Source organism: Pseudomonas mangrovi (assembly GCF_003052585.1).
In the GTDB taxonomy this organism is placed as follows: Bacteria; Pseudomonadota; Gammaproteobacteria; order Pseudomonadales; family Pseudomonadaceae; genus Aquipseudomonas; species Aquipseudomonas mangrovi.
The window spans coordinates 446572-674935 of sequence record NZ_QASN01000020.1; the positions used below are offsets into that span (position 1 = coordinate 446572).

Annotated in this window: 198 protein-coding genes and 2 pseudogenes (2 of these 200 running past the window's edge); 115 read left to right on the top strand and 85 right to left on the bottom strand. The window is 64.5% G+C overall.

Translation table 11 applies throughout. The features are described 5' to 3' along the window. The 3 genes from dnaX to recR all read left to right on the top strand — a co-directional run. On the top strand, positions 1 to 752 hold the end of the coding sequence (dnaX, locus tag DBO85_RS14760) for a DNA polymerase III subunit gamma/tau (protein ID WP_108108020.1). The gene continues 1312 nt to the left of window position 1, outside the view; only the last 752 of its 2064 coding nucleotides appear in the window; the start codon falls outside the window, past its left edge; its stop codon occupies positions 750 to 752. 10 nt (positions 753 to 762) lie between these two features. Beyond that, the gene (locus DBO85_RS14765) at positions 763 to 1089 is read left to right on the top strand and encodes a YbaB/EbfC family nucleoid-associated protein (RefSeq protein WP_074940389.1); all 327 of its coding nucleotides are present in this window, start codon (positions 763 to 765) and stop codon (positions 1087 to 1089) included. A 236-nt stretch (positions 1090 to 1325) separates the two neighbouring features. Next, positions 1326 to 1925 carry a recombination mediator RecR gene (gene recR, locus DBO85_RS14770; RefSeq protein ID WP_108108021.1) on the top strand — a complete coding sequence of 200 codons (600 nt, stop codon included), beginning with the start codon at positions 1326 to 1328 and terminating at the stop codon, positions 1923 to 1925. Between the two features lie 188 nt (positions 1926 to 2113). Here recR and DBO85_RS14775 read toward each other — a convergent pair whose 3' ends face one another. Beyond that, positions 2114 to 2458, bottom strand: a complete 345-nt coding sequence (locus DBO85_RS14775; protein ID WP_108108022.1) for a DMT family protein — start codon at positions 2456 to 2458, stop codon at positions 2114 to 2116. A gap of 147 nt (positions 2459 to 2605) precedes the next feature. Here DBO85_RS14775 and DBO85_RS14780 point away from each other — a divergent pair, with 147 nt between their 5' ends. Then, positions 2606 to 2860, top strand: a complete 255-nt coding sequence (locus DBO85_RS14780; protein ID WP_108108023.1) for a YkgJ family cysteine cluster protein — start codon at positions 2606 to 2608, stop codon at positions 2858 to 2860. A gap of 59 nt (positions 2861 to 2919) precedes the next feature. Beyond that, on the top strand, positions 2920 to 3480 hold the full coding sequence (locus DBO85_RS14785) for an START domain-containing protein (RefSeq protein ID WP_233356613.1): 561 nt from the start codon (positions 2920 to 2922) through the stop codon (positions 3478 to 3480). A gap of 110 nt (positions 3481 to 3590) precedes the next feature. On the opposite strand, the gene gltA is transcribed toward DBO85_RS14785, so the two are convergent. After that, positions 3591 to 4877: a citrate synthase gene (gene gltA, locus DBO85_RS14790; protein ID WP_108108025.1), complete on the bottom strand. Its 1287-nt coding sequence runs from the start codon at positions 4875 to 4877 to the stop codon at positions 3591 to 3593. Positions 4878 to 5232: 355 nt separating this feature from the next. Between gltA and sdhC the strand changes: the two genes are divergently transcribed. The 12 genes from sdhC (at position 5233) to DBO85_RS14850 (ending at position 19374) form a co-directional block, all read left to right on the top strand. After that, entirely contained in the window at positions 5233 to 5619 is a 387-nt protein-coding gene (gene sdhC / locus DBO85_RS14795; RefSeq protein WP_177429777.1) for a succinate dehydrogenase, cytochrome b556 subunit, read from the top strand. After that, complete coding sequence (sdhD, locus tag DBO85_RS14800; RefSeq protein WP_108108027.1) at positions 5613 to 5981, top strand: succinate dehydrogenase, hydrophobic membrane anchor protein; 369 nt, start codon at positions 5613 to 5615, stop codon at positions 5979 to 5981. Before sdhC ends, sdhD begins: the two co-directional genes overlap by 7 nt. Positions 5982 to 5984: 3 nt before the next feature. Then, a complete protein-coding gene (gene sdhA, locus DBO85_RS14805) occupies positions 5985 to 7757 on the top strand; it encodes a succinate dehydrogenase flavoprotein subunit (protein ID WP_108108028.1) in 1773 nt (590 codons plus the stop codon). A 13-nt stretch (positions 7758 to 7770) separates the two neighbouring features. Next, positions 7771 to 8478: a succinate dehydrogenase iron-sulfur subunit gene (locus DBO85_RS14810; protein WP_108108029.1), complete on the top strand. Its 708-nt coding sequence runs from the start codon at positions 7771 to 7773 to the stop codon at positions 8476 to 8478. A gap of 246 nt (positions 8479 to 8724) precedes the next feature. Beyond that, positions 8725 to 11556, top strand: coding sequence for a 2-oxoglutarate dehydrogenase E1 component (locus tag DBO85_RS14815; protein WP_108108030.1), 2832 nt, complete (start codon positions 8725 to 8727; stop codon positions 11554 to 11556). Between the two features lie 81 nt (positions 11557 to 11637). Next, entirely contained in the window at positions 11638 to 12861 is a 1224-nt protein-coding gene (odhB, locus tag DBO85_RS14820) for a 2-oxoglutarate dehydrogenase complex dihydrolipoyllysine-residue succinyltransferase (RefSeq protein WP_108108031.1), read from the top strand. A gap of 79 nt (positions 12862 to 12940) precedes the next feature. Next, the gene (gene lpdA, locus DBO85_RS14825; protein WP_108108032.1) at positions 12941 to 14377 is read left to right on the top strand and encodes a dihydrolipoyl dehydrogenase; all 1437 of its coding nucleotides are present in this window, start codon (positions 12941 to 12943) and stop codon (positions 14375 to 14377) included. Positions 14378 to 14519: 142 nt separating this feature from the next. Continuing rightward, positions 14520 to 15686, top strand: a complete 1167-nt coding sequence (gene sucC, locus DBO85_RS14830) for an ADP-forming succinate--CoA ligase subunit beta (RefSeq protein ID WP_108108033.1) — start codon at positions 14520 to 14522, stop codon at positions 15684 to 15686. Then, positions 15686 to 16573: a succinate--CoA ligase subunit alpha gene (sucD, locus tag DBO85_RS14835; protein WP_108108034.1), complete on the top strand. Its 888-nt coding sequence runs from the start codon at positions 15686 to 15688 to the stop codon at positions 16571 to 16573. Before sucC ends, sucD begins: the two co-directional genes overlap by 1 nt. Positions 16574 to 16832: 259 nt before the next feature. Further along, positions 16833 to 18224, top strand: coding sequence for a branched-chain amino acid transport system II carrier protein (gene brnQ, locus DBO85_RS14840; protein WP_108108035.1), 1392 nt, complete (start codon positions 16833 to 16835; stop codon positions 18222 to 18224). Positions 18225 to 18256: 32 nt separating this feature from the next. Next, complete coding sequence (locus DBO85_RS14845; RefSeq protein ID WP_108108036.1) at positions 18257 to 18985, top strand: DUF599 domain-containing protein; 729 nt, start codon at positions 18257 to 18259, stop codon at positions 18983 to 18985. Beyond that, on the top strand, positions 18982 to 19374 hold the full coding sequence (locus tag DBO85_RS14850; protein WP_108108037.1) for an MAPEG family protein: 393 nt from the start codon (positions 18982 to 18984) through the stop codon (positions 19372 to 19374). Before DBO85_RS14845 ends, DBO85_RS14850 begins: the two co-directional genes overlap by 4 nt. Before the next feature lie 75 nt (positions 19375 to 19449). Here DBO85_RS14850 and DBO85_RS14855 read toward each other — a convergent pair whose 3' ends face one another. Further along, positions 19450 to 19632, bottom strand: a complete 183-nt coding sequence (locus tag DBO85_RS14855; protein ID WP_108108038.1) for a hypothetical protein — start codon at positions 19630 to 19632, stop codon at positions 19450 to 19452. 30 nt (positions 19633 to 19662) lie between these two features. Then, a complete protein-coding gene (locus DBO85_RS14860; protein WP_108108039.1) occupies positions 19663 to 19890 on the bottom strand; it encodes a hypothetical protein in 228 nt (75 codons plus the stop codon). Between the two features lie 303 nt (positions 19891 to 20193). Between DBO85_RS14860 and DBO85_RS14865 the strand changes: the two genes are divergently transcribed. The 6 genes from DBO85_RS14865 to DBO85_RS14890 all read left to right on the top strand — a co-directional run bounded on the left by DBO85_RS14865 (position 20194) and on the right by DBO85_RS14890 (position 29633). Further along, complete coding sequence (locus DBO85_RS14865; protein ID WP_108108040.1) at positions 20194 to 20646, top strand: PaaI family thioesterase; 453 nt, start codon at positions 20194 to 20196, stop codon at positions 20644 to 20646. After that, a complete protein-coding gene (locus DBO85_RS14870) occupies positions 20643 to 21089 on the top strand; it encodes a PaaI family thioesterase (RefSeq protein WP_108108041.1) in 447 nt (148 codons plus the stop codon). The genes DBO85_RS14865 and DBO85_RS14870 overlap by 4 nt, the downstream gene beginning before the upstream one ends. A gap of 43 nt (positions 21090 to 21132) precedes the next feature. Then, positions 21133 to 22386 (top strand): MFS transporter, encoded by a 1254-nt coding sequence (locus DBO85_RS14875; RefSeq protein WP_108108042.1) that lies wholly within the window; start codon positions 21133 to 21135, stop codon positions 22384 to 22386. A gap of 120 nt (positions 22387 to 22506) precedes the next feature. Further along, on the top strand, positions 22507 to 24405 hold the full coding sequence (htpG, locus tag DBO85_RS14880) for a molecular chaperone HtpG (RefSeq protein ID WP_108108043.1): 1899 nt from the start codon (positions 22507 to 22509) through the stop codon (positions 24403 to 24405). A 519-nt stretch (positions 24406 to 24924) separates the two neighbouring features. Next, positions 24925 to 28620, top strand: a complete 3696-nt coding sequence (locus tag DBO85_RS14885) for a PAS domain S-box protein (RefSeq protein WP_108108044.1) — start codon at positions 24925 to 24927, stop codon at positions 28618 to 28620. Further along, positions 28617 to 29633 carry a response regulator gene (locus DBO85_RS14890; RefSeq protein ID WP_108108045.1) on the top strand — a complete coding sequence of 339 codons (1017 nt, stop codon included), beginning with the start codon at positions 28617 to 28619 and terminating at the stop codon, positions 29631 to 29633. The genes DBO85_RS14885 and DBO85_RS14890 overlap by 4 nt, the downstream gene beginning before the upstream one ends. On the opposite strand, the gene DBO85_RS14895 is transcribed toward DBO85_RS14890, so the two are convergent. After that, positions 29617 to 30063, bottom strand: coding sequence for an OsmC family protein (locus DBO85_RS14895; RefSeq protein WP_108108046.1), 447 nt, complete (start codon positions 30061 to 30063; stop codon positions 29617 to 29619). The two genes, DBO85_RS14890 and DBO85_RS14895, sit on opposite strands and share 17 nt — an antisense overlap. 236 nt (positions 30064 to 30299) lie before the next feature. Between DBO85_RS14895 and DBO85_RS14900 the strand changes: the two genes are divergently transcribed. The 3 genes from DBO85_RS14900 to DBO85_RS14910 all read left to right on the top strand — a co-directional run bounded on the left by DBO85_RS14900 (position 30300) and on the right by DBO85_RS14910 (position 33555). Then, the gene (locus tag DBO85_RS14900; RefSeq protein WP_108108371.1) at positions 30300 to 31283 is read left to right on the top strand and encodes an amidohydrolase family protein; all 984 of its coding nucleotides are present in this window, start codon (positions 30300 to 30302) and stop codon (positions 31281 to 31283) included. Positions 31284 to 31362: 79 nt separating this feature from the next. After that, positions 31363 to 31824, top strand: coding sequence for a DUF3859 domain-containing protein (locus DBO85_RS14905; protein ID WP_108108047.1), 462 nt, complete (start codon positions 31363 to 31365; stop codon positions 31822 to 31824). A 108-nt stretch (positions 31825 to 31932) separates the two neighbouring features. Then, on the top strand, positions 31933 to 33555 hold the full coding sequence (locus tag DBO85_RS14910) for a methyl-accepting chemotaxis protein (RefSeq protein WP_108108048.1): 1623 nt from the start codon (positions 31933 to 31935) through the stop codon (positions 33553 to 33555). A 67-nt stretch (positions 33556 to 33622) separates the two neighbouring features. Here the strand turns inward: DBO85_RS14910 and fabB are convergent, their stop codons facing one another. From fabB to DBO85_RS14935, 5 genes are all read right to left on the bottom strand, one after another. Further along, positions 33623 to 34843 carry a beta-ketoacyl-ACP synthase I gene (gene fabB, locus DBO85_RS14915; RefSeq protein ID WP_108108049.1) on the bottom strand — a complete coding sequence of 407 codons (1221 nt, stop codon included), beginning with the start codon at positions 34841 to 34843 and terminating at the stop codon, positions 33623 to 33625. 12 nt (positions 34844 to 34855) lie between these two features. Beyond that, positions 34856 to 35371, bottom strand: coding sequence for a 3-hydroxyacyl-[acyl-carrier-protein] dehydratase FabA (gene fabA / locus DBO85_RS14920; protein WP_108108050.1), 516 nt, complete (start codon positions 35369 to 35371; stop codon positions 34856 to 34858). A 204-nt stretch (positions 35372 to 35575) separates the two neighbouring features. Beyond that, on the bottom strand, positions 35576 to 37486 hold the full coding sequence (locus DBO85_RS14925) for a response regulator (protein ID WP_108108051.1): 1911 nt from the start codon (positions 37484 to 37486) through the stop codon (positions 35576 to 35578). Then, positions 37483 to 38364, bottom strand: a complete 882-nt coding sequence (locus DBO85_RS14930) for an ABC transporter substrate-binding protein (protein ID WP_108108052.1) — start codon at positions 38362 to 38364, stop codon at positions 37483 to 37485. Before DBO85_RS14930 ends, DBO85_RS14925 begins: the two co-directional genes overlap by 4 nt. A 69-nt stretch (positions 38365 to 38433) precedes the next feature. Then, positions 38434 to 40581 carry a TonB-dependent receptor plug domain-containing protein gene (locus DBO85_RS14935; protein WP_407681473.1) on the bottom strand — a complete coding sequence of 716 codons (2148 nt, stop codon included), beginning with the start codon at positions 40579 to 40581 and terminating at the stop codon, positions 38434 to 38436. Positions 40582 to 40741: 160 nt separating this feature from the next. Between DBO85_RS14935 and DBO85_RS14940 the strand changes: the two genes are divergently transcribed. From DBO85_RS14940 to DBO85_RS15000, 13 genes are all read left to right on the top strand, one after another. Beyond that, positions 40742 to 41764 carry an NAD(P)H-dependent glycerol-3-phosphate dehydrogenase gene (locus tag DBO85_RS14940; RefSeq protein ID WP_108108054.1) on the top strand — a complete coding sequence of 341 codons (1023 nt, stop codon included), beginning with the start codon at positions 40742 to 40744 and terminating at the stop codon, positions 41762 to 41764. 25 nt (positions 41765 to 41789) lie between these two features. Further along, a complete protein-coding gene (locus tag DBO85_RS14945; RefSeq protein WP_108108055.1) occupies positions 41790 to 42101 on the top strand; it encodes a DUF4389 domain-containing protein in 312 nt (103 codons plus the stop codon). Beyond that, positions 42098 to 42550, top strand: coding sequence for a phosphohistidine phosphatase SixA (gene sixA / locus DBO85_RS14950; RefSeq protein WP_108108056.1), 453 nt, complete (start codon positions 42098 to 42100; stop codon positions 42548 to 42550). The genes DBO85_RS14945 and sixA overlap by 4 nt, the downstream gene beginning before the upstream one ends. A 162-nt stretch (positions 42551 to 42712) precedes the next feature. After that, the gene (locus tag DBO85_RS14955; protein ID WP_108108057.1) at positions 42713 to 43153 is read left to right on the top strand and encodes a hotdog fold thioesterase; all 441 of its coding nucleotides are present in this window, start codon (positions 42713 to 42715) and stop codon (positions 43151 to 43153) included. 103 nt (positions 43154 to 43256) lie between these two features. After that, positions 43257 to 44066 carry an alpha/beta fold hydrolase gene (locus DBO85_RS14960; RefSeq protein WP_108108058.1) on the top strand — a complete coding sequence of 270 codons (810 nt, stop codon included), beginning with the start codon at positions 43257 to 43259 and terminating at the stop codon, positions 44064 to 44066. Further along, on the top strand, positions 44063 to 44926 hold the full coding sequence (locus DBO85_RS14965; RefSeq protein ID WP_108108059.1) for an alpha/beta hydrolase: 864 nt from the start codon (positions 44063 to 44065) through the stop codon (positions 44924 to 44926). The genes DBO85_RS14960 and DBO85_RS14965 overlap by 4 nt, the downstream gene beginning before the upstream one ends. Positions 44927 to 44976: 50 nt before the next feature. After that, positions 44977 to 45639: a glutathione S-transferase family protein gene (locus DBO85_RS14970; RefSeq protein ID WP_108108060.1), complete on the top strand. Its 663-nt coding sequence runs from the start codon at positions 44977 to 44979 to the stop codon at positions 45637 to 45639. Positions 45640 to 45642: 3 nt separating this feature from the next. Continuing rightward, positions 45643 to 46446 carry a DUF4892 domain-containing protein gene (locus DBO85_RS14975; protein ID WP_108108061.1) on the top strand — a complete coding sequence of 268 codons (804 nt, stop codon included), beginning with the start codon at positions 45643 to 45645 and terminating at the stop codon, positions 46444 to 46446. 163 nt (positions 46447 to 46609) lie between these two features. Beyond that, complete coding sequence (locus tag DBO85_RS14980; protein WP_108108062.1) at positions 46610 to 47686, top strand: AI-2E family transporter; 1077 nt, start codon at positions 46610 to 46612, stop codon at positions 47684 to 47686. Between the two features lie 52 nt (positions 47687 to 47738). Further along, positions 47739 to 49274, top strand: coding sequence for a YdgA family protein (locus DBO85_RS14985; protein ID WP_108108063.1), 1536 nt, complete (start codon positions 47739 to 47741; stop codon positions 49272 to 49274). An 81-nt stretch (positions 49275 to 49355) separates the two neighbouring features. Continuing rightward, entirely contained in the window at positions 49356 to 50657 is a 1302-nt protein-coding gene (locus tag DBO85_RS14990; RefSeq protein ID WP_146168214.1) for a hypothetical protein, read from the top strand. After that, on the top strand, positions 50650 to 51234 hold the full coding sequence (locus DBO85_RS14995; protein ID WP_108108065.1) for a hypothetical protein: 585 nt from the start codon (positions 50650 to 50652) through the stop codon (positions 51232 to 51234). Before DBO85_RS14990 ends, DBO85_RS14995 begins: the two co-directional genes overlap by 8 nt. Before the next feature lie 294 nt (positions 51235 to 51528). Beyond that, positions 51529 to 51927 (top strand): hypothetical protein, encoded by a 399-nt coding sequence (locus DBO85_RS15000; protein ID WP_108108066.1) that lies wholly within the window; start codon positions 51529 to 51531, stop codon positions 51925 to 51927. Between the two features lie 319 nt (positions 51928 to 52246). Here DBO85_RS15000 and DBO85_RS15005 read toward each other — a convergent pair whose 3' ends face one another. From DBO85_RS15005 to DBO85_RS15015, 3 genes are all read right to left on the bottom strand, one after another. Then, positions 52247 to 52690 (bottom strand): thiol-disulfide oxidoreductase DCC family protein, encoded by a 444-nt coding sequence (locus tag DBO85_RS15005; protein ID WP_177429778.1) that lies wholly within the window; start codon positions 52688 to 52690, stop codon positions 52247 to 52249. A 2-nt stretch (positions 52691 to 52692) separates the two neighbouring features. After that, complete coding sequence (locus tag DBO85_RS15010; RefSeq protein ID WP_108108068.1) at positions 52693 to 53682, bottom strand: patatin-like phospholipase family protein; 990 nt, start codon at positions 53680 to 53682, stop codon at positions 52693 to 52695. Between the two features lie 88 nt (positions 53683 to 53770). Beyond that, entirely contained in the window at positions 53771 to 56479 is a 2709-nt protein-coding gene (locus DBO85_RS15015) for a cation-transporting P-type ATPase (RefSeq protein ID WP_108108069.1), read from the bottom strand. A 150-nt stretch (positions 56480 to 56629) separates the two neighbouring features. Here DBO85_RS15015 and DBO85_RS15020 point away from each other — a divergent pair, with 150 nt between their 5' ends. From DBO85_RS15020 to DBO85_RS15040, 5 genes are all read left to right on the top strand, one after another. After that, entirely contained in the window at positions 56630 to 57547 is a 918-nt protein-coding gene (locus DBO85_RS15020; protein WP_108108070.1) for an AAA family ATPase, read from the top strand. Further along, positions 57544 to 58503, top strand: a complete 960-nt coding sequence (locus DBO85_RS15025; protein ID WP_407681474.1) for a DUF58 domain-containing protein — start codon at positions 57544 to 57546, stop codon at positions 58501 to 58503. The genes DBO85_RS15020 and DBO85_RS15025 overlap by 4 nt, the downstream gene beginning before the upstream one ends. After that, positions 58500 to 60491, top strand: a complete 1992-nt coding sequence (locus DBO85_RS15030; RefSeq protein ID WP_108108071.1) for a transglutaminase TgpA family protein — start codon at positions 58500 to 58502, stop codon at positions 60489 to 60491. Before DBO85_RS15025 ends, DBO85_RS15030 begins: the two co-directional genes overlap by 4 nt. A 2-nt stretch (positions 60492 to 60493) precedes the next feature. Continuing rightward, the gene (locus DBO85_RS15035; RefSeq protein WP_108108072.1) at positions 60494 to 61258 is read left to right on the top strand and encodes a CHAD domain-containing protein; all 765 of its coding nucleotides are present in this window, start codon (positions 60494 to 60496) and stop codon (positions 61256 to 61258) included. A 105-nt stretch (positions 61259 to 61363) separates the two neighbouring features. Then, entirely contained in the window at positions 61364 to 62158 is a 795-nt protein-coding gene (locus DBO85_RS15040; protein ID WP_108108073.1) for an acyl-CoA thioesterase, read from the top strand. Positions 62159 to 62258: 100 nt separating this feature from the next. On the opposite strand, the gene DBO85_RS19755 is transcribed toward DBO85_RS15040, so the two are convergent. The 3 genes and pseudogenes from DBO85_RS19755 to DBO85_RS15050 all read right to left on the bottom strand — a co-directional run bounded on the left by DBO85_RS19755 (position 62259) and on the right by DBO85_RS15050 (position 64681). Continuing rightward, entirely contained in the window at positions 62259 to 62807 is a 549-nt protein-coding gene (locus tag DBO85_RS19755; RefSeq protein ID WP_407681480.1) for a methyl-accepting chemotaxis protein, read from the bottom strand. A 321-nt stretch (positions 62808 to 63128) separates the two neighbouring features. Next, a pseudogene (locus DBO85_RS19760) lies at positions 63129 to 63737 on the bottom strand (HAMP domain-containing protein); the annotation flags it as partial. Between the two features lie 122 nt (positions 63738 to 63859). Further along, on the bottom strand, positions 63860 to 64681 hold the full coding sequence (locus tag DBO85_RS15050) for a TatD family hydrolase (protein WP_108108075.1): 822 nt from the start codon (positions 64679 to 64681) through the stop codon (positions 63860 to 63862). A 139-nt stretch (positions 64682 to 64820) separates the two neighbouring features. On the opposite strand from DBO85_RS15050, the gene DBO85_RS15055 reads away from it, so the two are divergent. Further along, positions 64821 to 66215: an MltF family protein gene (locus tag DBO85_RS15055; RefSeq protein ID WP_108108076.1), complete on the top strand. Its 1395-nt coding sequence runs from the start codon at positions 64821 to 64823 to the stop codon at positions 66213 to 66215. A 1-nt stretch (position 66216) separates the two neighbouring features. Here the strand turns inward: DBO85_RS15055 and DBO85_RS15060 are convergent, their stop codons facing one another. The 5 genes from DBO85_RS15060 to DBO85_RS15080 form a co-directional block, all read right to left on the bottom strand. Further along, complete coding sequence (locus tag DBO85_RS15060; protein ID WP_108108077.1) at positions 66217 to 67239, bottom strand: lipase secretion chaperone; 1023 nt, start codon at positions 67237 to 67239, stop codon at positions 66217 to 66219. 61 nt (positions 67240 to 67300) lie between these two features. Next, positions 67301 to 68239 carry a triacylglycerol lipase gene (locus DBO85_RS15065; RefSeq protein WP_108108078.1) on the bottom strand — a complete coding sequence of 313 codons (939 nt, stop codon included), beginning with the start codon at positions 68237 to 68239 and terminating at the stop codon, positions 67301 to 67303. A gap of 308 nt (positions 68240 to 68547) precedes the next feature. Further along, positions 68548 to 69045 carry a transcription elongation factor GreB gene (greB, locus tag DBO85_RS15070; RefSeq protein WP_108108079.1) on the bottom strand — a complete coding sequence of 166 codons (498 nt, stop codon included), beginning with the start codon at positions 69043 to 69045 and terminating at the stop codon, positions 68548 to 68550. A gap of 21 nt (positions 69046 to 69066) precedes the next feature. Further along, positions 69067 to 71571, bottom strand: a complete 2505-nt coding sequence (locus DBO85_RS15075; RefSeq protein WP_108108080.1) for an ABC transporter permease — start codon at positions 71569 to 71571, stop codon at positions 69067 to 69069. Beyond that, complete coding sequence (locus tag DBO85_RS15080; RefSeq protein ID WP_108108081.1) at positions 71568 to 72254, bottom strand: ABC transporter ATP-binding protein; 687 nt, start codon at positions 72252 to 72254, stop codon at positions 71568 to 71570. Before DBO85_RS15080 ends, DBO85_RS15075 begins: the two co-directional genes overlap by 4 nt. A gap of 10 nt (positions 72255 to 72264) precedes the next feature. On the opposite strand from DBO85_RS15080, the gene DBO85_RS15085 reads away from it, so the two are divergent. The 3 genes from DBO85_RS15085 (at position 72265) to DBO85_RS15095 (ending at position 74238) form a co-directional block, all read left to right on the top strand. Next, positions 72265 to 72870 (top strand): arylesterase, encoded by a 606-nt coding sequence (locus tag DBO85_RS15085; protein WP_108108375.1) that lies wholly within the window; start codon positions 72265 to 72267, stop codon positions 72868 to 72870. Positions 72871 to 72925: 55 nt separating this feature from the next. Beyond that, on the top strand, positions 72926 to 73207 hold the full coding sequence (locus tag DBO85_RS15090) for a hypothetical protein (protein ID WP_108108082.1): 282 nt from the start codon (positions 72926 to 72928) through the stop codon (positions 73205 to 73207). A gap of 68 nt (positions 73208 to 73275) precedes the next feature. After that, a complete protein-coding gene (locus tag DBO85_RS15095) occupies positions 73276 to 74238 on the top strand; it encodes a L,D-transpeptidase family protein (RefSeq protein WP_108108083.1) in 963 nt (320 codons plus the stop codon). Positions 74239 to 74376: 138 nt separating this feature from the next. Here the strand turns inward: DBO85_RS15095 and oprI are convergent, their stop codons facing one another. Beyond that, entirely contained in the window at positions 74377 to 74628 is a 252-nt protein-coding gene (gene oprI / locus DBO85_RS15100) for an outer membrane lipoprotei OprI (protein WP_003448337.1), read from the bottom strand. A 288-nt stretch (positions 74629 to 74916) separates the two neighbouring features. On the opposite strand from oprI, the gene DBO85_RS15105 reads away from it, so the two are divergent. Both DBO85_RS15105 and DBO85_RS15110 read left to right on the top strand, forming a co-directional pair. Beyond that, positions 74917 to 76296: a GntP family permease gene (locus DBO85_RS15105; RefSeq protein ID WP_108108084.1), complete on the top strand. Its 1380-nt coding sequence runs from the start codon at positions 74917 to 74919 to the stop codon at positions 76294 to 76296. Between the two features lie 100 nt (positions 76297 to 76396). Continuing rightward, positions 76397 to 76672: a GNAT family N-acetyltransferase gene (locus tag DBO85_RS15110; RefSeq protein WP_108108085.1), complete on the top strand. Its 276-nt coding sequence runs from the start codon at positions 76397 to 76399 to the stop codon at positions 76670 to 76672. A gap of 62 nt (positions 76673 to 76734) precedes the next feature. On the opposite strand, the gene DBO85_RS15115 is transcribed toward DBO85_RS15110, so the two are convergent. Next, on the bottom strand, positions 76735 to 77811 hold the full coding sequence (locus tag DBO85_RS15115) for a 3-deoxy-7-phosphoheptulonate synthase (RefSeq protein ID WP_108108086.1): 1077 nt from the start codon (positions 77809 to 77811) through the stop codon (positions 76735 to 76737). Between the two features lie 293 nt (positions 77812 to 78104). Between DBO85_RS15115 and DBO85_RS15120 the strand changes: the two genes are divergently transcribed. The 3 genes from DBO85_RS15120 to cysB all read left to right on the top strand — a co-directional run bounded on the left by DBO85_RS15120 (position 78105) and on the right by cysB (position 80772). Then, on the top strand, positions 78105 to 79061 hold the full coding sequence (locus DBO85_RS15120; protein WP_108108087.1) for a putative 2-dehydropantoate 2-reductase: 957 nt from the start codon (positions 78105 to 78107) through the stop codon (positions 79059 to 79061). 115 nt (positions 79062 to 79176) lie between these two features. After that, a complete protein-coding gene (locus DBO85_RS15125) occupies positions 79177 to 79677 on the top strand; it encodes a universal stress protein (RefSeq protein WP_108108088.1) in 501 nt (166 codons plus the stop codon). A 120-nt stretch (positions 79678 to 79797) separates the two neighbouring features. After that, positions 79798 to 80772 (top strand): HTH-type transcriptional regulator CysB, encoded by a 975-nt coding sequence (gene cysB / locus DBO85_RS15130; protein ID WP_108108089.1) that lies wholly within the window; start codon positions 79798 to 79800, stop codon positions 80770 to 80772. Between the two features lie 42 nt (positions 80773 to 80814). On the opposite strand, the gene DBO85_RS15135 is transcribed toward cysB, so the two are convergent. Further along, complete coding sequence (locus DBO85_RS15135; protein ID WP_108108090.1) at positions 80815 to 81549, bottom strand: phosphoadenylyl-sulfate reductase; 735 nt, start codon at positions 81547 to 81549, stop codon at positions 80815 to 80817. Between the two features lie 206 nt (positions 81550 to 81755). On the opposite strand from DBO85_RS15135, the gene thrH reads away from it, so the two are divergent. Continuing rightward, positions 81756 to 82373 carry a bifunctional phosphoserine phosphatase/homoserine phosphotransferase ThrH gene (gene thrH, locus DBO85_RS15140; RefSeq protein ID WP_108108091.1) on the top strand — a complete coding sequence of 206 codons (618 nt, stop codon included), beginning with the start codon at positions 81756 to 81758 and terminating at the stop codon, positions 82371 to 82373. A gap of 60 nt (positions 82374 to 82433) precedes the next feature. On the opposite strand, the gene pabB is transcribed toward thrH, so the two are convergent. The 4 genes from pabB to rloA form a co-directional block, all read right to left on the bottom strand. Further along, a complete protein-coding gene (gene pabB / locus DBO85_RS15145) occupies positions 82434 to 83786 on the bottom strand; it encodes an aminodeoxychorismate synthase component I (RefSeq protein WP_108108092.1) in 1353 nt (450 codons plus the stop codon). Positions 83787 to 83860: 74 nt separating this feature from the next. Then, positions 83861 to 84844 carry an alpha-L-glutamate ligase-like protein gene (locus tag DBO85_RS15150; RefSeq protein WP_108108093.1) on the bottom strand — a complete coding sequence of 328 codons (984 nt, stop codon included), beginning with the start codon at positions 84842 to 84844 and terminating at the stop codon, positions 83861 to 83863. Between the two features lie 4 nt (positions 84845 to 84848). Beyond that, a complete protein-coding gene (gene rloB / locus DBO85_RS15155; RefSeq protein WP_108108094.1) occupies positions 84849 to 86375 on the bottom strand; it encodes an osmotic stress tolerance membrane protein RloB in 1527 nt (508 codons plus the stop codon). Positions 86376 to 86382: 7 nt separating this feature from the next. Next, positions 86383 to 86922, bottom strand: a complete 540-nt coding sequence (gene rloA / locus DBO85_RS15160) for a retropepsin-like aspartic peptidase RloA (RefSeq protein WP_108108095.1) — start codon at positions 86920 to 86922, stop codon at positions 86383 to 86385. Between the two features lie 274 nt (positions 86923 to 87196). On the opposite strand from rloA, the gene DBO85_RS15165 reads away from it, so the two are divergent. The 6 genes from DBO85_RS15165 (at position 87197) to DBO85_RS15190 (ending at position 94882) form a co-directional block, all read left to right on the top strand. Continuing rightward, positions 87197 to 87916, top strand: a complete 720-nt coding sequence (locus DBO85_RS15165; RefSeq protein ID WP_108108096.1) for a GntR family transcriptional regulator — start codon at positions 87197 to 87199, stop codon at positions 87914 to 87916. After that, positions 87913 to 88794, top strand: coding sequence for a methylisocitrate lyase (gene prpB, locus DBO85_RS15170; RefSeq protein ID WP_108108097.1), 882 nt, complete (start codon positions 87913 to 87915; stop codon positions 88792 to 88794). The genes DBO85_RS15165 and prpB overlap by 4 nt, the downstream gene beginning before the upstream one ends. A gap of 60 nt (positions 88795 to 88854) precedes the next feature. Then, positions 88855 to 90012 (top strand): bifunctional 2-methylcitrate synthase/citrate synthase, encoded by a 1158-nt coding sequence (gene prpC / locus DBO85_RS15175; RefSeq protein WP_108108098.1) that lies wholly within the window; start codon positions 88855 to 88857, stop codon positions 90010 to 90012. An 11-nt stretch (positions 90013 to 90023) separates the two neighbouring features. Further along, entirely contained in the window at positions 90024 to 92633 is a 2610-nt protein-coding gene (gene acnD / locus DBO85_RS15180; protein ID WP_108108377.1) for a Fe/S-dependent 2-methylisocitrate dehydratase AcnD, read from the top strand. Between the two features lie 124 nt (positions 92634 to 92757). Beyond that, complete coding sequence (gene prpF / locus DBO85_RS15185; protein WP_108108379.1) at positions 92758 to 93939, top strand: 2-methylaconitate cis-trans isomerase PrpF; 1182 nt, start codon at positions 92758 to 92760, stop codon at positions 93937 to 93939. Positions 93940 to 94036: 97 nt separating this feature from the next. Beyond that, a complete protein-coding gene (locus DBO85_RS15190; RefSeq protein WP_108108099.1) occupies positions 94037 to 94882 on the top strand; it encodes an arylamine N-acetyltransferase family protein in 846 nt (281 codons plus the stop codon). Positions 94883 to 94927: 45 nt separating this feature from the next. Here the strand turns inward: DBO85_RS15190 and ppsR are convergent, their stop codons facing one another. Further along, positions 94928 to 95746 carry a posphoenolpyruvate synthetase regulatory kinase/phosphorylase PpsR gene (gene ppsR / locus DBO85_RS15195; RefSeq protein WP_108108100.1) on the bottom strand — a complete coding sequence of 273 codons (819 nt, stop codon included), beginning with the start codon at positions 95744 to 95746 and terminating at the stop codon, positions 94928 to 94930. Positions 95747 to 95921: 175 nt separating this feature from the next. Here ppsR and ppsA point away from each other — a divergent pair, with 175 nt between their 5' ends. The 8 genes from ppsA to DBO85_RS15235 all read left to right on the top strand — a co-directional run bounded on the left by ppsA (position 95922) and on the right by DBO85_RS15235 (position 103840). Then, positions 95922 to 98297, top strand: a complete 2376-nt coding sequence (ppsA, locus tag DBO85_RS15200; protein ID WP_108108101.1) for a phosphoenolpyruvate synthase — start codon at positions 95922 to 95924, stop codon at positions 98295 to 98297. A gap of 86 nt (positions 98298 to 98383) precedes the next feature. Next, on the top strand, positions 98384 to 99367 hold the full coding sequence (locus DBO85_RS15205) for an alpha/beta fold hydrolase (protein WP_108108102.1): 984 nt from the start codon (positions 98384 to 98386) through the stop codon (positions 99365 to 99367). A gap of 62 nt (positions 99368 to 99429) precedes the next feature. After that, positions 99430 to 99918, top strand: coding sequence for a ribonuclease E activity regulator RraA (gene rraA / locus DBO85_RS15210; protein WP_108108103.1), 489 nt, complete (start codon positions 99430 to 99432; stop codon positions 99916 to 99918). A gap of 7 nt (positions 99919 to 99925) precedes the next feature. Continuing rightward, positions 99926 to 100951, top strand: coding sequence for a zinc transporter ZntB (locus DBO85_RS15215; protein WP_108108104.1), 1026 nt, complete (start codon positions 99926 to 99928; stop codon positions 100949 to 100951). A gap of 42 nt (positions 100952 to 100993) precedes the next feature. Next, on the top strand, positions 100994 to 101236 hold the full coding sequence (locus tag DBO85_RS15220) for a CrfX protein (protein ID WP_177429790.1): 243 nt from the start codon (positions 100994 to 100996) through the stop codon (positions 101234 to 101236). 1 nt (position 101237) lies between these two features. Continuing rightward, positions 101238 to 102062, top strand: a complete 825-nt coding sequence (locus DBO85_RS15225) for a mechanosensitive ion channel family protein (RefSeq protein ID WP_108108106.1) — start codon at positions 101238 to 101240, stop codon at positions 102060 to 102062. Between the two features lie 84 nt (positions 102063 to 102146). After that, positions 102147 to 102737, top strand: a complete 591-nt coding sequence (gene sigX / locus DBO85_RS15230; protein WP_108108107.1) for an RNA polymerase sigma factor SigX — start codon at positions 102147 to 102149, stop codon at positions 102735 to 102737. Between the two features lie 107 nt (positions 102738 to 102844). Further along, positions 102845 to 103840, top strand: coding sequence for an OmpA family protein (locus DBO85_RS15235; protein ID WP_108108108.1), 996 nt, complete (start codon positions 102845 to 102847; stop codon positions 103838 to 103840). A gap of 206 nt (positions 103841 to 104046) precedes the next feature. Here DBO85_RS15235 and DBO85_RS15240 read toward each other — a convergent pair whose 3' ends face one another. The 5 genes from DBO85_RS15240 to DBO85_RS15260 form a co-directional block, all read right to left on the bottom strand. After that, entirely contained in the window at positions 104047 to 104274 is a 228-nt protein-coding gene (locus DBO85_RS15240) for a YheU family protein (protein ID WP_108108109.1), read from the bottom strand. 96 nt (positions 104275 to 104370) lie between these two features. Further along, positions 104371 to 107106 (bottom strand): hybrid sensor histidine kinase/response regulator, encoded by a 2736-nt coding sequence (locus tag DBO85_RS15245; RefSeq protein WP_108108110.1) that lies wholly within the window; start codon positions 107104 to 107106, stop codon positions 104371 to 104373. Between the two features lie 131 nt (positions 107107 to 107237). Further along, positions 107238 to 108428 carry an osmoprotectant NAGGN system M42 family peptidase gene (locus DBO85_RS15250; RefSeq protein ID WP_108108111.1) on the bottom strand — a complete coding sequence of 397 codons (1191 nt, stop codon included), beginning with the start codon at positions 108426 to 108428 and terminating at the stop codon, positions 107238 to 107240. Positions 108429 to 108509: 81 nt separating this feature from the next. Further along, positions 108510 to 110252 (bottom strand): N-acetylglutaminylglutamine synthetase, encoded by a 1743-nt coding sequence (ngg, locus tag DBO85_RS15255; protein WP_108108112.1) that lies wholly within the window; start codon positions 110250 to 110252, stop codon positions 108510 to 108512. A gap of 4 nt (positions 110253 to 110256) precedes the next feature. Then, positions 110257 to 112026 carry an N-acetylglutaminylglutamine amidotransferase gene (locus DBO85_RS15260; protein WP_108108113.1) on the bottom strand — a complete coding sequence of 590 codons (1770 nt, stop codon included), beginning with the start codon at positions 112024 to 112026 and terminating at the stop codon, positions 110257 to 110259. A gap of 145 nt (positions 112027 to 112171) precedes the next feature. On the opposite strand from DBO85_RS15260, the gene DBO85_RS15265 reads away from it, so the two are divergent. Next, positions 112172 to 112666, top strand: a complete 495-nt coding sequence (locus tag DBO85_RS15265) for a MarR family winged helix-turn-helix transcriptional regulator (RefSeq protein WP_108108114.1) — start codon at positions 112172 to 112174, stop codon at positions 112664 to 112666. Positions 112667 to 112687: 21 nt separating this feature from the next. Here DBO85_RS15265 and DBO85_RS15270 read toward each other — a convergent pair whose 3' ends face one another. The 3 genes from DBO85_RS15270 to DBO85_RS15280 all read right to left on the bottom strand — a co-directional run bounded on the left by DBO85_RS15270 (position 112688) and on the right by DBO85_RS15280 (position 115777). Continuing rightward, entirely contained in the window at positions 112688 to 113395 is a 708-nt protein-coding gene (locus DBO85_RS15270) for an ABC transporter ATP-binding protein (RefSeq protein WP_108108115.1), read from the bottom strand. Next, positions 113388 to 114542 (bottom strand): ABC transporter permease, encoded by a 1155-nt coding sequence (locus tag DBO85_RS15275; RefSeq protein WP_108108381.1) that lies wholly within the window; start codon positions 114540 to 114542, stop codon positions 113388 to 113390. The genes DBO85_RS15270 and DBO85_RS15275 overlap by 8 nt, the downstream gene beginning before the upstream one ends. A 68-nt stretch (positions 114543 to 114610) precedes the next feature. Then, on the bottom strand, positions 114611 to 115777 hold the full coding sequence (locus tag DBO85_RS15280; protein ID WP_233356616.1) for an efflux RND transporter periplasmic adaptor subunit: 1167 nt from the start codon (positions 115775 to 115777) through the stop codon (positions 114611 to 114613). A gap of 231 nt (positions 115778 to 116008) precedes the next feature. Here DBO85_RS15280 and DBO85_RS15285 point away from each other — a divergent pair, with 231 nt between their 5' ends. Further along, positions 116009 to 116938, top strand: coding sequence for a ZIP family metal transporter (locus DBO85_RS15285; protein ID WP_108108117.1), 930 nt, complete (start codon positions 116009 to 116011; stop codon positions 116936 to 116938). A 7-nt stretch (positions 116939 to 116945) separates the two neighbouring features. Here the strand turns inward: DBO85_RS15285 and DBO85_RS15290 are convergent, their stop codons facing one another. The 4 genes from DBO85_RS15290 to DBO85_RS15305 form a co-directional block, all read right to left on the bottom strand. Then, positions 116946 to 117698 carry a hypothetical protein gene (locus tag DBO85_RS15290; RefSeq protein WP_108108118.1) on the bottom strand — a complete coding sequence of 251 codons (753 nt, stop codon included), beginning with the start codon at positions 117696 to 117698 and terminating at the stop codon, positions 116946 to 116948. A gap of 19 nt (positions 117699 to 117717) precedes the next feature. Next, positions 117718 to 118422 carry an OmpA/MotB family protein gene (locus DBO85_RS15295; protein WP_108108119.1) on the bottom strand — a complete coding sequence of 235 codons (705 nt, stop codon included), beginning with the start codon at positions 118420 to 118422 and terminating at the stop codon, positions 117718 to 117720. 1 nt (position 118423) lies between these two features. Next, a complete protein-coding gene (locus tag DBO85_RS15300; protein WP_108108120.1) occupies positions 118424 to 119245 on the bottom strand; it encodes a motility protein A in 822 nt (273 codons plus the stop codon). 74 nt (positions 119246 to 119319) lie between these two features. Beyond that, positions 119320 to 120351 carry an RNA methyltransferase gene (locus DBO85_RS15305; RefSeq protein WP_108108121.1) on the bottom strand — a complete coding sequence of 344 codons (1032 nt, stop codon included), beginning with the start codon at positions 120349 to 120351 and terminating at the stop codon, positions 119320 to 119322. Between the two features lie 76 nt (positions 120352 to 120427). On the opposite strand from DBO85_RS15305, the gene DBO85_RS15310 reads away from it, so the two are divergent. Continuing rightward, a complete protein-coding gene (locus tag DBO85_RS15310) occupies positions 120428 to 120754 on the top strand; it encodes a DUF1883 domain-containing protein (protein WP_233356617.1) in 327 nt (108 codons plus the stop codon). Between the two features lie 61 nt (positions 120755 to 120815). On the opposite strand, the gene DBO85_RS15315 is transcribed toward DBO85_RS15310, so the two are convergent. The 6 genes from DBO85_RS15315 to DBO85_RS15340 form a co-directional block, all read right to left on the bottom strand. After that, complete coding sequence (locus tag DBO85_RS15315) at positions 120816 to 121346, bottom strand: DUF4124 domain-containing protein (RefSeq protein WP_108108122.1); 531 nt, start codon at positions 121344 to 121346, stop codon at positions 120816 to 120818. Positions 121347 to 121410: 64 nt separating this feature from the next. Continuing rightward, positions 121411 to 122415 (bottom strand): lysylphosphatidylglycerol synthase domain-containing protein, encoded by a 1005-nt coding sequence (locus DBO85_RS15320; protein ID WP_108108123.1) that lies wholly within the window; start codon positions 122413 to 122415, stop codon positions 121411 to 121413. Further along, positions 122393 to 123664: a cardiolipin synthase ClsB gene (gene clsB / locus DBO85_RS15325; RefSeq protein ID WP_108108124.1), complete on the bottom strand. Its 1272-nt coding sequence runs from the start codon at positions 123662 to 123664 to the stop codon at positions 122393 to 122395. The genes DBO85_RS15320 and clsB overlap by 23 nt, the downstream gene beginning before the upstream one ends. Continuing rightward, entirely contained in the window at positions 123661 to 124461 is an 801-nt protein-coding gene (locus DBO85_RS15330; RefSeq protein ID WP_108108125.1) for an endonuclease/exonuclease/phosphatase family protein, read from the bottom strand. The genes clsB and DBO85_RS15330 overlap by 4 nt, the downstream gene beginning before the upstream one ends. After that, positions 124458 to 125375: a DUF72 domain-containing protein gene (locus DBO85_RS15335; protein WP_108108126.1), complete on the bottom strand. Its 918-nt coding sequence runs from the start codon at positions 125373 to 125375 to the stop codon at positions 124458 to 124460. The genes DBO85_RS15330 and DBO85_RS15335 overlap by 4 nt, the downstream gene beginning before the upstream one ends. Positions 125376 to 125411: 36 nt before the next feature. Then, complete coding sequence (locus tag DBO85_RS15340; RefSeq protein WP_108108127.1) at positions 125412 to 125825, bottom strand: CBS domain-containing protein; 414 nt, start codon at positions 125823 to 125825, stop codon at positions 125412 to 125414. A 248-nt stretch (positions 125826 to 126073) separates the two neighbouring features. Between DBO85_RS15340 and DBO85_RS15345 the strand changes: the two genes are divergently transcribed. From DBO85_RS15345 to ligD, 3 genes are all read left to right on the top strand, one after another. Then, on the top strand, positions 126074 to 126301 hold the full coding sequence (locus tag DBO85_RS15345; RefSeq protein ID WP_108108128.1) for a PLDc N-terminal domain-containing protein: 228 nt from the start codon (positions 126074 to 126076) through the stop codon (positions 126299 to 126301). 101 nt (positions 126302 to 126402) lie between these two features. Beyond that, complete coding sequence (ku, locus tag DBO85_RS15350; protein WP_108108129.1) at positions 126403 to 127311, top strand: non-homologous end joining protein Ku; 909 nt, start codon at positions 126403 to 126405, stop codon at positions 127309 to 127311. 27 nt (positions 127312 to 127338) lie between these two features. Further along, complete coding sequence (gene ligD, locus DBO85_RS15355) at positions 127339 to 129912, top strand: DNA ligase D (RefSeq protein WP_108108130.1); 2574 nt, start codon at positions 127339 to 127341, stop codon at positions 129910 to 129912. Positions 129913 to 129921: 9 nt separating this feature from the next. Here the strand turns inward: ligD and DBO85_RS15360 are convergent, their stop codons facing one another. Beyond that, complete coding sequence (locus tag DBO85_RS15360) at positions 129922 to 130614, bottom strand: MOSC domain-containing protein (RefSeq protein WP_108108131.1); 693 nt, start codon at positions 130612 to 130614, stop codon at positions 129922 to 129924. Then, the gene (locus DBO85_RS15365) at positions 130607 to 130801 is read right to left on the bottom strand and encodes a hypothetical protein (protein WP_108108132.1); all 195 of its coding nucleotides are present in this window, start codon (positions 130799 to 130801) and stop codon (positions 130607 to 130609) included. The genes DBO85_RS15360 and DBO85_RS15365 overlap by 8 nt, the downstream gene beginning before the upstream one ends. Positions 130802 to 130925: 124 nt before the next feature. Here DBO85_RS15365 and dgt point away from each other — a divergent pair, with 124 nt between their 5' ends. Next, entirely contained in the window at positions 130926 to 132413 is a 1488-nt protein-coding gene (gene dgt, locus DBO85_RS15370; protein WP_108108133.1) for a dGTPase, read from the top strand. A gap of 299 nt (positions 132414 to 132712) precedes the next feature. On the opposite strand, the gene DBO85_RS15375 is transcribed toward dgt, so the two are convergent. The 3 genes from DBO85_RS15375 to DBO85_RS15385 are packed head-to-tail and all read right to left on the bottom strand — an operon-like array spanning position 132713 to position 134532. Next, positions 132713 to 133402, bottom strand: coding sequence for a hypothetical protein (locus DBO85_RS15375; RefSeq protein ID WP_108108134.1), 690 nt, complete (start codon positions 133400 to 133402; stop codon positions 132713 to 132715). Next, positions 133396 to 133818, bottom strand: coding sequence for a GNAT family N-acetyltransferase (locus tag DBO85_RS15380; RefSeq protein WP_233356618.1), 423 nt, complete (start codon positions 133816 to 133818; stop codon positions 133396 to 133398). Before DBO85_RS15380 ends, DBO85_RS15375 begins: the two co-directional genes overlap by 7 nt. A 9-nt stretch (positions 133819 to 133827) precedes the next feature. Continuing rightward, positions 133828 to 134532, bottom strand: coding sequence for a YebC/PmpR family DNA-binding transcriptional regulator (locus DBO85_RS15385; RefSeq protein ID WP_108108135.1), 705 nt, complete (start codon positions 134530 to 134532; stop codon positions 133828 to 133830). Positions 134533 to 134832: 300 nt separating this feature from the next. Here DBO85_RS15385 and DBO85_RS19470 point away from each other — a divergent pair, with 300 nt between their 5' ends. Both DBO85_RS19470 and DBO85_RS15390 read left to right on the top strand, forming a co-directional pair. Continuing rightward, positions 134833 to 136701: a hypothetical protein gene (locus tag DBO85_RS19470; RefSeq protein ID WP_233356619.1), complete on the top strand. Its 1869-nt coding sequence runs from the start codon at positions 134833 to 134835 to the stop codon at positions 136699 to 136701. Continuing rightward, the gene (locus DBO85_RS15390) at positions 136698 to 137732 is read left to right on the top strand and encodes a DUF1176 domain-containing protein (RefSeq protein ID WP_233356620.1); all 1035 of its coding nucleotides are present in this window, start codon (positions 136698 to 136700) and stop codon (positions 137730 to 137732) included. The genes DBO85_RS19470 and DBO85_RS15390 overlap by 4 nt, the downstream gene beginning before the upstream one ends. Positions 137733 to 137824: 92 nt before the next feature. On the opposite strand, the gene DBO85_RS15395 is transcribed toward DBO85_RS15390, so the two are convergent. Further along, entirely contained in the window at positions 137825 to 139459 is a 1635-nt protein-coding gene (locus DBO85_RS15395; protein WP_108108137.1) for a methyl-accepting chemotaxis protein, read from the bottom strand. 119 nt (positions 139460 to 139578) lie between these two features. On the opposite strand from DBO85_RS15395, the gene DBO85_RS15400 reads away from it, so the two are divergent. Then, entirely contained in the window at positions 139579 to 140034 is a 456-nt protein-coding gene (locus DBO85_RS15400) for a DUF4952 domain-containing protein (RefSeq protein ID WP_108108138.1), read from the top strand. A 2-nt stretch (positions 140035 to 140036) separates the two neighbouring features. On the opposite strand, the gene DBO85_RS15405 is transcribed toward DBO85_RS15400, so the two are convergent. After that, a complete protein-coding gene (locus DBO85_RS15405) occupies positions 140037 to 140945 on the bottom strand; it encodes an alpha/beta hydrolase (RefSeq protein WP_158268901.1) in 909 nt (302 codons plus the stop codon). Between the two features lie 161 nt (positions 140946 to 141106). On the opposite strand from DBO85_RS15405, the gene DBO85_RS15410 reads away from it, so the two are divergent. Next, positions 141107 to 142426, top strand: a complete 1320-nt coding sequence (locus DBO85_RS15410) for a DEAD/DEAH box helicase (RefSeq protein ID WP_177429779.1) — start codon at positions 141107 to 141109, stop codon at positions 142424 to 142426. Between the two features lie 1281 nt (positions 142427 to 143707). Here DBO85_RS15410 and DBO85_RS15415 read toward each other — a convergent pair. Together DBO85_RS15415 and DBO85_RS15420 are read right to left on the bottom strand one after the other, a co-directional pair. Beyond that, positions 143708 to 144691: a zinc-dependent alcohol dehydrogenase family protein gene (locus tag DBO85_RS15415; protein ID WP_233356621.1), complete on the bottom strand. Its 984-nt coding sequence runs from the start codon at positions 144689 to 144691 to the stop codon at positions 143708 to 143710. Between the two features lie 165 nt (positions 144692 to 144856). After that, positions 144857 to 145132: a hypothetical protein gene (locus DBO85_RS15420; RefSeq protein ID WP_108108141.1), complete on the bottom strand. Its 276-nt coding sequence runs from the start codon at positions 145130 to 145132 to the stop codon at positions 144857 to 144859. Positions 145133 to 145275: 143 nt separating this feature from the next. Here DBO85_RS15420 and DBO85_RS15425 point away from each other — a divergent pair, with 143 nt between their 5' ends. Continuing rightward, positions 145276 to 145683 carry a transcriptional regulator gene (locus tag DBO85_RS15425; RefSeq protein ID WP_108108142.1) on the top strand — a complete coding sequence of 136 codons (408 nt, stop codon included), beginning with the start codon at positions 145276 to 145278 and terminating at the stop codon, positions 145681 to 145683. 10 nt (positions 145684 to 145693) lie between these two features. On the opposite strand, the gene DBO85_RS15430 is transcribed toward DBO85_RS15425, so the two are convergent. The 8 genes from DBO85_RS15430 to DBO85_RS15465 form a co-directional block, all read right to left on the bottom strand. After that, on the bottom strand, positions 145694 to 147643 hold the full coding sequence (locus DBO85_RS15430; protein WP_108108143.1) for an acetoacetate--CoA ligase: 1950 nt from the start codon (positions 147641 to 147643) through the stop codon (positions 145694 to 145696). Positions 147644 to 147926: 283 nt separating this feature from the next. Beyond that, a complete protein-coding gene (locus tag DBO85_RS15435) occupies positions 147927 to 148829 on the bottom strand; it encodes a hydroxymethylglutaryl-CoA lyase (protein ID WP_108108144.1) in 903 nt (300 codons plus the stop codon). A gap of 179 nt (positions 148830 to 149008) precedes the next feature. Next, the gene (locus DBO85_RS15440) at positions 149009 to 150940 is read right to left on the bottom strand and encodes an acetyl/propionyl/methylcrotonyl-CoA carboxylase subunit alpha (protein ID WP_108108145.1); all 1932 of its coding nucleotides are present in this window, start codon (positions 150938 to 150940) and stop codon (positions 149009 to 149011) included. 52 nt (positions 150941 to 150992) lie between these two features. Next, positions 150993 to 151790 carry a gamma-carboxygeranoyl-CoA hydratase gene (locus DBO85_RS15445; RefSeq protein WP_108108146.1) on the bottom strand — a complete coding sequence of 266 codons (798 nt, stop codon included), beginning with the start codon at positions 151788 to 151790 and terminating at the stop codon, positions 150993 to 150995. A 28-nt stretch (positions 151791 to 151818) separates the two neighbouring features. Then, positions 151819 to 153426 carry a carboxyl transferase domain-containing protein gene (locus DBO85_RS15450; protein WP_108108147.1) on the bottom strand — a complete coding sequence of 536 codons (1608 nt, stop codon included), beginning with the start codon at positions 153424 to 153426 and terminating at the stop codon, positions 151819 to 151821. 90 nt (positions 153427 to 153516) lie between these two features. After that, entirely contained in the window at positions 153517 to 154680 is a 1164-nt protein-coding gene (locus DBO85_RS15455; RefSeq protein WP_108108148.1) for an isovaleryl-CoA dehydrogenase, read from the bottom strand. Between the two features lie 66 nt (positions 154681 to 154746). Continuing rightward, positions 154747 to 155127: a MerR family transcriptional regulator gene (locus tag DBO85_RS15460; protein WP_108108149.1), complete on the bottom strand. Its 381-nt coding sequence runs from the start codon at positions 155125 to 155127 to the stop codon at positions 154747 to 154749. Positions 155128 to 155635: 508 nt separating this feature from the next. Then, positions 155636 to 156571 (bottom strand): LysR family transcriptional regulator, encoded by a 936-nt coding sequence (locus tag DBO85_RS15465; RefSeq protein WP_108108150.1) that lies wholly within the window; start codon positions 156569 to 156571, stop codon positions 155636 to 155638. A 143-nt stretch (positions 156572 to 156714) separates the two neighbouring features. Between DBO85_RS15465 and DBO85_RS15470 the strand changes: the two genes are divergently transcribed. Next, positions 156715 to 157941, top strand: a complete 1227-nt coding sequence (locus DBO85_RS15470; protein ID WP_108108151.1) for an acyl-CoA dehydrogenase — start codon at positions 156715 to 156717, stop codon at positions 157939 to 157941. A gap of 242 nt (positions 157942 to 158183) precedes the next feature. Here DBO85_RS15470 and DBO85_RS15475 read toward each other — a convergent pair whose 3' ends face one another. From DBO85_RS15475 to xthA, 4 genes are all read right to left on the bottom strand, one after another. Beyond that, entirely contained in the window at positions 158184 to 158720 is a 537-nt protein-coding gene (locus DBO85_RS15475) for a DinB family protein (RefSeq protein ID WP_199286999.1), read from the bottom strand. Between the two features lie 422 nt (positions 158721 to 159142). Continuing rightward, positions 159143 to 160129 (bottom strand): TerC family protein, encoded by a 987-nt coding sequence (locus DBO85_RS15480; RefSeq protein WP_108108152.1) that lies wholly within the window; start codon positions 160127 to 160129, stop codon positions 159143 to 159145. Between the two features lie 351 nt (positions 160130 to 160480). Next, positions 160481 to 161848 carry a substrate-binding domain-containing protein gene (locus tag DBO85_RS15485; RefSeq protein WP_108108153.1) on the bottom strand — a complete coding sequence of 456 codons (1368 nt, stop codon included), beginning with the start codon at positions 161846 to 161848 and terminating at the stop codon, positions 160481 to 160483. Between the two features lie 319 nt (positions 161849 to 162167). After that, positions 162168 to 162980: an exodeoxyribonuclease III gene (xthA, locus tag DBO85_RS15490; RefSeq protein ID WP_108108154.1), complete on the bottom strand. Its 813-nt coding sequence runs from the start codon at positions 162978 to 162980 to the stop codon at positions 162168 to 162170. A 114-nt stretch (positions 162981 to 163094) separates the two neighbouring features. Between xthA and DBO85_RS15495 the strand changes: the two genes are divergently transcribed. The 9 genes from DBO85_RS15495 to DBO85_RS15535 all read left to right on the top strand — a co-directional run bounded on the left by DBO85_RS15495 (position 163095) and on the right by DBO85_RS15535 (position 180987). Then, positions 163095 to 163745, top strand: coding sequence for a GNAT family N-acetyltransferase (locus DBO85_RS15495; RefSeq protein WP_177429780.1), 651 nt, complete (start codon positions 163095 to 163097; stop codon positions 163743 to 163745). A 500-nt stretch (positions 163746 to 164245) separates the two neighbouring features. Beyond that, complete coding sequence (locus DBO85_RS15500) at positions 164246 to 166003, top strand: autotransporter assembly complex protein TamA (RefSeq protein ID WP_108108155.1); 1758 nt, start codon at positions 164246 to 164248, stop codon at positions 166001 to 166003. Continuing rightward, entirely contained in the window at positions 166000 to 169665 is a 3666-nt protein-coding gene (locus DBO85_RS15505) for a translocation/assembly module TamB domain-containing protein (RefSeq protein WP_108108156.1), read from the top strand. The genes DBO85_RS15500 and DBO85_RS15505 overlap by 4 nt, the downstream gene beginning before the upstream one ends. Positions 169666 to 169874: 209 nt before the next feature. Continuing rightward, positions 169875 to 171227 carry an alanine/glycine:cation symporter family protein gene (locus DBO85_RS15510; RefSeq protein ID WP_108108157.1) on the top strand — a complete coding sequence of 451 codons (1353 nt, stop codon included), beginning with the start codon at positions 169875 to 169877 and terminating at the stop codon, positions 171225 to 171227. Between the two features lie 72 nt (positions 171228 to 171299). Next, complete coding sequence (tpx, locus tag DBO85_RS15515; RefSeq protein ID WP_108108158.1) at positions 171300 to 171800, top strand: thiol peroxidase; 501 nt, start codon at positions 171300 to 171302, stop codon at positions 171798 to 171800. Between the two features lie 122 nt (positions 171801 to 171922). Next, positions 171923 to 173188 (top strand): MdtA/MuxA family multidrug efflux RND transporter periplasmic adaptor subunit, encoded by a 1266-nt coding sequence (locus DBO85_RS15520; protein WP_108108159.1) that lies wholly within the window; start codon positions 171923 to 171925, stop codon positions 173186 to 173188. Further along, positions 173185 to 176277: an MdtB/MuxB family multidrug efflux RND transporter permease subunit gene (locus DBO85_RS15525; protein ID WP_108108160.1), complete on the top strand. Its 3093-nt coding sequence runs from the start codon at positions 173185 to 173187 to the stop codon at positions 176275 to 176277. The genes DBO85_RS15520 and DBO85_RS15525 overlap by 4 nt, the downstream gene beginning before the upstream one ends. A gap of 166 nt (positions 176278 to 176443) precedes the next feature. Next, positions 176444 to 179554, top strand: coding sequence for an efflux RND transporter permease subunit (locus tag DBO85_RS15530; protein WP_108108161.1), 3111 nt, complete (start codon positions 176444 to 176446; stop codon positions 179552 to 179554). Continuing rightward, positions 179551 to 180987, top strand: coding sequence for an efflux transporter outer membrane subunit (locus DBO85_RS15535; RefSeq protein WP_108108162.1), 1437 nt, complete (start codon positions 179551 to 179553; stop codon positions 180985 to 180987). Before DBO85_RS15530 ends, DBO85_RS15535 begins: the two co-directional genes overlap by 4 nt. 138 nt (positions 180988 to 181125) lie before the next feature. Here the strand turns inward: DBO85_RS15535 and mapR are convergent, their stop codons facing one another. The 4 genes from mapR to DBO85_RS15555 all read right to left on the bottom strand — a co-directional run bounded on the left by mapR (position 181126) and on the right by DBO85_RS15555 (position 186209). After that, positions 181126 to 182535 (bottom strand): GntR family transcriptional regulator MpaR, encoded by a 1410-nt coding sequence (gene mapR, locus DBO85_RS15540; RefSeq protein WP_108108163.1) that lies wholly within the window; start codon positions 182533 to 182535, stop codon positions 181126 to 181128. 96 nt (positions 182536 to 182631) lie between these two features. Next, positions 182632 to 184047 carry a cytochrome c oxidase accessory protein CcoG gene (gene ccoG, locus DBO85_RS15545; RefSeq protein WP_108108164.1) on the bottom strand — a complete coding sequence of 472 codons (1416 nt, stop codon included), beginning with the start codon at positions 184045 to 184047 and terminating at the stop codon, positions 182632 to 182634. A 523-nt stretch (positions 184048 to 184570) separates the two neighbouring features. Next, the gene (locus DBO85_RS15550) at positions 184571 to 185533 is read right to left on the bottom strand and encodes a bifunctional GNAT family N-acetyltransferase/nucleoside diphosphate kinase regulator (RefSeq protein WP_108108165.1); all 963 of its coding nucleotides are present in this window, start codon (positions 185531 to 185533) and stop codon (positions 184571 to 184573) included. 136 nt (positions 185534 to 185669) lie between these two features. Beyond that, complete coding sequence (locus DBO85_RS15555) at positions 185670 to 186209, bottom strand: MgtC/SapB family protein (protein WP_108108166.1); 540 nt, start codon at positions 186207 to 186209, stop codon at positions 185670 to 185672. Between the two features lie 237 nt (positions 186210 to 186446). Here DBO85_RS15555 and DBO85_RS15560 point away from each other — a divergent pair, with 237 nt between their 5' ends. From DBO85_RS15560 to DBO85_RS15615, 12 genes are all read left to right on the top strand, one after another. Beyond that, positions 186447 to 187091 (top strand): Yip1 family protein, encoded by a 645-nt coding sequence (locus DBO85_RS15560; RefSeq protein ID WP_108108167.1) that lies wholly within the window; start codon positions 186447 to 186449, stop codon positions 187089 to 187091. A gap of 211 nt (positions 187092 to 187302) precedes the next feature. Then, the gene (gene glgA / locus DBO85_RS15565; protein WP_108108168.1) at positions 187303 to 188856 is read left to right on the top strand and encodes a glycogen synthase GlgA; all 1554 of its coding nucleotides are present in this window, start codon (positions 187303 to 187305) and stop codon (positions 188854 to 188856) included. Position 188857: 1 nt separating this feature from the next. Further along, positions 188858 to 190627: a malto-oligosyltrehalose trehalohydrolase gene (gene treZ / locus DBO85_RS15570; protein ID WP_108108169.1), complete on the top strand. Its 1770-nt coding sequence runs from the start codon at positions 188858 to 188860 to the stop codon at positions 190625 to 190627. Continuing rightward, positions 190620 to 192680 carry a 4-alpha-glucanotransferase gene (gene malQ / locus DBO85_RS15575; RefSeq protein ID WP_108108170.1) on the top strand — a complete coding sequence of 687 codons (2061 nt, stop codon included), beginning with the start codon at positions 190620 to 190622 and terminating at the stop codon, positions 192678 to 192680. Before treZ ends, malQ begins: the two co-directional genes overlap by 8 nt. After that, the gene (locus tag DBO85_RS15580; protein WP_108108171.1) at positions 192677 to 195475 is read left to right on the top strand and encodes a malto-oligosyltrehalose synthase; all 2799 of its coding nucleotides are present in this window, start codon (positions 192677 to 192679) and stop codon (positions 195473 to 195475) included. The genes malQ and DBO85_RS15580 overlap by 4 nt, the downstream gene beginning before the upstream one ends. Positions 195476 to 195524: 49 nt before the next feature. Then, positions 195525 to 195761, top strand: coding sequence for a DUF2934 domain-containing protein (locus DBO85_RS15585; RefSeq protein ID WP_108108172.1), 237 nt, complete (start codon positions 195525 to 195527; stop codon positions 195759 to 195761). Positions 195762 to 195806: 45 nt separating this feature from the next. Further along, positions 195807 to 197990, top strand: coding sequence for a glycogen debranching protein GlgX (gene glgX / locus DBO85_RS15590; protein WP_108108173.1), 2184 nt, complete (start codon positions 195807 to 195809; stop codon positions 197988 to 197990). Further along, positions 197971 to 198741, top strand: a complete 771-nt coding sequence (locus tag DBO85_RS15595) for a PIG-L deacetylase family protein (RefSeq protein ID WP_108108174.1) — start codon at positions 197971 to 197973, stop codon at positions 198739 to 198741. The genes glgX and DBO85_RS15595 overlap by 20 nt, the downstream gene beginning before the upstream one ends. Before the next feature lie 116 nt (positions 198742 to 198857). Further along, positions 198858 to 200438 (top strand): thymidine phosphorylase family protein, encoded by a 1581-nt coding sequence (locus tag DBO85_RS15600; protein WP_108108175.1) that lies wholly within the window; start codon positions 198858 to 198860, stop codon positions 200436 to 200438. Further along, positions 200438 to 201331, top strand: coding sequence for a ribose-phosphate diphosphokinase (locus tag DBO85_RS15605; protein WP_108108176.1), 894 nt, complete (start codon positions 200438 to 200440; stop codon positions 201329 to 201331). Before DBO85_RS15600 ends, DBO85_RS15605 begins: the two co-directional genes overlap by 1 nt. Before the next feature lie 190 nt (positions 201332 to 201521). Then, on the top strand, positions 201522 to 201833 hold the full coding sequence (locus DBO85_RS15610) for a hypothetical protein (protein WP_108108177.1): 312 nt from the start codon (positions 201522 to 201524) through the stop codon (positions 201831 to 201833). A gap of 66 nt (positions 201834 to 201899) precedes the next feature. Beyond that, the gene (locus tag DBO85_RS15615; protein WP_108108178.1) at positions 201900 to 202340 is read left to right on the top strand and encodes a hypothetical protein; all 441 of its coding nucleotides are present in this window, start codon (positions 201900 to 201902) and stop codon (positions 202338 to 202340) included. Positions 202341 to 202351: 11 nt separating this feature from the next. Here DBO85_RS15615 and DBO85_RS19820 read toward each other — a convergent pair whose 3' ends face one another. After that, the gene (locus DBO85_RS19820) at positions 202352 to 204034 is read right to left on the bottom strand and encodes a methyl-accepting chemotaxis protein (RefSeq protein WP_108108179.1); all 1683 of its coding nucleotides are present in this window, start codon (positions 204032 to 204034) and stop codon (positions 202352 to 202354) included. A gap of 181 nt (positions 204035 to 204215) precedes the next feature. On the opposite strand from DBO85_RS19820, the gene DBO85_RS15625 reads away from it, so the two are divergent. The 3 genes from DBO85_RS15625 (at position 204216) to DBO85_RS15635 (ending at position 206012) form a co-directional block, all read left to right on the top strand. Continuing rightward, entirely contained in the window at positions 204216 to 204500 is a 285-nt protein-coding gene (locus DBO85_RS15625; RefSeq protein ID WP_108108180.1) for a hypothetical protein, read from the top strand. Between the two features lie 52 nt (positions 204501 to 204552). Then, positions 204553 to 204861 carry a hypothetical protein gene (locus DBO85_RS15630; RefSeq protein WP_108108181.1) on the top strand — a complete coding sequence of 103 codons (309 nt, stop codon included), beginning with the start codon at positions 204553 to 204555 and terminating at the stop codon, positions 204859 to 204861. 185 nt (positions 204862 to 205046) lie between these two features. Further along, positions 205047 to 206012, top strand: coding sequence for an endonuclease/exonuclease/phosphatase family protein (locus DBO85_RS15635; RefSeq protein ID WP_108108182.1), 966 nt, complete (start codon positions 205047 to 205049; stop codon positions 206010 to 206012). Between the two features lie 53 nt (positions 206013 to 206065). Here the strand turns inward: DBO85_RS15635 and DBO85_RS15640 are convergent, their stop codons facing one another. Next, a complete protein-coding gene (locus tag DBO85_RS15640; RefSeq protein ID WP_108108183.1) occupies positions 206066 to 206329 on the bottom strand; it encodes a PepSY domain-containing protein in 264 nt (87 codons plus the stop codon). Between the two features lie 232 nt (positions 206330 to 206561). Between DBO85_RS15640 and DBO85_RS15645 the strand changes: the two genes are divergently transcribed. The 4 genes from DBO85_RS15645 (at position 206562) to DBO85_RS15660 (ending at position 211645) form a co-directional block, all read left to right on the top strand. Continuing rightward, positions 206562 to 206885: a hypothetical protein gene (locus tag DBO85_RS15645; protein WP_108108184.1), complete on the top strand. Its 324-nt coding sequence runs from the start codon at positions 206562 to 206564 to the stop codon at positions 206883 to 206885. 125 nt (positions 206886 to 207010) lie between these two features. Then, positions 207011 to 209875: a M48 family metallopeptidase gene (locus DBO85_RS15650; RefSeq protein ID WP_108108185.1), complete on the top strand. Its 2865-nt coding sequence runs from the start codon at positions 207011 to 207013 to the stop codon at positions 209873 to 209875. An 80-nt stretch (positions 209876 to 209955) separates the two neighbouring features. Continuing rightward, entirely contained in the window at positions 209956 to 210339 is a 384-nt protein-coding gene (locus DBO85_RS15655) for an MmcQ/YjbR family DNA-binding protein (RefSeq protein WP_108108186.1), read from the top strand. A 25-nt stretch (positions 210340 to 210364) separates the two neighbouring features. Beyond that, entirely contained in the window at positions 210365 to 211645 is a 1281-nt protein-coding gene (locus DBO85_RS15660) for a glycoside hydrolase family 3 N-terminal domain-containing protein (protein WP_158268902.1), read from the top strand. A 3-nt stretch (positions 211646 to 211648) separates the two neighbouring features. Here the strand turns inward: DBO85_RS15660 and DBO85_RS15665 are convergent, their stop codons facing one another. After that, positions 211649 to 212872, bottom strand: a complete 1224-nt coding sequence (locus DBO85_RS15665; protein WP_177429781.1) for a PilT/PilU family type 4a pilus ATPase — start codon at positions 212870 to 212872, stop codon at positions 211649 to 211651. Between the two features lie 144 nt (positions 212873 to 213016). On the opposite strand from DBO85_RS15665, the gene DBO85_RS15670 reads away from it, so the two are divergent. Further along, a complete protein-coding gene (locus DBO85_RS15670) occupies positions 213017 to 213295 on the top strand; it encodes a peptidylprolyl isomerase (protein WP_108108188.1) in 279 nt (92 codons plus the stop codon). On the opposite strand, the gene DBO85_RS15675 is transcribed toward DBO85_RS15670, so the two are convergent. The 3 genes from DBO85_RS15675 to DBO85_RS15685 form a co-directional block, all read right to left on the bottom strand. Beyond that, on the bottom strand, positions 213283 to 214971 hold the full coding sequence (locus DBO85_RS15675; protein ID WP_108108189.1) for a cation:proton antiporter: 1689 nt from the start codon (positions 214969 to 214971) through the stop codon (positions 213283 to 213285). The two genes, DBO85_RS15670 and DBO85_RS15675, sit on opposite strands and share 13 nt — an antisense overlap. Positions 214972 to 215129: 158 nt before the next feature. After that, the gene (locus tag DBO85_RS15680) at positions 215130 to 215411 is read right to left on the bottom strand and encodes a hypothetical protein (RefSeq protein WP_108108190.1); all 282 of its coding nucleotides are present in this window, start codon (positions 215409 to 215411) and stop codon (positions 215130 to 215132) included. A gap of 56 nt (positions 215412 to 215467) precedes the next feature. Continuing rightward, positions 215468 to 215905, bottom strand: coding sequence for a YqaA family protein (locus DBO85_RS15685; protein ID WP_108108191.1), 438 nt, complete (start codon positions 215903 to 215905; stop codon positions 215468 to 215470). 198 nt (positions 215906 to 216103) lie between these two features. On the opposite strand from DBO85_RS15685, the gene DBO85_RS15690 reads away from it, so the two are divergent. Beyond that, positions 216104 to 217690, top strand: a complete 1587-nt coding sequence (locus DBO85_RS15690; RefSeq protein WP_108108393.1) for an ABC-F family ATPase — start codon at positions 216104 to 216106, stop codon at positions 217688 to 217690. A gap of 57 nt (positions 217691 to 217747) precedes the next feature. On the opposite strand, the gene DBO85_RS15695 is transcribed toward DBO85_RS15690, so the two are convergent. The 3 genes from DBO85_RS15695 to DBO85_RS15705 all read right to left on the bottom strand — a co-directional run bounded on the left by DBO85_RS15695 (position 217748) and on the right by DBO85_RS15705 (position 220410). Beyond that, positions 217748 to 218461: a DUF1294 domain-containing protein gene (locus tag DBO85_RS15695; RefSeq protein ID WP_108108192.1), complete on the bottom strand. Its 714-nt coding sequence runs from the start codon at positions 218459 to 218461 to the stop codon at positions 217748 to 217750. A 66-nt stretch (positions 218462 to 218527) separates the two neighbouring features. Next, positions 218528 to 219487 (bottom strand): alpha/beta fold hydrolase, encoded by a 960-nt coding sequence (locus DBO85_RS15700; protein ID WP_108108193.1) that lies wholly within the window; start codon positions 219485 to 219487, stop codon positions 218528 to 218530. Positions 219488 to 219579: 92 nt separating this feature from the next. Next, positions 219580 to 220410 carry an undecaprenyl-diphosphate phosphatase gene (locus DBO85_RS15705; RefSeq protein ID WP_108108194.1) on the bottom strand — a complete coding sequence of 277 codons (831 nt, stop codon included), beginning with the start codon at positions 220408 to 220410 and terminating at the stop codon, positions 219580 to 219582. Between the two features lie 321 nt (positions 220411 to 220731). On the opposite strand from DBO85_RS15705, the pseudogene DBO85_RS19775 reads away from it, so the two are divergent. The 4 genes and pseudogenes from DBO85_RS19775 to DBO85_RS15720 all read left to right on the top strand — a co-directional run. Continuing rightward, positions 220732 to 221418: pseudogene (locus tag DBO85_RS19775) on the top strand (cache domain-containing protein); the annotation flags it as partial. Between the two features lie 132 nt (positions 221419 to 221550). Next, on the top strand, positions 221551 to 222279 hold the full coding sequence (locus tag DBO85_RS19780) for a methyl-accepting chemotaxis protein (RefSeq protein ID WP_407681481.1): 729 nt from the start codon (positions 221551 to 221553) through the stop codon (positions 222277 to 222279). Positions 222280 to 222285: 6 nt separating this feature from the next. Next, positions 222286 to 222915 carry a hypothetical protein gene (locus DBO85_RS15715; protein ID WP_108108196.1) on the top strand — a complete coding sequence of 210 codons (630 nt, stop codon included), beginning with the start codon at positions 222286 to 222288 and terminating at the stop codon, positions 222913 to 222915. A gap of 179 nt (positions 222916 to 223094) precedes the next feature. Then, positions 223095 to 223361, top strand: coding sequence for a hypothetical protein (locus DBO85_RS15720; RefSeq protein WP_108108197.1), 267 nt, complete (start codon positions 223095 to 223097; stop codon positions 223359 to 223361). Positions 223362 to 223451: 90 nt separating this feature from the next. Here DBO85_RS15720 and nfuA read toward each other — a convergent pair whose 3' ends face one another. From nfuA to DBO85_RS15740, 4 genes are all read right to left on the bottom strand, one after another. Continuing rightward, a complete protein-coding gene (gene nfuA, locus DBO85_RS15725; protein ID WP_108108198.1) occupies positions 223452 to 224036 on the bottom strand; it encodes a Fe-S biogenesis protein NfuA in 585 nt (194 codons plus the stop codon). Between the two features lie 69 nt (positions 224037 to 224105). Then, the gene (locus DBO85_RS15730) at positions 224106 to 225065 is read right to left on the bottom strand and encodes a sensor domain-containing diguanylate cyclase (RefSeq protein WP_108108199.1); all 960 of its coding nucleotides are present in this window, start codon (positions 225063 to 225065) and stop codon (positions 224106 to 224108) included. Beyond that, positions 225062 to 226066 (bottom strand): response regulator, encoded by a 1005-nt coding sequence (locus DBO85_RS15735; RefSeq protein WP_108108200.1) that lies wholly within the window; start codon positions 226064 to 226066, stop codon positions 225062 to 225064. The genes DBO85_RS15730 and DBO85_RS15735 overlap by 4 nt, the downstream gene beginning before the upstream one ends. 259 nt (positions 226067 to 226325) lie before the next feature. Beyond that, positions 226326 to 228364: the 3' portion of an AAA family ATPase gene (locus DBO85_RS15740; protein WP_108108201.1), read on the bottom strand. The gene runs 124 nt beyond the window's last position; the window shows 2039 of its 2163 coding nt (coding positions 125-2163); the start codon falls outside the window, past its right edge — the gene reads right to left on this strand; it ends in the stop codon at positions 226326 to 226328.

Consider the following 228364-nt stretch of genomic DNA (forward strand, 5'->3'; position numbering starts at 1 on the left):
TGCCGTGGAATGAAAAGCCTCAGCCCGAGCAGCCGCCCGAGGTGCAGGCCGAGCCGGTTAAGAATCCAGCTACAGAGCCGGTAGCGGAACAGGTATCGAATCCGCCAGTTGCTGTGCAGGCGGCGTCAGACCCGGAACCGCAATCGACGCCGCAAACTGAAGCGAAACTCGCAGTCGATCACGTCGCGCCCAACGTTGAGACTTCTGCGAGTACGGCCGAGGCGGGCGCCGACGACGATGAGCCGCCGCCCGGTGAGTACGACTATTACGAGGCCGACGCTGAAAGTCTCGACTACGACTTCGATGCTCCGGCTGCGCCTGCCGTCGCCGAGCCCGAGCCGCTGCCGGCATCCCGGCCGGCGACCGGGCTGGCGGCCGAATGGCTGGAGTTGTTCCCCCGGCTCGGTATTTCCGGGCTGACCGGCAGCATCGGCGCCAACTGCAGTCTGGTGGCCCGCGAAGGCGATACCTGGACGCTGCACCTGGACCCGGCGCACAGCGCCCTGTTCAATCCGACCCAGCAGCGGCGCCTGAACGATGCCCTGGACCAGCAGCTGGGGCGCACGGTGACGCTGCATGTGGAGATTCGTACTCCCGAGCAGGAAACCCCGGCCCAGGCCGCCGCGCGCAGGCGTGCCGAGCGTCAGCGCCAGGCCGAGGCGTCGATCCATGCCGATCCGCTGGTGCAGCAGATGATTCAACAGTTCGCCGCGGTGATCCGCGAGGACTCCATCGAACCCCTGAACACGTGAGGGACGCAACATGATGAAAGGTGGCATGGCAGGCCTGATGAAACAGGCGCAGCAGATGCAGGAAAAGATGCAGAAGATGCAGGAAGAGCTGGCCAATGCCGAGGTCACCGGCCAGTCCGGCGCCGGCCTGGTCAGCGTGGTCATGACCGGTCGGCATGACGTCAAGCGCATCACCCTCGACGACAGCCTGATGCAGGAAGACAAGGAAGTGCTCGAGGACCTGATCGCCGCGGCGGTCAACGATGCGGTGCGCAAGGTCGAGCAGAACAGCCAGGACAAGATGTCCGGCATGACCGCAGGCATGCAGCTGCCCCCCGGCTTTAAAATGCCCTTTTGATTCGTGACGTCCAGTCGATGCACATGACTGCGTTGCCTCCGGGCTCGGAATCCTCATGTGCCTTGAGCACACTCCGGTTCCTCGCCCGTCGGCGCCTTGTCCTGTACATCGCCTGAACGCCCCGAAACGTCGGTGCGCGCAGTCCGCGTAGGTTGGCGCTGAGGAACGAAGCCCAACAAGACATTTTCGTGCCACTCGCATCGAGTTTCCCTGCAGGTTCTTTCGGACATACCCCCATGAGCTTCAGCCCGCTGATCCGCCAACTGATCGATTCGCTGCGCATCCTTCCCGGTGTTGGGCAGAAGACTGCGCAGCGCATGGCCATGCAGATGCTCGAGCGTGACCGCAGTGGCGCGCTGCGCCTGGCGCAGGCGCTGAATGCGGCCATGGAGGGGGTGGGGCATTGCAGTCGCTGCCGCAGCCTCAGCGAGGAGGAGATCTGCGGCCTGTGCCGCGATCCACAGCGCGATGACAGCCTGCTCTGTGTGGTCGAGGGGCCGATGGATGTGCATGCGGTGGAGCAGACCGGTTTTCGCGGTCGTTACTTCGTGCTCAAGGGGCACCTGTCACCACTCGATGGCCTGGGTCCGGAGGCCATCGGCATTTCGGAGCTGCTCGAGCGGATCAACCAGGGCAGCTTCAGCGAAGTGATCCTAGCGACCAATCCGACGGTCGAGGGCGAGGCCACCGCGCATTACATCGCCCAGTTGCTGTCGAGCAAGGGGCTGATCGCCTCGCGCATCGCCCATGGCATGCCGCTGGGCGGCGAGCTGGAGCTGGTCGACGGCGGCACCCTGGCGCACGCCCTGGCCGGGCGGCGCCCGATCCAGCTGTAGGGTTGATGCGTCTTCCCGGGGTTGGCCGCTGCACGGCGTGATCCCCCCCCTTTTGCGGCACAGCGCTGGCGATGGCTGGGTGCAACATGGCGGGCCGAACCGCTGAGAGCTGGCGCAATGCGCTTTGCTTATTGCGTCCGGCGTGGTGGTCGACGCTGACGCGCTGGCCGAGCAATGCCTGGCTGGACTCAGCCGCCGCGGAAGATGAAGTAGACCGCGCCGAGCAGGCACAGCCCTGCCCACAGGTAGTCCAGGCGCAGCGACTGCTGCATGTAGAAGACGCTGAAGGGGATGAACACCGCCAGCGTGATGACCTCCTGCATGATCTTCAGCTGGCCCACCGACAGCTCGGTGTAGCCGATGCGGTTGGCCGGCACCATGATCAGGTACTCGAACAGGGCGATGCCCCAGCTGATCAGCGCCGCAATCACCCAGGGCTTGCCATTGAGCGACTTGAGGTGACCGTACCAGGCGAAGGTCATGAAGATGTTGGAGAGGCAGAGCAGGGCGGCAGTTTGCATCCAGACCGGCATGGCGGCGGACTCCTGGATTTGCGGATGCGGCAGCCTAATGCGCACTTGAAAGGCGAGCAAGCGCTGCTTCGGGGGAGTCCCCTTTCGTCAGCCGGCCGGGTAATATCGCCGCCCGCATCTACCCTGTGATCCCGAGGTGACCCGGTCATGCAATGCCGTGCCGGTTGCGGTGCCTGCTGCATCGCCCCTTCCATCAGCTCGCCCATTCCCGGCATGCCGTACGGCAAGGCCGCCGGCGAGCGTTGCGTGCACCTGAGTGCCGAGCATCTTTGCGCCATCTTCGGTCGTCCGGAACGTCCGGCGGTCTGTTCGGCTTTCACCGCCGACCCCGAGGTATGCGGCAGTTCTCGTGACGAGGCGATTCGTCTGCTTGGCTGGCTGGAACAGGCTACAGTCGCCTGAAACGTGTCGAGGTAGAGATGCTCAGAGGATTATGCGCAGGACTGGCTGCATTGTTGATCATGCCTTCGTCCTTCGCTGTGGCGCAGGAGTGGGAGCTGGTGCGTGACGAGGAGGGTATTCGTGTCTGGCTTAAGCCGGTGGCCGGCTCCAGCTACAAGGCCTTTCGCAGCGAAACCCTGATGAACACCGATATGGCAACCCTGCGCGCGCTGCAGGAGGACGTCGAGGCATCCTGCGCCTGGATTCACAGTTGCCGCGAACAGCGTCTGCTGAGTTACGAAGGCGATACGGCCCTGACCTACACCCGCTTCGATACGCCCTGGCCGGTGCAGGCGCGCGATTCGGTGATGCAGGTGACGACTCGTGTGGACGGCGACAGCCTGCTGCGCGAGCTGCTCGCTCAGCCGCAGCAGTTTCCGTCGGACAAGGCCTATCAGCGCATCAGCGCGGCGCAGGGGTACTGGCGAATGACGCCTGAAGGAGAGGGGCGCATACGGGTGGTCTACGAGCTGCACGCCGAACCGGGCGGCCAGGTGCCGGCCTGGCTGGCCAACAGTTTCGTGATCGATGCGCCCTACAACACCCTGCTGCTGCTGCGTCGGGCGGCGGAGGCTAAGTAGGTCGTGCACTGCGCGGCAGTCGGAAGGCTGCCAGAGCGGGAACAGGATCGAGTCCTGGAGAAAACGAGAAAGGCCACCCGAGGGTGGCCTTTCTGCTGGCGCAGATCGCGTTACTTGCGGTCTTTCAGTGGCGTGAAGTCACGCTGCGCGTAGCCGGTGTACAGCTGGCGCGGACGGCCGATCTTGTACGGACCGGAGAGCATTTCCTTCCAGTGGCTGATCCAGCCGACGGTCCGCGCCAGGGCGAAGATCACGGTGAACATGCTGGTCGGAATGCCGATCGCCTTGAGGATGATGCCCGAATAGAAGTCGACGTTCGGGTACAGGTTGCGCTCCTTGAAGTAGGGATCGTTGCGCGCGATCTCTTCCAGCTTCATGGCCAGTTCCAGCTGCGGGTCGTTGATGCCCAGCTCGGCCAGTACTTCGTCGCAGGTCTGCTTCATCACCTTGGCGCGCGGGTCGAAGTTCTTGTACACGCGATGGCCGAAGCCCATCAGCTTGAACGGATCGTTCTTGTCCTTGGCCTTGGCGATGAACTTCTCGATGTTCTCGACGCTGCCGATCTCTTCGAGCATGGTCAGCACGGCTTCGTTGGCGCCGCCGTGAGCCGGGCCCCAGAGCGCTGCGATGCCGGAGGCGATGCAGGCGAAGGGGTTGGCACCGGAGGAGCCGGCCAGGCGCACGGTCGAGGTGGAGGCGTTCTGCTCATGGTCGGCGTGCAGGATGAAGATACGATCCATCGCCTTGGCCAGCACCGGGCTGATCGGTTTGATCTCGGCCGGGGTGTTGAACATCATGTGCAGGAAGTTTTCTGCGTAGTTCAGGTCGTTGCGCGGGTACATGATGGGCTGGCCCATCGAGTACTTGTAGACCATCGCCGCGATGGTCGGCATCTTCGCCACCAGGCGGTGCGCGGAGACTTCGCGATGCTTGGGATTATTGATGTCCAGCGAGTCGTGATAGAACGCCGACAGGGCGCCGACGATCCCGCACATCACTGCCATTGGGTGGGCGTCGCGACGGAAGCCGTTGAGGAAGTTCTTCAACTGCTCGTGAACCATGGTGTGGTTCTTGATGGTGTCGACGAACTGGGATTTCTGCTCGGCGCTCGGCAGCTCGCCGTTCAGCAGCAGGTAGCAGGTTTCCAGGTAGTCGGAGTTTTCCGCCAGTTGCTCGATGGGGTAGCCGCGGTGCAGCAGCACGCCCTTGTCGCCATCGATATAGGTGATCTTCGACTCGCAGGAGGCGGTCGACATGAAGCCTGGATCGAAAGTGAAAACGCCCGATGCGGTGAGGTTGCGCACATCGATTACGTCAGGTCCGACGGAGCCGGTCAGGATGGGCAGCTCGACGGGGGCGTTGCCCTCGATGATCAACTGCGCTTTTTTGTCAGCCATGTACGGCCTCCCATTTAATGCTAGTGCTTGGAATCATCAGACTGCCCCCCACGCAGGGCCCGCAACACTATAGAGAGATAAATCCGAAAGTCAATTTGCGAGAACCCATGTACTAGAAGGCTTTGCGGGGCATTTTCGAAGAAAAAGAGCCTCTGTTTACGCACTCTATAAATGTGCCGCAATGCGCCCTTAGGAGGGGGGTGTCGCATTGTCATTAGTAGCCTAACTGTCTATACTCGCTGCCCGACCGCCAGGGCCCTTGCTGCCCGTCTGCTGGTGGTCGTCACCCAAGCGTGATGCGTACCTGCCAGTGCACTTCCCGACAACTCTGCCCTGATTGTTAGGGGCTCTCAGTGTGAACAAAGCCGTGAATAGCCAAAGACCAGTAAACCTCGACCTCAGGACCATCAAACTTCCTGTCACTGCTTACACGTCCATCCTGCACCGTATCTCCGGTGTCATCCTCTTTCTGGGTCTTGCCGTGATGCTTTTTGCGCTCGACAAGTCGCTTGCCAGCGAGGAAGGCTTCGCAGAGGTGAAGGCGTGTCTGACCAGCCCATTCGCCAAGCTGGTGACATGGGGTCTGTTGTCTGCGCTGCTGTATCACCTGGTGGCCGGTGTGCGCCACCTGATCATGGACCTGGGCATCGGTGAGACGCTGGAAGGCGGCAAGCTGGGCTCGAAAATCGTTCTCGCCATTTCCGTGGTGCTGATCGTTCTGGCGGGGGTGTGGGTATGGTAACCAATGTCACCAATTTTTCGCGTTCGGGCCTCTATGACTGGATGGTTCAACGTGTCTCGGCGGTCGTTCTGGCTGCCTACTTCCTGTTTCTGCTCGGCTACCTCATTGCCAATCCGGGCCTGACCCACGCCGAATGGCACGCTCTGTTCTCGCAGAACTGGGTGCGCATCTTCAGTCTGTTGGCGCTGCTGGCGATCGCCGTGCACGCCTGGGTCGGCATGTGGACCATCACCACCGACTACCTGACCCACATGGCGCTCGGTCGCTGGGCCACCGGTGTTCGTTTTCTCGTCCAGGCGCTGTGCGGCATGCTGATGTTCGTGCTGTTCGTCTGGGGTGTGCAGATTCTGTGGGGTATCTGATTCATGGCTAGCATTCGCACTCTTTCCTATGACGCCATCATCGTTGGTGGCGGTGGCGCCGGCATGCGCGCTGCGCTGCAACTGGCCCAGGGTGGTCACAAGACCGCTGTCGTGACCAAGGTGTTCCCGACCCGCTCGCACACCGTGTCCGCCCAGGGCGGCATCACCTGTGCCATCGCCTCGGCCGACCCGAACGACGATTGGCGCTGGCACATGTACGACACCGTCAAGGGCTCCGACTATATCGGTGACCAGGACGCGATCGAGTACATGTGCTCCGTCGGCCCGGAAGCGGTCTTTGAGCTCGAGCACATGGGCCTGCCGTTCTCCCGTACCGAGCAGGGTCGCATCTATCAGCGTCCATTCGGTGGCCAGTCCAAGGGCCCGGACAATCCGACCCAGGCCGCACGTACCTGCGCCGCTGCCGACCGTACCGGCCATGCGCTGCTGCACACCCTGTACCAGGCCAACCTCAAGGCCGGCACCTCCTTCCTCAACGAGTGGTACGCGGTCGATCTGGTGAAGAACCAGGACGGCGCCATCGTCGGCATCATCGCCATCTGCATCGAGAATGGCGAAACCGTCTATATCCGTTCCAAGGCCGTGGTTCTGGCCACTGGCGGTGCGGGTCGCATCTACGCCTCCACCACCAATGCCCTGATCAACACCGGTGACGGTATCGGCATGGCCCTGCGTGCCGGCGTGCCGGTGCAGGACATCGAGATGTGGCAGTTCCACCCGACCGGTATTGCCGGCGCCGGGGTACTGGTGACCGAAGGTTGCCGCGGTGAAGGTGGTTACCTGATCAACGTGCATGGCGAGCGCTTCATGGAGCGCTATGCGCCCAACGCCAAGGATCTGGCCGGCCGCGACGTGGTCGCCCGCTCCATGGTCAAGGAAGTGATCGCCGGCAATGGCTGTGGTCCGGACAAGGATCACGTGCTGCTCAAGCTCGATCACCTCGGCGAAGACGTGCTGCACAGCCGCCTGCCCGGCATCTGCGAGCTGTCCAAGACCTTTGCCCACGTCGACCCGGTGGTCGCGCCGGTACCGGTCATCCCGACCTGCCACTACATGATGGGCGGCGTTGCCACCAACATTCATGGCCAGGCCATCACCCAGGATGCCAACGGCAACGACACCATCATCGAAGGCCTGTTTGCCGTGGGCGAGGTCGCCTGTGTATCGGTACACGGCGCCAACCGTCTGGGCGGCAACTCGCTGCTCGACCTAGTGGTCTTCGGCCGTGCGGCCGGTCTGCACCTGGAGAAGGCGCTCAAGGAAGGCGTGGACACCCGCGGCGCCAGCGAAAGCGACATCGAAGCCTCGCTCAAGCGTCTGTCCGGCGTGAACGAGCGCAGCACCGGCGAAGACGTGGCACCGCTGCGCAAGGAACTGCAGCAGTGCATGCAGAACTACTTCGGCGTATTCCGCACCGGCGAATACATGAAGAAGGGCATCGCCCAGCTGGCTGACCTGCGCGAGCGCATCGCCACCGTCAAGATCGATGACAAGAGCCAGGCGTTCAACACCGCGCGCATCGAAGCGCTGGAGCTGCAGAACCTGCTCGAGGTGGCCGAAGCCACCGCGATCGCTGCCGACACTCGCACCGAATCCCGCGGTGCCCACGCCCGCGAAGACTTCGAAGAGCGTGATGACGAAAACTGGCTGTGCCACTCGCTGTACTTCCCGGGCGAGAAGCGCGTGACCAAGCGTGCCGTCAACTTCGCGCCGAAGACCGTTCCGGCCTTCGAACCCAAAGTCCGCACCTACTGAGAAGGGGGCCAACATGTTGCAAGTCAGTGTTTATCGCTACAACCCCGAGAAGGACTCCTCGCCCTACATGCAGGATTTCCAGGTCGACACCGGCGGCAAGGACGTGATGGTCCTCGACGTACTGGCGCTGATCAAGGAGCAGGACCAGGGTTTCTCCTACCGTCGCTCCTGCCGCGAAGGCGTCTGCGGCTCCGACGGCATGAACATCAACGGCAAGAACGGCCTGGCGTGTATCACGCCGCTGTCGGCGGCCGGTCTCAAGGGCGGCAAGCTGGTGATTCGTCCGCTGCCGGGCCTGCCGGTCATCCGTGACCTGGCCGTGGACATGAGCATCTTCTACAAGCAGTACGAGAAGGTGCAGCCGTTCCTGCAGAACGACGCGCCGGCTCCGGCCATCGAGCGCCTGCAGTCGCCCGAGCAGCGCGAGAAGCTCGACGGCCTGTACGAGTGCATCCTGTGCGCCTGCTGCTCGACCAGTTGCCCGTCGTTCTGGTGGAACCCGGACAAGTTCCTCGGTCCCGCCGCGCTGCTGCAGGCCTATCGTTTCCTGGCCGACACCCGCGATACCAAGACCGAAGAGCGTCTGGCCGCCCTGGACGATCCGTTCAGCGTGTTCCGTTGCCGCGGCATCATGAACTGCGTCAACGTCTGTCCGAAAGGTCTGAACCCGACCAAGGCGATCGGTCACATTCGCAACATGCTGCTGCAAAGTGGTACCTGATCCGAAAGTGTAATACCCGTGACACCTGCACTACTGAGAAAATCGGTGGTGCAGCATCCAGAAGAACCGCAGCTCAAAAAGCCGCGGTTCTTGTTTGAAAAACGACGACCAGCAGGGGCATCCGGGCTGGCACCCGGACTATCTGCGGGATTCGTAGTGGCTTTACCGAAGTCGCTGCCTCAGGGCTTTGTGAAAGAACCATGCGTATCCACGCCGGTGGTGGCCCCTTATTGAGGGTGACCAAGCATGCAAGAAAGCGTAATGCAGCGCATGTGGAACAGCGCCCACCTATCCGGTGGTAATGCTGCCTATGTGGAAGAGCTATACGAGCTCTACCTGCACGATCCCAACGCTGTGCCAGAAGAGTGGCGCACCTACTTTCAGAAGCTGCCCAGCGACGGCAGCGCAGCCACCGACGTTTCGCATTCTACGGTCCGCGATCACTTCGTTCTGCTGGCGAAAAACCAGCGGCGTGCCCAGCCGGTTTCGGCCGGTAGCGTCAGCAGCGAGCACGAGAAGAAGCAGGTCGAAGTCCTGCGTCTGATCCAGGCGTTCCGCATGCGTGGCCATCAGGCTTCCACGCTCGATCCACTCGGCCTCTGGCAGCGTCCGCTGCCTGCTGACCTGACCATCCATCATTACGGTCTTACCGACGCCGACCTGGACACCACCTTCCGTACTGGCGGGCTGATGATCGGCAAGGAAGAGGCGAGCCTGCGCGAGATCCTCGACGCGCTGCAGCAGACCTACAGCCGCACCATCGGCGCCGAGTTCACCCATATCGTCGATTCCGAACAGCGCAGCTGGTTTCAGCAGCGTCTGGAAAGCGTGCGCGGCCGGCCGTCATTCTCTGCCGACGTGCGCAGTCACCTGCTCGAACGCCTGACCGCCGCCGAAGGCCTGGAAAAATACCTGGGTACCAAGTACCCGGGCACCAAGCGCTTCGGCCTGGAAGGCGGCGAAAGCCTGATTCCGCTGATGGACGAGATCATCCAGCGCTGTGGCTCCTACGGCACCAAGGAAATCGTCATCGGCATGGCCCACCGTGGTCGCCTCAACGTTCTGGTCAACACCTTCGGCAAGAACCCGCGCGATCTGTTCGACGAGTTCGAGGGCAAGAAGGTCGAAGGTCTGTCCTCCGGTGACGTCAAGTATCACCAGGGCTTCTCCTCCAACGTCATGACCCCTGGTGGTGAAGTCCACCTGGCGCTGTCGTTCAACCCGTCGCACCTGGAGATCGTCTCTCCGGTGGTCGAGGGCTCGGTGCGCGCTCGCCAGGATCGTCGCAACGATCCGCTGGGCGACAAGGTCGTGCCGGTTTCCATCCACGGTGACGCGGCCTTCGCCGGTCAGGGCGTGGTCATGGAAACCTTCCAGATGTCACAGATTCGCGGTTTCAAGACCGGCGGCACCATCCACATCGTGATCAACAACCAGGTCGGCTTCACCACCAGCAACCCGCTGGATGCGCGCTCCACCGAGTACGCGACCGACGTGGCCAAGATGATCCAGGCGCCGATCTTCCATGTGAACGGCGATGATCCGGAAGCGGTGCTCTATGTCACCCAGCTGGCCGTCGACTACCGCATGCAGTTCAAGCGTGACGTGGTCATCGACCTGGTCTGCTACCGCCGTCGTGGTCACAACGAGGCCGACGAGCCGAGCGGCACCCAGCCGTTGATGTACCAGCAGATCGCCAAGCAGCGCACCACCCGTGAGCTGTATGCCGAGTCGCTGATCAAGGCCGGGGTGCTCGACGAGGCGCAGGTGCAGGGCAAGAGCGACGAGTATCGCAATGCGCTGGACAACGGCCTGCACGTCGTCAAAAGCCTGGTCAAGGAGCCGAACAAGGAGCTGTTCGTCGACTGGCGCCCGTACCTGGGCCATGCCTGGACCGCGCGTCACGACACCCGCATTCCGCTGAAGACCCTGCAGGAGCTGTCGGCCAAGCTGCTGGAGGTTCCGGAAGGTTTCGTCGTCCAGCGCCAGGTCGCGAAGATCCTCGAGGATCGCCAGAAGATGACCGCCGGCGCGCTGGCGATCAACTGGGGTTATGCCGAGACCATGGCCTACGCGACGCTGCTGTTCGAAGGCCACCCGATTCGCCTCACCGGCCAGGACGTCGGTCGCGGCACCTTCTCGCACCGTCATGCCGCGCTGCACAACCAGAAGGATGCCGGTACTCACATCCCGCTGCAGCACCTGTACCAGGGTCAGCCACGTTTCGACCTGTACGACTCCTTCCTCTCGGAAGAAGCCGTGCTGGCCTTCGAATACGGCTACGCCACTACCATGCCCAACGCGCTGGTGATCTGGGAAGCCCAGTTCGGCGATTTCGCCAACGGCGCCCAGGTGGTCTTCGACCAGTTCATCTCCAGCGGCGAGCACAAGTGGGGTCGCCTGTGCGGCCTGACCATGCTGCTGCCACATGGTTATGAAGGGCAGGGTCCGGAGCACAGTTCCGCACGTCTGGAGCGCTATCTGCAGCTGTGCGCCGAGCACAACATGCAGGTCTGCGTGCCGACCACCCCGGCGCAGATCTACCATCTGCTGCGCCGCCAGGTCATTCGTCCGCTGCGCAAGCCGCTGGTGGTCCTGTCGCCGAAGTCGCTGCTGCGGCACAAGCTGGCCATCTCGACCCTCGAGGAACTGGCCGAAGGCTCGTTCCAGACAGTCATCGGCGAAACCGACCAGATCGATGCGAAGAAGGTCGAGCGGGTCATCCTGTGCAGCGGCAAGGTCTACTATGACCTGCTCGAGAAGCGTCGTGCCGAGGCCCGTGAGGACATCGCGATCATCCGCATCGAGCAGCTCTATCCGTTCCCGGAAGAGGACCTGGCCGAGGCCATGGCGGGGTACAAGAACCTCAAGCACATCGTCTGGTGTCAGGAAGAGCCGATGAACCAGGGGGCCTGGTACTGCAGTCAGCACCACATGCGGCGCGTCGCGACGGCGCACAAGAAGGGACTGTTCCTGGAGTACGCCGGACGCGATGCCTCCGCGGCTCCAGCCTGCGGTTACGCCTCCATGCACGCCGAGCAGCAGGAAAAACTGCTGCAGGACGCCTTTACTGTTTAACGCCTTCGAGCGGGGGGACGGGCGGCGCAAAGGCGCGCCCGCACCCCGGATGAAGAAACCGGATCAATAGGAATCAGATAAATGGCTATCGAGATCAAAGCCCCGACTTTCCCCGAATCGGTTGCCGACGGCACCGTCGCCACCTGGCACAAGAAGCCCGGTGATGCGGTCAAGCGTGACGAACTGCTGGTCGACATCGAAACCGACAAGGTGGTGCTGGAAGTCGTGGCCCCGGCTGACGGCGTACTGAGCAAGGTGCTCAAGAACGAAGGCGACACCGTGCTTTCCGAAGAGATCATCGCCGTGGTCGAAGCCGGTGCAGCGGCACCGGCGGCCGCGCCTGCTGCGCAACCGGCAGCCCAGGCTGCCCAGAGCGCTGCTCCGGCCGCGTCCGGCGCGGAAGAGGCGATCCTGGCTCCGGCGGCACGCAAGCTGGCCGAAGAGAACGGCATCGATCCGAACAGCATCACCGGCACCGGCAAGGGTGGTCGGGTGACCAAGGAAGACGTGGTTGCCGCCGTGGAAGCCAAGAAGAAGGCTCCCGCTGCACCGGCCAAGGCTGCTGCACCGGCTGCCGAGGCGCCGATCTTCGCTGCCGGTGATCGTGTCGAGAAGCGCGTGCCGATGACTCGCCTGCGTGCCAAGGTCGCCGAGCGCCTGGTCGAGGCCCAGTCCACCATGGCCATGCTGACCACCTTCAACGAAGTCGACATGCATGAAGTCATGGCACTGCGTTCGAAGTACAAGGATCTCTTCGAGAAGAGCCACAACGGCGTGCGCCTGGGCTTCATGTCGTTCTTCGTCAAGGCGACTGTCGAGGCGCTGAAGCGCTTCCCGGCGGTCAATGCCTCGATCGACGGCAACGACATCGTCTACCACGGCTACCAGGATATCGGCGTCGCCGTTTCCAGTGACCGCGGTCTGGTGGTTCCGGTGCTGCGCAACGCCGAGCTGATGAGCCTGGCCGAAGTCGAGAATGGCATCGCCACCTTCGGCAAGAAGGCCCGCGACGGCAAACTGTCGATCGAGGAAATGACCGGGGGCACCTTCACCATCACCAACGGCGGTACCTTCGGCTCGATGATGTCGACGCCGATCGTCAACCCGCCGCAGGCCGCCATTCTCGGCATGCACAACATCATCCAGCGTCCGGTGGCCATCAACGGCCAGGTGGTGATCCGGCCGATGATGTACCTGGCACTGTCCTACGATCACCGCCTGATCGACGGCAAGGAAGCGGTGAGCTTCTTGGTGACCATCAAGAATCTGCTGGAAGATCCGGCTCGTCTGCTGCTGGATATCTGATCAGCCGCCAGCGGCAGCGCGTCCCGACGGGTCGCGCTGCCGCTTCTAGCTTCGAGCGCATGGCTCAAGAGGATTGTTTATGACCCAGAAATTCGACGTTGTGGTGATCGGTGGTGGCCCGGGTGGCTACGTTGCCGCGATCAAGGCAGCCCAGCTCGGTCTGAAGACCGCCTGCATCGAGAAATACCAGAGCAAGGATGGCAAGGTCGCCCTCGGCGGTACCTGCCTGAATGTCGGCTGTATTCCTTCCAAGGCGCTGCTGGACAGCTCCTTCAAGTTCCACGAGGCCCAGGAAGGCTTCAAGATTCACGGCATCGAGGTCAAGGGCGTGAGCATGGACGTCCCGGCGATGGTCTCGCGCAAGGACGGCATCGTGAAGAACCTCACCGGCGGCGTCAGCGCGCTGTTCAAGGCCAATGGCGTGACCCTGGTCGAAGGCCACGGCAAGCTGCTGGCGAACAAGCAGGTCGAGGTCACCGGCCTCGACGGCGCGGTCAAGGTGCTGGAGGCCGAGAACGTCATCATCGCCTCCGGCTCGCGTCCGATCGAGATTCCGCCCGCGCCGCTGACCGAGGACATCATTGTCGATTCCACCGGCGCGCTGGACTTCCAGTCCGTGCCGAAGAAGCTCGGCGTGATCGGCGCCGGCGTAATCGGTCTGGAACTGGGTTCGGTCTGGGCGCGCCTGGGCGCCGAGGTCACGGTGCTGGAGGCGCAGGAGAAATTCCTGCCGACGGCCGACGAGCAGATCGCCAAGGAAGCCCTGAAGATCCTCACCAAGCAGGGCCTGAAGATTCGTCTCGGCGCTCGCGTCACCGGCAGCGAGGTCAAGCGCAAGCAGGTCACCGTGTCCTTCACCGACGCCGAAGGCGAGCAGAAGCAGGTGTTCGACAAGCTGATCGTCGCGGTGGGCCGGCGTCCGGTCACCACCGATCTGCTGGCCGCCGACAGCGGCGTCGACATGGATGAGCGCGGCTTCATCTTCGTCGACGATCATTGCGCCACCAGCGTGCCGGGCGTGTACGCCGTCGGTGACGTGGTGCGCGGTCCGATGCTGGCGCACAAGGCGTCGGAAGAGGGCGTGATGGTCGCCGAGCGTATCGCTGGCCACAAGGCGCAGATCAACTACGATCTGATTCCGGGCGTGATCTACACCCACCCGGAAATCGCCTGGGTCGGCAAGACCGAGCAGGCGCTCAAGGCCGAGGGTGTCGAGATCAATGTCGGCACCTTTCCGTTCGCTGCCAGTGGCCGAGCCATGGCGGCCAACGACACCGCCGGTCTGGTCAAGGTCATCGCCGATGCCAAGACCGACCGCGTGCTGGGCGTTCACGTGATCGGTCCGGCTGCGGCCGAGCTGGTCCAGCAGGGCGTCATCGGCATGGAGTTCGGCACCAGTGCCGAGGATCTGGGCATGATGGTGTTCTCGCACCCGACCATGTCCGAGGCGCTGCACGAAGCGGCCCTGGCAGTGAACGGCCACGCCATTCACGTCGCCAACCGCAAGAAGCGCTGAGGCAGAGGAACCAGGCGCGCCGGCCGGTGCTCGCAGGAGTGCAGGCAGGGCGCGCTGGACTGTTTAAGAAACAGTCACAGGTGGCGTGGTGCCAAAAGCGCTGCGCTGTATGCGCAATACCCAACGAAGACGGTAGACAAGCATGAATCTCCACGAGTATCAGGGTAAGCAGCTGTTCGCTGAATACGGCCTGCCCGTATCCAAGGGCTTTGCTGTAGACACCCCGGAAGAGGCTGCAGAGGCCTGCGACAAGATTGGCGGCGACATGTGGGTGGTCAAGGCCCAGGTCCACGCGGGTGGTCGCGGCAAGGCTGGCGGCGTGAAGCTGGTCAAGAGCAAGGAAGAGGCGAAGGCCTTCGCTGCCCAATGGCTGGGCAAGCGTCTGGTGACCTACCAGACCGACGCCAATGGCCAGCCGGTCAGCAAGATCCTGGTGGAATCCTGCACCGACATCGATCAGGAACTGTATCTGGGTGCGGTCGTCGATCGTTCCAGTCGTCGCATCGTGTTCATGGCCTCGACCGAAGGTGGCGTGGACATCGAGAAAGTCGCGCACGACACCCCCGAGAAGATCCTCAAGGCCACCATCGATCCGCTGGTTGGCGCACAGCCCTACCAGGGCCGCGATCTGGCTTTCCAACTGGGTCTTTCGGGCGACCAGGTCAAGCAGTTCACCCACATCTTCGTTGGCCTGGCCAAGCTGTTCCAGGACTACGACCTGGCGCTGCTGGAAGTGAACCCGCTGGTCATCAAGAAGGACGGCAACCTGCACTGCCTGGATGCCAAGATCAACATCGACAGCAACGCCATGTACCGCCAGCCCAAGCTGCGCGGCATGCATGACCCGTCGCAGGACGATCCGCGCGAAGCCCACGCTGCCAAGTTCGAGCTCAACTATGTTGCGCTGGAAGGCAACATCGGCTGCATGGTCAACGGCGCCGGTCTGGCCATGGGCACCATGGACATCGTCAACCTGCACGGCGGCAAGCCGGCCAACTTCCTCGACGTTGGCGGCGGCGCAACCAAGGAGCGCGTGACCGAAGCGTTCAAGATCATCCTCTCCGACAGCAACGTCGCGGCGGTCCTGGTCAACATCTTCGGCGGCATCGTTCGCTGCGACATGATTGCCGAAGGCATCATCGGCGCGGTGAAGGAAGTCGGCGTGAAGATTCCGGTGGTCGTGCGTCTGGAAGGCAACAACGCTGAACTGGGCGCCAAGGTCCTGGCCGAAAGCGGCCTGAACATCATCGCGGCAACCAGCCTGACCGACGCTGCCGAGCAAGTCGTCAAAGCTGCGGAGGGCAAGTAATGAGCGTCCTGATCAATAAAGACACCAAGGTCATCTGCCAGGGCTTCACCGGCTCGCAGGGTACCTTCCACTCCGAGCAGGCGATTGCCTACGGCACCAAGATGGTTGGCGGCGTGACGCCCGGCAAGGGCGGCTCCACCCACCTCGGCCTGCCGGTGTTCAACACCGTCAGGGAAGCCGTGGACGCGACCGGTGCCGATGCTTCCGTCATCTACGTTCCAGCGCCGTTCTGCAAGGACTCCATCCTTGAAGCGGCCTTTGGCGGCATCAAGCTGATCGTCTGCATCACCGAAGGCATCCCGACCATCGACATGCTCGAAGCCAAGGTCAAGTGCGACGAGCTGGGCGTACGCCTGATCGGCCCGAACTGCCCCGGCGTGATCACCCCGGGCGAATGCAAGATCGGCATCATGCCCGGTCACATTCACCTGCCGGGCAAGGTCGGCATCGTGTCGCGTTCCGGCACCCTGACCTATGAAGCGGTCAAGCAGACCACCGACGCCGGCTTCGGCCAGTCGACCTGCGTGGGTATCGGTGGCGACCCGATCCCGGGCTCGAACTTCATCGACATCCTCAAGCTGTTCCAGGAAGACCCGAAGACCGAGGCGATCGTGATGATCGGCGAGATCGGCGGTTCGGCTGAAGAAGAGGCGGCTGCCTACATCAAGGCCAACGTGACCAAGCCGGTGGTGTCCTACATTGCTGGCGTCACCGCGCCGCCCGGCAAGCGCATGGGCCATGCCGGTGCGATCATCTCCGGTGGCAAGGGCACTGCGGACGAGAAGTTCGCCGCGCTGCAGGACGCCGGCGTGAAGACCGTGCGTTCGCTGGCCGACATCGGCAAGGCGCTCGCCGAGCTGACCGGCTGGGAAATCAAGAAGGCCTGATAAGGCTTTTCTGCGTCAGAGCAGGGCCACCTTCGGGTGGCCTTGTTCGTTTGTTCGGGTGGAAAATGGGCAAGATGCGGCAGGGTGTTCGGAACGGCTTTCGTGCTTTTGCCGGCTTCGTCGCTCGACCGCCCGGTCAGGTTAGCCAGATGCCGGAGGATGCATTAAGGTTTTTCCAGTCGAGCCGCAAAACGCTATGCTGCGCGCGGCCTTGCGCCGCATCAGCGGTTTTTCGTAATTCGTTTGGTATCCATATCCGATGACTCGCTTGAAAAGCTTCGACCTGCTGGCTCTTGGCTTCATGACCTTTGCGCTCTTTCTCGGCGCCGGCAACATCATCTTTCCTCCCAGTGCCGGCATGGACGCGGGGCAGAGCCTGACGCCTGCAGCGTTCGGCTTTCTGCTCACCGCAGTCGGTCTGCCACTGTTGACAGTGGTGGCGCTGGCGCGGGTCGGCGGCGGCATGGCGACGCTGACTTCGCCACTGGGTCGGGCGGCGGGGGTCGCCCTGGCGGTGGCGGTGTATCTGGCTATCGGGCCGCTGTTCGCCACGCCACGCACGGCGGTGGTGTCGTTCGAGATCGGTGTCGCGCCTTTCTTCGGCAAGCATCCGGCGAACCTTGCGATCTATTCGGTGATCTTCTTCGCTGCGGTGCTGGCACTGGTACTGATGCCCGGCCGCCTGATCGATACGGTCGGCAAGGTGATCACGCCGGTTCTGCTCCTGGCGCTGCTGTTGCTCGGCGGCGCCGCTCTGGTGATGCCGCTGGGCGAGATCGGTGCGCCGCGCCTGGGCTATGTCGAGCAACCGTTGCTGACCGGCTTCCTCGCCGGCTATCAGACCATGGATGCGCTCGGCGCTCTGGTGTTCGGCATCGTGATCGCCACGGCGATCCGCAATCGAGGGGTGACTGACCCCAGGCTGGTCACGCGCTATTCGATCATCGCGGTACTCATTGCTGCACTGGGTCTTGCACTGGTCTACCTGTCGCTGTTCTACCTGGGTGCATCGAGCCAGGAAGCAGCCGCGGGGGCCAGCAATGGCGGGCAGATCCTCAGTCACTACGTGCGCGATACCTTCGGCGTCTGGGGTGGGTTGCTGCTGGCGGTGGTGATCACCCTGGCCTGCCTTACTACGGCAGTAGGCCTGATGACCGCCTGCGGCGAATTCTTCGGCGAGCTGCTCGGGGTTTCCTACCGGCTGCTGGTGTGCATCTTCGTCGGCTTCAGCCTGCTGGTGTCGAACCTGGGGCTGGAGCAACTGATCAGCTTCTCGATTCCGGTGCTGGTGGGGCTGTATCCGCTGGCGATCGTGCTGGTTCTGCTCAGTCTCGCCGATCGCCTGTGGCTGTCGAGTTCGCGGGTGATGATTCCGGTGATGCTGGTAACCCTGGTATTCGCCATCGCCGATGGCCTGATTGCCGCCGGCATCGGTAGTGGCAAGGACTGGCTTCTGCAGCGCCTGAGCGAAGGTAATGGTCAGTGGCTGGTGAATGTCAGCGCCGCCAGCGTGCGCCTGTACGAGTCCATCCCGTTGTCCGCTGACGGCCTGGCCTGGCTGCTGCCGGCCCTGGGGACACTGTTGCTGGCGGTGGTGGTGGATCGCTGGCTCGGGGCCGGCAGGGCGCCTGGCAAGCCGGCGCAGGGCTGAGAGTTCCGTCAACGTAGCAATTAGGAGCGAACATGTTCGTTGTCGACTACCACCTGCCACACCTGTTGGCGCTCGCGTGGTTCGTTGTCTGCTGGGTCGGCTACACCTACTACGCAAGCCGGAAGGGGCGCGATACCCCTTGCCTGGCCAGCGTGCTGCATCTCTACCGCGAAGACTGGATGCGCCGTCTGCTGCTGCGCGACAACCGCATCGCCGACGCCAGCGTGATCGGCAATCTGGAGCGCAACGCCTCGTTCTTCGCCTCCAGTACGCTGATCATTCTCGCCGGCATCCTTACCGTGCTCGGCTCTTCCGACCGTGCGCTCACGCTGCTGGCGGATTTGCCGTTCGCCCAGCCGGCGAGCAGGCAAATGTCCGAGTTCAAGCTGCTCTGTCTGGCGGTGGTGTTCGTCTATGCCTTCTTCACCTTCAGCTGGTGCATGCGCCAGTACAACTTTGCCGCGGTGCTGATCGGGTCGGCGCCGATGATCGGTGAGCGGCATGTCACCGAACTGGAGCGCAAGGCGTTCGCCGAGCGTGCAGCCAAGGTGATCTCACTGGCGGCCAACGAATTCAACTTCGGTTTGCGGGCCTACTACTTCGGCATGTCACTGCTGGCCTGGTTCATCAGCCCATGGTTCTTCATGCTGGTTGCGGCCGGCGTGGTATTCATTCTTTATCACCGTGAGTTCCATTCGGACGTGCTGTCGGTGATGGTGCTGACCCAGACACCTGAACCCCCCAAGGAGAAAGCCGAATGACCATTCCCTTCTGGTGCGTATTCATCAGTGCGCTTTTGATATTTCTCGCCAAGGCGCCACTGGCCAAGGCGATGAAGGATGAGAACGGACGTTACGACAACAACCATCCGCGTGATCAGCAGGCGCGTCTGAAGGGCTTTGGCGCGCGTGCCCTGGCGGCACACATGAACAGTTTCGAGGCATTTCCGCTGTTTGCCGTCGGGGTGCTGATGGCGCATGTCACGCAAACCCACGGCACCCTGGTCAACGCGCTGGCGATCACCTTCGTGGTGGCACGAGTGCTCTACCTGATCTGCTACTGGAGCAATCTGCACTGGCAGCGCAGCCTGATCTGGGCGATCGGTCTGTTCTGCAGCCTGGGGCTGATGCTGACGCCGGCGCTGGCTTGAAGCCCACCCGGGCTGTCGTGACGGGCCATAAAAAAGGCAGGCCCGAGGCTCGTCGGGCCTGCCTTTTTGTCGTGCTTACTCTTCGTTGAGTTTGTCGCGTGCTGCTTCACCGCTGCTGCGAGCGGCGTCGCCCATCGAGTCGACGGCATCCGCCGCTGATTCGCGGGCGTCTTCCATCTTCTGCTCCGGGCTTTTCTCACAGGCGCTCAGACCGAGCGTGCCGCCCAGCAGGGCGATATAGAACCATGCCTTGTTCATACTGGGACCTCGCTGGGACGCTGGAGTGACTCAGTTTTCCTCATAGGTCGGAGTTGGGGCAGGCGCCGGCTCATTCGGCTGCGGAGCCGGGGTCAGCGGCTCGCTGGGCATGCGCTGCGGTTCGCTGGGAACGGTCTCGCTCGGTGTTTCCTGCGTGGTGGGTGCTACCGGACGGCGCTCCTCGTCACTTGGCTTGTCGCAGGCAGCCAGTGCCAGGGTCGCGCCGAGCAGGCAGGTATAGGCGATGGATTTGCGCATCTTGTTTTCTCCTCAGGTGAGTTGCCGTGACGCTGGGTTCGAGCTCCGGCAAGGCGCCGAAGTTCCTCCGCAGGCTTTCGCGGCAGTGCAACGGCTCGTGCGCCGACCCCACCGCAGCCGGGCGCCAGTCACCCAGGGACTGTTGCTCTACGGTGCCTCCCGGCCGCTTCGCCAAAGACGTGCGTACGGCTCCAGACGGTGCCGCCCAGTCCGGATTCTGGCCGGATTCCGCTGTGGGCCCGGAACCCGCCGCAGAGTATGATTCGCGCCTTCCCACGGCCTGCATCGAGGAGTGACCGATTCATGCGCGAATCATTGATCCGGCAGCGCGCCGAGCAGTTTCTCGGCATGCTCAGGCATTGCCAGATGCTCGGCATGCAGGTGCATGGCGCCGACGAGCAAGGTCTGACGCTGCGTCTACCGTACAGCGAGAACATCATCGGCAATCCGGAAACCGGTGGTGTGCACGGCGGTGCCATCACCACGCTGATGGACACCACCTGCGGCATCTCGACGGTCTGTGTGCTGCCGGAGTTCGAGATCTGCCCGACCCTGGATTTGCGCATCGACTACATGCGCCCGGCGGAGCCAGGCAGGGATGTGTTCGGATTCGCCGAATGCTACCGGGTCACGCCCAATGTGATCTTCACCCGTGGCGTGGCCTACCAGGATGATCCGCAGCAGCCGATTGCCCACGTCGTGGGTGCCTTCATGCGCATGGGCAAGGTCGTCGGCAGCGCAGGAGGTGCGGCATGACGCCGATGGACCTGAACCAGTTGGTGCGCCAGGCGCATGAGCAGAACGACTACGATCCGCTGATCCAGCTGATCCCCTATGCCCGGATGATCGGCATCGAATGCCTGCGGCTGGGGGATGACCTGGTCTTTCGTCTGCCGGCCAACCGCGACTGCATCGGCAACCCGACCTTGCCGGCGCTGCACGGCGGGGTGATTGCCGGTTTCATGGAACACTCGGCCATGCTGCATCTGCTGATTTTCATGGGCATTCCACATTTGCCGAAAATCATCGACTTCTCGATAGATTACCTGCGCGCCGGTCATTATCGTGACACCTACGCGCAGTGCCAGGTCTGGCGCCAGGGCAAGCGTGTAGCCAATGTCGCCATCACCGCATGGCAGACCAATCAGACCGAACCCATCGCCACCGCCCGCGCGCACTTCAAGGTCGACGAGCCCTAGGGCGCACGGCAGCTGCGGGCTCGGAGCAATTAAGGAAGAAAGAATGGATGCGTTGCTGATCCTTGGCGGGTTGCTGCTGATCATCGCAGGACTGGTCTGGATGATCATGCTGGCCTTCGGAACCAGCCTGCTGTGGGGGTTCGGCAGCCTGCTGCCGCCGCTGACCCTGATCTATCCGCTGCGCCACTGGCGTACCGCTCGCAAGGCAGTGTTTCTCTCCGCGCTGGGGATCATTCCGCTGATCGTCGGTCTGACGTTGCTGGCCAGCGAGGACTCGCAACGCCTGGAAGCCATCGTCGGGCTGAAATGGCTCGAGCAGGCCCAAAGCGGTCCGGCGGAACTGGATATCCGCCTGGTCGGCGAGCTGAACGGTCAGCCGTTCCAGCCGCTGCAGGGCGAGCTGATCGATGGCGTGTTGAGCCTGCGCGAAGGGCAGGATTTCTTCGCCCGCCGTGAGCTGAGCATCAGCCTGCAGGACGTGCAGGAGGGCGCTGTCCGGGTCGACGTCCTGCCGACGGACGCCGAAGGCGTGCCGGAGGTGGAAATCAGCTGGTTGCTGCCGGAGCAGGAGCTGCCCGAGGCACGTCGTCTGAATCGCGGCTACACCCTGCATCTGCAACTGGAGCCGAAAGCGCCCAACCTGCTGGTGGGCAACCTGCATCTGGTGCTGCCACCGCGCTTCAAGACCAGTCTCAGCGGCCATGTCGAAGTGTTCAGCAATGGTCTGCGCTATCGCGATGGGCGCATTGATCGCAGTGTCGACTCCAACGACACCCTGGCCCACGTGATCGAGGACTACCTGCAGCGGCGTTTCGCCACCCGTGTGGTCAAGCTCGAACACCTGCCGCAGGTCAACTTTCCTGCCAGTGAGCTGGATCTGGAGATCGAGGCGAATATCGATGGCGAGCCGCAGACCCTGCCGTTGCGCCTGAGCAAGCAGGCCGAGCGCGGCTGGCTGGTTCCGGGGGATCGCTTCCCGGCGTTGCCGCCGATCGAGCCTGCGGTGCCGGCGCCGCAGCTCGCCCAGACCAACGAGGCTGCTTCGGTGGAGCGGGTGAGCCGTCCGGTGGACCGCCGCCTGCGCTTTTCGATGCAGCGCCTGCTCGGCAATCCGGGCAACTACCGCAACCTGGCGGTACGCGTGCACCTGGCGCGCGGCGGTATAGCCGAGGGCCGCTTCATCGGCATAAGTCCGGAAGGGCTGATCGAAATTCGTCGCACCATGAAGGGGGCCGGCGGCGCCAGTTTCGCCTTCAGTCCCCAGGAGATCGAGCGCATCGAGCTGCTCGAACCCTGATCCGGTTGCGTTCGCCGCCTCAACGGCGAACGCAAGCCCTTGAAATTGCTTCGCACTGGCCCCAACTGCAGGACATCGCCGCGCATGCGGTTTCCGTCCTCTTCAGTGGAGCTAGAAAGCATGAGTGTGGAAACTCAAAAAGAAACCCTGGGCTTCCAGACCGAGGTCAAGCAGCTGTTGCAGCTGATGATCCATTCCCTGTACTCGAACAAGGAAATCTTTCTTCGGGAGTTGATTTCCAACGCTTCCGACGCCGCCGACAAGCTGCGCTTCGAAGCGCTGGCCAAGCCGGAGCTGCTCGAAGGCGGCGATCCGCTGCGGATCCGCCTGTCGTTCGACAAGGAGGCGCGCAGCGTCACCCTGGAAGACAACGGCATCGGCATGAACCGCGCCGAGATCATTGCCCACCTGGGCACCATCGCCAAGTCCGGCACCGCCGACTTCCTGAAGAATCTCTCCGGCGACCAGAAGAAGGACTCGAGCCTGATCGGCCAGTTCGGCGTGGGCTTCTACTCCGCGTTCATCGTCGCCGACAAGGTCGATGTGTACAGCCGTCGCGCCGGCGATGCGGCAGGCGAGGGCGTGCACTGGTCCAGTCGTGGCGAGGGCGACTTCGAGGTTGCGACCGTGGCGAAGGCCGAGCGCGGCACGCGCATCGTGCTGCACCTGAAGAGCGGCGAGGAAGAGTTCGCCGACGGCTGGCGCCTGCGCAACATCATCAAGAAGTACTCCGACCATATCGGCCTGCCGATCGAGCTGCCCAAGGAGCAGGTCGGCGAGGAGGCGCCGGCCGAACCCGAATGGGAAACCGTCAACCGTGCCAGTGCCCTGTGGACGCGTCCGCGTACCGAGGTCAAGGAACAGGAGTACCAGGAGTTCTACAAGCATGTCGCGCATGACTTCGAGAACCCGCTGTCCTGGAGCCACAACAAGGTCGAGGGCAAGCTCGAGTACACCTCGCTGCTCTACGTGCCGGGGCGCGCGCCTTTCGACCTGTACCAGCGCGAAGCGCCGAAGGGCCTGAAGCTGTATGTGCAGCGCGTGTTCATCATGGACCAGGCCGACGAGTTCCTGCCGCTGTACCTGCGCTTCATCAAGGGCGTGATCGACTCCAACGACCTGTCGTTGAACGTTTCCCGCGAGATCCTGCAGAAGGACCCGGTGATCGACTCGATGAAGTCGGCGCTGACCAAGCGCGTGCTGGACATGCTGGAGAAGCTGGCGAAGGATCAGCCGGAAGACTACAAGCGCTTCTGGAAGGCTTTCGGCCAGGTGCTCAAGGAGGGCCCGGCGGAAGATTTTGCCAACAAGGAGAAGATCGCCGGCCTGCTGCGCTTTGCCTCGACTCACGAGGGTTCCGAGGAGCAGTCGGTGGCCCTGGCGGACTACCTGGCGCGCGCCAAGGAAGGCCAGGACAAGATCTACTACCTCACTGGCGAGACCTTCGCGCAGATCAAGAACAGCCCGCACCTGGAAGTCTTCCGCAAGAAGGGCATCGAGGTGCTGCTGCTGACCGACCGCATCGACGAGTGGCTGATGAGCTACCTGACCGAGTTCGACGGCAAGCAGTTCGTCGACGTGGCTCGCGGCGACCTGGATCTGGGCGCGCTGGACAGCGAGGAAGACAAGAAGGCCCAGGAAGAAGTGGCCAAGGCCAAGGAAGGGCTGGTCGAGCGTCTCAAGGGCGCGTTGGGCGAGCAGGTTGCCGAGGTGCGGGTGTCGCATCGCCTGACCGACTCGCCAGCGATCCTGGCCATCGGTGAGCAGGACCTGGGCCTGCAGATGCGTCAGATCCTCGAGGCCAGCGGGCAGAAGGTGCCGGATTCGAAGCCGATCTTCGAGTTCAATCCGGGCCATCCGCTGATCGAGAAGCTCGACGCCGAGGTCGACGAGGATCGCTTCGCCGATCTGTCGCACATCCTCTTCGACCAGGCCGCGCTGGCTGCCGGCGACAGCCTGAAGGACCCGGCTGCCTACGTGCAGCGCCTGAACAAGCTGCTGGTCGAGCTCTCCGCCTGACGACTGGCACGCTGTGCCTCGGCAGAGGCTGAGCGTCTGCCGCCGTGTTCCCACGCAGAGCGTGGGAACGACCCGTTGAAGCCCTGTTGTCGCTTGCCGGCAGCGGGGCTTCTGCTTTCTGCACTCGCGGACCAGGCCGGTGGCCAGGATGGATAGCGCGCATGGCGCGTCCGCCGGGATCATGCTCCAGTGTGGCTACCGACCCCCTGTTCCCGGACGCGCTTCCATGCAGAGCGCGGGCACGACCAGCAGGCGCAGTCCGGGCTGGCGACCTGTTCAACGGGTGCCGTATCGCGTCGGAGAATTGGCAGTGCGACCTCGGCATGTGGGTATTTCCGACGTGTCGATGGCATCGCTTGCCGCTTGCTTGCCAGTAGTCGCGCACGTTTCTTTCGCCGCGTTCCTTCCTGCTTTGCTTGAGCTAAAGTGCAGGGCAGCCGGCTGCCTCCCAATGACCGGTTTTTCCGCATTTCTCATCGCGCAGGGCAGGGTCGCCAGCGGTGCACCGCGAGTCGTTCGATGCAAGGGCTGTCGTCGTTCTTCCTGCTTTCTGCCTCCCCCGAACAACTGCTGATTGGCGAGTACCGGCCCTGGCTGGTGGCGCTCTCGGTGCTGGTTGCGGTGCTGACGTCGGCCATGGCGCTGCAGCTTGCCGGCGTGGCCCGGCGCGCGGCATCGGCCTTCTACCGCCAGTTGGCGATTGCCACCGGTGCGCTGGCCCTTGGCGGCGGTGTCTGGTCGATGCACTTCATCGGCATGCTGGCCTTCGCCATCTGCGCCGAGGTGGTCTATGACCCCGCTCTGACCCTGCTCTCGGTGCTTCCCAGCCTCGCCGCATCCTGGGTCGCGCTGAATCTGCTGGCGCGCAAGCAGGTCAGCCACCGGCAACTGCTGCTGGGTGGCAGCCTGGTTGGTGCGGGCATCGGCACGATGCACTACGCCGGCATGGCGGCGATGAGCATGGCGCCATTGCTGCGCTACGACCCCTGGTTGTTCGGACTGTCGCTGCTGGTCGCGGTGGCGCTGGCAACAGGCGCGCTGTGGATCCGCTTCGGCCTGCGTGGGCGGGTTCCGGGGCATCTGGCGCTGCTGCTCGGCAGCCTGGTGATGGGCAGTGCCATCAGCGGCATGCATTACGTCGGCATGGCCGGTGCGCGCTTCGTCGGGCTGGCCGAGTCCGCTACGCCGCTACCGGTGTATGGCAGTGCCTACCTGGCGTTGGCGGTGGCCATGGCGACGCTCTCGTTCAGCGTTCTGGTGGCGGCAGCCAACGGACTGTTGCGCTACCGTCAGCTGGCGACCGAGCTGGAGGAGGGGCGGCTGCATCTGGATTCCCTGCTGGATGCTGCGCGCGAGGTGATTCTCACCGTCGACCACCAGGGCATCGTCCGTTCGGCGAATCGCTCGGCACAGCGCCTGTACGGCTGGCCGCCGGATGAGCTGGTGGGGCAGCACATGAGCGTGCTGATGAACGAGCAGCACCGCGAGACGTTTGGGCAAGCCCTGCAGAACTACATGCGGAGCGGTCGCCCGCAGCTGTCCGGAATCGAACTGGAACTCAACGGTCGGGCACGCGATGGTCGCGAGATCCCGGTGCGCGTGAGTCTGGGAGTTTCCCATCGCGAGGGCAAACCCTGGTTCGTGGTCTTCGTCGCCGACATCGCCGAACGCAAGGCGATGGAGCAGGCCCTGCGCGAGAGCGAGCAGCAGTATCGCTCGCTGATCGGCAACATTCCCGGGGTGTCCTTTCGCTGCCTGCTCGATGCCGACTGGAGCATGCTGTTCATCAGCGACGCGGTGGAGCAGCTGACCGGCTGGAAACCGGCAGACTTCACCGAGCGACGCTGCTCCTTTGCCGACCTGTATCACCCGGACGACCTGGCCCGGGTTGCCGAGGACGTGCAGCGCGCCATCGCCGAGCGGCGCAACTACCAGGTCGAGTACCGCATTCGTGATCGCCAGGGTCGCGAGCACTGGATCTGGGAAAGCGGCAGCGCCGTTTGCGACGAGAACGGGGTGCCGCACTGGATCGATGGCGTGCTGCTCGATCAGACCGACAGCAAGCTGCGCAATGCCGAGTACGAGAGCAAGGTCAACGCCATCAGCCGGGCAATGGTGATGGTCGAATTCGACATGCAGGGCCGGATCCTGGCGCTGAACGACAACTTCATCGAGCTCTTCGGCTATCAGCGCGAAGTGCTGCTGGGGCAGCATCATTCGCTGCTATGTGCGCCGGAGGAGGTTGCCGGCAGCGACCACCAGCGCTTCTGGGATGACCTGCGCCAGGGGCTGTTTCGCGCAGGCGAATGCCAGCGCTTTGCTCACGATGGCCGCGAGATCTGGGTCCAGGCCAGCTACAACCCGATCCTCGATGCCGACGGCAAGCCGTTCAAGGTGCTCAAGCTGGCCACCGACCTCACCCCGCGGCGAATGATGGAGCAGGAACTGCGTGCCGCGCGCGACCGCGCCGAACAGGCGGCGGCGGCGCGCAGCAGTTTCCTTGCCAACATGAGCCACGAGATCCGCACGCCGATGAACGCCATCATCGGCTTCACCGATCTGCTTCTGGATGCCGCTGCGGAGCCGACCCAGCGCCACCAGCTGAGCATCGTCCAGCAGTCGTCGCGCTCGCTGTTGCGGCTGCTCAACGACATTCTCGATACGGCCAAGCTGGACCGTGGCGCGATCGAGCTGGAAACGCTGGATTTTTCCCTGCGCGAGCTGTGCCGGCAGGTCTGCGATGCGCTGCGCCTGGGTGCCGAGCAGAAGGGCCTGGTGCTGGAGATGGGCTTTACCGAGCGGGTCGGCGACATCTATCGCGGTGATCCGCTACGCCTGCGTCAGGTGCTGACCAATCTGCTCGGCAACGCGATCAAATTCACCGAGCAGGGTCGGGTCGGGTTGCAGGTTTCGGGCGAGCCGGGCGCTCTGCGGCTGATCGTGAGCGACACGGGGATTGGCATCGCCGAGGACCGGCTGGAGAAGATCTTCGATCCCTTCGCCCAGGCCGATGCATCCATGAGTCGGCGTTTCGGCGGTACCGGCCTGGGTACCACCATCTCGCGGCAACTGGTCGAGCTGATGGGCGGGCGGATCCAGGTGCGCAGCCGTCTGGGCGAGGGCAGCGAATTCATCGTCGAGCTGCCGCTGGCCGCCGGAAGCGCCGTGACTGGCGCAGAGCCGGGCCTGGCTCCGGTTGCGACGCCCGGCCTGCCGCCGCTACGCATTCTGGCTGCCGACGACGTGGCGCAGAACCTCGAGCTTCTGGCGCTGAATCTTGAGCCGCTGGGACATCGCCTGGTCAAGGTGAGCGACGGCGCCGCTGCGACCGAGATGTTCGCCCGCGAGACATTCGACCTGGTGCTGATGGATGTGCAGATGCCCGGTACCGATGGTCTTGAGGCATGCCGACGAATTCGTGCGCTGGAGGCGGCCGAGCAGCGCAAGGCGGTACCGGTCATTGCCCTGACCGCCAGCGTACTGGATCGTGATCGCCAGGCGGCGCTGGACGCGGGGATGAACGGCTTTGCCAGCAAGCCGCTGGAAATGCCTGCACTGCTGGGCGAGATGGCACGTCTGCTGGGTCTGGAACAAGCGCCAGCACAGGCAACCGGCGCTGCTGGCGCGGGCAGCCTGTTCGACTGGCGCGGCGGTGGCCGGCGCTGGGGCAGCCCGTTGCGCATGGCGGATGCGGTAAAGCGCTTCCTCGATGATGAGGCAGGCCTGGCGACAGCGCTGCTGAGTGCGCTGCATGCGGCCGAGTGGCAGCAGGTTCAGCAACAGGCCCATCGCCTGCGCGGCGCCGCAGCGAACCTAGGGCTGCGTCAGCTGGCCCTGTTGGGCGAGGCGCTGGAATGTGCAGCCAGCGCGCAGGACAATCGCCGCGTTGAACAACTCTGTGCGGAGCTGCCGCGAACGCTGACGGCGATTGCTGTCGCCGTGCCGCTAGCGCCTGTGTCGGTGCAGCCACCGGCCCAGCCGCTGGATCTGCCGAGCCTGCGCGAGGCCTGTGCGCAACTGCAGCTGCAGTTGCGTCGTGGCGCCCTGGATGACGCTGCCGTCGCATGTCTGGAGCAGGCGCTGGTCGACCGGCAGCCCGAGGCGCTGGACCGGTTGCGCAGCGCATTGCAGGGTTTTGATTTCGATCTTGCGCAGCAGGCAGTGGCAGACCTGCAGGCGTGGCTGGATAACCCAAGCGAGGAACGAGCCGAATGACAAGCGCAACTGATCAGCGTCCCCAGCTGCTGGTAGTGGACGATGAGCCTGTCAATCTGCAGGTGCTGCGCCAGGTGCTGCAGGAAGATTACCGTCTGCTGTTCGCCCGCGACGGCATCAAGGCCCTGGAACTCGCCGAGCGCGAGCGGCCGGAGCTGATCCTGCTGGATGTGATGATGCCTGGCATGACCGGTTACGAGGTCTGTGAGCGTCTCAAGGGCATGCCTGCTACCGCGGCGATCCCGGTGATCTTCGTCAGCGCCCTGAGCGATGCGCAGGATGAGACCCGCGGTTTCGAGGTCGGAGCGGTGGACTACATCACCAAGCCGCTGAGCCCCCCGGTGGTGCGCGCGCGGGTACGTACGCACCTGTCGCTGGTGAGGGTCGAGGAGCTGCGCAACACGCGCCTGCAGATCGTCCAGCGCCTGGGCCTGGCGGCCGAGTACAAGGACAATGAAACCGGCCTGCACGTGATCCGCATGAGCCATTACTCGCGGGTTCTGGCGCTGGCGGCGGGCTTCAGCGAACGGGATGCGGAGGAACTGCTCAATGCAGCGCCGATGCACGATGTCGGCAAGATCGGCATCCCCGACGCGGTACTGCGCAAGCCGGGCAAGCTGGATGCCGAGGAGTGGGCAGTGATGCGCGAACATGCGCAGATCGGTGCGCAGATCATTGGCGAGCATTCCTCGGGCCTGCTGCACATGGCCCGCGAGATCGCCCTCAGCCACCACGAGAAGTGGGATGGCAGCGGCTATCCGAACGGTCTGGCTGGCGAGGATATCCCCCTGGTGGGGCGCATCGTGGCGATTGCCGACGTGTTCGACGCCCTGACCAGCGAGCGACCCTACAAGAAGGCCTGGTCGGTGGAGGCGGCTGTCGAGCTGCTGCGGGCTGAGGCGGGGCGGCACTTCGACCCGCAGTTGGTGGAGCTGTTCCTGACGCAGCTGCCGGTGTTACTGGAGATCAAGGCGCGCTGGGCCGAAGGCGCCGCCGTCAGGCCTGGTGATTGACCAGCCGACTGACCAGCCGGGTGCCATGGGTCAGGTTGTCGGCGAGCGGACAGCGTTGCTCGATCAGCTCGAGAAAGGCCTGTTTCTGCTCGCTATCGAGATCGGCGTCGATCTCCACGTCGATGCGCAGTTCCTGAAAACCGGCGCGGACATTCGGGTCGCGGCCGAGCAGGCCGTTGGGGTCGTAGTCTGCCTCCATCTTGAAGCGCATGGCACGCAGCTCGAACTTCTGCTGATGGGCGATGAAGCGGCCGATGGTGCCGAAGCAGCCAGCCACCGCCGCGAGTATCGCTTCCAGCGGCGTGGGCCCCAGATCCTGGCCGGCGGCATTCTTCGGCTGGTCCATCACCAGACGGTGATTGCCGCACTGGACCTGGATGGCAAAGCCCTCTGTCATTTGTCCTTGTGCATGAATGCTTTTCAGCGCCATCTGACCAGCTCCTGTTGTCGATGTGAGTGCGGAGTCTGCAGCCTAGACGTTGCCGGGGCGGCCCGGCTTGATGTCGATCAATATACCTGCGGGGGTATTTTTGGCGGTTAGGCGAATGCACCTGCCGGTGGAACCCTCAGCGCAGCGGTCGGGTCTACCCCGCGCCGGTGCCGTGGGCACCATTGCCGGAGAAAGTCGTGTTCGCTGTTCGATACCTGTCGTTGCTGCTGTCCTGCATGACCCTGCACGCTTTTGCGCGTGACTACCGCTACAGCGACGCACATCTGCACTACGTCGATTTTTTTCAGGAAAGTGCCGGCATGCAGAGCCTGTTCGCGGAGATGGACAAGGGACGCATCGATCACGTGATGATCTCGGGCATTCCGGTCGCGAAGAAATGGCACGAGAACGAGCCCAAGCGGCCGCGCTACTACGCCGGCGACGATGCCGGCGCCTACTGGTACAGCGCAACCGACACCCTGGTGGCGCGCGCGTTGCGGGATCTGCCCAGGGAACAGCAGCTGCGCTTGCATCCGTTTCTCAGCGGCTTCAACCCCGCAGACAAGAATGCCGATGCGCACATCAGACGCATGCTCGAGCTCGACCCGGGTCTTTGGCAAGGCATCGGCGAGGTCTTCACCCGGCATGACGATCTGACTGCGCTGACCTACGGCGACGTGCCGCGGGCCAACAACGAGGCGATGACGCGGGTCTACCACCTCGCCGCGGAATACGATCTGCCGGTGATGGTGCACAGCAACATCACCTCCAAACGCGAGCGCAATCCGCTGTATCTGGGCGAAGTCGAGGATGCGTTACGCAACCACCCGCACGTCCGCTTCATCTGGGCACATGCCGGTACCAGCATGGAAATCCACCGGCATCAGGAGCGCCTGGATTTTCTCCTCGAGACGCTGACGCGGATGCTCGAGGACTATCCGAATCTGTACATCGATCTTTCCTGGACGCTGCTCACGCCCTATCTGCTGGATGAAAAAGGCAAGCCGGAGCCTCGCTGGGTCGAGTTGGTGCAGAAGCATCCGACGCGTTTCGTGCTCGGCTCCGATGTGGTTGGCCGCTTCGACGGCCTGGGCGAGAAGCTGGAGGAGTTCGCCGTGTTTCTCGATGCCCTGCCGGCAGCTGTCGCCGGGAAGGTCGCCCGCGACAACTTCCTCGCCATCCTGCCGGCAGCGCGGCGCGCGGAACTGGCGGCCGAATAGCGCCTCGGCAGGCGCTGCGTCACACGATTGTCATCAGTCGGTCATAGGCTCGCGCGATCCAAACCGCGAGGAGCGCGCCATGAAAGCAATGTCCCTGATTCCCCTGGCCCTGTGCTGCAGCTGCCTGACCGCCTGGGCTGACGTGCAGGTCGAAGGGCCGGTCGAGTACGGTGTATTCGATGTGCAGATCAGCAATCCCCAGCCGGGTGAGCGGGTTCTGACTCGTGCCAATCAGCCGATTCGCAGTACCGAGGTGATTCCGGCACGGCTGGGTACCAAATTCGGGGTTCGTTACCAGCTGCGCGGCAAGAGCGAGAGCGAGACGCCTCTGACCCTGCTGTATTTCACACCCGGCCTGACCCTGCCGGACGGCCGTCGCCAGGACAAGATAGAAGTCACCCAGAAGCTGCTGCCTGGTGCGCCACAGGATGTGATGGCCTACGAATTCACCGAAGTGTACGAGGCGATTCCCGGCGAGTGGCGTTTCATGGTTTTTCAAGGCGAGCGCAAGCTGCTGGAGCAACGCTTCGAGGTGCGCTGAATTCTGACGTCAACCCTCAAGCTTGAGCGTTTGAAGCCGATCCAGTGGCACTAGCCATGATGTTGGCCTATGCCTGTGCATAGGTGAGCCTGCCACTGGAGAAACAAGATGTTCCGACAGATATCGATTGCGCTGCGCGCTGCCTTTGGTTTCGGCCTGATTGCCGCGCTGGTGTTCTTTCTCGGGATCTTTTCCCTGACCCGCATCGATGCCATGCAGAACGCCTCCCAGGACCTGAGTGGCAACTGGCTGCCGGGGGTTACCGCCGCCGCCGGTGTCAATGAAACCTTCCTGCGGCTGCGGGCCCTCACGCTACGGCTGATGCTCCATCGAACCGATGAGGCGCTGCGCAGCGGTACCGCCGCCGTCGAAGAGCTCAAGCGAGAGCTGGATCAGCGAGTCAAGGTGCTTGAAGGGACCTTGGTGAATGATACGGAACGGGCCGCGTTTCGCGAGTTCACCGGTTCGCTCAAGGAATACATGGGCTATCACGACCAGATCATGGAGTACTCGCGCCAGGACTACATCGACGAAGCCATCGACGTCACCAATGGCGAGCTCAATGGGCATGCCGCTGCAGCCACTCAGGCGCTGCTGCGGCTGAGCGAGCTGAATCAGGAAGGCGCCAAGAACGCGGCTATCAATGCCGATGAGGTTGCTGCAAGCGCGTTTCAGGGCGTCATCGTGGCGCTGGTGCTGGCGGCAGTCCTGACCATCGTCCTGGCGATGCTGCTGACCCGCAGCATCACCGGACCCTTGAATCAGGCTGTCGGGGTGGCTCAGGTCATCGCCTCCGGTGATCTGTCACAGGACTTGCGCATCGAGGGAGCAGACGAGCCGGCGCGCCTGCTGCAAGCCTTGGCGCAGATGCAGCGTAGCCTGCGCGACACCATCCAGGGCATCGCCGATTCCTCCAGTCAGCTGGCTTCGGCCTCCGAAGAGCTGCATGCGGTTACCGAAGACTCGACCCGCGGCCTGCATCAGCAGAATGCCGAAATCGAGCAGGCGGCGACGGCAGTGAACGAGATGACCAGCGCGGTCGAGGAGGTTGCCCGCAACGCGGTCAGTACCTCGGAGGCGTCGGCTGAGTCTGATCGGGTTGCCCAGCACGGCCGTGAAAAGGTCCGCCAGACGGTCGACTCGATCGGTCATCTGGCCGAGGACGTCACCGCCACGGCGGGAGAAGTCGAAGGGCTGGCAGGCAAGGTCCGCGATATCAGCCAGGTCCTTGATGTGATCAGGGCTATCGCCGAGCAGACCAATCTGCTGGCACTGAACGCAGCCATCGAAGCGGCGCGTGCCGGCGACGCCGGGCGCGGCTTTGCCGTGGTGGCCGATGAGGTGCGTGCGCTGGCACATCGGACCCAGCAATCCACTCAGGAAATCGAGCAGATGATCGGTGGCATCCAGCAGGGGGCAGTTCAGGCGGTGAACGCCATGCAGAGCAGCAATTCGCGGGCGAATTCGACGCTGGAGATCGCTCAGGCTGCCGGCAAGTCGCTGGATGAGATCGCCCTGGCGATCGCCTCCATCAACGAACGCAACCTGGTAATTGCCAGCGCCTCCGAGGAGCAGGCCCAGGTCGCTCGTGAAGTCGACCGCAACCTGGTCAACATCCGCGACCTCTCCCTGCAGACCTCTGCTGGGGCCAACCAGACCAGCGCGGCGAGCCAGGAGCTGTCGCGTCTGGCCATCGATCTGAATGCTCTGGTGACCCGCTTCAGACTTTGATGGCTTGCAGATTCTCTAAACGAAGAAGGCGCCCCGTGGGGCGCCTTCTTCGTTTAGAGCGGTGGCCCTACTTGCCTTGCCAGCGCTTGAGTACCAGGGTCGCGTTGGTGCCGCCGAAACCGAAGCTGTTGCTCATCACGGTATTCAGGGTCACGTTTTCCTTGGTCTGCTGCTGGATCGGCAGGTCGGCAATTTCCGGGTCAAGCTCGTCGATGTTGGCGGAGCCGGCAATGAAGTTGCCTTCCATCATCAGCATGCAGTAGATCGCCTCCTGCACGCCGGCAGCGCCCAGCGAGTGTCCGGAGAGACTCTTGGTCGAGCTGATGGCCGGCGCCTTGTCACCGAACACTTCACGTACCGCGCGCGATTCGGCAACGTCGCCGACCGGCGTCGAGGTGCCGTGGGTGTTCAGGTAGTCGATCGGTTCGCTGACGCCTTCCAGTGCCTGGCGCATGCAGCGCACGGCACCTTCGCCGCTGGGCGCGACCATGTCGTAGCCATCGGAGGTTGCGCCGTAGCCGACCACTTCGGCATAGATCTTCGCGCCGCGCTTGAGTGCATGCTCGAGCTCCTCGACCACCACCATGCCGCCGCCGCCGGCGATGACGAAACCGTCACGTTTGGCATCGTAGGCGCGCGAGGCTTTTTCCGGGGTGTCGTTGTAACTGCTGGAGAGGGCGCCCATGGCGTCGAACAGAATGCTCTGGCTCCAGTGCTCCTCCTCACCGCCGCCGGCGAAGACCATGTCCTGCTTGCCCATCTGGATCTGCTCGACCGCATTGCCGATACAGTGGGCACTGGTGGCGCAGGCAGAGGAGATCGAGTAGTTCACGCCCTTGATCTTGAACGGCGTGGCCAGGCAGGCGGAGACCGTACTGCCCATGGTGCGCGGCACGCGGTAGGGACCGACACGCTTGATGCCCTTTTCGCGCACGATGTCGATCGCTTCCATCTGGTTCAGTGTCGAGGCACCGCCGGAACCAGCGATCAGGCCTACGCGCGGGTCGGATATCTCTTCCAGGCTCAGGCCAGCGTCAGCGATTGCCTGCTGCATCGACAGGTAGGCAAAGGCGGCCGCATCGCCCATGAAGCGCAGGACCTTGCGGTCGATCAGTTCTTCGAGGTCGAGTTTGACCGAGCCGGATACATGACTGCGCATGCCCATTTCGGCGTAGGAAGGATTGAAGCGAATTCCGGAACGGCTGGCGCGCAGGTTCGCAGAGACGGTCTCTTTGTCTGTGCCCAGGCAGGAAACGATGCCCAGACCGGTGATCACGACGCGACGCATGGGATAAATCCTTTAGAAACTGTCGGTGGAGGTGAACAGGCCGACCCGCAGGCCTTCGGCACTGTAGATCTCGCGGCCATCGACACTGACGCTGCCATCGGCGATGGCCAGTACCAGCGAACGGTTGATGGTGCGCTTGATATGAATGTTGTAGGTGACCTTCTTGGCGGTTGGCAGCACCTGGCCGAAGAATTTCACTTCGCCCGAACCCAGGGCGCGGCCGCGGCCGGGATTGCCCTGCCAGCCGAGGTAGAAACCGACCAGCTGCCACATGGCATCCAGTCCCAGGCAGCCCGGCATGACCGGATCGCCTTCGAAGTGGCAGGCGAAGAACCAGAGGTCGGGAGTGATGTCGAGCTCGGCGACGATCTCGCCCTTGCCGTACTTGCCACCGGTGTCGCTGATGTGGGTGATGCGGTCGATCATCAGCATGTTCGGGGCGGGCAATTGCGCATTACCCGGGCCGAACAGTTCGCCGCGGCTGCAACGCAGCAAATCATCCCGGGTGAAGGCGTTCTGTTTGGTCATGCGAGCTCCTAAGGTTCCCGGTCCTGTGCCGGGCGAATCGTTTCGGCATGACACTCGTCGAGCGCCATTCCGGCAGGCTAGCCGTAGACTGTTGCGGCAAAGTGAAAGTCACAGCAACTGTGTACAGTCGTTCACTATTTTGCCGTCAGCTTAGACGCAAGGCAAAGCCTGATTCTTGACATCGGCCAAGCTTGAAGCAGTTTTTCAGTCTTGACCAGTCGTCGAAGCTTCCGTTGCCAGCCAGCGCTGCAGTACTCGCAGCAGGTCGGCACGTTTGAACGGCTTGGCCAGATAGTCGTTCATTCCCGCGTCGATACAGGCTTCGCGGTCACCCTGCAGGGCGTTGGCGGTGAGTGCAATGATGGGTAGCTGTTTCATTCCATTCAATTGGCGAATCCGCCGGGTAGCTTCGTAACCATCCATTTCCGGCAGGCGACAATCCATCAGGATCGCCGCGAAAGGCTGTCTTTGCGCCCAGTCGACCGCACTTGCGCCGTCGGTGGCCTGGATGACCCGGAAGCCAAGACTGCGCAGCATCGCTTCGATCACCGTCTGGTTGACCGGATTGTCCTCCACCAGCAGAACGGCCAGTCCGCTCCAGCGCTCGCTGGCGAGCAGCGCCTGTTCGTCGTTGCCGCTGTGGCGCGCTCGAAGGCCCAGCGGAATCTCCAGGGTGAACACCGATCCCTGGCTTTCCACGCTCTGCGCCTGCAGCACGCCACCCATGCGCTCCGCCAGCGTGCGGGCGATGGGCAGGCCGAGCCCGGTGCCGCCGTAGCGGCGGGAAATCGATGTGTCGGCCTGCTGGAAGGCATCGAACATGTGCTCTAGACGTCGAGGATCGATGCCGATGCCAGTGTCGTGGATGGCGCAGGTAAACCAGATCGTCTCGTCATCCAGCCGCTTCCAGCGGCTTTCCACGCGAATGCTGCCGTGCTCGGTGAACTTGAGCGCATTGCCCAGCAGGTTGAGCAGTATCTGACGGATCCGCGTCGGATCGCCCTGCAGCTCGAGTTTTTCCAGTCCGGATTGGGTGTCGATGCTCAGCTGCAGGCCTTTCTTCTCTGCCGTATGCAGGAATACCTGAGCGGAGCCCTGCAGCAGTTCCGCCAGATTGAACGGGATTTGCTCAAGCTCCAGCGCACCGCGTTCGATGCGGGAGAAGTCGAGGATGTCATTGATGACCTTGAGCAGGTGTTCTGTCGACTCGGTGGCCAGCGCCGAGTACTCCGCCTGCTCGCTGGTCAGCTCGGTGGTGTCGAGCAGTTGCAGCATGCCCAGAACCCCGTTCATGGGAGTGCGCAGTTCATGGCTCATCATCGCCAGGAAGTCGGATTTGGCCCGGTTTGCCTGCTCGGCCTCCTCGCGTGCGCGGGTCAGTTGCTCGATGGCCTGGCGCTGCTCCCGGCTAGCCTGATCGAGGCCGCGCGCCAGGTCGTTGATATGACGCGCCAAGTCGCCCAGTTCGCTGGGGTCCTCCGCAGGCAGGCTGGCCTGGTAGTCGCCGGCCTTGATTGCCTGAACTGCCTCGCCCATGGCGCTGATCGGCTGGGCCAGGCGATGCGCGAGCCGGCGCGCAAGAATGAAGGTCAGCAGCAAGGCGAACAGGGTGAGCAAGGCAGCCCGCAGCAATATCTGCTGCTGCCGACTGCTGAAGGCCTGGCTGGAGAGGCCAACCCGGACCCAGCCGATGCGCTCGCTGGGCTGGGCCTGTTCACTTGCCGCGGAGAGACCGAGGAAGTCCTCGTCCAGAGGGATGCGTTGCAGCATCACCGGGCTCTCGAAATACTCGAGCTGGTCGGCAGGGCCGCGGTCGAGGCCGACCAGCAGGCGATCCTCGCGATCACGGATCTCCAACGCCAGGACGTGCGGTGTCTTCAGGGTCGCGTTGGCCAGGCTTTCCAGCACCGCGACGTTGCCGCTGATCACGCCGTACTCGGCGGCAGGAGCCAATTGATCGGCGATCAGTTGGCCGGTCTGTTGCAACTCCTGTTGCAGGTCCTTGAGCCGTTCGAAGGTAAATAACGCAGTAAGCAGCAGGGTCAGCAGCAGGGCTGGCACGACGCTGATCAGCTGGGTGCGGGTATGGATATCCAGTCCGCGACGCCGGGTCATCGGGCTTCTCCTTCGGAGAGGTGGCGTGTCAGCGTCTCGTCGCTGGCCGGGGCTAGCCCTAGCGCGCGGGCAACCTGGCGGTTGCTGACAACCTTGAAGTGCATGGGATAGGCGGAAGCGGGCCACTCGGCGGGGGACTGGTCCAGCCAGGTGTCGAGTTCGGCGAGCCAGTCCTGCTGGTCGCTGTAAGTGCTGGCCAGGCTGCCGGCGCGAACGAAACTGGCGGTAGGGCCGAGCAGTGCGCGGTTCTGGGCATAGCTGGTCAGCAGCAGAGACTTGATTGTGTCGGCGTTGTACAGGCGCGGCGCATCGATGCCCAGTAACAGGTCGGTAGTTTCGAGCAGTGCCAGAAGTGGCTTGCGGCTACCGTCCGGGTTCCAGGGCTTGGCCTGCAACTCCAGCCCAAGCTCCTCTGCGGCGCGCCGGTACTCATCGACCAGAAAGGCACTCTGGCTGTCGAACAGCAGGCCGACGGACTTGCTGTTGGGTAGCAGCAGGCGCGCCAGGCGCAATTGCCGCTCCGGCGGAGGGTCACTCCATAGCAGCGTGACGCCGGCGGGAGGGCGTTCGCCGAGCAGTGCAGCGCCCTCGATTCGGCTGACGCGCATGACCAGAGTCGCTGGGGCGTCGTTTTGCTGCAGACGCCAGTCGAGTGTTTCCCGGTCCAGGATGATCAGGCGCGCGTCGGCAGCCGGACGGCTGACCTTGAGCTGTTTCAGCGACATGAAACTGACCTGGTCCTGGGGGCGCTTCTGAGCCAGATCCGCGGTGAAGCTGCGTACCGCCGGGGAGTCGACTGCGGCGCCGAGGATGATCTGTCCCGCCTGCGACGGCAGGCAGATCATCAGGCTGTATATGAGTAGGATCAGACGGCGCATCCATTCGCCTCGGGGTGGCGCAGCACTGGCTGCCAGGGAAGTGACGGTTCCGGTCGCCACCAGCCCGACTCAGAACTCCAGTTGGGCGCTGGCATAGACCACCCGACGATCATCATAGAGATTCTCACGCCAGGTCAGCGCTTCGTCATCCAGACGTTGCTGCAGCATCGCGGCCAGCTCCAGTTCTGTTTCACCGAAGCGGAATCGCTTGGCTAGGCGCAGGTCGACTCGTTCGAAACGCCGCTCGTTGAGCAGGTCTGCGCCATGATAGAACAGACTGGTGTTCCAGCCATGGCCCCAGTTGCGGATCCAGCCGGCGGAGCCGCTGTAACGCGCACTGAGTCGCCCGTGGCTCTTCTCGCTGGACTCGAAATCCTTCAGGTAGGCATAGGTCACGCGCAGCCGGTCGGAGTCGAGTATCTGCCAATCGATCTCGGTTTCTGCGCCGCGCATCCACATGCTGTTTTCGTTGCTGGGGGCAAAGTCGGTGATCTTCAGCGGTTCGCTGATCATCCGGTGGATCTCGTCGTTGAACAGCTTGATGTCGATGCGCAGGCCGAAATCGAACTGGCCGTTGTAGCCAATTTCCCGTGATCGCATGATCTCCTGTTCGAGGTTGCCCGGACCATTGGCGTAGGCGTAGTAGTCCGCGTAACTGCGCCCGTCGACCTGCGGCGAGACGTTCTCCAGGCGGTAGGTCCAGCGTACGTCATTCTCGAACATATCCGGCGAGCGTACCGCTTCGGAGTAGACGAAACGCAGGCCGTGGCGCGGAGTGATCAGGTAGTTGAGGGCAACGCGAGGCGTCAGCGAGGAGCCGGCTAACTTGTCGTCTTCGAACATGGCGCCGCCCTGCAGCACCCAGTGTTCACCCAGATACCACTCGAGGTGGCCGAACATCCTCCAGACATCATTCTCCAGGGCGCCGCCGAAGTAGGTCTCGGAGACGGTGCGGTCGCGGCGATAGCTCGCGCCGCTGAGCAGGCGCAGGTTGTCACTGAAGCTGAGGGTGTCCTGGATCTCGAGATCGAAACGGGTTTCATCGATGTTGTTGTTCAGGTCCCCGCACACTGGATTCAGGTAGGCGCCGCTGGGGTCTATCGAATAGTTGTAGATGGACACCGCCAGCGGATGCTGGGCGCCGAAGTAGGCTCCCCATCCTGGAATCAGCGCGCCGTTGCCGCGGCGTAGCAGCCGCGAGACGGTATCCAGTTTGTCCGGGTCCTCGCTGAACAGCTGGCGCACTTCGGGAGTGAATGACAGCGCCAGGTCGCAGGCTGACCACTCCTGCTTGCGCTGCCAGTGCTGCAGGCTGCTCTGTACCTGGACGCTGTGGTTCGGGTTGACGTCCAGCGCCCAGCGTACCGAGCCGGCATAGTCGCGTGCTTCCACGTCGCGGCTGTTGTCGATGACCGGCACTGCGCCGCTGATCAGGGCAATCTCGTTGGAGTAGACGCCGCGTTGGTTACTGCCTTCCTTGAGCGCCAGCTGCCACTCCAGGCTCTGGTTGAGATCCAGGGTGTGGCTGGCGCTGAGCTGCATGCGCGTGCTGCGGCGGCTGTCGCGATACTTGTAGTCCAGGTCGGTGTGGTCGAATCCGTTGTCCTCCTGGCCGGATACCGAGAGGCGAAAGTCGGCGTTCTCGCTGGCGAAGCCCTGCGACCCATACCAGTCGTCGATGCCGCGCTCGCCGCGGGTGTACTTGATCCGGGTGCCCAGGGTATCGCCGGGGCTTCGGGTGATGATGCTGATCACACCCATCAACGCATTGGCGCCATAGCTGACGGTGTTGGGGCCGCGGAAAACCTCGATCCGCTCGATATCTTCCAGTGCCACCGGCAGGTCGGACCAGTCCACCGTCGCCAGGCCGGGACGATAGACGGAGCGTCCGTCGATCAGCACCTGCAGCCTGCGGGCTTCGCTGACGCGACCGCCATGGTAGTTGACCGTGCTCTGATTGCCGCTGGTATAGCCGACCATCATGCCCGGCACCAGACGCATCAGTTCGGGTATGTCACGGGCACCACTGGCTTCGATGAGGCTTCGATCGATCACGCTGACACTGCCAGGGACGGCCGCGGGTGACTGCTTGAGGCGGGTGGCGGTAAGTACTTCGGGCAACTCCTCGCCGAGGAACAGGTCTTCAGCGTGCACGGTGCCTGCGAGGCCCGCGGAGCAGAGGAGTAGTGCGCAGGGCAGGTGGCGAGGGATCGGCACGGAAAGACTCTGGAATAACCGCAAGGTTCCGCATGTTAACCGAGCTGAGTCACTTTGCCAGTATCCCCATCCGGGGGAGGGGGATTTCGGGGCTGGTAGCCGCCGAACGGCTCCGTATAATGCGGCGTTCGCCATCTGGATGGCTCGCCACGGAACTCCCATGAAACAACAGCAACCCATCGCGGTATTGGGTGGCGGCAGCTTCGGTACCGCCATCGCCAATCTGCTCGCCGGCAACGGCCATCCGGTCCGTCACTGGATGCGCGACGCCGAGCAGGCAGAAACGATGCGCAGCGTGCGGGAGAATCCGCGCTACCTGAAGGGTGTGAAGATCCATGCCAACGTCGAACCGGTGACGGATCTTGCGGCAACGCTCGCTGACTGCCAGCTGATCTTCGTGGCTTTGCCATCCAGCGCTTTGCGTGCGGTACTGCAGCCTCAGGCCCAGGCGCTTGTCGGCAAGCTGCTGGTGAGTACTACCAAGGGGGTCGAGCCGGGCACTTTCAAGCTGATGAGCCAGATTCTGGAAGAGATTGCGCCGCAGGCGCGCATTGGGGTGCTCTCCGGTCCCAACCTTGCGCGCGAGGTCGCCGACCAGGCGCTTACCGCCAGCGTGGTTGCGAGTGAGGACGAGGCGCTTTGCCGCCAGGTGCAGGCGGTACTGCACGGGCGCACCTTTCGTGTCTATGCCAGTGCTGATCGTTTCGGCGTCGAGCTCGGCGGCGCGCTGAAGAATGTCTACGCGATCATTGCCGGGATGGCGGCGGCGCTGGGCATGGGCGAGAACACCAAGAGCATGCTGATCACCCGTGCGCTGGCGGAAATGACCCGTTTCGCCGTGAAGCTCGGTGCCAACCCGATGACCTTTCTGGGACTTGCCGGTGTCGGCGATCTGATCGTTACCTGTTCTTCGCCCAAGAGTCGTAACTATCAGGTCGGCTTCGCCCTGGGTGAGGGACTGAGCCTTGAGGATGCCATTGGTCGGCTGGGTGAAGTGGCCGAGGGAGTGAATACCTTAAAGGTGCTCAAGGCCCGCTCCGAGGAGCTGCAGGTCTACATGCCGCTGGTGACCGGGCTGCACGCAATCCTCTTTGAAGGCCGAACCCTGACCCAGGTGATCGAGCTGCTGATGCGTGCCGAACCGAAAACCGATGTCGACTTCATTTCCCCCAGCGGCTTCTGAGGCCGTCTGATTTGCGGAGGTAGCTATGCGCAACGATCCTGCCAGGCAGGCCGAACATGAGTCGCTGGTGCTGCGTTTGCTCTGGACCATCCTGTTTGTTCTCGGCTGGCAGCTGGCCGAGCTGCTGCTGATGCTGGTGGTGCTGATCCAGTTCATTCATCGGGTATTCAAGGGGGCGCTGCACCCTGGGCTGCTGGGTTTTGGCGACAGCCTCGCGCAATTCCTCGGTCAGGCTGCGCGTTACCTCACCTTCGCCAGCGACGACAAACCCTGGCCATTCGCGCCCTGGCCGGCATCCCGGGTCGCGCCGGATGATCTCGAGGACCGCGCGGCTTGAAGCTCTGGCTGCTGCGGCACGGTCAGGCCGAGGCGCTGGCAGCCTCCGACAGCCAGCGAGCGTTGACGGAGAGTGGTCGCGATGAAGTCAGGCGCAGCGCTATGCAGCTGCTGAATGATCCGCCGCAGGTCGTGCTGGTCAGCCCCTATCTGCGTGCGCAGCAGACGGCGGCCCTGGTGCTCGACGTGATTGGCTCTGTCGCGCAGCGCACGGTGCCCTGGCTGACACCCGACAGCGATCCGCGGCAGGTTCTGAACGAGCTGGACCGCTACGCCCAGTCGGGCATCCTGCTGGTTGCCCATCAGCCGCTGCTGGGGGACCTGGGCGGCCTGCTGGTGCATGGTCATCGCCAGCAACCATTGCCATTGCGCACGGCAAGCCTGGTCGAGCTGCAGGGCGAGCACGTGCTTGCCGGCGGGATGCAGCTTTTGGCCGTGCATTCGCCCTGATCACTGCGGGCCGTCGATATGCCCCGGTCGAGCCATTTCGTCCTCTCTTTTGCGTCTTTTGTCGCTTCTCGGTACATGTCCTGCGTGAAATAGTCGGTTCTGCGTGCAGCCGTTTCCGGCGGGCCGCCCATTCGACGATCACAACGACAACGAGGCAGCTCCATGGCCATCTGGCGTACCCAGCCTGACCTTGTCCGGCTCAATCAGCTGCAGCGCAACACCATCGGCGAGTTGCTGGATATCCGTTTCGAGGCCTTCGATGATGACTCTCTGAGCGCCAGCATGGTGGTGGACAGCCGTACACATCAGCCCTACGGCCTGTTGCATGGCGGTGCCTCTGTAGTGCTGGCGGAAAGTCTGGGGTCGATGGCCAGCCACCTGTGCATCGATGCAGAACGCTTCTATTGCGTCGGTCTGGAGGTCAACGCCAATCATCTGCGTGGCTTGCGCAGTGGCCGGGTGTGGGCCCAGGCCAGGGCGGTGCATCTGGGCCGCAGTACGCATGTCTGGGACATCCGCCTGCATGGCGACGATGGCAAGCCCAGCTGCATTTCCCGGTTGACGGTGGCGGTGGTCCCGCTCGGCGAAAACCCGCCGCGCTGAGCATCATCAGTCAATGGACGGCGGCGACATTCAGCGATTGCCATTCGATTGCTGCAGCTCGATGCCTGTCCGACAATTCAGGTCAGTCCAGAACGATAACCGCATGTCCCGATCGATCTTCTTCGCCCACGCCAACGGCTTCCCCTCCGCGACCTACGGCAAGCTGTTTGCCGCGATGGCGCCGGAGTTTGACGTCGACTTTCTCGAACAGCATGCCCATGACCCGCGCTTCCCGGTGGATGACAACTGGAACGCGCTGGTCGACGAACTGATCCACCATCTCGAGCAGCGGAGCGAGCCAGTCTGGGGCGTAGGTCATTCGCTGGGCGGTCTTCTGCATTACCACGCGGCGCTGCGCAGGCCAGAGTATTACCGCGGCGTGGTAATGCTCGACTCGCCGGTGCTGACCTTCGCGGACCAGCTGTTCATTCGCGCAGCCAAGCGCTTCGGCTTCATCGATCGGATCACCCCGGCCGGACGCACCCTGGGGCGGCGTGAAGTCTTTGGTGATGCGCAGGAAGCTTTCGAGTATTTCTCTGGCAAGACCTTGTTTCGCGGCTTCGATCCGGACTGCCTGCGCGCCTATGTCGAGCATGGACTGCGACCGGCCGCGCAGGGCCTTCAGCTGAGGTTCGATCCGGCCACAGAGATCAGCATCTATCGCAGCATTCCGCACACCAGCCCCGGCCGCCCGCAGCAGCTGCACGTGCCGCTGGCGGTGGTGCGAGGCCGAGCCAGCCGCGTTGTGCTGCCGCACCATGTGCGCCTGGTGCGGCGCGTGCCCAGGGGCGAGTACCTGACGGTCCCTGGCGGCCACATGTTTCCCCTGGAGCGTCCGCAGGACACCGCAAGCCTGCTGCGTCAGCTGTTCCAGCGCTGGCAGCAACATTCACCGGACAAGGAGGGCGCATGAGCGTCGCATTCGAGGAAGTTCGCCTGCGCCTGCCGCACATCGAGCTGTCGGCACATCTGTACGGACCAGAAGAGGGTCAGCCGGTGATCGCACTGCATGGCTGGCTGGACAACTCCATGAGCTTTTCCCGGCTGGCGCCGCATCTGCAGGGCGTGCGCATCGTGGCGCTGGATCAGGCCGGTCATGGCCATTCCGGGCATCGCCCGCCAGGCGCCGACTACAGTATCTGGGACTACACCCATGACGTGCTGCAGGTGGCGGAGCAGTTCGGCTGGAAGCGCTTCACGCTGCTCGGTCATTCGATGGGGGCCATTGTCTCGACCCTTCTGGCCGGCGCATTGCCGGAGCGAGTCGAGCGGCTGGCGCTGATTGACGGGCTGATTCCGTTCACCGGCGAGCCCGAGACCGCGCCGCAGAAGCTCGGTGAAGCGCTGGAAGCGCGCCTGGCGTTGCCGCGCAAACGCAAGCCGATCTATCGCAGGGTCGAGGACGCGGTTGCCGCGCGCATGAAAGGTGTCGGTGCGGTGACTCGGGAGGCAGCCGAGCTGCTCGCCCAGCGCGGCCTGATGCCGGTGCCGGGTGGCTACACCTGGCGCACCGACCCGCGACTGATGCTGCCCTCGGCCATGCGTCTGACCCAGGCCCATGCGTGGGCCTTCGTCGATCGCCTCAAATGCCCGGTGAGTCTGGTATTGGCCGAGCAGGGCATGCTGGTGCGTCAGCCCGAGTTCATGCGTCAGGTCGAGTCTCGGCCGATGACGCTGCATCGTCTGGCCGGCGGACATCATCTGCATCTGGATGACGAGCAGGGCGCGCAGGCGGTAGCAGACTGTTTCAATCCGTTCCTGCGTGGTGCTTGACTCGCGCCGGCCAACTGGTGAGGCTGGCGCGATTGTCAGAGGAGGGCTGGATGATCGATCTCTATACTGCCGCCACACCCAACGGCCACAAGGTTTCCATCGCGCTTGAAGAGCTGGGGCTGCCATACCGGGTGAATTGCCTGAGCTTCGAGCGCAAGGAGCAGAAGTCCGCGGACTACCTGCGGATCAACCCCAACGGTCGCATTCCGGCGATCGTTGATCACGACAATGACGATTTCACCGTGTTCGAGTCCGGTGCGATTCTGATCTATCTGGCGGAAAAAACCGGTCGGTTGTTGCCGCAGGATCCGCGGCAACGTTCGGTCGCCCTGCAGTGGCTGATGTTCCAGATGGGTGGTGTCGGGCCGATGCAGGGGCAGGCGAATGTCTTTCTGCGCTATTTCCCCGAGCGCATCGCTTCCGTCACCGAGCGTTATCAGAACGAAACCCGCCGCCTCTACGAGGTGCTCGACGGCCGACTGGCTAGCGTCGAGTACCTTGCCGGCGACTATGGCATTGCCGATATCGCGACCTTTCCCTGGGTAAGAGTGCATGACTGGGCCGGTGTGAGTCTGGATGGTCTGGAGCATCTGCAGCGCTGGATGCAGCAGATCGACGCGCGTCCGGCGGTGCAGCGTGGCTTGCAGGTTCCGCTGCGCGAGGGCGATGAGTCGCGTCTGGTCAGTACCGCTCAATCCATGCTGGTGCGCTGAATCATGCGTCTGATCGCGATTACCCTTCTGGGCTTTTTCAGCTCGCTGAGCCTGGCTGCGGATGTGGCCGGGAGCCGTGATCTGGAGCTGCTCGAGCGCTTTCCGCGCGCCCAGATAAGTGATTACCGGGTGGTCGAGGAGGTCGAGAGACTGTATCCGCTGGGTTCTGTGCGTCGCCTCAGCGGCCGGTTGCGCTATGAGCGTGAGCTCAATGTGGTCGGGCGGCAAACCTCGGTGACCTACGCGCTGCCGACGGGGCATTCGCATCTGGAAGCCTTTGCTCAGGCACGCGAAGCGCTGCGTGCCGATGGCGCCGCGCTGCTTTACTGGTGCGAAGGCCGTGAGTGTGGTTCAAGCGCACTCTGGGCCAATACCGTCTTCGCCAACGCACAGCTCAATGGCGGTGATGATCAGCAGGCCTACGCCCTGCTGCGTCTGAAAACCGATGCAGATGACCGTGTGCTGGCCCTGTACGCGGTCACCCGTGGCAACCGGCGGGCCTACCTGCTTGCCGAACAGCTGGAACTTAAAGATCCCCTCGACGAGCTGCTGCCGGTACCGGCAACCCTGTTGCGGCTGCTGCGTGCGGGTGAGGCATTGCCCCTGGGCTCTGCCGCGACGCCACCCCAGGACTGGGTCGAGTTGTTGGCACGAACGCTCAATCAGGACATCACCCTGCGTGTGCTGCTGCGCGGGCCCCAGGCATCAGTCTGGCGAGATGCACTGGCCGCGGCAGGTGTGCGGGCGGCACGGCTGGAGGCGGAAGACGCGCTCAGTGGCGAGCTGGTCCTGAGCAGAGTGCGCTGATTCGCAACTTCGCCGACGGCGGGCCAATTGCCAGCAGTCGGCGCTTGTGAGCGACCACCATTGCAGGCATCCTCTACTGCCTTTTTTTGCCGTGCCAGTGAGACCGCGCTGAGATTTTTCATTTCAGTCTCTCTGGCCAGTTGTCTTGCACGGAGTGCAGTGGATGTTCGAGAACGACCGGTTGCTGGTCCAGATCCTGTTGCTGGGTCTGCTGGGTGCCTGTCTCTGGGTTCTCGCGCCATTCTGGTCCGCCCTGTTCTGGGCCGCGGTACTGGCTTTTGCCAGCTGGCCGCTGATGCGTATCCTGACCCGCCTGCTCAACGGCCGCACGACGACTGCCGCCAGCCTGCTGACCGCAGGCTGGATGCTGCTGGTTGCGGTGCCGCTGGTGCTGCTGGGCTTCAACATTGCCGACCATATCCGTGACGTCAATCTGTTCATCCGCGAGGTGCAGGTGGACGGTCTGCCGTCCCCGCCGGAGTGGATGGTCGGCCTGCCGCTGGTGGGCGAGCGCCTGGCAAGCCTGTGGGCGCTGGTCGATCAGCAGGGTGCAGCCTTCTTCGCTTCGCTCAAGCCCTACGTGGGGCAGGTCGGCAACTGGCTGCTGGCGCGCAGCGCGCGCATCGGTGCCGGCATGCTCGAGCTGGCTCTGAGCCTGGTGCTGGTGTTCTTCTTCTATCGTGATGGTCCGCGTCTGGCAGCGCTGGTGCACCGTATGCTGCAGCGGCTGATCGGTGATCGCGCCGGACATTACCTCGAACTGGTTGCCGGCACCGTGCAGCGGGTGGTCAACGGGGTCATAGGTACGGCTGCAGCGCAGGGCCTGCTGGCGTTCATCGGTTTCCTGATTGCTGGCGTGCCGGGCGCTCTGGTGCTCGGCCTGCTGACCTTCATGCTCAGCCTGATTCCCATGGGGCCGCCGCTGGTCTGGGTGCCGGCGGTGATCTGGCTGGTGATCCAGGGCGACTACGGTTACGCGATTTTTCTCGGCGCCTGGGGCACTTTCGTCATCAGTGGCGTGGACAACGTGCTCAAGCCCTACCTGATCAGTCGCGGCGGCAACCTGCCGCTGGTCGTGGTGCTGCTCGGCGTGTTCGGCGGCATCCTGGCATTCGGATTCATGGGCTTGTTTCTTGGTCCGACCCTCTTGGCTGTTGCCTACAGCCTGCTCAACGACTGGGTCGCGTCCGACGTTGCGCCTTCACGCAGCGACGATTCCAACCCGCAAGGGCAGGGCTGAACCCGGCCGCGACAAACTCCTGCAACACCACACAACACAGAAGAGCTGACACATGAAAAAGACAGGGATAGCCATTGCCGTTCTGCTAGCCGTAGGGGCCGCCGCTACCGGTGGTGCCTGGTACACCGGTACCCAGCTGGAAGGCGTCATCAACGATGCGGTGGCCAAGAGCAACGAGCAGATCGCCCAGCAATTGCCCGGCATGGGTCTGAAACTGGAGCTGGTCTCCCTTGATCGCGGTTTCTGGAGCAGCGATGCACGCTACCGTATCGAGCTGGGCGAGCTGGGCGAGGACCTGGCGGCTTCCGAGATCATCGTGCTGGATCACATCGAACACGGTCCGCTACCGCTGTCGCGCCTGAAGCGCCTGCAGCTGGTCCCGGTGCTGGCGCACAGCAACGCGCGCCTGGAGCAGAACGCACTGCTCGAGCCGCTGTTCAAGATGAGCGGTGGCGTAGACCCGGTGGTTGCAGAAGGCTCCATTGGCTTTGATCGCAGCACCAGTGGCCAGGTAATAGTCGCGCCGCTGACCTTCATCGAAGAAGGCAAGGGCAGCTTTGAATTTTCCGGTTTCAAGGGTGACTTCGCGGCTACCGAGGACGCCAGCGAGATGAAGATCGACGGCAACGTCGAGAGCATTCTGGTCAAGGTACAGGGCCCCAATGCGGCCACTGTCCAGCTCAAGGGCATGAATATCGCCAGTGATCGTGAGCGCAGCAGCTCCGGTGTTTACCTGGGCGAAGGCAACTTCAGCCTCGACAGCCTCGAGGTCAGCGGTTCCGAGATTCAGCCGGTGGTGCTGCATCGCATCGTGCAGAAGGACAGCATGACCCAGTCCGGCGACAAGCTGGCCGGGACACTCAACTACGAGGTAGGCGAGGTCACCTACGCCGGCAAGCCGCTGGGCTCGACCCGCATGGACTGGAGCGTTGCCGATCTGGACGCCGTTGCGGTCAAGAGTCTGATGGATCTGTACAACGCCTACGCCGTGCGCCTGCAAACCGGTCTGGCCGATACCGAGCCGACCGAGGAGGAGCGTGCGCAACTGATGGCTGCTATCGATACGCTGCTGGCCGGCAACCCGAAAATCGCCCTCGACAACCTGTCGTTCAAGACCGCCAACGGCGAGAGCAGCTTCAGTCTCAAGCTGGCGCTGGCCAAGCCGCAGTCCCTCGAGCTGCCGCCCGAAGAACTGGTCAAACAACTGCTGTCCAGTCTTGACGCGCGCCTGGTCGTGGCCAAGCCGATGATCAGCGACGTGGTCGGCTACAAGGTGCTTTTCGAGCCGGACGCCGATCCGCAGGCAGTCGCCATGGAAGCCAAGATGATGGCCGAAATGGCCGGCGAGATGGCCGGCGCCATGCAGCTGGGCAAGCTCGAAGGCGACAACATCGTCTCCAACCTCAACTATGCCAACGGTCAGGTCGACTTCAACGGCCAGGTGATGCCGGTGGAGCAGTTCGCCGGGATGCTGGCGATGATGGCGCCGGGCGGCATGGCTGCGCCGGACGATAGCCAGTACTACGAGGAAGATCAGGCCGAGGAAGAAGCCGAAGACGGCGGCTACGACGAGGAAGGCGCCGAATAAGCGCCTGCTTCATCCGTCCATCACGGCGGCCAGGCATTTGCGCCTGCCCGCCGTTTTTTTTTGCGGCACGGGAATGATTCGATGCACAAGGGAATGACGATGGCCCTGCGCGCCTGCGCCATTGCGCTGGTCGTCGGTGGGTGCAGCCCGTCACTGCTGGCGATGCCGGCGCACGGGCTGGAGATTGGTGGCTTCGGCCGCCCCATGCAGGCGGCCGAGGTCGAGGCCTTTCTCGATCGCGGCGCGCGCTTTGCCTATCGCGGCAAGCAACTGCAGCCGGTGGGTGACTGGTACCAGCGCAATTCGCGCTTCTACCTGCTGGGAGACCAGCGATCCATGCTGGCAATCGGTATCGGCAAGGAAGCCCTCAGTACCGACTACTTCAAGCCCGGCACACAGCTGATCCGCATCCACGAGACCGGCGTGCCTCTTTCCACACAGCTCAGCACTTTCGCCACGCTCGGCTGGCCGCAGAGCAACCCGGATCTACGGGTCTTTCCGCAGATTGCCGCGGTGCTGTCGGACTCCAGCGGCGAGCTGCGCCGCTATTCGCTACCGCCCTATGCTCGGGAAGGGCTGCTGCTGGTGGCGCCGGACCAGAGTCGCCTGGTCTCGCGCCAGGCCTACGGGCCGGTGGTGTTGATCGAGCCCGGGCAGGGCCTGGTCGGAATGCTCTGGCCGGACCCGAAGACCCTGACTGCCGCGCGCGAGCAGGTCAGTCGCGAAGGTCGCCGCCTGGCACAGACCGGACGCTACGACCACGGCTCCCAGTTCGGGCTGTTCGAGCCCTACGCCAACTACCAGTGGCTCAACGACAGCGTCAGCTGGTACCGCAAGGATGGCCAGTGGCATCTGCGTGGATTCGGCAAGACAACCGAGCCTGAACCGCTTTCGACCGATTTCGCGCGCTTTCTGCAGGGCTACTACGCGCAACTGGTGCTGACCGGAAAGCCTCCGGCCTGGAAGAACTTCCGCGCCGGGCACCCGGGGTTCCGCGTACTGCCCAGCAACGACCCCAGATTGAGGCAGCCGTGCAACTGCGGGCCGCTGTACTTCCTCGACAATCCGCTGCCACTGGCCTTCGAGCTCACCAGGCCGCACCAGCTGCTGGGGGTTCGCGTCGAAGCCTTCGGCTTGTCCGACTGGCGTCTCAAGCCACTGCTCTACACCCGTCAGGACAAGCCGGCCGCCCTGACCGCCATGACCCGCCACTTCGCTTCTCGCGGGCTACGCATGGAACCGCTCAATGCCGACTACCACGTGATTCGCGGCGGGGCGGTAAAGGTCTTCGTACGTTTCCACACCACCGCCGATCCCTCGACCCTGGCGATCGAGGTGGCAGACCACGGTGATATCTACTGCGTGGAGTGCCACCATGACTGACTCGCTGCGCCTTCTTCGCGGGCCCGTGCTCCTCTCGGCGCTGGCCGTGCTGGCCGGTTGCCGTTCCTACGAGTACGTGCCGGACATCCCCAGTGAACAGTTCGATCCGCAGCAGAGCCTGGGCAGCCTTGAGGTCCGTTTCCCGCGTGAGCAACGCAATCCACCAACGTTGAAAGGCTCCTTCTACCGCAAGGTGCTGGACCCCGAGATGGGGGTTGCCGGTACCTATGTCTTTGCCATCGTCTACCCGACCATGCAGGTCGGCGAGGACTACTCGGCGCTGACTATCGAAGGCCAGACCCTTGGCGATGGTCATTGGCGCTTTGCCATACCGCACAAGCGTGGCTGGGACGGTCCGCATGACCTCAGGCTGCGTTTCCCCAATGCGCAGATTCATGGCGGACAGACGTTTCTCTTCCGTTTCATCGAAGGGCAGAGCTGCCTCAACGATTACACCCTCGATCAGCAAGGCGGCACGCCGCTGCAGATAAGTGTCCGCTTTAAGCGGCCTGCCTGCCTGCTGCCCTGTTCGCCATCGCTGAATGATCCGGCCAAGTGCTCGAATCTGTGGCGCTGAGGGGTGTCAGCAAGGCCCTGACCAACGTGGGGCGGGTGGCGTAATCCGACTTTGCTGTCTGGGCAGGCGCGGACGTTACGACTTTGTGGTTCGAGCCGCGCTCTGGCGCCGAACCACGGCGCAACGCGCTGCGCTTATCGCGCCCCACACGGTTGTCTTCGCTTCCTATAGGGCGGATTAGCCGCAACGCGGCGTAATCCGCCGTTGGTGAGCCGGGCAGTGCTTGGTACTGAAACTGGCCAAATCGTTCTGTGCTTCCAATCGGAGCGCTGCGATTGGCTATGATCTGCTGCCATGAACCTTCCGCTCTCCCGCACCCGTTGCCCCACCGACCTTTGCGACTGCCAACTGGACAGCTGGCTGAGCGACGCGCAGGCGGACCAACGTCTGTTGCTGCTGACCCGAATCGAGGAGCGGCGCCTGCTGGAGCGTCTGGAGCGGCTCGAGAGTCTTGAGGATCTGCAGCATATGCAGCAGCGCATGCAGGCTCAGCTCGGCATTCGCGTGCAGGTTGAGCCGGGTTTCAACGAGGTGCGCAGCATGCGCGGTATCGAGATCGAGGTGGCGCCGCTGCCGGGACTGTGTCGCAAGTCCCGTCAGGCAATCGTGCGTTCCATCCGCCGCGGCATGGAGCGCACGCCGCAGATCGCCTGGGCATTGCTCAACGCGCAGGATCTGTTGCGCGATGCCTGATCGGAGTTGCCGCGAGTTGCCAGGGACATCCCTCACCCGCCTTCGGCACCCTCTCGCGATGGAGAGGGAAAGGCCGCGCTTGCTCGACGCTGCGCGGAACCGCACCGCGCCATCGTCCCACAGCGTCCTTCTCCCTCCGGGAGAAGGTGGTGCGCAGCGCCGGATGAGGGTTGGTTTGGTGCGCAGGGTGTCTGCGAGATTTCAGACCGTAGGGTGGATGGCGCTTTATCCATCCACCAGACGATCCCGGTGCATGAACAAGGCGTCATCCACCCTACGGATGGAGACCCTGCACGCCGAGGCATCCCTTACCATGCGCTCAACCGCCCTCGCGGTCGTTCGGTAGAAATCGTCCAGCATGCTCAGGCATCGGCAGCAGGCACTGCGCGTTGCGCCCGAACAGGCGATAGCGGTTCAGCGCGATGCGCTCGTAGCACCAGTCGCGCAGGGGCCGGGGGATGACGCGAAGGCCAGCGAGCAGCCGCCAGGCGCCAGGCAGATCGCGGACGATGCGCAGGAAGGCGTCGCTCCGGTAGTGAGCGTGCGGGCCTTCGACCAGCAGCATGCTGTCAAACCGGTCGGTGGGCAGGCCGAAGTGTTGCAGGATCGCCTGGCCTTCGGCGGACTGCACGCTGCAGAGCAGGAAGCGGCGTTCGCGGTCATGCCTGAGCAGGAAGCGCACCCAACCGGCACACAGACGGCAGACCCCGTCGAACAGCACGACCCGGTCTTCTGCCCTTACGCCTGGCGGCAGCGCGGCCATGTTCAGTCCTGCTCGTACTTGTCCAGCGTGTCGCTGGCGATCTGGCGGCCGAGCACGATCAGTTCCTGAGCCTTGTAGAACTCGAAGAAGCGGCAGACCCGCTTGGGCACGTTGATCAGTACATCCGGCGGGTAGCCGGCGATCTTGTACTGCGCCAGCGAGGTCTGCATGACCTCGAAGCTCTGGTTGACCAGCTCCAGCAGGGACGCCGGCCCGATGATGCCGGTGACCTTGGAGCCGGTTGCCGAGGCGGGTGCTGCCTGCTTGCTGGCATCGGTGTCGGCGTCGGTCTCCAGCAGCAGCGGGGCGCCGTGCTCGTCGAGCAGTACCGGCTCGCCGTCGCGGCGCATGAATGGCAGCTTGGCGCTGATCGAACCCATCAATTGGTCAAGACGGCTCTTCAGCGGCAACGGACGCTCGACTACTGGCAGGTGGTACTGCTTCTGGTTGGTCGAGTTGAGGTTGACCGCGACTATCAGGTCGCAGTGCGAAGACACCACGGGGACGATCGGCAGCGGGTTGAGCAGGCCGCCGTCGACCAGCATGCGGTTGCCCTGCACCACAGGGGTGAACAGGCTGGGAATGGCGGCGGACGCGCGCATGGCCTGGTGCAGGCAGCCTTCCTGGAACCAGATTTCTTGCTGGTTGGTCAGGTCGGTAGCCACTGCAGTGAAGGGGATCGAAAGCTCCTCGATAGTGATGTCGCCGACCATCTCGCGGATCTTGCCGAACACCTTCTCGCCGCGGATCGCGCCGAGGCGGAAGCTGACATCGAGCAGACGCAGTACGTCGAGATAGTCCAGGCTTTCGATCCAGGCGCGATAGTCCGGCAGTTTGCCGGCCGCATAGACCCCGCCGATCACCGCACCCATCGAGCAGCCGGCGATGCAGCCGATCTCGTAGCCGCGTGCTTCCAGCTCCTCGATAACCCCGATGTGGGCGTAACCGCGTGCGCCCCCCGAGCCCAGTACCAGCGCTACCCGTTTGCTCATCTCTTTCCCCCAAAGCTCCGTCCTTGAGCGCGCCGTCGCTGCGCGCAGGGGCAAAGCCTACGCGCGGCGAGCGGGCATCGCCAGCGCTTCAGTCCTCGCGTGCGGAAAGGCGCAGTCGCTGGCGACGGACGAGTCCTTTCTCCAGCTCCGCGCCGAGCAGCACTATCAGGGCAGCTGCGGCGGCCCTGAACCATTCGTCGGCGTCCAGCGGGGCGGAGCCGAACAGGCGTTGCAGCAGCGGGCTGTAGGTGAACAGCAGCTGCAGCCCCAGGCACACCAGGACCGTGAGAACGACCCACGGATTGCCAAGGAACCCCTCGCGGTTGAGCACCGAGGCGAACAGGTGTCGGCTGCTGAACAGATAGGCCATCTCGGCCAGCACTATGGTGTTGACTGTCATGGTCCGCGCGGTTTCCAGGCTGGTGCCGCGCTGCAGTTCCCAGAGGAACAGACCCAGGCCGCAGCCGGCCATCAGCAATGAGATCAGCACCAGCCGCCAGACCAGCAGGCGGGTGAGCAGGGGCGCGCCAGGCGCTCGCGGTGGGCGGCTCATCAGGCCGGACTCGGCCGGCTCGGCGATCAGCGCCAGGCCCAGGGTGCAGGAGGTGACCATGTTGATCCAGAGGACCTGTGCCGGGGTCAGCGGCAGCGCCAGCTGCAGCACGATGGCGGCGATGACGATCAGCACCTGGCCGCCGTTGGTGGGCAGCATGAACAGGATCGACTTGCGGATGTTGTCGTAGATCGCCCGGCCTTCGCGAACGGCGTTGCTGATGGTGGCGAAGTTGTCGTCGGTGAGCACCATGGCGGCGGCTTCCTTGGCTGCCTCGGTACCCTTGTGGCCCATGGCGACGCCAACATCGGCACACTTGAGCGTGGGCGCATCGTTGACGCCGTCGCCGGTCATCGCCACCACCTCGCCGCAGGCCTGCAGCGCCCGCACCAGACGCAGTTTGTGTTCGGGGCTGGTGCGGGCGAAGACGTCGATCTCGAGCACCAGCTTGCGCAGTTCCTCTTCACTCATCAGTGCCAGCTCGGCACCGGTCAGGGCGGGTTTGCCGATGCCGATGCCCAGTTGCGCGGCGATGATGCGTGCGGTCTCGGCGTGGTCGCCGGTGATCATCTTCACCCGGATGCCGGCCGCGTGACATTCGGCAACCGCGGCGATGGCTTCCTCGCGGGGCGGGTCGATGATGCCGACCAGTGCAAGCAGACGGAAGCCGGACTGCATGTCCGAAAAATCCAGTCGCTGCTGATCCGGCGGTGCCGCTCGCGTGGCGATGGCCAGCATGCGCAGCCCATGCGCAGCGACGTCGGCGAAGCGGCGCCGCCAGAAGTCGGGATCGACCGGCTGCTCGCCATTCCCGGCGCTATGGCTGGTACACATTTCGAGGATGCGCTCGGGCGCGCCGACCACGAAGATTTGCCGACTACCATCCTTTGCAGCATGCAGACTGGCGGTGAAGCGGTGCTCGGACTCGAAGGGAATGCTGTCTATCCGTGGGAGCAGGCGCTCCTCGTCCGCCAGCTGCAGTCCGGCCTTGGCCGCCAGCACCAGCAGCGCGCCTTCGGTGGGATCGCCTTCTATGCGCCAGCCGTCTGCCTCCTGCAACAGGCGCGCGTTGTTGCATAGCAGCCCGGCACGGCAGGCATCGAGCAGAAGCGGGCTGCTGGCCGGATCCAGAGGCTGGGCATCGCAGCTGAACGCGCCGAGCGGGGCGTAGCCGACGCCGTCAATCTGGACCTGTTGATCGGCGCAGATCAGTCTCTGCACGGTCATCTCGTTGCGGGTCAGGGTGCCGGTCTTGTCCGAGCAGATCACCGTCACCGAACCGAGTGTCTCCACCGCTGGCAGGCGCCGCACGATGGCGTGGTGACGGGCCATGCGTTGTACGCCGAGGGCCAGCATCACCGTCATCAGCGCCGGCAGCCCTTCGGGTATCGCAGCAGCGGTCAGGGCAACCGCCATCAGGAACATCTCGCCCGGATCGTTGCCGCGCCAGAGCGTGCCGAGGGCGTAGGTGGCGGCGACCATCAGCAGGATTACCAGTGCCAGCCAGCGGCCGAAACGGTCGATCTGGCGCAGCAGCGGCGTGGAGATCGCCGGCACTTTGGCCAGCATGCTGTTGATTCGACCCAGCTCGGTCTGGCTGCCGGTTGCGACGACCAGTCCGGTGCCCTGGCCGTAGACCACCAGAGTGCCGGAGTAGGCCATGCAGTAGCGGTCACCGAGCGGCGCGTCCTTGGCCGCCGGGTCGCTGGTTTTCTCGCTGGCGAGGGACTCGCCGGTCAGCGCGGCCTCCTCGATCTTCAGGTTGCGGGTGTCCAGCAGGCGCAGATCCGCCGGCACCTTGTCGCCGGAGGCGAGCAGGACGATGTCGCCAGGAACCAGCCGAGCTGCATCCATCTCCTGACGCTGACCATCGCGCAGCACGGTGGCCCGGCTGGAGAGCATGCGTCTGATGCTGTCCAGTGCGGCCTCGGCACGGCCTTCCTGGATGAAGCCGATGATCGCGTTGACCAGGATCGCGGCCGCGATGACGCCGGTATCGACCCAGTGCCCAAGTAGCGCCGTGATCAGCGAAGCACCGAGCATCAGATAAAGCAGGACGTTGTGGAACTGCAGCAGAAAGCGCAGCAGCGGAGCGCGCTTGCGGGCCTGCGGAAGAAGGTTGGCGCCATGGCGTTGCAGGCGTTCTTCGGCCTCTTGCGCAGCGAGCCCGTCGCCACTCGCCTGCAGGCTGGTCAGGCAGTCTTGCGCGGGCCGTTCGTGCCAGGGGCTGTCGGGATTTTGCATGAGCAGCTCCTTGGAAAAGGTTCAACCCTACTGAGAGTACGGCTTTTTCAGCAAGTGCACGGTCTCACAGATTGTCAGCAAAGGTTGCCGTTGCTTGGCGTTATGGCCGTGGCGCCAGTAGCATCGCCGGATACCCAGGGGGAGTAGCAGATGCGCAACAGACTGGATCAGGTACTGGCAACCATCAATCAGGTAGTGCTGGGCAAGCAGGGTCAGGTGCGTCTGGCCCTGGCCTGCCTGCTGGCGCGCGGGCATCTGCTGATCGAGGATCTGCCCGGGATGGGCAAGACCACCCTGAGCCAGGCGTTGGCTCGGGTGCTGGGGCTGAGCTACCAGCGCATCCAGTTCACTTCCGACCTGTTGCCTGGCGATATCCTCGGCACGTCGGTGTTCGACCGCGACAGCGGACAGTTCATCTTCCATCCCGGGCCGATCTTTGCCGAGCTGGTGCTGGCGGACGAGATCAACCGTGCCACGCCCAAGAGCCAGAGCGCGCTGCTCGAAGCCATGGAGGAGGGTCAGGTGACCATTGAGGGTGCCACTCGACCGCTGCCGGATCCGTTCTTCGTCATTGCCACGCAGAACCCCGCCAGCCAGGGCGGTACCTTCGCCCTGCCGGAATCGCAGCTGGATCGCTTTCTCATGCGTCTGTCGCTCGGCTATCCGGCGCGGGCGGCGGAAAAATCCCTGCTGCTCGGCGAGGCGCGACGCGATCTGCTGCCGCGCATGCAGCCGCTGCTCGACCACGCCGAACTGGCCAGCATGCAGGCCGCCGTGGCGACGGTGCGGGTCAGCGATGCGCTGGTCGACTACGTGCTGCGACTGGTCGAGGCCACCCGCAGCCAGCCGCAGTTCGGTCTCGGGCTGTCACCGCGCGGCAGTCTGGCGCTGCTCGGTGCGGCGCGGGCCTGGGCGTTTCTCGAAGGGCGCGACTACGTGATTCCCGAGGACGTGCAGGCGGTGCTGCCGTCGGTGGCGGGGCATCGATTGCGCGATCAGGCCGATCCGGGCAGTCACGGTGGTGGCGCCCTGGTGCAGTGGCTGCTGCGCGAGGTGCCGGCCCTTTGATCCTCGAGCGACTGTTCCAGGCCCGCTGGCAGCGCTGGCTGGAGCGGCGCATTCCTCCTGCCAGCCGGGTCCGGCTGGATAACCGGCGCGTGTTCATCCTGCCGAGTCGGGTCGGTCTGGCGTTCGGCGGGGCGCTGATCCTGATGCTGCTGGCGGCGATCAACTACCAGAACAGCCTGGCCTACGGTCTGACGTTCCTGCTCGGCTCGGTGTTCATCGTCACCATCCTGCATACCTATCGAAATCTTGCCGGCCTTGGTCTGCAGGCCGCTGGCGGCGCCCCGGTATTTCTCGGCGAGCAGGCCTGCCTGCGTGTGCGCCTGCAGAGCGAGGCGCGCGAGCATCGCTCCGTCGCCCTGGGTTGGCCGCCGCAGCCACTGCAGTGGTTCGATGTTGCCGCACAGGGTGCCTGCGACTGCGAACTGAGCCTGCCGACTCGGCGACGCGGCTGGTTGCGCCCGGGGCGCCTGCGGGTGGAAAGCTGCTTTCCACTGGGCCTGCTGCGCGCCTGGAGCTGGGTTGATCTGGAGCTCAAGGTGCTGGTCTATCCGAAGCCGATTCCCGGCGATCTGCCGCTGAGTAGTGGTCACAGCGATGAAGAGGAGGAGGGGCAAGCGGCCCGCGGGCGGGGGGTGGACGACTTCCAGGGGCTGCGGGATTTCCAGCCGGGGGACTCACGCCGACGTTTGCACTGGAAGGCCTTCTCCAAGGGCCAGGGGCTGCTGGTGAAGGACTTTGCGGCATTGACCGGGCGCGACCTGTGCCTGGATTTCGAAGCGCTGGGTGGCGATGTCGAGCAACGCCTGTCGCTGCTCTGCCACTGGGTTCTGGAACTCTCGCGTGGCGAGCGCCCCTTTGCCCTGCGTCTGCCTGACGCGCAGCTGCCCGCCGATATCGGCGATGCGCACCGGGATGCCTGCCTGCGCAGGCTGGCCTTGTACGGGCTGGTCGAATGACTCCGACTCCCGGCATTCCCCGCGCGGCATTGAGCTGGCTGCTGGTCGCCCAGGCGCTGGTCATCGTGCCGCATCTAGGTCATCTGCCGATCTGGATCGTGCTCTTGTGGCTTGGCTGCGCGCTCTGGCGCATCCAGATCTTCCGCATGCGCGCGGCCTATCCCAATGCGCTGGTGAAAATCGTTCTGATGCTGATCGCAGGCTTCGCCGTCTACCAGTCGCGGGGCCGCCTGATCGGGCTGGATGCCGGCGTGGTGCTGCTGGTGGCGGCGTTCATTCTCAAGCTGGTGGAGATGCGCAGCCGACGTGATGCGCTGGTGCTGATCTTTCTCGGCTTCTTCGTGGTGGTCACGGCCTACCTGTTCGAAACCGGGCCGGGGATTGCGCTGTTCAGCCTGCTACCAGTGGCGGTGCTGCTGGCGGCGATGATCGGCCTGCAGTCCGAAGGGCAGGCGGCCAAGCCCTGGCCAACCCTGCGTCTGGCGGGCGGCATCATGCTGCAGGCATTGCCGCTGATGCTGCTGCTGTTCGTTTTCTTCCCGCGGATGGGACCGTTGTGGTCGCTGCCGACGCCGAGTGATCGCGGTAAGACCGGGCTGTCCGAGAGCATGAGTCCCAACGATATTGCCGAACTCAGTCGCTCGGACGAGCTGGTTTTTCGAGCCACATTCGCGGGTACGCCGCCACCACGCGCAGAGCTTTACTGGCGTGCGATGACCCTGGAGCATTTTGACGGACGCCGCTGGAGCCAGGCCGCCACGCCCGCGTCGCGCGTCGATTGGCAGAAGCGCGGTGAGCCCTTGCGTTACAGCGTGCTGATGCAGCCCAGCGAGCAGGCCTGGCTTTTTGCACTGGATGTTGCCGAGAGCGATGAGGCGGGGGTCTACCGGATGAGCGACTACCGCTTGCAGCGTGAGCGGCCCATCGATCGACCACTACTCTACGATGTGATTTCCTGGCCTGAAGCGGTGCGTGACAGCAGTCTCAGTCCCTGGCAGTTGCGCCGCGCGCTGCAGTTGCCTTCGCAGGGCGAAGCGCGTTCGCGACTGTGGGCACAGCAACTGCGCAAGGCCTACCCGGAGCCTGAGGCGCTGGTGAATGAAGTACTGGCTAATTTCAATCGCGAACCCTTCGTCTATACGCTGCGTCCGCCGGTATTGGGCGAGAACGCCATCGACACCTTTCTGTTCGATACACGCCGCGGGTTCTGTGCTCACTATGCCGGTGCCATGGTGTTCGTCCTGCGTGCCGCAGGCATTCCTGCGCGTGTGGTGGCGGGCTATCAGGGCGGTGAACCAGGGCCCGGCGCGCGTACCGTGCAGGTGCGCCAGTTCGATGCGCACGCCTGGGTGGAGTACTGGCACCCGCAACGCGGCTGGATAAGTGTCGACCCTACCTTTCAGGTCGCGCCAGAGCGGATCGAGTTGGGCCTGGAAGCGGCAGTAGCGGAGGAGCAGAGCTTTCTCGAGGATTCACCGTTCTCTCCGCTTCGCTATCGCCAGTACGGCTGGCTGAATCAGTTGCGCCTGGCGCTGGATGAACTCGATCACGGCTGGCAGAACTGGGTCCTGAACTATCAGGCGACCCAGCAACAGGGGCTTTTCGAGCGCCTGCTTGGCAAAGACTTCCAATGGCGCCTGGTTCTGGCGCTGCTGATTGGTGGCGGGCTGTTTCTCGGCGCGCTCGCGCTGCTGCTGCTCAAACCCTGGCGCGACGGCCTTGATCCTGCGCAACGCCTGCATGCCCAGTTCGAGCGCATATTGGCGCGGCAAGGGCTGCGCCGGCTGCCAGGCGAGGGCGCGCGCAGCTTCGCTGACAGGGCAGCGCGGGAATTGCCGGCGCAGGCGGCACAGATTCGCGCATTCAGCGGTCTCTATCAGGCTCAGTGCTATGCCGGTCGCAGTGTGGCGCCGAGCGTCCTGCGGCATAGCCTGAAGCGCTTGCGCCGCGCCTTGCCGTGGCGGCTTCCCGGTCGTGGAGGAAAGTGAATATGAGCAGCAGGGTAGACAGTCTGGTGGCTTCAGGTCTGGGGCTGGAGGTGCGACTGCAGGCGTGCCTGGCTCGCCTTCGCGCAGATACCGATAGCGAGGCGCTGCACGATCTGCGCATCGCGCTGCGGCGTCTGCGCAGCCTGCTACGGCCGCTGCGCAAGCTGGAGTCGGTGGCAGAACTGGATCGCGCCGCGCAGGCTGTTGGCCGTCTCAGTAGCCCCATGCGCGACGCCGAGGTGCTGCATGCCGAACTGAGCAAGCGTGGTCAGGCGCAGCTGCTCGCGGTTCACGATCTGCATTTGCGCGAGAAATACGCCCAGTTGCTGGTCGCGCCTGAACTTGCGCGACTGCAGCAGTTGCTGGGCCAATGGCCAGACAACCTGCGCGAGCAGCAGCGCGCCGGTGAGCTGGCTCGACTGGACCGACGCATTCGACGCTATCTGCGCAAGCAGCAACGCAAGTTGTGCGATGCACTGGCAGATCCGGCCCACGACCGTCATCGCCTGCGTCTGCTGATCAAGCGCTTGCGCTACGCCGATGAGGCCTACCCGGATCTGTCGCGCATGCACGCTGATTTGCGCGGCAAACTCAAGGCTGCCCAATCAGCGCTGGGCGACTGGCATGATCGTTGGCAGTGGCTGCTGCGCCTGGCTGCGGATCCCCAACTGGCGCCGATGCAGGCCGCTTGGGAAGTGGAACTGGTCAAGGCCGAGCGGCAGGCCGACCAGGCTCTCGAAGCGCTGCGTCGGGCGCTGTCTGCATAGCGGCGAGTGATCCTGGGACATTCTGCTCGACATGCGACGTACCGCCGCAGCACGGGCTGCGTTTAAGATCCGCGCTCTGCCCTGATCTGAAGGAAGCGCGTGTTCATGACTTTTCTCGAATTGATCCAGGCGGTGCGTGACGACCCGACACAGGTGACGGTGCCGGCGACCTGGGGCCAGGGGCGTGCCGGATTCGGCGGGCTGGTCGCGGCACTGGCCTACGAGGCGATGCGCGCCCAGGTGCCGGCCGAGCGACCCGTGCGCTCTCTGGCGATCACCTTTGTCGGCCCGCTGGCGGTGGATCGTCCGGCCAGCTACGAGGCTGAGGTGCTGCGCGAGGGCAAGGCCGTCAGCCAGGTGCTTGGCCGGGTTGTTCAGGATGGCCAGGTAGTGACCCTGATTCAGGGCAGCTTCGGCGCCTCGCGCAGCTCGCAGATCGAGGTGCAGGCACTGCCGGCGCCGGCGATGAAGCCCCAGAGCGAGTGCGGTGAGCGGGTCTTCGTCGCCGGACTGATGCCGGAGTTTCTTCGTTACCTGGCACTGTGCTGGGGCGAGGGCGGCCTGCCGTTCAGCAACAACAAGTCACGCCATCTGGGGGGCTGGGTACGCTTTGACGAGCCGGCCGGTGAGCCGCTGGAGGTAGCCCATCTTCTGGCCCTGGTGGATGCCTGGCCGCCGGCGGTGCTGCCGCACCTGAGCGGGTTTGCGCCGGGCAGTTCGCTGACCTGGACCATCGAGTTCGTCCAGCCGTTGCCGGCGCTCACTAGTGACCAATGGTGTCTGTACCGCGCCGAGATCGAGCATGCGCGCGATGGCTATGGCCACGTTGCCGCGGGATTGTGGAGCCCGGCCGGGGAGCTGATCGCGCTCAGTCGGCAGACGGTGACGGTGTTCGGCTGATCGCCTGACGGCACGGCCCGCGGCGCCAGGCGCTTAACCGGTCGCCGCCGTTTGCTGCCCGCGCCTTCTGCCGATCAGCGCAGGTTCATTGCCGCGTTACTCAGAGCCTGAGCTGACGTATGGCGCGGGTCAGCTCGCCCGCCAGGGCTGCCAGTTCGCCGCTGGTGGCGGCTGATTCGATGGTCTGCTGCACGGTACTTTCGGTGACGTCGCGGATGCTCACCACCGCGCGATTCATCTCCTCGGCAACCTGGCTCTGCTGCTCGGCGGCAACGGCGATCTGGGTGTTGCTCTCGCGCATCTGCGCCACCGCCTGGGTGATTGCCGCCAGCGCGGTGCCGGCCTCGACCGCTTGCTGCACGCAGCCATCGGCGCGCAGCGAGCTTTCCTGCATGAATTCGACCGCATCGCGACTGCCCGATTGCAGGGCGCTGATCATGCTGGTTATTTCGGTGGTGGAGTCCTGCACCCGCTTGGCCAGGTTGCGTACCTCATCGGCGACCACGGCGAAGCCGCGCCCCATCTCGCCGGCGCGGGCTGCCTCAATGGCGGCGTTCAGCGCAAGCAGGTTGGTCTGCTCGGCGATGCCATGGATTTCGCTGACCACGCTGCTGATCTTCTGGCTGTCGTCGGCGAGCTGCTGGATCATTTCCGCGGTCTGCTGCACGCCGACGGAGAGCGCGGAGATCGATTGCTCGACGCGGCCCACCACCTGCTGCCCTTCGCCAGCCAGATGATCGGCCTGCTTGGACTGATCGCGGGTAGCGCCCGCATGCTCGGCAATGTGGTGGACGGTGGCGGTCATCTCGTTGATCGCAGTGGCGGCCTGGTCGGTCTCGCTCTGCTGGCCAAGCATGCCCTGACGCACCTGTTCCATGCTCCGGGCCAGCCGGCTGGTGCCTTCGTCCAGGCGGGTGGCGGCCTGCGCCACGGCGCCGACCACACGCTGGTAGCCGGCCTGCATGGCATTGAAGGCGTGCGCCATCTGGCCGACTTCGTCACGGCAGTCGAGCGGCACCCGGGCGGACAGGTCACCGCTTTTCTCGACCGCGAGCATCACGTCCTTGAGGGTATTCAGATGGGTGAGGATGAAGCGGATCAGCAGCTGCGAGGCCGCCAGCAGGGCCAGCATCAGCAGGCCGACGACCACTGCGTAGGCGAGTGCGCGGTCGAGGAAGATGTCCATGATGGTCGGACCCTTGACCAGCAAGGCGACGCGCTGCTCGCCCGCGTCGATGACCTGGGCGCCCACCAGTGGCTGGCTGCCGAAGAACACCGCGTGGGGCAACTCGACCCAGCCACTGGCTCGTGCTACCAGCGGACCGTGCCCACCGGGCAAGGCCGGTGTCTCGCCGCTTCGGAACAGCAACTGCTGCGGCAGGCTGGGCAATGCCTGCCCCGCGGGCCAGCTGCGCAACAGCTCGGCCTGCTGCATGGCGCCAGCGCGCGCCTGCTCGATGCGTGCGTCGCGCTCGAGGTTCATCGCATAGAGAACCAGCAGCAGCGTGGTAAAGAAGGCGACCGCGTTGACGGCCCAGAACTTGAACTTGAGGGGAATGTCGCGAAGGCGGACGCTCATCTCGTTGTTACTTCCGTCTGCTTGAGTGTGATGGCGTTCGCATTCTGTCGAAAGCGCGACGCCCTGTCGTTGATACCCGTCAACCGCATGCGAAGAGTTTAGCGGCCATTGTGGCGGAAGCTTTAGGCGCTTTGCGACGGGCTATCCAGCACCTGCGGAAGATTGAAAAAGGCTCTGGCGCTGGCGCTGCTGTGGGCCGCCAGCTGCTCCTCGGTCTCGCCACGGTGGCGGGCGACTTCGCGCAGTACTTCGCCAAGGAAAGCCGGTTCGTTGTGCCGCGGGCGAGGGCGCAGCGTTCGCGGCAGCAGGTAGGGGGCGTCACTTTCGAGCATCAGGCGCCCTCGGGGGATTTCGCCAACCAGCTCGTGCAGATGGGTGCCGCGGCGCTCGTCGCAGATCCAGCCGGTGATGCCGATGTGCAGGTCCATGTCCAGGTAACCATAGAGGCTGCGGCGCTCACCAGTGAAGCAGTGCACCACGGCCGCCGGCAGACGGTCGCGGTAGTCACGGAGGATTTCCAGCAGACGTTGGCTGGCATCGCGTTCGTGAAGAAAGACCGGCAGCTGCAGCTCGGCGGCCAGTGTCAGCTGGGCTTCCAACGCGCGCTCCTGCTGCGGACGTGGCGAGAAGTCGCGGTTGAAGTCCAGGCCGCATTCGCCGACAGCCCGCACCCTGGCGTCGCTGAGCAACGCCTTCAGCGCGGAGGCACTGTCGCCATTCCACTCGCGCGCATCATGCGGGTGGACCCCGGCGGTGGCGAACAGCCGCTGGCCACTGGCGTCCAGTTGGCGACAGAGCTCGATGCCCTGCTCGCTGCCGTTCAGGCTGGTGCCGGTCACCAGCAGTTGGCAGACCCCGGCGGCATGCGCACGGGCGATGACCGCCTCGAGCTGGTTGGCGAAGCTTGCGTGGGTGAGATTGACGCCGATATCGATCAGTTGCATGGGACTCTCCTGCGAGCGCGGCAGGATAGCAGCGCCGGTTCGCCCTGGCATGCCGCTGGTGCCTGTGGCGCGACTGTGCGAACCTCGGCAGCCATTTTTTCGCAAGGGCGGCCGTTGCGCCGTCCCGTCGAGAGTCCGGATGCTGCGAGCGCTATTGCTGCTGTTGCTGTTGCTGCCCCTGTCGGTCCAGGCACGACTGGCTGCGCCCGATGTGTCGCTCAAGAAGGAGCAGCCGCCAGCGCAGGGACAGCGTGATCTGGCGCAAATTCGCGAGAGCGGCGTACTGCGGGTGCTGCTCAATCAGAGCAGGCACAGCTCGGGCGAAGTGCGCGGTGCGGTCATCGGCCTGGAGCTGCAGCGCCTGCGAGCCTTCGAGCGGGCACTCAACGAGCGTCCCGGCGCTGCAGCGATTCGACTGCAGATGGTGCCGGTGCCCAAGGATCAGCTGCTCGAAGCCCTGCGCCAGGGACGGGGCGACCTGGTGGCCTCGGGAGAACTCTTCGATGCGCCTGCCGGGCCGTTGCTTAGCGCCAGTACACCGATTGCCAGCGATGTGCCGCTGGTGGTGGTCGCGCGTCAGGGCAATCGGCGTTACACCCGTCTGCAGGACCTCTCCGGACGCGTGTTCGCCTTGCCGGCAGGCAGTGCGGCGGTACCGGCACTGCAGCAGCTGAATCGCGATCTGCGCGCGCGCGGCCTTGAACCACTCGATTACGAGCTGATGGATGCCAGCCTGGCGGTGGAAGACGTGCTCGAACTGGTGCACAGCGGTGTGGTGCCGCTGACGGTGGTCGAACTACCGATCGCCCAGCGTTGGGCGGGGGTCTACTCACGCTTGCGCGTCGACCGGCACATGGTCCTGGCCAAGGACGCCGATCTTGCCTGGTACGTGCGGCGTGATGCGCCGAACCTCCTGGCCAGGGTCAATGGCTTCCTTCACCAGCAATCGACCTCGCCCCAGGCGGACGCCGAACTGCGGCGCCTTTACCGCAGCACCTATCGTCTGCAGAACCCGCTCGGGCGTGTCGAGCTGACGCGTCTGCAGCGGGTCGGTCCAGTGCTGCAGCGGCACGCTGTGGAGCAGGAGCTGGACTGGTCGTTGCTCGCCGCACTGGCCTTCAAGGAGTCCACGCTCAATCCCAATGCACGGGGTTCGGGCGGAGCCAGCGGCCTGATGCAGATCACGCCGGCGACCGCACGCGCCGTTGGCGTCAGCGATCCGGCGGGCGTGGACAGCAATGTGCGGGCGGCTTCGCGCTATCTGGCGCGCCTGCGGGACCGGCACTTTGCCAGCCCGAGCATCGCCGAGCGTGAACGCCGGGCCTTTGTCCTGGCGGCCTACAACATGGGGCCGCAGAGGGTTCAGCAGATGCGCGACGAGGCTCGCCGTCGGGGCCTGGACGCCGACCGTTGGTTCTTCAGTGTTGAGCGCATTGCGCTGGAGCAGATGGGGCTGCGCGGCGGCAACTACGTCAATGCGGTGAACAAGTACTACCTGATCTACCGCCGCGAGCGCGACTACCTGCCGCGCTGACTCAGCGCTCCCGCGCGGCGGCCACTTCCAGCGCTGCGTCCAGACGCAGGCGCTCGCCGTCGGAGAAGCTCTCGCGTTCCAGCTGCTCGATGGCGGTGGCCTTGTCGCCGGCACTCAGGCCCTGGTTCTGTTCGATCCTGCTGCGCGCCTGCCGGTAGTCGCCAAGTCGCTTCTGCCAGTCGCTGCGCTGCGCGTCGAGCTGCTCCAGACGACGGGTCGCCTCGCCGCCTACCAGTTGCAGGCGCAGGCTGCGAATTTCTTCGGCGGACGCGCCGCGCTCCTGCAGCGCCTGGGTCTGGCTGCGCAGCTCGATCTGCATCTGGGCGGCCATCTGTTCGCTGGTGGCTTCCGGCATCTGTGCCCGCAGCTGGTCTATAGCCCGGGCCTTGGCGGCATCGTCCAGGCTGCGGTCATGCAGGATCGCCAGGCGTTCCAGGCTGAAGCGGCCCAGGGCCTCCTCGTCAGCGAAGAAGGCGCTATGGGCCTCGGCGCTGAAGAGGCGAGCGCGCAGCGCCCGTACCGCGGCGTCGCGCTGGCGCAGCAGCGCAAGATCCGCACGCTGTGGCAGGTCGCGCTCCAGTTGCACCAGCTCGCGCTTGTACTCCAGATACTGTGCCAGCAGCGCCAGCGCCTGACTGCGCGCGGGTTCCTGCAGCTGTTCGCCGATGTACTGCTGCAGGCGTGCAATGCTGCGCTTGTAGGGTTCCTCGCCGATGGTGCTGAGGAAGTAGTCGAAGAGGCGGCGAATGTCCTGGTTGATGACCAGGTTGCCTGCCTCATCCAGAAGAAATGCGCCGTCGATTGCAGTGCCACGCAAAGAGCCGGGAAGGCTGTTGCGTGCGTTCTGCGGCGCTGCGTCGGCTGTCACGGACACTGCGTTGCGCGGCGTCGCAGCAGGCGCCGATGTGGGCGACGGCAAACTTGCGTTGCGGGTCGGTGCCGGTGGGTCCAGCGGCTGCCAGTAGAGCACCAGCGCAAGGCTGGAAATGAAGAACAGCGGAACGAGGAAGAGCAACTTTTTCAACGGATGGGCCCGGTGCGTGTGCAGGGTGAATGCCGGGGCCTTACGACCCCGGCGCTGTCGGTCAGAGACCGGCGTTCTTCAAGCGGTTGGCCTGCTGGCGATAGACGCTGACCGGGTCGGTCTCGAACAGGCTGGTGAGGCCGAAGGTCTGGTTGACCTCGTCGAGGTGGTTCATCCGGTAGTTGTCGCGGATGACCATGCCCAGACGCGAGCTGCAGCGGCCGACCAGGCCGTCGTTCGGGCCGGAGAAGGTCAGCGAGGAAGCGCCCATCAGTGCATCGCTGGGGTCGAGCAGGTTGGTCAGAGGACTGGTGCCACTCCAGGAGTAGTAGCGCACGCCGTTGACGCTGTAGGCGCCTTCGCCGCAGGCGGTGGTGGGAAGGCCCTGCGGATACTTGGCATTGAAGCGCGCAGCGCCTTCGCTGTTGAGCGACTCGAGCGAACCGAGGGAGTTCTGCGGGTTGGTGCTCGGGCTGCCGGAAAGGAAGTGAATCAGCGCGCCCATGCCGTTGACGATGCCGGCCAGCAGCGCTTCACCGGCAGAGCCCGGCGGGACCTGGCGCAGGAAGTCGGCGGCGTCCGAGCCCTTGTGCGGCGCACCCACGCTGGTCACGGAGGCGATCAGATCCGGGCGCACGGCGGCGACATAGCGAATGGTCGGGCCGCCGTGACTGTGGCCGATCAGATTGACCTTGCCCTTGCCACTGATGGCAACGATTTCCTCGACCTGCTCGAGCAACTCCTCGCCGCGGGTTTCGGAGGTGTTCAGCTGGCTGACCTGGGTGATGTAGACGGTGGCGCCATCCCGGCGCAGCGCCTGGGGAATGCCGAACCAGTAGTCGATGCCGAGGATGCTGTCGAAACCGAGCATGCCGTGGGTCAGCACCACGGGATATTTGGTCTTGGTGTAGTTGCTGGAAAAAAGCGACGCCTGGGCAGCGCTACTGAGCGCAAGACCGGCACCAAGGCAGAGGGCGAGCATGGTTTTCTTGTTGTTCATTGAGAGCTCTCGTGGATGAGTTGTGCAATCCGTTTCCGGCTGCCGGACCTTCCTCGGTCGGGTACTGCAGCCGGTGGCGAAGCGCAGGATTCATGCCACTTTGCGGCGGGATAGAGCAAAGGCTCTAGCATGCGGATGCGGGTGATCCAGGCAGCCAAAGAGAAGAGCAGGGCGGACGCTTGGCGTTACGCCTGGAAACGCAGTTGAGAGCTGCTGTGCGGTAAAAATGCGAGAAACGGTAGCGAAGTTCGTCGAAATGACGAGTTAGTCCAAAGATGACCGATAGTTCACGAAAAGCTGCCCGGACTTTAGCGGTAGTCGATCTCGATCAGGTACCACAGGCGTTCGCCGGTGGGGGTCGCCACCCTTACCTCTGCATCCAACGACTTGCCGAGCAGGGCCCGGGCCAGTGGCGAGTCGATGCTGATCAACCCGCTCTTGAGGTCCAGCTCGTCCGGGCCGACGATCCGGTAGCGCGTCTGCTCGCCCTGTTCATCTTCCAGGGTTACCCAGGCGCCGAAGTACACCTTGTTCGGATCGCTGGGGCGCTGCGCGACCACCTTGAGGCTTTCCAGACGCTTGGTAAGGAAGCGCACGCGACTATCGATCTCGCGCAGCATCTTCTTGCCATAGATGTACTCGGCGTTTTCCGAGCGATCACCCAGCGCCGCCGCCTCGCTCACCGCCTGGGTCACTTGCGGTCTGCGCACATGCCAGAGCTCGTGCAGTTCGGCGCGCAGACGCGCCTCTCCCTCTGCGGTGATCAGTGCGGTGCCTGCGGTGCGGGGAGGGCGGTAGCGACTCAAGGTGATTGTCCCGTCTGGAGGTCAGGCGCTGCGCAGCAGGCTCAGCGGGCTGGCGCTGAGCGCCTTGCGTGTACCCAGGGTGCCGGCGAACACGATCAGCGCAGCGCCGAAAACCGGCAGCAGCAGCAGCCAGGGATGCGGAGCCCAGACCAGATCGAAAACCTGCCGGTAGAGCAGGTAGCTGACCAACTCGCAGCCCAGCGCGGCGAGCAGCCCGCTGGCGGCGCCGAGCACGGCAAACTCGGCGCGCCGCGCATTGAGCAGCAGTGAGCGCCGCGCACCCAGGGCGCGGAGCAGTGCACCCTGGCGCAGGCGTTCGTCCAGCGTCGCCTGCAGGCCGGCAAACAGTACGCAGAGTCCTGCGGCGAGGACGAACAGCAACACGTATTCCACGGCCAGCGTCACCTGCGCCAGGATCGCCCGCAATTGCGCCAGTATCGCTTCGACCTGCAGCAGGGTGGCACTGGGAAAGCTTCGCGACAGCGCTACCAACTCGCGTTCGCTGTCGGGCGGCAGGTAGAAGCTGGTCAGGTAGGTGGCAGGCAGATCTTCCAGCGTGCCGGGCTCGAAGATCATGAAGAAGTTGGGCTTGAAACTGTCCCACTCGACGCTGCGCAGGCTGCGAATCTGCACATCGCGCTCCAGGCCGCCGACGTTGAAGGTCAGGCGATCGCCCAACTTCAGGTCCAGACGCGCCGCCAACTCCGCTTCTACCGACACGCCCGGCAGCTCGCCAGGTTGCAGCGGCTGCCACCATTGCCCGGCCGTCAGGCGATTGCCCTCGGGCAGCTCGGCCGACCAGGTCAGGCTCAGGTCGCGGCGCAGCGCGTTGTCGCCACCTTCTTCCTTGGTTACGGCGCGGCGTACCGGGACAGCGTTGATTTCCATCAGGCGGCCGGGAGTTACCGGATAGAGGGTTGGCGTCTCGCTGGAAAGGGCGGCGACGCGGGCGGCAAAAGCCTCCTTTTCCGCCGGCAGTACATTCAGGGCGAAATGGTTGGGCGAGTTCTCCGGCAGCTGGGCCTGCCAGTTGTCGAGAAGCTCTCCGCGGAGCAGGGCTACCAGGGCCATGGACATCAGGATCAGACCGAAGGCCAGTGCCTGTCCGGCGGCAGCGAGTGGATGACGCAACAACTGGCCGACGCCCAGACGCCAGGACAGCGACGCATTCTCCAGCAGGCGCCTGGCGCCACGCAGGAGCTGCAGCATCAGCCCGCCCAGCAGCAGAGTGGCGACCAGGCCGCCGCCCAGCAGTGACAGGGTCAGCCCAAGATCAAGGCTGAGGCGCCACATGATCAGGCCTAGCGCGAGCAGGGCCGTGCCATATATCAGCCAGCTACTGGGAGGGACCGGCAGCGCGTCGCTGCGCAGTACGCGCAGTGGTGGAACCCGGCCAAGGGCGGCGAGTGGCGGCAGGGCAAAGCCGGCCAGTGCCACCAGGCCGGTGGCGATCCCGGCCAGGGCCGGCAATGCGCCTGCGCCGGGAACGTCAGCGGGCAACAGATCGCCGAGCAGCATGAACAGGACATGCTGACCGAACCAGCCGAGGAGTGCGCCGAGGGAGCTGGCCAAGAGTCCGAGCAGGGCAAGCTGCAGGCAGTAGAAGCCCAGCGCCTGACGGCGGGAAAGGCCCAGGCAGCGCAGCAGCGCACTGGCGTCGTAACGGCGCACGGCAAAGCGTGTGGCGGACAGCGCCACGGCGACACCACACAGCAGGATCGCGGCAAGGCTGGCCAGATTCAGATAGCGCTCGGCGCGGCCCAGCGCTCCGCCAATCTGGCGGTTGCCGCCGCGTGCGTCTTCCAGCTTCTGCTGCGGCTTGAGATCGGCCTCGACCTCCTGACGGTAGCGCGCCAGCGCATCCGTCGAGCCACTCCACAGATCGCGATAGCGCACTCGGCTGCCGGGCTGGATCACGCCGGTTTCGGCAAGGTCGTCGAGGTGCATCAGCACGCGTGGATTGAAGCTGTAAAAGTCGCCCGCGCGATCCGGTTCGTGGGTAAGGACGCGGGTGAGTCGCAGGCGCTTGTCACCTACCTCTATCTCGTCCCCCGGGGCCAGGCTCAGCGCAGCGAAAAGACGGGCCTCCGCCCAAGCCTCGCCCGGCCGGGGTCCTTGCGAGACCTCGTCGGCCAGGTAGGGCGCGCTTGCGCTACGCAGATTGCCGCGCAGGGGATAGCGGCTGTCGGCGGCCTTGACCGCGGCGAGCTGGATGTCCTGGTCGGTCGCTATGACGCTGGAAAACTCGACCACTCTGGCGTGGGTAAGCCCAAACTTCAGACCGCTGTCGATCTGCTGCGGAGCAGGGCTCAGACTGCCGCTCAGCTGCAGGTCGGCGCCGAGGAACTCGGTGGCGCGCAGCAGCATGGCGCCATTGAGACGGGCGCTGAAGTAGCCGATCGCGCTGCTGGCCGTCACCGCAACCAGCAGTGCGAAGAACAGTACCCGCAGCTCTCCAGCGTGCGATTCGCGCATCAGCTGACGCGCTGCCAGGCGCAGCAGGCGGGTGAAGGGCAGGTTGGTCATGCTGGCTCCGCCGCGCCTACGATGCGACCGGCGTCCAGACGGATCTGGCGCTGGCAACGTGCGGCCAGCCGCGGGTCATGGGTGACCAGGATCAGCGTGGTGCCGCGCTCGCGGTTGAGTTCAAAAAGCAGGTCGCAGATGTGCTCGCCGGTATGGCTGTCGAGATTGCCGGTCGGTTCGTCAGCAAACATGATTTTCGGGTCGGCAGCGAATGCGCGAGCGATTGCCACGCGCTGCTGTTCTCCGCCGGAGAGTTGGCGGGGTGAATGGCTCAGGCGTTCGCCCAAGCCTACTCGGCCGAGCAGCTCGGTGGCGCGCTCGCGGGCGTTGGCGTGGCCCTCGAGCTCCAGTGGCAGCATGACGTTTTCCAGTGCATTGAGGCTGTCGAGCAACTGGAACGACTGGAAGACGAAGCCCACCTGCTCCGCACGCACGCGAGCGCGCTGGTCCTCGTCGAGACGTTCAAGAATTTGCCCGGCGAGCTCAACGCTGCCTTCGCTGGGCAGATCCAGGCCAGCCAGAAGGCCGAGCAGGGTGGATTTGCCCGATCCGGAGCTGCCGATGATGGCCAGGCTGTCGCCTGCCATCACGTCCAGTTCGATGCTGTCGAGAATCCGCAGCTCTCCTTCCGCGCTAGGGACGACTTTGCTAAGGTTCCGCGCACTCAGGATGCTGACGTTCATGGGGAATCCGATGTGTAGATGGTTGGCCGGAAGTCTTCTGGCCCTGATGTTGTGCGCTCAGCATCTGGCCGCCGCGCCTGTTCTGGTCGTCGGCGATAGTATCAGCGCCGCTTTTGGCCTGGATACCGCCAGCGGCTGGGTCGCATTGCTGGAACAGCGCATGCGCGAGCGGGGTTACCAGCAGCCGCTGGTGAACGCGTCGATCAGCGGAGACACCAGTTCCGGCGGGCTCTCGCGCCTGCCGCGACTGCTCAAGGAACATGCCCCTGAACTGGTGATTATCGAGCTGGGAGGCAACGATGGCCTGCGTGGCCAGCACCCCCGTCAATTGCAACATAATCTTGCGGCGATGATTGATCTCTCCACTGGCAGCGGCGCTAAAGTGCTTCTTCTGGGAATGCAGATTCCACCCAACTATGGTCGCCGCTACACCGAGGCGTTCGCCCAGGTGTATCCGCAACTGGCCGAGGAGAAGCAGGTGGTTCTGGTGCCGTTCTTCCTCGAAGGCGTGGCAGGCGTGCCGGGGATGATGCAGTCGGACGGCATTCACCCGACGCTGCAGGCTCAGCCGCAGTTGCTGGAAAACGTCTGGCCGTTCCTCGCGCCATTGCTCTGATACTTCCGGCTGGAGGGCCTTTGCGCTACTGTTCGCCTCCGTTGCGGAGTTGCCGATGACGCGTCACGCCTGGTCCCTGCATGCCTTCCAGATGATCGTTCCCGACGAGCAGCTCGACCTGTTCGCCTGCAGGGAGGCGCGGCTGCACCTGGTTGCCCGTCAGCTGGAGCTTTCCGGGGAGGCTGATCGCACCCTGTGTGGCAGCCTGCTGCCCGCACAGCCTCGCTGGCAGAGCGTGGAGCGGGAGAAACTTCGGGACCGCCGGCTCTGTGCTGCCTGCAGGGACGCGCTGACAGCCCATCGTCGCGGTCAGCGTGGTGAATGGTCACCACGCTGAGACTCCCGGATCGCTTGGCCCGCGTGTACAATTCACGCTCTCAAGAACCCTTTCAAGGAACCCTCAGGATGTTGTCGCGCGCCTCGCTCGTCGCTCGTTCCCTGGCACTGTCTGCTGCCGTCTCGGCTGGCTCGGTGTCCGCGCTCGAGCTGCCTCTGCCTCCCCCGGGGGAGGATATCGTCGGCCAGATCCAGGTCATCGCGGCTCGTTATGAAGACACCTTCGCCGACCTGGGGACCGCCAACGATCTGGGTTATCTGGAGATGGTCGCCGCGAATCCCGGTGTTGACCCCTGGTTGCCGGGAGAGGGAACCGAGATCATTCTGCCGACCCGCTACATTCTGCCGCCGGGTCCGCGCGAGGGCATCGTCATCAACCTCGCCGAATATCGCCTCTACTATTTCCCCAAGGGGCAGAACGTCGTTCATACCTTTCCCCTGGGTATCGGGCGTGAGGGCTGGGATTCGCCTATCGCGAATACGCGTATTACGGCGAAGACGCCCAACCCGGCCTGGTATCCGCCCAAATCGATTCGCGAGGAGCATGCCGCGGACGGCGATCCCTTGCCTACAGTAGTGCCGCCTGGCCCGGACAATCCGCTGGGGCCGTTCAAGATGACTCTGGGCGTTCCGGGATATCTGATTCATGGCTCGAACAAGAAGTTTGGTATCGGTATGCGGGTAAGTCATGGCTGTTTCCGCATGCTAAATCACAATGTTCTGCAGCTGGCTTCGATGGCGCCGGTGGGTACTTCGGTGCGCATTATCAATGAGCCGTACAAGTTCGGCGTCAGTGGCGGGCGGGTCTATCTGGAAGCCCACGCGCCCTTGGTGGATGAGGGTGAGGCTTCTGTCGTGGACAAGCATGCTGCGGTAATCAATGCCCTAATCAAGCAGGAAGGCCTGATCAACGAACTACGTCTGGATTGGGAAGTGGTGCGCGAAATAGTCGCTGCAGAGGATGGTCTGCCTATCGAGATCGCGGTTCCGTTGGATGAGGCACTTATCGCCGCGGAAGCGCTGCCCCAGTAATGGGGCGTGGTCCCAGCCCAGGTTGAAGGTGCATGCATTCTGTCTGGGCACGCCAGACGCACGAATAGTTTTTTTGAAGTGGAACTGACATAAAAAAAGCCGACCCAAGGGTCGGCTTTTTTCATAGCCCTAGGGCTATTACTTGCGGCTAGCCTTTTCCAGCATGCGCAGGGCACGCTCGTTGGCTTCGTCGGCAGTCTGCTGAGCTTTCTGAGCAGCAGCCAGAGCCTCGTCAGCCTTGCGGTAGGCTTCGTCGGCACGAGCTTGAGCGCGAGCGGCTGCATCTTCAGTTGCAGTCAGACGTGCTTCGGTTTCTTTGGATACGCTGCTGCAACCGGTAGCCAGGACAGCTGCCAGGGCCAGAGCAGAGAATTTCAGAACGTTGTTCATCGTTTTCCCCTTAAGGTGGACTTCCATAAAGCAATTTCCCAATAAGAGAAATTAGCCGGCCTACATACTACTCATTACTTTTAGTAAGTAAACGGAGGCGGCGCAAGAGCGGTGCTTTTTTTTATCTGTTGGATGATTTCTGTACAGCTTTTGGGGGGCGCAGAAAAAAATGTGCGGTTTTTCCCGGTGCGAGCGTCTAGGGTGCGGATGGCGGTGCTGTCAGGGGGCCTGACAGCAACCGTCCAAGTGCGTTAAGTTGCGCAAAAAACAATAAGGCAGAGGTCTAACATGCTTGGAAATTTTGGGCTGCTCGCCGGCCTGGCGTTGCTCATCTTCATGGCCTTGCGCGGGGTGAACATCTTCATCGCTGCGCTGGTGTGCTCTCTGGTAGTTGCCTTGACCAACGGCCTGTTGCTGCCAAAGGCGTTCCTCGAGTACTTCCCGTTCGGTCCGCTGGGTGCATTCACCTTCGCCGGAAAGTTCTTCATCCTGTTCCTGTGCGGTGCGATCTTCGGCAAGGTCATGGCGACCAGCCAGGCCGCCCGCAGTATCGCGCTGGCGATCACGCAGAGCCTGGGGACCAAGCGTACCTTGTGGATAGGTATGCTGGTCTGCGCTCTGCTGACCTATGGCGGGGTGGTCGTTTTCGTGGTGGTCTTCACCATGTATCCGCTGGGTATCACGCTGATGCGCGAGGCAAACCTGCCGAAGCGGATCTGGTGTGCAGCGACCTCGTTGGGTGCTGGCACCTTCACCATGACGGCGCTGCCGGGCACGCCTTCTATTCATAACGTCATCGCGGCCTCCGCGCTGGGTACGGATCTGTTCGCGGGGGCCTGGATCGGTATCCTCGCTTCGCTGCTGATGATCGCGATGGGCATGTGGTACGTCGAGCGGGAATGGCGCCTGGCCCGGGTCACTGGCGAGGGTTTTGTGCCCAATGCCCAGGACCTGCGCATGGAAGAAATGGCTGGAGCACCGGGCGTCGGCCCGCACTGGGGCATGGCCATCGTGCCGATCCTGGTGGTGCTGGGCATCATCATGTCGCCGCGCCTGCTTACGCTCAGCGGCCTGGTTACTGTGGGCGAGGGCAGTCTTGGACAGATCGTCGCCTTCAGTCAGCAGCAGCCCATCCTCTGGCCGAGCCTGGCACTGATGATAGCCACTGCGGTCGCGATCCTGCTGTTCCCGACGCTACGGCGTAATACGCTGCGTATCCTCGGACAGGGCGCCGATGATTCGATCATGCCGCTGCTGAATACTGCGGCGGTAATCGGGTTCGGCGGCGTGGTGACTCAGACTGCAGGTTTCGGCCATTTCGCACAGTGGATCATCAGTGTCGACATGCCGCCGCTGCTGTCGGTATTCGCCTCGGTTAGCGTGGTGTCCGGCATCGTCGGCTCCTCCTCCGGCGGCCTGCAGATATTCATGCAGACGCTGGCGCCGAAGTATCTCGAGATGGGCGTCGAGCCGGAAATCCTCCACCGGATATCCAATATCGCTGCTGGCGGTCTGGACTCGTTGCCGCATTGCGGCGCCGTGATCGCCACACTGATGATCATGGGTCTGACGCACAAGCAGGCGTACAAGGACATTTTCATCATCACCGTACTGGTACCGGTGATCACCTGCCTGATCTGCATTGGCGTACTGAGCGTCTTGAGCTAGCTTTTCCGGTCTGGCCAGTCGCGCGCTGCGGCTGGCTGGTCCCTAGCTTTCCCGAGCGGGAATGCTCGCAGCCCCGCTCGGCACATGCAGAGGACTGGCGATGAATGACTTACTGAAGGTTCAGCACGACCCGGACGCGCACCGCTTCGAAGTGGTGCTGGATGGTGGTCGGGCCTACCTGGCCTACATGGACCTGGGCAAGAAGACGCTGGACTTCTATCGTACCTTCGTACCGGACAACCTGCGTGGCAGAGGTATTGCCGCTGCTCTGGTGGAAGGTGCGCTGAGCTATGCCGAAAGCAGCGGCTATTCGGTGATTCCCTCTTGCTCCTATGTCGAGCGCTACCTCGAGCGTCGCGGACAGACCGAGCACTGAGGGCGAACGCCAGAGACAAAAAAGCCGGAGCAATGCTCCGGCTTTTCATTTGTCGGCTGGAGTCAGTCGCGGGAACGCCCCGGCAGCACATCCTTGAGCTTGGCGTGCATGGAGCGAACGGCCTGCTCGGTCGTCTGCCAGTCGATGCAGGCATCGGTGATCGATACCCCGTATTGCAGATCGCAGAGATTCTTTGGAATCGACTGGTTACCCCAGCCGAGATGGCTTTCAACCATCAGGCCGACGATGGACTGGTTGCCCTCGAGGATCTGATTGGCGACGTTCTCCATCACCAGCGGCTGCAATGCCGGATCCTTGTTCGAGTTGGCGTGGCTGCAGTCGATCATGATGTTGGGGCGAATGCCGCCCTTCTTGAGCTCCTGCTCGCACACCGCGACGCTGACCGAGTCGTAGTTTGGCTTGCCGTTGCCGCCGCGCAACACGACGTGGCCGTAGGCATTGCCCTTGGTGGTGACGATGGATACGGCGCCCTTGGAGTTGATGCCGAGGAAGCGGTGCGGGCTGGATACCGATTGCAGCGCGTTGATCGCCACAGTCAGTCCGCCGTCGGTGCCATTCTTGAAGCCCACCGCGGAGGACAGGCCGGAGGCCATCTCGCGGTGTGTCTGCGATTCGGTAGTACGCGCTCCGATAGCGGACCAGCTGATCAGATCCTGCAGATACTGCGGAGAAATCGGATCGAGCGCCTCGGTGGCGGTCGGCAGGCCCATCTCGGCCAGATCCAGCAGCAGTTTGCGACCGATGTGCAGGCCGTCCTGGATCTTGAACGAGTCATCCAGATACGGATCGTTGATCAGTCCCTTCCAGCCAACCGTTGTACGTGGCTTTTCGAAGTACACGCGCATGACCAGGAACAGGCTGTCGGACACCTCCGCTGCGAGCACTTTCAGGCGTTCGGCATACTCGTGGGCGGCCTTGATGTCATGGATGGAGCAGGGACCGATCACCACGAACAGGCGGTGATCCTTGCCATCAAGAATGTTGCGGACCACATCGCGACCATGGGAAACGGTACGCTGCGCCGCCTCGCTCAGCGGCATCTCGAGCTTCAGCTGATCGGGAGTAATGAGCGCTTCGTTGGAGGCGATGTTGAGGTCGTTGAGCGGTAAATCGGCCATCGTGCTACTCGTCATGTTCTGGGGCGGCCAGCGGCGGAAGCGCCGGCGATCACGCGCGAAAAAGAGGCCAGAACCTTATCCTGTAGCGTCGGACAGGACAATGCCCAGAGCAGCCCCGAACGGGGAATTTCTTCACTGTGTGGCCGGTGCCAGTGGTTTGGCTTGCCTGGACAGTGTCGTGCCCGTGTCGTCGCGTTATAACAACCAACCAGGCCAGCCCATGCAGCTGCATGCATGTCGCGCTGGTGTCTCTCTCACGGCGGCTGCGGTCGCCTGCTACAGGAGTGTTGCCGATGTCCCAGGCACAAGGTCCGCGTATCGGAATCATCGGTACCGGCGCGATAGGTGGGTTTTACGGAGTGATGCTGGCGCGTGCCGGTTTCGATGTGCATTTTCTCCTGCGTAGCGAATATGACGCAGTGGTGCGCGATGGTCTGCAGGTCAATAGCGCCGTGCACGGTCCGTTGAAGCTGCAGCCGGTGCAGGCCTATCGTGACGTCGCCCGGATGCCCGCCTGTGACTGGCTGCTGGTGGGCGCCAAGACCACCAGCAATGTCGACCTGGCTCCGTTGATCGCACAGGCCGCTGCGCCTGGCGCCAAGGTGCTGCTAATGCAGAATGGCCTGGGTGTGGAGGACGCGCTGCGGCCTTTGCTGCCGGATACGCTGCATCTGCTCGGAGGCTTGTGTTTCATCTGCGTTCATCGCCAGGCCCCGGGGGTCGTCGAGCACGAGGCGCAGGGTGCGGTGAACGTTGCCTACCATTCCGGACCTGCGGCTGATGCCGCTGCGCGCAAGGCGGTGGTGGAGGAGGGCGTTGGGTTGTTCCGTGCCGCAGGTGTCGGCTCGACCGCCATGGACAATCTGGATCAGGCGCGTTGGCAGAAGCTGGTCTGGAACATGCCGTACAACGGCCTTTCGGTTTTGCTCAATAGCGGAACCAAGGGCTTGATGGCGGACGCCGGCAGCAGGGCGCTAATCGAGGCAATGATGAACGAAGTCGTGGAAGGTGCCGCCGCCTGCGGGCATGCATTGCCGGAGGGGCTGGCAGGCAAGATGCTCGTCGCCACTCAGCACATGCAGGATTACCTGCCCAGCATGTATCACGACTATCGTGAGCAACGCCCGATGGAACTTCACGCGATCTACGCCGAACCTCTGGCTGCTGCCCTGGCCAATGGCAAGGACCTGCCGCGATTGCGCATGCTCCATCAGGCGCTGGCTTTTCTTGACGCACGCAATGCCGGCTGAGGCCGTGATGTACGCCTGGCCGAGTGTGTGGGGTGTATCAGCGGAGCGAGCAGTGCGCTAAAGCACTGCTACGCTTTCGTTCAGGCCTGCCGCGCCAGGCAGTCGAGGAGGCCGGATGATTCGTTCAATTCTCTATGCGACCGATCTGGGGCTGTATGCGTCGTACGTGCTGCAGCACGGCTTGTCGTTGGCACGCTCCTTCGGTGCCGAACTGCATGTGGTGCACGCAGTGGAGCCTTTGGGTCTGTTCGCAGAGTCGGTGCTGCAGACCTATCTGGACGATGCAACGTTGGAGAAGATGCGTCGCGACGGCCTCAAAACGGTGATGTCGAGCATCGAGGAGCGCGTGTTGGAGGGCTTTCGCGAGGAGCTTGGGGAGGCGGCGCTGGAGGCTGAGCTGATCCAGTCGGTGTTGGTGGAGCAGGGTGATCCTCCGCGAGTGATCCTTGATCATGCGCATCGGCTGGGCGTCGATCTCCTGGTGATTGGCAGTCACAGTCACGGTGCGGGTATCGACACGCCACTCGGGCGTACCTCGGCACGACTGATTCAGCTTTCCGAGGTGCCGGTGTATCTGGTGCCTATGCTGCAACATCGGGCACGAGCCGATTTTTGACGTTCTATGGCGAGTAACCTACAAATCAGGAATAAAGCTGCCCTCTACTATGGCGAGAGGCTACTATTGGTGCAGCCCACCCCGGCTTTGTGACACCGTCATTTCCCCAGAGAATCTCGTATGAAACTGCAGCAACTGCGCTACATATGGGAAGTCGCCCATCACGATCTCAACGTCTCGGCGACCGCTCAGAGCCTGTACACATCGCAGCCTGGTATCAGTAAGCAGATTCGTTTGCTCGAGGATGAACTCGGGGTCGAGGTATTCGCCCGTAGTGGCAAACACCTGACGCGTGTCACGCCAGCGGGGGAGCGGATCATCAGCACTGCCGGGGAAATCCTGCGCAAGGTCGAGAGCATCAAGCAGATTGCCCAGGAGTTCTCCAACGAGAAGAAGGGCAACCTGTCCATTGCTACCACCCACACCCAGGCTCGCTATGCATTGCCCTCGGTAATCAGCGGCTTCATCAAGCAGTACCCGGATGTCTCGCTGCACATGCATCAAGGCACACCGATGCAGATTGCCGAGATGGCTGCCGACGGAACCGTGGATTTCGCCATCGCCACCGAAGCGCTGGAACTGTTCGGTGATCTGGTGATGATGCCCTGCTATCGCTGGAACCGTTGCGTGGTGGTGCCACAGGGGCATCCGCTGACCCGCTTGCCGAAGCTGACTCTTGAGGCGCTGGCCGAGTATCCGCTGGTTACCTACGTCTTCGGATTCACCGGCCGCTCCAAGCTCGATGAGGCCTTCGGGCAGCTCGGCCTGGAGCCCAAGGTAGTGTTCACCGCCGCAGACGCGGACGTCATCAAGACCTATGTGCGGCTCGGGTTGGGTGTCGGCATCGTCGCCAAGATGGCAGTGGATGCGCGACTTGACAGCGATCTGGTGGCTTTGGACGCCAGTGGCTTGTTCGAGGCAAGCGTGACCAAGATCGGTTTTCGGCGTGGCACCTTCATGCGCGGCTTCATGTGTGACTTTATCGAGCGCTTCGCTCCGCACCTCACTCGAGAGATGCTGGCCAAGGCGGTGCAATGCCACGGCAAGGCGGAACTTGAAGAGCTGTTCCGCGACGTCGAGCTACCAACCTACTGATCGGCGGGCGAGCACTGAGCCCGCCCGCGCTCAGTAGCAGATCTACTGCTTGGCGATCAGGTTGCCGGCGTGCAGGCCGCACTCCTTCTGCGTCGCTTCTTCCCACCACCAGCGGCCTTCGCGCTCGTGCTGGTTCGGCAGCACCGGGCGCGTGCAGGGCTCGCAACCGATGCTGATGAAGCCGCGCTCGTGCAGGCTGTTGTAGGGCAGCTCGAGCATGCGGATGTAACCCCACACCTCTTCGCTGCCCATCTGCGCCAAAGGGTTGAATTTGTACAGCGTGCGCGCGGCAGTGGAGAAGGCGGTGTCTGCTTCGATCACCGGTACATGGCTGCGCGTGCCGGGGCTCTGGTCACGGCGCTGGCCGGTCGCCCAGGCGCTTACGTCGGAAAGTTTGCGGCGCAGCGGTTCGATCTTGCGAATCCCGCAGCACTCGCCGTGGCCGTCGCGATAGAAGCTGAACAGCCCCTTGTCCTTGACCATCGGTTCAAGCAGGCGCGAATCCGGCGAAAGAATCTCGATGCCGATGCCGTAGTGCTCGCGAACCTGATCGATGAAACGGTAGGTTTCCGGATGCAGGCGGCCGGTATCGAGACTGAACACGCGCACGTTCTTGTTCAGCTTCCAGGCCATGTCGAGCAGAACCACGTCCTCGGCGCCGCTGAAAGAGATCCACAGGTCATCGCCAAAGCGCTCGAAGGCGAGCTTGAGGATTTCCTGCGGAGATTTGCTCGCGTAGGTCTGGGCGAGTTCGGCGAGGTCGGGCATCTGGCTCATCGGCTGGCTTCCAATCATGGGCGGCGCTTGAAGCGCTCTGGAGGCGCGGATGTTAACAAAAGCCACTTATGCAACCAGCTACGAATTTTCCATATGGTTATCCGCTTTCCTTATAAGGGCATTGCAGAGCGGTGCCTCGGATTGCACGGCAGCGGACGAGTCGCTAGAGTGCCGGCTCTCATTTCTGATCACGCTGGAGTGCATTCGTGGAAATCGCCTGTCTCGACCTTGAAGGGGTCCTCGTCCCTGAAATCTGGATCGCCTTCGCCGAGAAGACCGGTATCGAATCGCTGCGTGCGACCACCCGGGACATCCCGGATTACGACGTGCTGATGAAGCAGCGTCTGCGCATTCTCGATGAGCATGGCCTGAAGCTGGGCGATATCCAGGAAGTCATTGGCACGCTGAAGCCGCTCGACGGCGCAGTGGAATTCGTCGACTGGCTGCGCGAGCGGTTCCAGGTGGTGATCCTGTCCGACACCTTCTACGAGTTTTCCCAGCCGCTGATGCGTCAGCTGGGCTTTCCGACCTTGCTCTGCCATCGGCTTATCACTGACGAGAACGATCGGGTCGTCGACTATCAACTGCGCCAGAAGGACCCCAAGCGTCAGTCGGTGGTTGCACTAAAGAGTCTGTATTACCGCGTCATCGCCGCAGGGGATTCGTATAACGACACCACCATGCTTGGCGAGGCGCATGCCGGCATTCTGTTCCATGCTCCGGAGAACGTGATTCGCGAGTTTCCGCAGTTCCCTGCGGTACACACCTTCGCCGATCTCAAGCAGGAGTTCATCAAGGCGTCGAATCGCAAGCTGACCCTCTGAGTCAGCAGGTTGTTGCGAGCACAGAATGGCCCGTCTTCGTGACGGGCCTTTTGCATTTCGTCAGTGCGAGAGCTTTTCCAGGGTGCCGAGCAGTACCTTCACCTTGTCGATGGATTCCTGGTACTCGGCTTCCCAGTGAGAGTCAGCGACCACGCCGCCACCGCCCCAGCAGCTGACGCTGCCGTTGCTGACCAGCAGGCTGCGGATGACGATAGAGCTGTCCATCTCCCCACGCACGTCCAGATACAGCAACGAACCGCAGTAAGGGCCACGGCGACTGGGCTCCAGCTCGTCGATGATCTGCATGGCGCGGATTTTCGGTGCGCCGGTGATCGAGCCGCCCGGAAAACTGCCAGCCAGCAGGTCTAGTGCGTCTTGCCCATCGGCCAGTCGACCGGTCACGCAGCTGGTCAGGTGATGCACGTTCGGATAGCTCTCCAGCGAGAACAGCTCCGGTACTCTGACCGAGCCAATGGCACAGCTGCGTCCCAGGTCATTGCGCAGTAGATCGACGATCATCAGGTTCTCTGCGCGATCCTTGCTGCTGGAAAGCAGCTCGGTGGCGCTCGCAAGGTCGGCCTGAGGGTCAGCCAGGCGCGGTCGAGTGCCCTTGATCGGACGTGTTTCGACCTGCCCTGCGCTGACGCGCAGAAAGCGCTCCGGCGACAGACTGAGCAGTGCGCTTTCGGCATCCAGCTGCAGGTAGCCGGCAAAGGGCGTAGGGCAGGCCTGGCGCAAGGCACGGTAGGCGGTCCAGGGGTCGCCCTGGCAGCTGGCCTGGAAACGCTGGGCGAAGTTGATCTGGTAGCAGTCACCTGCGGCTATGTATTGCTGGATTCGTTCGATGGCGGCGCGATAGCTGGCCCGGTCCTGATCTGCACTGAAACTACTGGTCAGACGGAAGCAGGGAGGGCTCTTGCTGGTGGGCGCGTTGCTGAACAGGCGCACAAGCCGCTCGCGTTCGGCCGCCGGCAGACTGGGGTGAAACAGCAGTTGGCTGGTGGCCTGCTGATGATCGCTGATCAGCGCCCAGGCGTAGAGGCCAAAGCGCGCGTCGGCGAGCCCCAGGTCATCGCGAGCCTGGCTCGGCAGTTGCTCCAGTCGACGTCCGAAATCGTAGGAGAGGTAGCCGATCAATCCGCCGGCGAAGGGTAGTTGAAGCTCCTCCGGCAGTTTGGCACTACCGAGCAACTTCAGGGCATGGCGCAGGCGCTGGAGGAAGGTCTTGCCTGATTCATCCGCGCGCGGCGTCAGTTCCAGCTGTGGCCAGGCGCTGATCAGGTCGAAGCGGCCGCGCTCTGCGGTGGGGCGGCCGGCATCGAGCAGCACTGCACCTGGTGCATGGCGCACCCGTTCGAAGAAGATCGTCGGGTCGGCGCGGTAGGGCAGAGAATGAATGGAGCAGCTTGGCATGCCGGTATCCGGAGAAAGGCGACGGCGGCAGGGATGTCCTCAATCGACCGGGCGCATTGCACCCGGTCGGCTGCTTACAGCTCGGGTTTGCTCTGGCCGAAGGTTTGTTGTGCGAAGCGCACGCGCTCTTCGGCGGTTTCCACCACTTTCCTGCTTTGCAGTTCGGCCAGACGGGCCTCTACCGCATGCGTGCGCAGGGTGAGCCCGCAGTCGTTGGCGATCTGGATATTCAGCCCTGGGCGCGCATTGAGCTCAAGGATCAGCGGCCCCTTTTCCTCGTCCAGCACCATGTCGACACCGATATAGCCAAGGCCGCAGAGCTCGTAGCAGCCTGCGGCGAGCTTCATGAAGCCGTCCCAGTTGGGTAGCTGTACGCCATCGACGGCATTGCCGGTGTCCGGATGCTTGCTGATCTTGTTGTTCAGCCAGGTGCCCTTGAGGGTGATCCCGGTCGCCAGGTCGACACCCACTCCGATGGCGCCCTGGTGAAGGTTGGCCTTGCCGTTGGACTGGCGCGTCGGCAGTCGCAGCATGGCCATCACCGGGTAGCCCATCAACACGATGATGCGGATATCCGGTACACCCTCGTAGCTGATGCTCTTGAAGATCGGGTCGGGGGTCACGCGATATTCGATCAGCACGCGGTCACGATGCCCGCCCAGCGAATACAGGCCGGACAGAATGTTGGAAAGCTGCTGTTCGATCTCGTCCTTGCTGATGATCTTGCCTGAAACCGTCTTGAACCTGTCCTCGAAACGGTCGGCGACCACGGTGATGCCGTCACCGCCGGCGCCCTGGGCCGGCTTGATGACGAAATCGTTGTGCTCGGCGACGATCTTGTCGAAGTTCTCGATCTCCTTCTCGGTGGAGATGATCCCGTACAGCTTGGGCACGTGGATGCCGGCTTCGATGGCCCGCTGCTTGGTGATGATCTTGTCGTCCACCACCGGATACAGGTGCCGCTGGTTGTACTTGAGCACGTAGTCGGCGTTCCGCCGGTTGATGCCCATGATGCCCTTGGCTTCAAGGGCCTTCCATCTCTTGATCAGGCCAAGCATGGCGTCAGTCCTTCAGGAAGGCTTTGAAGCGGAACAGCTCCGTCAACCGGTAGCCGCGGTAGCGACCCATTGCCAGCATGAAGCCCACCAGCACCAGCAGAACCGCGGGGAAGGTGAAGACGAAGTAAGTCAGCTCTTCGATGCTCATCAGCAGGTGGGCGAGGGTGGCTGCAATCAGCGTACCGATGGCGACCTTGAATGCATGGGTACCACCGCGCTCTTCCCAGGTGATGGAGAGGCGCTCGATGGTCATGGTCAGAATCACCATCGGGAACAGGGCGACCGAGAGGCCGCGTTCGAGTCCCAGTTTGTGGCTCAGCAGGCTGATCACCGCAATCAATACCACCACGAAGGTCAGTACCACCGAAAGCCTGGGCAGCATCTGTAGCTTCAGGTGCTCCAGATACGAACGCAGCATCAGGCCCATTGCTGTGATTACCGTGAACAACGCAATACCGAAGCCAAGCTGTGTCTCGCGGAAAGCCAGGGCGATCAGCACCGGGGTGAAGGTGCCCAGCGTCTGCAGGCCGCCAAGGTTGCGCAGGATCAGGATTACCAGTACGCCGAGCGGGATCATGATCATGATCTGGTAAGTCTGCTGGGTCTGCAGCGGCAGGCCATACAGCGAATACTCAAGCAGGCTGGCGTCAGTGGTCTCATCCGCGCGCTGAGCCAGACGGATCGCATTGATCTCGTTGTTGTTGAGGGTGAAGGTCACCTGCGCCTTGCGTCCGCCTTCCAGACTGATCAGCGGCGAATCACCGAACCACCAGATCAGGCGGTCTGCCGGCAGGCCCTGCTGGCCGGTGTGCGGGCTGAAGTACAGCCAGTTCTGGCCGTTGAAGCTGCGCAGCCAGAGCTCGGGGGTCTGGGCCTGGTCGCTGGTCAGGCGGATGGTGTGAACGCGCTCCAGCGGGACGTGGGCGATGGACAGTAGCAGATCGACCACGCGGGCCTTGTTCTCGGCGGAAGCATCACCGCCAAGCAGTAGCCTGACGTTGTCATCGTTGGTGTTGTTGACTCGTTTGATCGCTTCGCTGATGAAGGTCTCGACGTCAGCCGAATGCTGGCGGATCGGTGCCAGTAGTGCTTCTGCAGCGATCTTCTCGGCGCCTTCGACGATCTGGCTGTCGCGGAAGATCGGGCCCTTGGGATTGGGCTGCTCACCGCTATAACGCTTGGTCAGTGCCAGGCGGTAGTAAAGGGTCTGGTTTCCATTGGCACGGCGTGCCGACCAGGTCACGATCCGGTTGCCATCGACCCGGTTGACGTTCACCCCGTAGTTGTTGGAGATGAAGCTCTCGTGAAGACTGACATAGTCCTGCACCAGCGGCGGAACGAACATCTGCAGCTTGACCGGCTCGCGTGGGCTGGCCTGGAATTCGACTTTTGCGTCGATGTTCCACAGGTCTTCGGTCTCGTCTTCGGTGACCGGGATGCCCAAGATGAATATCTGGTAACCGGTGATCAGTACGCCAGCGACCACCAGCAGGGTGATCAGTACTTTCAGGTGCAGATTGAGTGAGCGCATGCAGGATTTACTCGGCGGCGTTGGCGAGGTTGGCGGCGCAGTCGGGCTTGCCGGCTGCATATTTGATGCTTGGGTCGATCAGGGCGCCGAAACGCGTCAGCGCGTCGGACCCTATCAGCAGCGGATACTCGAAGGCACTACGGTCAGTCAGGTTTACTTCGATCATGCGCAGGCGTTCGCCTAGGCAGACCTCCAGCTCGATCACTGGCCTGGCGGTGTAGGTCTTCTCGTCTTCTTCCGGATTGTAGTCGCCGGCGCGACGCTTGATCTTGCTGATGCGTGCCAGCGGACGCTCGATGGGGTGATCCTGTGCTTCGTCAATTGCCAGGAAGAAACGCACCCATGGGTCGCCATCGCGCTTGAAGCGGACGATATCGCGTGCGCTGAGCGAGGCAGTCTTGGCGCCCGTGTCGAGCTTGGCCGCGACCTGCAGATCCAGCTCTGTCAATCGAGTATGTTCGTTGAGGCCATAGATGTGCTTGCCGGCTGCCCAGCTGGAGGCTGGCAGGATGAGGCAGCAGCATATGAGGAAGATGGAGATTCTCATGGATCCTGGGCTTTCGCGATCAAGGGGCATGGCGAAGACAGCCTGCGAAACTCCCGGCCTGCGGCAGCAAGCTGCCGAGTCAAGGCGCTGGCGGGGCATTCTAGCATGCCTTTTTTCAAGTATGACAGGCGCTTAGCTAGGCTTTCACATGCCGAGTCTGGGTAGGAATAGCCGTGATGCCATTAGACGATTGTCGACAATGATGTCTGATTGATTGACGAAATAGCTTGTTTTGGCTAGTTTTCGCCCGTCGGATATTGGTTGTGTAGACAAAATGACTTCTCCCATTTCAGTTGGTAAGCCGCTGCAAAGCGATTCTGAAACCCTGTCCGAACACGTCTTTCGACGTATCCAGTCGGCGATCGTCAAGGGCGAAATCGCCCCGGGTAGCAAGATTTCCGAACCCGAGTTGGCGCGTACCTACGGCATCAGTCGCGGTCCGCTGCGTGAGGCGATTCATCGCCTTGAAGGACAGAAACTCCTGGTGAGGGTTCCGCATATCGGTGCAAGAGTGGTCTCGCTTAGCCACGCCGAATTGATCGAACTCTATGAAATTCGCGAGTCGCTGGAGGGTATGGCGTGTCGTCTTGCCGCGGAGCGCATGACCGCGCAGGAAATCGATGATCTGCGCCGGGTGCTCGATACCCACGAGCGCGATGAAGCCTTCCAGGCCGGACGAGGCTATTACCAGCAGGAAGGCGACTTCGACTTCCACTACCGAATCATCCAGGGCAGCGGTAATCGGACCCTGGCCAAACTGCTTTGCGATGAGCTGTACCAACTGGTGCGCATGTACCGTATCCAGTTTTCCGCCACACCCAATCGGCCTCGCCAGGCGTTTGCCGAGCATCACCGCATTCTCGACGCCATCGCCGAGCGTGATGGCGAGCTGGCTGAACTGCTGATGCGCCGTCACATCGGCGCATCCCGTCGCAACATGGAGCGTCACTACCACGACGCCGCCAACTCTTCCCGTACCCGAGGTGAATCATGAGTACTCCCGGCCAGCGTTTCCGCCAGGCAATCGTCGAAGAACAGCCGCTGCAGGTCATCGGCGCGATCAACGCCAACCATGCGCTGCTGGCCCAGCGCGCCGGCTTCAAGGCCATCTACCTGTCCGGTGGCGGGGTGGCGGCAGGCTCGCTGGGTCTGCCCGACCTGGGGATCAACACGCTCGATGACGTGCTGACCGATGTGCGTCGCATCACCGATGTCTGCGACCTGCCTCTGCTGGTGGATATCGACACCGGCTTCGGACCCAGTGCCTTCAATATCGAGCGCACCATCAAGAGTCTGATCAAGGCCGGTGCTGCTGCCGCGCACATCGAGGACCAGGTAGGTGCCAAGCGCTGCGGCCACCGTCCGGGCAAGGAGATCGTTTCCTGCGAGGAGATGGTCGATCGCGTGCGTGCCGCAGCCGATGCCAGAACCGACGCCGACTTTTTCCTGATCGCGCGTACCGATGCGATTCAGGCGGAGGGCGTGGACGCCGCCATCGAGCGCTGCCAGCGGTATGTCGAAGCCGGTGCCGATGGCATCTTCGCCGAGGCGGCCTACGATCTGCCGACCTACAAGCGCTTCGTCGACGCGCTGAAGGTGCCGGTGCTGGCCAATATCACCGAGTTTGGCGCCACGCCGCTGTTCAGTCGCGACGAATTGGCTTCGGTTGGCGTAGCCATTCAGCTCTACCCGCTGTCGGCCTTCCGCGCTGCCAACAAGGCTGCCGAAGCCGTGTACACCTCGATCCGCCAGAACGGCCACCAGAAGGATGTCATCGAGCTGATGCAGAGCCGTGCCGAGCTGTATGAGCGTATCGGCTATCACGCCTTCGAACAGAAACTGGACGCGCTTTTCGCCGCCGGCAAGAAGTGACTGGAGCGCTGCGCGCTGACTACAAGAACGTCATCCGACCGAATAGATGAGGAGATCGCGATGAGCGTCACCGAGACCACCCCGGGTTTCAAACCGAAGAAGTCTGTTGCCCTTTCCGGCACCCCCGCCGGCAACACCGCGCTGTGCACCGTCGGCCGCAGCGGCAATGACCTGCATTACCGTGGCTACGACATCCTCGATGTCGCCACCGCCTGCGAGTTTGAAGAAATCGCCCATCTGCTGGTCCATGGCAAGCTGCCCAACGCAGCGGAGCTGGCGGGCTACAAGGCCAGGCTCAAGTCGCTGCGAGGTCTGCCAGCGGGGCTGAAGAGCGCTCTGGAGCAGTTGCCCCCGTCGGCACATCCGATGGACGTGATGCGTACCGGTGTCTCGGTGCTGGGTTGCCTGCAGCCGGAGAAGGACGACCACAACCATCCCGGCGCCCGCGATATCGCCGACAAGCTGATGGCCTCGCTCGGCTCCATGCTCTTGTACTGGTACCACTTCAGCCACAACGGCAGGCGTATCGAGGTGGAGACCGACGACGATTCCATTGGCGGTCACTTCCTTCATCTGCTGCATGGCGAAGCGCCGCGCGAGTCCTGGGTGCGCGCCATGCACACATCGCTGATCCTCTATGCCGAGCATGAATTCAATGCTTCGACCTTCACTTCACGGGTGATCGCCGGCACCGGCTCGGACATGTTCAGTTGCATCGCCGGCGGCATAGGCGCATTGCGTGGGCCCAAGCACGGCGGCGCCAACGAGGTGGCCTTCGAGATCCAGAAGCGCTACGACAGTCCTGACGAAGCCGAGGCCGATATCCGCGAGCGAGTAGGGCGCAAGGAGGTGGTGATCGGCTTCGGTCATCCGGTCTATACCGTGAGTGACCCGCGCAACAAGGTGATCAAGGACGTAGCCCGCGAGCTGTCGGTCGAGCAGGGCAACATGAAGATGTATGACATCGCCGAGCGCCTGGAGTCGACCATGTGGGAAATCAAGAAGATGTTCCCCAACCTCGACTGGTTCAGTGCCGTCAGCTACCACATGATGGGCGTGCCCACCGCCATGTTCACTCCGCTGTTCGTCATCGCACGCACCTCGGGCTGGTCCAGCCATGTCATCGAACAGCGCATCGACGGCAAGATCATCCGCCCCAGTGCCAACTATGTCGGCCCGGAAGACCTCAAGTTCGTCCCGCTCAAGGATCGCCCGTAACCATGACCGGCCTGAATGTTCGATACCGCAAGCCCCTGCCCGGCACCACGCTGGACTACTTCGACACCCGCGATGCGGTGGATGCCATCGCGCCTGGCGCCTACGCCAAGCTGCCCTATACCTCCCGGGTGCTGGCCGAACAGCTAGTGCGTCGCTGCGACCCGGCTCTGCTCACGGATGCACTCAAGCAACTGATCGAGCGCAAGCAGGACCTGGATTTCCCCTGGTATCCGGCGCGGGTGGTCTGCCATGACATTCTCGGTCAGACCGCGCTGGTGGATCTTGCCGGTCTGCGCGATGCCATCGCGGAGCAGGGGGGTGATCCGGCCAAGGTCAACCCGGTGGTGCCGACGCAGTTGATCGTCGATCACTCCCTGGCGGTGGAATACGCAGGTTTCGATCCGGATGCCTTCGAGAAGAATCGTGCGGTGGAGGAGCGTCGCAACGAGGATCGCTTCCATTTCATCGAGTGGACCAAGACCGCGTTCAAGAACGTCGACGTGATCCCGGCTGGCAACGGCATCATGCACCAGATCAATCTGGAGAAAATGAGCCCGGTGATCCAGGCCTGCGGCGGCGTGGCTTTCCCCGACACCTGCGTCGGCACCGACTCGCACACCCCGCATGTGGACGCCCTGGGCGTGATCGCCATCGGCGTCGGTGGCCTGGAAGCCGAGACCGTGATGCTCGGCCGCGCCTCGATGATGCGCCTGCCCGATATCGTCGGCGTGCAGCTGACCGGCAAGCGCCAGAGCGGCATCACCGCCACCGATATTGTCCTGGCGCTGACCGAGTTCCTGCGCCAGCAGCGGGTGGTGGGCGCCTGGGTCGAGTTCTTCGGCGAGGGTGCCGACAGCCTGTCCATCGGCGATCGCGCGACCATCTCCAACATGTGCCCGGAATACGGCGCCACGGCGGCGATGTTCTATATCGACCAGCAGACCATCGATTACCTCAAGCTCACCGGTCGTGAGCCCGAGCAGGTGGCACTGGTGGAAAACTACGCCAGGACCACCGGACTTTGGGCCGATGCGCTGGTCAGTGCCGAATACGAGCGCGTGCTGCAGTTCGATCTCTCCAGTGTGGTGCGCAACATGGCCGGGCCAAGCAACCCGCATAAGCGCCTGCCGACCTCAGCGCTGCACGAGCGCGGGATTGCCGACGAAGCCAAGCTGGCGGCCGGCAAGGTCGAGGAGGGTGAAGGCCTGATGCCCGATGGCGCAGTGATCATTGCTGCCATCACCAGCTGCACCAACACCTCCAACCCTCGTAACGTGGTAGCCGCAGGCCTGCTGGCGAAAAAAGCCAATGCTCTAGGTCTGTTGCGCAAGCCCTGGGTCAAGACCTCCTTCGCTCCCGGCTCCAAAGTGGCCAAGCTGTATCTGGAAGACGCGGGCCTGCTCAGCGAACTGGAGCAGCTCGGTTTTGGCATCGTCGCCTATGCCTGTACCACCTGTAACGGCATGTCCGGCGCGCTGGATCCGGCGATCCAGCAGGAAATCATTGACCGTGACCTCTATGCCACGGCGGTGCTCTCGGGTAACCGCAACTTCGACGGTCGTATCCATCCCTATGCCAAGCAGGCGTTTCTGGCTTCGCCGCCGCTGGTCGTGGCCTATGCCATCGCCGGCACCGTGCGCTTTGATATCGAGCAGGATGTGCTCGGGCATGATCAGCACGGCAATCCGGTAACCCTGAAGGATCTGTGGCCGAGCGACGAGGAAATCGACGCCATCGTTGCGGCCTCGGTGAAGCCGGAGCAGTTCCGCCAGATCTACATCCCGATGTTCGATCTGGGCACCGTGAAGGAAGCAGAGAGCCCCCTGTATGACTGGCGACCGATGTCCACCTACATCCGCCGTCCCCCCTACTGGGAGGGCGCACTGGCCGGCGAACGTACGCTGACCGGCATGCGTCCGCTGGCAATCCTGCCGGACAACATCACCACCGATCACCTGTCGCCTTCCAATGCCATCCTCGCGGACAGCGCTGCCGGCGAGTATCTGGCAAAAATGGGCCTGCCTGAGGAGGACTTCAATTCCTACGCCACCCACCGCGGCGATCATCTGACCGCGCAGCGTGCCACCTTCGCCAACCCGCAACTGGTGAACGAGATGGCCGTGGTCGATGGCCAGGTAAGGAAGGGCTCGCTGGCGCGCGTAGAGCCGGACGGCCAGGTGATGCGCATGTGGGAAGCCATCGAAACCTACATGGCGCGCAAGCAGAATCTGATCATCGTGGCCGGCGCCGACTACGGTCAGGGCAGCTCGCGCGACTGGGCAGCCAAGGGCGTGCGTCTGGCCGGTGTCGAGGTGATCGCTGCCGAAGGTTTCGAGCGCATTCACCGTACCAACCTGATCGGCATGGGTGTTCTGCCGCTGCAGTTCAAGCCGGGAACGACCCGCCTGACGCTTGGCCTGGACGGCACCGAAACCTACGACGTGATAGGTACGCGCAAGCCGCGGGCGGAGCTGACCCTGGTGGTCCATCGCAGAAGTGGCGAGCGGGTGGACGTGCCCATGACCTGCCGCCTGGACAGCGACGAGGAAGTGCTGATCTACGAGGCGGGCGGTGTGCTGCAACGCTTTGCCCAGGACTTTCTGGCCTCGACCAAGGCTTGATCGTCTTTTCGGGGGTGGTGACGCCCCCGGCTTCGTAGGGTGGATCGGATCCCCCATGACCCCGATTGAACGGTGGATGGGCAACGCGCCTCCACCCCAAGGCCCTTGTGACCAGGTGATCATCATGCCCCACGTGCCCCAGCTCAAAATTCCCGCCACGTACATGCGTGGCGGCACCAGCAAGGGAGTGTTCTTTCGCCTCGAGGACCTGCCTGCCAGCTGCCAGGTGCCGGGCGCGGCCCGCGACAGGCTGTTCATGCGCGTGATCGGCAGCCCCGACCCCTATGCCGCGCATATCGATGGCATGGGCGGTGCGACATCGAGCACCTCAAAGTGCGTCATCCTGTCGAAAAGCAGGCAGCCGGATCACGATGTCGACTACTTGTACGGCCAGGTCTCCATCGACAAGGCCTTCGTCGACTGGAGTGGCAATTGCGGCAATCTTTCGACAGCAGCAGGTGCCTTTGCCATTCACGCAGGACTGATCGACCCTGCTCGAGTGCCGCGGGATGGCATCTGCGTTGTGCGCATCTGGCAGGCCAACATCCGCAAGACCATCATCGCCCATGTGCCGGTCAGCGGTGGCCAGGTGCAGGAAACCGGTGACTTCGAGCTCGACGGCGTGACCTTTCCGGCCGCCGAAATAGTGCTGGAGTTCCTCGATCCGTCCGATGATGGCGATGGCTCGATGTTTCCTACCGGCAATCTGGTGGATGAGCTGGACGTGCCAGGTGTCGGTACCTTCAAGGCGACCATGATCAGCGCCGGTATCCCCACGGTATTCGTCAATGCGAAGGATATCGGCTACCAGGGCACCGAATTGCGTGAGGACATCAACGGCGATCCGGCGCAGCTGGCGCGCTTCGAGGCCATTCGGGTGGCGGGTGCCTTGCGCATGGGGCTGATCAAGACAGCCGAGGAGGCGCTGAGCCGCCAGCACACACCGAAGATCGCATTCGTCTCACCATCCAGGAGCTACCAGGCGTCCAGTGGCAAGCAGGTCGAGGCGGGGGAGGTCGATCTGCTGGTGAGGGCGCTGTCGATGGGCAAGCTGCACCACGCGATGATGGGCACCTGCGCGGTCGCCATCGGCACCGCAGCAGCGGTTCCGGGAACGCTGGTGAACCTGGCGGCGGGTGGAGGTGAGCCTGAGGCGGTACGGTTCGGTCATCCCTCCGGCACGCTGCGTGTCGGGGCTAAGGCTGAGCAGGTCAACGGACGATGGACGGTGACCAGGGCCAGCATGTCCCGCAGCGCACGTATTCTCATGGAGGGTTGGGTGAGGGTGCCGCCGGAGCAGCTATGAGAGGGTATTTCGCCGGCCTGCCAGGGCTCCTCAGTCAGCGCAGGCATCATGGCGACGTACTGGAACCTGTGTGGCAGCCAGAACAGGAGAAAAGCCCATGAGCGAGCGGTTCACGCTGGACCTGGATGGCTATCTGAAACGCCTGGGCTACTCGGCGCCGCCGCCAGCAACCCTGGAAACCCTGCGCGAACTACAGCTGCGGCATACCGCCGAGTTTCCTTTCGAAACCCTGGCAACGCTGTTGCGCACTCCTGTGCATGTCGATCCGCATACGGTGCAGGAAAAGCTTCTGCGCCAGGGGCGCGGAGGGTACTGCTACGAGCTCAACCAGCTGTTTCTGCTGCTGTTGCAGGCGTTAGGGTTCGATGCGCGCGCGTTGACCGGACGGGTGCTGCTGGGCGGCCCCGAGGATGCCCGTCCGGCGCGCACGCATATGCTGATACTGGTCACGCTGGAAGGGGTGCGTTACATCGTCGACGTAGGCTTCGGTGGCATGGTGCCGACAGCGCCGTTGCTATTGGACAGCGAAGCGCAACAGCAGACCCCGCACGAGCCCTATCGGCTGAGCCTGGCGGGCGGCACCTACACCTTGCGCGCGCTGGTGCTCGACAGCTGGCGGGTCATGTATGTGTTCGACCTGCAGGAGGTCGCGGAAATCGACTACACGGTCGGTAGCTGGTACGTGTCCACCCACCCGGATTCGCCGTTTCTGGGTCAGCTGCGGGTGGCACGCACCGGGCGCGGCCTGCGCAAGACCCTGAACGCCGGCAGCTTTGCCGTTCACCGCATGGGGCAGCCCAGTGAGCGCGTGGAGCTGCCGGATGCCGCGGCGGTGCTGGACGTGCTGCGCAATGAATTCGCGATCAGGCTGCCGGATCATCCGCAGCTGCATTCGTCGATCGAGCGTCTGCTTGCTGAAACTGCGGGGAAGTCTTCCGCCTAGTCGCTCCTGCGGTGCGCTGGTGCGGCCGCAAGAGATCTGGCGAGGTTACTTCAGGCGTCTTTCCACGCCCTTTTCGACGAGGATCTTTGCCGATATCTCTTCTACCGAGAAGTGGGTGGAGTTGATGTAGGCAATATTCTCGCGGCGGAACAGGCTCTCCACCTCGCGCACCTCGAACTCGCACTGGGCGAAACTTGCATAGCGACTGTTCGGTTTGCGCTCATTGCGAATGGCGGTCAGTCGATCGGGGTCGATGGTCAGGCCAAACAGCTTGTGCTTGTAGGGCTTGAGCGCGCTTGGCAACTGCAGGCGCTCCATGTCTTCCTCGGTCAGCGGGTAGTTGGCCGCGCGAATGCCATATTGCATGGCCATGTAGAGGCAGGTGGGTGTCTTGCCGCAGCGCGAGACGCCGACCAGGATCAGGTCGGCCTTGTCGTAGTAGTGCGTGCGGGCGCCGTCGTCGTTGTCGAGGGCGAAGTTCACTGCATCGATGCGCTCCATATAGTTGCTGTGGTGCGCTATCGAGTGGGATTTGCCGACTGAATATGAAGAATGTGAAGTCAGTTCCTGTTCCAGCGGAGCAAGAAAGGTCGAAAAGATGTCAATCATGTAGCCGTTCGATTCCGCCAGCAGGTCACGGATATCCTGATTGACGATGGTGTCGAAGATGATCGGTCGAACGCCGTCCTTCTCCGCTGCATTATTGATTTGCTGTACCATGGCCCGCGCCTTTTCCGGCGTGTCTATGTAGGGCCGTGTGAGCTTGGTGAAGGAGATATTCTCGAACTGGGCCAGCAAGCTTTGGCCGAGGGTTTCGGCGGTGATACCGGTGCCATCCGAAATGAAGAATGCAGTTCGTTTCATTGTGCGCCGCGGGCCTTAAGCTGGGAGGGAATCTTGGCTATCATTGGCCCGCTCGTTAGCGGGGCCTTCATACGGTGACATTGTCACTTATTTTCCCGGGGCAGGCCACAAGCTCGCCTCGTATCGCAAAGGTCGCGGTCTTGCCGGCCGGTCCTGAATCAGTGGAGAGATCACCTTGGTTGAGTACGTAGTTACCCTCGATAAGCTCGGCAATCACGATGTTGAGCGGGTGGGGGGCAAAAACGCCTCCCTTGGCGAGATGATCAGCAACCTCGCCGGCGCTGGGGTCTCCGTACCCGGTGGTTTCGCCACCACGGCCCAGGCCTACCGTGACTTCCTCGATCAAAGTGGTCTCAATGACCGTATCCATGCCGCTCTCGATGCGCTTGATGTCGATGACGTCAACGCGCTGGCCAAGACCGGTGCACAGATCCGTCAGTGGGTGATGGATGCGGAGTTCCCTGCCCAGCTCGACACCGATATCCGCAAGGCCTTCGCCGAGATGGCTGGTGGCAACGACAACATGGCGGTCGCCGTACGTTCTTCGGCCACCGCGGAAGACCTGCCGGATGCTTCATTCGCCGGTCAGCAGGAAACCTTCCTCAATATTCGTGGCGTCGACAATGTGATCCGCGCTGCGAAGGAAGTGTTCGCCTCTCTGTTCAATGACCGTGCCATCGCCTACCGCGTTCACCAGGGCTTCGACCACAAGGTCGTTGCGCTGTCGGCGGGAGTACAGCGCATGGTTCGCTCGGAAACCGGTACGGCCGGCGTGATGTTCACCCTGGACACCGAATCGGGTTTCCGCGATGTGGTGTTCATCACCGGCGCCTACGGCCTGGGCGAGACCGTCGTGCAGGGCGCGGTCAACCCCGACGAGTTCTACGTGCACAAGCCGACGCTGGAAGCTGGTCGTCCGGCGATCCTGCGCCGCAACCTGGGCAGCAAGGCGATCAAGATGATCTACGGCGACGAGGCCAAGGCCGGCAAGTCGGTCAAGACCGTCGACGTCGAGCCGGCTGAGCGGATGCGTTTTGCTCTCAGCGACGAGGAGGTCACCAATCTCGCCCGTCAGGCGATGACCATCGAGAAGCACTATGGTCGTCCGATGGACATCGAATGGGCCAAGGATGGAGACGATGGCCAGCTCTACATCGTCCAGGCGCGACCGGAAACCGTGAAAAGCCAGGCCAGTGGCAATGTCATGGAGCGCTATCTGCTCAAGGAGAAGGGCAAGGTACTGGTGGAGGGCCGTGCCATCGGCCAGCGCATCGGCGCGGGTCCGGTGAAGGTGATCCACGACGTGTCCGAGATGGACAAGATCCAGCCTGGCGACGTGCTGGTATCCGACATGACCGACCCTGACTGGGAGCCGGTGATGAAGCGCGCCAGCGCCATCGTCACCAATCGCGGCGGGCGCACCTGCCACGCAGCGATCATTGCTCGCGAGCTCGGTATTCCGGCCGTTGTCGGCTGTGGCAACGCCACCAGCATGCTCTCTGACGGCCAGCGCGTGACCGTCTCCTGCGCCGAGGGCGATACCGGCTTCATCTTCGAGGGCCAGCTGGGCTTCGATATCCGCAAGAACTCGGTCGATGCGATGCCGGAGCTGCCGTTCAAGATCATGATGAACGTCGGCAACCCCGACCGCGCCTTCGACTTCGCCAACCTGCCCAATGAGGGTGTGGGTCTGGCGCGACTCGAATTCATCATCAACCGCATGATCGGCGTGCATCCGAAGGCCCTGTTGAACTTCGACGGGCTGCCGGCGGATGTGAAGGACAGCGTCGAGAAGCGGATTTCCGGCTATGCCGGCCCGGTCGACTTCTATGTCGAGAAGCTCGTCGAGGGTGTCAGTACCCTGGCTGCGGCGTTCTGGCCGAAGAAGGTCATCGTGCGCCTGTCGGATTTCAAGTCCAACGAATACGCCAACCTGATCGGCGGCCGTCTTTACGAGCCGGAAGAAGAAAACCCGATGCTCGGCTTCCGCGGCGCATCACGCTACATCAGCGAATCGTTCCGCGATTGCTTCGAGCTCGAGTGCCGGGCGATGAAGAAGGTCCGCGACGTCATGGGCCTGACCAATGTAGAGCTGATGGTGCCCTTCGTGCGCACCCTCGGCGAAGCCCAGCAGGTCGTTGAACTGTTAGCGCATTACGGCCTCAAGCGCGGCGAGAATGGTCTGCGGGTGATCATGATGTGCGAACTGCCGTCCAACGCCTTGCTGGCTGACGAGTTTCTCGAATTCTTCGACGGCTTCTCGATCGGTTCCAACGACATGACCCAGCTCACCCTCGGTCTCGACCGGGATTCGGGCATCATTGCCCATCTGTTCGACGAGCGTAATCCTGCGGTCAAGAAACTTTTGTCCAACGCGATCCAGGCGTGCAACAAGGCCGGCAAGTACATCGGCATCTGCGGTCAGGGCCCTTCGGACCACCCAGACCTGGCGCGCTGGCTGATGGATCAGGGCATCGAAAGCGTTTCGCTGAACCCCGATTCGGTGCTGGATACCTGGTTCTTCCTGGCCGAAGCTCAAGCACCCAACTGATCCACTTCGCCCCATCAAGGCGAGTCGCGGCATGACGCTTTCCTGCGTCCTGCGGCGGCTCGCCTTTTCAGTGCAAGAAAATCCACATGCAGAGCAGCAGTCGCTTGTTTCCTGTCGTGCTGAGCAGTGCGGAAATCCGCGCCGATCTCAGCGAAGACGTCTACCTCCTCAGGCACGGCAGAGCCTCTGATTCCAGTGTCGAGCTGGCGCTGACTCGGCTCGGTCGTGCAGATGCGGGAAAGCCCGGCGTGCCGGTGATCCTGCTGCATGGCAGCTTCTCCAATCGACGCTTCTGGTACTCACCCAGGGGTATCGGCCCGGGCGCTTTCCTTGCGCGCGCCGGCTTCGATGTCTGGATCGCCGAGATGCGGGGCCATGGCCTTTCACCGCGCAACCAGCGTTATCGGCACAATCAGGTGCGCGACTACGCGGCGGAAGATCTTCCGGCCATCGCCGATTTCGTCATCGAGCAAAACGGCTGCATACCTCACTGGGTTGGCCACTCGCTTGGCGGCACCGTGCTGGCGGCGGCCTTCGGTGGAGGCTTTCTGGATGCACAGAGGGGCGCGTCGCTGGCGCTGTTCGGCAGTCAAGTCTCGCGCCTGTACTGGCCCTTGAAGATTCCGCCGCTGGAGTGGGCCTTGCGCCTGGTGCTGGGGCGCTTCAACTACCTGTCCGGCAGTCGCTTCAAGCGCGGCCCCGAAGACGAGCCCATGGGCGTGGTACTGGAAAGTCTGCGCTGGCATCGCCTGTTCGGGCGCTTCGGCGACCGCACGCAGGATTGGGGGGCAGGGCTGCGCGAGGTGGCGGTACCGCTGTTTGCAGTTGCCGGGGCAGGGGACCGGCAGGATCCGCCGGCGCAATGCTACAAGTTGTTCGAGCAGTTTGGTTCGGCGCAGCGCACCTGGCTTTGCCTGGGGCGCGACGCCGGGTTCTCGTGCGACTTCGGTCACGTCGACATGCTGGTCAGCCGTGCCGCAGAACAGGAGGTCTGGCCACTTCTCGCGCAATGGCTGAACAGCGTGACAGTCAACGTAGCGCGCGATGAGCGTTTGACCGTCTCGGGCTAGCCGCTAAGATGGCCGTCCAGCGCTGCTGCGCGAGCCTGGTTTTCATTCAGAGGAGCTTCTACATGCAATATGTCACCCCGGATCTGTGCGACGCGTACCCCGAGCTGGTCCAGGTCGTAGAGCCGATGTTCAGCAATTTCGGGGGCCGCGATTCGTTCGGTGGCCAGATCGTCACCGTGAAGTGCTTCGAGGACAACTCGCTGGTCAAGTCTCAGGCCGATGAGCCGGGCCAGGGCAAGGTTCTGGTGGTGGATGGAGGCGGTTCGCTACGACGCGCGTTGCTGGGCGACATGATTGCCGAGAAAGCGGCGAAGAACGGCTGGGAAGGCATGGTCATCTATGGCTGCGTTCGGGACGTGGACGTCCTGGCCCAGACCGACCTGGGGGTGCAGGCACTGGCCAGCCATCCGATGAAGACCGACAAGCGCGGCATCGGTGACCTGAATGTTCCGCTCACCTTCGCAGGCGTCACCTTCCGTCCTGGCGAATACGTCTATGCCGACAATAACGGCATCATCGTTTCCCCTCAGGCGCTGAAGATGCCGGAGTAACGCAGGTTTGAATCCGCACAGCGACGACTCGCTCGCCGAAGATCCGGGCCAGGCCAGGCGCCTTGGCCTGGTGCACGCCTTCGTCCTCGACGGTCAGGGCGGCGCTCGGGCGCTGAGCCGGGAGCAACTGGCGGATATCGAACTTGCCGAGCAGGAAAGTCTCTGGCTGCACTGGGATCGCGGGCATCCGTTTGCGCAACGCTGGTTACGTGAGGACAGCGGACTGAACGAGTTCGCTTGCGATCTGCTGCTCGAGGAAAACACCCGTCCGCGGCTGGTGGATCTGCAGAACAACGAGCTGCTGCTGTTTCTGCGCGGGCTCAATCTCAATCCGGGCGCCGACCCGGAAGACATGGTGTCGCTGCGGATATTCGTCTCCGCCAAACGGGTGATCTCCCTGCGTCTGCGTTCCGCGCACGCTACCCAGGAAGTCATCGCCAGGTTGCAGCAGGGCACGGGGCCGCGTACTTCTTCAGAGCTGATTCTCTATCTCGCCCTGTCGATGACCGATCGTATAGAAAGCGTGGTGTTGCAGCTCGCCGAACAGGTGGACGCGCAGGAAGATGCGCAGGATCAGGACGAGCATTTCACCCCTGACCACCAACAAATGCTCGTGGTGCGCCGGCGAGCGGCCGGACTGCGGCGCTTTCTTGCGCCGCAGCGCGACATCTATGGCCAGCTGGCGCGGCATCGGCAACCCTGGTTCGTCGAGGACGACACGGATTACTGGAACGAGCTGAACAACCAGTTGACCCGCTACCTGGAAGAACTCGACCTGACTCGCGAGCGTGTCAGCCTGGTGCTGGAATCCGAAAATCGTCGTTTGAATGCGCACATGAATAAAGTGATGTACCGCTTCGGCATCATTACCTGCATCTTCTTGCCAATGAGCTTTCTGACCGGCCTGCTCGGCATCAATGTCGGGGGGATTCCAGGCGGCGACAGTTCGCTGGGCTTTCTCATCGCCTGCGTGATCATCGCTCTGGTCGCTGTGATACAGGTGGTGCTATTTCGTCGGCTGCGCTGGCTGTGACCCGTACCAGCGAATACTCGTCAAGCTGTCACCTTTGCGGAGATACGCATGAAAGATCCCTTTGAAGAGTCCTTGCGCGATCTGCTCAAGGCGCCTCCTTCCGAACATGACGATGATGCCTGCCTCGATCGCGTACTGAAGACTGCCAACCGCCAGGTGGGTGCCGGCGACCTGTTCAGCATGGTCGGCCACTGGCTGGAGGCATTGATGATCGGCCTGAACAAGGGCTCTGCGCATCTTTCACCTACTTCACGTTCGAACTCCACCGACCACAAGGCTCAATGACATGGAACTGGATCCCTGGACTCAAAGCTTGGTAAGCGCGATGAACTCGGTATGGACGCCGATCGCGGGCTTCATTCCGCGTCTGTTCGGCGCCCTGATCGTCGTGCTGGTGGGGTTCGTGGTGGCCAAGCTGCTCGACACCCTGCTGTCGAAGCTGCTCGCCAAACTCGGTCTGGACCGGCTGATGGCCGGCACCGGGCTGACCAAGTTGCTGGGACGAGTAGGTATTCGTGCGCCGGTATCGACGCTGATCGGCAAGATAATCTACTGGTTCGTGCTATTGATATTCCTGGTGACTGCCGCTGAGTCGCTGGGCCTGGATCGGGTATCGGCCACTCTGGACGTACTTGCCCTGTACCTGCCCAAGGTGCTCGGCGCGGCCATCGTCATGCTCGCCGGCGTGCTTCTGGCGCAGCTGGTAAGCGGCATGGTGCGCGGTGCCGCGGAAGGCGTGGGCCTGGACTATGCCAATGGCCTGGGACGTATCGCTCAGTGGTTGGTGATCATCATCAGCATCTCGGTGGCGATCGGTCAGCTCGAGGTCAAGACCGACCTGCTCAATAATGTCATCGCGATCGTTCTGATCTCCGTCGGGCTTGCCGTGGCGCTGGCCCTGGGGCTGGGCAGTCGCGAGATTGCCGGACAGATTCTCGCCGGTATCTATGTGCGCGAGCTTTACGCGGTGGGGCAGAGCATCAGCATCGACGAGCTGGAGGGGCAGATCGAAGAAATCGGCACGGTGAAGACCACGCTGCTCACCGGAGACGGCGAGCTGGTCTCGGTGGCCAACAAGACGCTACTCGAGAGCCTGGTGAGAAGTCGCTGATTTCGCATCCTGTTAAGCTGGACACCCCTCGCTAGCGAGGGGTTTGCCATTTCCGATTCCGCAAGAACTGTCGGCTAGAACGCCTTGAACAAAACCCACTCGCTTCCCTCGCGATACGATCCCCGCGAGCTCTCTGATGAGGAGCTGGTGCTGCGTGCGCACGACGAACTGTTCCACGTAACCCGTGCCTATGAAGAGCTGATGCGACGTTATCAGCGCACGCTGTTCAATGTTTGCGCGCGCTATCTGGGTAATGATCGGGATGCCGATGATGTCTGCCAGGAAGTGATGCTCAAGGTTCTTTATGGACTGAAGAACTTCGAGGGCAAATCCAAGTTCAAGACCTGGCTTTACAGCATTACCTACAACGAATGCATCACCCAGTACCGCAAGGAAAAGCGCAAGCGCCGTTTGCTCGATGCGCTGAGTCTTGATCCGCTGGAGGAGGCATCGGAGGAAAAGCCGGTCAAGATCGAGGACAAGGCGGGCCTGGACCGCTGGCTGGTCCACGTCAATCCGATCGACAGGGAGATTCTGGTGCTGCGGTTTGTCGCAGAACTGGAGTTCCAGGAAATTGCCGACATCATGCACATGGGCCTGAGCGCCACAAAGATGCGGTACAAGCGCGCCTTGGACAAACTCCGTGAAAAATTCTCAGGACTTACAGAAACTTAATCGGCGCAAAGACCTCAAACCGTCAGGTTCAGTTCTGCTAGACTACGCGGCTTAGTTGTCTTGCAACTGTCAAACAGCTTACCGACCACCTAGACGGGGATTTACGGATGAAATTGAAAAACACTTTGGGCGTTGTCATTGGCTCCATCATCGCCACCTCCTCCCTTGGCGTAATGGCCCAGGGCCAGGGTGCTGTTGAAGTGGAAGTCTTTGGCAAGCGCGCTTTCATGGAAAGCAACCGTGATGTCAGCGACGGTAATCTGTGGGGCGCCGGCGTTGGCTACTACCTGACCGACGACGTTTCTCTGAATCTGTCCCACGGCCGGTACAAATCCATCGATTCGGACGATGCTTTCCCCGGCACCACCAGCCGCAACGACATCGACGGCCACCTGAGCACCGTTGAAGCCGCCTACCACTTCGGCACCCCGGGCGCTAACAGCCTGCGTCCATACATCTCCGGTGGTTTCGGCCATCAGGAGCTGGACAACACCTATAGCAGTGGCCGCGACAAGACTACCTTCGCCATGGTCGGTACCGGCGTCAAATACTACCTCTCCGAGAACCTCATGGTCCGTGCTGGCGTTGATGTTCTGCACAGCCTGGATACCGAGAACACCGAGTGGATGGCAGGCGTTGGTGTCGGTCTGAACTTCGGCGGCAGCGCCGGTCAGCAGCAAGCTGCTGCCGAGCCGGCCGCCTACGAACCCGCTCCGCAGGAGCCGGTCCAGCAGGAGCAGGCTCCTGAAGTCGTACGTGTCGAGCTGGACGTCAAGTTCGACTTCGACAAGGCCGTCGTCAAGGAAGAAAGCTACGGCGATATCAAGAACCTGGCTGAGTTCATGAATCAGTACCCGCAGACCAGCACCACTGTTGAAGGTCACACCGACTCCGTCGGCTCTGACGCTTACAACCAGGGTCTGTCGCAGCGTCGTGCCAACGCCGTTCGTGAAGTACTGGTCAACCAGTACGGTGTTGATGGCAGCCGCGTCAACGCTGTCGGTCATGGCGAGAGCCAGCCGGTAGCTGACAACGCTACCGACAGCGGCCGCGCGATCAACCGTCGCGTTGAAGCTGAAGTGGAAGCGCAGATCCAGCAATAAGCTGATCCGCGTTAGTTGACTGAAAGAACCCGGCCTCGGCCGGGTTCTTTCGTTTCCGCCTGCAGGTTCTACTGGTCCGCGCGTTGCCGTCGACGCTCCTGCTTCGGGGTGACGAATCTGCTTCGGCGACCTGCGGAATTGATAGAGCATTGCTCATCGGGCTGAGCCGTGCAGCGAGCACCTGATCGAACGCCGCGACAGGGCTTTCAGTCGAGCAGCGCTCGCGGTACCTCACTGCGCAGCAACAGCTGACATTGCTGGCTTTCCGGATCGAAAAGGATCACCGCCGTGCCGCGCTCCAGCGCCTGTCTGGCGCGTGCGACGCGCAGCTCCAGCGGCGTTTCATCGCCATTGTCGGTTCCCTCGCGGCTGACGAAGTCCTCCAGCAGTCCTTGCAGTGTTTCGGCTTGCAGCATGTCATGGGGTATCAGCATTGGGCTTGCGAGGCTCCGGACGCCGGCAGGCGTCCCGTTCGAGGGTGGAAACGAGCGACAAGGATACTCGGCCCACGGGCCCGGCCATAGCAATGATCAGGCCTTCAGAAAGCTGTCGAGCATTGCGTAAAGTTGCTGGCAATCCAGCGGCTTGCCGAGAAAGCCATCCATGCCAGCAGCCAGCCCAAGGTCGCGGTGCTCGGCAAGGATGTGAGCGGTCAGCGCCACTATCGGAATCGCCGGCAAACGCTGGCGAGCCTCGAAGTGGCGGATCTGTCGGGTCGCTTCGTAGCCATCCATCTCCGGCATTTCGCAGTCCATCAGGATCAGTTGGTAGCTGGCCGGCGCGCGCCGATACTCGTCCAGTACTTCACGTCCGTTGATGGCGATACGCAAACGGTAGCCACGTCGTTGCAGAAAGCCCTTGACCACCAGTTGATTGACCGGATTGTCCTCGGCGACGAGGATGCAGGGGCTTTCCTGCGGCGCAGTGGCATTCGCTTCGATCGTGTTGGCGGCAGTTGGCAGTGCTTGCTGGTAAAGCCGGGTGAGGGCGTCGCGCAGCGCACTGACCGACAAGGGGTGCTCGACCCAGACCAGCCTGCCTGCGGCGAGCGTCGAGAACTCCGGCAGCTGGTTCTGCGGGCAGACCAGCAGTACTCGTTGATCTTGCTGTAGTCGCGGCTGCAGCCTGTCCAGTGCCGCTTTCGGCGAGCCGGGCCAGGGACTGGCAAGAACCAGCAGAGGCGGGCTGACCAGGCTGACAAAGGTTTCCTCCAGACAGTCAGGGTCCTGGCAGCGCTCCACGCGCATGCCCCAGCGCGACAGCATGCGCGCCAGGCTATCCAGTGCGCGAGAGTCGACCGAGCAGAGCAGCGCAACCTGCTCACGCAGTGAGGGCTCGAATTCATCGCGGCCAGCCGGGATGAGCAGCGGGACGTCGAAGGCAAATCGCGAACCCTTGCCCGCGGCGCTCTGTACCTCGATACGTCCACCCATGCGCTCGATCAGCTCCTTGCTGATCACAAGCCCCAGACCACTGCCGCCATAGCGCCGCGTAGTGCTCGAGTCGCCCTGGGAGAAGGAGCGGAACAGCTGCTGCAGATCGCTCTGAGCAATGCCGATGCCGGTATCCGTGACGGCGAACAGCAGATGGCGCTGGCCGTCCTGGCGAGTACGTACAGCGACCTCGAGGGTGACATGACCCTGTTCCGTGAACTTGATGGCATTGCTCAAAAGGTTCATCAGCACCTGCCCCAGGCGGGTCGGATCGCCAAGCATGTAGCGCGGGACCTCCGCCTCGAGGCTCATGTACAGACCCAGCTGATTTTCCCCGGCCTGGGCGCGGAACAGACTGAATGTCGATGAGAGCAGCTCTTCCAGGTCGAACTCGATCGACTCCAGGTCGAGATTGCCCGATTCGATGCGCGCGTAGTCGAGGATGTCGTTGATCACTTTCATCAATGAGCGGCCGGAGCTGGCGATGGTGTCCACATAGAGTTGCTGGCCGCGATCCAGGTGGCTCTGGCCGAGCAGCTGCAGGGTACCGAGCACGCCATTGAGCGGCGTGCGTATTTCGTGGCTCATCTTTGCCAGGAAGCGGCTCTTGGCCTGGTTTTCCAGATCCGCGCGCTCGGCCGCCTGGCGTGAACGGTAGCCTTCCTCCTTCAGCAGGTTGATGCGGTCGGCCAGCCCGAGGGACAGCGCGAGCATCTCGATCAGCACACCGATCTTGATGATGCTGGTGCCGTAAACGCCGAACAGATCCAGCCCGAGAGATGCCATTGCGGAGAGGATGCTCGCCGCCAGCAGGGTGCTCCAGGCCAGGGTGTAATAGGCGCTCAGCCGCTGGCCGCGGCTCCAGGTGTAGAGCCCGAGCAACAGCAGGCCGAGCGACAGCAGGGATACGGTGATGCTTGCCAGCCAGCTCCAGGCGTACAGGCCGATCAGCGGGCCGCTGAGCAGGCAGGCGGCGATCACCAGCATGGAACCGCGCATGGTTCGATCCAGGCGCGGAAAACGTTCGAAGGTTCTAAGAAAGTGGCGGCTGAACTGCAGGGCGATCAGGCAGTGCAGGAAGATGAACAGATAGATCGATACGGACTGCAGCTGCGGCTGGTTCGGTAGCAGTCGATAGAGGGTGCCGTCGAACGCCAGGGTGAACAGGATGATCACGCCACCGAACAGCAGGTACCAGAAGTAGGCCGGCTCGCGCAGCGACACGTAGAGGAACAGGTTGTACAGCAGCATCGCGATCAGCGCGCCGTAGAACATGCCGCGCCAGAGATTGAGTACCTCATGTGCCGCAGCGCCGGCGGTGGTGGTACTGAAATACAGCGGGACGAACACCGTGCTGCTGCTCTCCACGCGCAACAGCAACTGCTGCTGGCCCTGGGCAAGCGTCAGTGGGAACCAGAAGTTGTGCACCTGCACCGTACGCTCGGCGAAAGGACGCAGATCGCCCGCCTGCTGCACCTGGAGTGTGCCGTCTGCCTGGGGCAAGTACAGCTGCAAGCTGTCGAGCAGGGCGTAGTCGACCTCCAGAAAGCCCTGCAGGGCTGCCGGGCTACGGTTGTCCAGACGAATACGGAACCACCAGGTCGAACGGTTCTTGCCCAGGTTGGCGTGGACGCCGCGGGTGGCAGTGAACGCCTCGTCCGCCAGGCCGAAGACCTGCTCGGGTTGCAGCACGCCGCTCGGATCCTCGAGATAGCCGACGTGGGGCGCCAGGCTCAGGTGCAGGTGCAGGTTGTCGTTCTCCAGCGGCGCAGGCGTGATCGCCAAGGCAGGCGCGCAGCACAGCAGGAGCAATGTCAGGAAAAAGCGGGGCATTGCGAGAACCCTCGATCCTGTCGGCACGCAGCAGAGTCGTGCCATGGCGAAGTTCTCGTCACTTTGCCCGCGCTGCTTGTCCTCGGCAATGGGGGCGTGTCGCCGACGCAGCGCGCCGCGCCGGCTGCCCGCTATTCGTCGACGCGATTGCCGAGCAGGCTGTCCACCGAGGGCACCAGCGTGTCGCTCGCCATCTGGGTGTCGTGTTCCAGCTGATGACTGAAACGCTCAAGCGAGGCCTGCTCCGGTTCGGCGTCGCTGGCGAACACCGGCGGGCTGAGGATGTAGGCCGTCAGCAGCTGGGTCAGCGCCGCCAGGCTGTCGATATGGGTGCGCTCGTAGCCATGGGTGGCGTCACAGCCAAAGGCTATCAGCGCGGTGCGTATGTCATGTCCGGCGGTGACCGCCGCCTGGGCGTCGCTGTGGTAGTAGCGAAACAGGTCACGGCGTACCGGGATGTCATGCTCGGCGGCCAGACGCAGCAGCTGGCGCGACAGATGGAAGTCGTAGGGGCCGCCGGAATCCTGCAGCGCCACGGTTACCGCCTGCTCGCTGGATTGCTGGCCGGGCGCCACCGGTGCGATATCGATGCCGACGAATTCGCTGACATCCCATGGCAGTGCAGCGCTGGCGCCCGAGCCGATTTCCTCGGTGATGGTAAACAGTGGGTGACAGTCGATGGGCAGTTCCAGGCCGCTTTCCTGGATCGCCTTGAGGGCGGCGAGGAGGGCGGCGACGCCGGCCTTGTCGTCCAGATGGCGGGCGCTGATGTGGCCGCTTTCAGTAAATTCCGGCAGCGGATCGAAGGCGACGAAATCGCCCACTTCGACGCCCAGCGCCTGGCACTGCTCGCGGTTGTGCACCAGGGCATCCAGCCGCAACTCGACGTGCTCCCAGCTGACCGGCATCTGGTCGACCTGGGTGTTGAAGGCGTGACCCGATGCCATCAGCGGCAAGACGCTGCCGCGCAACACGCAGCTGTCGGTGAACACGCTGACGCGACTGCCCTCGGCGAAGCGACTGGACCAGCAGCCCACCGGAGCCAGCGCCAGGCGGCCGTTCGGATGGATTTCGCGGACGATTGCGCCGATGGTGTCGAGGTGCGCGGAGACCGCCCGGTCCGGGCTCGGCTTGCGTCCTTTGAGCGTGGCGCGGATGGTCCCACGGCGGGTCATCTCGAAGGGCACGCCCATTTCTTCAAGACGTTCGGCGACATAGCGCACGATGGTGTCGGTGAAGCCGGTCGGACTGGGAATGGCCAGCATCTCCAGCAGCACGCGCTGCAGGTAGACGAGGTCGGGCTGGGGCAGGGAGGTGGACATCGGAAACTCTCCTTTTCGATCGGCCGCATCGGCCTGTGACCGATGCGAGAGGCGACGGGCGAGCGCCGTCGCGATGGGTATTCAGAGGCTGCTCTGAGTCAGCGGAAACAATAGATCGATGAAACGCTCGGCCGTGGGTTGCGGTTCATGGTTGGCCAGACCGGGGCGCTCGTTGGCCTCGATGAACACGTAGTCCGGCTGCTCGGCGCCGGTCACCAGCAGGTCGATCCCCACAACCGGCATTTCCAGGCAGCGCGCTGCGCGGATTGCGGCCTCCGCCAACGCCGGATGCAGGCGCTCGGTGACGTCTTCCAGGCTGCCGCCAGTGTGCAGATTGGCGGTGCGGCGCACGGCCAGGCGCTGGCCTTCCGGCAGCACGCTGTCGTAATCGAAGCCTGCCGCGCGCAGCGTGCGATGGGTCTCGCGATCCAGTGGAATCCGGCTTTCTCCGCCGGTAGCGGCCTGGCGGCGGCGGCTCTGGGTCTCGATCAGCGCACCTATGCTGTGGCGGCCGTCACCAACGATCTCCGCTGGTTTGCGGATGGCGGCAGCAACCACCTCGTAGCCAATCACCAGGACCCGCAAATCGAGCCCCTCATGAAAGGCTTCGAGCAGCACGCGGGAGTCGAAACGCCTCGCCTCGGCGATGGCTTTCTCCAACTCGTCGGTCTTGCGCAGATCGACGGCAACGCCTTTACCCTGCTCGCCATTCACCGGCTTGACGACCAGCCGCTGATGTTCTGCGAGGAAGGCGGCATTGGCCTGCTCGTCCGCCGCGAGCGTCTGCACGGGAAGGCTGAGGCCGGCGCTGGACAGCGCGCGGTGGGTCAGTTGCTTGTCCTGGCACAGGGTCATGCTCACCGCGCTGGTCAGATCGCACAACGACTCCCGGCAGCGAATGCGGCGGCCGCCCTGGCGCAGGGTGAACATGCCGGCGGCCGCGTCGTCGACCTGAACTTCGATCCCGCGGCGGTAGGCTTCGTCGACGATGATGCGAGCGTAGGGGTTGAGGTCCGCTTCGGGGCCGGGCCCGAGGAACAGCTTCTGGTTGATGCCGTTCTTGCGCTTGACGGTAAAGGTGGGCAGATCGCGAAAGCCCAGCTTGGCGTAGAGCTGCTTGGCTTGACGGTTGTCATGCAGGACGGACAGGTCCAGATAGCTCAGCCCGCGGCTCAGGTAGTGCTCGATCAACTGGCGTACCAGCGCCTCGCCGACGCCAGGGCGACTGCAGTTGGCGTCCACCGCCAGGCACCAGAGGCTGCTGCCGTTCTCCGGATCCTGAAATGCCTTGCTGTGATCGATGCCCATCACCGCGCCAATCACCTGACCCTTGGCCTCGTCCTCGGCCAACCAGTACACCGGACCGCCCCTGGCATGGGGCGTGCAGCGTTCGGTATCCACCGGCAGCATGCCGCGGCTCTGGTACAGCGCGTTGATCGCCTGCCAGTCCGCTTCGGTTCGTACGCGACGGATGCTGAAGCCGCGAAAGGTGCGGCGAGCGGGGCGGTAATCGGAAAACCACAGGCGCAGGGTGTCGGAAGGGTCGAGAAACAGTTGCTGCGGTGCATGGGCCAGCACCTGATGGGGAGCCGCGACATACAGGGCGATGTCCCGCTCGCCTGGGCATTCCTCGATCAGGCTGCGGGCGAGCTCTGCCGGCTCGGCGAAGGTGTGCCCGATCAGCAGGCGACCCCAGCCACAGTGCACGACGACCGGCGCGGTCGGCTGGGGAGCGCCGTCCTCGGCGAAGCGGGCCTGCAAGCGCTGATAGGAGGGTGCCTGGCCTCGCAGCAGTCGCTGTCCGTAGGCTTGGGATTTTTGCATCGGTTCAGAGTCCCTGTTCGCTGAGCCATAGGTTGACCGCCGCCAGCTGCCAAAGTTTGGAACCGCGCAGGGGCGTCAACTGGCCCTGCGGATCGCTGAGCAGGCGATCCAGTTCGCTGGCCTGGAAAATCCCCCGATCCTGGCTCGGATCGAGCAGCAGCGAGCGCACCCATTCCAGTGTCTGGCCTTCCAGATGTTTCAGGCCGGGCACCGGGAAATAGCCCTTGGGACGATCGATCACCGCCGCCGGGATCACCTTGCGCGCGGCCTCCTTGAGCACCTGCTTGCCGCCATCCGGCAGTTTGAAACGCCCCGGAATGCGTGCCGACAGCTCGACCACGCGGTAATCGAGAAACGGTGTACGCGCCTCCAGTCCCCAGGCCATGGTCATGTTGTCGACCCGCTTGACCGGGTCGTCGACCAGCATCACCGTGCTGTCCAGGCGCAGTGCCTTGTCCACCGCCGCGTCAGCGCCGGCCTGGGCGAAATGCTCGTGGACGAAGTCACCAGCGAGGTCGCTGACCTGGAAGCCCGGCTGGACCGTGGCCAGATATTCCGCGTGGCTGCGATCGAAAAAGGCTGCGCGATAGGCGTCGAAGGCGTTGTCGGCGCCGTCCACCAGCGGATACCAGTGGTAGCCAGCAAACAGCTCGTCCGCGCCCTGGCCGCTCTGCACCACCTTGCAGTGCTTGGCGACCTCGCGCGAGAGTAGGTAGAAGGCGATGCAGTCGTGGCTGACCATGGGCTCGCTCATGGCGCGGAAGGCTGCCGGCAACTGCTCGATGATCTCGCGCTCGTCGATGCGCAGCTGATGATGGCGAGTGCCGTAGTGGCGGGCGATCAGGTCCGAGTACTGGAACTCGTCGCCACGCTCGCCGCCGGCATCCTGGAAACCGATGGAGAAGGTCGACAGATCGCTGACCCCGGCTTCTCGCAGCAGACCGACCAGCAGGCTCGAATCGACCCCGCCCGACAGCAGCACGCCGACATCCACGGCGGCCCGCTGGCGGATCGAGACCGCTTCGCGCATGCCATCGAGAACCCGGTCACGCCAGTCGTCGAAGCCGAAATCACGCTCATCCTCGCGCGGGCCGAAGTCCAGCTGCCACCAGCGCTTCTGCTCGATCCGCCCATCCGCCTCGACCCGCATCCAGCTGGCCGGCGGCAGTTTCTTCACCTCGGCGAGCAGGGTATGCGGCGCCGGTACCACGGCGTGAAAGTTCAGGTAGTAGTTCAGCGCCTGGGGGTCGAGGCGGGTGTCCATGCCGCCACCGGCGAGCAATGCCGGCAGACTGGAGGCGAAACGCAGGCGTTGACCGTCATTGTTCAGATACAGCGGCTTGACGCCGAGGCGGTCGCGGGCGAGGAACAGACGCTTCGAGTCACGCTCCCAGACGGCGAAGGCGAACATGCCGTTGAGTTTGGGCAGCAGCGCCTCGCCCCAGGCGTGGAAGCCCTTGAGCAGGACCTCGGTATCGCCCTGGGAGAAGAAGCGATAGCCCTTGTTCTCAAGCTCCGCACGCAGCTCCGGATAGTTGTAGATGGCGCCGTTGAAGACCATCGACAGGCCCAGCTCGCTGTCGATCATCGGCTGGCCCGAGGCTTCGCACAGATCCATGATCTTCAGTCGCCGGTGGCCCAGCGCGACCGGCCCCTGGCTGTGCAGTCCCTGGGCGTCGGGGCCGCGGGGTGCAAGGTGACGGGTAATCCGCTCGACCGCTGCGAGGTCGGCAGGTTGGTTATCGAAACGCAGTTCTCCAGCTATTCCGCACATGATCCTTACCGGTTCTCCGTTGGGGGTGTGGGCTGTGCCGCCTGACGGCACTTGTGTTTTTACCTAAACAAACAGACAGTTTGATGTCAAAGTAGTTTTGTTTCGATAAGTGCGTTTTGTGGGTTCTGTGAGCGGATAGATAGTTATGGTTGAAACTAAAGAGACCGTTGGCGACGCCTACGCCCTGGCGGTTTTCCAGGCATTGCGTCAGCTGCAGCAGGCCGCCGACGTGCACTCCAAGCGCCTGTCACGCTACGGCGGCCTGACCCCCCTGCAGCAACTGGTGCTGCGCATCCTGGCGGTGGAGAAGAGCATTACTGCCAGTCAACTGGCCGGCTTCGTCAGCTTGTCGGCGGCGTCCCTGTCGGGGGTGTTGGAGCGCCTGGAGAGTCGCGGTCTGCTTTCGCGCCGGCGCGATGCCCAGGACCGCCGGCGGCAGTGGTTGCATCTGGAAGAAGCTGGCCAGCAGGCCCTGGAGGAGGCGCCGGCGCTGTTGCCCGAACATGTGCTCAGACGTTTTGCCGGGCTGGCGGAATGGGAGCGACATGCGATCCTGGCGACCCTGCTGCGCGCTGCCGAGCTGTTCCATGCGCCCGAATGGCTGGCCGAGGAGGATGAGGCGGCCGGCGACGAGCGCTAGCCAGCACTTCCCTGGATCTGCTCAGCGATTGCGGGCGTCACTCACCACGCGGCCATCCACCAATTCGATGGTGCGCGCGCAGCGTGCCGCCAGGCGCGGATCGTGGGTTACCACCAGGATGGCGCAACCGAACTGCTGATTGATCCGGCCGAACAGCTCGAACACGCCATCGGCGGTGCGGCTGTCGAGGTTTCCGGTCGGCTCATCGGCGAGCAGCAGCGGCGGCTCGGTCACCAGCGCGCGGGCGATCGCCACGCGCTGCTGCTGGCCGCCGGAAATCTGCGTCGGACGCTTGTCGGCAAAAGCTTCCAGACCCACTTCGGCAAGCAGTCCGCGAGCCCTGTCGGTGTCGGCGCGCGAGGGCTTGCCGCTACGAATGATCAGCGGCATCAGCACGTTTTCCAGCACGCTGAACGCCGAAATCAGATGGTGGAACTGAAAGACGAAGCCGATCGCCCGATTGCGCAACTCGGTGCGCCCGGCATCGTCCATCTGCCGGGTGGGCTGCTCGAGCAGATAGAGCTCGCCGTCGCTTGGCGTGTCGAGCAGACCGATCAGGTTGAGCAGGGTGCTCTTGCCCGAACCTGATGGGCCGATCAGCGAGCAGAGCTCGCCCGCCTCAAGGCGCAGGTCGATATCGTCGAGCACCCGGTTTTCCAGGGCCTCGCCCTGGTTGTAGACCTTGCCGATGCCGGCAAGGCGCAGGATTTGCCGATTCGCTTCAGACATAACGGATCGCCACCGCCGGGTCGTAGCGGGCTGCACGGCGTGCCGGCACCGCCGCGGCGAGCACACCACTTGCAGTGGCGATCAGCATCGCCAGCGGAATCAGATCAGCCGGTACTGGAATGCTGAACAGCCGTGGACCGAACAGGTTGAACACCTGCACCAGTGACCAGCCGATGCCGCCGCCGGCGGCCGATCCGGTCAGCCCGAGCAGACCGCCCTGAAGCAGGAAGATGCGCAGAATCTGCCCGCGCGGGCTGCCCATCGCACGCAGGATGCCGATCTCGCGGGTGCGCTGGACCACGCTGACCGCCAGGACGCTGGCAATGCCGAAGGCCACCGAGATGCCGACGAAGAGGCGGATCATCTGGGTGGTCATGCTTTGCGAGCTGAGGGCGTTGAGCAGTTGCCCGTTGGTCTGCATCCAGCTTTCCGCCTTCAGGCCGGTGAGGCGGGCGAGTCTTTCTGCACTGCGTTCGGCCTCGAACAGGCTGCGCACCCGGGTATCGATGACGGTCACGCCACCCGGCAGATCGAGCAGCGTCTGCGCCAGCTTCAGGTCCAGATAGACGTAACGGGCATCCAGTTCGCGCACGCCGAGTTCGAAGATGCCGGCGACGTTGACCACCGTATCGCGTCCATCGCCGGCATCCAGGCGCAGCTTGTCGCCGACCGCAAGGCCAAGCTCGCGTGCCAGCTCCTTGCCGATCACCGCCTGGTCGGCGGCCACCTCGAAGCGCCCGGCGAGCATGTCCTCATCGACCGGAACTACCTGCAGATAGCGCTCCGGCTGCATCCCCACCAGCGCTACCGAAGCTCGGGCGACACCGCGGCGGGCGATTGCCGGACCGCTGGCGACCGGTGACACCGCAGTGATCTGCGGATCGCGATCGAGCAGATCGCGAACCTCCTGCCAGTTGATGATCGAGCGCAGCCGCTGTGCACGCGGGCTTTCCAGATCCAGCGCCAGGGCATCGCCGGCCAGTGGCAGACGGCGGTTGACCTCGTCGAGGGGCAGGATACGGATGTGCGCCTGGGTGCCGAGCGTGCGTTGGATGACGTTGGCCTGCAGCCCGCTGATCAGCGCGGTGATGAAGACGATGACCGCGCAGCCGACGCCGATTCCCAGCAGGATCAGCAGGCTCTGCATGCGGTTGTCCAGCAGAAAGCGCAGGGCGATGGTCCACTCGGTCCACAGGCTGGCGCGCAGCGGACGTGTCACTGCGCGGCTCCGGGCAGGGGCTGTGGGCGAAGCCGTGCGCGGCTACCCGGCTCGGCCTGTTCGGCAAGGACCAGGTCGCCGTCGGCGAGCCCCTCGAGCACTTCCACCAGCGCGCCGCCTTCGAGCCCCAGGCGAACCTCGATCGCCTCGACCCGATCCTCGTTCAGGCGCAACGCCAGCGCCCGGTTACCCTGGCGCTGGAACAGCGCATCGCGCGGAATCACCAGGGCCCGGGGCCTGCGGGCGGTCTCGATGTTCACCGAGACGGTCATGCCCTGGCGTAGAAAATCAGCGTTTTCCAGCAGTTGCAGATGTACATCGATGGTGCCGCGGCTGGGGTCGACCGCCGGCGCGATGAAGCTGACCTGCGCCGCCAGCGCGGCGTTTGGGTAGGCGTCGGCAACCACCTGCGCCGGTTGCTCCAGTTGCACCGCGGCAAGGTTCTTCTCGTCCAGCGGCAGGCGAATCTCACGACTGTCGAGCCGGGCAATCTCCAGCAGCGTGCTGCCCGGCTGGACCAGATCGCCCGGCTCGACGCTGCGGCTCTGCACCACACCGTCGACCTGAGCGAGGATGCGCGTGCGTGCCAGGGCCACCCTGGCGCTTTCCAGACGCTGGCGCAGTTGCCGTTCCTCCTGGCCATCCTCTGCCAGTGACAAGGCTGCCAGGCGAGCACGCTCGTAGGCGCTCTGGGCGCTGACCTCGACGCGGCGGGCCAGGTCACGCTGCTCGGTCGAGAGTAACTGGCGCTGGAACAACGCCTCGCGGCGCTCGCGTTCGCGCCGCGCCTGCTGCAGGTTGCTGGTGGCTTCGCGCAATGCTGCCTGGGCTTGCGGCCGGCTCGATTCGATCAGCTGCTGCAGGGTCGCCTGGGCTTCGCGCAGGCGCGCCTGCTGTTCCTCGTCGCGCAGGCTCAGCAGCAGATCACCGGCACGTACCGCATCGCCCTCGCGCACGTGGCGCTCGGCGACCACGGCGGTGATTTCACTGCCAACCCGCGCCAGCGACTGGCTGTCGACCGTGCCGCTGGCGACCACCCGCTGCACCAGTTCGCGTGACTCCAGGCGATAGCCCGGCAGCAGCGGGGCGCGTAGCAGATGCCAGGCCAGACCGCCGATGAGCAGAACGCAGACGAGCAGCAGTAACGGACGTCGAAGGGACAAGAGCGGACTCCGCGGGATGGCGGTGGGGGTGAGCCGGGAAGCTTACGAATAATCCCCCTGCTTGGATATGGTCATTCGCTGCGCGCTACACTCGGCGCCTGCCCGTAACCGGCTGTTGCAGCCCGAGCCGCCTGCTGTGACAGCTTGAGCGGTGCGCGCGCCGCTTGATTCGAGCAACTGCGCGCGTCAGTTGCAGGCACCTGCCAGCACTCACCAGGGACCCGTCCAACCATGAGCCACGCGCAAACTGCTGCCGCCGAACTACGCGCCGCCTGGATCGCCCAGGCCAGAGCTCATCCAGCGGTGACCCTGGGGTTTGCCGCCGCCGTCCTGGCTATGCTCGGCCTGCTGCTCAGCGGTGTGCTCGGTGCCTTGCAAGGCGATGCGGGCAACAACCTGCGCTACGCGCTGCTGGGCGGCGCCGCCGGCTTTGCCGCAACCGCGCTGGGCGCCGTTCTGGCGCTTGGCCTGCGCGGGATCAGCACGCGCCTGCAGGACGGCATGCTCGGTTTTGCCGCCGGCATGATGCTCGCCGCGGCTTCCTTCTCGCTGATCCTGCCGGCGCTGGAGGCGGGCGGCGAGATACTCGGCAGCGCGCCGGCCGCGGCCTTCACCGTGGTCATCGGGCTGGGGCTGGGCGTGCTGCTGATGCTCGGCCTGGACTACTTCACCCCCCATGAACACGAAAGCACCGGCCCCTGCGGACCGGAGTGCGCGCGATTGAACCGGGTCTGGCTGTTCGTGCTGGCGATTGCCCTGCACAACATTCCCGAGGGCATGGCGATAGGCGTCAGTTTCGCCACCGGCGATCTGAGTGTCGGCATTCCGCTGACAACGGCGATATCCATCCAGGACATTCCCGAAGGTCTGGCGGTGGCGCTGGCCCTGCGTGCCGCCGGGTTGCCAGGGTTTTCCGCTGTGCTGGTCGCAGTGCTGTCCGGGCTGATGGAGCCCCTGGGCGCGGTGGTCGGGCTGGGCATGTCCAGCGGCTTCGCCATCGCCTATCCGGTAAGCCTGGGCCTGGCTGCCGGGGCGATGATCTTCGTGGTGTCCCACGAAGTGATCCCGGAAACCCATCGCAACGGCCATCAGACCACGGCGACCCTGGGGCTGATGATCGGCTTCGGCCTGATGATGTTCCTCGATACCGCCCTGGGCTGAAGTCGGCTCAGCAGGGCGTCACCTGCAGCGCACTACCGAGCGCATCAAGGACCCGATTGATCAGCCAGCTGATTACCCGCGCCCGATTGAGCAGCAGGTCGCAGAGCAGCAGGTAGACCACCCCGAGATAGCCGGCGTAGGCGTAGCCCAGGTAGTCGTTGAACAGAATGCTGAAGAACCAGTTCTGCTGGAACAGATAGAAGTAGCTGCTGATCAGTACCGCCACCAGCAGCAGAACCGCGGGCAGCATCTGCTGCACGCGGCTCTGGCAGCGCAGGGTGACCAGCAGCATCAGCAGAAAAGCCAGGGCGTTGCTGGCGCTGAAGATGCGCAGTTCGTGGAGCAACCCGTCGACCAGTTGCAGATACTCGTTGCGCGCCAGGCTGCTGAGGCGCTCCTGCAGGCGTGCAAAGCCGGCCTGCCAGTCGATGCCGGCCACGACCACCGGCTGGCGACAGGCGCAGGCGGGGTTCTGCATCTGTCCGACCAGCTCATCTACTTGCGCCGGCAACTGCGCGATCAGTTTTTCCTTCGCACTGTCGATCTGCACCTGATAGCGGCCGGCCAGCAGGCTGGCGGCCTTCTCCAGCGTGGGTGACGGGTACTGCCCGAGCTGGGCGCTGACGCGCTGCTCGACCTCGCCCTGCAGATAGTCGCGCGCCTGGCGCTCGATCTGCAGGGGGGAGAGGAAAGTCAGCAGCAGGATGCCGCCGAACAGCAGCAGGCCGGCGCTGGCGAAGGTACGCAAGATCACGCCCATGGTTCGTCCCTGATCTGTTTCAGTCTTCCTCAGCCGCGCGCGTCTGCATCACCAGCTCGACCCGCCGATTGCTGGCGCGACCCTGCTCGCTGGCATTCTCGGCCAGCGGACGGGTATCGGCGTAGCCGGTGGCGCTCATGCGCGCAGGGTCCAGCCCGGCCATTGTCAGGTAGCGCACCACGCTGCTGGCGCGGCTGGCGGACAGCTCCCAGTTGGAAGGGAAACGCTCGGTGTTGATCGGTCGGTCGTCGGTGTGTCCTTCGACCAGGATGCGGTGCCGGTTGCCGGCCAACGCTGGGATCAGGCGGTCGATGACCTCGAGCCCGGCGTCGGCCAGCTCGGCCTGACCCGAGGCGAACAGCAGCTCGCTGCTGATGCGAAAGCTCACGCTGCCTTCGTTGAACACCACCTCGATGTCATCGCCCAGGTCCATCCCCAGATTCTCGACGACAGCGCCTTCAGGCTCGGCTGGCGGCGCCGGCGTCTGTTCGATGGCGGGCGAGGGCGCTGCGCTGTTCGGCTCGCCGACCACCTGGGAGCCGAGCGGCTCGCTCGGTGGCGCCGCACCCTTGCCGGCGAAGGCCAGCAGTACCACCAGCATCACCAATAGCAGGGTGATCATGTCCAGGTAGGTGATCAGCCAGCTCTCCTGTTCCTCCTCGCGCGGCGGCTCGCTGTGCCAGAGCGCGAAGCGGCTGCCGCGACGCAACGGTTGCCAGTCCATCTCAGCGGCCCTTGCCCGGAGCGGCAGTGGCCTTGGCTGGCGATGGCAGGTTGCCGTCGCGGATCTCGTCCTGGTAATGCGCGGTGAATGACTTCAGTGTCTCGCGCATCAGCGACGGGCTGCGCCTGTTGCACATCATCGAGATGCCCTGCATGACCAGATTCATCATCGATACGCGCTGTTCGGTGCGTCGCTCGAGCTTCACCGCCACCGGCTTGAGGATCAGGTTGGCCAGCAGGATGCCGTAGAAGGTAGTCATCAGGGCAATGGCCAGGCTACGGCCGATCTGTGCCATGTCGCCATCGCCGAGCAGGAACATCATGTTGATCAGCCCGACCAGGGTGCCGATCATGCCGAAGGCCGGAGCAAAGCTGGCCATGGTGCGGAACAGCTGCGCCTCGGCGGTCTCGCGGGCGCGCAGGCGGGCAATGCGCCACTGCATCAGGTCGAGGATGTCTTCTTCCGGGGTGTTGTCGATCACCAGTTGCACCCCGGTGCGCAGGAAGGGGTTGCGAACCTTCTCCAGCGCGCGCTCCACCGCCGGCAACTCGCCCTCGATCCACAGGCGCGATATCTGTACCAGCTCGTCGAGGTCCTGGCGGATGTACAGGCGCTCGTTGCGCAGCACCGTGTGCAGCAGGCCGAAGACCCGCGCCACCTCGCGCAGCGGATAGCTGATGAAGGTCGCCGCCAGGGTGCCGACCAGTACGATGCCCAGGCTCGGCAGGTCGATGAACAGCGCCGGGTCTTCGGCAGCGAACAGCATGACCACGCTCAGCAGCGCAATGCTGGCGAGCATGCCAATCAGGGTAGACGGATTCATCGTGGCTCCGGCGGCTGAGGTACCGGGCGATGGTAGCACCGGCCACGCCGGGTGCCGCAGCACGAATGTCGCAGTCAGCGGGGACGGCCGGGCTGCCGGCGAATGTGCTCGGCACGCGCGCGCAGCTGGCCGCAGCCACCGTCGATGTCCTGACCGGCGGAATTGCGCACCTTGGTCAGCACGCCGCGGCTGTGCAGGTAGCGCACCATCTGCACGATGCGCTCGCCCTCGGGGCGCTGATAGTCGTCGGCGTCCAGGCTGTTGTAGGGGATCAGGTTCATCACCGCGTACTTGCCCTTGAGCAGGCGCAGGATGCCGTCCATTTCCTCGACGCTGTCGTTGATGTCCTTGAGCAGGGTCCACTGGTACTGGATCGGGTGGCCGACCTTGCGCGCGTAGTCCTCGCCCAGCGCCACCAGCTCCTCGGGGTCCATGCGTGGCGCCCGCGGCAGCAGCTGCTGGCGCAGCGCGGCGTCGGTGGTGTGCAGGGAGAGGGCGAGGGCGGGCTTGACCCGCTCCTGCGGCAGGCGCTCGAACACGCGCGGATCGCCGACGGTGGAAAACACCAGGTTCTTGTGGCCGATGCCGCCGGCGTTGCCGAGCAGGTCGATGGTTTCGAGCACGTTGTCGAGGTTGTGCGCCGGCTCGCCCATGCCCATGAACACGACCTTCTTCACCGGCCGGTAGCGTCGCGCCAGGACCACCTGGGCGAGGATCTCCGCGCTCGACAGCTGGCGCAGCAGGCCGCTCTTGCCGGTCATGCAGAACACGCAGCCGACCGCGCAGCCAACCTGGGTCGAGACGCACAGACCATCGCGCGGCAGCAGCACGCTTTCCACCATCTGGCCGTCATTCAGTCCCACCAGCAGTCGCGCCGAGCCATCCGCGGCAGGATGTTCCGAGCGCAGGCTGGCGAGTGCATCGAGTTCGGCAGAGAAGCCCGGCAGCGCTTCGCGCACGCTCAGCGGCAGGAAGTTCTCGCTGTGCTGGCGGCGGGTGCCGGCGGCCAGCGGCTTGCCTTCCAGCCAGGCACGCAGGATGCGCGCGCTATGGCGAGGCAGGGCGCCGTATTCGGCAAGACGAAGGTGGAAATCGGCGATACGCATGGGGCGCGCATGCTATCACCGGCGGGGGGCTGCGGCGTAGCGCCGAGCGGCGTGTCGCGATGGCTGGGCGCGTGCTATGGTCGCGCCCCTTTTCGACCGCATGACGGTAGCCAGCATGAAATTCATCCATCAGCGCGAGCAGCTCAACGAAGGTGACCTGGTCATCATCGAAAGCTCGCAACCGTGCAACATCCGTCTGATGAGCGACGCCAACTTCCGCGCCTTCCGCAACGGCGGCCGCCATACCTACCATGGCGGCGCCTTCGAGCGCTTCCCGGCGAAGATCGAGGTGCCGGCCAGCGGCTTCTGGAACATCACCCTCGACACCGTGACTCGCCGCGCGATCAGCGTCACGCGCAAGCCGAAGCTGAACTACAGCATCCGTATCCTGCGGCGTAGTTGAGGTTTTGTGGATCGCGGACTGCCGACGAGCAGGCAGCCGCTTTCGGCAATGGCGCTGGCGATTACCGGGAAAGCAGGGCCTCGAGCGCGCGAAGGCGTTGCTGCTCACGTCGGATCACCGCAGCCAGTTGTTCGTGTCGGTCCTGCATCGCCGCGGCGTTGAGCTGAGGGCTGATCGGTAGCTTGAGGAACGCGCATTGTTCAGCGTTCGTCGTCTGCGGGTCATCCAGACAGGCTTGATACATCTGGGCGCGAACCGCCTTCATGTCATCTGCGTCAACAGGCTTGCTGAGGTTCTGCTGCTCCTTTTCGAGACGTCGAATCTCTGCCTGTGTGCGCTGTAGCTCCTGCTGCAGCTGCTCGGCAGTGGCACCCTCTGGAAGGCGCCGCTCGGGATCAAGTCCGGAGGCTTCGAAGGAGCCGACCGAGCCTTCCGAGATGATTTCCGACTTTTCCTCGGCAGGGCAGGGTCGATCCGAATAGGTCAGATGCCCATCGGGATGCACACACTTGATGATCCGTGCTTCGGCCAAGGGCAGAGCGAAGACCAGAAGGAGGGCAGGTAGGCTACGTGGCGAGCAGATGATGTTCATGCCCGCACGTTAGCCGAAGGCGAGCGCAGTAGTTGCGCACGGAATCACATTGCCGTGCTGGGTTTCACCCCGCCTGCTCGACCGCCCCCTGGCGCTGGTCATTGCCCTGGCGCAGTTTCTTGGCGCGCGCTTCCAGCAGCAGGTAGACCAGGGTGGCGACCAGCAGCGGAATCAGGAAGTAGATCACCCGGTAGCCGATCAGCGCCGCCAGCACCGAGCCCTTCGATACTTCGTGCGCGAGCAGGGCGATGAATACCGCCTCGAGCACTCCAAGGCCGGCGGGAATGTGCGTTATCACCCCAGCAACACTGGCCAGTAGCAGCACGCCCAGCACCGTCGGGTAATTGATGCCATCCGGCATCAGAACGAACACGACTGCTGCCATCAGCGCCCAGTTGCTCGCGCCGAGCAGCACCTGGAGCAGCGCCAGGCGCAGTGACGGCAGCATGATCTCGTGACCGCGCAGGCTCCAGCTACGGCGTTTGGAAAACGCACAGAGCAGGAAGTAGCCGAGCGTGGCCAGGATAAGGCCGACGCCGATCAGGCGCAGCGCACTGGAGCCGATTTCCCAGGAGGAGGGCAGCTTGAGCAGACCACTGACGAAGATCACGCCGGCCAGGCATAGGTAGCCCATCCAGTTGGTCAGCACACTGACGCTCAGCACCTTGGTGATAGTGGCCTTGCTCAGGCCCAGGCGCGAGTAGAGGCGGTAGCGGAAGGCCACGCCGCCGACCCAGGCGCTGAGGTTCAGGTTGAAGGCGTAACAGACGAACGTCACGGGCAGGATCTGCCGGGTGGGCAGATGGTGGCCGGTGTAAAGCCTGCCAAGCAGGTCGAAGGTGCTGTAGAGCAGGTAGCTGATGGTCGTCACCCCGAGGGCGATGGACAGCGTCGTCGCGTCATAGGCGCGCAGGCTGCTGACCACCTCGTCCCAATCCAGGCGGCGAGCCAGCATGACCATCAGGACCGCGACCAGCACGAAGAAGGCGATGGTCAGCAGACGGCGGAAGAACGGCCAGCCGAACCGCCGTGGCGGCGTCGGTTGCTCAGTGAGTTCGCTGGAGTTCATCGCCGGCCTCCTCATGCACGCGCGCAATGGGCTCAAATGCCACCACGTCCTTCTCCGGGTCGGCGCGCAGCAGCGCCAGGCGTGGCTTGTGCGCAGGGAACCAGCCGACCATCGCCGGAAAATGGCGCAGGAAGTGGAAGATCACGAAGATCAACGGCACGCGCCACAGGTAGCCCTTGAGAATCCGTTCCAGTTCGACCTGTCGACAATGGTTCTGGATCAGCACGTCAAGCGCCTGGTGCAAGACCTGGTTGAAGGCACGGTCGCGGATTACCAGATTGGCCTCAAGGTTCAGCGACAGACTCAGCGGATCGAGATTGCTGGAGCCCACCGTCGACCATTCCTGGTCGATCAGAGCGACCTTGCCGTGCAGGGGGCGGGCGCAGTACTCGTGGATATGCACCCCGTCGCGCAGCAGGTAGTTGTAAAGCATCCGCGCGCCAAACTTGGCGATCGGCATGTCCGGCTGGCCCTGCAGGATCAGCGTCACCTGCACGCCGCGGCGGGCGGCGTTGCGGATCTCGCGCAGCACCCGATAGCCGGGAAAGAAATAGGCGTTGGCAATCACCACCCGCGAATGGGCCGAGCGGATCGCCTCCAGATACTGCTCCTCGATGTCATTGCGGTGCTCATGGTTGTCACGGCTGACGAACAGCATGCGCGCGTCGCCCCGCCGCGGTCCCTGTTCTGGATACACCGGCTGCGGGTAGCGGCGCTGCCACCAGCGTCGACGCTGCAGCGGCTGGGCGAGGTGGGCGATCACGAAACGATGGATATCGGCCACGATCGGGCCTTCCACTTCAATGGCGTAATCCTGCTTGGCCTGGGGACCGAAGTCGGCCAAATGATCGGCAGAGAAGTTGATGCCGCCGACGAACGCGATCTCCCCGTCGATCACGATCAGCTTGCGATGCAACCGGCGGAACACGTTGAGACGTTGCCCCATCAGCCGCTGGCCGGGATCGAATATCTGGATGTGTACACCGGCCTCGGTAAGGCCGGCGACGAACTCCGCCGACAGGTCGGCGGAGCCGAAACCATCGATGTTCAGGGTCACCGCGACGCCCCGGCGCGCGGCGTCGATCAGCGACGCCCGCAGCTGCTGCCCGACCTTGTCCTCGGCGAGGATGAAGGTCTCCAGCAGCACTTCGCGCTGCGCCGCAGCGATGGTCTCGTTCACCCGCGGGTAGAAGGCTTCGCCGTTTTCCAGAAGATGTACGCGATTGCCGTCGCGCCAGTCGAATCTCATAGCAACAACTCCACGGCCAGAGGTAGGTGGTCCGAAAGGTGTGACCACGGCCGCGTGGAAAGGGTCTGTGCGTCCTGCATTTGAGCGTTGCGCACGTAGATCCGGTCGAGCGCAAGCAATGGCCAGCGCGCCGGGAAAGTTCGCGCCAGACGTCCCTGGGTGTGGGCAAAGGCTTCGCGCAGGCCGGCGCGCTGTTCGAGCACGGCGCAGGCGCGTTGGCGCCAGTCGTTGAAATCCCCGGCGACTATCACCGGCGCATCGGCGGGCACCTGTTCGAGCAGCTCGCAGAGCAGACCAAGCTGCTGCTGCCTGTGGTTCTCGCTCAGCCCCAGGTGGACGCAGATGGCGTGCACCTCGTGCTGTCCGGGTACCTGCAACACCGAGTGCAGCAGGCCGCGGCGCTCGGGGCCGGCGATCGAGACGTCGAGGTTCTCGTAGCGCAGGATCGGGAACTTCGACAACAGCGCATTGCCGTGATGGCCGTGCGGATACACGGCGTTGCGGCCGTAGGCGAACTCCGGCCACATGCTGTCGGCGAGGAATTCGTACTGTGGCGCTTCGGGCCAGTTGTCGACCCGCGCCGCGTGGCGCTCGTGGGTGCCCAGTACTTCCTGGAGGAACAGCAGGTCGGCGCCGACGGTGCGTACCGCATCGCGCAGCTCCGGCAAGATGAAACGCCGGTTGAAGAAGGTGAAGCCCTTATGGGTATTCACCGTCAGTACACGGATGCTGTTGACCGCCGGCGCGCTTTCCGCGCGCTGCAGCGGCACGACCTTGGATGGGTTTTCACTTCTCATGCGGCATCTTCCTTGCGTTGGCCGGGGTGTTCGCTCAGCCCGTCGGCAAGCCCCAGCAAATCGATCAGGCGGCGTGCGTCGTAGGGCGCGCGTACCTTCACGTCGTTGTCGAAATAGCAGTAGAGGTCGCGGCTGCGCCGTGTCGGGGCCGGCTCTGCGCTGGCGAGGCGTGCGTCGCGGGGTTGTTCGCCGCGCGTCCAGGCACGGATGCGCTGGCTCCAGTGGCGCAAGGCAGCCTCGCCGTAGCCGCTGGTGTAGAGCTGCCTGTCGCCGTGCAGGCGGAGGTAGAGGAAGTCCGCGCTGAGATCCTCAAGGTACGGCCACTTGCCCGCCGTGTCCGCGACGACCAGGGCCACGTCGTGCTCGCGCAACAGCGCGACGAACCGCCCGTCGACGAAGCTGTCGTGGCGGATCTCCACCGCGTGGCGCATTTTTCGGCTCCGGTCGATCTCCAGCAGGGTGCGACCAGCCATGCGTTCCTCGTGTTGCCGGGCGATGCCCAGTGCTTGCTCGGTGTCATGGGGCAGCTGAGCGAGAAAGTCCTCCATCAACGCGGCATCGAAGCGAAAGCTGGGAGGAAACTGCCAGAGCAGCGCCCCCAGCTTTTCGCCCAGGCCGAGCACGCCTGAGGCAAGGAAGTTGGCCAGCGGCCCCTCCACGTCGCGCAGGCGACGCACGTGGGTGATGTAGCGCGGCGCCTTGACCGAGAACTCGAAGCCGTCCGGTGTCTGCTCGTGCCATTGCTGGTAGCTGGACGGGCGCTGCAGCGCATAGAAGGAGCCGTTTATCTCGATGCTGCTCAGCGCCCGCGACGCGAAGGCCAACTCGTCCTTCTGCCGCAGGCCTTGCGGATAGAAGTCACCGCGCCACGGCGCGTAGCGCCAGCCGGAAATACCGATACGAATGCTCGCCATGGGCGGCCGGGCGGCACCGCAGCGCCGCCGCTGTCCTCAGTGCGCCTTGGCCACCCCGCGCAGCAGGGTATTGCTGCTGCGGGGTTCGTCGAGCGCGGCGATGTTGCCCAGCGAGACCACGCCCACCAGGCGCTTCTCGCGGTCCAGCACCGGCAGGCGACGCACCTGGATGTCCGCCATGTTGCGCGCCACGTGGCCGACCTCCTCGTCGGCGAAGCAGTAGCGCACGCCGCGGGTCATCACGTCGGCCACTGCGGTCTGGCCATCGCGGCCGGCGGCGACGGCACGAATGGCGATGTCGCGGTCGGTGAGCATGCCCACCAGGCGGTCGTTCTCATGCACCAGCAATGCGCCACTGTCGATGCGCGCCATCAGGCTGGCGGCATCCCGGATACTGTGCTGAGGGGTGACGCTCTGCACGTCGCGGGTCATCACGTCGCTGATTCTCATGCCTGTACCTCCCCGGGGACTGCATCGCCCGGTTGCTGAATTTCCGACAATCCGTCGTCCGGGCAGCTGCAGCCGGTGCGACGGGGCCTATGTAAGGTCCGACTGAGCCGCACGCGGGGCGTTCCTGAGCATCGACCGGCGGCGTGCATGGCCGTGCGTCCGATCCCTTCGACACCTCGCGGCGTTCGCGGGTCCCACGGCAGACAGGCCGACGCCCTCGCTTGGCCGCCGAACAGGAGCTGACGCACATGTCCGAGATCACCACCTACCGGCTGATCGGCCTGGCCGGCCTGATCGTGCTACTCGACCTCTGGGCGATCGTCAGCGTGTTCCGCAGCGACGCCACGGTGGGCGTGAAATCCTTCTGGGCGATCCTGATCTCCCTCCTGCCACTGCTCGGGCTTGTCGCCTGGGGTCTGGCCGGGCCGCGGGGCATGAAGCCTGCGCCCAGTTCCGCCGAGCACAGCAGAGGCTGAGCGGCCGGCACGCCGGGAAACTTTCGCCCGGCGCGGCCGGTCATCCCTGCAACGGCACGATGCGTTGCGTGCCTTCAGCAGACGTCATGAGGAGTGCACGCATGCCACGCACGATCTGGAAGGGTGCGGTCAGCTTCGGCCTGGTCCACATTCCCGTATCCCTGGTGCCGGCGACGCGTCAGCAGGGCATCGACTTCGACTGGCTGGACAAGCGCAGCATGGAGCCGGTCGGCTACAAGCGGATCAACAAGGTCACCGGCAAGGAGATCGACCGCGACAACATCGTCAAGGGCGTCGAGTTCGAGAAGGGACGCTACGTAGTGATCAGCGAGGAGGAAATCCGCGCGGCGCATCCCAAGGCGACCCAGACGGTGGACATCGTCGCCTTCCTCGACGCCGGCCAGGTGCCGTCGCTGTACATCGACACGCCCTATTACCTGACGCCCGAGCGGCGGGGCGAGAAGGTCTATGCCCTGTTGCGCGAAACCCTGGTCAAGACCGGCAAGGTCGCCCTGGCCCAGGTGGTGATGCGCACCAAGCAGCATCTGGCGCTGGTGATGCCGGTCGAGGATGCCCTGGTGCTCAATACCCTGCGCTGGGGCAACGAGGTGCGCGGCGTCGAGACCCTGGATCTGCCCGAGGAAGCGCGCTCGGCGGACCTGGCCAAGCGTGAGCTGGACATGGCCAGGCGCCTGGTCGAGGACATGAGCGAAGAGTGGGACCCGGAGCAGCACAGCGACAGCTTCCAGGAAAAGATCATGGCGCTGGTCGAGGAGAAGGCGCGCGCCGGGCGCATCGAAACGGTCGCCGAGGTTGACGAAGGCGAGCCGCGCAGTGCCGAGGTGATCGACCTGACCGACCTGCTCAAGCGCAGCCTCGGCGGTTCGGGCAAGAAGCCGGCGGCCAAGCCGCGCGCTGCAGCCGCCAAGTCCACCGCCAAGGGCAGTCGCAAGAGCGCGCCGAAGAAACCCTCGAGCGGCTCCGCCGGCTCGCGCAAGCAGGCCGGTTGATCCAGGCACATCTGAGGACGGCAGGGCATGACCAAGGCACTGGACGAGTACAAGCGCAAACGCGACTTTAGCGCCACCCCCGAGCCCGACGAGCCGGTCTCCCGGCGCCGCGGCAAGGCCAGGGCACATGCGCTGCAGTACTGCATCCAGAAGCACGATGCCAGTCACCTGCACTACGACTTCCGCCTCGAGCTGGACGGCACCCTGAAGAGCTGGGCGGTACCCAAGGGGCCGAGCCTGAACCCGAAGGACCGCCGCCTGGCGGTGGAGGTCGAGGATCACCCGCTGAGCTACGCAAGCTTCGAGGGCAGCATTCCCCAGGGGCATTACGGCGCGGGTGAGGTCATCGTCTGGGATCGCGGTGTCTGGATACCCCAGGACGATCCGCGCGAGGGTTTGAAGAAGGGCCGCCTGAAGTTCCAGCTGGATGGCGAGAAGCTCTCCGGAATCTGGAACCTGGTGCGCACCAACCTGCAGGGCAAGAAGGCCCAGTGGTTCCTGATCAAGTCGCGCGACGAGGCGGCGCGCGATGACTACGACATCGTCGCCGAGCAGCCGGATAGCGTGCTTAGCGAACGCGGCCTGATTCCCCGGCGCCGTGGCAAGCCGGAAGAAAAGCCAGCGCTGACCAAGGCCACGCGCCGTCGGCCACGCAAGGAGGCGAAGGTCGACCTAGCCGGCGCACGCGCCGCCAGGCTGCCGGCCACCCTCAAGCCACAGCTGGCGACCCTGGTGGAATCGGCGCCCGAGGGCGACTGGCGCTACGAGATCAAGTTCGACGGCTACCGGATTCTGGCGCGCATCGAGGATGGCGAGGTGCGCCTGTTCACCCGCAACGGCCACGACTGGAGTGCGAAGATGCCGCATCAGGTCGAGGCACTGGCAGCGCTTGGGCTGCAGTCGGCCTGGCTGGATGGCGAGATGGTGGTCACCAGCGAGGAGGGCGTACCCGACTTCCAGGCCCTGCAGAATGCCTTTGAAGCGGGTCGCAGCGAGAACATCCTCTACTACCTGTTCGACGCGCCCTTTCTCAACGGCATGGATCTGCGCGAGGTAGCGCTCGAGCAGCGTCGCGCGGCATTGGCAGCCGTGCTGCAACACAACGACAGTCCTTTGCTGCGCTTCTCCGAAGACTTCAGCGAAGACCCGCAGAGCATTCTCAGCAGTGCCTGCCAGATGCAGCTCGAAGGCATGATCGGCAAGCGCCTGGGCAGTGCCTATGTCGGTCGGCGTTCGAGCAGCTGGATCAAGCTCAAGTGCCAGAATCGCCAGGAGTTCGTCATCGTCGGCTATACCGCGCCCAAGGGTGCGCGCAGCGCTTTCGGCGCGCTGCTGCTGGCCCTGCATGACCCGGACAGCGGCGCGTTGCGCTACGCCGGCAAGGTTGGCAGCGGCTTCAGCGAATCGAGCCTGCGCGCCATCCATACCCGGCTCAAGGCAGTGCATGCGAGCAAGCCCGAACTGCTCAATGCGCCGAGCGGCGGTGACGTACGCGGCGTGCACTGGCTCAAGCCGGTGCTGGTCTGTGAAGTGGCCTATGCCGAGATGACCCGTGAGGGTGTCATCCGCCACTCGGTTTTCCATGGCCTGCGCAGTGACAAGCCAGCCCGGGCCGTTACCGGCGAACGCGCCCTGGCGCGCGCGCCTGCGCAAGCGAAGAAGGCCGCCACGCGAGGCGCGGCCACAGCCGCTGTCGACACGGCAGGAGCGGGTGATGCCGCGCAGATCCGCATCAGCCACCCCGAGCGGGTCATCGACGCCTCCACGGGTGTCAGCAAGTTGGAGGTCGCCCAGTACTACGCCCGTGTTGCGCCCTGGCTGCTGGCCGATCTTGCTCATCGGCCGCTGGCACTGGTGCGTGCGCCGGACGGCATCGCCGGCGAGCAGTTTTTCCAGAAGCATGTCGGCGCACGAGCGATGCCGCATGTGGGGCAGTTGCAGCACCCGGACGAGAAGAAGCCGCTGCTGCTGGTGGAAACGCCCGCGGCGCTGGTAGGCGCTGCGCAGATGGGCATGCTCGAACTGCATGCCTGGAACGCCACGGCGCCGCGCCTGGACCGGCCGGATCGCTTCGTTCTCGATCTTGACCCGGACCCGGCGTTGCCGTGGAAGCGCATGCTCGAGGCGACCCATCTGACGCTGACGCTGCTCGACGAGCTGGGTCTTGCGTCCTTCCTCAAGACCAGCGGCGGCAAGGGTATGCACATCCTGGTGCCGATCGAGCGGCGGCTCGACTGGGACCTTGTCAAAGCCTTCAGCCAGGCCATCGCCCAGCACATGGCCCAGCTGATGCCGGCGCAATTTTCCGCGGTCAGCGGACCGAAGAACCGGGTCGGCAAGATCTTCATCGACTACCTGCGCAACGGGCGCGGCGCCACCTCGGTGGCCGCCTATTCGCTGCGTGCGCGCGAAGGTCTGCCGGTCTCGGTGCCGATCCACCGGGAGGAACTGGATGACCTCAAGGGCGCCAACCAGTGGAACATCCGCAACCTGTTCCAGCGCCTCGACGAGCTGGTCGACGACGATCCCTGGGCCGCGCTGCCGAGCACCCGGCAGAACATCACCGCGCAGATGCGCAGGCGCCTGGGCATGAAGGCATAGTGGGACGGGTCAGTCGAACAGATTGCCCTGGTCGCGCTCGGCGCGGCGACGGTCCAGGCGTTCGCGAAACAGCCGGCGGTAATGCTCGGCCAGCTGCGGCAGCTCGATCAGCCGCCGCAGTTCGGGCTCATCAACGCCCTGCGCGCTGTAGCAGCGCCAGACCTGCGCCACGCTTACGCCGTTCGCGGCAGGTTGGCTGATCAGCAGCGGCGCATCGGGTTCTACCCAGCCTTCTTCCAGCACCCGGCATAGCCAGCCGGTGCGGCCGCTTTGCGCCAGCGCGCGGGACAGCCCTGGCGTGCGATGACGGCGGTCGAGGGTGACGCAGGGCGAGCGCGGCTGGCTGACTTCAAGCAGCGCCTGGCCCCAACGCAGGCGGTCGCCAATACTCAGCTGACTCTCGTCGAGGCCGTCACTGCAGAGGTTTTCGCCAAATGCGCCGGGGCCGAAGTTGGCCTGCGCAAAGAGTCGCTGCCAGTGCCGATAGTGCTGCAGCGGATAGATGCACAGGGCGCGGTCGGCGCCGCCATGCCAGCGGCGGTCGAGTACCTGATCGGTGGCAAAGCCCGAGGCGCCGAGCCAGGTGGGTCGGGAGACCGGCTGCTTGTCGATGCCGCTGAGACGCCCGCCGTCCGGCAGCGGCCTGGCCTGCTCCCTGATCAGCGGGCCGATCACCGGCCAGCTCTGGCATTTCTCAGTCATCGGTATTCACCTGTCGCTGCAGCTCGCGGCGCACCATGGCGACGTATTCCGGCGGGCTCAGGCGGTACAGCTCGGCAGCCACCCAGGTCAGCCAGCGCGGGCCGAGTGTGCTGCGTTGCGCGAGCAGGCGTGCGGCCTCCGCATGGGCACGGCTGGCGTGCTGCTGGTGGAAATCGGCGCGACCCATGGTGGCTCCTCGGCAAGATGGGCGCACTGGATAGCAGATCGACGCGGTGCTGGCCAGGCGAGGCTTGGTAAAGCTGCCGGCGCAGGCTAGGCTCGCCGCTTGCCGAATTCACGAGTCAGCCCCCATGCCGCTTTCCACCGCCTTCAAACATCGTCTGTCCCGCCAGCGTCCACATGGTCGCGGCGAGCCCGGCCAGTCGGCCGCCGATGGCGACCTGATCGCCCTGCAGCAGCAGCTGGAAAGCGATCGTGGCCGGATCATCCACAGCGCCGCGGTACGCCGCCTGCAGCAGAAGACCCAGGTCTTCCCGCTGGAGCGCAACGCCGCGGTGCGCAGCCGCCTGACCCATTCGCTGGAGGTGCAGCAGACCGGCCGCTTCATCGTCCGCAGCCTGTTCAAGGCACTCGGCGAGCGTGCCGTCGACTACGGTCTGGAGGGGCTTGAGGACGCGCTGGAAACCCTGGTGGAGATGGCCTGCCTGACCCACGACATCGGCAACCCGCCGTTTGGTCACTTCGGCGAATTCGTGATCGGCGACTGGTTCGCGCGCCATCTCGATCCGCTGCTGGATGGCATCGCGCCGGTCGCCGACGAAACCCTGCGCGCGCGCATGCGCCTGGATCTGAAGGCCTTCGAGGGCAACGCCCAGGCGATCCGCCTGGTGGTGCGCCTGCTGCGTCTGAACCTGACCTACAGCCAGACCGCGGCGATGCTCAAGTACGTGCGCCCGGCCTACCTGCCACGGCCGCCGGCCGGCAGCCCCGGCGCCTACCTGGCGAAGAAGCCGGGCTTCTACCTGTCCGAGGAGGCCTTCATCGGCGAGCTGCGCCAGGCCTTGCAGATGGCCGAGGGTACCCGTCATCCGGTGGTCTACATCATGGAGGCGGCCGACGACATCGCCTATTGCCTGGCCGACATCGAGGACTCGGTGGAGAAGGGCATCCTGCAGATCGAACAGCTGACGCAGCTGCTGATCGACACGTTCGCAAGCCATGCCGACCCGGATGCACCGATTGGCGAGAGCCGGCGCAGCTTCCGCAGCATGGTCGAGTACGCCGCCCAGCGTGCCGCCGACGAGCCGATCAACAAGGTCGGCGAATTCTTCATCTGGCTACGGGTGAACCTGATCCATCCGCTGGTACAGCACGCGGTGGCGCAGTTCATCGCGCATATCGAGCAGATCGCCGCCGGCACCCTGGACCGCGCGCTGCTCGAAGACGACAGCCTGGCCAATGCCATCGTGCGCACCTTCAAGGACGTGGCCAGCGAGCAGGTGTTCTGCAACCGCGAGGTGGAGACCCTGCATCTGCAGGGCCATCGCATCCTCCAGGGCCTGCTGGATTTCTATGCGCCGTTGCTGGGCGTTTCGCCACAGATATTTCTCGATCTGAGCGAAGGCCGCTGCCGCAGCCAGCCGCACCTGCAGATGCTCGCCCGGCGCCTGCCCAGCCAGTTGATCAAGGCCTACCGCGAGGCGCTGCCGGCCGTGAACAGCGCCGACTGGCCACTGTGGGAGTTCTACCATCGCTGCCGGATGCTGCAGGACTTCGTCAGCGGCATGACCGACCACTCGGCCCAGGCCGAATACCAGACCCTGGCTGCCCAGAGCTGAGCAACGCCGGGCCTGTGGTTGCGCGCTGCTGAGCGTTCCCAGCCAGTGCGTCAGACCTGCGTCTACAAGCGTTCTGCATCCGCGGGGCGCGGGAGCGTCCCTGGAGTCAGATTCCCGCGCGCAGCATGGGAACCCTCGGCGATAGCAGACCCTTGATCCTTCCCACGCTGCGCGTCCGTAGCGGAGCTTTGGGGAGCCTCTACGGATGAGCCGGCAAGCGGAGCGCTACCGGGTTTATTGCCGGCCGACGAACCTCGCCTGCACGGCACAATCCCCCATAGCTATCGTTTCCAGCGACGTTAGCCAGCGGCAGCAGGCAAGGGCAGGGGCAGGGGCTCCAGCTGATAGCTGCGTGCCTTCAGCGCGAGCTGGCCGGTTTCGAAACGCCGGCCGACTATGCTGACATCGATATGCGCATGCTGCGGGTGAGCCAGCCGGGATGCCGGGGAAAAGCGCAAACGAGTGCCTGCCAGCAGTGCTGGCAGCGGATCGCGCGGCCTGCCTGACTCGGGGTAGAACTCGCAGACCTGTACTGCCTCCAGACGCAGGCGAAAGGCCGCATCCGGTTGATCGTCCCGCCCCAGCCGAAGCAGATCGAACTGCACGCCGTCGGCCAGATCCTCGCGTGTCTGAATGCGCACATGCGCAAGATTCAACAGCACGCGCAGTAATGCTCCCAGCGGTTCGGCCGGTAGCGGCTTGACGAATTCGCGGCCCACCTGCCAAAGCAGGCGCAGCGCGAGAAAACCGAACAAGCCTCCAATCGCCAGCGTAAACAGGATGTGAAAGGCGATGTCGGACGGGTCGCAGGAGCGCAAACCGCGTGTGCCGCGGGCGGCGATGCTGACGCAGCCGCCGGGATCGCGCGCCGGTTCAAAGGCCATCCACCAGCCCATCAGGCTGATTGCCGACAGAATCAGCAATACCAGCAGCCCTGTGCCGGGCGTGCCGAGCCGCGCCCAGCGTTCTGCGAAACGCAGCTTCAGCATGGATCGGGTCCTGCATTGCATAGAGCCAGCAGCGACTTGCTGCGGGCATAGCGGGCCAGGCGCGAGGCGAGTGCGGGCGGCAGCGTCTGACAGTCGCGGAAGCCGCGGGCGCGGTAGAAGTTGCCCAGAGCCGGCGCGCAGAACAGCCAGAGCGGGCCTTCGACACTTGCGCGCACTTGCGCCAGCAGTTGACCGGCGAGGCCACGTCGGCGTCTGTCGGCATCCACCAGCAGACCGCTCAGCCAGTGACCCTCGGCCACCGGGCGCAGGCAAAGTCCGCCGCGGATCTGCGCATCACGCAGCACCCAGACCTGGCTGGCATCCTTGATCCGCATGGCCGAGCGCTGCGTGCGGTAGAAACGCTGCAGGAGCTCGTACTGCGCAGGTTCCAGCCGCTCGATTCGCAGCGCTTCCAATGCCGTGGCTTATTCGCCGCTCAGGCCAACGTAGACGTCCTGCACGTCATCATGGTTGTCCAGCGCTTCGAGGAAGGCTTCGACTTCCTCCATCTGCGCCGGGGTCAGGCTGGTGACCGGGTTCTTCGGGCGGTAGCCGATCTTCGCCGAGTTGACGGTAAAGCCGTGCTCGGGGAGGGCACGGCTGACGGCGTCCAGATCGGTCTTGTCGGTAACGAAGAGCACGTCGCCTTCCTCGGCCGGCTCGAAGTCCTGGGCGCCGGCTTCGATGGCGGCGAGTTCGGCATCGGCGCCGTCTTCCGGGCTGGCCTCGATCAGGCCGACATGCTCGAAGTCCCAGCTCACCGCGCCGCTGGCACCGAGCTGGCCCTTGCGGAACAGCACGCGGATCTCGGCCACGGTGCGGTTGATGTTGTCGGTCAGGCACTCGACGATCACCGGGACCTGGTGCGGGGCAAACCCCTCATAGGTGGCGCGCTCGAAGTTCACCGTCTCGCCGGTCAGTCCTGCGCCTTTCTTGATCGCGCGCTCCAGGGTGTCCTTGGGCATCGACGCCTTCTTGGCCTGATGCACGGCCAGGCGCAGCTTGGGGTTCATGTCCGGATCTGCGCCATTGCGTGCGGCGATCATGATTTCCTTGACCAGCCGGCCGAAGATCTTGCCGCGGGCGTTGGCCGCCGCTTCTTTGGGTTTGGCTTTCCACTGGGCGCCCATGACGATGCTCTCTGTTCTGGATGGAGGACTGTGCCGGCGTAAAGCCCGGCGGCGGAAGAGGGGGCGATTCTAGCCGAGGCCGAGCATCTGGCGCACCCGTCCGGACAGGAACAGCAGGGCCACAGCGGCGGAACTGCCAAAAGATCGCTGTTTCACCGTCGCACGATTTGCCTGTGGCCGGCCGGGCAGTAGGATGGCGGGCTTTCGCGCATGGCTGCGCGGTGGCAGGACACACGGAGAACGACGGATGAGTACAGGCGCCGCAGGCAAGAGAACCCCGAAAACCCGAGGAGCCCGGCGATGAAGCGCTGGCCCCTGGTGCTTGCCGGCGGCGCGTTGTGCGTCGCTGCGCTCTTCCTGCTGCGGTCGGGGACTGCGCCGGCAGCGACCTTCGCCACCGATGCCAGCGGCTTCAACAAGCAACTGATTGCCGACAGCCAGGGGCGTGTTCTGCACCTGGGCTCGCCGGTCCGGCGGCTGGCGGCGGATCGCTGGATGGCGGTCGATTTCGACGCCCAGTCCAGTCTCTGGTTCGACGACAGCGGCCGCGTTCTGCACGAAGGGCCTTACGTCGAGATCCGTTCCGACGAATTCGCACGTCATCCGCAGGATCCTGAGCAGGGGCCGCTCTTCACCACCTGGTCGAAGCGCGGCATGGCGCTGCTGAATGCCGATGGCAGTCCCTTCATCGACTGGCAGCCGGGCTATGGTGACTGGTCCATCACGCAGCATCCCCAGCGCTACAGCTGGCAGCCACGGGACGGCGGCGAACGCATCTTCGATGAGGGGGGAACACTGCGCTTGGCGCTGGACGAATATGATCTGCGCGCCGCCGGACCCTTTGCCACGCAGGCGCTCTACCTGATCTGCCGGTACGACTCGGAGCAGCCGTGCGAGTTGCGTGACGAGGACGGCAAGGTTCGCTGGGCCGCACAGGTCGACGATTTGCTCGAACTGCAGGGCGGACGCTGGCTGGCACGCAATGGCAACGCCTGGTTCCTGCTGGACGGGCAGGGCAAGCAGGTAGATGAGCATGTCTTCGCCGCCGGACAGTACTTCCCGCGCAGCCGCTCGCACGCCTCGGCGCGAGAGGTCGAATGGCCGCGCTGGATGACCCGCTACCGGCTCGGAGCGGACGGCAACGACGTGGTCGAGGACAGCGCGGTGCGCGGCTTCCTGCAGCAGGATGGCCAGTTCGACCCGGTTCCCGAGGCCACTCACGCCCACCAGCTGTGCCCGGGAACCTGGCGCCTGAGCGGTAGCGCGCCTGGGTCCTGGCTGGCGGATGAGCACGGCAAACGCTTTGCCGATCACCCAGACAGAGGCTGGAACGCCCTGGCGCAGCACCCGCAGCGCCACATGGCGTACACCGCGGACGAGCGCGACGCCATCGTCGACTGTCGCGGCACCCGCCTGTTCGATGACCCCGCCGTGGTCGATCTGGAGCCCATGGGCAATGGTTTTGCCGGACAGCTTGCCGGGGAGCAGGATCGGCGCCTGTGGCTGGACGCCGAGCTGCAGCGACAGTTGCTTCCAGAGGGCAACTCGATCCGCGCGGCGAATGCCGAGGGCAGCCTGCTGCTGGTGGTGCAAGGCGCGGGCATGCGCCTGTACAACACCCAGCGCGCTGCCTTTGTCGGCAAGCCGTTTACCCACGCTGAAGAGCCGCTGGCGCATGGCCTGGTATTCAACCGTGACGGCTACTACGGGCTGATGGACGCCGAGGGCGTCGAGCGCCTGGAAGCGCGCCATACCGGGATCACGCCCTGGGGCGACGACCGCCTGTGGAGCCAGCGCTATCTGGATGAAGGCAGCGAGCTGGGCCTGCATCGGCTCGATGGCAGCCTGATCGCGCGCTGGGCCGATGCCTTCGCTAACCCGTTGCGTACCTGGCAGGGCGCGGTGGATACCCAGGCGGTGGCCCAGCTCAACGGCAAGACCTATCACACCGAACAGGGTGCCTATTTCCCCCAGCAGTGGGTGGATCGTGACGGCCGCACGCTGATGACCACGGTGCAATGTCCGGGCGACGACCTCGAATCGGTATTGGCCGATGGTGCGGCGCGGCTCGAAACCGGCGACGGCAAGGTGCTGGAGGAGGGTGGCAGCTGCGAGATTCCGGAACAGATTCGTGCGGCCATTGCCGCGCAGCCAGGAGAGCCGCAGTGAGACCCTCGGCCAGGGAGGTTCTTGTTGCGCTCTGGCTGGTGAGCGCCGCAGCGCAATCGGGCGCTGCGGACTTCGCCGAGGAGGTACCGCTGTACCGGGAGCTGCGCGACTGGGTGGTCGCCTGCGACAACCAGCGCCGCTGTCAGGCACTCAGCGCACCCGCCGACTGGGGCTACAGCGAGCTGCACCTGGTGATCAGCCGTGACGCCGGCCCGAAAGGCGCGCTGCGACTGGCGCTGAACTATGCAGGGGAGGGTGCGGCCCGCCAATTGTCGCTGGATGGCGAAGATCTGTCGGCGATGCTCGATCCGGTCGACGCCGACAACGGTCTGCTCCTTCGGCGTGAAGACGGCGCCGCACGGCGGTTGATCGCGACGCTGCGCAATGCGAACCGTCTGCAGCTTGATGCAGATGAGGATGCCAGCGTCTCGCTGGCCGGCCTCTCTGCGTCACTGCTGCTGATGGATTCGGTGCAAGGCCGCATCGGAACCCGCGGTGCCCTGCATCGGCCGGGTGATGCAGCGGATGAGCAGGTGCCGCTGCCGGTTGTCCCGCCCGGGCTGCGGCCTTACCCCGGATCTGCGCCAATGGACGCTGAGGAACGTGCCGCGATCGGCACGGCAGTGGTTGTCGCGACTCGTGAGCAATGGCACGACGACGCCTTCGAGGCGCCGCGTGAGGTACTGGTTCATCCGCTTGGCCAAGACCAGGCCCTGGTGGTGATGCTGCTCGACTGCGCCGCCTACAACTGCGAATACGCGCTGTACCGCGTGGCGCGCCAGGCACCCCATGCCGAACGGCCGTTGCAGATCGAGCAGCCGCCGCTGGCGCATACCGGGCTGTCCGGCTGGGTCGCCTACGATGAAGCAACAGGCCGGCTTGCCTATGCGATGAAGAGCAGAGGCATCGGCGATTGTGGCGAGGCGGGCGACTGGCTGTTCGACGGCGAGCAGTTCCAGCTTGCCGGCTACAGCGCCATGCCGCGCTGTGCAGGTGTGGCGGACTGGCCGCGGCTCTGGCGTCGTGACTAGTCCTTGTCGAGGCCTGTCTGCGTTGCCTACGTCAGCCGGTGGCTGAACCGGCATGACCAGGCGGGGAGCGGCAGAGACGCCGCACCAGCGCTTCAGAGCTTGAAGAAGCCCACCCGCGAGGACAGCTGGGTGGCGAGTGCAGCCAGCTCCCGGCTGGAGGCGGCCACCTGTTCGGAACCTGCTGAGGTATGCACGGTGGCATCGTGAATGCGCACGATGTTCTGGCTGACTTCCTCGGCGACCGAACTCTGTTCTTCCGAAGCACTGGCGATCTGCGCGTTCATCTGGTTGATCGCACCGACCTCCTGACGGATGCGCTGCAGCGCCTCGGTTGCCCGATTGGTCTGCTCGGCGGTGCTGTCGGCCAACTCGCGGCTGCTCTGCATCACCCCGGTGGCCTTGCCTGCGCCATCCTGCAGCTTGCTGATCATCTCGCGGATCTCACGGGTCGAGGACTGGGTACGCGCCGCCAGGGCGCGCACCTCGTCGGCGACCACGGCGAAGCCGCGACCCTGCTCACCGGCGCGGGCGGCTTCGATGGCGGCGTTCAGCGCCAGCAGGTTGGTCTGTTCGGCGATGGCATTGATCACCTCGGTGATGCGCTCGATGTCACTGCTGTCCTGGGACACCTGCTGCACAGTGACAGTCGCGGCTTCCAGGGTCTCGGTGAGCCGCTGCATGGCCTGCGCAGCTGACAGCACGACCTGACTGCCACGCTCGACTTCGTCGTCGGCATTGCGCGTGGCGGCCGCCGCGTTGGCCGCGTAGTTGGCGACCTCGTTGACGGTCGAGGCCATCTGGTTGACGGCGGTGGCCATCTGCTCGGTCTCGCTGGCCTGCAGGCGGATCTGCCGGCTGTTGCTGTCGGAGGTGTCGCGCAACTGCTCCGAGGCCAGGCTCAGCTCGCTGGCGGCCTGGCGGGCGCCGTGCATGGTGTCGTTAAGACGGGCAAAGGTGTCCTTGAGCGCACCCATCACGCTGTCCGGATAGCCTGTGTCGATGCGCTGGTTCAGCTCGCCCTCGGCAAGGCGGCGAATGACCTGGCGCACCTCGTCCGGCTCGGCACCCAGGGTGGACTTGAGGCTGCGAATGATCAGCAGCGAGACCATCACGCTCAGCGCCAGCGCGGCCGCGGTCAGCAACACAATCATCAGGTGAAAACCACCGGCGATGGCCTGCACCTCGTTGATGTCCTGGCGAATGATCGCCTCTTCATGATCGATGAAGGCATTGATGCGCTTGAGCCACTCGCTGTAGGCCGGCGACACGCTGTCGAGCAGGGCCAGGCGGGCGCCTTCGCGGTCGCCGCTACGGCGCATGTCGACCAGGGTCCGGGTGAGCCCCAGCGTCTGCGCTTCGATCTCGCGAATACGCTCCATCAGCAAGCGTTCCTCGCTACTGCTGCTGACGTCGGCGAGCAGTTCGGCCATGGGCCGTGCGGACTGCTGATAGAAGGCGTCCAGCCGCTGCACCTCGGCCAGGTGCATTTCCAGCGCGCTCGGACTGTCGACCAGTACCGCGTCACGGATCGCGATGGCGCGGTCATGCACACTGCCGCGGAAATTGATCGCGTGCCGCTGCTTCTGCGCGGCACGCTCATCGGCGGTGAGGATGTCGTTGATGCGCGAGACGCGCTGGTCACCGATCAGCGCGATGGCCACCATCATCGACAGCACCAGGGCAAAACCCAGTCCGAGGCGTTGGGCAACAGTGAGACGAGTTTGCATGGGTTTCTCCCGGCAGCAAAAGTTGTACAAACACTGTATAGGTTTTGATGGCTACCGGCCATTATTCCGATCAAAGGGATTTCTATCGGCATGATTAGTTGTGATGAAGAGGGGGCTAGGTGATCGATAAAAGCTTTCTAGGACGGGGTTTCTGGTTGCTCTCGGCGTGTCTTGTCGGCACCCTGCTGGGCGTATCGCCACTCCCCGCGCTCGCTGCCGAAAAGTTGTACAAGCCGGCCTGCGGCGACCACCTGCAGCGACTTGGTGGCAAACCGGATGCGCTGCACTACCTGGGCTGCAGCCAGCAACTGGACGCCCAGGGACAACCGTTCGAGGCGCGCTATTCAGTTGCCGGCAACCAGGCGCGGGCGATCCAGGACTACCTGGGCGCGCGCTTCGGCATGCCGCCGCTGCGCTTCATCTGTTGTGGCTGGCATGGTTCGCCGCATTCCTACCGCGACGGGTCGGGCTACGGCCATGTGCTCAGCTTCTACAGCGACGAGACGCTGGAGAAGCGCTGGCCGCAGATAGACCGGTTTCATCTGAGCGTGCGGCTATACGCGGAAGATCCCTGAGCTCAGCGGGCGGCGCCGGTTTGTGCCGGGACGCCCAGATGCTCCTCGAGAAAGCCGATCAGCTGCGCCCGATAGGCTCCTGGCGCGAAGCGGTGCAGATCGACATGGGCGGCACCCGGCACCACCCACAAACGCTTGGGCTGTTTGGCGGCGGCGAACAGTCGCTGCGACTCGGCGAGGGTGGTGTGGCGGTCGTCGCTGCCGGCCATCAGCAGCAGCGGGCTGCGCACCTCGTCGATCCGCTCGATGGGCTTCAGCTGCTCGACGCTGACGCCCAGGCGTGGCTGAAGCTGCAGCGTCAGCAGCGGCAGCAGCCAGTCGCCCAGCGCACCGAAGCGCATCTGCAGCCGGTTGCGGGCGGCCAGTTCGATGTCCGAATACACCGCCTCCAGCACCATGGCATCAACCTGCAGCGGACGCTCGCCGAGCAGCGCGGCGGCGCCACCGAGGGACTGGCCGATGACGGCGACCTTGCCGCAGTCGGGCCGGGCACGCAGCAACGCTACCGCGGCGTGGGCGCCGGCAGCCTCGCGATGGCCGAAGGTAAGGCGCTCGCCGGGGCTTTCGCCATGCCCCTGCAGATCGATCAGCAGGCTGCTGTAACCGTACTGGCGGAGCAATCGGGCACGGCTGAGCATGGCGCGACGATCCGAGCGTTGTCCGTGCAGCAGCAGGACGCAGGCCTTGCCCGGCTGGCCCGGGACGAACCAGCCGGCGATGCCCTCGACGCGTACCTGCTCGGCGGCCAGCGTCGCCGGCGGCGGCCCGATGAGGCGCGGCACCGGCTCGATCAGCTGCGAGGCAAGCTTGTAGCTGAAGCCACCCAGCAGCAGGACGCCGAACAGCGTCGCTCCCAGCAATAGACGCAGCAGGGAGCGCAGGTAACGGGACGGACGCTTCAATGCGAGCATGGGTGACTCCGGTTTCAGGACCGCGATTCTGCCGCTGGCAGGAGCTGCTGTCATCGTCCGGCCTGGATTCTGCGCCATCGATTGACGATCCGGCATCCTGCGCCGGACATAAAACCGGTAACCTATGCGGCCTTTCCGTTTGCGTTGTCGAGGTCTGCCCCGTGTTCAGTCAATTTGCCCTGCATGAACGTCTGCTCAAAGCCGTTGCCGAGGCCGGCTTCGTCGAGCCGACGCCGGTGCAGACTGCGGCGATCCCGGCGGCGCTCGAAGGGCATGATCTGCGTGTGACCGCGCAGACCGGCAGCGGCAAGACCGCGGCCTTCGTCCTGCCGATGCTCAATCGCCTGATGGGCGATGCCAAGCCGCGCGTCGACATCCGCGCACTGATCCTGCTGCCGACCCGCGAGCTGGCGCAGCAGACCCTCAAGGAAGTCGAACGCTTTTCCTGCTTCACCTTCATCAAGTCCGGGCTGATCACCGGCGGTGAGGACTTCAAGGTGCAGGCCGCGATGCTGCGCAAGGTGCCGGACATCCTGATCGGCACCCCTGGGCGCCTGCTGGAACACCTGAATGCCGGCCATCTGGACCTCAAGTGCGTCGAAGTGCTGGTCCTCGACGAGGCCGACCGCATGCTCGACATGGGCTTTGCCGAAGACGTCGAGCGCCTGGCCGGCGAATGCAGTGGCCCGCACCAGACCCTGCTGTTCTCTGCCACCAGCGGCGGCACCGGCCTGCGCGAGATGGTCGCCAAGGTCCTCCGTGAGCCGCAGCACCTGCAGCTGAACAAGGTCCAGGAACTCAGCGAAGGCACCCGCCAGCAGATCATCACCGCCGACCACAACGCCCACAAGGAACAGCTGGTGGGCTGGCTGCTGGCCAACGAGCCGCACGCCAAGGCGATCATCTTCACCAACACCCGCGTCCAGGCCGACCGTCTCTACGGGCGCCTGGTCGCTGCCGGACACAAGGCCTTCGTGCTCCACGGCGAGAAGGACCAGAAGGACCGCAAGCTGGCCATCGAACGGCTGAAGAACGGCGGCGCCAAGGTGCTGGTGGCGACCGACGTCGCTGCCCGCGGCCTCGACGTCGACGGCCTCGACCTGGTGATCAACTTCGACATGCCGCGCAGTGGCGACGACTACGTGCACCGCGTCGGCCGCACCGGCCGTGCCGGTGCCCAGGGCCTGGCGGTGTCGCTGATCTGCCACGGCGACTGGAACCTGATGTCGAGCATCGAGCGCTACCTCAAGCAGAAGTTCGAGCGGCGCAACATCAAGGAGCTCAAGGGCACCTACCAGGGCCCGAAGAAGGTCAAGGCGTCCGGCAAGGCGGTCGGGGTGAAGAAGAAAAAGACCACCGACAAGAAGGCCGCTGAGAAGAAGCAGACCCGCAAGCCGGTTGCGCGCAAGAGCAAACCGTCCAAGCTGGTCAGCGCCGACGGCATGGCCCCGCTCAAGCGCAAGACGCCTGCGGCGGAGTGACGGGTGTCTTGCGCGGCCTGACTGGCCGCTCCTGACACCAGGTCGTAGGTTGGTGCCGAGCCTGCGAGGCCCAACGAGCGGGGTACCGGTTGGTAGCAGGGTCGAGTCTGCAAGGACTCGTAGGGCGGATTAGCCGCTGGGCGGCGTAATCCGCCGTCACGGAAGTCAGAGATCGGATCGCGGCCAGACGGGGCGCAATGGCGCGATGCTCTGCGCTTGTTGCGCCCTAAGGATAAGGGCTAAGCGCCGAGCCCGATATCGAGGCGTCGATAGGTCTTGGGTTTCGGCCCCCCGGCCGAGTCACTTTCTTGTTGCTTGCCCAACAAGAAAGTAACCAAAGAAAAAGGGCACCCCGACATGCGGGTCTGTCCGCTGCGCGGCCAGACTTCCCTCGCTCCGGCGCTGCTCCGGGGGCCGTCAGGGACGGGCCTTCCCTGGCCCGACCCTGACTTTCGCGGCATCCATGCCGCTCACCTCCTGCGCAACGCCTGCGCTCGGCCTCCTGTAGGGGAGTGGGTCCGAAGTTGATTGGGCGTTATTCGAGAGTCCGGACGATTCGATTTGCAGCCAGCGAGGCAAAGCCGTTGGTTGCGCTGCTCCCCCGTGGGCTTAATTCCTCAGAAGACTTGCGCTAGGACGTTCACGCAACAGGCGATGTGCGTAGAACCTTCGGCCCGCTCGGTGCCGGAATCCCCTTGCAGAAGGCCGAGTGCAGGTGACGCGTAAGGGGTAAGCGGCCAGGATGGCCGCGCAAGGCATAGCGGGCCAGGGATGGCCCGTGTATGCCGGCCCCTGGCAGCGGCACCGGAAGGAGGGAACCCGGAGCGAAGCGCAGGGCCGGATGCCGGGGTGTGTTTCTTTGCTTACTTTCTTTGCACAAGCAAAGAAAGTAAGTCGCCCGGGAAGGGGCGAAACCAGATGAATCAGCCAAACCGAAAAATGGCCGGTTACGGAAGCAAGGGCAGCTTCTGCAAGCTCGCCAATTTGGCTAGGAGCGAAATCCCTAGGCAGGAAACCGCGCTTTCAACCCAGTCTCGGCCGAAGGGCCAAAACTCATTCGCGTCGGCAATGGCGCAATGCGCTGCGCTTATTGCGCCCTACGGCCTGAGTCGGACTCGTAGGGCGGATTAGCCGTTTGACGGCGGAATCCGCCGCGATCATGAACAAGCAAACAGGGTAAACCCGCTGGAGATCAGAGAGCAGTCATGCGCGGGGCAAGGAAGGCACGAGGCGTTGCGATTGCTGCACCCTGCGGCCCCGCGCTTCAGCGTTCTCGGATCCTCAGCTAGGCACTACCAGAATCTTCCCATCACGCTCGCCGCCGGCTGCCGCGGCCACCGCCTCGCGGATCTGCGTCAGGTCGTAGGTGGCAGCGATGCGTGCGTGCAGCTTGCCGCTGGCGATCAGCCCGGTCAGCTCGCCGAACAGCGCCATCTGCTGCGCCGGGGTCGCGCTGCGGAACCACTTCGCCAGCCAGAAGCCGCGCAGGCTGACGTCACGGAAGACGATGGCCGAAGGCGAGACCTGGCAGGGCTCGCCACTCATCATGCCGTAGTTGACCACTACGCCACCCTCGGCCAGGCAGGCTGCCAGGCGGTCGGTAGCCGGGCCGCCGACGGCGTCGATGCCGAGACGGATCGCCGCGCCGCCGGTGGCTTCACGCACGCGCTGGGCCAGATCCGGACCGTCCACCAGCACCACGTCGCCGCCTTCGTTGCGCACCGCTTCGACCGCAGACTCACGCCGTACCACGCTGACGGTCTTGAAGCCGCGCAGGCGGGCCAGTTGCACCAAGTAACCGCCGACACCGGAGTTGGCGGCGTTCTGTATCACCCAGTCGCCGGGCGCCAGGGTGACGAATTCGCTGAGCAGCAGGGCGGCGGTCGGCGGGTTGACGGTCAGCATGGCCAGTTGCTGAGGGTCGGCTTCGGGCAGCGGGATCAGTTTGTCGGCGGCCAGGTTCAGCGCGCTGGCCCAGCTGCCGCAGCCCGGCGGCAGCAATACCATCTGGCCGACCTTGGGCGACTGGACACCTTCGCCGAGGGCTTCGACACGACCGACGCCTTCGTTGCCGCCGATCGCCGGCAGCGGCGGCAACATGCCGTACTCGCCGGTCAGGGTGAGCACGTCGGAGGGGTTGATCGGGGCGGCGAGCACCCGCACGCGTACCTGGCCGGCAGCCGGCTCGGGCAGTTGCAGTTCGACGGCGTCGATGACGTCCTGGGGAACCGGGCCGCGGGTCTGGTACTGGGCTTTGAGCATCATCTGGGGCGATCTCCATGGCTTGGCGCTGGGTAGGCGGTGGTCCGCGCCTGCGCACAGCGCTGCCGACGGACGACCATTCAGCCGCCGAGTGTAGGCGCTTGAGCGGGACTGCGGAGCACCGTCGTCTGCGCTGAATCAGCCATTATCGCCGTCACCTATGACGCCTCAGCTGTCGACTTCCTCGGCAGCCTCGTCCAGTTCACGCATGCGCTGGTCATAGGCTTCACAGGCGCTCTCCAGATCCTTGGAGGAGGTCTGCAGGCGCATCTGCTCGAGTTCCTCGTGCAGCTCTTCGGCGCGGTCAGGATCGTTGCGGGTGATCTCGTTGACCTTGGCGGCCAGTTGCTCGGCTTTCTGGGTGGCCTCGGCGGCGCTACAGGCGAGGGCTGGCGCGGAGGCACAGAGAGTCAGGGCAGCGATGAAGCAGGACAGGCGTGACATGGGCGTTCTCCCGGGGTGGTTTCCGGGTTGAGGGTGGCAGAGGCGAGAAAGTTCAGCGGCGAACGATGCGCCGGGCCAGCAGTCGGAATCAGCAGAGGGCATGTCAACTGCCCGAACCATCCACTGCACGAGGAACGCCTGCCATGTCTGCCTACAACTGGGATCTCATCGAACGCCTGCTGCACGAAGTCCAGGCTTCTGCAGGAGGTAACTTTGCGCCCCGGGCCATCGCCGAAGAACTGGCGACCCATCTGGAGCAGGCTGGCGAATCGGTCGGCAGCCACGATCACTTCAAGCAGTGCGCGGCGGATTACGAAGCCGTGCTGCTCAAGGGCGGTTTCATCGAGCCGCGCCCGGAAGAGCAGGGCGGCAATGGCGAGAACTATGTCCTGACCGAGCGCGGTGCTCAGTTGCTGAATCTGATCGAGAGCGCGGCGCCCGGCAGTGAGGGACCGCGCGCACTGCTGGACGAGAAGGGCATGGCGGCACTGGTGCCGGAAGTCTTCGACGCCTTGGCCCAGGAACTGGCGCGGGCACCCAGCGTGCCCTGAGCTGCTGCGCTCAGTCGCGCAATTGCGGGCGATCGCGGTACTGCTCCAGGGCCTCCGGGTTGGCCAGCGCCTCGGTGTTCTTCACCGGCAAGCCGTGCACCAGATTGCGCACCGCCAGCTCGACGATCTTGCCGCTGACGGTGCGCGGAACGTCCGTCACCTGCAGGATCTTCGCCGGCACATGGCGTGGCGTGGCGTTGGCACGAATCACCTGGCGAATCTCGGCCTCCAGCGCCGCGTCCAGCGAGACACCCTCGCGCAGGCGAACGAACAGCACGATGCGCACGTCGCCCTGCCAGTCCTGAGCGATGGCCAGTGACTCCAGCACCGCGGGGACCTTCTCGACCTGGCGATAGATTTCCGCAGTGCCGATGCGCACGCCGCCCGGGTTGAGCACGGCATCCGAGCGGCCATGGATCATCAGGCCGCCATGCAGGCTCTGCTCGGCATAGTCGCCCTGGGCCCAGACCCCGGCGAAACGCTCGAAATACGCGGCCCGGTAGCGACTGCCGTCAGCATCGTTCCAGAACCCCAGCGGCATCGACGGAAAGTGCCGGGCGCAGACCAGCTCGCCTTTCTCTGCCACGACTGCTTCACCGTCCTCATTCCATACCTGCACATCCATGCCCAGCCCCTTGCACTGCAGCTCGCCGCGCCACACCGGCAGCAGCGGATTGCCCAGGGCGAAACAGGAGACGATGTCGGTGCCGCCGGAGATCGAGGCCAGGCAGAGATCGGCCTTGATCTCGCGATAGACGAAGTCGAAGCTCTCCGGCGCCAGTGGCGAGCCGGTGGAGAGCAGGGTCCTGAGCCTGCTCAGCCGATGGCTTTCGCGCGGCCGGCTGCCGGCCTTTTCCAGGGCGGCCAGATAGCGCGCACTGGTGCCGAAGATGGCAATGTCCTCGGCATCGATCAGGTCGATCAACCGCTCGCTGTGTGGGTTGAAGGGCGCGCCGTCGTAGAGCACCAGGGTCGCGCCCAGCGCCAGGCCGGAGACCAGCCAGTTCCACATCATCCAGCCGCAGGTGGTGTAGTAGAACAGGCGGTCGTCCGGCTGCAGATCAGTGTGCAACCCAAGCTCCTTCAGATGCTGCAGCAGGGTGCCACCGGCGCCATGGACGATGCACTTGGGCACTCCGGTGGTGCCGCTGGAATAGAGGATGTACAGCGGCTGCTCGAAAGGCAGCTGAACAAACTGCGGTTCTCCTTGCGGGGTATAGAAATCGCTCCAGAGCACGGTCCTGTCCGCCGCGCGCATGCCGGCGGACGCATCAGGCTCGCTCGACACCAGCAACAGGCGCTCCACCGTCGGTAGTTGCGCGACGACCTCGTCCAGCCGCTCGCGCAGATCGATGCGCTTGCCGGCGTACTGGTAGCTGGCACAGCCGATCAGCAGGCGCGGCTCGATCTGGCCGAAGCGATCCAGGATGCCCTGGGCGCCGAAGTCCGGCGAGCAGCTCGACCAGATGGCGCCCAGGCTGGTGGCGGCGAGCATGCCGACCACCGCCTGCCAGCTGTTCGGCAGACAGGCCGCGACGCGGTCACCGACGCCGATGCCGGCCTCGCGCAGGCTGCACTGCAGGCCTGCGACATGCTGTGCCAGTTGCCGGTAGCTGAATTGCTCGCGACAGCCGTCCTCGCTGATCGCGATCAGCGCCGGTTGCTGGTCGCGGCGACGCAGCAGCTGCTCGGCAAGATTCAGCCGGGCGCCGGAGAACCAGTGCGCCTCCGGCATCGCCGGGCCTTCACGCAGGATGTAGCTGGCGGGTGTGCTGAAGCGGACATCGAAGAACTCGACGATGGCCCGCCAGAAAGCTGCCCGGTCGCTGATGCTCCAGGCGTGCAGGGCAGGGTAGTCGGGCAACGGCAGCCCTTCGCGCTGCTCGACGAAACGCCGGAAGGCCTCCATCCGGCTGGCCTTGATGCGCTCGGCGGAGGGTGTCCACAGCGGCTGCTGCATGGTGAGTCCTCTTCGTTGTTACCGGGTGGGCCATCGGCCCAATGGTGGATCGATGAAGCGTGATCCACCCTACGATTACCCACTCCGCCTGGCGGACCGATCGTACGGTGGATGACGCTCTCCTCATCCACCAGAACGGTGAATTGATAAGGAACGATCCAACCCTACGAACTTCGCCAGCGGCGGATCGCGATCCGCCCTACGGCCGCGCTGGTAGGGTGGATGACGCTTTTCTCATCCACCAAACGCTGGATCGGCTGAGCACGACTCCCCCGCGAGCACCTCACCCCCGGCTCAGGCGTGCACGGGCGACGCGCGAGCCGTTGGGTTTGTCCAGCACGTTGCAGATGCGCTGGCCGGCGGCGACCAGGCGGTCCAGGTCGATGCCCGTTTCGATGCCCAGGCCCTGCAGCAGGTAGAGCACATCCTCGGTGGCCACGTTGCCGGTGGCACCCTTGGCGTAGGGGCAGCCACCGAGGCCGGCGACCGAGCTGTCGAACACGCTGATGCCTTCGAGCAGGCCGGCGTAGACGTTGGCCAGGGCCTGGCCATAGGTGTCGTGAAAGTGTCCGGCGAGCCTGTCCCGTGGAATGTCGCGGCCGACCACCTCGAACAGCTGGCGGGTGGCGCCGGCGGTGCCGGTGCCGATGGTGTCGCCCAGGGATATCTCGTAGCAACCCATGGCGTAGAGCTCCCGCGCCACGGCGGCGACCTGCGCCGCCGGCACCTCACCTTCATAGGGGCAGCCAAGCACGCAGGAGATATAGCCACGCACCCGCACGCCCCGCGCCTTGGCCGCGTCCAGCAGAGGGACGAAGCGCGCCAGGCTGTCGGCGATCGAGCAGTTGATGTTCTTCTGCGAAAAACGCTCGGAGGCGGCAGCGAACACCGCAACCTCACGCACACCCGCCGCCAGGGCAGCCTCGAAGCCCTTCATGTTCGGCGTCAGCGCCGCGTAGGTGACGCCCGGACGGCGCTGGATGCGGGTAAACACCTCGGCGCTGCCGGCCATCTGCGGCACCCACTTGGGCGAAACGAAACTGCCGACCTCGATGTAGGCAAGCCCGGCGGCGGACAGGTCATCGACCAGGCGTACCTTGTCCTCGACGCTGATCGGCTGCTTCTCGTTCTGCAGGCCGTCACGCGGGCCGACTTCGACCAGGCGGACGTGTTGGGGAAGGGTCATGAAAGCTCTCTCGTATGCAGGTTGCCAATGCGCATCAGATTACTCGAAGTTGCCGTTCAGCCAGTCTCGCTGGGGGTAGAAGGGCGCCGATTCGTCGGGCGTCGCTACGTCGGGCGTCGCCACATCAAACCAGCCGAATGTAGGTTGGCGCCGAGCCTGCGAGGCCCAACACTACCGACTCACGCCTCGCGCAACTCGACCAGCACAGCGCCCTCGGTGACCATCTCGCCCTCGCTGCAATGCAGCGCGCCGATCGTGCCGGCATGCGGCGCGCGGATGCTGTGCTCCATCTTCATTGCCTCCAGGACCAGCAGCGCCTGGCCCTGTTCGACCTGCTGGCCCACCTCGACCAGCACCCGCACGATGCTGCCGCTCATGGGCGCATTCAGCCCGCCGGCGATGCCATGGCCGGCATCTGCTGCAGCCGTTGGGTCGAAGCGGCGTATGCAGCGCAGGGCGCCGCGCCATTGCAGATACAGGGTGTCGCCCTGGCGGATCGCCCGCAGACGCTGCTCGACTCCGTCGACCGAATGCACCAGCCACTCGCCCTCAAGATGAGCCTGCCCCGGCGCCTGCAGGCGCTGCGCTGCAGCGTCGCACACCAGGTGCAGCGTACTTGTCGCCGGCATGCCCGCACGCCAGCCGCTGCGTGCCGCCCAGGGCGAGTGCGGATCATCCCCGCGCATGGGAGCTGGCTCACTCTGCAGCCAGGCATCGGCGGCCAGGGCCCAGAAGGATTCGTCCACTGCGCCCGGCGCCTGCAGCAGTCGCTCCCGATGGCGTTCGATGAAGCCGGTATCCAGCTCGGCGGCGGCGAACGCAGGCTCAGCGAGGATGCGCTGCAGAAACGCCCGGTTGCTACGCACGCCGGCCAGGCAGAGCTCGTCGAGCATGCCCAGCAGGCGCAGGCGGGCCTGCTCGCGGGTTTCGCCCCAGGCGACCAGCTTGGCCAGCAGCGGGTCGTAGAACGGCGAGATGTGGTCGCCTTCGGCCACACCGCTGTCGACCCGACGCCCCTCGCCGGCAGTAGGCTCGCGATACAGCTGCAACAAGCCGCTGGCCGGGAGGAAATCATTCAGCGGATCTTCGGCGTACAGCCGCACCTCGATCGCGTGACCCTGCAGCGGCAGTTGCGCCTGGGTGAACGGCAGTACCTCGCCACAGGCGACGCGGATCTGCCAGCTGACAAGGTCCAGCCCGGTGATGGCCTCGGTGACCGGATGCTCGACCTGCAGGCGGGTGTTCATCTCCATGAAGTAGAAGCCGCCCTGATCATCGAGCAGGAACTCCACGGTGCCGGCACCGACATAGCCGATCGCCTGCGCCGCGCGCACGGCTGCCTGGCCCATGGCTGCGCGCAGCTCCGTGGACAGGCCGGGGGCTGGCGCTTCCTCGACCACCTTCTGGTGGCGACGCTGGATCGAGCAGTCGCGCTCGTGCAGGTACAGGCAATGGCCGTGGCGATCGGCGAACACCTGGATCTCCACATGGCGTGGCCGGGCCAGGTATTTCTCCACCAGCAGACGCGCATCGCCGAACGCCGCCTGGGCTTCGCGCCGGGCAGACTCCAGCGCTTCGGCCAGTTCGGCGGGCTTCTCGACCACCTTCATACCCTTGCCGCCGCCACCGGCCGAGGCCTTGAGCAGCACGGGATAGCCGATCTGTTCGGCGGCCTTCCGGAAGCTCTGCTGATCCTGTTGCGCGCCGTGGTAGCCGGGCACCAGCGGCACGCCGGCCGCGCCCATCAGCGCCTTGGCCGCGGCCTTGTCGCCCATCGCTTCGATGGCCGCGGCTGGCGGTCCGAGGAAGATCAACCCGGCCGCTTCGCAGGCGCGGGCAAAGGCGGCGTTCTCGGAGAGAAAGCCGTAGCCGGGGTGGATCGCCTGGGCGCCGCTGGCCTGGGCGGCGGCGATGATCCGTTCGCCGAGCAGATAGCTCTGCGCCGGCCGTTCGCCGCCCAGGTCGACCGCCAGGTCCGCCTCGCGCACATGCCTCGCACCCGAATCAGTGGCGCTGTGCACCGCCACACTGGTGATACCCATGGCGCGCGCGGTACGGATGATCCGGCAGGCGATTTCGCCGCGGTTGGCGACCAGCAGACGCTCGATCATGGGCAGCTCCGTGGCAGGATTGCCGGGTGGGGTTGCGCGGGGTTTGACCCGTTCATGTGTCCGCCTGCCAGGCGGGCGGGCGTTTGTCGAAGAAGGCTGCCAGGCCTTCCTGGCCTTCAGGGCTGACCCGCAGCCGGGCGATGGTGGTTTCGCTGGCACGGCGCAGGTCGTCGCCGAGCAGACCCGGGCCCGCCTCGCGCAACAGTGCCTTGGTTGCGCGCATCGCCTGCGGACTGTTCTGCAGCAACTGGGCGATCCAGTGCTCGACGCGCGCCTCCAGCTCCTCCGCCGTACAGAACTCCGCCAGCAGGCCCAACTCGCAGGCACGCCGGGCGTCGAAGCGCTCCGCGCTGAGGGCATAGCGTCGGGTGGCTCGCTCACCGATCGCCTGGACCAGGAACGGGCTGATCACCGCCGGCGCCAGGCCGATGCGCACCTCGGAGAGGGCGAACAGCGCATCCTCGCTGCCGATGGCGATATCGCAGCAGGCCACCAGCCCAACGGCACCACCGAAGGCGGCACCTTGCACCACGGCCAGGCAGGGCAGGGGAAGGGCATGCAAGGCATACATCAGCTGCGCCAGTTGCTCGGCGTCGGCCAGGTTGGCGTGGATATCCAGCTGCGCCGCCTTGCGCATCCACTCAAGATCGGCGCCGGCGCAGAAGTGCCGCCCGCGCCCGCGCAGCAGCAGGAAGCGCAGGCTGGTATCGGTGGCGATCTCATCGATCACGGCAATCAGCTCGCTGATCATCAGCGCGTCGAAGGCGTTGTGCCGCTGCGGCCGGTTCAGCCACAGGGTGGCGAAGCCGCGCGGGTCGCGCTCCAGCGAGAGGGTGGTGAATTCGCTCATCTGCAATTCTCCGGGCGCTTGGCGGCGCCTACATCCGGAACACGCCGAAGGTGGTGGGTTCGATGGCGGCGTTGAGGCTGGCGGAGATCGCCAGGGCAAGCACCTCGCGTGTCTGCGCCGGGTCGATCACGCCGTCATCCCAGAGCCGGGCGCTGGAGTAGAAAGCGTGCGCCTGGCGCTCGTACTGCTCGATGATCGGCTCGGCCAGCGCCGCTTGGTCGCCGGCGGAGAATTCCTGCCCGGCGCGCTCGGCCTGCTCGCGCTTGACCTGGACCAGCACGCCGGCAGCCTGGCGCGCGCCCATCACGCCGATCCGCGCGTTCGGCCACATCCACAGGAAACGTGGATCGAAGGCGCGCCCGCACATGCCGTAGTTGCCGGCGCCGAAGCTGCCGCCGATGACCAGGGTGAACTTGGGCACCCGAGCGCAGGCGACCGCCGTCACCAGCTTGGCGCCGTGCTTGGCGATGCCGCCTTCCTCGTACTTCTTGCCGACCATGAAGCCGGTGATGTTCTGCAGGAACAGCAGCGGAATGCCGCGCTGGCAGGCCAGCTCGACGAAGTGCGCGCCTTTCTGCGCGCCCTCGGCGAAGAGGATGCCGTTGTTCGCCAGGATCGCCAGTGGATAGCCGTTGAGCCGGGCGAAACCGCAGACCAGGGTGGTGCCGAACAGCGCCTTGAATTCATCGAACTGCGAGTCGTCGACGATGCGCGCGATCACCTCGCGCACATCGAACGGCTGCTTGGCGTCGGCCGGGACGATGCCGTACAGCTCCTCGGCGGGGTAGCGCGGCGCTTGCGGCGCGCTGACTTCGAGTCGGCCCAGCTTGCGCCAGTTGAGGGTGGCGATGCAGCGTCGGGCCAGCGCCAGGGCGTGCTCGTCGTTCTCGGCGTAGTGATCGGCGACACCGCTGCTACGGCAGTGGACATCGGCGCCACCCAGTTCCTCGGCGCTGACCACCTCGCCGGTGGCGGCCTTCACCAGCGGCGGGCCGGCAAGAAAGATGGTCGCCTGCTGGCGCACCATGATGGTCTCGTCGCTCATCGCCGGGACGTAGGCGCCGCCCGCGGTGCAGGAGCCGAGCACCACGGCGATCTGCGGAATGCCGCGGGCGCTCATGTTGGCCTGGTTGAAGAAGATCCGCCCGAAGTGCTCGCGGTCGGGAAACACCTCGTCCTGGCGCGGCAGGTTGGCGCCGCCGGAATCCACCAGGTAGAGGCACGGCAGGCGGTTTTCCGCGGCGATGGCCTGGGCGCGCAGGTGCTTCTTCACCGTCAGCGGGTAGTAGCTGCCGCCTTTCACCGTGGCGTCGTTGGCGATGATCATGCATTCGACGCCCTCGACCCGACCGATACCGGCGATCAGGCCGGCGCAAGGCACGTCTTCGTCATAGACCTGATGCGCGGCCAGCTGCGCGATTTCGAGAAAGGCCGAGCCAGGGTCGAGCAGGGCGTCGATGCGTGCCCGTGGCAGCAGCTTGCCGCGGTCGAGGTGGCGCTGCTGGGCGGCCGCGCCACCGCCCTGGGCGACGCGCCCGAGCAGACTGCGCAGCTCGCCCAGCCGTTCGAGCATGGCCGCGCTGTTGGCGGCGAAGTCGGGGGAGCGCGGGTTGATCCGGGTATGCAGGATGGTCATTGCCTTTGCTCCGCGCGTCTTGCGCCCGAGGCGTGACGCTGGAAGGGACCAGCAGACGGGCCTTCAGCCTCGGGCTTGCGGCTCAAGGCGCTATTTCGTCTCATTGAACAGCTCCCGCCCGATCAGCATGCGACGGATCTCGCTGGTGCCGGCGCCGATCTCGTAGAGTTTGGCGTCGCGCAGCAGGCGTCCGGCGGGGAAGTCGTTGATGTAGCCGTTGCCGCCGAGAATCTGGATGGTCTCCAGGGCCACGCGGGTCGCCGCTTCCGCGGTGTAGAGGATCACCCCGGCGGCATCCTTGCGCGTGGTCTCGCCGCGGTCACAGGCCTGGGCCACCGCATACAGGTAGGCGCGGCTGGCCGCCAGTTGGGTGTACATGTCGGCGACCTTGGCCTGGATCAGCTGGAACTCGCCGATGCACTGGCCAAACTGCTGGCGGTCGTGGATGTACGGCAGCACCAGGTCGAGACAGGCCTGCATGATGCCCACCGGGCCCGCGGCGAGCACCACACGCTCGTAGTCCAGGCCGCTCATCAGCACCCTGACGCCGCCATCCAGCTCGCCGAGCAGGTTCTCCTCGGGCACCTCGACGTCCTCGAACACCAGCTCGCAGGTGTTCGAGCCGCGCATGCCGAGCTTGTCCAGCTTCGGACTGCGCGAAAACCCCGGCCAGTCGCGCTCGACGATGAAGGCGCTGATGCCATGCGCGCCCTGGTCACGGGCGGTGCGGGCGTAGATCACGTAGGTGTTGGCATCCGGGCCGTTGGTGATCCACATCTTGCTGCCGTTGAGGACGAAGCGGTCGCCGCGGCGTTCCGCGCGCAGCTTCATCGAGACGACGTCGGAGCCGGCGCCGGTTTCGCTCATCGCCAGGGCGCCGACATGCTCGCCGCTGACCAGGCGGGGCAGGTAGCGCTGCTTCTGCGCCGCGTTGCCGTTACGGCTGATCTGGTTCACGCACAGATTGGAGTGCGCACCGTAGGACAGCCCGACCGCAGCGGAGGCGCAACTGATCTGCTCCATTGCCAGCACATGAGCCTGGTAACCGAGACCGGCACCGCCATGGGCGGGGTCGACGGTGATGCCGAGCAGTCCCATGTCGCCGAACTTGCGCCAGAGGTCGGCGGGGAACAGGTTGTCCCGGTCGATCTGTGCCGCGCGCGGGGCAATTTCCGCCTGGACGAAGGCGCCCACCTGATCGCGCAGCAGATCGAGGGTTTCGCCCAGGGCGTGGTTCAGACTCGGGTAGCGCATGTTCCACCTATGACTTTATTTTTAGAAAGGCTGGATAACTGGCTGTTTATAAAAGGTATTAACTTCTCAGGCGGGCAGCTCCTGCAGTGCCTGAGAACAGCGTTGCTCGGCGACATCCAGTTCCAGCTGCATCTGCTGGATATCCAGCAACTGCTGCTGCAACTGGGCGCGGCGCTCCTCGATCTTGCGCTGGAAGCTCTCCAGCTGACGGCGGTTGCTGCCGTCAGGCTGGTAGAGATCGATCAGCTCCTTGCACTCGGCTAGCGAGAAGCCTAGTCGCTTGCCGCGCAGAATCAGCTTCAGCGCCACCCGGTCGCGCGGACTGTAGATCCGCTCCTGCCCACGCCGCTCGGGCGCAAGCATCCCGTGCTCCTCGTAGAAGCGGATGGTGCGGGTGGTGATATCCAGCTCACGGGCGAGCTCGGAGATCGAGTAGCAACCAGACATTCAAAGGATTTCCATGGCGGTGGTTAAGTGAAGATAGGTTGCTCTTTACGTAAACGTCAACCTGCAGAAAAATATCCGCCCTGGCAGCCCACCCTACGGATTCGCCGTCACGGTACGCACTGTAGGTTGGCGCCGAGCAGAGCGAGGCCCAACGAAGGGTCGGCAGGAGTACAAGGCGCCAAGCCGCTGAATGAAGACGGGTGGACACGCATGCAAATGATCACAGGCGCAAAGCCGAATGCGGACTGTCGCCAACCCGATCGTGCCGGTTTGAGTGCTGGCCCGGCCAATGCCGCGTTGGGCTTGGCAGCCCAACCTACGATGCGCCGTCACCGACGTACTCGTAGGTTGGAGCCGAGCAACGCGAGGCTCAACGAAAGGTCGGCAGGCCGCCTAGGCGGCGAACGAAGGACGGTTTCACGGGCCGCAGCCAAACGCGGCACGAGCACTACCAGAAAGAGGTTTAGGTTAGTAATTAAAAAGCGACAGAATCAGTTAGTTACTTCCCTTACTTCATCTGCTTTTGCAGCGCCTTTTCCTGTGCCGAGAACTGCCTCTGGGCGATCTCGATCATCTGTTCGCGCATCCAGCGGTTGGCCGGGTCCTGGTCGGTGCTTTCGTGCCAGTAGAGATGGGTCTCCAGCGGCGGCACGCCTTTGACCGGCAGATCGACGTAGTGGATGTTGTGCCGCTGGGCGAAGCGCTCCGGCACCGTCATCACCATATCGGTCTGCTCCAGCACCACCGAGGCCATCAGGTAATGCTGCGAGCGCAGGGCGATCTTGCGCTGCAGACCGATCTTGCCCAGCGTCAGGTCGACGTGACCAAGGCCGGCGCGGCGGGTGGAGATATGGATATGCGTCAGCGCCAGGTATTCGTCCATGCTCAACTTGTCCTTGGCCATCGGATGCCCGTTGCGCATGGCGCAGACGTAGCGGTCTTCATACAGCTTGACGTGGCGTACCTGCGGATCGGTATTGAGCGGCGCATCCACGGCGAAGTCCAGGCGGCCTGCAGCCAGCTCCTTGGTCGCCTCACGACGCTTGGCCATGAAGCTCTCGATGAACACGTTCGGCGCCAGCCGGCGCAGACGCTGGAACAGCGGCGGCAGCATCACCGCCTCGGACAGGTCGGTCATGCTGATGCGGTAGGTCTTGCTCGCCTGGGCCGGGTTGAAGCTGCGGCTTTCCTGCACCGAGACGCGCAGCAGCTGCAGCGCCTGGCGCACCGGGCCGATGATGTTCTGCGCCATCGGTGTCGGCACCATGCCCTGAGCGGTGCGCATGAACAGCTGATCGTTGAAGGCTTCGCGCAGGCGTGCCAGGGCGTTGGAAACCGCAGGCTGGGTGATGCCGACGATCTGCCCGGCGCGGGTCAGATTGGCCTCGGTGTAGATCGCGTCGAAAACGATGAAGAGGTTCAGATCGACCTTGTTCAGGTTCATGGCACGCACTCGTTCAGGGGCACTGGTAGGCGCCGATCATATATCGGTTATGAATCTTTATACACGCCGAGAATAGGTTAGATAAATCGCATTCCCTGATCTAGCATCACTTTCAACCTAAACCCGAAGAAGGTGCCCACCCCATGGATTTCGCGTATTCCCCCAAGGTTCAAGAGCTGCGTGAACGCGTCCAGGCGTTCATGGACGCCCACGTCTATCCGGCTGAAAAAGTCTTCCACAAGCAGGTCGAGGAGGGCGGTCGCTGGAAGCCCACCGCCGTCGTCGAAGAACTCAAGGCCAAGGCCAAGGCCGAAGGCCTGTGGAACCTGTTCCTGCCGGATTCGGAGAAGGGCTTCGGTCTGACCAACCTGGAATACGCACCGCTGGCGGAAATCATGGGCACCTCCGGCCTCGGCTCGGAAGCCTTCAACTGCTCCGCGCCGGACACCGGCAACATGGAAGTGCTGGTTCGCTACGGCAACGAAGAGCACAAGAAGCAGTGGCTCGAGCCGCTGCTGCGCGGCGAGATCCGTTCCTGCTTCGGCATGACCGAGCCGGGCGTGGCTTCCTCCGACGCCACCAACATGCAGGCCCGTGCCGTGCGCGAGGGTGACGAGTGGGTCATCAACGGTCGCAAGTGGTGGACCTCCGGTGCCAACGATCCGCGCTGCAAGGTCATGATCTTCATGGGCCTGACCAACCCGGACGCACCGCGCCACGCGCAGCACTCGATGATCGTCGTGCCGATGGACGCCCCGGGTGTCACCGTGCTGCGCCACCTGCCGGTATTCGGCTATGACGACGCCCCGCACGGCCACGCCGAAGTGCTGCTGGAGAACGTCCGCGTCCCCTACGAGAACGTGCTGCTGGGCGAGGGCCGTGGCTTCGAGATCGCCCAGGGTCGCCTTGGCCCAGGCCGTATCCACCACTGCATGCGCTCCATCGGCGCCGCCGAGCGCGCGCTGCGCCTGATGTGCGAACGCGCCATGAGCCGTACCGCCTTCGGCAAGCCGCTGGGCCGCCTGGGTGCCAACCTGGATCACATCGCCGAGTCGCGCATCGAGATCAACATGGCGCGCCTGCTGACGCTGAATGCCGCGCACATGATGGACACCGTCGGCAACAAGATCGCCTCCAGCGAAATCGCCCAGATCAAGGTGGTCGCCCCGAACATGGCGCTGCGCGTCATCGACCGTGCCATCCAGATCCACGGCGGTGCCGGCGTCTCCGACGACTTCCCACTGGCGCACATGTACGCCATGCAGCGCACCCTGCGCCTGGCCGACGGCCCGGACGAAGTCCACCGCGCCGCCATCGGCAAGCACGAGCTGGGCAAGTACGTACCCAAGGAAGCGCTGCGCGGTCACTGATCCACGCGCCTGCCTGAAACAGAAAACCCGGCCAGATGGCCGGGTTTTTTATTTGCCGTTCGTGGTTTGGCGTGGAGGAGGGCGGGGCCAGCCTTCTTTAACGCGGAGCAGACTCACTCCGCAGTTGGATGCCGGGAATTCACTCCGACCCCATTAACTGTGAGGTTCTTCTACAGCCTCAACGTTTGACATGAGCGGTGACCGACCGGCGCAGCCGGTTGGGCATCCGCTCGATGGAATGGTTAGGCATCGTCGCTGGGGATGAGAGTCAGCAAGTCGGTTACCCCGACGTCGACACCGCACTGAAACAGCAAGGTTGAGACTTGCCCACGATGGTGCGTCTGGTGGTTGAAGAAGTGCTGCACCAAGGCACCGAGATTTCTTCTGAATGTGACGCCAGCGGTGTTGGTGTAGCTGATATCACCAGATAGACGATTAGCAGTGAGTTCAGCGGCCCACTGCTCGATGATGTTGTCTAGCCGGGATCGGTACTCGCGCAAGCCCGAAAGATCAGCTGCCAGCGCTTGGCGCAGAGAGGCAGGATGAGGAAGCTCCGAGAGCACCGTTAGGCTCGGGAATGAAGGTTCTTGCTGCGAGAACCGATGTAGCCAGATCGTGTCTGCCACGGCGATGTGGTTCAGCGTCCCGAAGATTGAGCCGAAAAACGCCTTCATGTCGGCGATGACCGCCGATTCTGGCAAGCTGGCCGCTGCGTCATACATGCGCTCATTCATCCAGCGGTTGTACTTCGCCATCAGCAATGCAGTTTGCGGTGTCATTTGCGATGCCTAACAGTGATTAGACCGCGTGCGGTGTTAACGCATAGCGGCAGCGCGCGATATAACTCCGCCGTGGCAGAGTCCCCTCGAAACATAAAACCGAATCAAATCAATAACTTATTGCGTCCGTCCGATGCGGCGATGTATTCGCTTGACGGCTGCTTCTCGTGAATCCATTACACCCCGGCCCGTAGGGATGGGGGAACACGTTGCACGGGGGAGGGATGGCAGGAGTCTTTCGGCGGCGGTCCTGGCCGGTGGGTTATGGGGCATCCCTGCCGGGTCGAGGTTAATCCAGTGCGGGCGCCGGGCTCAAGCCAGAACGCCGCTGAGGGTTGTACAGCGGCAGATGGCGCGGCGAGTGGTGCGTCGTTGAGCCCCGGCTGGCGGGGCCAGCCGAACCCATTGGGCGCGAAGGCGGCTCAAGCCGCCGGAGCCTTCCTGCGCGTATGCAGCAGCGAAAGAACCACGCCGCCGCCCAGCAGGCCCAGGGTGACGCTGAGCGAGAGCAGGGCGGGGACCTTGATGACTTCGTGGAGGAAGATCTTCGCGCCGATGTAGGTCAGCACCAGGGCCAGGGCGTACTTGAGGTAGATGAAGCGGTGCATCAGCGCCGCCAGGGCGAAGTAGAGCGCGCGCAGGCCGAGGATGGCGAAGATGTTCGAGGTGTAGACGATGAAGGGGTCCTGAGAGATCGCCAGTACCGCCGGCACGCTGTCCACCGCGAAGACCAGGTCGGCCAGCTCGATCAGGATCAGCGCGATCAATAGCGGTGTGGCATAGAGCAGCGATTTGCCGGTCTTGCCGTCTGGTAGGCGCACGAGGAAGCGGCCCTCGTGCAGTTCGTCGGTCACCCGGATGTGCCGGCGCAAAAAGCGCAGCAGCGGGTTCTGCGACAGGTCCGGGTGTTTTTCCTGCTCCTTGCTGAAGAGCATCCGGATGCCGCTGAACAGCAGGAAGGCGCCGAAGACGTACAGCACCCAGGCGAACTCCTGCACCAGCGCCGTGCCCAGGCCGATCATGATCGCGCGCAGCACTATCACCCCGAGGATGCCCCAGAACAGCACGCGGTGCTGGTAGACGCGGGGGATGCCGAAGAAGCCGAGGATCATCGCCATGACGAAGACGTTGTCCATCGACAGCGACTGCTCGACGAGAAAACCGGTGTAGTACTCCAGCGCCTTGGTGGCGCCGAGTTGCAGCCAGATCCAGCCGCCGAAGGCCACGCCGACGCCGAAGTAGCCGGCGTACAGCAGCAGGCTTTCGCGCATCTCGATCTCGTGCGGCGTGCGATGCAGCACGCCGAGGTCGAGCACCAGCAGGGTGATGATCAGCACCAGAAAGGCCAGCCAGAACCAGCCGGGTGTGCCGAAGTAGGAAGTGGTGAAAAAGGCAATCAGAGCATCCACGAGCCCTCCTGAAAGTCTGCCTGAGTAAGAAACTCAGTGACTCCGACATCGCGGTGAATGGCTCACCGCCAGAGGGGCCCGGCGTCACGCGGAGGCAAGATTAGCGCTTGCCCTGGGCGCTGCATAGCAGCGCGTGAGCGTCTTTGCTGATTGCGGACAGAAGGCGCGAAGGCTGCGCTGTGCCGGGAGTTGCGGTACGTCGAGCGGAGGCTGGTTGGCCATGCCCGAAGACCTCGGAATGCCACGCGTTCGGGTTGCTTTAACCGGCATCAGCTTCGTGCGAACCAGGGCAGTTGACTGCCGCGGAGCGTTCCGACTGCACAGACGCCCACGGTCTTTTCCAGCGCAGGCCTAGTAAACCCAGACTTCGACCCGACGGTTCTTCACCCGGCCGTCACCGGCGGCGTTGCTTGCAACCGGCATCTCACCACCGAAACCGCCGATCTCGCGGAACAATACGCCCTCGCGAACCAGCTCGCGGCGCACCGCCATGGCGCGCAGGCGCGAGAGCAGGGCGGCGCGATCCGGGTCGGTGTTGGCATCGCCAAAGCCCACCAGCACCGCCTGGTTGTGCATCTTGTCGTTCGCGCGCAGGTAATCCAGCAGGCGCTGGACATCGCGCCGCGCCTTGTTGTCGAGCTGGGCGCTGCCTTCGTGGAAGCGGAAGTTGACCGACAGGCGTCGTGCCTCAGCGGCCAGCTGGCGGTAGCCGGCCGGCATCTGCGGGTCCGGCGCGACCTGCATGGCCTGAACCTGCTGGCCGATGAAGCCGGTGCGACTGACCAGTTCCTGCCCCGCGGGGCTGTGCGCATAGGCCAGCAACGCCTTCAGCCAGGGGTCTTCGTTCGCCGGATTGGCATAAAGAAACAGACGGCGTGACAACGGGTAGTCCTCGGTGGCGATCAGCTCCTTCGCCGGCGGCATGGCGCGCGACTCGCCGTTGGCGATCAGCAGCGCGCGGGCCTGGCGGATGTAGGGCAGGCCGATGAAGCCGATGCCGCTGGGGTCCGCGGCCACCGAGTCGGACAACTGCTCACTGGACTCGAAACGGCGCGCCGCTTTGTCCAGGCTCTTGCCGTTGGCGGAAAGGACCAGCTCCTTGAAGGTGTCGTAGGTGCCGGAATTGTCGTCGCGGGCATAGAGCGCGACGGGCCCGGGTCGACCGCCCAGCGCCGACCAGTCGCGAATCTCGCCGGCGAAAAGCTGGGCGACCTGTTCCGTGCTCAGGCTGGTCACCGGGTTGTCCGGGTGGACCACCACAGCCAGGCCATCCAGCGCGATGATCTGTTCCGCGGCGGGGCTGCGAAAGTCGCCGAGCCCCGCGAGCAGATCGGCTTCGCTGGACTTGATCGGCCGCGAGGAGGCGGCCAGATCGGCGCTGCCGTCCTTGAGCGAGGCGAAGCCCGTACCCGAGCCGTGGGCGGCGACCAGTACCCGAACCGGTTCACCGCCACGACCGAGCGCGAGTACCTGGCTTTCGTTCTCGCTGCCGGTCGGCTCGATACGGATCTGGCTGAAGCCCTGCTGCTCGAACATGCCCCTGACCAGCGCCGGCCCCAGCTTGGCGCCGATGGTGTTGGAGCCCTGCATGCGCAGCAGCGTCTGCGGCTCGGCCGCGTGACCGGGCCAGGGCAGGGCGTAGCAGAGAAAACCGAGCAGTACGTAGCTCAAGGTCCGGCTCCAGATCTCGCGATCACTGACGGGCAGGGCACAGGACATTTGCGGGCGCCTTCTATCGAGGGGGGGGAAGATGCGCGCAACGATAGAAGGCGACGATGACCGAATTGTTACAGCGGAGCGAGCGTACGAAAGTCACGCGTGCGCTCTGCAACGAGGCTTTCAGCCGCACGAAGGGCTATTGGGACGGCGAGAGAAACCATCAGAAAAAGTAGCGGGCGCAAGTCTTGCGCAGTGCTCGTCGCGGCGAGGTCAGCTGAGTTCGGCGCACAGCCGGGAGAGCGGGAGTGGATAACCTGGCTGTCCGCTGGCAGCGGTCGGCTGTCGAGTGCCGACCTGCCAGCGGTTTCCTGGCCGGCGTTTAGCCCAGTTCCAGCCAGATCGGCGCGTGGTCGGAGGGCTTTTCCATGCCGCGCAACTGGTAGTCGATACCGGCTTCGCGCAGGCGCTCCTGCAGCGCCTGGCTGGCCAGGATCACGTCGATGCGCAGGCCGCGCTTGGGCTCGTCCTCGAAGCCGCGACTACGGTAGTCGAACCAGCTGAACTGGTCATTTACCTGCGGATGCAGCTGGCGGAAGCTGTCGGTCAAGCCCCAGCGCTTGAGCGTGGCCAGCCACTCGCGCTCCTCCGGCAGGAAGCTGCACTTGCCAGTGCGTAGCCAGCGTTTGCGATTGTCCTCGCCGATGCCGATGTCGCAGTCCTCCGGGGAGATGTTGATGTCGCCCATCAGCACCAGGGCTTCCTGTGGCGAGAAGCGGTTCTGCAGCATCGCCTGCAGATCGGCGTAGAAACGTTGCTTGGCCGGGAATTTCACCGGGTGGTCGCGGCTTTCGCCCTGGGGGAAGTAGCCGTTCATGACCACCAGCGGCTGGCCGTCGCGATCGAGAAATCGGCCCCAGATGAAGCGCCGCTGAGATTCCTCACCATCCTCGGGAAAGCCCTTGCCGATCTCCAGCGGTTCCTGGCGCGAGAGCAGGGCGACGCCGTAGTGACCCTTCTGGCCGTGGTAGTGGACGTGATAGCCAAGCTGGCGAATCTCGGCCTCGGGAAACTGTTCGTCGCTGACTTTGGTCTCCTGCAGCCCGATCACGTCGGGTTGGTGCTTCTCGATGAGTGCCGCCAACTGGTGCGGACGCGCACGCAGGCCATTGATATTGAAGGAGACGATGCGCATGGCCGGGCCCTTTGAGAAAAACCCGGATGCTAGCCCATTGGCGGCGCAGGCGCGAGGATGCTACTAATTCGCTGCAGACCCGAAAAAAACCCTAAAACAATTGAGGTCATTGCAATGCCCAAAGCCGACTTGCCCATCGCCGAGATCCGCCAGCTCGACGGCGGTTACGCCCGTGAAGCCCGCTCCCTGCTGTACCACGCCTACCGGCATGAGCCGACCTTCGGCTATCTGCTCGAGTCCGATCGCCCGGGCTTCGACCAGCGCGTGCGAGCCACGGTGCGTGAGCTGGTCAACCAGCATTTCCTCGAGGACCAGCCGGCACTGGGATTGCTGATCGATGATCGCCTGGTCGGCATCGCGCTGATCGCGCCGCCGGTGCGCCGCCTGGGGATCACCGAGAGCTGGGCCTGGCGCATGCGCATGGTGCTGACCGCCGGTTTTCGTTGCACGCGGCGCTTTCTGGCCTATCACGACGCCATCCTCGCCTGTTTGCCGCCCGGTCCCTACCACCTGTTGCCGCTGCTGGGGGTTCACCCGCAGTTCCAGGGCCGGCACCTGGGCGAGCAGCTGTTCGACGCGCTGCATCGCTGGTGCGCCGAGGACGGCAGCTCGCAGGGCCTGGTGCTGGATACCGGCAACCCGCGCTACATCGAGTTCTATGGCCGCCTGGGTTACGAGGAGATTGGCCAGGTGGCACTCGGGCCGATCGTACAGCGGGTGTTCTTCCACCCCAATCCGCAGCCGCTGAGCCAAGCCGCGAGCTGAGGACGTAGGTTGGCGCCGAGCAGAGCAAGGCCCAACGTCGATTTCCTCTTCGAACCCATCGTTGGGCCTTGCGGCCCAACCTACGCACGCGATGCGTGAGCTTGACGCTGATTGCGACGGGACCAGCAGATCCCGAAGCACCGGCCCGTGACGCATGCACTACGTAGGTTGGCGCCGAGCAGAGCAAGGCCCAACGTCGATTTCCTCTTCGACCCCATTGTTGGGCCTTGCGGCCCAACCTACGCATGCGATGCGCGAGCCTGGACCGCAGGCAACGACGCCAAGGAGATGCCTCGATACGCGGCCGCATCCCACGTGGCGATGAGGGCAACCTTCGCTCGGCAATTCGCAGCGGCACCAATCGGTAATCGGCACGGTCGTAGTTTGACGCCGTGTTCCGAGGCTCGATGAGTGCATGTTGTAAATTCCATCCCGCAGGCCGTGCCAGAGCCTTTTTGTGCTCCTGGCGCAGGGAGGCGGGCGTGCTAGCATCCGCTCACATGAGATTCATTTACGTCCTTGCGCAACGCGCTCTACTCGTCTGCGTCCTTGTTCTTCTGACCGCCGTCGTGCTGCCGCTGCCCGTCGCGCAGGCGGCGCAAGCGCGCCTGGAGGTCGAGGTCACGCCGCGCAGCGCAGCGCTGCGCAAAAACATCGAGGCCCATATCGGCAGCCTCGGCGAGCGTGACGCCGCGGCGCTGCAGCGCTATCGGCGCACTGCCGAAGCCCAGGCCAGGCGAGCAGCCGAAGCGCTGGGCTACTACCAGCCAGAGATTTCCAGTCAGGTCATCGACGAAGACCCGCCACGCCTGCGCATCGAGGTACTGCGCGGTGAGCCGGTGCGGCTGCGCAACGTCGATATCCGCATCGAAGGCCCGGCGGCGCAGCAGGAGCAGTTCCGCCTGCCCGACGAGCCACAACTGGCGCCGGGCAAGCGCCTCGACCACGGTCGCTACGAAGCCGCCAAGCGCTCGATCCAGACTCAGGCCTCGCGCTTTGGTTATTTCGACGGGCGCTTTCAGCGCCAAAGCCTGCTCATCGATCCGCAGGCCGGCTATGCCGATATCGAACTGGTGTTCAAAAGCGGCGAGCGCTACCGGCTTGGCGAGTCGCTGTTCTATGGCGAGAGCCTGCTGGATCTGGACCTGCTGCAGCGCATGCAGCCGTTCGCCGCCGGCAGCGCCTACGATGCCGAGCTGATCGCCGAGTTCTATCAGGCACTGCAGTCGAGCGGCTATTTCTCGACGGTACGCATCGACGCCGAGCCGAGCAGCGCGCTGGAGCGGGTGATTCCGGTCAAGGTCGAACTGGGCCTGCGCGAGCCCCGCAGCTTCGGCGTCGGCGTGGGGTTTTCCACCGATGTGGGTCCGCGCGGCCGTGCCGACTGGACCCGGCACTGGGCCAACTCGCAGGGCCACAGCTACGGCGCGGAGATGGAGTTGTCGGCGCCGCGGCAGAACGTCGGCCTGTGGTACGAGGTGCCGGGAACGAAGCCGCTGACCGACAAGTTGCGCCTGGCCGGTGGCTACCAGAACGAGGAAATTGCCGACACCGACAGCCTCAGTCGCCTGCTGCGCCTGGGCCCGGAGTGGCACAGCCTGCGCCCGAGCGGCTGGCAGCGCGTGCTGTCGTTGAAATGGCAGCGCGAGGATTACCGCTTCGGCGACGACAACGGCCTGAGCACGCTGCTGCTTCCGGGCGTCAGCTATTCCTGGCTGGAAAGCGACAACCGCATCGACCCGTCCCGCGGCTATCGGCTGATGTTCGAGGTCCAGGCGGCCAAGGAAGGCTTGCTGTCGGACACCGACCTGATTCATGCCACCGCCTCAGCCAAGGGCCTGATCACCCTCTGGGAGCGGCATCGGCTGCTGGGGCGTGCGCAGGTGGGCGGCACCGTCTCCGACTATGAATCGGTACCGCCATCGCTGCGCTTCTTCGCCGGTGGCGACCAGAGCGTGCGCGGCTACGACTACCAGTCGCTGTCGCCACGCAATGCGCAGGACGAGCGCATCGGCGGGCGCTACATGGTCGCCGGCAGCCTCGAGTATCAGTACAGCGTCGCCGAGAAGTGGCGCATCGCGGCCTTCGTCGATCAGGGCAACGCCTTTCGTGACTTCGAAATGCCCGATCTGAAGACCGGGGTCGGCGTCGGCCTGCGCTGGGTGTCACCGGTCGGCCCGTTGCGCCTGGACCTGGCCAATGGACTGGATGACGACGGCGGTATCCGTCTGCACTTCTCGATGGGGCCGGAGTTGTGAAGTGGTTGCGCAGGGTGCTGCTGGCACTGGTACTGACACTGCTGCTGATCGTCCTGGCGCTGGCGCTGCTGCTGGGCAGCAATGGCGGCAGCCGCTGGCTGCTGGAGCGCGTGCCGGGATTGCAGGTCGAGCAGTTCGAAGGTCGCCTGGGCGGCGCCTGGCAGGCCAACAGGCTCGGCTGGACATCCGGCGGTACGCGGGTTGGGGTTGAGCAGATCGACGTCAGCTGGCGACCCTCCTGCCTGTGGCGTCGCACGCTGTGCGTCGATCTGCTGCAGGTCGGCCGCATCGATGTCCAGCTCGCCGAGAGCGAACAGGCTGCCAACGAACCTTTCAGCGGCCTGCCGGACTTGCGTCTGCCGCTGAAACTGCAGCTGGGCCGGATCGACATCGGCGCCATCGAGGTGCAGGGCCAGGTGCTCGGCGACATCCAGTTGCAGGCGCGCAGCGTCGGCTCGCGGCTGCAGATCGAGCAGTTGGCCTTCGTCTTCGACGAGATCAGCGTGCAATTGCAGGGCAGCATCGATACCCAGGGACAATGGCCGCTGGCGCTGCAGACGCAGGTCAGCCTGCCGCCCCAGCAGGGCCGTGACTGGCAGCTGGCCGCCAGTGCCGAGGGCGAACTCGCCGGCCAGCTGGACCTGCAGGTCGAGAGCAGCGGCTACCTGGACGCCACGCTGGCCGGCTGGCTGAAGCCGCTGGAGGCGGAGCTGCCCGCCGAGCTGAGGCTGAACGCGGCCTCCTTCCTGGCCAGCGCCGAGCTGCCGCCAGGCCTGACTCTGCAGCAACTGCAGCTGTCGGCTACCGGTGATCTGCAGCAAGGTTACCGACTGCGCGGACGCGCGGTACTGCCGGCCCAGGGCGAGCCGGTCGACCTGTCGCTGCTGGGCCTGCTGCGCAGCGACGGACTGCAGCTGGAACGGTTGCGGCTGGATGCCGGCAGCGATCGCTATCTGCAGGCGCAGGCCGATATCAACTGGCAGACCAGCCTGCGCGCGGCACTGCGTCTACAGCTGGAAGACTTTCCCTGGCAGACGCTCTATCCACTCGAGCTGCCGGTGCGCCTGCAGAGTCTGCAAGCGCAGCTGGATTATGCCGACGAGGCCTATCAGGGCAGCCTGGATTCTCGCCTCGACGGCCCGGCCGGTGCCTTCAGCCTGAGCTCGTCGGTGAGCGGCGACATGCGCCAGCTGCACTTGTCCGATCTGCTGCTGGAGGCCGGCGCCGGCCGCATCGACGGCCGTGCCGAACTGCAGTTCGCCGAGCGTCTGGCATGGACAGCGGAGCTGGCCGCGAGCGATTTCGATCCGGCGTTCTGGCTCGCCGAACTACCTGGCCAGTTGGCCGGGCCGTTGCGCAGCAGCGGCAGCGAGCAGGCGGACGGCCTGCACTGGCAGGTGAGCGCTGACCTGCAGGGACGCCTGCGCGAACAACCCGCCCGCCTGCAGGCCGAGGCGGCCGGGCAGGGCCAGCAGCTGCAGATCCCGCAACTGGCGCTGCGCCTGGGCGACAACAGGATCACCGGCAGCCTGCAGTCCGCGCCGACGCTGGAGGGCGATTTCGATCTGCAACTGGCGCGCCTGGACCAGCTCTGGCCCGGCCTGGCCGGCGCGCTGCAGGCACGTCTGGATCTCGCCGGCCGCCTCGAAGCGCCCACCGCGCGGCTGGTCGCCGATGGCCAGAAGGTGCGTTGGCAGGACACGCGCATCGGCCTGTTGAATCTGCAGGCACAGCTGGATGGCGAGCAGCAGGCGCGCCTGGCCCTGACTGCCGAAGCGCTGCGGCAGGGCGACAGCGAGCTGGGCAACCTGACGTTGAACGGGCAGGGTGGCTCGGCCCGGCACGTCCTGCGCCTGTCGCTGGACGGCCCGCTGCTGGACGCCGGGCTGGCGCTCGACGGCAGCTGGCGTGACGGCGCCTGGCGCGGCCGCGTACAGAAGGCCGGGCTGCAGGTGGAACAGATGGACTGGCAGCTGCAGCAGGCCACGGCCCTGCAGCGTTTTGCCGATGGACGAATCGAGCTGGCGGCGCACTGCTGGGCCCTGCAGCAGAGTTCCTCGACTCTCTGCGCCGGGCCACAGCGCCTGGCCCCGGTGGCGGACATCGACTACCGGCTGCGCGACTTTCCGCTGACTGCGCTGCATCCCTGGCTGGGCCAGGACCTTGAGTGGCAGGGCGAGCTGGATGCCGAGCTGCGCCTGCAACTCCCGGACGCGGGCCCGCGGGGATCGCTGCGCGTGGATGCCGGCAACGGCGTACTGCGCAGCCGCGATGGCCAGGAGTGGCTTGAGCTCGCCTACCAGCGCCTCAGCCTGGAAAGCAGCCTGGCGCCGCAGAAAATCGATACGCGGCTGCAGTTCTACGGTGCCGAGCTGGGCGAGCTGGACCTGCAGGTCGGCTTCGATCCGCGTACCGCCGAGCGACCCCTGCAGGGCGAGTTTCGCCTGGTCGATATGCAACTGGGCATCGCCCGTCCGTTCCTGCCAATGCTCGATCGCCTAGAAGGGCGCCTGGATGGCAGCGGCCGCATCGGCGGTGTGCTGCTTTCACCGCATGTCGTCGGCAACCTGCGCCTGCGCGACGCTGCCTTGGCCGGGGAGGGCCTGCCGCTGGATGCCGAGCAGCTGCAACTGGACGCACGCATCAACGGTGAGCATCTGGAGCTCGATGGCAGCTGGCGCAGCGGCGAACAGGGTCGCGGCCAGTTGCAGGGGCACTTCAATTGGGCGCAGACCCCCGAACTGGATCTGCGCCTGAGCGGCAGCCGGCTGCCGATACTGGTCGAGCCCTACGCACAGCTGGAGGCCGAGCCGGACCTGCGCCTGCAACTGGCTGGTGAGCGCTTGTCGCTCAGCGGCAGCGTCGCAGTGCCGCGGGGCAGCATCGTGATCAACGAGCTGCCGCCCGACAGCGTCAGGGTTTCCGCGGACGCGCGGCTGGTTGGGGAAGAGCAGCAGCAGGGCAGCGAGATGGACATCGCGATGGATGTGCGTGTCGACGTCGGCAGCGAACGGCTGACCTTCGAAGGCTTCGGTCTGAGTGCCGAACTGGCGGGGCAGCTGCGCATCGGTGACAACCTCGACACCCGCGGCGAGCTAAGGCTGAGCAAGGGCCGCTACCGCGCCTACGGGCAGCGGTTGACGATCCGTCGCGCGCGCCTGTTCTTCGCCGGGCCCATCGAGCGACCCTATCTGGACATCGAAGCGGTGCGCAGGGTTGACGAGGTCACCGCCGGCATCCGTCTCAGCGGCCCGGCCGACCAACCGCAGAGCGAGATCTTCTCCGAGCCGGCGATGGCCCAGGAGCAGGCGCTGTCCTATCTGGTACTGGGCCGGCCGATGGGCAGCAGCGGCGAAGACAGCAACATGCTCGGCCAGGCCGCGCTGGCCCTGGGGCTGGCCGGCAGTGCCAAACTCACCGGTGGTGTGGCCCGGCTGCTGGGCATCAGCGATTTCGAACTGGATACCCAGGGCAGCGGTCTGACCACCAGCGTGGTCGCCAGCGGCCGCATCTCCGAACGTCTGAGCCTGCGTTACGGCGTGGGCGTGTTCGAACCGGCAACCACTCTGGCGCTGCGTTATGAACTGACCCGCAGGCTCTATCTCGAAGCGGCCAGCGGGCTGGCCAGTTCGCTGGACCTGTTCTATCGTCGGGACTTCTGATGAACCTGGGGGCATCCGCTGACCTTGCGGGCAGGCGCCTCGACCGCTCGCAAGGTGCGACTCCTCCGCCGTGTTCGCAGAACCCTACCGCCGGCTACACGACAGCGCAGGCGATTCTTGCGATAAAGACACCGATGACGTTTGGCTTCACCAATCTGCCGATACCCGCGCCACGACCGGCGTGAAAACAACAGAACAAGGAGTGCGGCATGGAACGACTCACCGAATGGCTCAAGTACATCGACAACGAGTTCATCTGGGGCCCGCCAATGCTGCTGCTGATCCTCGGCACCGGCCTGGTGTTGATGGTCATGCTGCGCTTCATGCCGCTGCTGCGCATTCCCTACGGCTTCCGCATGCTCTGGCAGGGCCGGCGGCGCGACGACAACCTGCCCGGCGAGATCAGCCCGTTCCAGGCACTGATGACCAGCCTGGCTGCCACTGTCGGTACCGGCAACATCGCCGGGGTCGCCACGGCGATCTTCATGGGCGGGCCGGGGGCCCTGTTCTGGATGTGGTGCACCGCGCTGGTCGGTATGGCGACCAAGTACTGCGAAGTGGTGCTGGCAGTTCACTACCGCGAGAAGGACGCGCGCGGCGAGCATGTCGGCGGCCCGATGTATGCGATCAAGAACGGCCTGGGGCGCAAGTGGGCCTGGCTGGGCGGCCTGTTCGCGGTGTTCGGCGGGCTGGCAGGCTTCGGCATCGGCAACATGGTCCAGGTCAACAGCATGGCCGATGCCCTGCACGACAACTTCGGCATCCCCGATCTGGCCACCGGCCTGGTGGCGATGGTGCTGGTGGGCCTGGTGATCCTCGGCGGCGTACGCCGCATCGGCCTGGTTGCAGCCACCCTGGTGCCGTTCATGTGCCTGGCCTACCTGATCGCCGCCATGCTGGTGCTGGTGATCCACCTGGATGCGATTCCGGCGGCATTCGGCCTGATCTTCGAGCACGCCTTCAGCCCGGTTGCCGCCACCGGAGGCTTCGCCGGCGCCGCGGTGATGGCGGCGATTCGCTACGGTGTGGCGAGGGGGGTGTTCTCCAACGAAGCCGGTCTGGGTACCGCCGGTATCGCCCAGGCGGCCGGCACCACCAACAGCCCGGTACGCTCCGGCCTGATCGGCATGCTCGGCACCTTCATCGACACCCTGATCGTCTGCACCCTGACCGGCCTGGCGATCATCTGTACCGGTGCCTGGACCAGCGGCGCCAAAGGCGCCGTGCTGTCCGGCCTGGCCTTTGAAACCGCCATGCCGGGGATCGGTGGTGCGCTCACCGCGCTGGCCCTGAGCATCTTCGCGTTCACCACGATTCTCGGCTGGAGCTACTACGGCGAGAAGTGCTGGATCTTCCTGGCTGGTGCGCGTTCGGTGCTGCCGTTCCGCATCGTCTGGGTACTGGCAGTGCCGTTCGGCGCAGTGGCAGGGCTGGATTTCGCCTGGCTGCTGGCCGACATGCTCAACGGTCTGATGGCGATCCCCAACCTGATTGCGCTGCTGCTGCTCAGCCCGGTGGTGGTCAAGCTGACGCGCGAACACTTCAACGGCGCATCACGCTGACGATATCTTCCGCGCGGCCGGCAGCCTTGTCGGCCGCGCTTCCCGGCAACCTCAAGCAAAAGGAACAAGCACATGTCCCAAGTCACCCTCAAGGGCAATCCGGTGCAGGTCAGTGGCGAGCTGCCCAAGCCCGGCCAGCAGGCGCCGGCCTTCAGCCTGGTCGGTACCGATCTGGCCGACGTCACCCTGGCCAGCTTCGCCGGCTCGCGCAAGGTGCTGAACATCTTCCCCAGTGTGGATACCCCGACCTGCGCCACCTCGGTGCGCAAGTTCAACAGCGAGGCCGGCAACCTGGAGAACACCAAGGTGCTGTGCATCTCCGCCGACCTGCCGTTCGCCCTGGCGCGCTTCTGCGGTGCCGAAGGCCTGGCCAACGTCAAGAGCCTGTCGACCCTGCGCGGCCGCGAGTTCCTCGAGAACTACGGCGTAGCCATCGCCAGCGGTCCGCTGGCCGGTGTCGCCGCCCGTGCGGTGGTGGTACTGGACGAAAACGACAAGGTGCTGCACAGCGAGCTGGTCAGCGAGATCGGCCAGGAGCCTGACTACCAGGCAGCGCTTGCCGCACTGAACTGAGTTGCACGGGGGCAGGGCGCAATGTTCTGTCCCCCGACCAAAGTAAAAGGCCGGTAAAGGGGCTTTGCAGGGCGGCTGAGACTACTTATCGTTCAGCCTCCTTTTCGCTCCGATTGGTCGTCATGTCTTCTTCGCAACGCACTGACTCTCCCCGCCGCTTGCCGCGCTGGCTGAAAATCGTCCTGGTTGTACTGGCAGTGGTCGCCCTCGCCTGGTGGTTCTGGCCGGCTTCGTCGTCGCCCACGCCCGGCGCCGGCGCTCCGGGCGGAGCGGGGCGGGGCGGGCCCTTCGGCGGCTTCGGCATGCCGGTGCCGGTGCGCGTGGCAACCGTCGAGCGTGGGGATTTCCCGGTCGAGCTGAAGGCACTGGGCACGGTCAGCGCAGCACGCACGGTCAACGTGCGCAGCCGGGTCGGCGGCGAATTGGTCAAGGTATTGTTCGAGGAAGGGCAGAAGGTCGAGGCGGGCGAGCTGCTGGCGGTGATCGATCCGCGCCCGTACCAGGCAGCGTTGCAACAGGCCGAAGGCGCGTTGCTGCAGAACCAGGCGCTACTGAAGAACGCCGAGATCGACCTGGCGCGCTACCAGGGGCTCTACGCCGACGACTCCATCGCCAAGCAGACCCTGGATACCCAGGAGGCGCTGGTGGCGCAGTATCGCGGCAATCTCAAGGTCAGCCAGGCCCAGGTGGCCAGCGCCAAGCTGGACCTCGCCTACAGCGAGATACGCGCCCCGATTTCCGGCAGGTTGGGCTTGAGGGGCTATGACCTGGGCAATCTGGTCGGCGCCAATGATGCCGAGCCGCTGGTGGTGATCAACCAGACCCAGCCCATCGATGTGTCCTTCACGCTGCCGGAAAGCGCGCTGCCGGACCTGCTGGGGCGCGTGCGCGACGGCGCGGAGCTGACGGCGGAGGTCTGGGACCGCGGCGAACGTCTGCAATTGGCCAGCGGCACCCTGCGCAGCCTGGACAACCAGATCGACACCAGCACCGGCACCCTGCGCCTGAAGGCGCGCTTCGCCAACGAAGACGAGATGCTGTTTCCCAACCAGTTCGTCAACCTGCGTCTGCGCCTGATGACCCGCGAGCAGGTGCTGCTGATCCCCTCGGCGGCGCTGCAGTACGGTTCGAACGGCACCTTCGTCTATGTGATCGATGCCGAGGACAAGGTGCAGGTGCGTCCGGTCAAGGCCGGCCCCGGCAACAGCGGCACCACCCTGATCGAAGAAGGGGTTCAGGTGGGTGAACGGCTGGTTCTGGAAGGCACCGACCGCCTGCGCGACGGCAGCAAGGTGGAAATCATCCAGGCGCAGGACGATGACACCCCGCCGCCGGGGCGCCCATCCGAAGACGAGGCTGGCGAACGGCCGCTGCGGAAAGACGCATGAACGCGTCACGCATCTTCATCCTGCGGCCGGTCGCCACCACGCTGCTGATGGTGGCGATCTTCATCTGCGGGCTGATTGCCTATCGCTTGTTGCCGGTGTCGGCACTGCCCGAGGTGGACTACCCGACCATCCGCGTGCTGACGCTCTATCCCGGCGCCAGCCCGGAGGTGATGACCAGTGCGGTGACCGCGCCGCTGGAGCGCCAGTTCGGCCAGATGCCGGGCCTTGCACAGATGTCCTCGACCAGCTCCGGCGGCGCCTCGGTGATCACCCTGCGCTTCACCCTGGAGATGGATCTGGACGTTGCCGAGCAGGAGGTCCAGGCGGCGATCAATGCGGCCAGCAACCTGCTGCCGAACGATCTGCCGGCGCCGCCGGTGTACAACAAGGTCAATCCTGCCGACACCCCGGTGATGACGCTGGCGATCAGCTCGGCGACCATGCCGCTGCCGGAAATCAACGATCTGGTCGACACTCGCATGGCGCAGAAACTGGCGCAGATCAGCGGCGTCGGGCTGGTCACCCTGGCCGGCGGGCAGCGCCCGGCGGTGCGCATTCAGGTCAATCCCGAGGCACTCGCGGCCCACGGTCTGAGCATGGCCCAGGTGCGTTCGCTGATCACCAGCTCCAACATCAACCAGCCCAAGGGCAACTTCGACGGCCCGACCCGCGTCTCGCAACTCGACGCCAACGACCAGCTCAAGACCCCGCAGGAATACCGTGACCTGATCCTGGCCTACAACGAAGGCTCGGTGCTGCGCCTGGGCGATCTCGCCACCATCCAGGACGGCGCCGAGAACGAACGCCTGGCGGCCTGGGCCAACCGCCAGGCGGCGGTGCTGGTGAACATCCAGCGCCAACCCGGCGCCAACGTCATCGAGGTGGTCGACCGGGTGCAGCAACTGCTGCCGCAGATCAGCGCGACCCTGCCGGCGAACCTCGAGGTCACGGTGCTTACCGACCGTACCCAGACCATTCGCGCCGCGGTCACGGATGTGCAGCACGAGCTGCTGCTGGCGGTGATCCTGGTGGTGCTGGTGACCTTCCTGTTCCTGCGCAAGCTGTCGGCCACGGTGATTCCCTCGATCGTGGTGCCGCTCTCCCTGATCGGCACCTTCGCGGTCATGTACCTGGCCGGCTTCACCATCAACAACCTGACCCTGATGGCACTGACCATCGCCACCGGCTTCGTGGTCGACGACGCCATCGTCATGCTGGAGAACATCGCTCGCCATCTGGAGGAGGGCGAGACGCCGCTCAACGCTGCGCTCAAGGGCGCCCAGCAGATCGGTTTCACGCTGATCTCGCTGACCTTCTCGCTGATCGCGGTGCTGATCCCGCTGCTGTTTATGGCCGACGTGGTCGGCCGGCTGTTCCGCGAGTTCGCCGTGACGCTGGCGGTGGCCATCCTGATCTCGCTGGTGATCTCGCTGACCCTGACACCGATGATGTGCGCACGCCTGCTCAGGCACGAACCGGAGAAGCAGCAGGGGCGCTTCTACCGTGCCAGCGGCGCCTTCATCGACCGGATGATCAGCCACTATGGGATCGGGCTGACCTGGGTGCTCAAGCATCAGGCACTGACCCTGCTGGTCGCGCTCGGCACGCTGCTGCTCACGGTGCTGCTGTACCTGGCAGTGCCCAAGGGCTTCTTCCCGGTACAGGACACCGGGGTGATCCAGGGCATTTCCGAGGCGCCGCAGTCGATCTCGTTCCGCGCCATGGCCGAGCGCCAGCAGCGCCTGGCCGAGGTCATCCTGCAGGACCCGGCGGTGGTCAGCCTGTCGTCCTATATCGGCGTCGACGGTGACAATCCGACGCTCAACAGCGGCCGCCTGCTGATCAACCTCAAGCCGCATGCCGAGCGCGACGTCACCGCCAGCCAGGTGATCGAGCGGCTGCGTCCGGCGCTGGCTCGGGTGCCGGGGATCGAGCTCTATCTGCAACCGGTGCAGGACCTGTCGATCGAGGACCGGGTCAGCCGCACCCAGTTCCAGTTCAGCCTGGAGTCGCCGGACAGCGCGCTGCTGGAAGAGTGGACGCCGCGCCTGGTCGAGGCGCTGCGCGCGCAGCCGGAGCTGGCGGATGTCGCCAGCGACCTGCAGAACCGTGGCCTGCAGGTGTTCCTCGACATCGACCGCGACGCCGCCAGTCGCCTCGGCGTCAGCGTTGCGGCCATCGACGATGCGCTCTACGACGCCTTCGGCCAGCGGCAGATCTCGACCATCTACACCCAGTCCAGCCAGTACCGGGTGATTCTCGAGTCGGAGCAGGGCGAACGGATCGGCCCCGAGGCGCTGCGCCAGATCCATGTGCTCGGCCGTGACGACGCCCTGGTGCCGCTGCACAGCGTGGCACGGTGGGAGGAGCGCGCCTCGGCGCTGCTGGTCAATCACATCGGCCAGTTCCCGGCCGCCACGCTGTCGTTCAACCTGGCGCCGGGCGTGGCACTGGGCGAGGCGGTCGCGGTGATCGAGCAGGTCGAGCAGGACATAGGCCTGCCGGCGGCGATCCAGAGTCGCTTCCAGGGTGCCGCCGAGGCCTTCCGTGCCTCGCTGTCCTCGACCCTGCTGCTGATCCTGGCAGCGGTGGTGACCATGTACATCGTGCTGGGTGTGCTCTACGAGAGCTACATCCATCCGATCACCATCCTCTCGACCCTGCCGTCGGCGGCTATCGGTGCCTTGCTCGCGCTGTTGTTGACCGGCAATGACCTGGGCCTGATCGCGGTGATCGGCATCATCCTGCTGATCGGCATCGTCAAGAAGAACGCGATCATGATGATCGACTTCGCCCTCGACGCCGAACGCAACCAGGGCATGTCGCCGGACGATGCGATCTTCCAGGCCGCGCTGCTGCGCTTCCGGCCGATCCTGATGACCACCCTGGCCGCGCTTTTCGGCGCGATTCCGCTGATGCTGGCCTCAGGCTCCGGCGCCGAACTGCGCCAGCCGCTGGGCCTGGTGATGGTCGGCGGGCTGCTGGTGAGCCAGGTACTGACGCTGTTCACCACCCCGGTGATCTACCTGTTCTTCGACCGTCTGAGCCGGCGCTATGCCGGGCGCAGTGCGGCGGGGGTCACGGTATGAGCACGGGGACCCGGCAGCGGGCCGCAGGGGGCTGGAAGTGCGAAGCGGCTGCGCTGAGACGGGGAGCGGGCAGCGGGGGGCTGGTGATGGCAACCGGATGCGCAGCGGCCGCCGTGCGCTTGCGGCCTGAGACTTCCTGCTTCCAGCTGCCTGGCGGTCGCCGCGCATGAACCTCTCCGCCCCCTTCATCGCCCGTCCGGTGGCCACGCTGCTGTTGAGCCTGGCGATCGTCCTGCTCGGCGCGCTGAGCTTCGGCCTGCTGGCCGTGTCGCCCTTGCCGAACATGGACTTTCCGGTGATCACGGTGCAGGCCAACCTGCCCGGTGCCAGTCCGCAGATCATGGCGTCCAGCGTCGCCACGCCGCTGGAACGCTCGCTCGGCACCATCTCCGGGATCAGCCAGATGAGCAGCCGCAGCGCCCAGGGCTCGACGCGGATCATGATCATGTTCGACACCGACCGTGACATCAACGCGGCGGCGCGCGAGGTACAGGCGGCGATCAACGCAGCGCGCACCTTGCTACCCAGTGGCATGCGCAGCATGCCCACCTACCGCAAGATCAATCCTTCCCAGGCGCCGGTGATGGTGCTGTCGCTCACCAGCGACGTTCTTTCCAAGGGCCAGCTCTACGATGTGGCCTCGACCATCCTGGCGCAGAAGCTGTCGCAGGTCGGCGGGGTCGGCGAGATCCAGATCGGCGGCAGTTCGCTGCCGGCGGTGCGGGTGTCGCTGGAACCACGCCTGCTCGACCAGTACGGCATCTCGCTGGACGAAGTGCGCCAGGCGATCGTCGCCAGCAACGTGCAGCGGCCCAAGGGCTCGGTGGCCGACGACACGCGACACTGGCAGATCCGCGCCAACGACCAGCTGGAGCGTGCCGCCGAGTACGAGCAGGTGATCATCCGTCACCAGGACGGCGCCAGCCTGCGCCTGGGCGATGTCTCCCGCGTCGTCGATGGCGTCGAGGATCGTTACAACAGCGGCTTTTTCAATGACAACCAGGCGGTGCTGCTGGTGGTCAACCGGCAGAGCGGGGCGAACATTCTCGAAACCATCGACGAGATCCGCGCCCAGTTGCCCGCATTGCGCGCAATGATCCCGGCCAGCGTCGAACTGGACGTGGCGATGGACCGTTCGCCGGTGATCCGCGCCACCCTGCACGAGGCCGAACGCACGCTGCTGATCGCCGTGGCGCTGGTGATCCTGGTGGTGTTCGCCTTCCTCGGCCGCTGGCGTGCTGCGCTGATTCCGGCGCTGGCGGTACCGGTGTCGCTGGTCGGCACCTTCGCCGCCATGTACCTGCTGGACTTCTCGCTGAACAACCTGTCGCTGATGGCGCTGATCATCGCCACCGGACTGGTGGTGGACGACGCCATCGTGGTGCTGGAGAACATTGCCCGGCATATCGAGAACGGCGAAAAACCGTTGGCGGCGGCCTACAAGGGCTCGCGCGAGGTGGGCTTCACGCTGCTGTCGATGAACCTGTCGCTGGTGGTGGTGTTCGTCTCGATCCTGTTCATGGGCGGCATCGTCGAGCGGCTGTTCCGCGAGTTCTCCATCACCCTGGCGGTGGCGATCCTGATCTCGCTGCTGGTCTCGATCACCCTCACGCCGATGCTCTGCGCGCGCTGGCTCAAGCCGGAAGTGAAGCGCGAGCAGGGTCGTCTGCAGCGCTTCGGCGACAGCGTCCAGGCGCATGTGCTGGACGGGTACCGGCGCAGCCTGGATTGGGCACTGCGGCACTCGCGCCTGACGCTGTTCTCGCTGCTGGCGACCATCGCACTGAACGTCTGGCTGTTCGTGCTGGTACCCAAGACCTTCATGCCGCAGCAGGACACCGGACAGCTGGTCGGCATGATCCGCGGCGATGACGGCCTGTCGTTCCAGGTGATGCAGCCGAAGATGGAGATCTTCCGCCGGGCGATTCTTGCCGACCCGGCGGTGGACAGCGTCGCCGGTTTCATCGGCGGCAGCGGTGGGATCAACAACGCCTTCCTGATCGTGCGCCTCAAGCCCATTGCCGAGCGCGGCAAGGTCTCCGGCTCGCAACAGGTGATCGACCGCCTGCGCCGCGAGATGCCCAAGGTGCCGGGTGGGCGCATCTTCCTGATGCCCGACCAGGACCTGCAGATCGGCGGCAGGGAAGGGCGCAGCTCGGAAAACGAGTACATGCTGCTGTCCGACGACCTCGACCTGCTGCGCATCTGGCTGCCCAAGGTGCGTGACGCGCTGCGGGCGCTGCCGCAACTGACCGACATCGACAGCAAGGAGGGCGAGGGCGCCCAGCAGATCCGCCTGGTCGTCGACCGCGCCGCCGCGGCGCGGCTGGGCGTGGACATGGCGATGATCACCAGCGTGCTCAACAACGCCTTCAGCCAGCGGCAGATCTCCACCATCTACGACAGCCTCAACCAGTATCGGGTGGTGATGGAGATCGACCCGCGCCAGGCCGAACACCCCGAGGCGCTGAATCAGATCCAGGTCATCGGCGCCAACGGCAACCGGGTGCCGCTGGCCAACTTCGCCCACTGGGAACGCAGCCTGGAGGAAGACCGGGTGACCCACCAGGGCCAGTTCGCCGCGGAAAACATCGGCTTTGCCCTGGCCGAGGGCGTCAGCCTGGACGAAGCCACCCGTGCCATTGATGAGGCCGTGGCCCGAGTCGGCCTGCCGACGGCGGTGCAGGGCAGCATGGGCGGCACCGGCGGCGCCTTCCAGCAGGCCCAGCAGAACCAGCCGTGGATGATCCTGATGGCGCTGGTGGCGGTCTACCTGGTGCTCGGCATCCTCTACGAGAGCTACGTGCACCCGCTGACCATTCTCTCGACCCTGCCGTCGGCGGGGGTCGGCGCGCTGCTGGCGATTCTGCTGTTCGGCCAGGAGTTCAGCCTGATCTCGCTGCTCGGGCTGTTCCTGCTGATCGGTGTGGTGAAGAAGAACGCCATCCTGATGATCGACCTGGCGCTGCAACTGGAACGCAACGACGGCCTCAGCCCCGAGGACTCGATCCGTCGCGCCTGCCTGCTGCGTTTCCGACCGATCATGATGACCACCCTGGCGGCGATCCTCGGCGCGCTGCCGTTGATCATCGGTGGCGCCGAGGGTGCCGAGATGCGCCAGCCGCTGGGCCTGGCCATCGTCGGCGGGCTGGTCCTCAGCCAGTTGCTGACGCTCTACACCACGCCGGTGGTCTACCTCTATCTCGATCGTCTGCGCCACCGGGTCAACCGCTGGCGCGGCGTGCGTACCGATGCTGCCCTGGAAACGCCTCTATGAAGTTGAAACGCTCCCATCTGCTCGCGCCCCTGGGGCTGGCCGTCGTCCTCGGCGGCTGTGCCGTCGGCCCCGACTACCAGCGTCCGGCGTTCGAGGCGCCGCCCCAGTTCCGTCACGCAGAGGGCTGGAAGGCCGCCACGCCGGCCGACGAGGCGGAGCGGGGCGCCTGGTGGCGGCTGTACGGCGACCAGGAGCTGAATGCGCTGGTCGAACAGCTCAACCTGGACAACCAGAACCTGGCTGCCAGCGAATCCCAGTATCGCCAGGCACGCGCGCTGGTGCGCAGCGCCCGGGCGAGCTTCTATCCCAGCCTGGGGGCAAATGCCGGGATGACCCGCTCGGGCGGCGGTGGCGGGGTTTCCGGGCAGGAGGCGGTCGGCCAGAACTACGACCTGGGCCTGAACCTGGCCTGGGAACTGGACATCTGGGGCAGGTTGCGGCGCAACCTGGAGGCCAGTGACGCCGAGTTCCAGGCCAGCGCCGCGGAGCTCGCCGCCCTGCGCCTGAGCCTGCAGGGCGAACTGGTGCGCAACTACCTGCAATTGCGGGTACTCGATGAGCAGTCGCGGCTGCTGGAGCGCACGGTACAGGCCTACCAGCGCTCGCTGAAACTCACCGAAAACCAGTACCGCGCCGGCATCGCGCCGCGCTCGGACGTGACCCAGGCCATCACCCAGCTGCGCGGCACCGAAGCCCAGCGGGTGGACCTGCAATGGCAACGGGCCCAGCTCGAACACGCCATTGCCGTGCTGATCGGCAAGACGCCGGCCGAGCTCGCCATCGTTGCCCGCAACGGCTGGCCGGCACTGCCGCAGGTGCCGCCCGCGCTGCCGTCGGAACTGCTCGAAAGGCGGCCGGACGTGGCCGCAGCCGAACGCCGGGTGATGGCCGCCAACGCCCGGATCGGCGTGGCGCGTGCAGCCTGGTTCCCCAGCCTGAGCCTGTCGGCCGGCGGTGGTTACCGGGGCGCCAGCTTTGCCGACTGGATCGAGCTGCCCAATCGCTACTGGTCGGTCGGTCCGCAACTGGCGCTGACCCTGTTCGATGGCGGCGCGCGCAGCGCCGAGGACGAGCGGGTCGCCGCCGTCTATGACGGCACCGTGGCCAACTATCGGCAGACCGTGCTGATCGGTTTTCGCGAAGTGGAGGACGCGCTGATCCAGCTGCAGGTGCTGGAGCGTGAGGCGGTCATCCAGCAGCAGGCGCTGGAAGCGGCCCAGGAAACCCAGCGGTTGGTGGAGAACCAGTACAAGGCCGGCATGCTCGACTACCTCAACGTCGCCAGCGCCCAGGCCACCGCGTTGTCCAGCGAACGCACCCGCCTGACCCTGGAAGGCAACCGCCTGCTCGCCAGCGTGCAACTGATCACCGCACTGGGTGGGGGCTGGGAGCCGGCAGCGCCGGCCGGCGAAGCCGGTGGCGCCAGCAACTGAAGTTCATCGCACTGGCCCAGACTGCGTGTCAGCCAGTGTCTTCCGTGGCCGCGAGCGTCTTTCTGCCGAGAAAGGTCGCAATTCCACGGAAGGATGCAGTGGCGCGTTGTCAGGCCACCAGTCCAGCTGGGTAGATCCCTAGAAGGACTGCAGGATGCGTCCGAGCAGCGCCATCGCCTGCTCGCTGCGAGCGTCCCAGGGGTAGCCGTAGTTGAGCCGCGCGCAGTTGCCGAAGCGTCGATTGGCCGAGAAGATCGGCCCCGGCGCCAGGCTGATGCCCTGGGCCAGAGCCAGCTGGAACAGCTGCAGCGAATCAACCCGCTCGGGGAACTCGAACCAGAGAAAGTAACCACCGCTCGGTCGGGTCACCCGCGTCTCGGTGGGAAAGTGCCGGGCTGCCGCGGCCAGCATCGCGCCCTGTTGCGCCTCCAGTGCATGCCGCAGTCGGCGCAGGTGGCGGTCATAGCCACCGTGCTGCAGATAGTCGGCGATGGCCGCCTGGGCCGGAACCGAAGGGGAGAGGGTGGTCATCAGCTTGAGCCGCGAGATCTGTTCGGCGAAGCGCCCGCCGGCGACCCAGCCGACCCGGTAACCGGGCGCCAGGCTCTTGGAAAACGAGCCGCAGTGCATCACCAGCCCAGCACTGTCGAAACTCTTCACCGGGCGCGCGGGTTTGCCACCGAAGTTCAGCTCGGCGTAGACGTCGTCCTCGATCAGTGGAACCTGGTGGCGCTCGAGCAGGCTATAGAGAGTGCGTTTGCTGTCCTCGCTCATGCTCGCACCGAGCGGGTTCTGCAGGCTGCTCATGAACCAGCAGGCCTTGATCGGCAGGCGTTCCAGGCTCTCCGCCAGAACCTGCAGATCGATGCCCTCGCGCGGGTGCACCGGGATTTCCACCGCCTTCAGTTCCAGCCGTTCGAGTACCTGCAGGCTGGCGTAGAACGCCGGCGATTCGATGGCAACCAGATCGCCCGGGCGGGTCACGCATTGCAGGCAGAGGTTCAGCGCCTCCATCGCGCCATTGCAGATCACCAGTTCTTCGAGCGCAAGGCGCACGCCACCGGCCATGTAGCGCAGGGCGATCTGCCGGCGCAACTCGGGGTTGCCGGCGGTCATGTCGGCGACCACCTCATGGGGCGACAGCTTCTTCAGACCCTGGGCCATCGAACGGGCCAGGCGGGCGAGGGGGAACAGGTGAGGGCTGGGGAAGGCCGAGCCGAACGGTACCGTCTGAGGGTCCTTGAGCGAGCCGAGCACGGAGAACACCAGCTCGCTGACGTCGACGCTGGTGGTTCGTGCAGCGACATAGGCGACCTGGGGCTCCTGCAACAGGTGCTGCGCGCTTTCCCTGACGAAGTAGCCCGAGCGCGCCCGCGCCAGGATCAGGCCGCGGTCTTCGAGCAGGTAGTACGCCTGGAACACGGTCGCCGGGCTGACGCCATGGCTCTGGCAGGCCTGGCGCACCGACGGCAGACGATCACCGGGCGCCAGTACCCCGGAGCGGATGCGCTCTGCAATGTCCTCGGCCAGTCGTTCGTAACGTTTCATCGCGCTCTGCTCGGGTCATGCGGCGGCGGCAGTTTAGCCGCTGGCCAGGCGTACGTGCAGGCCGCCAGCGGCTGGGGCAGGGCGCAGGCGCCTGTCTCAGAGCGCCTGCGGTACCAGGAAGGTGCTCTGGGTCTGCACCTGGTTGTCCGGGTCATCGGCATCGACGACCTTGAAGCGCAGTGGTGCCACCTCGGTGAGGCGCGTGCTTGCTGGCAGGCTGACACTGAGCAGAACGTCGCGGATCTCGCCAGGCTGCAGCGTCAGCGCACGCGGGCCCTGCAGGTGGAAGGCGCCGGGGTTTTCCAGGGTAATCAGCAGACGGCGGCTGTCCTGGGCCTTGTTGATGATCTTCAGGCTGTAGCTGTTTTCGATATCGCCGTCCACGGTGCGGGTATAGAGGCCGCGATCGCGGGTGACGTTGAGCGACAGCAGGGGGCGCTCCGCCAGCGCCCAGATCAATGCGCCGATCATCACCAGCAACACCCCGGCGTAGCCCAGCAGACGCGGCCGCAACCAGCGCGTGCGCCCGCCGGCCAGCGCACGTTCGGAGGTGTAGCGAACCAGCCCGCGGGCGTAGCCCATCTTGTCCATGATGCTGTCGCAGGCGTCGGCACAGGCGCCGCAGCCGATGCAATTGAGCTGCAGGCCGTCGCGGATGTCGATGCCGGTCGGGCAGACCTGCACGCAGACGGTGCAGTCGATGCAGTCGCCCAGGCCGGTCTCGCGCGGCAGGCTGTCCTTGCGTCGCGGCCCGCGGTTTTCGCCACGGGCGCTGTCATAGGCAACCGTCAGGGTATCGCTGTCGATCATCACGCTCTGAAACCGCGAGTACGGGCACATGTGCAGGCAGATCTGCTCGCGCAGCCAGCCGGCGTTGATGTAGGTGGCCAGGGTGAAGCAGGCCAGCCAGAAGGCCGCACCGAGGCCCGGCTCGAGGCTCAGCAGATCACTGGTCAGCTCGCGCACCGGAGTGAAGTAGCCGACGAAGGCGGTCGCCGTCGCCAGGCTGATGGCCAGCCAGAGCAGGTGCTTGGCACCGCGGCGGATGAGCTTCTGCAACGACCAGGGCGCCGCATCCAGCTTGATGCGCTGGCCGCGATCACCTTCGCTGACTTTCTCGGCCCACATGAACATCCAGGTCCAGACGCTTTGCGGGCAGGCATAACCGCACCAGACCCGGCCGGCCAGCACCGTGATGAAGAACAGGCCGAAGGCGGCGATGATCAGCAGTGCCGACAACAGAATGAAATCCTGCGGCCAGTAGGTCGCACCGAAGATGTGGAATTTGCGGCCGGCCAGGTCCCAGAGCACGGCCTGGCGACCATTCCAGTTCAGCCAGGCGGTGCCGAAGAACAACAGCAGCAGGCCACCGGTGCCGATCAGGCGTGCCGTGCGCCAGCGACCGAAGAAGCTGCGGGTATGAATGGGGCCACCGGCCTGAGCCGGAGTGATTCGCACGGGCTGGTGATGGTTGATCGTGTCGATCAGGCGTGCGTCGATGCGGTCGGTCATGATGCGGCGTCCCCTGGGGCTGTTCGGCGCCGGCATCATCAACGTGGCGCTGTACCGGTAACAGGCTCAGGTTTTCGAAAAAAAACCGGATCAGATTCGATAGGTTGGTCCGGAGCCAGCTGATTCCCGGATCAAGCGACTGATTCATTTCCAAGTGCGCTGGTTTGTCGCAGGCATGGGATTGCACAGATGAACTGGTGAATCCGTACTGACTCAGGGGCTGGCACCGGCATCCGTACGTTCGCATAATGTATATTATGTTAAATCATATGCATGCCATAACAGCTCATGAGCCTCCTGAGACCTTGATCCGCTACCCCACCTTCCTCTCGGTTAGCGCTCGCGCAAGCCGGCTGTCCCGCCATCGTATGCAACACGCAATCAGCCACGGGCCGACTGCTTCGACTGCATTGCGTGGTTACATGCCCAACGGATGCGTTCGAGAGTCCCCTGGCAAAACTTGAAGTGCTCAGCCCGGTTCGATCCATGGCCATCGGCCGTAAGCCCTGAGCTCAAAGCGCAACTACAGGTGGAAATCGCCTGCAGCTTCGGGCTGGTAAAGCACTTTCCTGATCTCGATCCGTCGGGTCCGATCGGAAATGCGCCAGTCGATCGCGTCTCCCTCCTGATAGCCCAGGATGGCGGCGCCGATGTCGGAACACACGGAATGCTTCCCGGCGCTGCTGTCCGCGTCTTCCGGGTAGACCAAGGCCACTTCGATCTCTTCGTCGTCCAGCTGCAGCAAAGCCCTGGAGTTCATCGTGACAACATTGCGCGCCACCTGCTGCGGCTTGACGACAATGGCTCGCTCAAGCTCATGTTCGAGTTCGACCACGGCCGGGCCTTGCTCGAGCACGATCAGACATTCGAGCCTGACCTTGTCGATTTCCGTGATGTAGATCCCGGTGGCGTCGCCGAAGGCACCTTCGCGCAGGAACTGCAGATAGCGCCCCGCCGTCATGGCAAATGACTTCAATAGCGGCGTTTCGCTCTCCAGCACAAAGCCGCTGCGCAGAAAGGCGTTCAGCGAGCGCGCGTTGTCCGGGTGGATTCTGGCGATGAGCCTCTCCGCACGCATCTCGAGGAAGGCCAGTTTCATGCCTTCGCGGATCGTGCGCGCGCCCAGGCTGCGGCCCCATTTGTCGCAGTTCCCGATGGCCAGGACGATCTCGCAATCCGGGCCGGTCTTGATCAGACGGACAAATCCCACCGGGTCGTCGTGCCGGTCATAGGCCATGAAGAATCGGCCGCCGCGGTTGAACAGATGGGTCAGAATCGGCGATTGCGTTCGATCGATGGCTTGCTCGATGGAGCGTGAGACATCACGCGAATCACTCAGGAAGCAGGTGACGCGTTCATCCTCCAACCACTCCATCAGCGTCAGCGCGTGTGCCCGAGTGATTTCAGGGCACAGCGAAATGAAAGGCTTGTTCATCTTCACCACACGTATTCGTAAAGAATGAAAGCCCTTCATGGCGATGGCCATGACGGTTCTTTCGGCAACCGGCGATCTTAAGACATAACGCCGGCAATGCCGAACAGGCTGAGCACTAATCCTTCATACATAAGCGGCTTATCGCGTCAGATGCCGATCATCCTCGCCTGAAGCCGGCGCCACACAGCTATTCGGATTCCTCGCCTCGCTCCTTGCGCGGTGCAGGCCTTTCCTTCTCCTCCGGCATGCCCAGCAGACTCTCCAGACTGGCCACCAACCCCGGCACGGCGAACAGGATCATCAGCGCCAGTACCGTCGCCAGTACTGCGGTGGCTTCCTTGCCCAGGCCGACCGTAATGCCGATGGCGGCGGTCAGCCAGATGCCCGCTGCAGTGGTCAGGCCTTTGACGTGATTCAGATCGCCGCTCTTGAGGATGGTCCCGGCGCAGAGAAAGCCCAGGCCCGAGACTATGCCCTGGATCACCCGACTCATGGCGTCGTCCCCTGCCCCGTGCAACTGCGGGACCAGTACGAACAACGCTGCTCCCATGGCAACCAGCATGTGCGTGCGCACCCCGGCTGCCTTGCCACGGTGCTCGCGCTCAAGGCCGAGAACGCCGCCGAGCAAGGCCGCCAGGAGCAAACGCAGGACGATGCGGGTGGCCTGCGAGGGATCGGACAGATCGGAAAACTCATCGGCGAGGGTCTGACTGATTTCATTCCACATGACGGACCAACGAAGCGACGTTAAAGCACGCCTCGTCGCAACTTGCGGGCCAACCGGAAAACCCGGCAAAGCTGCCATTTCCCGCCGTTCGGCCATGCAGGCTGCACGACTGCCAGGCGCCGCGGCGGGCATTTTGCGCGAGCGTTTTACCGTCGGGTTCGTTAAGGGAAACCTCTGCGCCACAGCGCCTCTAACCTTCAACGTCGCCCGTGCGGCATCTGCGAGGAGAGCCCTGCCATGACCATGCCATCGCTAGAACTGTTCAGCCGGCCGGAAAAGGCCTGGCACCAGATCATCCGCGCCGAGGAACAAAACGCCTGGCAATACCTGCCGCATCTGCTGCTGTTCTCTCTGGTTCCGGTGATCAGTCTGTACATCGGTACCTGGCTGACCGGCTGGTCCCTCGCGGAGGACGAGCGCGTGCGCCTGGATGGCTCCAGCGCGCTGCAGCTGAGCCTGGCGCTGTACGTCACCATCCTGCTGGGCACTTTCATCATGGGCGCCTGCATCCGTGGCATTTCCTACACCTTCGAGCGCAAGCCGAGCCTGAACCAGTGCATCGCGTTCACCGCCTACCTGCTCACGCCGTTCTTTCTGGCAGGTCTTGCCGGGCTCTATCCCAGCCGCCCACTGGCCTTGATCGCCCTGGGCGCCGCCTCGGTCTACGCCACCTTCCTGCTCTATGTGGGCTTTCCCATCTACATGCACGTGCGCCAGTCCAAGGGCTTCTTCTTCGCCAGCGTGGTCTGGGGCATCGGCCTGCTGGTTGTGGTCACCGTCCTGGTCTCGATGATTCTTTTCTGGCAGATGGAACTGCATCCGGAATACCTCGATCCGGCGCTGCGCGCACCCACGGAAGTCCCTGCAGCGCCGCCTCGCTGAGCGCGACGCGTTGCGCTCTGACCTCCGGTCCAGACGCGTCGAACTTTATTTACCGACGGCGAGTCTGGATGAGTAACGGGCACTTTTCTTGCCTGACCTGCCAACAACCTGATGCTCCGCGGCCGGGCTCATTCGCCTGGACCGTGCTGGCGAGAGCATCGCTTTCAGGATCGAACAAGCGGTTCGTTCGTAACCGCAGTCGGAGGACTTCATGACCGTAGCCGCAGTACCAGACCCGCTGACCCAGCCCGTTGAGCGTGCCCGTTTGCAGGACGCGCAGCCCCCTTCCCTGCTCAGCCTGGGCTCCGTTCAGGAGCAGAAGAAAAAGATCCTGCTGGTAACCTCGGAGATGGCCGGACTGGTCAAGACCGGCGGGCTGGGCGATGTTTCCGCGGCGCTGCCCCGCGCCCTGCGCGATCTGCATGACGTCCGCGTCCTGCTGCCGGGTTACCCGCAAGTCCTCGACAGTGGCAACCATATCCGTGTAGTGGGCGAAGTTCCCGGCCAGGCGGCGATTCCGGCAGCGCGCATTGGCCGCATCGACATGGACGATGGCCTGATCGTCTACGTGGTGATCTGCGCCGAACTCTACGAGCGCCCTGGCAATCCCTACGTCGACCCGCAGGGCAACGAATGGGCCGACAGTCATATCCGTTTCGCCCGCCTGTCGTTGGCGGCGGCCGACATCGCCGCCGGCAACGCCTCGATCCGCTGGAGCCCTGAGCTGGTGCATGCCAATGACTGGCAGACCGGGCTGACGCCCGCCTACATGCGCTGGCGTGGGCAGAACACCCCCTGCGTGTTCACCATTCACAACCTCGCCTACCAGGGCCTGCTGGACATGCATCGCAGCCCGGAACTGGGCATCCCCGGTCACGCCTGCCAGATGGAGGGCATGGAGCTGCATGGCCGTCTCTCGCTGCTCAAGGCCGGGATCGCCTACGCCGATCGGGTCACCACCGTCAGTGCCACCTATGCTCGCGAGATCACCACGCCCGAGTTCGGTTGCGGCCTGGAGGGTTTCCTCGCCAGCAAGGCCGCCGCCGGAAAGCTCAGCGGCATTCCCAATGGCATCGACGATTCCTGGGAGCCGGAAAGCGATCCACACCTGAGCCAGCCGTTTGCCATGCATGACTGGCAGGCGCGGGACGCCAACACGGCCGAAGTGCGCCGCCTGTTCGGCCTGCGCCCCAGCAGCGGCCCGCTGTTCGCAGTGGTCTCGCGCCTGGTCTATCAGAAGGGTCTGGACCTGACCCTGGGGGTGGTCGAGGACATCGTCGCCGGCGGTGGCCAACTGGTCATCACCGGTTGTGGCGAACCGCAGATCGAGGAGGCGGTGCGCGCCCTGCAGGACCGTTACCCCGGCGAGGTCGGCGTGCGCGTGGGCTTCGACGAGACCGAGGCGCGGCGCATGTACGCCGGCAGCGATTTCCTGCTGATGCCCTCGCGCTACGAGCCCTGCGGGCTGAGCCAGATGTACGCGCAGCGCTACGGCTCGCTGCCGATCGCGCGGCGCACCGGCGGCCTGGCCGACACCATCGAGGATGGCCTCACCGGTTTTCTCTTCGAGGGCTCCCGGCTGGAAAACTACCGCGGCGCCATTGCCCGTGCGCTGGAGGTCTTTGCCGCACCCGAGCTGTTCAGTGCGATGCGCTGTCGGGCGATGTCGGCACCCTGCTACTGGCATCAATCGATCGAACCCTACGCCGAGCTGTACATGGGGCTGATCGAAGCACGCAGCGGCAGCCAGCAACTGCAACGCTGAGGTGGCCGTGACGAGTGCGAATTACTGGCATGGCGCCCGGCCGCTGGATGAACAACGCAGCGCTTTTCGGCTCTGGGCACCGGACGCCAGTGATGTCGCGCTGCAACGCCCGGGCCTGCCGCCACTGCCGATGCAGGCGGCCGCAGACGGCTGGTTCGAGGTGCAGGCCGAGTGTCCGGCGGGGTGCCTCTATCGTTTCACCATCGACGGCCGACTGGATATCCCCGACCCCGCTTCGCGCTGCCAGAGCGACGGACCGCACGGCTATAGCCGGGTCATCAACACCGCAGCCTTCGGGCGCCGTGGCGGCAACTGGCGCGGCAGGCCCTGGCACGAGGCGGTCATCTACGAACTGCATGTCGGCGCTGCCGGGGGCTACGCGGCGATTCGCGCCGATCTGCCACGCCTGGCCAAGCTCGGTATTACCGCCATCGAGCTGATGCCGCTGGCGGAGCTGCCCGGTGGCCGCAACTGGGGTTATGACGGTGTACTGCCCTACGCGCCGCACGCCGGCTACGGGCCGCCGGAGGCGCTGGTGGCGCTGATCGACGATGCCCATGCCCATGGCCTGATGGTCTATCTCGATGTCGTCTACAACCACTTCGGCCCGGACGGCAATTACCTGGGCAGCTATGCCAGCGGCTTCTTCCGTCACGACCAGCCAACGCCCTGGGGCGACGCCATCGACTTTCGCCGCCGCGAAGTGCGTGAGTTCTTCATCGACAACGCACTGATGTGGCTGCGCGACTACCGCTTCGATGGCCTGCGCCTGGACGCCGTGCATGCCATTGGCGAGCCGGACTTCCTGATCGAGCTGGCCGAGCGGATCCGCGTGTCCATCGAGCCCGAGCGCCATGTGCACCTGATGCTGGAGAACGAAGACAACAGTGCGACTCTGCTCGAATGCGGCTTCGATGCGCAATGGAACGACGACGGCCACAATGCCCTGCACGTGCTGCTGACCGGTGAGAAGGAAGGCTACTACGCCGACTTCAGCGAACAACCCGTGGCCAAGCTGGCGCGCTGCCTGAGCGAAGGCTTCGTCTATCAGGGCGAGCGCGGCCGGCGCGGCGAGCCACGCGGCGAACCCAGCGCGCATCTGCCGCCCAGCGTCTTCGTACTGTTCCTGCAGAACCACGACCAGATCGGCAACCGCGCCTTTGGTGAGCGGCTGAACCAGCTCTGCAGTACCGATGCCTTGCGTGCAGCGGTGCTGCTGCAGCTGCTGTGCCCGATGATTCCGTTGTTGTTCATGGGCGAGGAATGGGCCGCGCCGGAGCCGTTCCTGTTCTTCACCGATCACCATGACGAACTGGCCGACGCGGTGTGCGCGGGCCGTCGTGCAGAGTTCGCCGAATTCGCGGCCTTCGCCGATCCGGCGAGCCGCGAACGCATCCCCGATCCGAATGCCGCCACGACCTTCGAGCGTTCGCGGCCGGACCCGGCACGCCGCGCACTGCCGGAGCACCAGGCCTGGCTCGATTATTACCGCGAGTTGCTGCAGGTGCGCCACCAGCACATCGCGCCGCATCTGCCCGATTGCCGCTCGCTCGGTTGCGAGCTGCTCGGCGAGCGTGCCCTGCGCGCCCACTGGCAGCTCGGCAATGGTGCGCGCCTGAGCATCGAGCTGAACCTCGCAGAGAGTCCGCTCGAGCTGACCACGGCGGCCCGTGGCAGCCTTCTGCAGGCAAGTTCGGCTGCGGCCTTGAATTCCCCCCTTGTTCTTGCCGGGCACAGCGCCCGAGCCTTTCTGGAGCCTGCCCATGAGTGATGCGCGCCTGGAAGACCTCGCGCATGCCGCCGGGCTTGCCGTGCACTGGACCGATGCCGATGGCCGCGCGCAGCGGGTTGCGCCAGAGGTGCTGCGCAGCGTGTTGCAGCATCTGGGCATAGACGCGCAGAGCGAAACCCAGGTCGAAACCAGCCTGGCCGCGATGAACGCCCTGGAACACGCACGGGTCCTGCCGCCACTGCTCACCGCCGACGCCGGCGCCGAACTGGATCTGGGTGCCCATTTCTCTGAAGGCCTGGCCTGGAAGCTGATCGAGGAATCCGGCCAGGAGCACAGTGGCCGTCTGGACTCACGCGGCTGTCTCGCCCTGCCCCCCTCCCTTGGCTACGCCCGCCTGCAGATTGCCGAACAGGAACTCAGCCTGGCGCTGGCGCCCGCGCGCGCCTGCAGCGTGGCGGATCTTGCCGGCAATCCGCAGGCACGCCTGTGGGGCCTGTCGGCACAGCTCTACTCGCTTCGCCGCGAAGGCGACGGCGGCCTGGGTGACTGCGCAGCACTGGAAATACTGATCCACGAAGCGGCCGCCCGCGGCGCCGACGCCATTGCAATCAGTCCCACCCATGCCATGTTCGCGGCCCTGCCCGAGCAATACAGCCCCTACTCTCCCTCCAGCCGGCTGTTCTTCAACCCGTTGTACAGCGCCGCGGAAAACGTCCTCGGCGAATTTGCCGTGCGTCAGGCCATCGCCGATGCCGGCGTGGCCGATGAGCTGGCACGCCTGGAGGCCTTGCCGCTGATCGACTGGCCGGCCGTGGCGCGCTGCAAGACCCGCATGCTGCGTGCTCTGCATGCCGGGTTTCGGCGTGGCGGCAATCCGTTCCAGGAGGACTTCTCACGTTTCCGTGCCCGCGGCGGCGATGCCCTGGAGCAGCACTGTCGGTTCGAAGCCCTGCATGGGCAGCGCGTGGCCGCAGGCCAGCCACATGACTGGCGAGAGTGGCCGGAAGAGCTGCGCGATCCGGCAAGCCCTGCACTGCAGCGTTTTGCCGCCGAGCACCCGGACGAGATCGAGTACCACGCGTTCGCCCAATGGCTGGCGGACCGCGGCCTCTACCGCTGCCAGTCGGCGGCGCGCAGCTGCGGCATGCAGATCGGCCTGATTGCCGATCTGGCGGTGGGTGCCGATGGCGCCGGCAGTCAGGCATGGAGCCGACAGGCCGAACTGCTGCCGTCGCTCAGCGTCGGTGCGCCGCCGGATATCCTCAACCGCGCCGGACAGAACTGGGGCATTTCCGCGTTTTCCCCGCAAGGTCTGCGCAAGCATGGCTACCGTGCGTTCATCGAGATGCTGCGGCGCGGCCTGGCCCACGCTGGCGGCCTGCGCATCGACCACGCCATGGGCCTGTCGCGGTTGTGGCTGATCCCGCCCGGCGCCGGCCCGCGTGAGGGCGCCTACCTGAGCTACCCGTTCGAAGACCTGCTACGGCTGATCGCCCTGGAATCGCATCGTCACCGCGCGCTGATTCTCGGCGAAGACCTCGGCACCGTGGCCGAAGGCTTTCGCGAGCGGATGTCGTCGCGCGGCATCCTCGGCATGCGCGTGCTGCTGTTCGAGCAGCAGGACAATCGCTTCACGCCGCCGGGCGAGTGGCCAGGCGATGCCATGGCCACCACCAGCACCCACGATCTGCCGCCCCTGGCTGGCTGGTTCGACGGCGTGGATCTGAAGGTGCGCGCTGAACTGGGCGAGATCAACGACGAGCAGCTGCCGGCGGCGTTCGATGCACGCGAGCGCGACGCCCAGGCGCTCTGCCGCAGCCTCGGCCAGGTGCGCCAGACCCCGCCTGCGGCACTGCTCGATGCGGCGGTCGAGTTCGTCGGCGTGACACCGGCGCCGCTGGTGCTGTTGCCACTGGAGGATGCCTGCGTCAGCCCCGTGATGGTCAACCTGCCCGGCACCCTCGATGAACACCCCAACTGGCGACGACGCTGGTCGCTCGAGCCAGGCGCGCTGCTGGACAGCGAAGGCGTGCACCAGCGCCTGGCGCGCCTCGCCTCCGCCCGCTGCCTAGCCGAGAAAAGCTCGTCATGATCCGTCTACGCGCTACCGCCCGCCTCCAGCTGCACAAGGACTTCACCCTTGACGATGCGCTGCAGTGGGTCGACTACTGGGCGGCCCTGGGCATCAGCCATCTGTACGTCTCGCCGCTGCTGACCGCGCGGCCCGGCTCGATGCATGGCTACGACGTCACCGATCCGTCGCAGATCAACCCGGAACTGGGTGGCGAGGCCGCCCTGCGCCGCCTGGTAGACGCCCTGCGCGCGCGTGACATGGGCCTGATCCTGGACATCGTCTCCAACCACATGGCGGTCGGCGGCTCGAACAATCCCTGGTGGCTGGACGTACTGGAGTGGGGCCGGCGCAGCCCCTATGGCGAATTCTTCGACATTCACTGGGATTCGCCCGACCCGTTGCTCGAAGGCCAACTGCTGCTGCCCTACCTGCGCAGCGACTACGGCGAGGTGCTTCGCGCCGGGGAGATCCCGCTGCGCCTGGATGCCGGCGCCGGGGCCTTCTACTGCGAGCATTTCGAGCATCGCTTCCCGATCAACCCGCATGCCTATGGCGAGCTGCTGCGGCTGTCCGGCGATGCGGCACTGGACGGCCTGGCGCAACGCTTCGATGGCCTTGCCGACGCCCCCGAAGCCCACACCGAAGCCCTCGGCCTGCGCAGCGAGCTGGCCATGCTGCTGGCCGACCCGCGCCTGCGCCAGTCGCTCGAAGCTGCGCTCAGCGCCTACGATTCGCGCCAGCCGGAAGGGCTGCAGCGTCTGCATCAATTGCTCGAGCGCCAGAGCTATCGGCTGGCCAGCTGGCGAACCGCAGCGGACGACATCAACTGGCGGCGCTTCTTCGACATCAACGAACTGGGCGGTCTGCGCGTGGAGCGTCCGGAGGTGTTCGAGGCAACCCATGCCAAGGTCTTCCAGCTGGTCGGCGAGGGCCTGATCGACGGCCTGCGCATCGACCACGTCGATGGCCTGGCCGATCCGCGCGGTTACTGCCGGCGCCTGCGCCGCAGGGTCGAAGCCCTGCTGCCACAGCGCCCGGAAGTCGCCCGGATCGAGCATTTCAGCATCCATGTCGAAAAGATCCTGGCGTCCGGCGAGCAGCTGCACGGCGACTGGATGGTCGATGGCACCACCGGCTACGAGTTCATGAATCAGGTGTCGCTGCTGCAACACGACCCCCAGGGCGCCGCGCCCCTGGCACGGCTATGGAACGCCCGCAGCGGACGCCCGGCAGAGTTTCTTCAAGAAGCGCGCCAGGCGCGTGCCCAGGTTCTTGCCGGATCGCTGGCCGGCGACTTCGAGTCGGTGGCACAACTGCTGTTGCAGATCGCCCGCGCCGACCTGATGACCCGCGACATCACCCTGGGCGCTATTCGCCGCGCGCTGCAGGCGCTGGTGGTGCACTTTCCGGTGTATCGCTGCTACATCGCCGGCAACGGCCGACAGAACCTCGACGAGGGCTTCTTCGAGCAGGCCCTCGACGGTGCGCGTGGCATCCTCAACGAAGCGGACGCCGGCGTGCTCGAACACCTGCAGAAGTGGCTCGGCGGCGTCCCTCTGCGGCAGGTTCCGGCCCGCTTGCGCAAGCTGCATCGACAAGCCTGTGCGCGCTTCCAGCAACTGACCTCGCCAGCGGCCGCCAAGGCGGTCGAGGACACCGCCTTCTACCGCTATGGCGTGCTGCTGTCGCGCAACGACGTGGGCTTCGACAGCGAGTATTTCAGTGCACCGCCGGAGGCCTTCCACCGCGCCTGCGCACAGCGCCTGGAGAGTTTTCCCGACAGCCTGCTGGCCACGGCCACGCATGACCACAAGCGTGGCGAGGACGGCCGGGCGCGGCTGGCGGTGCTCAGCGAGCGCGGCGAATGGTATTCCACCCTGGTCGAACACTGGCAACGCCTGACCGCAGGCCTGCGCCGGCTCACCGCCAATGGCGAAGCCCCCTACCCCGGCGACGAACTCATCCTGTTCCAGACCCTGCTCGGCAGCTGGCCGCTGGAGCTTTCCTGCGATGATCCGACGGCGCTGGCGGTCTACTTCGAGCGCGTCTCCGGCTGGCAGCAGAAGGCTTTGCGCGAAGCCAAGCTGCGCAGCAGCTGGAGCGCGCCGGATACCGAGTACGAACAGGTCTGCCGCGACTACCTGCACACGCTGCTGTGCCAGCCCGATGGCCTTCCGCTGCGCCGCTCGATCGCTTCGGCAGTCAACGACATGGCGGCCTCCGGTGCCCTCAACGGCCTGGTGCAGTGTCTGCTGCGCCTTACCGCGCCGGGCGTCCCGGACCTGTTCCAGGGCCGCGAGTTCTGGGACTTCAGCCTGGTCGATCCGGACAACCGCCGCCCGGTCGACTACCCGGCGCGGGCGGCCGCGCTGGCGCAGGTCGCAGAGCCGGCCGAGCTGCTGCGCAACTGGCGTGACGGCCGCATCAAGCAATACCTCATCTCTAGCCTGCTGTGTTTGCGCCGCAGCCTACCGACGCTATTTGCGCGTGGCGAGTACCTGCCGTTGAACGTGCTCGGCACTGCCGCAGGGCGCGCCCTGGCGTTCGCCAGACGCACCCAGGACGGTCACTGTCTGCTGGTGGTGGTGCCGCGCCTGAGCGACGCGCTGCTCGCCGACGGCGTGCCCATGGTGCCTCCGCGCAAGTGGGGCAATACCCGCGTGCAACTGCCCGAGAGCCTGCGCGACCGACCGCTCTATGGCCTGTTCGGGCAACCGGTGGTCAGCCCGCGTGACGGCAGTCTGCTGCTGTCAGAACTGTTGTCGGCTTTCCCCGTCTGTGTATTGAGCAGCGAACCAGCGAGGCTTGGTTGAGCTGAGGCCAGCTGCCCGGCAACTGATCGACCATTCAGGAGAAACACCCATGAGCGACGAGCGCATCCGCCAACTGGCCTACGAGATCTGGCATTCCGAGGGCCGTCCTCACGGCCAGGATCAACGCCACTGGGAGATGGCCGCCAAGCTGGTCGAGGCGGAAACCGCCAAGGCCCCGAGCAAGCCACGCGCACCGCGCAAGCCCAAGGCTGCCCTGGAACAGGTGGCGGTCACCGCTCCGGCCAAGAAACCGCGCGCCAGCAGTCGCACCAAGCCTTCGCTCTGAGCCCATTTCCCGGATCGAGCGCACTTCAGGGAAGCAGGAGTCACGATGTCAAGTCATGCCAGCAAGGCCGCGCCACGCGCGACGGCCGTGAACACCCGTTCGCGTTTCAAGGAAGGCCTGCCCTACCCCCTGGGCGCCACCTGGGATGGCCTGGGCGTCAACTTCGCGCTGTTCTCGGCGCACGCCACCAAGGTCGAGCTGTGTCTGTTCGATAGCAGTGGCCAGGTCGAGATCGAGCGCATCGAGCTGCCCGAATACACCGACGAGATCTGGCATGGCTACCTGCCCGATGCCCATCCCGGCCTGATCTACGGCTATCGGGTCCACGGGCCCTACGCGCCCGAGGAAGGTCACCGCTTCAACCCCAACAAGTTGCTCATCGACCCCTATGCCAAGCAATTGGTGGGGCAGTTGCGCTGGTCCGAATCGCTGTTCGGCTACACCATCGGCCACCCCGACGGCGACCTGTCCTTCGACGAACGCGACAGCGCCGACTTCGTGCCCAAGTCCAAGGTCATCGACCCGGCATACAGCTGGGGCCGTGATCATCCGCTGGGTACGCCGTGGGACAAGACCGTCCTCTACGAGACCCACGTGCGCGGTTTCACCATGCGCCATCCGGCCGTGCCGGAGAACGTGCGCGGTACCTTTGCCGGCATGATGGTGCCGGAAGTGATCGACTACCTCCGCACCCTCGGCGTGTCCTCGATCGAGCTGCTGCCGATCCACGCCTTCGTCCAGGACCAGCATCTGCTGGAAAAGGGCATGACCAACTACTGGGGCTACAACAGCATTGCCTTCTTCGCGCCCCATCCGCGCTATCTCGCCAGTGGCAAGATCAGCGAATTCAAGGAGCTGGTCGCCCGGCTGCACCACGCCGGGCTCGAGGTGATCCTCGACGTGGTCTACAACCACACCGCCGAGGGCAACGAGCTCGGCCCGACGCTGTCCATGCGCGGCATCGACAACGCCAGCTACTACCGCCTGATGGCCGATGACAAGCGCTACTACATCAACGATTCCGGCACCGGCAACACCCTCGACCTGTCGCACCCCTGCGTACTGCAGATGGTCACCGACTCGCTGCGCTACTGGGCCGGGGAGATGCACGTCGACGGTTTCCGTTTCGACCTGGCGACCATTCTCGGCCGCGAGCACGACGGCTTCGACGAGCGCCACAGCTTCCTCGTCGCCTGCCGCCAGGACCCGCTGCTCAGCCGCACCAAGCTGATCGCCGAACCCTGGGACTGCGGCCCGGGCGGCTATCAGGTGGGCGCCTTCCCACCGGGCTGGATGGAATGGAACGACCGCTTCCGTGACACCGTGCGCGCCTTCTGGAAAGGCGATGAAGACCGACTGGCCGACTTCGCCAAGCGCATCACCGCTTCCGGCGACATGTACAACCAGCGTGGCCGACGGCCCTACACCTCGGTCAACTTCGTCACCGCCCATGACGGCTTCACCCTGCATGACCTGGTGTCCTACAACGACAAGCACAACGAAGCCAACGACGAGAACAACCAAGACGGCAGCGACAACAACCTGTCCTGGAATCATGGTGTCGAAGGGCCCACCGACGATCCGCAGATCCGTGAGCTGCGCCTGCGCCAGATGCGCAACTTCATGGCCACCCTGCTGTTCTCCCAGGGCACGCCGATGATCGTCGCCGGTGACGAGTTCGCCCGCACCCAGGGTGGCAACAACAACGCCTACTGCCAGGACAGCGAAATCGGCTGGATCGACTGGAACCTGGATCAGGATGGCGAGGAGCTGCTGGCTTTCGTGCGCGAGGCCCTGCACCTGCGCCTGCGTTACCCGATCCTGCGCCGCGGACGCTTCCTGGTCGGCGCCTGGAACGAGGAAATCGGCGTCAAGGACGTTACCTGGCTGTCACCCTGCGGAGCCGAGATGACCCCGGAACAATGGGACGACCCGCATGGCCGCTGCCTGGGCATGCTGATGGATGGCCGCGCCCAGCCCACCGGCCTGCGCAAGCGCGGTGCCGACGCGACCCTGCTGCTGATCGTCAATGCGCACCATGACGTGGTGAACTTTCACCTTCCGGAAGTGCCTCAGGGCAGCAGCTGGTGTTGCCTGATCGACACCAACCAGACACGTACCGACCGCACGCGCTGTTTCGATTTCGGCTGGACGTACCAGGTAACCGGGCGCTCGCTGCTGCTCCTGGAATTGCAGAAGGACACGCAAAGTGGCGCGGCAGACGGCTGACCACGATCTACCCACAACGCTCGCCGCGCAGCGCAAGGCGCGCTGGCGCATGCCCAGCGAGCCTTCTGCGCTGCCCACCCTGGATGTCGATCAACTGGTTCCGCCGGGGCGCCGCGCCGTACTGGTCGCCACCCACCCGGCCGATGAGGTGCTCGGCTGCGGCGGCCTGCTGCAGCAGCTGTGCGGCACCCGCGAGCTGATGATCATCTCCCTTACCAATGGCTGTCACCGGCGCGGCACCCGGCGCCCGGACGATGCCCGGCTGGCGATCATCCGGCCGCAGGAGAGCGTCGAGGCGCTGCGCCGACTGGGCCTGGACCTGGCGAAGTTGAAGTGGATTCGCGGCGGCCTGCCCGAAGGCGCGCTGGCCGACTGCGAGGCGCGGATCGGCGAGCTGCTGCTGCGCCACCTGCGCGAGGACGATGTGCTGATCGGCCCCTGGCGCGACGACGCTCATCCGGATCAGGCGGCCGCCGGGCGCAGCGCAGCCCGGGCCTGCCTGGCGCGTGGCGCCGAGCTGATCGAGGTGCCGTTGTGGCGCGCCCTGCCCGCCCAAGGCGGCTGGCCGGGTCGTCAGGCCGGTCGGCTGGAGCTGGACATCTTCGACCTGGCGCGCAAGCGCCACGCCCTGCAGGCCTTCGCCAGCCTGCTGCATGGTGACCCGCGCAGCGGCGTGTCGCCGCTGTTCGACCCGCAGCATCGGGATCGCCTGCTGCAGGCCCGCGAAGTGCTGATCCACGGCCTTGATTGAGCGATGCCGCCGATTTACTGATCTGTCTCAAGGCATCCCGGAAAAACCCAGCCGAGCGCTTGGCAGGCCCTGTCACTGCGGCTAGAAGGGATACATCCTCCTGCCGAAGTTTCTCCATGAGCATTACCAGCAGTGATTCCCTCTCCGGCGAAAAGGCCCCGGTGCGCCTGAGCCTGCGCCGTGTCGCCATCGATACCTATCGCGAGAACGTCGCCTATCTGCATCGCGACTGCGCCGCCTGCCGCGCCGAGGGTTTCCAGGCGCTGGCCAAGGTCGAGATCCGGGTCAACGGCAAGCGCATCCTCGCCAGCCTCAATCTGGTCGACGATCCGAGCATCGTCGCCTGCGACGAGCTGGGGCTTTCCGAGGACGCCTTCGCTCAGCTCGGTGCCGAAGCCGGCGTCGCCGCGGCCATCTCCCAGGCTGAGCCGGCCGTGTCGATTCCCGCGCTGCACCGCAAGATTGCCGGCGAGCGCCTGCAGCGCGAGGACTTTCAGGCGATCGTCCGCGACATCGCCGAGCACCGTTATTCGAAGATCGAGCTGACCGCCTTCGTGGTCGCCTGCAACCAGGGCGAGCTGGACCGCGAGGAGGTCTACTTCCTCAGCGATGCCATGGCCCAGGTCGGCCGTCGGCTCGACTGGCACGAGCATCCGGTGGTGGACAAGCACTGCATCGGCGGCATTCCCGGCAACCGCACCTCGATGCTGGTGGTGCCGATCGTCGCCGCCCACGGCATGCTCTGCCCCAAGACCAGTTCACGGGCGATCACCTCACCCTCCGGTACCGCCGACACCATGGAGGTGCTGGCCAACGTCGAGCTGCCGTTCGAACAGTTGTCGGAGATGGTCCGCAACCAGCGCGGCTGCCTGGCGTGGGGCGGCTCCAGCGATCTGTCGCCAGCCGACGACGTGCTGATTTCGGTGGAGCGGCCGCTGTCGATCGACTCGCCGGGGCAGATGGTTGCCTCGATCCTGTCGAAGAAGATCGCCGCCGGCTCCACCCATCTGTTGCTCGACATTCCCATCGGTCCCACCGCCAAGGTCCGCTCGATGGCCGAGGCGCAGCGGCTGCGCAAGCTGTTCGAGTTCGTCGCCTCGCGCCTCGGCCTGACCCTGGACGTGGTGATCAGCGACGGCCGCCAGCCGGTAGGCAACGGCATCGGTCCGGTGCTGGAGGCGCGCGATGTGATGCAGGTACTGCAGAACGACCCGCAGGCACCCGACGATCTACGCCAGAAGGCGCTGCGCCTGGCCGGGCGCATGCTCGAGTTCGACCCCGACGTGCGCGGCGGCGACGGCTATGCCATCGCCCGCGACATCCTCGACTCCGGTCGCGCGCTGGCGAAGATGCACTCGATCATCGCCGCCCAGGGCGCCAGGGCCTTCGATCACAAGCAGCCGCCGCTGGCGGCGCTGACCTACGAGGTGCTGGCCGAGCGTGACGCGGTGGTCATCGCCATCGACAACCTGCAGCTGGCGCGCATCGCCCGCCTGGCCGGTGCGCCCAAGGTGCAGGGTGCCGGCGTCGACCTGCTGCACAAGCTGGGCGAGCCGGTACGCTGTGGCGAGCCGCTGTATCGGGTACACGCGGAATTTCCCGCTGACCTCAGCTTTGCCCGCCAGGCCAGCGAGCGTGCCAGCGGCTTCAGCCTTGGTCGTCCCGAGCAGATTCCCAGTGTCTACGTGGAGTTCTGATGCACAGTCTGTTGCTCTATTTCGCCGATGAAAGCGCGCCAGCCCAACGCCTGGCCGAAACCTGCGGGCTGCCCTGTGCACCGATCGAACGTCATCGCTTCCCGGATGACGAACTGCGTCTGCGCCTACCCCTCGAGGGCGACGGCCTGCCCGCGCAACTGGTGCTGTACCGCGGCCTCGACCACCCCAACGAAAAACTCGTGGAGCTGCTACTGGTAGCAGGCGAGGCGCGCAGGCTGGGCGCGCAGCGGCTGATCCTGGTCACGCCGTACCTGGCGTACATGCGCCAGGACATCGCCTTCAACCCCGGCGAGGTGGTCAGCCAGAGCATCATCGGCAGCTTTCTCGCCGAGCTGTTCGATGCGGTGATCACCGTCGACCCGCACCTGCATCGCATCGAGCGACTGGAACAGGCGATCCCCGGCGTCGAGGCGATCACCCTGTCGGGCGCCCCGGTGCTGGCCGAGCTGATCGCCCGCGAGCGCCCCGACGCCCTGTTGCTGGGTCCGGACGCCGAGGCTGCCCAGTGGGTGGCCGCCGCGGCAGCCGGTCACGGCTTCGCCAGTGGTGTGTGCAGCAAGCTGCGGCGGGGTGATCGCCAGGTGGAAATCACCTTGCCGGAGAGGGATTTCGCCGGTCGCCAGGTGGTCCTGCTCGACGATGTCGCAAGCTCCGGGCGAACCCTGGCCCAGGCCACCCTCAAGCTGCTTGCCGCCGGTGCGGCCTCGGTGGACGTCGCCGTGACCCACGCCCTGTTCGCCGGTGACGCCCTGCAGGTACTGCGTGAAGCGGGCGTCGGCTGTATCTGGAGTACCGACTGCATCGCCCACCCGAGCAACGCCATCGCCATGGCGCCCTACCTGGCCGACGCGCTCAGGCCGTTGCTGCGCTAGCCGGGGCCGGTCCTGCATCTGGGCGGTAAGCCGAGCTGCGCGTGTGCTGGTTCACCCTCGCGCATCGGGAGTTTGCGCAACGCATGCGGGAAATCGATGCGCCTTTGCCTCATCATGCGTCGGCGCTTTCGCCAGCCCGGCGAGAGCGCAGTTCAACAGACACCTTCAATACCTTGCCAAGGAGTGCAGCATGGCATTCGGATTTCCCGCCTATCACCGCGAGCGTATGACCCTTCCAGCAACCGACAGCGCTGCCGTAGACATAGTTCTCAAGACGCTGACTGCCTTGTCCTGGCAGTTGCGCCAGCAATCGCCGAACCAGTTGCTCGCTTCCACCAGCATGGGCCTGCGCTCCTGGGGTGAAAGGATCGAGATCGATCTGCTGCCGAACAACGAACTGGCCATCACCAGCAAGTGCGCGCTACCGACTCAGTGTTTCGACTGGGGCAAGAACCGCGCGAACGTGCGGCGGTTTCTCGCCGAACTGCAGGCTCAGGGCTGAGGGCAACCGGCATGCAGGTCCAGGCTGAGAGGCAACTCCACCTCTTCATGGCAAGGGCCAATTCTCATGCGAATTCCACTGGTGCTTGCACTTACCCTGGGTATCGTCGTCATGCGGGCTGAAGCGGGCGGTGACGGCCACGCGCGGCAGCTGTTCATCGAGCAAGGTTCGCCGGAGCAGCCACTGCTGATCAGCGGCCATTTCGACAGCTACGTGGCCTGCGGCTCGCAACTGGCAACCTGGCACGCATTTCCGGCCGGCGTTCGTTTCAGCGTCGAAGCCGATGCCGGGGCGTTTCGCACCACCACGCCGGGGCTGCCGGACTCGATCTCGTTCCACGAGGCCACGATCGAGCGCTACCGGCAGTTGCCCTGCGATCAGCTGCAGCGCAGAACCTTCAGTATCGATCTGGCCGAGACCCACGGCGTCGTGCTGCCGGAAAACGCCACCGATGTGACCATCACTGCCGAGTATCTCGGTGTGCAGTCGAACATCCTCCGCCTGTAGAGCTGTCGCCGTCAGATGCGGAACTGGCGCACCAGCTGACCCAACCGTTCGCCCAGCCCGGCCAGGCTGCGCGCAGTCTGTGCACCCTGCTGGGTCTCGCTGGCGACGCTGTCTACCGCCACCGCGATCTGGTGCACGCTGCGGTTGATCTCCTCGGCGACCGCGGTCTGCTCTTCCGCGGCGCTGGCGATCTGCGCGTTCATCGCATTGATGGTGCCGATCAAATGGGCAATGGCATCCAGCGACGTGCCAGCCTTGTTGGCCTGTTCGCTGGTGACGTCGCCGGCATCGCTGGAGCGGCGCATCGAGCTGACCGCCTGCTCGGTGCCCTGCTGCAGACGGTCGATCATGCCCTGGATTTCCTGGGTGCTCTGCTGGGTCCGACTGGCCAGCGCACGCACCTCGTCAGCGACCACGGCGAAACCGCGTCCGGCCTCGCCAGCCCGCGCCGCCTCGATGGCGGCGTTGAGTGCCAGCAGGTTGGTCTGTTCGGCGATCGAGCGGATCACGTCAAGCACGCTGACGATCGACTGCACGTCCTTCTGCAGGCTATCCAGCGACACGCCGCTGCTGCGGATATCGTCGACCAGGGTATGGATGCGCTGAATGCTGCCATCCACCACCAGCTTGGCCGCCTGACCTTCCTGATCGGTCTTCTGCGCCGCCTCGGCCGCGCTCTGGGCACTGCGGGCCACTTCATGGGCCGCAGCCGACATCTCGTTGATTGCGGTGGCCACCTGGTCGGTTTCGTGGCGCTGGCGATCCATCGCCTGCTCCGAACGCTGCGCCTGCGCCGACACCTGGCCGACCAGCTCGGTGAGTTGCCCGGTCATGTCGACGATCTGGCGGACCAGACCATGGATCTTCTCGACGAAGCGGTTGAACGAGCCGGCCAGCTGGCCCAGTTCGTCGTCGCTGTTGATCGGCAGGCGCCGGGTCAGGTCGCCCTCACCGGCGGCGATGTCGTCCAAGTTGTTGCGGATCTGCTGCAGCGGACGCAGGAAGGCGTTGCTGAACATCACGCCAAGGACTCCAAGGACCAGCAGCAGGATGACCGCCACCACCAGGATGCTGGTGATGATGGTGCCGATGCGCTCATCGATCTCCGCCTCGACCTGGGCGATCTGCGCGTCGATACCGTCCAGATTCAGCGCGGTGCCCACCGCCATGTCCCATTTCGGCAGGTAGAAGCTGTAGGCCAGCTTGGGCACCATGACCGACTCGTTGCTCGGCAGCGGCGAGGAGTAATTGACGAAATAGGTGTTGTTCTTGGCGACGTTGACCAGCTCGCGGTTGACGTAGACGCCGTTGGGGTCGCGGCGGTCAGCCAGGCTCTTGCCGACATCCACCGAGCTGTCGCTGCGAAACAGCCGCACTACGTTGGAATCGTGGCCGAAGAAGTAGCCGTCCTGGCCGAACTTGATCTTCGACAGAATGGCGATCGCCTCATCCCTGCTGGCCATGTCGCCGGGGGAGGCATTCTGGTAGAGGTGGTTCACCGCACCGGTGGCGATCTGCATGTAGTTCTGCAGCTCGCTGCGCTTTTCCGCGATCAGCCGCTCGCGGGTCTCGGCCACTTCCTCGGCAGCCAGGCTCTCGAGCACCTTTGCCGCGGTTCCACTGATGACCAGGGCAAACAGGATCACCGGCACCAGGGCCAGCAACATCACTTTGGTTTTCAGCGTCAGGCGCATCTTAGGTCCCTCTAGGGTCGAGCCGAGCGTGGAATCGGGTTATCGGCAAGCAGGCGCGCAGGTTGAGCGCGCCTGTTGGCGCTGAATCAATCTCGGTGTAGCGCGACAGATATCTCATTTGCGTGGCACGCAGCGAGCTCGATCCCGGCTACTCTCGCCGCAGGACTCAGGGAGACTCGACATGGACGCTTTTCGCTATCTGCTGGCCCTGCTGCTCTGCCTGCTCGGCTTCTACCTGATCTTCGATCTGTTCGCCCACGGCTTCTCGTTCACCGTGCTGCTGGCGATGCTCGGCGCCTTTGTCGCTGCGCACCTCGTCAAGCCACGACGAACCGACGACCAGGACGCCAACGCCCTGTTGGAGCTTCTCGACCTGTTCGTCGACTGGCCGTTCCGACTGCTTTCGGCCGGCCTTCGCAGCCTCGGCCGAAATGCTGGCAGCAGCGACCTAGGCGACTTCGACTGACGCACGCCCTCCCCGCAGCCCCTTCCCACTCGCAAGACAAGGAGCAATACCGATGAAGACCTTACGCCTCGCTGGCCTGACACTGCTGCTGGCGCTGTCGACGACGGCCCACGCCGAACAGAACAACACCTGGTATGCCGGCACGACCCATCAGGGCGTGGTACTGACCCAGGGGCTGGCATGGCACTGCAGCGGCGGCGCCTGCGTGCTCCGCGGCCCCTATGGCAATGGTCTGAACATGCAGGTCTGCAAGGAGTTGTCGCGCAAGGTAGGCGGGCTGGACTACTACTACAACGACACCGGCATGGTCTGGAGCGAGACCGAGAACCGCGCTCTGCTGGCGCAGTGCAACAGCCGCTGACTCGCGCGTCGCTGTGCTTTGCCTTCCTCGCAGAGCGGGCACTTCCGGGATTCCGTCCGGTCACAGGACGGTAGAAAATCCCGTCGGGGCAGGTGCAAGCCCAGGCGTTTTCAACCAGGACGGTTGAGGAACGGCTGGGCGGCCGCTCCTGCAGAAGTAACCTTTAGCCACGCAAGGAGCATTCGATGAAGGTGATCTGCTGGAACATCCAGAAGAACAACGCCACCAATATTCGCGCCGACCTGATCTGCGAAGCGCTGAAGACCACGCTCAAACCCGGCGAGCCCTGGCTGCTGGCCATTCTGGAAAACAAGTCCGGTGGCGACAGCGTCGGCCAGGAGCTGTCCACCGGGCTGGGTGGCAGTTGGTTCCAGACCGCGCCTGCCGGCGGGGGCATCCATACCCGTGAGAATGTCGTACTGGTGGGCGGCAACTGCCACTATCGCTGGCATGACACCGATACCAGCTGGCAGGCGATGTTCGGTGGCAAGTTCAATCTGCAGTTCTTTGCCAATGTCGCCTCCGCGCAAGCCAAGGCCGAGACCAGTCGCTCGCGCGCAACCACCCACCAGGCGACCGTGGCCACCGCGCGCCGCGAGACGCCCTGGGATCCGGGCAATTGCCGCAACCCGGTGCTGGTCGGGGTTAACGATGGCGGCCGCGACTATCGCTTCGGCTTCGTCCACTCGCCCGGCCCGCAGGAAGGCGTCAGCTACAGCGACCATACCTACGCGCAGAGCTATTTCAGCTGCATCATGGAATCCTTGCAGCATCGGGGCCTCGACGGCCTGATGGGCGATTTCAACATCTATGGCTCGGAGCCGGCGCGGATCGACGGCGGGGCCCTGCAGGACGTCTCCATCGATCTGGGTGGCACCACCTTCAAGAAGACTACCGGCAGCGTGGGCGACTCTCGCCTGGACCGGGCCTACCTCCACTCGCGCTACGCGCTGCATTCTCAGGTCGGGCTGGTCAACGGCACCATCGATGCGAGCGACCATGTTGGCGTCTGGGTTGATCTGGCGACCTGCGGCGATTGTCTGCATGCCCTGGCAGAGGCTGCCGAACAGTCGTCGGATGGCTGGCAACATCTGATGGCGCCAGTCAGCGCTGCGTCCTCTTCCACCAGCAATGCGATGGACCTGTCCTGATCGACCGACGTTGCCCGTCCTTTGCAGAGGGGCAACGTCATCAGCCAGCCGAATCAGTCTTCCTTGTCCAGGGTCACCTGGCCGGTCTTGCCGTCGATCTTGAACTCATATCTCTTGCCGTCCTGCTTGAGCCCCTTGCCCTCCCAGCTTTGGTCATCCGCTTCTATCGAGTGGATCTGGGTATAGCCGGCATTCTTGGCGGTGCTGATGGCTTCTTCGATGGGGATCCAGTCGGCTCCCGGCTGGTCGGCATAGGCGGCGCCAGAGGCGAGCAGAGCGGCGCTCAGGGCTGCCGCGGAAAGGGATTTCAGATGCATGTCGTTATCCTTTTATGGCCTTTCGTAGACGGGGCATTCGTGACCCGTACCCGTTTTACGAACTCCGCTTCGCTGCAAGAGTTCCCAAAAAAAGCCAGACCCTCGGCCACCGCCGGTGCCCTCGAAAAGGGGGCTGGCGAGAATTCCGGCACGTGCTGACACCCGACAGACTGGAAATGGCCAGCATGGCCACTAGAGTGCAAACTGGACTTCCGTTCATGGATTACCGGTAATGCATATCCGTCTTCGCGGTGCCCTGCTATTGGCAGGCTGCTTTCTCCTCTACGCGATGCTGTTCACTTCCGCGCTGCTCCATGGCTTCGATGGCAGCGGTCTTGCGACGACCCTTCTCGGCCTGGTTCTGATCTGTGCGTCGGGTGCCGTGGCCCTGATCGGTTCGCTGGAGCTGCTGACCGGCATCGCGTTCGCTCACCTGTCGCAGCGCTGGTCGACCCTGAGAGGCGGTCGCCGGGCATTGTTCAGCCTGTTGCTGGTCGGCATCTCCCTGGGCCTGCTGCTGGCCGGCGTGCTGCTGTTCCGCTGGCTGAACGTTTGAGGCTCGACAAGGGGAACCTGATCACTTTTCCGACGTGCGCCGATTGAGTCGGTACGCACGTTTTGTTTCCATCGCCCGACCCGCAGATCGCCTGGCGTGGACCTACAGCACAAGGATGTCGTCGCATGGAAAACTTCTACCCCGCAGGCCCCGCCCAGGTGCCGGCCGCACTGACCCGCCCCAGCAGCGCCTACAAACGCCAGGCGTGGCTGGCGATGGCCAGTCTGGCGCTGTTCGTTGCGCTCTATTTCGCCCTCAGTATCTGGTTCGGCTGGACCGCCTGGCGCATGCTCGGCGCACTGGCTGCAGGCGGCAAGCCCGACCCGCTGGGCATCATCACGGGGGCTGCCTCGGCGTTTTTATGCATCTTCATGGTCAAGGCGCTGTTCTTCGTCAACCGTGGCGGTGCCACCGACCAGCACGAGATCCGCGAAAGCGATCAGCCGCAACTGTTCGCCTTCCTCAACCAGTTGGCCGATGAGGCCGGAGCACCACGACCGCATCGGGTGTTCCTCTCCGCCCGGGTGAACGCGGCGGTGTTCTACGACCTGTCCCTGCTGAACCTGCTGTTTCCCTCGCGCAAGAACCTGGAGATCGGTCTGTCGCTGGTCAACGTGCTGACCCTGAGCGAGCTCAAGGCGGTGCTGGCCCACGAGTTCGGCCACTTCGCCCAGCGCTCGATGGCGATCGGCAGCTGGGTCTACATCGCCCAGCAGATCGCCGCCCAGGTGGTCTCCAAGCGCGACGCACTGGACAAGCTGCTGGCGTTCATCTCGCGCATCGACCTGCGTGTCGCCTGGATCGGCTGGGGCCTGTCGCTGATCGTCTGGTCGATCCGCTCGCTGCTCGACACCGTTTTTCGTCTGGTGGTACTGGCGCAACGCGCGCTGTCGCGGCAGATGGAGTTCCAGGCCGACCTGGTGGCCGTCTCGCTGACCGGCAGTGATGAACTGGTGCATGCCCTGCACAAGCTGCAGTCGGCTGACGATGCCTGGGACCGCGCCCTGGGCTTTGCCAACGACCAATACCACCAGGGTCGCTCGGTGGACGATCTGTTCGCCGTGCAGACGCGGATCATCGAGCGCCTGACGCAGATCCTCAACGACCCGACCTACGGCTCGGTACCCGCCTCCGCCAGCGCTACGCCGGAACAGCGGCGGATCTTCAGCAGCGGCTTCGCCCAGCCGCCGCAGATGTGGTCCACCCACCCCGCCAACTGTGACCGGGAGGAGAACGCCAAGCGCGTCTACCTCGCCGCGCCCCACGATGCCCGCAGCGCCTGGTGCCTGTTCCAGAACCCCCAGGCGCTGCGCCAGGAGCTGAGTCGCGAGCTGTTCGGCAGTGCCCAGCTGCAGAGCGTGCCCATGGAGCAATCGCTGCAGACGCTGGATGCCAGCTACGCACGCCGTCGCTACGCCTCGGAGTACCAGGGCGCCTATCTGGGGCGAGCACTCGCCCGCCACGCCAGCAGCGCCGATGAGCTCTATCCGCCGCGCCCGGCAGTCTCCGACCTGCACCAGGCGCTGGCGCAACTCTATCCGGCAAGCCTCGCCCATGACCTGCTGCAGCTGCGCACGCTGGAAGATGAGCGCGGCCAGCTCGAAGCCCTGCGCGACAAGGTTTACCGCGCCACCGGCGGAAATCTGGTGTTTCGTGGCCAAACGGTAGCCCGCCGCGACCTGGGCGGCCTGATCGAGCAGGTCGCTGCAGAAACCGCAGCCGTGCGCGAACGTATCCACGCGCATGATCGTCAGTGCCGAGGCGCCCACCTGGCCGCTGCGGCGGCCCTCGGTCAGAACTGGGATCGCTATCTGATCGGCCTGCTGCAGGTGCTGCACTATGCCGAGCACAGCCTCGCCGACCTGCAGGACGCCCAGGGCCTGCTCGGCAATGTGGTCGCCGTAGTGACGGCCGATGGCAAGGTCAGCTCGCGTGAACTCAAGCGCCTGATCGTCACCACCAACGAGATCTATCGGGTCCTCAAGACGATCCACCATGACAAGCATCAGTTGCTGCTCGACAGCGCACTCTGCGAGCGCCTGGAGATCGAGTCCTGGGCCACAGCGCTGGAGGACTTCACCCTGCCGCCGGCCAACGAGAACAACATCAATGACTGGATGAACGTGATTGACGGCTGGAGCAACAGCCTGGCGGCGCACCTGGCCAACCTGAGCGCGGCGACCATCGAGCAGTTGCTCAGCTGCGAGACCGAGCTGGCCGCCCATGTGCGCGCGCAGACCACCCCCCAGACCGCTCCGCAACCCTCCAGCGTGCCGCCACAGTACCCGGTTCTGCTGCCTGGCAAGGAACGCAAGCGACAGAAGAAGCTTGGCTGGTGGGATCGCTTCCAGATCGCCGACGGCGCCCCCGCCACCCTCGCCCGCCTGCTGGTGGCGCTGACGATAGTCGCACTGGTACTGGGCGCCGGCAGTCTGGCCAAGGTCGGCACGCCGATCACCGTGTACAACGGTCTGGGGACGCTGGTGACTGTGGCTATCGACGAGCGTCAGTACACGCTGATGCCCTTCACCAGCATCACCCTCAACGTCGAACTCAAGGAGCAACCCAGCGTCAGTGCACACAATCGCGACGGCGAGCTGATCGAGCAGTTCCAGCCGACGCTGGGTTCGCTTGGCGCACACCAGGTCTACAACGTCGCCGGTGCCAGCCCACTGGTGCGCTGGACCGCCTCCTACGGCAGCGCGCGCGAAGAGGAACCCAGCTTCATGGGCGCGCCGCGCTGGAGCCAGGTCAGTGTCGACCACTATTTCAGCGATCCACCCAGCACGCTGAAGACCAAGGGCAGCGGCGGAACCCGGCGAGTGTTGAGTGGCGCAGGCGACGTGGCACCGGACGAACTGCTGCAGATGGCCAGCGACGAGCAGGAGGCGCGGCGGATCATCGAATTGCGGGCACGCTGGGATGCGGACAGTTCCGCCCATCGGCAGACCTGGCAGGACTACGCGACCAGACTGCAGGCCGCCGAGTAGACTGCCGCCACGCGGAGACCCCGAGCTGCTGACGCGCGCCCAGGTAACGAGTCTCTTGCCATCGAGTTAACGGAGTGGCCATGACCGAAACACAGATCAAGGCCCTGTTGCTGGCGAAGCCTGAGGCTGCAGAGGACTATCCATTCGGCCCCGAGGCGGCGGTATTCAAGCTGCAGGGCAAGCTCTTCGCCCTGTTGTTCCGCCAGCAGGGCCAGCTCAAGCTGAACCTCAAGTGCGATCCCGAGGAAGCGCAGATGCTGCGTGACGTGTTCGCCTCGGTCGCCCCCGGTTACCACATGAACAAGCGCCACTGGAACACAGTGACGCTCGATGGCTCGCTGCCGATTGGCGAGATTCAGCGGATGCTCGACAATTCCTACGCGCTCATTCTGCGTAGCCTGCCCAAGGCCGTGCGTCTGGGCCTTGAAGCGCGTCATGGGCGCGATGCCCTCTATCCCGACTGAAATCCCCACCACCCAAGGACAACGGATGTTGCGCGTTACCCTGCTGGCTCTTCTCTGGCTGCTCAGCCTGATCGCGGTTTTCTGGACGCTCAACCTCAAGGACCCGCACCTGCTGCCGTTCCGTGCGCTGGAAAGCTGGGTGCTGCTCGCCTGCTGCCTGCTGCTGGCGGCCCTGCATCTGCTGCAGCGCGGTAAACCGGCGCGGCTGCTGGGCGTCGGCACACTCCTGGGTTGCATGCTGCTGGTGGCGCTCGCCGAATACCGTCTGCAGGCGCAGAAAGCCCTGGTGCAGGAAGCCCGCATCGACGCCGCACAGCAGCTCGGCGCACACCTGCTCATCGGCTACCGGCAGTTCGAGGAACTGCGCCCGCTGGTCAGTCAGGGGCTGATCGGCGGCGTCTTCGTTACCCGGCGCAATCTGCGCGGGCGCGATCTGGCGGCGCTGCAGGCGGAAATCCGCGAGCTGCAGACCCTGCGCCAGAGAGCGGGTCTGCCGCCGCTACTGATCGCCGCCGACCAGGAAGGCGGGATGGTCGCGCACCTCTCACCACCCCTGCAGAAGCGCCCTGCCCTGGCCAGTCTGGACGCTGCCGATGACAGCACCCTGGAACAATTGGCGCAGGACTACGGCCGCGACCAGGGCGCCGAGCTGGCCGCGCTGGGGGTAAATCTCAACTTCAGTCCGGTGGTGGATCTCAGGCAGACGCACGCCAACAACCGCCTCGACTTCCATAGCCGGATCAGTCAACGCGCCATCTCCGATGATCCGCAGCGCACCCTGTTGGTCGCCCGTGGCTATGTGCGCGGCCTGGCCAGCCAGGGCGTGCACGCCACGCTCAAGCACTTTCCCGGATTTGCCGGGGTCGTCGGTGACACCCATCACTTTTCCGCTCACCTCGGCACCCCGCTTGCGACCCTGCGGGCCCGCGACTGGCTACCGTTCCGTGAGGTCGCAGGACAGAGCCAGGCACTGATGATGCTCGGCCACGTGGTGCTCGATGAACTGGACGCCGAGCAGCTGGTATCGACCTCGCAGAAGCTGGTGCAGGGCGTGATACGCGGCGAGTGGCAGCATCAGGGCGTGCTGATCACCGACGACCTGAGCATGGCTGCGGCCTACAACCGCGGCCTGTGCACGGTGGGCGTGGACGCCCTGAATGCCGGCGTCGACCTGCTGCTGGTGTCCTACGATCACGAGAAGATCTACCCGCTGCTCGACTGTCTCGACCGCGCCCGTGCTGACGGCCGCCTTGACTTGCAGCGTCTGCAGCAGAGCCGCGCGCGGCTGGATCGCCTGGCGCGCTGAGACTCACTGACCCGGCTGGCGGCCCGGCTCCTGCGGCGGTTCTTCTTCCGGCAGTTCTTCCAGGGTCAGTTCCAGCCCCCAGGAGCTGGCGTCCTTCACCGCCGCCGGGCTGCTGCTGGGCGGCGGCGCGCTGCTGGCTGCAGGCGCGGCCGGAACGCTTGCCGGGTTGTCGCGGTGCAGCTTCAGCTTGAGCCGCACGTTGTTCGCCGAGTCGGCATTCTTGATCGCCTCTTCCTCGCTGATCACGCCCTCTTGGGCCAACTCGATCAACGCCTGGTCGAAGGTCTGCATGCCGAGGGTACGCGACTTCTCCATGACCTCCTTGATCATCGCGAAGTCGCCACGCTTGATGATGTCGCTGATGGTTGCGGTGCCCAGCAGCACCTCTACCGCCGCTCGGCGCTTGCCGTCGGCGGTCTTCACCAGGCGTTGGGAAACGAAGGCCTTGAGGTTGTTGCCCAGGTCGTTGAGCAGCTGCGGCCGGCGCTCCTCGGGGAAGAAGTTGATGATCCGGTCCAGCGCCTGGTTGGCGTTGTTGGCGTGCAGCGTGGAGATCGCCAGGTGTCCGGTGTCGGCGAAGGCCAGCGCATGCTCCATGGTTTCGCGGTCGCGGATCTCGCCGATCAGGATCACGTCCGGTGCCTGGCGCAGGGTGTTCTTCAGCGCGGCCTGGAAGCTGCGGGTATCCACCCCCACCTCGCGCTGGTTGATGATCGACTTCTTGTGCCGGTGCACGTACTCCACCGGGTCTTCGATGGTGATGATGTGCCCGCCGCTGTTGCGATTGCGGTGGTCGATCAGCGCTGCCAGCGAAGTCGACTTGCCCGAACCAGTGCCGCCGACGAAGAGCACCAGGCCGCGCTTCTCCATCACCGTCTTGAGCAGCACCTCCGGCAGCTTGAGGTCTTCGAACCTGGGGATGTCGAGCTTGATGTTGCGCGCAACGATCGACACCTCGTTGCGCTGTTTGAAGATGTTGATGCGGAAACGACCGATCTGCGGCAGCGAGATCGCCAGGTTCATCTCCAGCTCGCGCTCGAACTCGGCACGCTGTTCGGCATCCATCACGCTCTCGGCAATGCGCGCGACCTCGCCCGCCTTCAGCGGCTCGGCCGCCAGTGGCTTGAGCAGGCCGTTGAACTTGGCGCAGGGTGGCGCGCCGGTGGAGAGGTAAAGGTCGGAGCCATCCTGGGTCGCCAGGATCTTGAGCATTGCGGAGAGGTCCATCGGCACGCTTCCATCTTCTTGAAGGTATCAATCTAGGCCAGCCTGGCACGTTTGCCCGGCAGAATCAGCCTGAAAACTGACGCCATTCTGATGGCGCAACAAAGACTGGCACAATAGCGCTCCCGAGTATTTGAGGACCCCGTCATGCCAAAGGCCATGGCCCGCCACATTCTGGTCAAGACCGAAGCCGAAGCGGCCGCACTGAAGAAGCGTATCGCCGCTGGCGAGGCATTCGACATACTGGCGCGCAAGCACTCGACCTGTCCCTCCGGCAAGCGCGGCGGCGACCTGGGAGAAGTGCGGCCGGGGCAGATGGTACGGGCGGTCGATCAGGTGATCTTCAAGAAGCCGCTTCGCGACGTGCATGGGCCGGTGAAAAGTCAGTTCGGCTACCACCTGATCCAGGTGTTCTATCGCGACTGAGTCCCTGACACGCCCCCTCGCTCAGCAGGCTTCGTCAGCTCCTCGGCAAAGCAGCGCGCAGCGTAATCCGCAGCGTCGTTGAACGGGTTGAGCACCCTCTCGACCCCCGCCGCATCCAGCGCTTCGGCATGCAGCTCATCGCGCACCACACCCGCGATATGCCCCTCGAAACCGGCATGCTTGAGCGCATTGAGGAAGGCACGATTGGACTCCCACTCGGGAAAACTGGTGATGACCCAGCTGGCGTGCGCCAGTGGCAGCGATTCGAGAAAGTCGGGGTCTTCACCATCGCCGAAGCGCACCGGCAAGCGCTGCTTGCGCAGGCTGCGAATAGCCTCGGGATCGAAGTCCACGCCGAGTACCGCGACGCCTGCCGCCTTCAATTGCTGCAGCAGACGCGAGCCGTAGCGGCCCAGGCCGAAGACGATGATGTCCGGCTGAGCCGCCTTGCCCCGGGACGTAACGTCCATCTCGCGGAACGGCCGGCGCCGCTCGAAGATGCTCATCCACGGCGCCAGTCGCTCATACAACGGGTGCGAGAAGATGATCATGTAGGTCGAGACCATGATGGTCACCAGCCCGACCAGCGTGGTCAGGCCCAGCGCGCCGGTGCCGACATGGCCGAGAGTGATGCCCATGGCGACGAAGACGATGGAAAACTCGCTGATCTGCGCCACCGTCAGCCCGGCAAGGAAGCCGGTGCGTTTGCGATACCCCATGTAGCCCATGATCGCCATCACGATCAGCGGGTTGCCGATGAGCACGAACACCGACAGTACGACGGCCGGCAGCAGCTCCTCGCCGAGGGTGGAAAAATCCAGTTTCGAGCCCAGGTCGATGAAGAAGAACAGCAGCATGAAATCGCGGATGCCGGTCAGACGCGCGTTCATCGACTCGCGGTAGGGCGTGGAGGCCAGCGAGAAGCCGGCGATGAAGGCGCCGGCCTCCTTGCTGAACCCGGCCCACTCGCCCAACGCCGCAAGGCCGGTGCCCCAGGCGATGGCGAAGATCAGCAGCAGCTCCTGGGAGCGCGCCATCGATGCCGTCAGGCGCGGTAGTACGTAGCGCATCAGCACGAACATCAGCAGTCCCGCCGCGCCCAGGCGCAACAGCAGAGAACCGCTGACCTCCAGCGCAGTGGAATCCTCGGCACCGCGCAGCGCGCTCATCGACATCATCGCCAGTACCACGGCGAGGTCCTGGACGATCAGAAAGCCCACTGCAATCCGGCCGTGCAGCGAATCCAGCTCGCGCTTGTCCGAGAGCAACTTGACCACGATGATGGTGCTGGAGAAGGTCAGCGCCACGGCAACGTAGAGGGCCTCCATCATGTCCTTGCCCAGCAGCAGGACCAGGATGAAACCGAAGACGATGGTGAAAGCCAGCTGACCAAGCCCGGTAGCAAGCGCCACCGGGCCGATGTGGCGGATGTGGTGCAGATCGAGCTTCAGTCCGACCACGAACAGCAGCACGGTGACACCGATCTCTGCCAGCAGACTGATGTGGTCATGGGCCGTGACCAGACCCAGAACGGCTGGCCCGACGACGATGCCGACCACGATGTAGGCGATCAGCACCGGCTGGCGCAGGCGCACGGAGATGGCGCCGGCAACCGCCGAGACGAGCAGCAGCAAGGCGAATTCTGCGAACGGACCATGGCCCTGCAACATTTCCATCGTGGCGCTCCAGCTGACGATCTTCGACAGAACGGCTCCGCCGTCTCCAGCCACGAGCATGGCGACTGGGTCGCGGCAACGTCAACGGCGTGGCGGCTGCTGCGAAGCCAGTTTCAGATCAATTCATCAGACAGGGGGCCATTGCAGGTTGCGGATCTTCAGTTGCCAGAACCGCGCTCCTCTTCTGCAGAGGGTTGCTGCCCCCGCTCCTGCCGTTCCAGTTGCGGCAACCGCGGCGCCGGAACGTTGCTCGGCGCGGGCGGCAGCTTCTGCAGCAACGGCGGACTCTGCGAGGGCCCGGTCGCCGGCACCGGCAACGGACGAATCGGCGGATTTCCATAGGGTTGCGGCGTGGCGGTGCCGGGGCTGCCGGCAGCGTTGTCCAGAGCCAGCGCCAGGCTGGTGGTGCAGAGCAGGAGTAGCGCAAACAGCGTTTTCATTTCGGCCTCGGCGATCGGGTCATGCGCAACGGTAGACCTGCACCGGCGGCTTTCGCTCAGAACCAGCCGGCGACCACCGCCGCCAGGATCAGATAACGCCCGCCCTTGGCCAGCGTCACCAGCAGCAGAAAGCGCCACAGCGGCTCACGCATCATCCCGGCCACCAGGGTCAGGGGATCGCCGATCAAGGGTGCCCAACTCAACAACAACGACCAGTAGCCCCAGCGCGCATAGCTGCTGCGCGCCCGCTCCAGCTGCGCGGCGCTGGCCGGAAACCAGCGGGCGTTGCGCCAGCGTTCAATGGACCGGCCGATCAGCCAGTTGAGCAGCGAGCCCAGCACGTTGCCCAGACTGGCGACGAGCAGCAGTGCCCAGGCCGGCTGCAGATCGGCCAGCAGCAAGGCGACCAGCGCCGCCTCCGACTGCATCGGCAACAGCGTCGCTGCGCCGAATGCGGCGGCGAACAGCCCCAGATAGACAGAAAGCTCGAGCAATGCGGACCAACCCGGCGGATCAGAAGGCTGGCAACGCTGCCACGAAGCGCCGGCAATTGCACGCGCAGCGTCCCTTACCAGGGCCTGCTCGGCTCTTGCTGCGGCGCACAGCCTTCGACCGGGCAGCAAAGTCGCCGGCAAAGCGCTACAATCGCGCCCTTTTTGCGCCGCAGCGCCCTCACCCCCGGGATTCAGATCGTGATTTCTACCGCCAACATCACCATGCAGTTCGGCGCAAAGCCGCTGTTCGAGAACGTTTCCGTCAAGTTCGGCAACGGCAACCGCTACGGCCTGATCGGCGCCAACGGCTGCGGCAAGTCGACCTTCATGAAGATTCTCGGTGGTGATCTGGAGCCGTCCGGCGGCCAGGTGATGCTCGAGCCCAATGTGCGTCTGGGCAAGCTGCGCCAGGATCAGTTCGCCTACGAGCAGTTCAGCGTGATCGACACCGTGATCATGGGTCACGAGGAGCTGTGGAAGGTCAAGGCCGAGCGCGACCGCATCTACTCGCTGCCGGAGATGAGCGAAGAAGACGGCATGAAGGTCGGCGAGCTGGAAGGTGAGTTCGCCGAGATGGATGGCTACACCGCCGAATCCCGCGCGGGCGAGCTGCTGCTCGGCCTGGGCATTCCGCTGGAGCAGCACTTCGGGCCGATGAGCGAGGTTGCACCGGGCTGGAAACTGCGCGTGCTGCTGGCGCAGGCGCTGTTCTCCGATCCTGAAGTGCTGCTGCTCGACGAGCCGACCAACCACCTGGATATCAACACCATCCGCTGGCTGGAAAACATTCTGGTGCAGCGCAACAGCACCATGATCATCATTTCCCACGACCGCCACTTCCTTAACAGTGTGTGCACTCACATGGCTGACCTGGACTATGGCGAGCTTCGTCTGTTCCCGGGCAACTACGACGAATACATGATCGCCGCGACCCAGTCGCGCGAGCAGCTGCTGTCGGACAACGCCAAGAAGAAAGCGCAGATTTCCGAGCTGCAGAGCTTCGTCAGCCGCTTCTCGGCCAACGCCTCCAAGGCCAAGCAGGCCACCAGCCGGGCCAAGCAGATCGACAAGATCCAGCTCGCCGAAGTCAAGCCATCCAGCCGCGTCAGCCCGTTCATCCGCTTTGAACAGACCAAGAAGCTGCACCGCCAGGCCGTTACCATCGAGAAACTGTCCAAGGCGTTCGACGGCAAGACACTGTTCAAGAACTTCAGCTTCACTGTCGAGGCCGGCGAGCGCGTGGCGATCATCGGCCCCAACGGCATCGGCAAGACCACCCTGTTGCGCACCCTGATGGGCGAACTGACGCCGGATGCCGGCGCGGTGAAATGGACCGAGAGTGCCGAGCCGGGCTATTACGCCCAGGATCACGCCCACGACTTCGAAGATGACATGACCTTGTTCGACTGGATGGGTCAGTGGACTCAGGGCGAGCAGGCCATTCGCGGTACCCTCGGCCGCATGCTGTTCTCCAACGACGAGATCCAGAAGTCGGTCAAGGTCATCTCCGGTGGCGAACAGGGGCGCATGCTGTTCGGCAAGCTGATCCTGCAGAAACCCAACGTGCTGGTGATGGACGAACCGACCAACCACCTCGACATGGAATCCATCGAGGCGCTCAACCTGGCGCTGGAGAACTACCCGGGCACGCTGATCTTCGTCAGCCACGACCGCGAATTCGTCGGCTCGCTGGCCACCCGCATCATTGAGCTGTCGGAAAATGGCGTGACCGACTTCAGCGGCAACTACGACGACTACCTGCGCAGCCAGGGCGTGATCGTCTGATCGCCGCTCGATCCACAAAAAGCCCGCGTAAAGCGGGCTTTTTTCATTGTTGAGATCTCACAGTCCTGGAACAGGCAACGGGCCGATAACGCTTGCCTTCAGCAGCAGGCGCTCCAGCCAGAACGCCTGATGCGCCGCCACGATGCTCCAGCAGATGAATTGAAAGCCGAGCTTGCGGGTCTTGTGCCGGAACACCTGCTGCGCAATCAGCGCGCCGGGCCAGCCGCCGAGTAGCTCGGACAGGTGTAGCCGGGCCTCGGTAACGCGCCAGTGTCCTGACTGGGCTTTGCGCTTGTCACTCCAGTACAGGCCGAAGCTCAGCAGACTGAACAGCAGATAACCCAGCCCGATCCAGGGGACGCCCGCGTCCAGCGCCCGCAGGCATCCCCAGACCGGCAACAGGCAAAGCAGCGCCAGCAGGATCAGCTTGGCCGGCAGATGGCGGATTACCGCCCGGCCGCCAGCTCCTCGGCGCCCGTCCGCTATCGGTGCGGGTGTATTCCTGACCGAGGCGCTGGGCACTGGACTTGGGCGCCGACGGATACCGGGCTGGTCGATGCGCAACGAGCCGGCCGTGCGCATGTGCTCGGCGCGTGCGCGACCGCGCTCATCGCGTCCGGCGACATAGGCCACCGCCTCACCCACCTGTGGGCGCTGATCGCCGCGCACCGCCGAGATATGCACGAAGACATCCTCGCCACCCGTTGCAGGCCGGATGAAGCCGAAGCCCTTGTCGTCATTCCAGCTTTTCAGTGTGCCTTGCAGTTCCATTGCAGCTGCCTGCTCCGTCAGTGAAAGCGGCATTCTAGCCGACAGGTTTGAAAGCCCAGGTTTTGCTCAGTGCGGAAAGCGCCGTGCCAGGAAGTCCAACAGCAGCTGATTGACCCGTCCCGCCTGTTCGTTCTGAATCCAGTGGCCACAGGGCTCCAGCAGATGCTGCTCAAGATCCGGCACCCACTCGGGCATCTTCTTCAGGGTGTAGGCCTCAAGCTTGCCGACCGGATCCTGGTTGCCGATCAGGAACAGGGTCGGCTGCTCGACCTTGCGTCCCTGCAACGGCTCGGTGACCTGCCAGTTGCGCTCGAAATTGCGATACCAGTTCAGCGCACCGCGAAAGCCACGCTCGGCGAAAGTCTGGCGGTATACGGCAAAGTCTTCCTCGGGGCACCAGTCCGGCAGCGCTCCGGCCTGCATGTCATCCTCGAACAGCGTGCCGTCCGCAGGTTTGTCCTGCAGCAGCAGGCTTCTTTGCTCGTAGTACATCAGCAGGCGCAGTGTGCGGTCGACATCGGCGTCCAGCTCGCGCTCGGCGCGGCCGGGCTCCTGGAAATAGAGGATGTAGTTGAATTTGCCGCCACTGGCCTCGCGCATGATCTCGGTGGCCGGCCGTCGCGGCCGCCCGGCAAAAGGCACCGACATGGTAACCAGTGCCGCGACCCGTGCAGGCTCGAGCAGAGCCAGGTACCAGGAGACCATTGCGCCCCAGTCGTGCCCGACCACCGCGACCTGGCGATGACCGAAATGATCCATCGCTGCACGGATGTCGCCACACAGCGTCAGCACGTCATAGGCCGCCACATCAGCCGGCGCACTGCTGAGCCCGTAACCGCGCATCTCGGGAATGAACACGCGGTAGCCGGCCGCCACCAGCGGCTCGATCTGATTGCGCCAGGAGTGCCAGCACTCGGGAAAGCCATGCAGCAGCCACACCGGCCTGCCCTTCTCGGGACCTGCGCAATGGATGCTAAGAGAAATACCGTTGAGGTCGAGCTGCAGATGATCGGCAGTGTGGGTCATGGAACCTCCTTATCGAGGTTCCACTATGGCAAAGCCGGCCCCGGCCGTGTACTGCATAAACCCCGCGAAGCCAGGACCATCGCCCTGATGGATCAGCCCTGGGCGCTGGCCCAATCGATCAGGCTGAACTGCCAGGTAGCCAGAATCAGCAGGCCGAAGGCGATGCGGTACCAGGCGAAGACCGCGTAACTGTGATGGGCGATGAACTTGAGCAGTGCGCGCACGGCGATCATCGCGAAGATGAAGGAGGCGACGAAGCCGATGGCAAACACCGGAACATCAGCCGGCTGGAACAGATCGCGGTACTGGTAGCCGGAGTAAATGGCCGCGCCGATCATGGTCGGCATGGCGAGGAAGAAGGAAAATTCGGTGGCGGCCTTGCGCGACAGGCCGAACAGCAGGCCGCCGATGATGGTCGAGGCCGAACGCGAGGTCCCCGGCACCAGCGCCAGGCACTGGGCCAGGCCGATCTTGAGCGCCGTCAGCCAGGTCATGTCGTCGACGCTTTCGGCGGTGATCGCGTGCACCCGGCGCTCGGCCCAGAGCATCACGATGCCGCCCAGCACCAGTGCCACCGCTACCGTGATCGGGCTGAACAGGTACTCGTGAATGAAATCGGCGAAAGCCACACCGAAGAGCACGGCCGGCAGAACAGCAATCATCAAATTGAAGGTAAAGCGGCGGTCGCGCGGCTGACTGGGCAGCCCCACCACCACGCTGGTGATCTTGGCGCGGTACTCCCACATGACGGCCAGGATGGCGCCAAGTTGGATGATGATGTTGAAGGCCTTGAAGCGGTCACCGCCGAAGCCGATCAGGTCGGCGACGATGATTTGGTGACCGGTACTGGAGATCGGCAGAAACTCGGTGAGACCTTCGACGATGCCGAGGATCAATGCCTGGACAGCGAGCCAGAGATCCATTGTTTTCCTTACGTGAGCAACTGGAGATGGATGGCCGCGCTGAAGGCGGCGCATGACAGACGCGACTAAGCAGCAAAAATGCTCAGGTTTGTCGCGAAGCGGCCGAAATGCTACCAGACAGCGCCTGCATTGGTCGCGTCCGATCTAACCTTCAGGCGATGAGCATTGCGTCACGACCAGGCAAGTGGTTAATTTGACGCCATAAAAATCAGAATATCGTGGGCCAACACTATGCAAAGCACTCGCACACTGCCGATCAGCCGTCGCCTCTGGGTGGTCCAGGCGCTCACCATGCTGATGCTGCTGGCCCTCAGCGCCATGATGCTGGTCCAGGTCTACGACACGCTCTATGAAGGCAAACGCGAGCAGACCAAGCATCTGGTGCAGAGTGCCGAAGGGATCCTCCAGCACTATCACCAGCGCGAGCTCAGCGGCGAGTTGACTCGCGAGGAAGCGCAGAAGCAGGCGCTGGAAGTGTTGCGCGGCATGCGCTATGCGCAGAACGACTATTTTTGGGTCAACGATCTCAATTCCGTGATGCTCATGCATCCGATCCAGCCCGCGATGCAAGGTCGGGACCTTACCCAGATCACCACCCCGGACGGCGTCTCGCTGTTTCCAGAAATGCTGCGCATTGCCAAAAGCAATCCGGACGGCGGGGAATACACCTATCGCTGGGCCAAGGTTGCCGACGGCGAACTGATCTACAAGACCTCCTATTTCAAGATTTTCGCCCCCTGGGAACTGATGCTCGGCACCGGAATTTTTCTTGATGACATGAGGGAAGAATTCATCAGTCATGCCATCGACATCGTACTGATCAATCTGGGGCTGATTCTGATTCTGGCGTTCGTCATTTACCTGATCTCGCGCAGCATCACCGTGCCGCTCAACGAAGCCGTCAGCGCCATGCGCGATATCGCCAGCGGCGAGGGCGACCTGACCCGCTCCCTCGACGCCAAAGGCAACGACGAACTGACGGCTCTGGCCAACCACTTCAACGCCTTTACCGGCAAGGTACGTGGCCTGGTGACACAGTTGCTCGGTGCCGCCGGGAGCCTTGATCAATCTTCACGCTCGTTGGGCAGCATCGCCGCAACCGCCCACCGTCACGGCGAGGAACAGGCGCAGCAGATGGAAATGATCGCCACGGCGATCAACGAGGTGACCTACGGTGTGCAGGATGTGGCCAAGAATGCCGAACAGGCCGCTGTGGAGGTCAGCAGCGCCGAGGATCAGGCCGGCCAGGGCACCCAGAGCATCCAGCGCAGCCTCACCCAGATCAACCAGCTGTCCGCCACCATCGAGAAATCGGTGGAGGTGATCCAGACCCTGGCCAAGGAAAGTACCCAGATCGGCAGCGTGCTGGAAGTGATCCGCTCAATCGCCGAGCAGACCAACCTGCTGGCCCTCAACGCCGCCATCGAAGCCGCTCGCGCGGGCGAACAGGGCCGCGGCTTTGCCGTCGTCGCCGACGAGGTTCGCCTGCTGGCTCAGCGTACCCAGCAATCGACCGCCGAGATCCACTCGATGATCGAGCGTCTGCAGAACAACTCCGAAGCCGCCGTGCGGGTCATCCACGAAAGCAGCCAGGCCAGCCAGGCGACCGTCGAGCAGGCCAGCCAGGCCGGCGAAAGCCTGCAGCAGATCGCCCAGTCGCTGCGCAACCTGAGCGGGCTGAATGCCTCCATTGCCAGTGCCACGCTGCAGCAGTCGCACGTGGTCGACGAGATCAACCAGAACGTCACCCATGCCGCCCGCCTGTCCCACGACAACGCCCAGGCGGCGGAACAGTCGAGTCAGGCCAGCCAACAACTGGAGCGTCTTGCGGAGCAGCTCAATCGCCTGCTCGGCCAGTTCCGGGTGTAGGTCGCCATGAGCGAGATGCGCCACCAGGAAGTGGACCTCAGCAAACCGCAGAATCAGGATCTGATCTGGGATCTGGACAGCATGGCGCGGCGCGAGCTGGCGGAGCGCTTCATCCGCCTGTTCGAGAACCGCCTGTGCGTCTATTCGGAGTCCGTGCATCAGCTCTACACCAACTACAACCTGCATTTTCCGTCCGACTACGGACGCAAGATGGTCATCCTGCCAAACCCCTACGCCTTCCACGACACCCTGCACGGAATCGACGCGGTGGCCGTCCGCAAGACCGGGCTCTGCGTGTTGCCCGGCATGGTCGACGGCAAACCCGGCCTGCTGCTGTCCACGCAGATGAGTTCCGGCGGCCTGGCACCGCGCAGCATGCCGTTCAAGCCGGCGCTGGCGCAGATCATCAGCAACCAGAAGAAGGTCGGTGATGTCTTCCTGCCGGTCCTGATGAAGGGCGACCTGCGCGAGTTCGATCAGCAGACCCCCTACCTGCATCTGCATCGGTTGCAGCTCAGCCGGCTGGAGCGGATGTCCACCTTCGAGCGCGACGACATCCAGCAGACCATCACCCGCAAGCTGCTGATGCTCTATCGCCAGGCCGACTCGCTGGTCTGCGGGCCCGGCCAGCACTAGCCTGACGCGGGCTCCCGCCCCTCGCAGGACAGATAACGCCGTAGCCCCTGACGCAGTGTGCCGGCGCGCACGCTTTTCGTAGATTTTCACGGAAGATGTGACTTGTCCGCGCCGCGCCGACATCCACTGTTTCGATCGTGCAGCATTTCAGCTGCCAGCGAAATTTCCGGAGAGACACCATGAACACTCAGCTGCGCTTCAACGAAGCCCTGATGATTACCGGCAGTGCCTTTCAACCCTTCCAGTGCATCGCCTGGGCCCCACAGGATGGCAACGGCGAGCTCAACATCACCGTCATCGACCGCACCAGCACTGCCTTGGGCCGTGCGCGCCTGAGCAGCAGCATCTACAGCGACCCGCTGCAGCTGGAACAGGAACTGCGCAAGTCGCGCGAAGAGCTGGCGCGGCAAGGCGTGAACCTGGCGCCCTGGAGCATGCCCGCCTGACCAGACGCTTGCGCCGGAAATAAAAAACCCCTGCAGAGCTTTACTCGCAGGGGTTTTCTTTTGACCGCCGTGCCGGCCGGCTCTGGTCTGTCAGTAGTAAGCGTTATCGCGGTTGCTGTGATCCGTCACGTCGCGCACACCCTTGAGCTCGGGGATGCGCTGCAGCAGGGTCTTCTCGATGCCCTCGCGCAGGGTCACGTCGGCCTGACCACAACCCTGGCAGCCGCCGCCGAACTGCAGCACGGCGATGCCCTCCTCGACCACGTCGATCAGCGTGACCTGGCCGCCATGACTGGCGAGCCCCGGGTTGATCTCGGTCTGCAGGTAGTAGTTGATCCGTTCGTTGAGCGGGCTGTCCTCGTTGACCATCGGCACCTTGGCGTTCGGCGCCTTGATGGTCAGCTGACCGCCCATGCGGTCAGTGGCGTAATCGACCACCGCATCCTCGAGAAAAGGTTCGCTGACCGCGTCGATCCAGGCAGTGAAGGACTTCAGTGCAAGTGCGCTGTCTTCAGGTTTCTGTTCGCCCGGCTTGCAGTAGGCGATGCAGGTCTCGGCGTAGGGGGTTCCCGGCTGGGTGATGAACACCCGAATGCCGATGCCGGTGGTGTTCTGCTTGCTCAGCAGCTCCGCCAGATAGTCGTGGGCTGCGTCGGTAACTGTAATGGCGCTCATGGGGACTCCTCAAAAACCTGGGCGCAGTGTACGCCAATCCGCCAGCGCCGATAAAGTCCTAGTAAAACACTAGGACTTACCATGGATGCTGGTGCGGTTGCGCCCGCTTTCCTTGGAGTCGTAAAGCGCGGCATCCGCGCGCTCGATCAGTTGCTCATAACGCTGGCAATCATTCTCGAGCAAGGCCACGCCGAGACTGATGGTGAACTGGATACGCTGGCCGCCATAGGGCACCACGGTCTCCTGCACCGCTTTGCGCAGGCGCTCGGCGAAAAGAAAGGCACCATCCAGCTCGGTATCGGGCAGCAGCACCACGAACTCTTCGCCACCGTAGCGCCCGGCGACATCGGTAGCCCGTGCGTGACTGCGCGTCAGCTCCGCTACCGCGCGGATCACCGCATCCCCGGCCTGATGGCCGTAGCCGTCGTTGATTTTCTTGAAGTGATCGATATCGAAGATCACCAGCGAGGTCTTGTGGCGGTAGCGCTGGTAACGCACGAATTCGATACCCAGACACTCTTCCCAGTAGCCCCGATTGAGCAGCCCGGTCAGCCGGTCGGTACGCGAAAGCTGCTGCAGCTGACCATTGGCCTCCTGCAACTGACGGTTGTTCACCGCCACCTTGGTCACGTCGTAGACGATGATGGCGATGTGCGCGACCTCGCCATGGGAGTCCTTGAGCGGCATCAGCGTGGTGTTCTGGTACATGAACTCCTCACGCCCGGTAATCGGCTGATAGCTCTTGAAGCGCACCAGATACGGCCGCTGTTCCCAGATGGTGAACGCCGGGATCCCCAGCAGCGCCACGCTTTCGACCTTGTGCCGAAACCAGCTCTCGTCGATCTCGGGAAACAGCTCGAACAGGCTATGCGCGGTCACCTCGTCCGGCTTGCGTCCGGAATGGTTCTCCATGAACCCGTTCCACACCTCGACCCTGTACTCACGGTCGATCACCACGATGCCGACGTCGATGCTCTGGACGATTGCCAGCAGCCAGTGAAACTCTTCAAGTCCGGCCTTATCCATCAGTCACCACCCATCAGATAGCCGATCTTGTCGGTGAGCGTGGCCACCGAATCCTCGGTGAACAGCAGCAGTAGATCGAAATGCGTGCGGTGCCCCTCGATGCTGTAGCTGATCTCCACGGCCAGGGTCTGTTTCCAGCGGGTCTCGCTGACCCGGATGATGTCCTCGATCGCACTGCCCTGCCCCAGCAGCACCGGGTGGCCGACCGCCAGATGCCCGCACCACTGCTCGGCCAGGCCGTTGAGACAGGCGCCGATCAGGATGCTGGCCAGATCCAGGAGAATTTCCAGGCGCGCCTCGTCGGTCTCGGCGCTGCGCCCGAGCAGCGCGGTGATGTCGGCAAGGTCGGAGTCGTGAAACAGCAGCAGCGCCTCGCCAGCGATGCCCTCGCCGATGTAGCCCTGGCAGATCGCCGTGACCCGGTCACCATCACGGGCATCGGCCAGCGCCATGTGCAGCTCGCCGATCTCGAACATGTTGACGTTGGGAATCGGCAGCTCGACGAACACCCCTAGCACCTTGGCCAGCAGCGCACCGGCCTTGCCCATGGCAACGTTGGTGACCTCGCGGAAGGCATCGCGGAACGGCACTGCGCCGCTATCGGCCAGGGGCGTCTGCACCGACGCCTGCGGGCTGCTGTAGAAACCGTGGCGACGCAGGCTCTGCAGCAGGGTCTCGGCGTCCACCGGCTTGCGCAGGAAGTCCAGCGCGCCAAGCGCCATCACGCGGTCCAGCGCGGCATCCTGCACATCGCCGGAGACCACGATCACATTGGCCTCCATGCCGAGCTTGTGCAGGGCTTCGAGCACCTGGTAGCCGTCCATTTCCGGCATGGTCAGGTCGAGGAAGACCAATTCGCCATGCCCGTCGCGGATCGCCTTTAGACATTCGATGCCGTTGGCTGCCTGGGTGATGCGCACAGACCAGCCTTCGGGCATTGCACGGATGAGTTGTTTGCGCGCCATCATCGAATCGTCGCAAACCAGAACTGCCAATTCGGCCACTGCGGGGGCTTCCCCTTGTCGTTGTTATTGACGCAAGTAAATGCCTCACACCGCGCACTGTAAAGGCCCGTCCGGCATAAAGACGGTCTTTTGCCACCTGACTTCCACCTCGGTCACAACCCGCGCAGAATCAGGGCCTGGCAATTGGCCATTATTTGATCGATTACCCCCGAAACGGCACGCGCGCGCCACGATAGAAGATGCGCTGACCTATTGGGCCGGGGCGAATCCAGGCAGCGCAAAGGTTCGCTCGCCCGACTCAGGCGGACGTCTGCGCCAGCCCGTCCAGTTCGCGGCGCAACAGCATGGACAGCTCGCTGGGCTCGAACTGCATGGCGAACAGCGGAATGGCGAAGCCATAGCGTGGACCGTCGATCTTCAGCACGAACGCCAGCACCAGCCGGGCGAAGGCGTGGCGCAGACGCTCGATATCGACCGCAATCTCCTGCTGCTGGAACAGCTGGACCAGATCGCTCAGACGTGCGCCACCGTGACAGGCGACGTAGTAGACGATGACCCGGTCCAGGCGGTTGTCATAGTCATCGCTGCTCAACCTGCCCCACCCGGCGAGCGCATCCTGCACCGCCTGGCTGGCCAGGGCGCGGTCCAGGTGCTGCTTGCCGATCACCCGCTCGCCCGGCTTGAGCGCCTCCAGGCACTCCTGGCAGATGATCGCCACCAGGTTGGCACGCTGACCGCTGGCGGTGACCAACTGATCGACCACGCCGGTGTCGGCAAAGCTCAGGCGCAGGCGCGCCAGCGGCACCCTGGCCAGATCTCTACAGGCATCCGGCTCCAGCGCACCAATGGTCACCACCTCGCCGAAGTTGCGCAGCGGTGACTGGTAGTCGAGCACGGCGGTGGCGTACAGATCCCAGAAGCCGGCCAGCATGAACCAGCAGCGCCCCTCCTCACTCAGCGCCCGCAGACTGGTCAACTGGGCATAGCCGGCCTGGGACTCGGCGCGGAAGAACTGGTCCGCCTCATCGATCAGCAGGAACACCCGCTTGCCGGTGTGCGCCCTGGCGATGTGTTCGATCACCGCTTCCAGGCTGGTGTTGGCGTTCAGGCCGAACTGCAGCGCCAGGCGTGGCGCCAGCTGGTGGTCGCGCAGCGAGACGTAGTGGCAGACCACCTGCGGATGGCCCTGCAGACGGCGCTGTACTGCCTTGAGCAGACTGCTCTTGCCCAACTGGCGACCGCCGACCACCAGATAATTGGTCGGCTCGCGGTTGAGAATCCGTGCCAGCACCTGGGTGCGGCCGAAGAAGGCGCCGGTACGCGCCACACCACCACGGGTCTGGTAGGGCGAGATGCGCGTCAGACGCAACTGCGCCGACAGTCGATCGAGCAGCACGTCGGCCGGCTTGCGCGCCAGCATCAGCTCGGTCTGCGCGCTGCTGTCGAGCAGCACCAGCAGGTTGGCGGGGTCCTGGCAGTGTTCGGCCAGTCCCTCGGCGTCATCGCCGCCCAACACCAGCATCACGTCCAGCCCGGTCTGTATCGCGCGCAGCTGATAGAGCAGCGCATCGTCACTGATCCCTGCCTCCGGCTCGAATACCAGACAGCGATCCAGCCCGCTTGGCGACTCGTCGGGGAACTGCCATTCACTGACACTGCCCGGCAGCGCCCAGCCGCTCGCCGGCTGCCAGCGCACGCCGAGGCGCTGCGCCAGGCGCTGGGCACGGCTGCCGGGTTGACTGTCGGCGTAGTCGAGCGCGCCCTGCCAGTCGCTGGGCAGCACGCCGGCCAGCTGCAGGACGGTCTTGCGCCGCCCGAGCAGGCCGAGAATGCGGTCCACATGCGGCAGTTGCGCGAACGGCACCTTGGCCAGACGCGCCGGCTGGCGCTGGATCGGCAGGATCAGCGGATGACTGAACAGCAGGTAGAGCGCGCCTATCACCATCAGCAGCAGCAGGATCACCAGCCAGTACCAGCCACTGCCGCTACCCGGCAGGCTTGCTCCCGGCTCGGCCGGCCCGCGGCAGTTGATCGGCAGGTAGCGCTGCGGAATCGGCGGCTCGCCCTGCCGGCAGATCCAACTGTTGCTGCGCTCGTCGAAATCCAGAAGCAACTGGGTACCGGCGACATTGCCGAGGAGGTCCAGGTCGCGCAGATCGACGGCCAGGCGGTAGGGCTTGGGCGAATGCACATCGATCAACTGGCTCTCATGCACGGCCAGGCTCTCGATGTCCTTGGGCCACTCCCCTTCGGACTGGATCGCCTCATGCAGCACGACCCGCCAGATGTTCACCTCGCTCCAGACGTTGTTCATGCTTGCCGCAGCGAGCACGTAGC

What these genes read in the sequence shown, in the direction of transcription:
- lpdA (WP_108108032.1), top strand. Translation starts at nt 12,941, where the DNA reads ATGACCCAGAAATTCGACGTTGTGGTGATCGGTGGTGGCCCGGGTGGC.
- prpC (WP_108108098.1), top strand. Translation starts at nt 88,855, where the DNA reads ATGAGCGTCACCGAGACCACCCCGGGTTTCAAACCGAAGAAGTCTGTT.
- sucC (WP_108108033.1), top strand. Translation starts at nt 14,520, where the DNA reads ATGAATCTCCACGAGTATCAGGGTAAGCAGCTGTTCGCTGAATACGGC.
- ku (WP_108108129.1), top strand. Translation starts at nt 126,403, where the DNA reads ATGCCACGCACGATCTGGAAGGGTGCGGTCAGCTTCGGCCTGGTCCAC.
- DBO85_RS15535 (WP_108108162.1), top strand. Translation starts at nt 179,551, where the DNA reads ATGAAGTTGAAACGCTCCCATCTGCTCGCGCCCCTGGGGCTGGCCGTC.
- ppsR (WP_108108100.1), bottom strand. Translation starts at nt 95,746, where the DNA reads ATGAAACGAACTGCATTCTTCATTTCGGATGGCACCGGTATCACCGCC.
- DBO85_RS15645 (WP_108108184.1), top strand. Translation starts at nt 206,562, where the DNA reads ATGCATATCCGTCTTCGCGGTGCCCTGCTATTGGCAGGCTGCTTTCTC.
- DBO85_RS15135 (WP_108108090.1), bottom strand. Translation starts at nt 81,549, where the DNA reads ATGAGCCAGATGCCCGACCTCGCCGAACTCGCCCAGACCTACGCGAGC.
- pabB (WP_108108092.1), bottom strand. Translation starts at nt 83,786, where the DNA reads ATGCCAAGCTGCTCCATTCATTCTCTGCCCTACCGCGCCGACCCGACG.
- DBO85_RS15360 (WP_108108131.1), bottom strand. Translation starts at nt 130,614, where the DNA reads ATGACTGAGAAATGCCAGAGCTGGCCGGTGATCGGCCCGCTGATCAGG.
- DBO85_RS15005 (WP_177429778.1), bottom strand. Translation starts at nt 52,690, where the DNA reads ATGGCCGCGCTGCCGCCAGGCGTAAGGGCAGAAGACCGGGTCGTGCTG.
- DBO85_RS14940 (WP_108108054.1), top strand. Translation starts at nt 40,742, where the DNA reads ATGAAACAACAGCAACCCATCGCGGTATTGGGTGGCGGCAGCTTCGGT.
- odhB (WP_108108031.1), top strand. Translation starts at nt 11,638, where the DNA reads ATGGCTATCGAGATCAAAGCCCCGACTTTCCCCGAATCGGTTGCCGAC.
- DBO85_RS15425 (WP_108108142.1), top strand. Translation starts at nt 145,276, where the DNA reads ATGTCTGCCTACAACTGGGATCTCATCGAACGCCTGCTGCACGAAGTC.
- DBO85_RS15625 (WP_108108180.1), top strand. Translation starts at nt 204,216, where the DNA reads ATGGACGCTTTTCGCTATCTGCTGGCCCTGCTGCTCTGCCTGCTCGGC.
- DBO85_RS15225 (WP_108108106.1), top strand. Translation starts at nt 101,238, where the DNA reads ATGGAACTGGATCCCTGGACTCAAAGCTTGGTAAGCGCGATGAACTCG.
- mapR (WP_108108163.1), bottom strand. Translation starts at nt 182,535, where the DNA reads ATGAAACGTTACGAACGACTGGCCGAGGACATTGCAGAGCGCATCCGC.
- DBO85_RS14865 (WP_108108040.1), top strand. Translation starts at nt 20,194, where the DNA reads ATGCGCGAATCATTGATCCGGCAGCGCGCCGAGCAGTTTCTCGGCATG.
- prpB (WP_108108097.1), top strand. Translation starts at nt 87,913, where the DNA reads ATGAGTACTCCCGGCCAGCGTTTCCGCCAGGCAATCGTCGAAGAACAG.
- prpF (WP_108108379.1), top strand. Translation starts at nt 92,758, where the DNA reads ATGCCCCACGTGCCCCAGCTCAAAATTCCCGCCACGTACATGCGTGGC.
- DBO85_RS14975 (WP_108108061.1), top strand. Translation starts at nt 45,643, where the DNA reads ATGCGTCTGATCGCGATTACCCTTCTGGGCTTTTTCAGCTCGCTGAGC.
- DBO85_RS15415 (WP_233356621.1), bottom strand. Translation starts at nt 144,691, where the DNA reads ATGATGCTCAAAGCCCAGTACCAGACCCGCGGCCCGGTTCCCCAGGAC.
- DBO85_RS14990 (WP_146168214.1), top strand. Translation starts at nt 49,356, where the DNA reads ATGCACAAGGGAATGACGATGGCCCTGCGCGCCTGCGCCATTGCGCTG.
- DBO85_RS14980 (WP_108108062.1), top strand. Translation starts at nt 46,610, where the DNA reads ATGTTCGAGAACGACCGGTTGCTGGTCCAGATCCTGTTGCTGGGTCTG.
- DBO85_RS14905 (WP_108108047.1), top strand. Translation starts at nt 31,363, where the DNA reads ATGAAAGCAATGTCCCTGATTCCCCTGGCCCTGTGCTGCAGCTGCCTG.
- DBO85_RS14775 (WP_108108022.1), bottom strand. Translation starts at nt 2,458, where the DNA reads ATGCCGGTCTGGATGCAAACTGCCGCCCTGCTCTGCCTCTCCAACATC.
- DBO85_RS15330 (WP_108108125.1), bottom strand. Translation starts at nt 124,461, where the DNA reads ATGAGAAGTGAAAACCCATCCAAGGTCGTGCCGCTGCAGCGCGCGGAA.
- rloA (WP_108108095.1), bottom strand. Translation starts at nt 86,922, where the DNA reads ATGAGAATCTCCATCTTCCTCATATGCTGCTGCCTCATCCTGCCAGCC.
- DBO85_RS15510 (WP_108108157.1), top strand. Translation starts at nt 169,875, where the DNA reads ATGGAACGACTCACCGAATGGCTCAAGTACATCGACAACGAGTTCATC.
- DBO85_RS15270 (WP_108108115.1), bottom strand. Translation starts at nt 113,395, where the DNA reads ATGTCTGAAGCGAATCGGCAAATCCTGCGCCTTGCCGGCATCGGCAAG.
- DBO85_RS15015 (WP_108108069.1), bottom strand. Translation starts at nt 56,479, where the DNA reads ATGCAAAATCCCGACAGCCCCTGGCACGAACGGCCCGCGCAAGACTGC.
- DBO85_RS15600 (WP_108108175.1), top strand. Translation starts at nt 198,858, where the DNA reads ATGAGCATTACCAGCAGTGATTCCCTCTCCGGCGAAAAGGCCCCGGTG.
- DBO85_RS15240 (WP_108108109.1), bottom strand. Translation starts at nt 104,274, where the DNA reads ATGCTGATACCCCATGACATGCTGCAAGCCGAAACACTGCAAGGACTG.
- DBO85_RS15705 (WP_108108194.1), bottom strand. Translation starts at nt 220,410, where the DNA reads ATGGATCTCTGGCTCGCTGTCCAGGCATTGATCCTCGGCATCGTCGAA.
- DBO85_RS14985 (WP_108108063.1), top strand. Translation starts at nt 47,739, where the DNA reads ATGAAAAAGACAGGGATAGCCATTGCCGTTCTGCTAGCCGTAGGGGCC.
- DBO85_RS15475 (WP_199286999.1), bottom strand. Translation starts at nt 158,720, where the DNA reads ATGACACCGCAAACTGCATTGCTGATGGCGAAGTACAACCGCTGGATG.
- DBO85_RS15450 (WP_108108147.1), bottom strand. Translation starts at nt 153,426, where the DNA reads ATGACCATCCTGCATACCCGGATCAACCCGCGCTCCCCCGACTTCGCC.
- DBO85_RS15335 (WP_108108126.1), bottom strand. Translation starts at nt 125,375, where the DNA reads ATGGCGAGCATTCGTATCGGTATTTCCGGCTGGCGCTACGCGCCGTGG.
- DBO85_RS15205 (WP_108108102.1), top strand. Translation starts at nt 98,384, where the DNA reads ATGCAGAGCAGCAGTCGCTTGTTTCCTGTCGTGCTGAGCAGTGCGGAA.
- DBO85_RS15500 (WP_108108155.1), top strand. Translation starts at nt 164,246, where the DNA reads ATGAGATTCATTTACGTCCTTGCGCAACGCGCTCTACTCGTCTGCGTC.
- DBO85_RS15420 (WP_108108141.1), bottom strand. Translation starts at nt 145,132, where the DNA reads ATGTCACGCCTGTCCTGCTTCATCGCTGCCCTGACTCTCTGTGCCTCC.
- DBO85_RS15080 (WP_108108081.1), bottom strand. Translation starts at nt 72,254, where the DNA reads ATGAACGTCAGCATCCTGAGTGCGCGGAACCTTAGCAAAGTCGTCCCT.
- DBO85_RS15405 (WP_158268901.1), bottom strand. Translation starts at nt 140,945, where the DNA reads ATGCTCGCATTGAAGCGTCCGTCCCGTTACCTGCGCTCCCTGCTGCGT.
- DBO85_RS15440 (WP_108108145.1), bottom strand. Translation starts at nt 150,940, where the DNA reads ATGATCGAGCGTCTGCTGGTCGCCAACCGCGGCGAAATCGCCTGCCGG.
- DBO85_RS15365 (WP_108108132.1), bottom strand. Translation starts at nt 130,801, where the DNA reads ATGGGTCGCGCCGATTTCCACCAGCAGCACGCCAGCCGTGCCCATGCG.
- gltA (WP_108108025.1), bottom strand. Translation starts at nt 4,877, where the DNA reads ATGGCTGACAAAAAAGCGCAGTTGATCATCGAGGGCAACGCCCCCGTC.
- DBO85_RS15010 (WP_108108068.1), bottom strand. Translation starts at nt 53,682, where the DNA reads ATGAGCAAACGGGTAGCGCTGGTACTGGGCTCGGGGGGCGCACGCGGT.
- glgX (WP_108108173.1), top strand. Translation starts at nt 195,807, where the DNA reads ATGTCAAGTCATGCCAGCAAGGCCGCGCCACGCGCGACGGCCGTGAAC.
- DBO85_RS15555 (WP_108108166.1), bottom strand. Translation starts at nt 186,209, where the DNA reads ATGTGGAATGAAATCAGTCAGACCCTCGCCGATGAGTTTTCCGATCTG.
- DBO85_RS15075 (WP_108108080.1), bottom strand. Translation starts at nt 71,571, where the DNA reads ATGACCAACCTGCCCTTCACCCGCCTGCTGCGCCTGGCAGCGCGTCAG.
- DBO85_RS15585 (WP_108108172.1), top strand. Translation starts at nt 195,525, where the DNA reads ATGAGCGACGAGCGCATCCGCCAACTGGCCTACGAGATCTGGCATTCC.
- DBO85_RS15300 (WP_108108120.1), bottom strand. Translation starts at nt 119,245, where the DNA reads ATGAATCCGTCTACCCTGATTGGCATGCTCGCCAGCATTGCGCTGCTG.
- DBO85_RS15660 (WP_158268902.1), top strand. Translation starts at nt 210,365, where the DNA reads ATGTTGCGCGTTACCCTGCTGGCTCTTCTCTGGCTGCTCAGCCTGATC.
- clsB (WP_108108124.1), bottom strand. Translation starts at nt 123,664, where the DNA reads ATGAGATTCGACTGGCGCGACGGCAATCGCGTACATCTTCTGGAAAAC.
- DBO85_RS14955 (WP_108108057.1), top strand. Translation starts at nt 42,713, where the DNA reads ATGGCCATCTGGCGTACCCAGCCTGACCTTGTCCGGCTCAATCAGCTG.
- DBO85_RS15315 (WP_108108122.1), bottom strand. Translation starts at nt 121,346, where the DNA reads ATGAACATCATCTGCTCGCCACGTAGCCTACCTGCCCTCCTTCTGGTC.
- DBO85_RS15550 (WP_108108165.1), bottom strand. Translation starts at nt 185,533, where the DNA reads ATGGCCATCGCCATGAAGGGCTTTCATTCTTTACGAATACGTGTGGTG.
- DBO85_RS19780 (WP_407681481.1), top strand. Translation starts at nt 221,551, where the DNA reads ATGATCGCCACGGCGATCAACGAGGTGACCTACGGTGTGCAGGATGTG.
- sdhA (WP_108108028.1), top strand. Translation starts at nt 5,985, where the DNA reads ATGGCTAGCATTCGCACTCTTTCCTATGACGCCATCATCGTTGGTGGC.
- DBO85_RS14765 (WP_074940389.1), top strand. Translation starts at nt 763, where the DNA reads ATGATGAAAGGTGGCATGGCAGGCCTGATGAAACAGGCGCAGCAGATG.
- DBO85_RS15455 (WP_108108148.1), bottom strand. Translation starts at nt 154,680, where the DNA reads ATGCGCTACCCGAGTCTGAACCACGCCCTGGGCGAAACCCTCGATCTG.
- DBO85_RS15395 (WP_108108137.1), bottom strand. Translation starts at nt 139,459, where the DNA reads ATGCAAACTCGTCTCACTGTTGCCCAACGCCTCGGACTGGGTTTTGCC.
- DBO85_RS14860 (WP_108108039.1), bottom strand. Translation starts at nt 19,890, where the DNA reads ATGCGCAAATCCATCGCCTATACCTGCCTGCTCGGCGCGACCCTGGCA.
- DBO85_RS15650 (WP_108108185.1), top strand. Translation starts at nt 207,011, where the DNA reads ATGGAAAACTTCTACCCCGCAGGCCCCGCCCAGGTGCCGGCCGCACTG.
- DBO85_RS15065 (WP_108108078.1), bottom strand. Translation starts at nt 68,239, where the DNA reads ATGAACAACAAGAAAACCATGCTCGCCCTCTGCCTTGGTGCCGGTCTT.
- malQ (WP_108108170.1), top strand. Translation starts at nt 190,620, where the DNA reads ATGAGTGATGCGCGCCTGGAAGACCTCGCGCATGCCGCCGGGCTTGCC.
- DBO85_RS15245 (WP_108108110.1), bottom strand. Translation starts at nt 107,106, where the DNA reads ATGCCCCGCTTTTTCCTGACATTGCTCCTGCTGTGCTGCGCGCCTGCC.
- DBO85_RS15615 (WP_108108178.1), top strand. Translation starts at nt 201,900, where the DNA reads ATGCGAATTCCACTGGTGCTTGCACTTACCCTGGGTATCGTCGTCATG.
- dgt (WP_108108133.1), top strand. Translation starts at nt 130,926, where the DNA reads ATGCCGCTTTCCACCGCCTTCAAACATCGTCTGTCCCGCCAGCGTCCA.
- DBO85_RS14850 (WP_108108037.1), top strand. Translation starts at nt 18,982, where the DNA reads ATGACCATTCCCTTCTGGTGCGTATTCATCAGTGCGCTTTTGATATTT.
- DBO85_RS14875 (WP_108108042.1), top strand. Translation starts at nt 21,133, where the DNA reads ATGGATGCGTTGCTGATCCTTGGCGGGTTGCTGCTGATCATCGCAGGA.
- DBO85_RS15085 (WP_108108375.1), top strand. Translation starts at nt 72,265, where the DNA reads ATGTGTAGATGGTTGGCCGGAAGTCTTCTGGCCCTGATGTTGTGCGCT.
- recR (WP_108108021.1), top strand. Translation starts at nt 1,326, where the DNA reads ATGAGCTTCAGCCCGCTGATCCGCCAACTGATCGATTCGCTGCGCATC.
- DBO85_RS14815 (WP_108108030.1), top strand. Translation starts at nt 8,725, where the DNA reads ATGCAAGAAAGCGTAATGCAGCGCATGTGGAACAGCGCCCACCTATCC.
- DBO85_RS15115 (WP_108108086.1), bottom strand. Translation starts at nt 77,811, where the DNA reads ATGGCCGATTTACCGCTCAACGACCTCAACATCGCCTCCAACGAAGCG.
- DBO85_RS14965 (WP_108108059.1), top strand. Translation starts at nt 44,063, where the DNA reads ATGAGCGTCGCATTCGAGGAAGTTCGCCTGCGCCTGCCGCACATCGAG.
- DBO85_RS15430 (WP_108108143.1), bottom strand. Translation starts at nt 147,643, where the DNA reads ATGCAGCAGCCGCTGTGGACACCCTCCGCCGAGCGCATCAAGGCCAGC.
- DBO85_RS15385 (WP_108108135.1), bottom strand. Translation starts at nt 134,532, where the DNA reads ATGGGCGCCCAGTGGAAAGCCAAACCCAAAGAAGCGGCGGCCAACGCC.
- DBO85_RS15465 (WP_108108150.1), bottom strand. Translation starts at nt 156,571, where the DNA reads ATGAACCTGAACAAGGTCGATCTGAACCTCTTCATCGTTTTCGACGCG.
- DBO85_RS15665 (WP_177429781.1), bottom strand. Translation starts at nt 212,872, where the DNA reads ATGGACCTCTCCGCAATGCTCAAGATCCTGGCGACCCAGGATGGCTCC.
- DBO85_RS15290 (WP_108108118.1), bottom strand. Translation starts at nt 117,698, where the DNA reads ATGGGCGTGATCTTGCGTACCTTCGCCAGCGCCGGCCTGCTGCTGTTC.
- DBO85_RS15030 (WP_108108071.1), top strand. Translation starts at nt 58,500, where the DNA reads ATGACTCCGACTCCCGGCATTCCCCGCGCGGCATTGAGCTGGCTGCTG.
- DBO85_RS15675 (WP_108108189.1), bottom strand. Translation starts at nt 214,971, where the DNA reads ATGGAAATGTTGCAGGGCCATGGTCCGTTCGCAGAATTCGCCTTGCTG.
- DBO85_RS15305 (WP_108108121.1), bottom strand. Translation starts at nt 120,351, where the DNA reads ATGCGTATCGCCGATTTCCACCTTCGTCTTGCCGAATACGGCGCCCTG.
- fabB (WP_108108049.1), bottom strand. Translation starts at nt 34,843, where the DNA reads ATGCGTCGCGTCGTGATCACCGGTCTGGGCATCGTTTCCTGCCTGGGC.
- glgA (WP_108108168.1), top strand. Translation starts at nt 187,303, where the DNA reads ATGACCGTAGCCGCAGTACCAGACCCGCTGACCCAGCCCGTTGAGCGT.
- DBO85_RS15275 (WP_108108381.1), bottom strand. Translation starts at nt 114,542, where the DNA reads ATGCAGAGCCTGCTGATCCTGCTGGGAATCGGCGTCGGCTGCGCGGTC.
- DBO85_RS15040 (WP_108108073.1), top strand. Translation starts at nt 61,364, where the DNA reads ATGACTTTTCTCGAATTGATCCAGGCGGTGCGTGACGACCCGACACAG.
- DBO85_RS15605 (WP_108108176.1), top strand. Translation starts at nt 200,438, where the DNA reads ATGCACAGTCTGTTGCTCTATTTCGCCGATGAAAGCGCGCCAGCCCAA.
- DBO85_RS15530 (WP_108108161.1), top strand. Translation starts at nt 176,444, where the DNA reads ATGAACCTCTCCGCCCCCTTCATCGCCCGTCCGGTGGCCACGCTGCTG.
- DBO85_RS15700 (WP_108108193.1), bottom strand. Translation starts at nt 219,487, where the DNA reads ATGACCCACACTGCCGATCATCTGCAGCTCGACCTCAACGGTATTTCT.
- DBO85_RS15560 (WP_108108167.1), top strand. Translation starts at nt 186,447, where the DNA reads ATGACCATGCCATCGCTAGAACTGTTCAGCCGGCCGGAAAAGGCCTGG.
- DBO85_RS19820 (WP_108108179.1), bottom strand. Translation starts at nt 204,034, where the DNA reads ATGCGCCTGACGCTGAAAACCAAAGTGATGTTGCTGGCCCTGGTGCCG.
- sdhD (WP_108108027.1), top strand. Translation starts at nt 5,613, where the DNA reads ATGGTAACCAATGTCACCAATTTTTCGCGTTCGGGCCTCTATGACTGG.
- htpG (WP_108108043.1), top strand. Translation starts at nt 22,507, where the DNA reads ATGAGTGTGGAAACTCAAAAAGAAACCCTGGGCTTCCAGACCGAGGTC.
- DBO85_RS15125 (WP_108108088.1), top strand. Translation starts at nt 79,177, where the DNA reads ATGATTCGTTCAATTCTCTATGCGACCGATCTGGGGCTGTATGCGTCG.
- ligD (WP_108108130.1), top strand. Translation starts at nt 127,339, where the DNA reads ATGACCAAGGCACTGGACGAGTACAAGCGCAAACGCGACTTTAGCGCC.
- DBO85_RS14925 (WP_108108051.1), bottom strand. Translation starts at nt 37,486, where the DNA reads ATGACCCGGCGTCGCGGACTGGATATCCATACCCGCACCCAGCTGATC.
- DBO85_RS15320 (WP_108108123.1), bottom strand. Translation starts at nt 122,415, where the DNA reads ATGAACTCCAGCGAACTCACTGAGCAACCGACGCCGCCACGGCGGTTC.
- DBO85_RS15050 (WP_108108075.1), bottom strand. Translation starts at nt 64,681, where the DNA reads ATGCAACTGATCGATATCGGCGTCAATCTCACCCACGCAAGCTTCGCC.
- DBO85_RS14945 (WP_108108055.1), top strand. Translation starts at nt 41,790, where the DNA reads ATGCGCAACGATCCTGCCAGGCAGGCCGAACATGAGTCGCTGGTGCTG.
- DBO85_RS19470 (WP_233356619.1), top strand. Translation starts at nt 134,833, where the DNA reads ATGAAGCGCTGGCCCCTGGTGCTTGCCGGCGGCGCGTTGTGCGTCGCT.
- ngg (WP_108108112.1), bottom strand. Translation starts at nt 110,252, where the DNA reads ATGCAAAAATCCCAAGCCTACGGACAGCGACTGCTGCGAGGCCAGGCA.
- DBO85_RS14890 (WP_108108045.1), top strand. Translation starts at nt 28,617, where the DNA reads ATGACAAGCGCAACTGATCAGCGTCCCCAGCTGCTGGTAGTGGACGAT.
- DBO85_RS14780 (WP_108108023.1), top strand. Translation starts at nt 2,606, where the DNA reads ATGCAATGCCGTGCCGGTTGCGGTGCCTGCTGCATCGCCCCTTCCATC.
- DBO85_RS15630 (WP_108108181.1), top strand. Translation starts at nt 204,553, where the DNA reads ATGAAGACCTTACGCCTCGCTGGCCTGACACTGCTGCTGGCGCTGTCG.
- DBO85_RS14895 (WP_108108046.1), bottom strand. Translation starts at nt 30,063, where the DNA reads ATGGCGCTGAAAAGCATTCATGCACAAGGACAAATGACAGAGGGCTTT.
- cysB (WP_108108089.1), top strand. Translation starts at nt 79,798, where the DNA reads ATGAAACTGCAGCAACTGCGCTACATATGGGAAGTCGCCCATCACGAT.
- DBO85_RS15090 (WP_108108082.1), top strand. Translation starts at nt 72,926, where the DNA reads ATGACGCGTCACGCCTGGTCCCTGCATGCCTTCCAGATGATCGTTCCC.
- DBO85_RS14995 (WP_108108065.1), top strand. Translation starts at nt 50,650, where the DNA reads ATGACTGACTCGCTGCGCCTTCTTCGCGGGCCCGTGCTCCTCTCGGCG.
- DBO85_RS15265 (WP_108108114.1), top strand. Translation starts at nt 112,172, where the DNA reads ATGGTTGAAACTAAAGAGACCGTTGGCGACGCCTACGCCCTGGCGGTT.
- DBO85_RS15150 (WP_108108093.1), bottom strand. Translation starts at nt 84,844, where the DNA reads ATGCTTGGCCTGATCAAGAGATGGAAGGCCCTTGAAGCCAAGGGCATC.
- DBO85_RS15340 (WP_108108127.1), bottom strand. Translation starts at nt 125,825, where the DNA reads ATGAGAATCAGCGACGTGATGACCCGCGACGTGCAGAGCGTCACCCCT.
- DBO85_RS15120 (WP_108108087.1), top strand. Translation starts at nt 78,105, where the DNA reads ATGTCCCAGGCACAAGGTCCGCGTATCGGAATCATCGGTACCGGCGCG.
- nfuA (WP_108108198.1), bottom strand. Translation starts at nt 224,036, where the DNA reads ATGAGCGCCATTACAGTTACCGACGCAGCCCACGACTATCTGGCGGAG.
- DBO85_RS15435 (WP_108108144.1), bottom strand. Translation starts at nt 148,829, where the DNA reads ATGACCCTTCCCCAACACGTCCGCCTGGTCGAAGTCGGCCCGCGTGAC.
- DBO85_RS15260 (WP_108108113.1), bottom strand. Translation starts at nt 112,026, where the DNA reads ATGTGCGGAATAGCTGGAGAACTGCGTTTCGATAACCAACCTGCCGAC.
- DBO85_RS15095 (WP_108108083.1), top strand. Translation starts at nt 73,276, where the DNA reads ATGTTGTCGCGCGCCTCGCTCGTCGCTCGTTCCCTGGCACTGTCTGCT.
- DBO85_RS15000 (WP_108108066.1), top strand. Translation starts at nt 51,529, where the DNA reads ATGAACCTTCCGCTCTCCCGCACCCGTTGCCCCACCGACCTTTGCGAC.
- DBO85_RS15295 (WP_108108119.1), bottom strand. Translation starts at nt 118,422, where the DNA reads ATGGACTGGCAACCGTTGCGTCGCGGCAGCCGCTTCGCGCTCTGGCAC.
- oprI (WP_003448337.1), bottom strand. Translation starts at nt 74,628, where the DNA reads ATGAACAACGTTCTGAAATTCTCTGCTCTGGCCCTGGCAGCTGTCCTG.
- DBO85_RS15520 (WP_108108159.1), top strand. Translation starts at nt 171,923, where the DNA reads ATGTCTTCTTCGCAACGCACTGACTCTCCCCGCCGCTTGCCGCGCTGG.
- DBO85_RS15190 (WP_108108099.1), top strand. Translation starts at nt 94,037, where the DNA reads ATGAGCGAGCGGTTCACGCTGGACCTGGATGGCTATCTGAAACGCCTG.
- DBO85_RS15105 (WP_108108084.1), top strand. Translation starts at nt 74,917, where the DNA reads ATGCTTGGAAATTTTGGGCTGCTCGCCGGCCTGGCGTTGCTCATCTTC.
- DBO85_RS15345 (WP_108108128.1), top strand. Translation starts at nt 126,074, where the DNA reads ATGTCCGAGATCACCACCTACCGGCTGATCGGCCTGGCCGGCCTGATC.
- DBO85_RS14900 (WP_108108371.1), top strand. Translation starts at nt 30,300, where the DNA reads ATGACCCTGCACGCTTTTGCGCGTGACTACCGCTACAGCGACGCACAT.
- DBO85_RS15165 (WP_108108096.1), top strand. Translation starts at nt 87,197, where the DNA reads ATGACTTCTCCCATTTCAGTTGGTAAGCCGCTGCAAAGCGATTCTGAA.
- DBO85_RS14785 (WP_233356613.1), top strand. Translation starts at nt 2,920, where the DNA reads ATGCCTTCGTCCTTCGCTGTGGCGCAGGAGTGGGAGCTGGTGCGTGAC.
- DBO85_RS15680 (WP_108108190.1), bottom strand. Translation starts at nt 215,411, where the DNA reads ATGAAAACGCTGTTTGCGCTACTCCTGCTCTGCACCACCAGCCTGGCG.
- DBO85_RS15720 (WP_108108197.1), top strand. Translation starts at nt 223,095, where the DNA reads ATGAACACTCAGCTGCGCTTCAACGAAGCCCTGATGATTACCGGCAGT.
- DBO85_RS19755 (WP_407681480.1), bottom strand. Translation starts at nt 62,807, where the DNA reads ATGATCCAGCAGCTCGCCGACGACAGCCAGAAGATCAGCAGCGTGGTC.
- brnQ (WP_108108035.1), top strand. Translation starts at nt 16,833, where the DNA reads ATGACTCGCTTGAAAAGCTTCGACCTGCTGGCTCTTGGCTTCATGACC.
- DBO85_RS14930 (WP_108108052.1), bottom strand. Translation starts at nt 38,364, where the DNA reads ATGCGCCGTCTGATCCTACTCATATACAGCCTGATGATCTGCCTGCCG.
- DBO85_RS15250 (WP_108108111.1), bottom strand. Translation starts at nt 108,428, where the DNA reads ATGTCCACCTCCCTGCCCCAGCCCGACCTCGTCTACCTGCAGCGCGTG.
- DBO85_RS15020 (WP_108108070.1), top strand. Translation starts at nt 56,630, where the DNA reads ATGCGCAACAGACTGGATCAGGTACTGGCAACCATCAATCAGGTAGTG.
- DBO85_RS15445 (WP_108108146.1), bottom strand. Translation starts at nt 151,790, where the DNA reads ATGAGCGAATTCACCACCCTCTCGCTGGAGCGCGACCCGCGCGGCTTC.
- DBO85_RS15495 (WP_177429780.1), top strand. Translation starts at nt 163,095, where the DNA reads ATGCCCAAAGCCGACTTGCCCATCGCCGAGATCCGCCAGCTCGACGGC.
- DBO85_RS15670 (WP_108108188.1), top strand. Translation starts at nt 213,017, where the DNA reads ATGCCAAAGGCCATGGCCCGCCACATTCTGGTCAAGACCGAAGCCGAA.
- rloB (WP_108108094.1), bottom strand. Translation starts at nt 86,375, where the DNA reads ATGCGCTCACTCAATCTGCACCTGAAAGTACTGATCACCCTGCTGGTG.
- DBO85_RS15110 (WP_108108085.1), top strand. Translation starts at nt 76,397, where the DNA reads ATGAATGACTTACTGAAGGTTCAGCACGACCCGGACGCGCACCGCTTC.
- DBO85_RS15235 (WP_108108108.1), top strand. Translation starts at nt 102,845, where the DNA reads ATGAAATTGAAAAACACTTTGGGCGTTGTCATTGGCTCCATCATCGCC.
- DBO85_RS15285 (WP_108108117.1), top strand. Translation starts at nt 116,009, where the DNA reads ATGAGCCACGCGCAAACTGCTGCCGCCGAACTACGCGCCGCCTGGATC.
- DBO85_RS14970 (WP_108108060.1), top strand. Translation starts at nt 44,977, where the DNA reads ATGATCGATCTCTATACTGCCGCCACACCCAACGGCCACAAGGTTTCC.
- DBO85_RS14960 (WP_108108058.1), top strand. Translation starts at nt 43,257, where the DNA reads ATGTCCCGATCGATCTTCTTCGCCCACGCCAACGGCTTCCCCTCCGCG.
- DBO85_RS15485 (WP_108108153.1), bottom strand. Translation starts at nt 161,848, where the DNA reads ATGTCCTGTGCCCTGCCCGTCAGTGATCGCGAGATCTGGAGCCGGACC.
- DBO85_RS14855 (WP_108108038.1), bottom strand. Translation starts at nt 19,632, where the DNA reads ATGAACAAGGCATGGTTCTATATCGCCCTGCTGGGCGGCACGCTCGGT.
- DBO85_RS15460 (WP_108108149.1), bottom strand. Translation starts at nt 155,127, where the DNA reads ATGTCTGGTTGCTACTCGATCTCCGAGCTCGCCCGTGAGCTGGATATC.
- DBO85_RS15525 (WP_108108160.1), top strand. Translation starts at nt 173,185, where the DNA reads ATGAACGCGTCACGCATCTTCATCCTGCGGCCGGTCGCCACCACGCTG.
- DBO85_RS15580 (WP_108108171.1), top strand. Translation starts at nt 192,677, where the DNA reads ATGATCCGTCTACGCGCTACCGCCCGCCTCCAGCTGCACAAGGACTTC.
- DBO85_RS15610 (WP_108108177.1), top strand. Translation starts at nt 201,522, where the DNA reads ATGGCATTCGGATTTCCCGCCTATCACCGCGAGCGTATGACCCTTCCA.
- DBO85_RS14885 (WP_108108044.1), top strand. Translation starts at nt 24,925, where the DNA reads ATGCAAGGGCTGTCGTCGTTCTTCCTGCTTTCTGCCTCCCCCGAACAA.
- fabA (WP_108108050.1), bottom strand. Translation starts at nt 35,371, where the DNA reads ATGACCAAACAGAACGCCTTCACCCGGGATGATTTGCTGCGTTGCAGC.
- ccoG (WP_108108164.1), bottom strand. Translation starts at nt 184,047, where the DNA reads ATGACCGACCGCATCGACGCACGCCTGATCGACACGATCAACCATCAC.
- rraA (WP_108108103.1), top strand. Translation starts at nt 99,430, where the DNA reads ATGCAATATGTCACCCCGGATCTGTGCGACGCGTACCCCGAGCTGGTC.
- DBO85_RS15470 (WP_108108151.1), top strand. Translation starts at nt 156,715, where the DNA reads ATGGATTTCGCGTATTCCCCCAAGGTTCAAGAGCTGCGTGAACGCGTC.
- DBO85_RS15055 (WP_108108076.1), top strand. Translation starts at nt 64,821, where the DNA reads ATGCTGCGAGCGCTATTGCTGCTGTTGCTGTTGCTGCCCCTGTCGGTC.
- DBO85_RS15035 (WP_108108072.1), top strand. Translation starts at nt 60,494, where the DNA reads ATGAGCAGCAGGGTAGACAGTCTGGTGGCTTCAGGTCTGGGGCTGGAG.
- DBO85_RS14845 (WP_108108036.1), top strand. Translation starts at nt 18,257, where the DNA reads ATGTTCGTTGTCGACTACCACCTGCCACACCTGTTGGCGCTCGCGTGG.
- sucD (WP_108108034.1), top strand. Translation starts at nt 15,686, where the DNA reads ATGAGCGTCCTGATCAATAAAGACACCAAGGTCATCTGCCAGGGCTTC.
- xthA (WP_108108154.1), bottom strand. Translation starts at nt 162,980, where the DNA reads ATGCGCATCGTCTCCTTCAATATCAATGGCCTGCGTGCGCGTCCGCAC.
- DBO85_RS15310 (WP_233356617.1), top strand. Translation starts at nt 120,428, where the DNA reads ATGGTCGCGCCCCTTTTCGACCGCATGACGGTAGCCAGCATGAAATTC.
- DBO85_RS14870 (WP_108108041.1), top strand. Translation starts at nt 20,643, where the DNA reads ATGACGCCGATGGACCTGAACCAGTTGGTGCGCCAGGCGCATGAGCAG.
- DBO85_RS15695 (WP_108108192.1), bottom strand. Translation starts at nt 218,461, where the DNA reads ATGGAACTGCAAGGCACACTGAAAAGCTGGAATGACGACAAGGGCTTC.
- DBO85_RS15640 (WP_108108183.1), bottom strand. Translation starts at nt 206,329, where the DNA reads ATGCATCTGAAATCCCTTTCCGCGGCAGCCCTGAGCGCCGCTCTGCTC.
- tpx (WP_108108158.1), top strand. Translation starts at nt 171,300, where the DNA reads ATGTCCCAAGTCACCCTCAAGGGCAATCCGGTGCAGGTCAGTGGCGAG.
- DBO85_RS15375 (WP_108108134.1), bottom strand. Translation starts at nt 133,402, where the DNA reads ATGCTGAAGCTGCGTTTCGCAGAACGCTGGGCGCGGCTCGGCACGCCC.
- DBO85_RS15655 (WP_108108186.1), top strand. Translation starts at nt 209,956, where the DNA reads ATGACCGAAACACAGATCAAGGCCCTGTTGCTGGCGAAGCCTGAGGCT.
- DBO85_RS14810 (WP_108108029.1), top strand. Translation starts at nt 7,771, where the DNA reads ATGTTGCAAGTCAGTGTTTATCGCTACAACCCCGAGAAGGACTCCTCG.
- DBO85_RS14910 (WP_108108048.1), top strand. Translation starts at nt 31,933, where the DNA reads ATGTTCCGACAGATATCGATTGCGCTGCGCGCTGCCTTTGGTTTCGGC.
- DBO85_RS15715 (WP_108108196.1), top strand. Translation starts at nt 222,286, where the DNA reads ATGAGCGAGATGCGCCACCAGGAAGTGGACCTCAGCAAACCGCAGAAT.
- DBO85_RS15635 (WP_108108182.1), top strand. Translation starts at nt 205,047, where the DNA reads ATGAAGGTGATCTGCTGGAACATCCAGAAGAACAACGCCACCAATATT.